At 56.9% G+C, this 187,004-nt stretch carries 185 protein-coding genes and 1 other RNA gene; 108 read left to right on the top strand and 78 right to left on the bottom strand.

Annotated features, from left to right (window positions below; genetic code table 11):
* Nucleotides 1-513 precede the first annotated feature (513 nt).
* From rimP to ABMA60_RS14990, 8 genes are all read left to right on the top strand, one after another.
* Nucleotides 514-975 carry a ribosome maturation factor RimP gene (gene rimP, locus ABMA60_RS15025; protein ID WP_392804597.1) on the top strand — a complete coding sequence of 154 codons (462 nt, stop codon included), beginning with the start codon at nt 514-516 and terminating at the stop codon, nt 973-975.
* A 56-nt stretch (nt 976-1,031) separates the two neighbouring features.
* Nucleotides 1,032-2,525, top strand: coding sequence for a transcription termination factor NusA (nusA, locus tag ABMA60_RS15020; protein WP_392804594.1), 1,494 nt, complete (start codon nt 1,032-1,034; stop codon nt 2,523-2,525).
* 19 nt (nt 2,526-2,544) lie between these two features.
* On the top strand, nt 2,545-5,142 hold the full coding sequence (infB, locus tag ABMA60_RS15015; protein WP_392804591.1) for a translation initiation factor IF-2: 2,598 nt from the start codon (nt 2,545-2,547) through the stop codon (nt 5,140-5,142).
* Between the two features lie 90 nt (nt 5,143-5,232).
* The gene (gene rbfA, locus ABMA60_RS15010) at nt 5,233-5,628 is read left to right on the top strand and encodes a 30S ribosome-binding factor RbfA (RefSeq protein WP_392804589.1); all 396 of its coding nucleotides are present in this window, start codon (nt 5,233-5,235) and stop codon (nt 5,626-5,628) included.
* 39 nt (nt 5,629-5,667) lie between these two features.
* Nucleotides 5,668-6,597, top strand: coding sequence for a tRNA pseudouridine(55) synthase TruB (gene truB, locus ABMA60_RS15005; protein ID WP_392804587.1), 930 nt, complete (start codon nt 5,668-5,670; stop codon nt 6,595-6,597).
* Nucleotides 6,598-6,727: 130 nt separating this feature from the next.
* The gene (gene rpsO, locus ABMA60_RS15000) at nt 6,728-6,997 is read left to right on the top strand and encodes a 30S ribosomal protein S15 (RefSeq protein ID WP_108126065.1); all 270 of its coding nucleotides are present in this window, start codon (nt 6,728-6,730) and stop codon (nt 6,995-6,997) included.
* 240 nt (nt 6,998-7,237) lie between these two features.
* Nucleotides 7,238-9,355 carry a polyribonucleotide nucleotidyltransferase gene (gene pnp / locus ABMA60_RS14995; protein WP_392804607.1) on the top strand — a complete coding sequence of 706 codons (2,118 nt, stop codon included), beginning with the start codon at nt 7,238-7,240 and terminating at the stop codon, nt 9,353-9,355.
* A 203-nt stretch (nt 9,356-9,558) separates the two neighbouring features.
* Nucleotides 9,559-10,683, top strand: a complete 1,125-nt coding sequence (locus ABMA60_RS14990) for an SH3 domain-containing protein (RefSeq protein WP_392804584.1) — start codon at nt 9,559-9,561, stop codon at nt 10,681-10,683.
* 8 nt (nt 10,684-10,691) lie between these two features.
* On the opposite strand, the gene ABMA60_RS14985 is transcribed toward ABMA60_RS14990, so the two are convergent.
* Both ABMA60_RS14985 and ABMA60_RS14980 read right to left on the bottom strand, forming a co-directional pair.
* Complete coding sequence (locus ABMA60_RS14985) at nt 10,692-11,342, bottom strand: replication protein P (protein ID WP_392804604.1); 651 nt, start codon at nt 11,340-11,342, stop codon at nt 10,692-10,694.
* A 40-nt stretch (nt 11,343-11,382) separates the two neighbouring features.
* Nucleotides 11,383-12,132, bottom strand: a complete 750-nt coding sequence (locus ABMA60_RS14980) for a DnaT-like ssDNA-binding domain-containing protein (protein WP_392804582.1) — start codon at nt 12,130-12,132, stop codon at nt 11,383-11,385.
* A gap of 219 nt (nt 12,133-12,351) precedes the next feature.
* Between ABMA60_RS14980 and ABMA60_RS14975 the strand changes: the two genes are divergently transcribed.
* Nucleotides 12,352-13,230, top strand: a complete 879-nt coding sequence (locus tag ABMA60_RS14975) for an ABC transporter ATP-binding protein (RefSeq protein ID WP_392804580.1) — start codon at nt 12,352-12,354, stop codon at nt 13,228-13,230.
* Nucleotides 13,231-13,244: 14 nt separating this feature from the next.
* Nucleotides 13,245-14,258 carry an ABC transporter permease gene (locus ABMA60_RS14970; protein ID WP_392804577.1) on the top strand — a complete coding sequence of 338 codons (1,014 nt, stop codon included), beginning with the start codon at nt 13,245-13,247 and terminating at the stop codon, nt 14,256-14,258.
* A gap of 7 nt (nt 14,259-14,265) precedes the next feature.
* Here ABMA60_RS14970 and ABMA60_RS14965 read toward each other — a convergent pair whose 3' ends face one another.
* On the bottom strand, nt 14,266-15,216 hold the full coding sequence (locus ABMA60_RS14965; RefSeq protein WP_392804574.1) for a patatin-like phospholipase family protein: 951 nt from the start codon (nt 15,214-15,216) through the stop codon (nt 14,266-14,268).
* 156 nt (nt 15,217-15,372) lie between these two features.
* On the opposite strand from ABMA60_RS14965, the gene ABMA60_RS14960 reads away from it, so the two are divergent.
* Nucleotides 15,373-16,284, top strand: coding sequence for a bile acid:sodium symporter family protein (locus ABMA60_RS14960; protein ID WP_392804571.1), 912 nt, complete (start codon nt 15,373-15,375; stop codon nt 16,282-16,284).
* On the opposite strand, the gene ABMA60_RS14955 is transcribed toward ABMA60_RS14960, so the two are convergent.
* The 6 genes from ABMA60_RS14955 to ABMA60_RS14930 all read right to left on the bottom strand — a co-directional run bounded on the left by ABMA60_RS14955 (nt 16,281) and on the right by ABMA60_RS14930 (nt 22,504).
* A complete protein-coding gene (locus ABMA60_RS14955; protein WP_392804569.1) occupies nt 16,281-17,258 on the bottom strand; it encodes an AraC family transcriptional regulator ligand-binding domain-containing protein in 978 nt (325 codons plus the stop codon). The genes ABMA60_RS14960 and ABMA60_RS14955 overlap by 4 nt on opposite strands.
* A 33-nt stretch (nt 17,259-17,291) precedes the next feature.
* Nucleotides 17,292-18,062 (bottom strand): 1-acyl-sn-glycerol-3-phosphate acyltransferase, encoded by a 771-nt coding sequence (locus ABMA60_RS14950; protein WP_392804567.1) that lies wholly within the window; start codon nt 18,060-18,062, stop codon nt 17,292-17,294.
* A gap of 80 nt (nt 18,063-18,142) precedes the next feature.
* Nucleotides 18,143-19,399, bottom strand: a complete 1,257-nt coding sequence (locus ABMA60_RS14945; RefSeq protein ID WP_392804564.1) for a type II secretion system F family protein — start codon at nt 19,397-19,399, stop codon at nt 18,143-18,145.
* Nucleotides 19,392-21,119, bottom strand: a complete 1,728-nt coding sequence (locus ABMA60_RS14940; RefSeq protein WP_392804562.1) for a GspE/PulE family protein — start codon at nt 21,117-21,119, stop codon at nt 19,392-19,394. The genes ABMA60_RS14945 and ABMA60_RS14940 overlap by 8 nt, the downstream gene beginning before the upstream one ends.
* A complete protein-coding gene (locus ABMA60_RS14935; RefSeq protein WP_392804559.1) occupies nt 21,120-21,962 on the bottom strand; it encodes a tetratricopeptide repeat protein in 843 nt (280 codons plus the stop codon). It abuts the gene before it with no gap.
* Nucleotides 21,962-22,504, bottom strand: a complete 543-nt coding sequence (locus ABMA60_RS14930; RefSeq protein ID WP_392804557.1) for a tetratricopeptide repeat protein — start codon at nt 22,502-22,504, stop codon at nt 21,962-21,964. Before ABMA60_RS14930 ends, ABMA60_RS14935 begins: the two co-directional genes overlap by 1 nt.
* Between ABMA60_RS14930 and ABMA60_RS14925 the strand changes: the two genes are divergently transcribed.
* Nucleotides 22,476-22,949 carry a hypothetical protein gene (locus ABMA60_RS14925; RefSeq protein ID WP_392804555.1) on the top strand — a complete coding sequence of 158 codons (474 nt, stop codon included), beginning with the start codon at nt 22,476-22,478 and terminating at the stop codon, nt 22,947-22,949. The genes ABMA60_RS14930 and ABMA60_RS14925 overlap by 29 nt on opposite strands.
* 10 nt (nt 22,950-22,959) lie before the next feature.
* On the opposite strand, the gene ABMA60_RS14920 is transcribed toward ABMA60_RS14925, so the two are convergent.
* From ABMA60_RS14920 to ABMA60_RS14895, 6 genes are read right to left on the bottom strand one after another with little or no spacing between them, the layout of a single operon-like run.
* Entirely contained in the window at nt 22,960-23,871 is a 912-nt protein-coding gene (locus ABMA60_RS14920) for an ExeA family protein (RefSeq protein ID WP_392804552.1), read from the bottom strand.
* An 8-nt stretch (nt 23,872-23,879) separates the two neighbouring features.
* Nucleotides 23,880-25,484: a secretin N-terminal domain-containing protein gene (locus tag ABMA60_RS14915; RefSeq protein WP_392804549.1), complete on the bottom strand. Its 1,605-nt coding sequence runs from the start codon at nt 25,482-25,484 to the stop codon at nt 23,880-23,882.
* 4 nt (nt 25,485-25,488) lie between these two features.
* A complete protein-coding gene (locus ABMA60_RS14910) occupies nt 25,489-25,815 on the bottom strand; it encodes a hypothetical protein (protein WP_392804546.1) in 327 nt (108 codons plus the stop codon).
* The gene (locus ABMA60_RS14905; protein WP_392804544.1) at nt 25,808-26,455 is read right to left on the bottom strand and encodes a hypothetical protein; all 648 of its coding nucleotides are present in this window, start codon (nt 26,453-26,455) and stop codon (nt 25,808-25,810) included. The genes ABMA60_RS14910 and ABMA60_RS14905 overlap by 8 nt, the downstream gene beginning before the upstream one ends.
* A complete protein-coding gene (locus ABMA60_RS14900) occupies nt 26,452-27,165 on the bottom strand; it encodes a hypothetical protein (protein ID WP_392804541.1) in 714 nt (237 codons plus the stop codon). The genes ABMA60_RS14905 and ABMA60_RS14900 overlap by 4 nt, the downstream gene beginning before the upstream one ends.
* Nucleotides 27,162-28,094 carry a hypothetical protein gene (locus ABMA60_RS14895; protein ID WP_392804539.1) on the bottom strand — a complete coding sequence of 311 codons (933 nt, stop codon included), beginning with the start codon at nt 28,092-28,094 and terminating at the stop codon, nt 27,162-27,164. The genes ABMA60_RS14900 and ABMA60_RS14895 overlap by 4 nt, the downstream gene beginning before the upstream one ends.
* Nucleotides 28,095-28,270: 176 nt before the next feature.
* Between ABMA60_RS14895 and trmL the strand changes: the two genes are divergently transcribed.
* A complete protein-coding gene (gene trmL / locus ABMA60_RS14890; protein WP_392804536.1) occupies nt 28,271-28,738 on the top strand; it encodes a tRNA (uridine(34)/cytosine(34)/5-carboxymethylaminomethyluridine(34)-2'-O)-methyltransferase TrmL in 468 nt (155 codons plus the stop codon).
* 12 nt (nt 28,739-28,750) lie between these two features.
* On the opposite strand, the gene ABMA60_RS14885 is transcribed toward trmL, so the two are convergent.
* The 6 genes from ABMA60_RS14885 to ABMA60_RS14860 form a co-directional block, all read right to left on the bottom strand.
* Nucleotides 28,751-29,944 (bottom strand): UbiH/UbiF/VisC/COQ6 family ubiquinone biosynthesis hydroxylase, encoded by a 1,194-nt coding sequence (locus tag ABMA60_RS14885; protein WP_392804534.1) that lies wholly within the window; start codon nt 29,942-29,944, stop codon nt 28,751-28,753.
* The gene (locus tag ABMA60_RS14880; protein WP_392804531.1) at nt 29,941-31,155 is read right to left on the bottom strand and encodes an FAD-dependent monooxygenase; all 1,215 of its coding nucleotides are present in this window, start codon (nt 31,153-31,155) and stop codon (nt 29,941-29,943) included. The genes ABMA60_RS14885 and ABMA60_RS14880 overlap by 4 nt, the downstream gene beginning before the upstream one ends.
* Before the next feature lie 55 nt (nt 31,156-31,210).
* Nucleotides 31,211-31,405, bottom strand: coding sequence for a DUF3185 family protein (locus ABMA60_RS14875; RefSeq protein WP_392804528.1), 195 nt, complete (start codon nt 31,403-31,405; stop codon nt 31,211-31,213).
* Between the two features lie 81 nt (nt 31,406-31,486).
* On the bottom strand, nt 31,487-32,326 hold the full coding sequence (locus ABMA60_RS14870; RefSeq protein WP_392804525.1) for a carbohydrate ABC transporter permease: 840 nt from the start codon (nt 32,324-32,326) through the stop codon (nt 31,487-31,489).
* Between the two features lie 28 nt (nt 32,327-32,354).
* Complete coding sequence (locus ABMA60_RS14865; protein WP_392804522.1) at nt 32,355-33,269, bottom strand: carbohydrate ABC transporter permease; 915 nt, start codon at nt 33,267-33,269, stop codon at nt 32,355-32,357.
* Nucleotides 33,270-33,382: 113 nt separating this feature from the next.
* Nucleotides 33,383-34,636, bottom strand: coding sequence for an ABC transporter substrate-binding protein (locus tag ABMA60_RS14860; protein ID WP_392804518.1), 1,254 nt, complete (start codon nt 34,634-34,636; stop codon nt 33,383-33,385).
* Between the two features lie 301 nt (nt 34,637-34,937).
* Between ABMA60_RS14860 and ABMA60_RS14855 the strand changes: the two genes are divergently transcribed.
* The 4 genes from ABMA60_RS14855 to ABMA60_RS14840 are packed head-to-tail and all read left to right on the top strand — an operon-like array spanning nt 34,938 to nt 38,842.
* Entirely contained in the window at nt 34,938-36,182 is a 1,245-nt protein-coding gene (locus ABMA60_RS14855) for an ABC transporter substrate-binding protein (protein WP_392804516.1), read from the top strand.
* Entirely contained in the window at nt 36,182-36,907 is a 726-nt protein-coding gene (locus ABMA60_RS14850; RefSeq protein ID WP_392804512.1) for a response regulator, read from the top strand. Before ABMA60_RS14855 ends, ABMA60_RS14850 begins: the two co-directional genes overlap by 1 nt.
* On the top strand, nt 36,894-38,354 hold the full coding sequence (locus tag ABMA60_RS14845) for an ATP-binding protein (protein WP_392804510.1): 1,461 nt from the start codon (nt 36,894-36,896) through the stop codon (nt 38,352-38,354). Before ABMA60_RS14850 ends, ABMA60_RS14845 begins: the two co-directional genes overlap by 14 nt.
* Before the next feature lie 50 nt (nt 38,355-38,404).
* Complete coding sequence (locus tag ABMA60_RS14840) at nt 38,405-38,842, top strand: nucleoside deaminase (RefSeq protein ID WP_392804507.1); 438 nt, start codon at nt 38,405-38,407, stop codon at nt 38,840-38,842.
* Nucleotides 38,843-38,868: 26 nt separating this feature from the next.
* Here the strand turns inward: ABMA60_RS14840 and ABMA60_RS14835 are convergent, their stop codons facing one another.
* The 6 genes from ABMA60_RS14835 to ABMA60_RS14810 all read right to left on the bottom strand — a co-directional run bounded on the left by ABMA60_RS14835 (nt 38,869) and on the right by ABMA60_RS14810 (nt 44,013).
* Nucleotides 38,869-39,696 carry a phytanoyl-CoA dioxygenase family protein gene (locus ABMA60_RS14835; RefSeq protein WP_392804505.1) on the bottom strand — a complete coding sequence of 276 codons (828 nt, stop codon included), beginning with the start codon at nt 39,694-39,696 and terminating at the stop codon, nt 38,869-38,871.
* A gap of 55 nt (nt 39,697-39,751) precedes the next feature.
* Nucleotides 39,752-40,408 (bottom strand): glutathione S-transferase family protein, encoded by a 657-nt coding sequence (locus tag ABMA60_RS14830; RefSeq protein WP_392804501.1) that lies wholly within the window; start codon nt 40,406-40,408, stop codon nt 39,752-39,754.
* Entirely contained in the window at nt 40,405-40,779 is a 375-nt protein-coding gene (locus tag ABMA60_RS14825; protein WP_392804499.1) for an MmcQ/YjbR family DNA-binding protein, read from the bottom strand. The genes ABMA60_RS14830 and ABMA60_RS14825 overlap by 4 nt, the downstream gene beginning before the upstream one ends.
* 35 nt (nt 40,780-40,814) lie before the next feature.
* Nucleotides 40,815-42,695 carry a 1-deoxy-D-xylulose-5-phosphate synthase gene (gene dxs, locus ABMA60_RS14820; RefSeq protein ID WP_392804496.1) on the bottom strand — a complete coding sequence of 627 codons (1,881 nt, stop codon included), beginning with the start codon at nt 42,693-42,695 and terminating at the stop codon, nt 40,815-40,817.
* A gap of 194 nt (nt 42,696-42,889) precedes the next feature.
* Nucleotides 42,890-43,774, bottom strand: a complete 885-nt coding sequence (locus ABMA60_RS14815) for a polyprenyl synthetase family protein (protein WP_392804493.1) — start codon at nt 43,772-43,774, stop codon at nt 42,890-42,892.
* A 5-nt stretch (nt 43,775-43,779) separates the two neighbouring features.
* Nucleotides 43,780-44,013, bottom strand: coding sequence for an exodeoxyribonuclease VII small subunit (locus ABMA60_RS14810; RefSeq protein ID WP_392804489.1), 234 nt, complete (start codon nt 44,011-44,013; stop codon nt 43,780-43,782).
* Nucleotides 44,014-44,210: 197 nt separating this feature from the next.
* On the opposite strand from ABMA60_RS14810, the gene pomA reads away from it, so the two are divergent.
* Both pomA and ABMA60_RS14800 read left to right on the top strand, forming a co-directional pair.
* Nucleotides 44,211-44,963, top strand: coding sequence for a flagellar motor protein PomA (gene pomA / locus ABMA60_RS14805; RefSeq protein ID WP_392804486.1), 753 nt, complete (start codon nt 44,211-44,213; stop codon nt 44,961-44,963).
* Nucleotides 44,964-44,984: 21 nt separating this feature from the next.
* Nucleotides 44,985-45,950 (top strand): MotB family protein, encoded by a 966-nt coding sequence (locus ABMA60_RS14800; RefSeq protein ID WP_392804484.1) that lies wholly within the window; start codon nt 44,985-44,987, stop codon nt 45,948-45,950.
* A gap of 63 nt (nt 45,951-46,013) precedes the next feature.
* Here the strand turns inward: ABMA60_RS14800 and ABMA60_RS14795 are convergent, their stop codons facing one another.
* From ABMA60_RS14795 to ABMA60_RS14775, 5 genes are all read right to left on the bottom strand, one after another.
* Nucleotides 46,014-46,913, bottom strand: coding sequence for a universal stress protein (locus ABMA60_RS14795; protein WP_392804481.1), 900 nt, complete (start codon nt 46,911-46,913; stop codon nt 46,014-46,016).
* Nucleotides 46,914-47,019: 106 nt separating this feature from the next.
* Entirely contained in the window at nt 47,020-47,604 is a 585-nt protein-coding gene (locus ABMA60_RS14790; protein WP_392804478.1) for a BON domain-containing protein, read from the bottom strand.
* Nucleotides 47,604-48,197: an SIS domain-containing protein gene (locus ABMA60_RS14785; RefSeq protein WP_392804475.1), complete on the bottom strand. Its 594-nt coding sequence runs from the start codon at nt 48,195-48,197 to the stop codon at nt 47,604-47,606. The genes ABMA60_RS14790 and ABMA60_RS14785 overlap by 1 nt, the downstream gene beginning before the upstream one ends.
* The gene (locus ABMA60_RS14780) at nt 48,197-48,553 is read right to left on the bottom strand and encodes a YraN family protein (RefSeq protein ID WP_392804473.1); all 357 of its coding nucleotides are present in this window, start codon (nt 48,551-48,553) and stop codon (nt 48,197-48,199) included. The genes ABMA60_RS14785 and ABMA60_RS14780 overlap by 1 nt, the downstream gene beginning before the upstream one ends.
* Nucleotides 48,553-50,259, bottom strand: coding sequence for a penicillin-binding protein activator (locus tag ABMA60_RS14775; protein WP_392804471.1), 1,707 nt, complete (start codon nt 50,257-50,259; stop codon nt 48,553-48,555). The genes ABMA60_RS14780 and ABMA60_RS14775 overlap by 1 nt, the downstream gene beginning before the upstream one ends.
* A gap of 203 nt (nt 50,260-50,462) precedes the next feature.
* Here ABMA60_RS14775 and rsmI point away from each other — a divergent pair, with 203 nt between their 5' ends.
* The 22 genes from rsmI to mutT all read left to right on the top strand — a co-directional run bounded on the left by rsmI (nt 50,463) and on the right by mutT (nt 75,218).
* Nucleotides 50,463-51,332 carry a 16S rRNA (cytidine(1402)-2'-O)-methyltransferase gene (gene rsmI, locus ABMA60_RS14770; RefSeq protein WP_392804469.1) on the top strand — a complete coding sequence of 290 codons (870 nt, stop codon included), beginning with the start codon at nt 50,463-50,465 and terminating at the stop codon, nt 51,330-51,332.
* A gap of 41 nt (nt 51,333-51,373) precedes the next feature.
* Nucleotides 51,374-51,720: RNase P RNA component class A (gene rnpB / locus ABMA60_RS14765), an RNA gene on the top strand.
* 473 nt (nt 51,721-52,193) lie between these two features.
* Entirely contained in the window at nt 52,194-52,649 is a 456-nt protein-coding gene (gene mraZ, locus ABMA60_RS14760) for a division/cell wall cluster transcriptional repressor MraZ (RefSeq protein ID WP_108162897.1), read from the top strand.
* Nucleotides 52,646-53,584 carry a 16S rRNA (cytosine(1402)-N(4))-methyltransferase RsmH gene (rsmH, locus tag ABMA60_RS14755; RefSeq protein WP_392804467.1) on the top strand — a complete coding sequence of 313 codons (939 nt, stop codon included), beginning with the start codon at nt 52,646-52,648 and terminating at the stop codon, nt 53,582-53,584. The genes mraZ and rsmH overlap by 4 nt, the downstream gene beginning before the upstream one ends.
* Complete coding sequence (ftsL, locus tag ABMA60_RS14750; protein ID WP_392804465.1) at nt 53,584-53,889, top strand: cell division protein FtsL; 306 nt, start codon at nt 53,584-53,586, stop codon at nt 53,887-53,889. The genes rsmH and ftsL overlap by 1 nt, the downstream gene beginning before the upstream one ends.
* Nucleotides 53,889-55,559, top strand: coding sequence for a peptidoglycan D,D-transpeptidase FtsI family protein (locus ABMA60_RS14745; protein ID WP_392804462.1), 1,671 nt, complete (start codon nt 53,889-53,891; stop codon nt 55,557-55,559). Before ftsL ends, ABMA60_RS14745 begins: the two co-directional genes overlap by 1 nt.
* On the top strand, nt 55,556-57,001 hold the full coding sequence (locus ABMA60_RS14740; RefSeq protein WP_392804460.1) for a UDP-N-acetylmuramoyl-L-alanyl-D-glutamate--2,6-diaminopimelate ligase: 1,446 nt from the start codon (nt 55,556-55,558) through the stop codon (nt 56,999-57,001). Before ABMA60_RS14745 ends, ABMA60_RS14740 begins: the two co-directional genes overlap by 4 nt.
* Complete coding sequence (murF, locus tag ABMA60_RS14735; RefSeq protein ID WP_392804458.1) at nt 56,991-58,331, top strand: UDP-N-acetylmuramoyl-tripeptide--D-alanyl-D-alanine ligase; 1,341 nt, start codon at nt 56,991-56,993, stop codon at nt 58,329-58,331. The genes ABMA60_RS14740 and murF overlap by 11 nt, the downstream gene beginning before the upstream one ends.
* Nucleotides 58,331-59,413 carry a phospho-N-acetylmuramoyl-pentapeptide-transferase gene (gene mraY, locus ABMA60_RS14730; protein ID WP_392804456.1) on the top strand — a complete coding sequence of 361 codons (1,083 nt, stop codon included), beginning with the start codon at nt 58,331-58,333 and terminating at the stop codon, nt 59,411-59,413. Before murF ends, mraY begins: the two co-directional genes overlap by 1 nt.
* A 1-nt stretch (nt 59,414) precedes the next feature.
* The gene (gene murD, locus ABMA60_RS14725) at nt 59,415-60,749 is read left to right on the top strand and encodes a UDP-N-acetylmuramoyl-L-alanine--D-glutamate ligase (RefSeq protein ID WP_392804454.1); all 1,335 of its coding nucleotides are present in this window, start codon (nt 59,415-59,417) and stop codon (nt 60,747-60,749) included.
* Nucleotides 60,746-61,936 (top strand): putative lipid II flippase FtsW, encoded by a 1,191-nt coding sequence (gene ftsW, locus ABMA60_RS14720; protein WP_392804452.1) that lies wholly within the window; start codon nt 60,746-60,748, stop codon nt 61,934-61,936. Before murD ends, ftsW begins: the two co-directional genes overlap by 4 nt.
* Complete coding sequence (gene murG / locus ABMA60_RS14715) at nt 61,933-63,012, top strand: undecaprenyldiphospho-muramoylpentapeptide beta-N-acetylglucosaminyltransferase (protein WP_392804451.1); 1,080 nt, start codon at nt 61,933-61,935, stop codon at nt 63,010-63,012. The genes ftsW and murG overlap by 4 nt, the downstream gene beginning before the upstream one ends.
* Nucleotides 63,009-64,454, top strand: a complete 1,446-nt coding sequence (murC, locus tag ABMA60_RS14710) for a UDP-N-acetylmuramate--L-alanine ligase (protein WP_392804449.1) — start codon at nt 63,009-63,011, stop codon at nt 64,452-64,454. The genes murG and murC overlap by 4 nt, the downstream gene beginning before the upstream one ends.
* 5 nt (nt 64,455-64,459) lie before the next feature.
* Complete coding sequence (locus ABMA60_RS14705) at nt 64,460-65,380, top strand: D-alanine--D-alanine ligase (protein WP_392804447.1); 921 nt, start codon at nt 64,460-64,462, stop codon at nt 65,378-65,380.
* A complete protein-coding gene (locus ABMA60_RS14700; protein ID WP_392804445.1) occupies nt 65,377-66,150 on the top strand; it encodes a cell division protein FtsQ/DivIB in 774 nt (257 codons plus the stop codon). Before ABMA60_RS14705 ends, ABMA60_RS14700 begins: the two co-directional genes overlap by 4 nt.
* Before the next feature lie 8 nt (nt 66,151-66,158).
* On the top strand, nt 66,159-67,409 hold the full coding sequence (gene ftsA / locus ABMA60_RS14695; protein WP_392804442.1) for a cell division protein FtsA: 1,251 nt from the start codon (nt 66,159-66,161) through the stop codon (nt 67,407-67,409).
* A gap of 110 nt (nt 67,410-67,519) precedes the next feature.
* Nucleotides 67,520-68,680: a cell division protein FtsZ gene (gene ftsZ / locus ABMA60_RS14690; protein WP_108162896.1), complete on the top strand. Its 1,161-nt coding sequence runs from the start codon at nt 67,520-67,522 to the stop codon at nt 68,678-68,680.
* A gap of 138 nt (nt 68,681-68,818) precedes the next feature.
* A complete protein-coding gene (gene lpxC / locus ABMA60_RS14685) occupies nt 68,819-69,736 on the top strand; it encodes a UDP-3-O-acyl-N-acetylglucosamine deacetylase (RefSeq protein ID WP_392804440.1) in 918 nt (305 codons plus the stop codon).
* 82 nt (nt 69,737-69,818) lie between these two features.
* Nucleotides 69,819-70,670: a peptidoglycan DD-metalloendopeptidase family protein gene (locus ABMA60_RS14680; RefSeq protein ID WP_392804438.1), complete on the top strand. Its 852-nt coding sequence runs from the start codon at nt 69,819-69,821 to the stop codon at nt 70,668-70,670.
* 166 nt (nt 70,671-70,836) lie between these two features.
* Nucleotides 70,837-73,572, top strand: coding sequence for a preprotein translocase subunit SecA (secA, locus tag ABMA60_RS14675; protein ID WP_392804436.1), 2,736 nt, complete (start codon nt 70,837-70,839; stop codon nt 73,570-73,572).
* A 10-nt stretch (nt 73,573-73,582) separates the two neighbouring features.
* Entirely contained in the window at nt 73,583-74,803 is a 1,221-nt protein-coding gene (gene argJ, locus ABMA60_RS14670; protein WP_392804434.1) for a bifunctional glutamate N-acetyltransferase/amino-acid acetyltransferase ArgJ, read from the top strand.
* A gap of 1 nt (nt 74,804) precedes the next feature.
* Nucleotides 74,805-75,218 carry an 8-oxo-dGTP diphosphatase MutT gene (gene mutT, locus ABMA60_RS14665; RefSeq protein ID WP_392804432.1) on the top strand — a complete coding sequence of 138 codons (414 nt, stop codon included), beginning with the start codon at nt 74,805-74,807 and terminating at the stop codon, nt 75,216-75,218.
* A 6-nt stretch (nt 75,219-75,224) separates the two neighbouring features.
* Here the strand turns inward: mutT and ABMA60_RS14660 are convergent, their stop codons facing one another.
* The 5 genes from ABMA60_RS14660 to pilB form a co-directional block, all read right to left on the bottom strand.
* On the bottom strand, nt 75,225-75,428 hold the full coding sequence (locus ABMA60_RS14660; protein ID WP_392804430.1) for a DNA gyrase inhibitor YacG: 204 nt from the start codon (nt 75,426-75,428) through the stop codon (nt 75,225-75,227).
* On the bottom strand, nt 75,418-76,044 hold the full coding sequence (gene coaE / locus ABMA60_RS14655; RefSeq protein ID WP_392804428.1) for a dephospho-CoA kinase: 627 nt from the start codon (nt 76,042-76,044) through the stop codon (nt 75,418-75,420). The genes ABMA60_RS14660 and coaE overlap by 11 nt, the downstream gene beginning before the upstream one ends.
* Nucleotides 76,041-76,907, bottom strand: a complete 867-nt coding sequence (locus ABMA60_RS14650) for a prepilin peptidase (RefSeq protein ID WP_392804426.1) — start codon at nt 76,905-76,907, stop codon at nt 76,041-76,043. The genes coaE and ABMA60_RS14650 overlap by 4 nt, the downstream gene beginning before the upstream one ends.
* Nucleotides 76,907-78,031 carry a type II secretion system F family protein gene (locus tag ABMA60_RS14645; RefSeq protein WP_392804424.1) on the bottom strand — a complete coding sequence of 375 codons (1,125 nt, stop codon included), beginning with the start codon at nt 78,029-78,031 and terminating at the stop codon, nt 76,907-76,909. Before ABMA60_RS14645 ends, ABMA60_RS14650 begins: the two co-directional genes overlap by 1 nt.
* 110 nt (nt 78,032-78,141) lie before the next feature.
* The gene (gene pilB / locus ABMA60_RS14640) at nt 78,142-79,821 is read right to left on the bottom strand and encodes a type IV-A pilus assembly ATPase PilB (protein ID WP_392804422.1); all 1,680 of its coding nucleotides are present in this window, start codon (nt 79,819-79,821) and stop codon (nt 78,142-78,144) included.
* A gap of 271 nt (nt 79,822-80,092) precedes the next feature.
* On the opposite strand from pilB, the gene ABMA60_RS14635 reads away from it, so the two are divergent.
* A complete protein-coding gene (locus ABMA60_RS14635) occupies nt 80,093-80,554 on the top strand; it encodes a pilin (protein WP_392804420.1) in 462 nt (153 codons plus the stop codon).
* A 53-nt stretch (nt 80,555-80,607) separates the two neighbouring features.
* Here the strand turns inward: ABMA60_RS14635 and nadC are convergent, their stop codons facing one another.
* Entirely contained in the window at nt 80,608-81,483 is an 876-nt protein-coding gene (gene nadC / locus ABMA60_RS14630; protein ID WP_392804418.1) for a carboxylating nicotinate-nucleotide diphosphorylase, read from the bottom strand.
* A 117-nt stretch (nt 81,484-81,600) separates the two neighbouring features.
* On the opposite strand from nadC, the gene ampE reads away from it, so the two are divergent.
* Both ampE and trxB read left to right on the top strand, forming a co-directional pair.
* Nucleotides 81,601-82,413 carry a regulatory signaling modulator protein AmpE gene (gene ampE / locus ABMA60_RS14625; RefSeq protein WP_392804416.1) on the top strand — a complete coding sequence of 271 codons (813 nt, stop codon included), beginning with the start codon at nt 81,601-81,603 and terminating at the stop codon, nt 82,411-82,413.
* Between the two features lie 191 nt (nt 82,414-82,604).
* Nucleotides 82,605-83,561 carry a thioredoxin-disulfide reductase gene (gene trxB, locus ABMA60_RS14620; protein ID WP_392804414.1) on the top strand — a complete coding sequence of 319 codons (957 nt, stop codon included), beginning with the start codon at nt 82,605-82,607 and terminating at the stop codon, nt 83,559-83,561.
* A 60-nt stretch (nt 83,562-83,621) separates the two neighbouring features.
* On the opposite strand, the gene minE is transcribed toward trxB, so the two are convergent.
* The 4 genes from minE to ABMA60_RS14600 form a co-directional block, all read right to left on the bottom strand.
* Entirely contained in the window at nt 83,622-83,873 is a 252-nt protein-coding gene (gene minE / locus ABMA60_RS14615) for a cell division topological specificity factor MinE (protein ID WP_392804412.1), read from the bottom strand.
* Between the two features lies 1 nt (nt 83,874).
* Nucleotides 83,875-84,684 (bottom strand): septum site-determining protein MinD, encoded by an 810-nt coding sequence (minD, locus tag ABMA60_RS14610; protein WP_392804410.1) that lies wholly within the window; start codon nt 84,682-84,684, stop codon nt 83,875-83,877.
* A gap of 108 nt (nt 84,685-84,792) precedes the next feature.
* Complete coding sequence (gene minC / locus ABMA60_RS14605) at nt 84,793-85,461, bottom strand: septum site-determining protein MinC (RefSeq protein WP_392804408.1); 669 nt, start codon at nt 85,459-85,461, stop codon at nt 84,793-84,795.
* Nucleotides 85,458-86,951, bottom strand: coding sequence for a helix-turn-helix domain-containing protein (locus ABMA60_RS14600; RefSeq protein WP_392804406.1), 1,494 nt, complete (start codon nt 86,949-86,951; stop codon nt 85,458-85,460). Before ABMA60_RS14600 ends, minC begins: the two co-directional genes overlap by 4 nt.
* A gap of 181 nt (nt 86,952-87,132) precedes the next feature.
* Between ABMA60_RS14600 and ABMA60_RS14595 the strand changes: the two genes are divergently transcribed.
* Both ABMA60_RS14595 and ABMA60_RS14590 read left to right on the top strand, forming a co-directional pair.
* Nucleotides 87,133-87,369: a hypothetical protein gene (locus ABMA60_RS14595; RefSeq protein WP_392804403.1), complete on the top strand. Its 237-nt coding sequence runs from the start codon at nt 87,133-87,135 to the stop codon at nt 87,367-87,369.
* A 54-nt stretch (nt 87,370-87,423) separates the two neighbouring features.
* Nucleotides 87,424-88,020 carry an LON peptidase substrate-binding domain-containing protein gene (locus ABMA60_RS14590; RefSeq protein ID WP_392804401.1) on the top strand — a complete coding sequence of 199 codons (597 nt, stop codon included), beginning with the start codon at nt 87,424-87,426 and terminating at the stop codon, nt 88,018-88,020.
* On the opposite strand, the gene ABMA60_RS14585 is transcribed toward ABMA60_RS14590, so the two are convergent.
* The gene (locus tag ABMA60_RS14585) at nt 88,017-89,369 is read right to left on the bottom strand and encodes a VTT domain-containing protein (protein WP_392804399.1); all 1,353 of its coding nucleotides are present in this window, start codon (nt 89,367-89,369) and stop codon (nt 88,017-88,019) included. The two genes, ABMA60_RS14590 and ABMA60_RS14585, sit on opposite strands and share 4 nt — an antisense overlap.
* 268 nt (nt 89,370-89,637) lie before the next feature.
* Here ABMA60_RS14585 and ABMA60_RS14580 point away from each other — a divergent pair, with 268 nt between their 5' ends.
* From ABMA60_RS14580 to lipA, 12 genes are all read left to right on the top strand, one after another.
* Nucleotides 89,638-90,891: a glutamate-5-semialdehyde dehydrogenase gene (locus ABMA60_RS14580; RefSeq protein WP_392804396.1), complete on the top strand. Its 1,254-nt coding sequence runs from the start codon at nt 89,638-89,640 to the stop codon at nt 90,889-90,891.
* Nucleotides 90,884-91,516, top strand: coding sequence for a nicotinate-nicotinamide nucleotide adenylyltransferase (locus ABMA60_RS14575; RefSeq protein WP_392804394.1), 633 nt, complete (start codon nt 90,884-90,886; stop codon nt 91,514-91,516). The genes ABMA60_RS14580 and ABMA60_RS14575 overlap by 8 nt, the downstream gene beginning before the upstream one ends.
* 41 nt (nt 91,517-91,557) lie before the next feature.
* A complete protein-coding gene (rsfS, locus tag ABMA60_RS14570) occupies nt 91,558-91,935 on the top strand; it encodes a ribosome silencing factor (protein WP_392804392.1) in 378 nt (125 codons plus the stop codon).
* A complete protein-coding gene (gene rlmH, locus ABMA60_RS14565; protein WP_392804390.1) occupies nt 91,932-92,399 on the top strand; it encodes a 23S rRNA (pseudouridine(1915)-N(3))-methyltransferase RlmH in 468 nt (155 codons plus the stop codon). Before rsfS ends, rlmH begins: the two co-directional genes overlap by 4 nt.
* Nucleotides 92,400-92,444: 45 nt before the next feature.
* A complete protein-coding gene (gene mrdA / locus ABMA60_RS14560; RefSeq protein ID WP_392804388.1) occupies nt 92,445-94,292 on the top strand; it encodes a penicillin-binding protein 2 in 1,848 nt (615 codons plus the stop codon).
* Nucleotides 94,289-95,419 (top strand): rod shape-determining protein RodA, encoded by a 1,131-nt coding sequence (gene rodA, locus ABMA60_RS14555; RefSeq protein WP_392804386.1) that lies wholly within the window; start codon nt 94,289-94,291, stop codon nt 95,417-95,419. Before mrdA ends, rodA begins: the two co-directional genes overlap by 4 nt.
* A 45-nt stretch (nt 95,420-95,464) precedes the next feature.
* Nucleotides 95,465-96,454: a lytic murein transglycosylase B gene (gene mltB / locus ABMA60_RS14550; protein ID WP_392804384.1), complete on the top strand. Its 990-nt coding sequence runs from the start codon at nt 95,465-95,467 to the stop codon at nt 96,452-96,454.
* A complete protein-coding gene (locus ABMA60_RS14545; protein WP_392804382.1) occupies nt 96,451-97,242 on the top strand; it encodes a septal ring lytic transglycosylase RlpA family protein in 792 nt (263 codons plus the stop codon). Before mltB ends, ABMA60_RS14545 begins: the two co-directional genes overlap by 4 nt.
* Before the next feature lie 199 nt (nt 97,243-97,441).
* Nucleotides 97,442-98,629, top strand: a complete 1,188-nt coding sequence (locus ABMA60_RS14540) for a D-alanyl-D-alanine carboxypeptidase family protein (protein ID WP_392804380.1) — start codon at nt 97,442-97,444, stop codon at nt 98,627-98,629.
* A complete protein-coding gene (locus ABMA60_RS14535; RefSeq protein WP_392804378.1) occupies nt 98,629-98,901 on the top strand; it encodes a YbeD family protein in 273 nt (90 codons plus the stop codon). Before ABMA60_RS14540 ends, ABMA60_RS14535 begins: the two co-directional genes overlap by 1 nt.
* Nucleotides 98,901-99,560 carry a lipoyl(octanoyl) transferase LipB gene (gene lipB / locus ABMA60_RS14530; RefSeq protein WP_392804376.1) on the top strand — a complete coding sequence of 220 codons (660 nt, stop codon included), beginning with the start codon at nt 98,901-98,903 and terminating at the stop codon, nt 99,558-99,560. The genes ABMA60_RS14535 and lipB overlap by 1 nt, the downstream gene beginning before the upstream one ends.
* A 71-nt stretch (nt 99,561-99,631) precedes the next feature.
* Nucleotides 99,632-100,621 carry a lipoyl synthase gene (gene lipA, locus ABMA60_RS14525; RefSeq protein ID WP_392804374.1) on the top strand — a complete coding sequence of 330 codons (990 nt, stop codon included), beginning with the start codon at nt 99,632-99,634 and terminating at the stop codon, nt 100,619-100,621.
* A 10-nt stretch (nt 100,622-100,631) separates the two neighbouring features.
* Here the strand turns inward: lipA and ABMA60_RS14520 are convergent, their stop codons facing one another.
* Nucleotides 100,632-101,366, bottom strand: a complete 735-nt coding sequence (locus ABMA60_RS14520; RefSeq protein WP_392804372.1) for a helix-turn-helix domain-containing protein — start codon at nt 101,364-101,366, stop codon at nt 100,632-100,634.
* Between the two features lie 432 nt (nt 101,367-101,798).
* Between ABMA60_RS14520 and dinB the strand changes: the two genes are divergently transcribed.
* Entirely contained in the window at nt 101,799-102,914 is a 1,116-nt protein-coding gene (gene dinB, locus ABMA60_RS14515) for a DNA polymerase IV (RefSeq protein WP_392804601.1), read from the top strand.
* On the opposite strand, the gene ABMA60_RS14510 is transcribed toward dinB, so the two are convergent.
* From ABMA60_RS14510 to dksA, 3 genes are all read right to left on the bottom strand, one after another.
* Entirely contained in the window at nt 102,825-103,241 is a 417-nt protein-coding gene (locus ABMA60_RS14510; protein WP_392804370.1) for a TetR/AcrR family transcriptional regulator, read from the bottom strand. The two genes, dinB and ABMA60_RS14510, sit on opposite strands and share 90 nt — an antisense overlap.
* A gap of 172 nt (nt 103,242-103,413) precedes the next feature.
* On the bottom strand, nt 103,414-103,869 hold the full coding sequence (locus ABMA60_RS14505) for a hypothetical protein (RefSeq protein ID WP_392804368.1): 456 nt from the start codon (nt 103,867-103,869) through the stop codon (nt 103,414-103,416).
* A 127-nt stretch (nt 103,870-103,996) separates the two neighbouring features.
* Nucleotides 103,997-104,404 carry an RNA polymerase-binding protein DksA gene (gene dksA, locus ABMA60_RS14500; RefSeq protein WP_199224151.1) on the bottom strand — a complete coding sequence of 136 codons (408 nt, stop codon included), beginning with the start codon at nt 104,402-104,404 and terminating at the stop codon, nt 103,997-103,999.
* Between the two features lie 176 nt (nt 104,405-104,580).
* Here dksA and purU point away from each other — a divergent pair, with 176 nt between their 5' ends.
* Together purU and ABMA60_RS14490 are read left to right on the top strand one after the other, a co-directional pair.
* Nucleotides 104,581-105,435, top strand: coding sequence for a formyltetrahydrofolate deformylase (gene purU / locus ABMA60_RS14495; RefSeq protein WP_392804365.1), 855 nt, complete (start codon nt 104,581-104,583; stop codon nt 105,433-105,435).
* Nucleotides 105,435-106,307, top strand: a complete 873-nt coding sequence (locus ABMA60_RS14490; RefSeq protein ID WP_392804363.1) for a porin — start codon at nt 105,435-105,437, stop codon at nt 106,305-106,307. Before purU ends, ABMA60_RS14490 begins: the two co-directional genes overlap by 1 nt.
* A 5-nt stretch (nt 106,308-106,312) precedes the next feature.
* On the opposite strand, the gene mltF is transcribed toward ABMA60_RS14490, so the two are convergent.
* A complete protein-coding gene (mltF, locus tag ABMA60_RS14485) occupies nt 106,313-107,749 on the bottom strand; it encodes a membrane-bound lytic murein transglycosylase MltF (RefSeq protein WP_392804361.1) in 1,437 nt (478 codons plus the stop codon).
* Nucleotides 107,750-107,852: 103 nt separating this feature from the next.
* On the opposite strand from mltF, the gene purL reads away from it, so the two are divergent.
* The gene (gene purL, locus ABMA60_RS14480; RefSeq protein WP_392804359.1) at nt 107,853-111,764 is read left to right on the top strand and encodes a phosphoribosylformylglycinamidine synthase; all 3,912 of its coding nucleotides are present in this window, start codon (nt 107,853-107,855) and stop codon (nt 111,762-111,764) included.
* 3 nt (nt 111,765-111,767) lie between these two features.
* Nucleotides 111,768-112,121, top strand: coding sequence for a hypothetical protein (locus ABMA60_RS14475; RefSeq protein ID WP_392804357.1), 354 nt, complete (start codon nt 111,768-111,770; stop codon nt 112,119-112,121).
* Here the strand turns inward: ABMA60_RS14475 and ABMA60_RS14470 are convergent.
* Nucleotides 112,118-112,897: an alpha/beta fold hydrolase gene (locus ABMA60_RS14470; protein WP_392804355.1), complete on the bottom strand. Its 780-nt coding sequence runs from the start codon at nt 112,895-112,897 to the stop codon at nt 112,118-112,120. The two genes, ABMA60_RS14475 and ABMA60_RS14470, sit on opposite strands and share 4 nt — an antisense overlap.
* A gap of 42 nt (nt 112,898-112,939) precedes the next feature.
* Between ABMA60_RS14470 and ABMA60_RS14465 the strand changes: the two genes are divergently transcribed.
* Nucleotides 112,940-113,194, top strand: coding sequence for a YkgJ family cysteine cluster protein (locus ABMA60_RS14465; RefSeq protein ID WP_392804353.1), 255 nt, complete (start codon nt 112,940-112,942; stop codon nt 113,192-113,194).
* Nucleotides 113,195-113,207: 13 nt separating this feature from the next.
* On the opposite strand, the gene ABMA60_RS14460 is transcribed toward ABMA60_RS14465, so the two are convergent.
* Both ABMA60_RS14460 and ABMA60_RS14455 read right to left on the bottom strand, forming a co-directional pair.
* Nucleotides 113,208-114,044 (bottom strand): HDOD domain-containing protein, encoded by an 837-nt coding sequence (locus ABMA60_RS14460; RefSeq protein ID WP_392804351.1) that lies wholly within the window; start codon nt 114,042-114,044, stop codon nt 113,208-113,210.
* A gap of 78 nt (nt 114,045-114,122) precedes the next feature.
* Nucleotides 114,123-115,034, bottom strand: a complete 912-nt coding sequence (locus ABMA60_RS14455; RefSeq protein ID WP_392804349.1) for a YgfZ/GcvT domain-containing protein — start codon at nt 115,032-115,034, stop codon at nt 114,123-114,125.
* Nucleotides 115,035-115,127: 93 nt separating this feature from the next.
* Here ABMA60_RS14455 and ABMA60_RS14450 point away from each other — a divergent pair, with 93 nt between their 5' ends.
* Both ABMA60_RS14450 and ABMA60_RS14445 read left to right on the top strand, forming a co-directional pair.
* Nucleotides 115,128-115,394, top strand: coding sequence for a succinate dehydrogenase assembly factor 2 (locus ABMA60_RS14450; protein ID WP_392804347.1), 267 nt, complete (start codon nt 115,128-115,130; stop codon nt 115,392-115,394).
* Nucleotides 115,378-115,812, top strand: coding sequence for a protein YgfX (locus tag ABMA60_RS14445; protein WP_392804345.1), 435 nt, complete (start codon nt 115,378-115,380; stop codon nt 115,810-115,812). The genes ABMA60_RS14450 and ABMA60_RS14445 overlap by 17 nt, the downstream gene beginning before the upstream one ends.
* Here the strand turns inward: ABMA60_RS14445 and nadB are convergent.
* The gene (gene nadB, locus ABMA60_RS14440; protein ID WP_392804343.1) at nt 115,800-117,419 is read right to left on the bottom strand and encodes an L-aspartate oxidase; all 1,620 of its coding nucleotides are present in this window, start codon (nt 117,417-117,419) and stop codon (nt 115,800-115,802) included. The genes ABMA60_RS14445 and nadB overlap by 13 nt on opposite strands.
* 130 nt (nt 117,420-117,549) lie before the next feature.
* Between nadB and rpoE the strand changes: the two genes are divergently transcribed.
* The 12 genes from rpoE (at nt 117,550) to acpS (ending at nt 127,699) form a co-directional block, all read left to right on the top strand.
* A complete protein-coding gene (gene rpoE / locus ABMA60_RS14435; protein ID WP_392804341.1) occupies nt 117,550-118,161 on the top strand; it encodes an RNA polymerase sigma factor RpoE in 612 nt (203 codons plus the stop codon).
* A 2-nt stretch (nt 118,162-118,163) separates the two neighbouring features.
* The gene (locus ABMA60_RS14430; protein WP_392804339.1) at nt 118,164-118,652 is read left to right on the top strand and encodes a sigma-E factor negative regulatory protein; all 489 of its coding nucleotides are present in this window, start codon (nt 118,164-118,166) and stop codon (nt 118,650-118,652) included.
* A complete protein-coding gene (locus ABMA60_RS14425; protein ID WP_392804337.1) occupies nt 118,649-119,584 on the top strand; it encodes a MucB/RseB C-terminal domain-containing protein in 936 nt (311 codons plus the stop codon). The genes ABMA60_RS14430 and ABMA60_RS14425 overlap by 4 nt, the downstream gene beginning before the upstream one ends.
* Nucleotides 119,585-119,613: 29 nt before the next feature.
* Nucleotides 119,614-120,099: a SoxR reducing system RseC family protein gene (locus ABMA60_RS14420; RefSeq protein WP_392804334.1), complete on the top strand. Its 486-nt coding sequence runs from the start codon at nt 119,614-119,616 to the stop codon at nt 120,097-120,099.
* Nucleotides 120,100-120,194: 95 nt separating this feature from the next.
* A complete protein-coding gene (locus ABMA60_RS14415; protein ID WP_392804332.1) occupies nt 120,195-121,571 on the top strand; it encodes a DegQ family serine endoprotease in 1,377 nt (458 codons plus the stop codon).
* A 109-nt stretch (nt 121,572-121,680) separates the two neighbouring features.
* Complete coding sequence (lepA, locus tag ABMA60_RS14410) at nt 121,681-123,483, top strand: translation elongation factor 4 (RefSeq protein ID WP_392804330.1); 1,803 nt, start codon at nt 121,681-121,683, stop codon at nt 123,481-123,483.
* Nucleotides 123,484-123,497: 14 nt separating this feature from the next.
* Complete coding sequence (lepB, locus tag ABMA60_RS14405) at nt 123,498-124,607, top strand: signal peptidase I (protein ID WP_392804328.1); 1,110 nt, start codon at nt 123,498-123,500, stop codon at nt 124,605-124,607.
* 56 nt (nt 124,608-124,663) lie between these two features.
* On the top strand, nt 124,664-125,032 hold the full coding sequence (locus ABMA60_RS14400; protein WP_392804326.1) for a DUF4845 domain-containing protein: 369 nt from the start codon (nt 124,664-124,666) through the stop codon (nt 125,030-125,032).
* A 3-nt stretch (nt 125,033-125,035) separates the two neighbouring features.
* Nucleotides 125,036-125,719 carry a ribonuclease III gene (rnc, locus tag ABMA60_RS14395; RefSeq protein WP_392804324.1) on the top strand — a complete coding sequence of 228 codons (684 nt, stop codon included), beginning with the start codon at nt 125,036-125,038 and terminating at the stop codon, nt 125,717-125,719.
* Nucleotides 125,716-126,624: a GTPase Era gene (gene era, locus ABMA60_RS14390; protein ID WP_392804322.1), complete on the top strand. Its 909-nt coding sequence runs from the start codon at nt 125,716-125,718 to the stop codon at nt 126,622-126,624. Before rnc ends, era begins: the two co-directional genes overlap by 4 nt.
* Nucleotides 126,621-127,325 carry a DNA repair protein RecO gene (locus tag ABMA60_RS14385; RefSeq protein ID WP_392804320.1) on the top strand — a complete coding sequence of 235 codons (705 nt, stop codon included), beginning with the start codon at nt 126,621-126,623 and terminating at the stop codon, nt 127,323-127,325. The genes era and ABMA60_RS14385 overlap by 4 nt, the downstream gene beginning before the upstream one ends.
* Complete coding sequence (gene acpS, locus ABMA60_RS14380) at nt 127,322-127,699, top strand: holo-ACP synthase (protein WP_392804318.1); 378 nt, start codon at nt 127,322-127,324, stop codon at nt 127,697-127,699. Before ABMA60_RS14385 ends, acpS begins: the two co-directional genes overlap by 4 nt.
* Here the strand turns inward: acpS and ABMA60_RS14375 are convergent.
* Complete coding sequence (locus tag ABMA60_RS14375) at nt 127,696-130,530, bottom strand: response regulator (RefSeq protein ID WP_392804316.1); 2,835 nt, start codon at nt 130,528-130,530, stop codon at nt 127,696-127,698. The genes acpS and ABMA60_RS14375 overlap by 4 nt on opposite strands.
* A 181-nt stretch (nt 130,531-130,711) precedes the next feature.
* Here ABMA60_RS14375 and cysM point away from each other — a divergent pair, with 181 nt between their 5' ends.
* From cysM to mazG, 3 genes are all read left to right on the top strand, one after another.
* Entirely contained in the window at nt 130,712-131,605 is an 894-nt protein-coding gene (gene cysM / locus ABMA60_RS14370; RefSeq protein WP_392804314.1) for a cysteine synthase CysM, read from the top strand.
* A 76-nt stretch (nt 131,606-131,681) separates the two neighbouring features.
* Nucleotides 131,682-133,925, top strand: a complete 2,244-nt coding sequence (gene relA, locus ABMA60_RS14365) for a GTP diphosphokinase (RefSeq protein ID WP_392804312.1) — start codon at nt 131,682-131,684, stop codon at nt 133,923-133,925.
* A 9-nt stretch (nt 133,926-133,934) separates the two neighbouring features.
* Nucleotides 133,935-134,768 carry a nucleoside triphosphate pyrophosphohydrolase gene (gene mazG / locus ABMA60_RS14360; RefSeq protein ID WP_392804310.1) on the top strand — a complete coding sequence of 278 codons (834 nt, stop codon included), beginning with the start codon at nt 133,935-133,937 and terminating at the stop codon, nt 134,766-134,768.
* Between the two features lie 64 nt (nt 134,769-134,832).
* On the opposite strand, the gene uvrA is transcribed toward mazG, so the two are convergent.
* Nucleotides 134,833-137,673 carry an excinuclease ABC subunit UvrA gene (gene uvrA / locus ABMA60_RS14355; protein WP_392804307.1) on the bottom strand — a complete coding sequence of 947 codons (2,841 nt, stop codon included), beginning with the start codon at nt 137,671-137,673 and terminating at the stop codon, nt 134,833-134,835.
* 148 nt (nt 137,674-137,821) lie between these two features.
* Here uvrA and ABMA60_RS14350 point away from each other — a divergent pair, with 148 nt between their 5' ends.
* The 5 genes from ABMA60_RS14350 (at nt 137,822) to ABMA60_RS14330 (ending at nt 142,652) form a co-directional block, all read left to right on the top strand.
* On the top strand, nt 137,822-139,045 hold the full coding sequence (locus ABMA60_RS14350) for an MFS transporter (protein ID WP_392804305.1): 1,224 nt from the start codon (nt 137,822-137,824) through the stop codon (nt 139,043-139,045).
* Between the two features lie 95 nt (nt 139,046-139,140).
* Complete coding sequence (locus ABMA60_RS14345; RefSeq protein WP_392804303.1) at nt 139,141-139,758, top strand: single-stranded DNA-binding protein; 618 nt, start codon at nt 139,141-139,143, stop codon at nt 139,756-139,758.
* Between the two features lie 9 nt (nt 139,759-139,767).
* Nucleotides 139,768-140,673 (top strand): SDR family oxidoreductase, encoded by a 906-nt coding sequence (locus tag ABMA60_RS14340; protein ID WP_392804301.1) that lies wholly within the window; start codon nt 139,768-139,770, stop codon nt 140,671-140,673.
* Nucleotides 140,670-141,887 carry a hypothetical protein gene (locus ABMA60_RS14335; RefSeq protein WP_392804299.1) on the top strand — a complete coding sequence of 406 codons (1,218 nt, stop codon included), beginning with the start codon at nt 140,670-140,672 and terminating at the stop codon, nt 141,885-141,887. The genes ABMA60_RS14340 and ABMA60_RS14335 overlap by 4 nt, the downstream gene beginning before the upstream one ends.
* Nucleotides 141,888-141,983: 96 nt before the next feature.
* A complete protein-coding gene (locus ABMA60_RS14330) occupies nt 141,984-142,652 on the top strand; it encodes a flagellar brake protein (RefSeq protein ID WP_392804297.1) in 669 nt (222 codons plus the stop codon).
* A 27-nt stretch (nt 142,653-142,679) separates the two neighbouring features.
* Here ABMA60_RS14330 and ABMA60_RS14325 read toward each other — a convergent pair whose 3' ends face one another.
* Nucleotides 142,680-143,648 carry a polyprenyl synthetase family protein gene (locus ABMA60_RS14325; protein WP_392804295.1) on the bottom strand — a complete coding sequence of 323 codons (969 nt, stop codon included), beginning with the start codon at nt 143,646-143,648 and terminating at the stop codon, nt 142,680-142,682.
* Between the two features lie 271 nt (nt 143,649-143,919).
* Between ABMA60_RS14325 and rplU the strand changes: the two genes are divergently transcribed.
* The 7 genes from rplU (at nt 143,920) to ABMA60_RS14290 (ending at nt 150,861) form a co-directional block, all read left to right on the top strand.
* Entirely contained in the window at nt 143,920-144,231 is a 312-nt protein-coding gene (gene rplU, locus ABMA60_RS14320) for a 50S ribosomal protein L21 (RefSeq protein WP_108162724.1), read from the top strand.
* Between the two features lie 12 nt (nt 144,232-144,243).
* Nucleotides 144,244-144,498, top strand: coding sequence for a 50S ribosomal protein L27 (gene rpmA / locus ABMA60_RS14315; RefSeq protein ID WP_392804293.1), 255 nt, complete (start codon nt 144,244-144,246; stop codon nt 144,496-144,498).
* A gap of 147 nt (nt 144,499-144,645) precedes the next feature.
* The gene (gene cgtA / locus ABMA60_RS14310; protein ID WP_392804290.1) at nt 144,646-145,833 is read left to right on the top strand and encodes an Obg family GTPase CgtA; all 1,188 of its coding nucleotides are present in this window, start codon (nt 144,646-144,648) and stop codon (nt 145,831-145,833) included.
* A gap of 46 nt (nt 145,834-145,879) precedes the next feature.
* Nucleotides 145,880-147,013: a glutamate 5-kinase gene (proB, locus tag ABMA60_RS14305; protein WP_392804288.1), complete on the top strand. Its 1,134-nt coding sequence runs from the start codon at nt 145,880-145,882 to the stop codon at nt 147,011-147,013.
* Nucleotides 147,010-147,630 (top strand): DNA-3-methyladenine glycosylase I, encoded by a 621-nt coding sequence (locus ABMA60_RS14300; RefSeq protein ID WP_392804286.1) that lies wholly within the window; start codon nt 147,010-147,012, stop codon nt 147,628-147,630. Before proB ends, ABMA60_RS14300 begins: the two co-directional genes overlap by 4 nt.
* A gap of 72 nt (nt 147,631-147,702) precedes the next feature.
* A complete protein-coding gene (locus ABMA60_RS14295) occupies nt 147,703-148,188 on the top strand; it encodes a methyltransferase family protein (protein ID WP_392804284.1) in 486 nt (161 codons plus the stop codon).
* A 48-nt stretch (nt 148,189-148,236) separates the two neighbouring features.
* The gene (locus ABMA60_RS14290; protein ID WP_392804282.1) at nt 148,237-150,861 is read left to right on the top strand and encodes an RND family transporter; all 2,625 of its coding nucleotides are present in this window, start codon (nt 148,237-148,239) and stop codon (nt 150,859-150,861) included.
* 18 nt (nt 150,862-150,879) lie between these two features.
* Here the strand turns inward: ABMA60_RS14290 and ABMA60_RS14285 are convergent, their stop codons facing one another.
* The 5 genes from ABMA60_RS14285 to miaB form a co-directional block, all read right to left on the bottom strand.
* Complete coding sequence (locus ABMA60_RS14285) at nt 150,880-152,247, bottom strand: class II fumarate hydratase (RefSeq protein WP_392804280.1); 1,368 nt, start codon at nt 152,245-152,247, stop codon at nt 150,880-150,882.
* Between the two features lie 95 nt (nt 152,248-152,342).
* Nucleotides 152,343-153,215, bottom strand: a complete 873-nt coding sequence (locus tag ABMA60_RS14280) for an HlyC/CorC family transporter (protein ID WP_392804278.1) — start codon at nt 153,213-153,215, stop codon at nt 152,343-152,345.
* A 42-nt stretch (nt 153,216-153,257) separates the two neighbouring features.
* Nucleotides 153,258-153,749, bottom strand: a complete 492-nt coding sequence (gene ybeY, locus ABMA60_RS14275) for an rRNA maturation RNase YbeY (RefSeq protein WP_392804276.1) — start codon at nt 153,747-153,749, stop codon at nt 153,258-153,260.
* Nucleotides 153,746-154,750, bottom strand: a complete 1,005-nt coding sequence (locus ABMA60_RS14270; RefSeq protein ID WP_392804274.1) for a PhoH family protein — start codon at nt 154,748-154,750, stop codon at nt 153,746-153,748. The genes ybeY and ABMA60_RS14270 overlap by 4 nt, the downstream gene beginning before the upstream one ends.
* A 121-nt stretch (nt 154,751-154,871) precedes the next feature.
* On the bottom strand, nt 154,872-156,236 hold the full coding sequence (gene miaB / locus ABMA60_RS14265; RefSeq protein ID WP_392804271.1) for a tRNA (N6-isopentenyl adenosine(37)-C2)-methylthiotransferase MiaB: 1,365 nt from the start codon (nt 156,234-156,236) through the stop codon (nt 154,872-154,874).
* 185 nt (nt 156,237-156,421) lie between these two features.
* On the opposite strand from miaB, the gene ABMA60_RS14260 reads away from it, so the two are divergent.
* Nucleotides 156,422-156,748, top strand: coding sequence for a DUF1820 family protein (locus ABMA60_RS14260; RefSeq protein WP_392804269.1), 327 nt, complete (start codon nt 156,422-156,424; stop codon nt 156,746-156,748).
* A 136-nt stretch (nt 156,749-156,884) separates the two neighbouring features.
* Here ABMA60_RS14260 and ABMA60_RS14255 read toward each other — a convergent pair whose 3' ends face one another.
* On the bottom strand, nt 156,885-158,171 hold the full coding sequence (locus ABMA60_RS14255; RefSeq protein WP_392804267.1) for an MFS transporter: 1,287 nt from the start codon (nt 158,169-158,171) through the stop codon (nt 156,885-156,887).
* A gap of 131 nt (nt 158,172-158,302) precedes the next feature.
* Between ABMA60_RS14255 and ABMA60_RS14250 the strand changes: the two genes are divergently transcribed.
* The 4 genes from ABMA60_RS14250 to ABMA60_RS14235 all read left to right on the top strand — a co-directional run bounded on the left by ABMA60_RS14250 (nt 158,303) and on the right by ABMA60_RS14235 (nt 163,110).
* Nucleotides 158,303-159,082 (top strand): glucosaminidase domain-containing protein, encoded by a 780-nt coding sequence (locus tag ABMA60_RS14250; RefSeq protein ID WP_392804264.1) that lies wholly within the window; start codon nt 158,303-158,305, stop codon nt 159,080-159,082.
* 67 nt (nt 159,083-159,149) lie between these two features.
* Nucleotides 159,150-159,764, top strand: coding sequence for a riboflavin synthase subunit alpha (locus ABMA60_RS14245; protein WP_392804262.1), 615 nt, complete (start codon nt 159,150-159,152; stop codon nt 159,762-159,764).
* 14 nt (nt 159,765-159,778) lie between these two features.
* Nucleotides 159,779-160,243, top strand: a complete 465-nt coding sequence (locus ABMA60_RS14240; protein WP_392804260.1) for a GNAT family N-acetyltransferase — start codon at nt 159,779-159,781, stop codon at nt 160,241-160,243.
* Nucleotides 160,244-160,281: 38 nt separating this feature from the next.
* Nucleotides 160,282-163,110 carry an FAD-binding and (Fe-S)-binding domain-containing protein gene (locus tag ABMA60_RS14235; RefSeq protein WP_392804258.1) on the top strand — a complete coding sequence of 943 codons (2,829 nt, stop codon included), beginning with the start codon at nt 160,282-160,284 and terminating at the stop codon, nt 163,108-163,110.
* Between the two features lie 14 nt (nt 163,111-163,124).
* On the opposite strand, the gene ABMA60_RS14230 is transcribed toward ABMA60_RS14235, so the two are convergent.
* From ABMA60_RS14230 to ABMA60_RS14170, 13 genes are all read right to left on the bottom strand, one after another.
* A complete protein-coding gene (locus ABMA60_RS14230) occupies nt 163,125-163,769 on the bottom strand; it encodes a ChrR family anti-sigma-E factor (RefSeq protein ID WP_392804255.1) in 645 nt (214 codons plus the stop codon).
* Nucleotides 163,766-164,344 (bottom strand): sigma-70 family RNA polymerase sigma factor, encoded by a 579-nt coding sequence (locus tag ABMA60_RS14225; protein WP_392804253.1) that lies wholly within the window; start codon nt 164,342-164,344, stop codon nt 163,766-163,768. The genes ABMA60_RS14230 and ABMA60_RS14225 overlap by 4 nt, the downstream gene beginning before the upstream one ends.
* Nucleotides 164,345-164,474: 130 nt before the next feature.
* A complete protein-coding gene (gene yjgA, locus ABMA60_RS14220; RefSeq protein WP_392804251.1) occupies nt 164,475-165,008 on the bottom strand; it encodes a ribosome biogenesis factor YjgA in 534 nt (177 codons plus the stop codon).
* A 55-nt stretch (nt 165,009-165,063) separates the two neighbouring features.
* On the bottom strand, nt 165,064-166,422 hold the full coding sequence (mgtE, locus tag ABMA60_RS14215) for a magnesium transporter (RefSeq protein ID WP_392804249.1): 1,359 nt from the start codon (nt 166,420-166,422) through the stop codon (nt 165,064-165,066).
* Between the two features lie 111 nt (nt 166,423-166,533).
* Nucleotides 166,534-166,803, bottom strand: a complete 270-nt coding sequence (locus ABMA60_RS14210) for an HPr family phosphocarrier protein (RefSeq protein ID WP_392804247.1) — start codon at nt 166,801-166,803, stop codon at nt 166,534-166,536.
* Nucleotides 166,800-167,672, bottom strand: coding sequence for an RNase adapter RapZ (gene rapZ, locus ABMA60_RS14205; RefSeq protein ID WP_392804245.1), 873 nt, complete (start codon nt 167,670-167,672; stop codon nt 166,800-166,802). The genes ABMA60_RS14210 and rapZ overlap by 4 nt, the downstream gene beginning before the upstream one ends.
* A gap of 5 nt (nt 167,673-167,677) precedes the next feature.
* The gene (locus ABMA60_RS14200) at nt 167,678-168,133 is read right to left on the bottom strand and encodes a PTS sugar transporter subunit IIA (RefSeq protein WP_392804243.1); all 456 of its coding nucleotides are present in this window, start codon (nt 168,131-168,133) and stop codon (nt 167,678-167,680) included.
* A gap of 2 nt (nt 168,134-168,135) precedes the next feature.
* Entirely contained in the window at nt 168,136-168,441 is a 306-nt protein-coding gene (gene hpf, locus ABMA60_RS14195; RefSeq protein WP_108162703.1) for a ribosome hibernation-promoting factor, HPF/YfiA family, read from the bottom strand.
* A 147-nt stretch (nt 168,442-168,588) separates the two neighbouring features.
* Nucleotides 168,589-170,118: an RNA polymerase factor sigma-54 gene (locus ABMA60_RS14190; protein ID WP_392804240.1), complete on the bottom strand. Its 1,530-nt coding sequence runs from the start codon at nt 170,116-170,118 to the stop codon at nt 168,589-168,591.
* Nucleotides 170,119-170,179: 61 nt separating this feature from the next.
* Nucleotides 170,180-170,905 (bottom strand): LPS export ABC transporter ATP-binding protein, encoded by a 726-nt coding sequence (lptB, locus tag ABMA60_RS14185; protein WP_392804238.1) that lies wholly within the window; start codon nt 170,903-170,905, stop codon nt 170,180-170,182.
* Nucleotides 170,906-171,412 (bottom strand): lipopolysaccharide transport periplasmic protein LptA, encoded by a 507-nt coding sequence (lptA, locus tag ABMA60_RS14180; RefSeq protein ID WP_392804236.1) that lies wholly within the window; start codon nt 171,410-171,412, stop codon nt 170,906-170,908.
* Nucleotides 171,413-171,431: 19 nt separating this feature from the next.
* Nucleotides 171,432-171,998, bottom strand: a complete 567-nt coding sequence (gene lptC, locus ABMA60_RS14175) for an LPS export ABC transporter periplasmic protein LptC (RefSeq protein ID WP_392804234.1) — start codon at nt 171,996-171,998, stop codon at nt 171,432-171,434.
* The gene (locus tag ABMA60_RS14170) at nt 171,998-172,969 is read right to left on the bottom strand and encodes a KpsF/GutQ family sugar-phosphate isomerase (RefSeq protein ID WP_392804231.1); all 972 of its coding nucleotides are present in this window, start codon (nt 172,967-172,969) and stop codon (nt 171,998-172,000) included. The genes lptC and ABMA60_RS14170 overlap by 1 nt, the downstream gene beginning before the upstream one ends.
* A gap of 159 nt (nt 172,970-173,128) precedes the next feature.
* Between ABMA60_RS14170 and ABMA60_RS14165 the strand changes: the two genes are divergently transcribed.
* The 6 genes from ABMA60_RS14165 (at nt 173,129) to hisC (ending at nt 178,594) form a co-directional block, all read left to right on the top strand.
* Entirely contained in the window at nt 173,129-173,791 is a 663-nt protein-coding gene (locus ABMA60_RS14165; RefSeq protein ID WP_392804229.1) for a phospholipid-binding protein MlaC, read from the top strand.
* Nucleotides 173,792-173,902: 111 nt separating this feature from the next.
* Nucleotides 173,903-174,145 (top strand): BolA family protein, encoded by a 243-nt coding sequence (locus ABMA60_RS14160; RefSeq protein WP_392804227.1) that lies wholly within the window; start codon nt 173,903-173,905, stop codon nt 174,143-174,145.
* 3 nt (nt 174,146-174,148) lie between these two features.
* On the top strand, nt 174,149-175,411 hold the full coding sequence (murA, locus tag ABMA60_RS14155) for a UDP-N-acetylglucosamine 1-carboxyvinyltransferase (RefSeq protein WP_392804225.1): 1,263 nt from the start codon (nt 174,149-174,151) through the stop codon (nt 175,409-175,411).
* Nucleotides 175,412-175,518: 107 nt separating this feature from the next.
* Nucleotides 175,519-176,175, top strand: a complete 657-nt coding sequence (hisG, locus tag ABMA60_RS14150; protein ID WP_392804222.1) for an ATP phosphoribosyltransferase — start codon at nt 175,519-175,521, stop codon at nt 176,173-176,175.
* On the top strand, nt 176,176-177,483 hold the full coding sequence (gene hisD, locus ABMA60_RS14145; RefSeq protein WP_392804220.1) for a histidinol dehydrogenase: 1,308 nt from the start codon (nt 176,176-176,178) through the stop codon (nt 177,481-177,483).
* 4 nt (nt 177,484-177,487) lie between these two features.
* Complete coding sequence (hisC, locus tag ABMA60_RS14140; protein ID WP_392804218.1) at nt 177,488-178,594, top strand: histidinol-phosphate transaminase; 1,107 nt, start codon at nt 177,488-177,490, stop codon at nt 178,592-178,594.
* Between the two features lie 3 nt (nt 178,595-178,597).
* Here the strand turns inward: hisC and ABMA60_RS14135 are convergent, their stop codons facing one another.
* Nucleotides 178,598-179,692, bottom strand: a complete 1,095-nt coding sequence (locus ABMA60_RS14135) for a S1C family serine protease (RefSeq protein WP_392804214.1) — start codon at nt 179,690-179,692, stop codon at nt 178,598-178,600.
* 68 nt (nt 179,693-179,760) lie between these two features.
* Here ABMA60_RS14135 and ABMA60_RS14130 point away from each other — a divergent pair, with 68 nt between their 5' ends.
* The gene (locus tag ABMA60_RS14130; RefSeq protein WP_392804212.1) at nt 179,761-180,510 is read left to right on the top strand and encodes a Nif3-like dinuclear metal center hexameric protein; all 750 of its coding nucleotides are present in this window, start codon (nt 179,761-179,763) and stop codon (nt 180,508-180,510) included.
* Here the strand turns inward: ABMA60_RS14130 and cysN are convergent, their stop codons facing one another.
* The 3 genes from cysN to ABMA60_RS14115 form a co-directional block, all read right to left on the bottom strand.
* Nucleotides 180,511-182,130, bottom strand: coding sequence for a sulfate adenylyltransferase subunit CysN (gene cysN / locus ABMA60_RS14125; protein ID WP_392804210.1), 1,620 nt, complete (start codon nt 182,128-182,130; stop codon nt 180,511-180,513).
* Nucleotides 182,130-183,038 carry a sulfate adenylyltransferase subunit CysD gene (gene cysD, locus ABMA60_RS14120; RefSeq protein WP_392804208.1) on the bottom strand — a complete coding sequence of 303 codons (909 nt, stop codon included), beginning with the start codon at nt 183,036-183,038 and terminating at the stop codon, nt 182,130-182,132. Before cysD ends, cysN begins: the two co-directional genes overlap by 1 nt.
* Nucleotides 183,039-183,131: 93 nt before the next feature.
* The gene (locus tag ABMA60_RS14115) at nt 183,132-183,638 is read right to left on the bottom strand and encodes a YhcB family protein (protein ID WP_392804206.1); all 507 of its coding nucleotides are present in this window, start codon (nt 183,636-183,638) and stop codon (nt 183,132-183,134) included.
* Between the two features lie 167 nt (nt 183,639-183,805).
* Between ABMA60_RS14115 and zapE the strand changes: the two genes are divergently transcribed.
* Genes zapE through ABMA60_RS14100 form a run of 3 tightly spaced genes read left to right on the top strand, consistent with a single transcriptional unit; the run spans nt 183,806 to nt 186,845 of the window.
* On the top strand, nt 183,806-184,909 hold the full coding sequence (gene zapE / locus ABMA60_RS14110) for a cell division protein ZapE (RefSeq protein WP_392804204.1): 1,104 nt from the start codon (nt 183,806-183,808) through the stop codon (nt 184,907-184,909).
* Between the two features lie 44 nt (nt 184,910-184,953).
* Complete coding sequence (locus ABMA60_RS14105) at nt 184,954-185,775, top strand: glycosyltransferase family 2 protein (RefSeq protein WP_392804202.1); 822 nt, start codon at nt 184,954-184,956, stop codon at nt 185,773-185,775.
* On the top strand, nt 185,775-186,845 hold the full coding sequence (locus tag ABMA60_RS14100) for a glycosyltransferase family 4 protein (protein WP_392804200.1): 1,071 nt from the start codon (nt 185,775-185,777) through the stop codon (nt 186,843-186,845). Before ABMA60_RS14105 ends, ABMA60_RS14100 begins: the two co-directional genes overlap by 1 nt.
* Nucleotides 186,846-187,004 lie beyond the last annotated feature (159 nt).

Raw genomic sequence — 187,004 nt, 5'->3', positions numbered from 1 at the left:
GGTGGAGCAGTCTGGTAGCTCGTCGGGCTCATAACCCGAAGGTCGTAGGTTCAAATCCTGCCCCCGCTACCAATTAGTGTGGTCGTTCAATTTTTGAATTGGGCGTCCAAGCGGTAAGGTCCGGTCTGCACATCCGTGTGCAGCCGTAAAAACGGACAGGAAGCATGCTTCCTAAGCGTCCGTTTTTACCCTGCCCCCGCTACCAATTGAAATGTTGTTTCTGTTTATGAAGAATCAGCGTTTTCGGAATTCCACGGAATTCCAGGGTCTTCGGACCACCGGAAGCCAGAGGGCCTTCCGTAGCATAAAGAAGTCCGCTGGACTTCAGCATTAAGCCCCTCATGCAGGGGCTTTTTTGTACGTGCAGCCTCGCAGTGAGGTGAATGGCTACCGACGGCGGCCATTGTCGAGATCAGTTGATTTTGATCTGGGCCTGCGGAATCGACGCCGGTGCGACGGTTCCAAAGTTGCCCTTTTTTTGTTTTTGAAAAAGCGCTCAAACAGAGGACGCCCATGGCGAAGGTAGATGAACTGACAACGCTGATCGAACCGGTTGTGACCGGTTTGGGCTATGTGTTCTGGGGTTTGGAATATGTGGCGCGCGGTAAGCACAGTTTGTTGCGCGTTTATATCGATCATGAAGACGGCATTACTGTCGATCATTGCGCTGAAGTCAGTCATCAGATCAGCGCTGTGATGGATGTCGAAGACCCGATCAGTCAGAACTACACCCTGGAAGTGTCATCGCCAGGCATGGATCGGCCGTTATTCACTTTGGAACAATTCGCTCTTTATATTGGTGAGTGGATTGATGTTCGACTGCGCGCTCCGTTCGAAGGACGGCGTAAGTTTAAAGGCGTACTGAGCGCCATCGAAGACGGTGATATTTGCGTCACCCTGGATGGCAGCGATTACCTGCTGCCGATTGAAAGTATAGAAGTGGCGCGTTTGGTTCCGAACTTCGACAACGCATAACCGATTAATCGAAAAGGAAAGCCCGGTACAGGCCCGGCAAACGAGAGGCTGAGACGATGAGCAAAGAAATTCTTCTGGTCGTGGACGCGGTAGCGAATGAAAAGGGTGTATCCCGTGAAGTCATTTTTGACGCCATGGAACTTGCTCTTGCCGCTGCGGCCAAGAAGCGCTTCGACGATGAAGGCGAAGCGGACATCAAGGTAGTCATCGACCGCGAAACCGGGGAATACGAAACTTTCCGTCGCTGGACGGTAACCGCCGATGACGTAGTCCCAATGTTGGGTTCTGAGTGGACCGTGGAAGAGGCGCATGAGGTCGACAAGACTCTGCAGCCGGACGACACCTACGAGGAAAAAGTTGAGAACGCGGGCTTTGGTCGTATCAGCGCCCAGGCTGCCAAGCAGATTATCGTGCAGAAAGTGCGCGAAGCCGAACGCGCGAAAATTGTTGAACAGTATCGCGAGCGTGTTGGTGAAATGGTGTTGGGTACGGTCAAGAAAGTGACCCGCGACAACATCATAGTTGATCTGGGCAACAACGCCGAAGCGGTGTTGCCACGCGAAGAAGTGATCGGCCGCGAAACCTTCCGCATCGGCGATCGAGTCCGCGCCGTGCTGCAAGGTGTGCGCGCTGAGGGCCGTGGCCCGCAATTGGTATTGAGCCGCGCCAGCAACGAAATGCTGATCGAATTGTTCCGCATTGAAGTGCCGGAAATTCAGGAGGAAGTGATCGAGATTCGTGGTTGCGCCCGCGACCCGGGTTCACGCGCCAAGATCGCTGTGAAAACCAATGACGGACGCATCGATCCGGTGGGTGCTTGTGTCGGTATGCGCGGTTCACGCGTACAGGCCGTTTCCAACGAGCTGAACAACGAACGCGTCGACATCATTTTGTGGGACGACAACCCGGCGCAATTGGTGATCAACGCCATGGCACCGGCGGAAGTCGCGTCCATCGTTATGGATGAAGACACTCACACCATGGATGTCGCCGTTGCTGAAGACAACCTGGCAATCGCCATCGGTCGCAGCGGACAAAACGTTCGTCTGGCCAGCGATTTAACAGGCTGGACCATCAACGTCATGACTGAAGCCGAAGCCGGTGAGAAACAGGAAGCTGAAGCTGGTCAGTTGGTCACTTATTTTGAAGAAAAACTGGATGTCGACGAGGACATCGCCCTGATCCTGGTTGAGGAAGGCTTCACCACTTTGGAAGAAGTGGCCTACGTACCTCAGGAAGAGTTTCTCGCCATCGAAGGTTTTGATGAGGACATTGTTCAGGAATTGCGTCAGCGCGCCAAAGATGTGCTGTTGACTCAGGAACTGGCCAGTGAAGAACAGCTGGATTCCGCCACCCCTCAGGAAGATTTGCTGTCCATGGAAGGCATGGATGATGGTCTGGCTCGCCTGCTGGCGAGCAAGGGCATTTGCAGCATGGAAGATCTGGCGGAACAGAGCATCGATGAACTGATGGACATCGATGGAATGAACGAAGAGCGCGCCGGTCAATTGATCATGGCAGCACGGGCGCCTTGGTTTGAAAACGACTAATCACGGGTAGGAGGAATCCATGGCAGAAGTCACCGTTAAACAACTGGCGGAGAGCGTTGGTACACCCGTTGATCGTTTGTTGAAACAGATGAGCGATGCGGGTCTGCCGCAGCAGTCGGAAAGCGACGCCGTCAATGACGACCAGAAGCAGACCCTGTTGACATTTTTGAAGAGCAGTCATGGTGAAAGCAATGACAGTTCGCCGAAAAAAATCACCTTAAAGCGCAAAGTAACCACTCAATTAAAAACCGGTGGTTCTGCGCGCGGCAAAACGGTCAATATCGAAGTGCGTAAGAAGCGCACCTACGTTCAGCGCGATGCTGTAGAAGCGACCGAAAGCGAAGCACCGGCTGAAGAGAAAGTAGCAGCGGAAGCGCCAGCACCGACAGCGAATGACAGCGCCACTCGTCGTGCTGAAGAAGACGCCAAACTGGAAGCGGCACGTCAGCGCGATGCTGAAGCAAAAGCCAAAGCGGAAGCGGAACGTAAAGCGGCTCAAGCGGCGCGTCAATCCGCGCAAAGCGAAACGTCTGAGACCGAAGAAGATCCAAAATTGGCGGTAGCAGAAGCCGAAGCCAAGATGGCGAAGGAAGATCGCACCACCGAGAAGAAGAAACACAAAACTGAAAAACCGGTTCGAGTCGATGACGGCCCGGCCGGTGACAGTCGTAAAGCGGGTCATAAAAAAGGCGGCAAGAAAGCCGAAGTGGCTCAGCGTGTGGCCAGCGGTCGTGGCGGCAATAAACATCAGCAGATGTTGTCGGCACTGGATGAAGGCGAAGGTGAAGGTTTTGGCCGTCGTCGTCGTCGTAAGTCGAACAAACATCGTGATCACCAGTTCGAGCGTCCGACGGCACCGGTAGTCCGTGAAGTTCAATTGGGTGAAGCCATTACCGTGGCTGACTTGGCTAACCAGATGTCCATTAAGGCAGCTGAAGTGGTCAAAGTATTGTTCAAGATGGGTGTGATGGTGACGGTTAACCAGAGCATCGATCAGGACACCGCCATCCTGGTGATCGAAGAGATGGGCCACAAGTATGCGGTCGTCAATGAGAACGCCATGGAAGACGATCTGATGGAAGTGAGCTACAGCGGTGAAGAAACCGCCCGTGCTCCTGTCATCACCGTTATGGGTCACGTTGACCACGGTAAGACCAGCTTGCTTGACCACATTCGTCGCACTCGCGTTGTGGCCGGTGAGTCCGGTGGTATTACCCAGCACATCGGCGCTTACCACGTTAAGACCGACAAAGGCATGATCACCTTCCTGGATACTCCCGGACACGCCGCCTTTACCGCCATGCGTGCGCGTGGTGCTCAGGCGACTGACGTGGTGATTCTGGTGGTTGCCGCCGACGATGGTGTGATGCCGCAAACCGAAGAGGCGATTCAACACGCCAAAGCGGCCGGTGTTCCTTTGATCGTTGCCATCAACAAGATGGACAAAGAGGAAGCCGATCCGGATCGTGTTATCAATGAACTGTCTCAGCGTGATGTTATTCCTGAAGCTTGGGGTGGCGATACGCAGTTTGTTCAGGTATCGGCGCATTCTGGTCAGGGCATTGATGAGTTGCTCGACGCCATCTTGCTGCAGGCTGAAGTGTTGGAGCTGAAAGCTCACGCCACGGGTCCGGGTAAAGGTGTCGTGGTCGAATCCAGCCTGGATAAAGGTCGTGGTGCTGTGGCAACTGTACTGGTCCAATCCGGTCTGTTGCGCAAAGGTGACGTTGTCCTGGCAGGCGCTTTCTACGGCAAGGTTCGCGCCTTGTTGGATGAAACCGGTCAGCAGGTTGACGAAGCTGGCCCGTCTATTCCGGTCGAGGTTCTTGGCTTGAACGGTACTCCCGACGCTGGCGATGAATTTGTTGTCGCTGAGAACGAGCGTACCGCTCGTGAAGTGGCCGAGATGCGTTACGAGCGTGCTAAGGAATCCATCCAGGCGCAGCAACAAGCAGCCAAGCTGGATGCCTTGTTCCAGGGTATGGGTTCATCTGAACTGCAGAACCTGAATGTTGTTCTCAAAGCGGACGTGCGCGGTTCGCTGGAAGCGATCAGTGCCTCCTTGCAGAAGCTGAGCACCGACGAAGTCAAGGTGAACATCATCGCCAGCGGTGTGGGCGCGATTTCCGAGTCGGATGCCAACCTGGCGATTACCGCCAGTGCGGTGGTCTTCGGTTTCAACGTTCGTGCTACTGGTAAGGCGCGTACGGTCATCGAAAATGCCGGCCTGGATCTGCGTTACTACAACGTCATTTACGACCTGATCGACGACGTCAAAGCCGCCATGAGTGGTCTGTTGTCGCCCGATCTGCGTGAAGAGATCGTCGGTCTGGCGGAAGTGCGCGATGTCTTCAACTCACCGAAGTTTGGCCAGGTCGCTGGCTGCATGGTGGTTGAGGGTACCGTCTACCGCAACAAGAAGATCCGTGTTCTGCGCGACGAAGTGGTGATCTACGAAGGCGAACTGGAATCGCTGCGCCGCTTTAAAGACGATGTTCAGGAAGTACGTCAGGGAATGGAATGCGGTATCGGTGTTCGCAACTACAATGACGTGAAAGCCGGCGACAAGATCGAAGTCTTTGACGTTAAAGAAGTGGCTCGCAGCATCGAAGACTGATGCTTCTCGTCCCGGTTCTATACTGGGGCAGATGACTGCCCAGACTGACCAAGATGGTCGGTCTGGGCGCTAATCGTTTTAGGTAATCTCATGGCTAAAGACAACAGTCGCCTGCGCCGGATCGGTGATCAGATTCAACGCGATCTGTCAGTACTGATTCAGCAGGAAGTCAAAGACCCACGTCTGGGTATGGTGACCATCAATGCGGTCAAGGTCAGTCGCGATCTGTCCTATGCCGACATTTATTTCACCTGCATGGCCTTTGGCGATAATGCCGAAGCCGAACAACAACGCGATGAACAAGAAGCCTTGTTGAATAAAGCGAGTGGCTTTTTGCGTTCTATGCTGGCGCAAGAAATACAGCTGCGCGTCATGCCGCAATTGCGTTTTCATTATGACCAGGTGCTGGAAAGCGGCACTCGCCTGACTGGCTTGATCGACGAAGCCTTACGTCAGGATCAAGCTCGTCATCAGGACGACGACTGAGTCGTCCTTTTCCCCTCCCATTTATTTCCTAGCTGATTCATGGCACGCAGAAAAAAAGGTCGTCCGCTTGATGGCGTGATACTGGTTGATAAACCCGATGGCTGGTCGTCCAACGGCGTGCTGCAAAAAGTGCGTTGGCTGTTTCAGGCGCAAAAAGCCGGTCATACCGGTGCGCTGGATCCGCTAGCGACCGGCTTGCTGCCTATCTGTCTCGGCGAAGCGACTAAGTTCAGCCGTTTTCTGCTCGATGCTGATAAAGCCTATCGCGCCACCGCGCGCCTGGGTGTGCGTACCGATACGCTGGATGCCGAAGGCGAAGTGATTGACACCCGACCGGTACCTGAGTTGCAGCGTGAAGTGGTAGAGCGGTTGTTAGCTGAGCGGTTTACTGGCGACATCGAGCAAGTACCACCGATGTACTCGGCGCTTAAGCGCGACGGTCAGAAACTCTATGACCTGGCGCGGCAGGGCAAAACCGTTGAGCGTGAAGCACGCCCGGTGCAGATTTTCAGTCTGACTTTGGTTGAGCTCAACGACGACGAACTGGTGTTGGATGTGCATTGTTCCAAAGGCACTTACATTCGCACTCTGGTCGATGACATTGGCGAGGCACTTGGCTGTGGCGCTCATATCACCGCCCTACGTCGGACTCGCCATGGTCGTTTCAGTCTGGATCAGGCGCAGCCACTGCAAACCTTGATCGAACGGCAGGAGGCTCAAGGCCATACCGCTCTGGATGAGTGGTTGCTGCCGTTGCAATCTTTGTTAGTCGATTTGCCGGTTATCGAATTAAGCGAAGCCCAGGGTCAGCGCTTCAGTCATGGTAATCCAGTGAGTCACTTCCGTTTGGAAACGCCGTTTGAAGGCCTGGCTCAGGCCGTCGCCGAAGGGCGCTTTCTGGGCGTCGGCGAGGTCGACGCCAGCGGTGCATTGCAACCGCTTAGAGTGATCGCAACCAGCGCGGTATGAGGCTTTGTTCCTGCTCGGTTGCTGATGTATAATCCCGCGCGGTTTGCAGCTGTGTAGCTGCACGCTGGAATGCCACTGTTAATATGCGCGGTGGTCACTCCTTTTATTTGGCATATTCGTGGAGTTACCCATGTCACTGACAGTTGAACAAAAAGCGGAAATCGTTAAGGAATTCGGTACCGGCGCCAATGATACCGGATCCCCGGAAGTCCAGGTTGCATTGCTGACCCGTAACATCGAAGGTCTGCAGGGCCACTTTAAAGATCACAGCAAGGATCACCATTCTCGCCGTGGTCTGATCCGCATGGTTAACCAGCGTCGTAAGCTGCTGGACTACCTCAAGCGGAAAGACGTCGAACGTTACGCTACCCTGATTAAGAAACTGGGTCTGCGTCGCTAAGCGATACCGCCAAGGGCTCCGTCAGGGGCCCTTGTTCGTTTCAAGCCAGTGTCACTGCGCTCCCGCCCGTTGTATTTGGAACTGACTTTTCGGACGACCGTGAACAACGATATTTCCCCGGGCTGGTGTTATACCGCCTGCGGAGCTTCTATCCATAGGGTCTCAGCCAGACTTTATCGATAGAAGCATCGTTGGGATCGGGTCCAATCATTAACTAAAAAGGAGACTCGAGTGAGTCATTTGACCCCTAAAACCCATAGCTTCCAGTTCGGTGGCAAGACCGTCATTCTGGAAACTGCTCGTATCGCTCGTCAGGCTACTGGCGCTGTACTGTGCACCATCGACGACACCGTCGTGCTGGCCACCGTTGTTGCCGCCAAAGAAGCCCGTGCCGACCAGCCGTTTTTCCCGCTGTCGGTTCATTACCAGGAAAAGTACTACGCTGCGGGCAAAATCCCCGGTGGCTATCTGAAGCGTGAAGGCCGTCCTTCCGAGAAAGAAACTCTGACCTCGCGTCTGATCGACCGTCCGATTCGTCCCTTGTTCACCAAGGGCTTCATGAACGAAGTTCAGGTCATCATCAACGTGGTGTCTGCCAACAAGACCGATGATCCGGATATCGCCGCGATGATCGCGACTTCTGCGGCGCTGACCATCTCCGGTGTGCCGTTCAATGGCCCGATCGGTGCGGCCCGTGTCGGTTACACCGATGAAGAAGGTTACCTGCTGAACCCGACTTTCGAGCAGCTGGAAAGCTCGCGCCTGAACATGGTCGTTGCCGGTACCGCCGATGCGGTTCTGATGGTGGAATCCGAAGCGCAGGAACTGAGCGAAGACCAGATGCTGGGCGCCGTGCTGTTTGCCCACCAGGAATACCAGGTTGCGGTTGAAGCGATCAAAGCCTTCGCTGCTGAAAACGGCAAACCGCGTTGGGATTTCCAACCGAAAGCTGAAAACACAGCTCTGATCGAACAGGTCAAGGCCAGTTTCGGTGACAAGATTGCCCAGGCCTACCAGATCTCCGACAAGATGGAGCGTTACGCCGCTCTGGACGGTTACAAGTCTGAACTGGTTGAGCAGTTGGCCAGCGAAGAAGGTCCGTCGGCTGATGAACTGAAAGGCGTCTTCGCTAAGCTGGAGAAACAGCTGGTCCGTACGCGCATCGTTAAAGGCGAGCCGCGTATTGACGGTCGTGACACCAAAACCGTCCGTCCGATCACCGTTGAAGTCGGCGTACTGCCGAACGCTCACGGTTCTGCGCTGTTCACTCGTGGTGAAACTCAGGCGCTGGTGGCAACCACCCTGGGTACGCTGCGCGACGGCAAGATGGAAGACCAGTTGAATGGCACCATCACCGACCACTTTATGTTCCACTACAACTTCCCGCCGTTCAGCGTCGGTGAAGCCGGTCGTATCGGTGCGGTGGGTCGTCGTGAAATTGGCCACGGTCGTCTGGCCAAGCGTGGCGTGCTGGCGATGATGCCGAATCAGGATGACTTCCCTTACACCGTGCGCGTGGTGTCTGAAATCACCGAATCCAACGGTTCTTCGTCCATGGCCTCAGTCTGTGGCGCCTCTCTGGCGATGATGGACGCCGGTGTGCCGGTGAAGAGCCCGGTCGCGGGTATCGCCATGGGCCTGGTGAAAGAAGACGACGGTTTCGCTGTGTTGACCGACATCCTCGGTGACGAAGATCACCTGGGTGACATGGACTTCAAAGTGGCCGGTACCAAAACCGGTGTTACCGCTTTGCAGATGGACATCAAGATCGAAGGCATTACCGAAGAGATCATGGAGATCGCTCTGGAGCAGGCCAACGCCGCGCGTCAGCACATTCTCGATGAAATGAACAAGGTGATCGCGACCTCTCGTACTGAGCTGTCCGACAAAGCCCCGACCATGCAAACGATGAAGATCGACACCGATAAGATTCGTGATGTCATCGGTAAGGGCGGCGCCACCATTCGTTCCATCGTCGAAGAAACCGGCGCTGAAGTGGACATTTCCGACGACGGTACGGTCCGTCTGTACGCCCCGGATAACGCCTCGGCCACCGCTGCCAAGAACAAGATTCTGGCGTTGACCACCGAGCCGGAGCCGGGCACGGTCTATCAGGGCAAGGTAGTACGCATCGCCGACTTCGGTGCTTTCGTACAATTCCTGCCGGGTAAAGACGGTCTGGTGCACATTTCCCAGATCGCTGACCGCCGCATCGAGAAAGTGACCGACGAGTTGAGCGAAGGCGATGTCGTTGTGGTCAAGATCCTGGATGTTGACAACCGTGGCCGCGTTAAGCTGTCTATGCGTGAAGTCAGCGACGAAGAGCGCGCTGCATTCGCGGAAACGCCGGCTGAATAACCGCCAGGCACTCGGAAAGACTAAAAAACCCCGGTTTACCCGGGGTTTTTTTATGGCATTATCAGAGCAGTCCGGGAATCTCTCCCCAAGATGGACATTCTACGTCTGACGGCCTGTGGTATGCTTCATGGCTGTATCTTAGCGATGTTATGGCACCGACGCCTATTGCACGGTGTTACAACCAGTGGTTGAATGAAAAGGTTATGAAATTTTTGGCTGATTCTGATGTGACAAGCACTTCGTTCTGGTTGCGCCACCCCGACTCAACTCAGGCGGCGGTTCACCTGGCATTACAATGGCTTGCCTACGTATATCCTTCCAGCGAACAACACCTGCGTGAAACACTGCAACGTTCGCTTTCCTATACTGATGACACTCTGGTCGAGCGCTGGCGTCAGCTGCTAGAAAACCAACCTCTGGAGCAACACGTTGAAGCGTTGCGCTGGATGTCAGAGACCCTGTCGCGCGACCAGGTCCCGTTTCTGGTCGAAACCTGCTGGCGGATGTTGCTGGTCTTCCACGAAATGCCCAGTCAGGTACCTCTGGCGCTGCGTTTGCTGGGGCGAATTCTGGGAATTTCCGAGGACCGGGTGCTGGAAATTGGTGAGCGTGTTCAGCGCGAGACCCAGGATGAAAAGGGGGACGTCGAACGTCCGCCGCTGTTACCGGAAGACCCTCGTTATCTCGATCGCATTGAGTGGCGGCTCTTTGGTGTTCAGGCTCGTACCCGTCGTAATTCGCTGCCCAAGACCAATAAAGACAGCCAGTGGATGTCCTATACGCTGGTATTTTTAATCGGCTTTTTAGTGGGCAGCAGCTTCATCAGCTATATGGTGTGGGGCGCGCCACAATGGGGACGCCAACCAGTACCGCGGCTCTCCCATCTGGTGATGGACCCGGTTGAGAACCCACAGACAACTGTTGTTGAAGAAGAGACAGCGGAGCCTGTACCCCAGACCGTTGCCGAGACCCCAGCGGTTACCCCTGAAGCACCGGTCAGTGCTGCTGAGCCAGAACCGGCTCAGGTTGCCGTGGCAGAGCCAGAGCCGGAACCCGCACCACCGGAACCAACGCCCATCGTTCAGCAGCAACCCAGTGATGGGCCGGCCGTCTCCTCTACTGGCTCTGAAGAAGTGTTGATGGCGGTAACGGCGTCGGTGCTGAATGTTCGCGCAGAACCTTCCACATCCTCGCCGGTCATTATGAAGCTGGGGCAGGGCGCGCGCGTTTGGGTTGATCCTGAGCAAGCGCAAGGGTTTTGGGCGCATGTACGCGTCGCCGGTGAAGTGGGTTATGCCAGTGGTAACTTTTTAACACCGGTAAACTGAAACCCGTCTTATTCTGGTAATTCCACCTTAAGGTCGAGCGCCGTCAGGCGCTCCTGACTGTGCTGGCGATAGCGCGCGCGCAACTCGCTGCCGGCAGGTTTCTCCAGATAGTAAGCCAGTTGGTAGGCGTCAGCTTCGAGGGCGCCCGCTGCTTTTAATTGCTCCACCAGGCGATCTTCGGCGCTGAAATCCGGTGCCGGCAGAGCCCTTTCCTCAGTATCGAATTCAATTTCCTCGCCGTCAGCCAGCCGCTCGACCAGACTCCGGTACACACCTTCAAAAGCCGGCCAGCTATATCGCTCTTGTTCTGAACGCAATTTGAAATAACCCGTTTCACGCGCTGCCCATTGAACAGCGGGGTGGGTCCAATGACGTTGCGCAGGGGCGTGACTGTTCTGACAGGCTTCGAGGTAGGCGTCGCGAATGGATGGCAATCCCAAGGCTTGCGGATCGGGCGTTAAATAACGCACGAATTCAGCGATCGTCGGTGGCCAGGCCAGTTCCAGCTTGCACTTTTCCAAGGCGTATTCGATGCGCGACTGTTCAACACCGGCCAGGCTGTAGGCCCACTCGCGCTTTGCCTGAGTCAGGGTCTGTTCATCACCGTAGGCGCTTTCAAAACGATGGGTGTAGATCAGCTGCATGCGCGCAAAGATCATATTCACCAGCAGTTTGGTGTCGTGATCCAGGGCGCCTTTTTTACCAGTCGGTGTCGCGGATGTTACGGAGAGCTTCCCGGACTTTAGCCCGCTTGTCCCGACCAGGGTTTGCAGGCTCTTGGGTGCGTTGGTTGCGCTCATAACGGCCCTTATTGTTCAGTTGATCGTGCCAGGCGCGCTGAACCCAGTTCAGAAAGCGCACATCCCAGCTGTATTCCGCCTTGTCTCTATCCTGATAGTACTGACGGAATTTAGCCAGCTCCGACAGCGCAAAGGTCAGCGGTATATCGTGAAAGGTTAATAGCCGAGGGAAGTCTTCTGAGGGTTCCCAGTCGGCGTGCATGCGGCTGCGTTCAGCGCGCACCGAGGGCATCTGTGGTTGGTCCGCCTTGAGGTAATCCAGATCATTCTCGACCTGATTACGGCGCCGGGCATCGTTCATGCGGTGGACCGGCAGGCGTTCGACCGGAGGCGTTTCGGCCGTCGGTGTCTGCACGGTTGGTTGTGGATCAACATCCTGCTGTGGCTGCGCCAGATCAGCCAGGGTGATTTGCCAGGGACCTTCACCGGAGACGTCCAATAACCCTTGAGCCTGCAAACGACGCAATACCGAACCGACCTGGACCGCACTCCAGAACGGCAACAGACGTTGCCGGTGCTGATCAGTCAGTTGCAAGGCAGGGCCACTCATCAGCGTCAGCTCACTGAGCAACTGATACAATAGGGCTTCTTCCAGGCCCAGGGTTTCGGCCAGGGCCGGAGAAACCACCAGGACTTTCTCGGGTATCACTGAGGTTACTCTCCGATGTGCCAGGGTAAGACCGACGCGGATAGCCGGCTTGGAAACAGCGCTAAACCGCAGGTCAGGCTGAAGGCGCCAGTCTAACATTGCCGGCGCCCTCAGTAGAATGACAATCGGCCATGGCGTCCTTGGCTTTACGGCGTTAGGCTGCGCAGCGGCCGGTTTGGCTGGGGCTTATCGTCGATCACAGGAGTTTGGCACAAAGGCATGAGCGATATTTTGTCGGTGCATCAGCTAACCAAGCGGTTTAGGAATCTGACCGCCGTCGATGACATCAGTTTCAGTGTGGCCCAAGGCCAGTGCTTCGGTTTACTCGGTCCCAACGGCGCCGGTAAAACCACGGCTATCGAAGTGATTGAAGGCATCCTGCCAGCGACCTCAGGCGAGGTGAAGTTGTTTGGCCGGCCGGCACGCAGGCGTGATTATCAACGCGTCGGTATTCAATTTCAGCACACCGCCTTACCGGATTTTCTCACCGTACGCGAAACCCTGCAGCTGTTCGCGGCTTTTTATCCGCAACCTTTGGCGCTGCCTGAGGTGATTGAACTCTGTGCTTTGAGTGACTTTATCGATCGCGATAGCCGCCGTCTGTCCGGTGGGCAACGTCAGCGTCTGTTGCTGGCACTGGCGTTGATCAACGATCCGGATTTGCTGTTTCTGGACGAACCCACCACCGGTCTCGACCCCCAATCACGACGCCATTTCTGGTCGCTGATTCAGGCGGTCAAAGAGCGCGGTAAGACAGTAGTGTTGACCACTCACTATATGGATGAAGCCCAGGTTTTATGCGACAACATTGCCATCATGGATGGTGGTCGCATTATCGAACAGGGCGCGCCTGCGCAGTTATTGGCGCAGCATTTCGACGGGGTGATGGTGCATTTGCCGTTGGCGTCGCTGGCCGAATTCGATCTGCCTTTTGTTGCCCATCGACGTGAAGAGGGCGTCGACATTCAGACCACCCAGGTTGATGAAACGGTGCGTCAGTTGAGTGCTGCGGGTGTACCGCTGGATGGCCTCAAAGTCAGCAGTCCTAACCTGGAAGATCTTTTTCTGAAACTCACCGGCCATGCGCTGCGAGTCTGACTGAACGGAGCATCATGATGTTGAGCCGCATGCTGGCCGTGTTAAAAGCCCGTAATAAAGAATTTCTGCGTGACCGCAGTTCACTGACCTGGAATCTGGCGTTTCCGATTATTTTAATCGTCGGGTTTTATTTGTTGTTGGGTCAGGCACAGCCGATGTTCAAAGTCGGCGTGATCAGTGAACAGGATGCCTACGTTAATCGGCCGCAACTGATGGCGCTGGATCATATTCAGTTTGTGCCTTATGAGCAGTTATCGGTGGCGCTGAACAAGGCGCGGCGTCACCAGATTGATCTAGTCATGGATCTGGATCAGCGGCGTTATTGGGTGAATGAAGAAAGCCGCCAGGGTTATATGGTCGAGCGATTGCTGGCTGCGTCTGATCCGGATTTTCAACGCCGCCGCATCAGTGGTGAACCCATTCGTTATGTCGACTGGGTGCTGCCGGGGATTCTCGGCATGAATATCATGTTTGCCTCCTTGTTCGGCGTCGGTCATGCCATTGTGCGCTATCGCAAAAACGGCATGCTTAAACGCTTGAAAGCGACGCCCTTGTCGGCGGTGGAATTTGTCAGTGCGCAAATATTATCGCGACTGATGACGGTGCTGTTTTTGTGCGTCACCATTTTTTACGCCAGTCACTGGCTGCTGGGTACTTTGATGCTGGGGTCGGTATTGGCGTTGCTGCTGACCTTTACGCTGGGCGCTCTGGCGATGATTGCGCTTGGCTTAGTGGTGGCCAGCCGTACCCGCAGCGAAGAGTTGACCAGCGGGCTGATGAACATGGCCGCCTGGCCGATGATGGGCTTGTCGGAAGTCTGGTTTTCGCTCGAAGGCGCGCCGCTGTCGGTGCAGAATTTAGCGCAGTGGTTACCGCTGACGCATCTCGTGCAGGCGGCGCGCGCCATCGCCACCGAAGGCGCCGGGCTGGCCGCCGTCAGTGATCACCTGCTGACGTTGGCGGCGATGACGGTGGTGTTATTAGCGATCGCCGCCCTGCTGTTTAACTGGGACAGCGATCGCCGCTAAAGCGCTGTTATTCACCATCAAGGCTCGGTGGTTTATCGCCTGCTGGTTCACTGCTTTTATTGCGGTAGCGTTCCAGCGCTTCCTCACACAACTGGTAGCCTTCATCGATGATGTCTTCGGCCAGGTTGTAATCGAACAGTCCGCCAACGCTGCGCGGAATTTCGATCAGAATATCCGGCTGGTGTGCGGCCAATTTCATATGAGCGATGGTGTTTTGCATGGTGTCGATGGAGCGGTTAATCAGCTCCATGATGCCCCATTTGTTTTGCGGTTCGGCTACTTTGGCGTCTTCGCTCCACCAACGATCGATAAAGCGGCTGACCGCACGCTGGACCCTATTCTGATCTTCCAGATTCGTTTTGACCGCTTTCTTCTTTCGCACCGCGGCCTTCGGTCGCGGAATTTCTTCGCGGCCGTTGAGGTTTACCGCCAGTGTCAGGTCAGTCAAGGTTCTTAGCGTCGGCGCCATGGGAACTGGGTTCAATACGCCACCATCGACCAGCATCATGTCGCGGTAATAATGCGGCTTGAAAACAGAAGGAATGGAGATGGAGGCGCGGATGGCTTCAAACAACGAACCTTCGGTAAACCAGACTTCGCGTTGGCGTTCGATATCAACCGCCACGGCGGTAAATTCGATCGGCAGCTCTTCAATTTGAGCATCGCCGATCAACTTGCTCAGCACGCCCATGATCTTGTCGCCTTTGAACAAACCGCCGCCATCGAACGATAAATCTAGCAGGCGCAACACATCGCGCCGATCCAAAGCCGTTACCCAGCCCTGGTATTTATCCAGCTTGCCGGCGGCATAAAAACCGCCGATCAAGGCGCCGATGCTGGCGCCGGCAATGTTGGTGATCTGATAACCGTTGTCTTCCAGGCAGCGAATGATGCCGATGTGCGCCATGCCGCGTGCGCCGCCGCTGCCCAATACCAATGAAACTGTTTTTTTCGCCACGTCGGAGTCTCCCAAACAGCCGCCCGAAAAACGTCACTGAGTATCGGGCGTGAGGCTATTGTTCCACTTCGTATCGGGCGATAAAAGGGCTTTGACGGTGGCACTGCTCAAGCGTTGCCGTGCTAGACTTTATCGATGCTGTCGTGGAGTTGTGTCGTGCTTGATCAAGTTCGGATTGATTTTGATCCATCCAGTTTGGATCTGTTGAATGTGCTGTTGGCGTTGATGATGTTTGCCGCTGCCTTGTCGGTTCGCAGTGCGGATTTTCGCTACATTCTGCGCTCACCCAAAGCGCCCATCATCGGCTTAATCTGTCAGTTTCTGCTGTTGCCGGCGGCGACCTATGGCCTGACCCGCCTGCTCGATTTATCACCCTCCATTGCGCTGGGAATGATACTGGTCGCTGCCTGTCCCGGTGGCAGTTTTTCCAACATCATGACCTGGCTCAGTCGCGGTCATCTGGCGACTTCGGTCAGTATGACGGCGATCTCCTCGACCGCCGCCCTGGTGATGACGCCACTGAATTTTATGTTTTATGCGCAGCTGAACCCCGAGACGCGTCCTATTGTCGAAGCCATCGCCGTGGAGCCCTGGCAGATGATGAAACTGGTTGCCCTGGTGCTGGTGATTCCGTTGTTTCTGGGCATGTTTACCGGTCAGCGTTTCCCCGGTTTTGCGCGCCGCGCCGACCGGCCGGCACGCTGGTTGTCACTGCTGGTGTTTCTGCTCTTTGTTGCCATCGCCTTTACGCGCAATGGCGAGCTCTTTATGCAGCACGCCGCGTCCTTTGCTGGTCTGGTGATACTGCACAACGCCGTGGCGCTTGGTCTGGGTTGGGGCTCAGCGCGGCTGGCGCGGCTCAGTGAAGCCGAGCGCCGGGCGGTGACCCTGGAAGTGGGCATACAGAACTCCGGCTTGGGACTGATCATTTTGTTCAGCTTCTACCCGCACTTGGGTGGCATGATGCTGATAGCGGCGTTCTGGGGTGTCTGGCATCTGGTCAGCGGCTTGACGCTGTCGGCGTTCTGGTCGCGTCGCCCGCCACACCACGACGTCGCTCCGGTTTAGCTGTGCTTGGCTGGGTACTGACTCGGTGAGCAACCGGCCCAGCGCCGGAAAGCTTTACTGAACGCCGAGTCATCGCTGAAACCCAGTTGTTCCGCAATCTCGGCCAGCGATTGCTGACCGTTGCTCAGCAGGGTGCGGGCTTCGGCGAACTTCACCTGATCGGACAACAGCTTGAAGGTGGTGCCTTCGTCGGCCAGTTTACGGTTCAGGTGACGGCCGCTCATCTGCAACTGTTCAGCAATGCGATCCCGTCCCCAGCGCGGCTGGGCGCGTATCCAGTCGCTCACTTCGGCCAACAGCGTGCCCTGAACCAACTCCGACAACTGATGATCGGCCAGCACCTTCATGCGTCGGTGCAAGGCAGCATTGCTCTGGTTCAATGGCAATTGCAGCTGAGCCGCGTCGAACTGCACTGCATCGGCCACCTGATTGAAGCTCACCTCGGTACCCAGAAACTGCTGATACACCTCGGCCGGTGCCTGCGGGCTGTGGCTAAAGGCGACCCGATCCGGTTGGAAACGATTACCCGTCATCCAGCGACCCAGATGGACCAGCGTCGCTAACGCCGCTTCCACGCGTTGCGCCCGGGCCGCTTCATAGAGCGGTGCGTAGAGGAGGGTGGCGCGGCCATCGCCTTGCACGAAGGTAAACTCACCACCTTCGCCGACCAGAGGATAATAGGCGATCAAGGTTTCCAGGGTTTCTTCCAACGTCTCGCTGCTGAGCAGTAAAAAGCCCACGATATCGAGATTGCCGGGTAAAAAGTGCTGGCTCAGGCGCAGCCCGATGGCGGCATCACCGCTTTGTTCCAACGCCGTCTGCCAGATGCGGTCCTGCAATTCCAACGGCACCCGCGTTGCCTGAGCGTAGCGATCCAGCTCGGCCTGGAGCTCGGCCGGCAGGCTTAGACCCAGGCTTGGCAGGTTGGCCAAAATGGCCTGGGTAAAGGAGTGCGTCACCGTTTTTTCGTGCATGGCGGCTGTTTCCTGGCCCGGTTTGAGGTGCGCTCAGGGCTGTTGTACCGGTTGATGCATGGCTTGTAACCAGGCGGCCTGGGCGGGCAGAGGTTGATCATGAGGTAAATCTTCCGGCTGCACCACCGCGATGATCTTTAACCGGATGCGCTGGCGTTTGCCCAGCCGATAGGCCCAGACCTGAGCCAAGGCGCGGACGATAGGATGGATGCGGTGCAGCAGTTGGCGGGTTGGTGACTGTGCCATCTGTACGTCCACCAGCACGATCGGCTTGCCGCTGGTGTGTGCCAGCCGGACTACACCGGTGCGCCACTTGGGATCTTTGGCCTGTTCCCAGAAGGGTTGTGCCACGCTGATGCCGCCAGCCGGCGTCATCACCAACCGGCCACCTTCGGCGAGCAAGGCTTCGGCCGCATTTAACGACGCCCGGCCAGTGCGCGAGCGTCGTTGATTGTCGAGCCGAACCGACAAAAAGACGCGCTGCAAAGGTTCAAACACATTGAGAAAATGCCGTGCGATAACCCGGGTTTTCAAGCCCGGCCGACTGGCCAGCCAGGCCAGTGCAAGGCCATCGAATAAACCATGAGGATGATTGCCGGCAACGATGCACGAACCCAGCTCATCAATCAGCTCGGCGTTCTCGACCTCCAACTCAAAGGCATTACGCCGAAACAGCCAGTCGAGCATGCCGTGCAACTGTCCGTTGCCGGCGCGCCAGGCTTGGTTGAGTAGGCGATCGGCCCAATCGACGCCGACCAATTTGAACAGGCCCCGTCGCAGCGGGCCTGGCCAGTGTTCCAACATACCGCTTGTCCTGCTGAACTGTGATTAGCTGTTATTGCCACCGTGCGCGTTGGTGGCTTTATCGATCTTATTATGCCGTTTCAATGACCGTAGGCCGAGCTCAGATCCCACATCGGCAGGAAGACACCGAGCACCAGTATCACCACCATGATGCCCATAAAAGCCAACAGGATGGGTTCAAGCAATTCGGTCATGCGCTTGAGATCATAGTCCACTTCCTGGTCGTAGAAATCGGCAATGTCGACCAGCAGTTCGGCGACGTTACCGGTTTCTTCACCGACAGCGATCATCTGCAGAATCAGCGGATTGAATAAACCGCTGGCCGAAGCGGTGGTGAGCAGCGACTCGCCCCGTTCAATGCCGGTCACCATCTGCTCGATGCCGCGGCCAATGTAGCGGTTGCCGACGGTACGGCTGGACACCTGCAGCGCCTGTAACATGGGCACGCCGGCGTCGAGCATCATGGCGAAGGGGCGCGCAAAGCGGCCCAGGGCGATGCGTTCAAAGAGACGACCCAGCAGCGGCAATTTCAACAGGCCATGATCCCAGTGAATGGCGCCTTTGGGGGTGCGTTTCCAGTGCATCAGGCCATAAACCACGGCAATAATCAGCACCAGCAGATAGGGCCAGGCGTTGAGCAGGAAGTTGGAGGTGCCGATCAACACCCGGGTTGGCCAGGGCAGTTCGGCGCCGAGGCTGGCAAACACGCCGGCAAAGGCAGGAATCACTTTGAAGGTAACGGTCAGCATCGCCAGGGTGATGGAAACCGACACAAAGAGCGGATAGCGCGTCGCCGCCGACAGCCGTTTGCGGGTGTCTTTCTCCCGTTCCAGATGACCGATCAACTGTTGAAAGGCGCTGTCTAGCCGGCCGGTGGTTTCGCCCATATGGATCATCGAAACGAACAGGTCGTTAAAGGCATCCGGATGCGCCCGCATCGCCATCGACAGGGTATTGCCCTGGGTCAGACTGCGCGCCACCTGGTTCAAAACCTGGCTGAGTCGGGCAGAGGCTGTGGCATCGGCCAGGCCGTTGATGGCGCGCATCAGCGGAATGCCGGAGCGGGTCAGGGCATGCATCTGGCGGCAGAACATGATCAGCTCGTCCAGCTTGACGCGCCGGCCCAGCAGGCGTTGCAGCCAGGGGCGGTTGTCGTCCTTGGTGGCAGAACTGGATTGGGTTTTGGCGCGGCCTCTCTTTTTGGCGACTTCGATGCGCGTCGGCGTGATGTCCTGGCGGCGCAGCAGTTGCACCAGAGCGCTTTGCGAGGCCGCGTCCAGATAACCTTCGACCTGCCGACCGTCGGCGTCGCGACCACGGTAGAAAAAATCAGTCATGTTCGGCGTCCAGATCGTTCAGATCGACACTGATCTTGAACACTTCAGCAAGGTCGGTCACGCCATCGCGCGCGTATTCCAGCGCCCATTCACCCATGGGTTTAAAATCCGGGTTACGCCGGGCGGCAGCGACAAAGGCGGCATGGCTCTGTTCATTGAGCGCCAGCAGCATATCTTCATCCAGCTCCAGCCACTCGAATACGCCAACTCGACCGCGATAGCCGGTGTTGTTGCAGTGGTAGCAACCATTGCCCCGATAAAAGGTGGCGTCGGCGAAGCGTCCGCCGGCCAGATGCTGCAACCAGATGCGTTCGCGTGCCGCTGGCTCATAGGGCTGACGGCACTCCTCGCAGATCTTGCGCATCAGCCGCTGCGCCAGCACACCGCGCAAGGCTGAAGCCACCAGATAGGATTCAACGCCCATATCGGCCAGGCGCATGGCGCTGGAGATGGCGTCGTTGGTGTGCAGGGTCGACATCACCAAATGACCGGTCAGCGCAGCGCGGGTGCCGATGGCCACCGTCTCCTGATCGCGCATTTCGCCGACCAGAATGACGTCCGGGTCCTGGCGCAGCGCCGAGCGCAGAATGTTGGCAAAGTTGAGGTCGATCTTGGCATTGACCTGAACCTGATTCACCCGTGACATGCGGTATTCGATCGGGTCTTCAGCGGTGATGATCTTGCGCTGCGCCTGATTCAGCCGGCTCAGCGCCGAATAGAGGGTCGTGGTTTTACCGCTACCGGTCGGGCCGGTGACCAGAATCAGACCGTAGGGCCGTTCGATCATCAACTCGAAGCGGTGGCGAATACGCTCGGGCATGCCCAGGTCGGCCAGCGGTTGGATACCGGCGCTTTGATCGAGCAAACGCATCACCACCGATTCGCCATATTGCACCGGCAAGGTGGATAAACGCACATCGATGGAGCGGTTGCTGACGCGAATGTTGAAGCGTCCATCCTGGGGCAGGCGACGCTCGGAAATATCCAGGTTGGACATGATCTTCAGGCGCATCACCAGTGCCGAGGCGACGCGTTTTTCCTTGATCACCTGTTCCTGCAAAGCGCCGTCAACGCGCAGCCGGATGCGGAACACGCTTTCGTCCGGCTCGATGTGCACGTCCGAGGCGTTGATGGCGACGGCGTCTTCCAGCACGCTTTGCAGCAGGCGGACCACGGGGGCGTCCTGCAGATCGGAGTCGTCAGCCAGGTTGCTCAGATCGAAATCGCTGCTGCGCAGCGAGCCTTCGAGCTCTACGGCGATGGATTCAATCTGGCCGGTGCGGCGATAAACCGAATCGAGCGTTGCCAGCAGTTCCGATTCGCGCACGATGGCCGGTTTGACGGGTTTTTTAAGGCGCTTTTCGACTTCGTCGATGGCCATCAGATCCAGCGGATCGGCCATTGCCAACAGCAGGCCATCGGCGTTATCGGCCAGCAGCAGGCAGCGATAGCGCCGCGCCACGGTTTCATCCAGACGCTTGAGTGTTTCGCCATCCAGATGGAACTGGCGCAGTTCGATAAAAGGAATTTTCAGGTGATCGGACAGGGTGCCCAGCAGTTTGTTTTCCGCCACCAACCCCATATCGACCAGTACCCGGCCGATTTTTTTGCCGGTCAGTTGCTGTTCTTTCAGTGCCAGACCCAACTGGCCGTCAGTAATTAACCCGGCCTCGACCAGTAAATCCCCGAGGCGGACTTTTTTGCGTTCCTGGGCGGTCATTTAACTGTCCAAATAATTCAGGCGTTGCTTGGCGAAGCTGAGCAGCTTGGCATTTTTTCCGTCTTTCAGATAGCGCCGGTAGTGACTGCCCGCCTCATCCGGCAGGCGGGCTTTTTCCAACGACCTGCCCAGAAACAAATGCCAGCTGGCTTTGATTTTCGGTTGCTGCAGCAGTTTCTGGAAGAAATGAATCGCCAGCAGATGCTTGTTGCGTGCCTGCTCGGTCAAGCCAGCGTATTCCAGCAGTATCGGATCCTGGGGCGCCAGGTCCAGACCTTGTTGGTAGGGGATGACGGCTTCGTCGTAGAACTTGCACAGCAGATACAACCAGATCAGCAGCACCTTGATGCGCAGCGACTGGGCGAACTCATCCTGAGCGTCGATGAGAAACATTTCCGCTTCCGGATACTGGCCCAGACGAATCAGCTCGACCGCCATTTCCACCACCTGGCGTTCATCGCTGCCACTGTCGGGGTAGCGCGCCAGGTTCGGCTTGGGAATGGGAATATTCAGGTCAGGGCTGGTCAATATCAGTACTTCTGAAGGCAGGATCGTTGCATTACCCAGTTTGTAGCGGGTGGTGTGTTTCTGAGGCTCGATGACCTGATATTTCTCGTGCGCCTGCGCCAGTCGTTTGAGCAGGCTTTGGGTGCGGGGAAACAGATCGTAGTTAAGCGTCAGGTTCATCAGCTCGTAAAAACCGATCAGATGGTCACGCAGCACCAGCCGGCCCAGAGCGCGGGCGTCACTTTTGTATTCCAGCTCTTCCAGCAGGCGATCCAGCGCTTGCGGATCGATGCTGCTGTGTTCGAGCAGGATGCTGTGTAGGGGATTGGTCGCCATCACGGTCTCTCCAGTGACCGAATTCGTTGGTCGGCAAACGCCGTCAGACTAGGGTTATCGGCCGCAAACTTGTGCAGATAAGTTTGGTACAGAAGGCGCGCCTGCGCTAATTGGCCACTGTTCTCGGCATTGATGGCCCAGTGTAACTGCCAGGCACCGTGACGCGGTTGTTCGCGCGCCAATTGTTCGAACAATACCACCGCCCGGTCGGGGCGGCCGGCTTTTTCATGCCAGACGGCCAATAGCCCTCGCGCTTCGATGCCCGTCTGCCCTTCAAGCAGCGCGCCGATGGCGTCGAGCCGATCCTCGGCGAGCAGCAGTTTGGCCAGCCACAGGCGCGGCTGAGCGGCGCCAGGCTGCTCACTGATCCAGCGCCGCAACGCCATTTCAGCGCCCGCCAGGTCGTCGTTCGACAGGGCTTGCTGCACCTCGTCCTGGTGGTCGGTGTCGAGCCGGATGCGAGTATCGGTAGCCGCGTCGGGTTGTGGTTCCGCCGGTGCTGGCGCTGGTTGTGTGGCTGCTGTGCTGGGCGCAGTTGCCACAACCGGCACCGGTGTTGGTTCGCCAGTCGCCGTCGTTACCGGCGTTTTGGCGGCTGCGACTGGGCTCGGCTGCTCAGATTTGCGTCTGGGTGAGTCAGCTTCGCGACTGGCTGATGGCTCCGCTGTTTTGGCGGGCGTTGCCACTACAGCCGTCGCTGTTGCCGGTGGTTGGGGCGCCGGTTCTGGTGCTGGTTCCGGTATCTGGGGTCTTGGTTGTGCATCGCGGCTGGACTGCGGCGCCGACTGGACCATCGATGTGGCCGGTTCGGTGGCCGTGGCCGCTTTGCTGCTGTGCCAGGGCGCCCAAATCACCAGCGCGGTCAGTACCAGCGCCAGGGCGGCGATCAGCCACCAGAGTCGGTTGGTATTGGCGGGGTTCGAACGGCGTAAGGGGTTAAACCGGCTGGCGTTGTTGGGGGTCGGCAAGGTTCGGGTCAGAGCCTGATGAATCCGGCTCACATCAGCCTCCACAGCGTGACAGCGAGCAGAATGCTGACCGCGCCGAGCGCAAACCAGAGACCACGACCCGGCCTGCTGCCACGGCGTGGTTGGCTGTCGAGCCAGGCGTGCTGTACATCGCGTGGTTCAATCCACTGGCGTTGGGCGGCATAGGCCGACAACAGCGACTTGTGCGCCAGCACATTGATCATGCGCGGTACGCCGCGGGCGCGTCGGTGCAACAACCTGATGCTGTGTCGGTTGAACAGCGGCGGGCCGTTATAGCCGCTGTGCGTCAGGCGGTAGTCGATGTATTGGCGGGTTGCCTGACGATCCAGGGTTTTCAGGTAGTGCGCAAAGGTGATGCGCTGGCGCAATTGGCGAAAGCGGTCTTGGTCGAGCAGTTCATCCAGTTCCGGCTGGCCAAACAAGATCACCTGCACCAGTTTTTGCTGTTCGGTTTCCAGGTTGGTGATCAGCCGCAGAGCTTCCAGCGTTTCGGCTGGCAGCGACTGGGCTTCATCGACCACAATCACCACACCATGAGCCTGTTCGGCCAAGGCCAGAATGCGCTGGGTGATGTGATCGAGCAGGGCGTTATTATCGCTTTGCTGATCCAGTTCCAACCCCAGTTCCTGACCGACGGCGCGGTAGAGGCCGACCGGCGACAGCATTGGATTGGGAATATAGACCGAGTGGAAGCGCTCCCGGGCCTGGTTGTTTTCATCCAGATAACGCAACAGGCGGCGGCACAGAATGGTCTTGCCGGTACCGACATCACCGATCACCTTGAGAAAACCTTCGCCGGTATCGAGCACGTGGGTAAGCAGTAGAAAACAGCTTTCATGATCCGCCAGTCGCACGAACAACTGAGTGTCCGGCGACAGACTGAACGGCATTTGATGCAAACCAAAGTGAGCTTGGTACATAGGGTGTCCTAGGGCAGCCGACGCAATACTTCATCCAGGTTGTCGACCGTAGTCTGACTGCCATAGACGATGGGCTTGAGCAGGATGACCAACTCACTTTTTTCCTGGCTTTCGCGCTGCTGGCCAAACAACCAGAGGCGGGCGAGGCCCGGTATGCCGGTACTGGAGTTTTGCTGCTGCTGCGACAGCAGACCACCGATAACCACGATCTGACCGCTGCTGGCGCGAATCACCGAGTCGGTTTCCCGCACGCTGGAAAACGCCAATGGCAGGTTGTAAGTCGAACCGCCGACATTAATCACCTTGGTGCGTTCGACCACCTCAGTCACCGACGGCCGCACATGCAGGATGACATTGTCGTCGGCGCTGATCTGCGGCGTGACGTCCAGTGCGATGCCGGAGAAAAACGGCGACAGTGTGAATTCTGGGTTCGATTCAGTAATGCCATCGCCATCGGAGTCGCCGTTACTGGAGCTCACTTCGGTGACAAAGAACTCATCGGTGCCGACCTTGATCACCGCTTTCTGGTTATTAACGGTGGATACGCGCGGGCTCGACAGCACCTGCACATTGCCCTGATTGGACAATAACTGCAGCACGGCGCCGAAGTCGTTGCTGCCGACACCCACTGAGAAAACACCACCGATGCCGGTGGCGCCCTGCAATTCGTTACCGCCCAGACCCAGGCCGCTGACGATATTGGAGGCGCTCAGGTCATCGGCGAAGGCGCTCCAATTGATGCCTGAACGATGTTCGTTGCTGAGGGTGACCTCTATGACTTTGGCTTCAATCACCACCTGTTTTTGCAGGCTGAGTTCGGCGTCGGACAGAAAGCCGGCGACGATTTCGTGTTCACGCGGCGTGGCTCGAACCACCAGCAGGCCGGTCTGGGGATTGACCACCACCTGGCGACCTTCTTCGGAGTTGAGCAAACCCAGGATGGTGGTTTCCATGCCGTTCCAAAAGTTGGCACTGTATTGAGTGGCGACACTGCTCGCCTGGCTGCTACCACCGCCTTCCTGATCGGTGATCTGGCCACTGGAAACAGAAGTGTCGGAACGGCCCGAGCGGTCGATGTTCAGATAATTCAGTTGGTAAATACGCGTCTGAATCTGGTTGGGCAGGACGCGATAACCGTAGTCGGTACGTTGATAGTCATAACCGTAGAGATCGCGAATGGCGGCCATCACCTGATCAATTGTGACCGAACGCATATTAAGGCTGACGCTCCCGGTAATGCTTGGGTCAGTCAGAATGTTGATGCCTTCGGTACGGCCCAGGTCAGCAAAAAAACGTTGCAAGGGTACGTTGGTGGCCTGCACATCAAAACGATGTTGGGTTGTCGCTGGCGCACTGAAATCAAGCAATTGGGCGTTCAGCTCTGAGGGAGTTTCGACTCGGGGCCGATCCGACTCAGTGCTGCCGGCATCAGCGGCGGCATCGCGTTCGCGTTGCAGGGTGTCGCGCACACTCAACTGCTGGGGCTGAGACGCCGGTTCCGGGGGCTGAGTGTTGCTTGGATTGGCGGCGCAGCCGACCACCATCAAGGCGACCAGAAATAAACCGAGGCGCTTTTTCACAGGGCTATAGGCTGCAAAGAACAGTGGCAGCAAAACGTCAGTCCTCGTCAGACATGGATATGTGCAGTGATCCAGATGATTGGGCAGGGGTCAGAATACGCTGACCACCGGCGCCCTGGATCACTACCTGATCGGCGTCAATGCTGACGACCCGCAGGTTGCCGAGCCGCTCATCGACGCTCAACCATTGACCATTGATGACGGCGTAGGCTCGCTGGTCCAGGATATAGATGCTCTCCAGGCTCAGCGTGGCCTGATTGACGCTCTGGGTAGAGGCGGTAGATCGGGGCGGGTCGGGTCGCATGGGGTCGGCGAGGGCACAACTGAGCGTCGCATACAGCGCGACGCAGATTATTCTAAACATTCATCCAAATCTCTTGATCACTAAGGGTATGTACATCCAGGCGGATGCGCAGTTGGGGGTAACGGGTGGTTTCAATGCTCAACCGATCCCAGAACAGGTGCCAGGGCAGGTCTTCGAGTGCGCGCAGGTAGGCGCTCAGATCGTCGAAGGTACCGGTCAGGGTCAGCTCCAGCTTGTGTTGATAGAGGGCGCTTTGATCGGCGTCCGCTGGTCGTACTTCGGTGACCGGCTGTACTGCCAGTCGCACCAGCGTCAGGTCACTGCGATCGAGCAGTTCGCGCAGCACTGAAACCATCTGCTGAGGTGGAATCAGCACCTCGGTGATGTTGGCCATGCGCGCATCGAGCTCAGCCAGTTCCGCCTCCAGAGCAGCATTGCGTTGGCTCAGCTGGATGACGACTGGGTTGTCGCGCGCCTGGGTCAGATTGCCCAGTGCTGCGGTGTTGGCGGTATGCTCCAGCGTCAGCTGTTCCAGGCGTTGGCGCTGTGACTGGTGGTCGCTCAGGCCGCTGAGCAGGGCCGCGCTATAGCAGGCGGCGGCCAGTACCACGATCAGCGCAATCAACAGCAGCAGCCGTTCGCGCAGTTGCAGGCGTTGCAGTTGCAGCCGCAGCTTAAGTGACAACGCAGACCACCTCATTGCAGTAACTCCGGCAAGGTGGTCATCGGCAAGCTGTCTTCGGGCTGATCGAGCAGCCGGGCAGCGTTACCGGGTTGTGTTGGGCTCTGGCGCGAACTCGAGGGTGTGGTCACACTCGGCACGACCTCGAGCTCTTCGGCGATGGTGAAACGCCACAGTTCATCGCTGTCCTGTTCGATATTCAGGTTGCGAATGCTCAGCCCCTCAAAGACGTCGCCTTCCAATTGCCCCAGATAACGCGGAATCAGGCTGGGCCGACGCGCTCTGCCTTCCAGTTCCAGATGGCTGTGGCTGTCGCGCAATTCGATGCGGGTTAACCAGAGGCCGTCCAGGTCGTGCTCCGACAAGCTGGCCAGCGGCCGGGCGAAACCGCTGGCGACGGTATCGAGCTGGTTAGCCAGTCCCTGCAGTTCGCTGCGTCGGGCAATCAACCGGGTTTGCAGGGTTTCGTTGCTGGCACGCAGTTCGGCTTCACTGCCGATGCTGGGATAGGATTGGCGCAGGCGATGCAGTTGCAGTGCGCTGTCGTCAACCCGCTGTTGCGCCATGTCGATTTGCCGTTGCAACGCGGCGGCGCTGGCGAGGTGATAGCCCAGATAACCGGCACTGGCGAGCAACGTCAGCGTTATGCCCAGGATAAAGGCGGGTAATTGCACCCGGCCCTGTCCGGGCAGGATATCGGCGCGCATCAGATTGATATGACGAGTCATGAGGCGGCCTCACGAAAGGCGGTGCCGGCCAGTGGCAGCAAGGCTGCGGGCAGGGGTGCTGTCGACACCTGAACATAGTCTTCCAGTCGCAACGGCACAAAGCGCAGGCCGAGCTTGGCACCGAGGTCGTCAATCATGCTGTTGGTGCCAGGCCAGCCGGTCAGATTCAACTGATGGATGCTGCCCAGGCCCAGTTGGGATTCGTAATAGTCGAACGAACGGCGCAGCTCCAACACCAGGGAATCGCGTTGGATATCGGTCTGGCCTTCAAGGATCAGCGCATCGCCTTCGGCATCGGCACCCAGGTCTTCATAGCCGATATCGAAGCGCCGGCTCAGCACCAGTTCACCCTGATAAATCAGTAACAGCTGACAATGATCCGCACGCAGATGCAGCAAGCCGTTTTGTTGTTGATCGCTGGCCCGCAACGCCAGGTTGCGCAGCTGCAATTGATCGATGTCGATTTCGGTCAGGGTCAGGCCGCGCCTGGCCAATGCCAGCGCCCATTGGCGCAGCGGCTGCTGGTGGGCGGCAATAACAAAGGCCATACGGGTACGGCCGTGGTAGGCTTGCGCCGGCAACAGGATGACTTCCAGACTGGCTTCGTCGAGATCGTAGTGCAGCAGTTCGGCGGCTTTCAGGCGCAGTGCGGCTTCCATTTCGTCGGCCGGTACTTCGGGAACATCGACCAGCAACAGCTGATAGTAGCCTTCGCCCAGCAAGAGGTTGATCGCGCCATCAGCCTGGTCGGCTACCCAGTCGGCCAATTCGTCGGCGCGCTGCAGCGGGTCAGCGGACTCTTGCCAGGATTGCGGGTGCAACTGGGGCAGGGCGCCTTTGCCGGCACTCAAATGAGCGAACCCGAAACCATCAGGGGTCAGGTAGAGCCAGTTGTGGGAGCCACTGCGGGCGCGCTTAAATAATGCCAAGAACCGAATACTCCGGCGTTTGTCTGGATCCGGATCGATACCGGTCTGGGATTACGCCAATCGTCTGATTACTGACGGTGAGGGCTGCTATGGTGTGCATCCTGGCGCTCAGCGTCAAATTATTGTGAGTTTCTATTACTCTAGGCCGTGATTACTTTCCAAAGAGTAGACTATCTGTGTTCCATATCGTGCTTTATCAGCCGGAGATTCCACCCAATACCGGCAATATCATCCGCCTCTGTGCCAACACCGGCTGTCAGCTGCATTTAATCGAACCACTGGGCTTTTCCATGGAAGAAAAAGCGCTGCGCCGTGCCGGGCTGGATTACCACGAATTCGCGGAAATCCGGCGTTATCGGGATTACCCGCACTTCTTGGAAAGTGCCGCTCCGCAGCGATTATTTGCGCTCTCGACCAAAGGCCGTACCGGACCCGCCGACACTCACTTTCAGGCCGGTGACTTTCTGATGTTCGGCCCCGAAACCCGGGGATTGCCAGCGGACATTCGCGAGTCGCTGCCGCCCGAACGGGTGCTGCGTCTGCCGATGGTGCCGGGCAGTCGCAGCCTGAACTTATCCAACGCCACGGCGATCATGCTGTATGAAGCCTGGCGTCAGATCGGTTATCAGGGCGCCCAGCCCTAATGATCAGACGATTCAGCCGATAGCGGCCTCGATAAAAGGCCGCTTGGCCCAGGACAGACGCTGCAGTCCAGATAAACCCAGATTTCGGCCCAGCACCGCTGCCGGATGGTCGCTGCCAAAGAGGCGTTTGAAGCCTTCCATCGCTGCCATGGTGGTCAAGTTGTGGGTCTGACGGCGGCGCTGATAACGACGCAAGACCGCGCTGTCACCGGGCGATAATTGCAGCCGGTGCGCCCGGCCCCATTCCTGCGCCAGCACCTCGGCATCGCGAAAACCGAGGTTAACACCCTGCCCCGCGAGCGGGTGGATGGCGTGGGCGGCATCGCCCAACAGCACCAGCCGGTCCTGTATATAGTCCAGGCTGTGCATTTGTGCCAGTGGAAACCGAAATCTCGGGTCGCTGTGTTCGATTTCACCCAGGCAACCTTCGCTGGCGCGATTCAGGGCGCTCAGGAAGTCGACGTCGTTCAGCGCGAATAACTGCTCGGCGCGTTCGGTGTCGGCGCTCCAGACGATGGAGCTCCAGTGTTCGTCGGCGTTTTCACCCGCCAGCGGCAGAAAGGCCAGCGGGCCAGTGTCGAGGAACACCTGGCGCGCGGTCTGCTGATGTTGCTGGGTATGGCGGATGGAGGTGACCAAAGCAGTTTGCCCGTAGCTCCATTCGCGAGTGGCAAAGCCGGCCTGGTCGCGCAGGCTGGAAAACTTGCCGTCACAGCCAGCGATGACCGCCGCTTGAAACCGACTGCCATCATCCAGCTCCACCGTCACACCCTCGGGCTGAACCTGCCATTCGTGCAGACGGTTACCCTGATAGACGCTGATCGCCGGCAAGGCTTCGACACGCTGCCATAACGCCTGGGTGATCCAGTGGTTTTCAACAATCTGACCCAGATCATCAGCGCCAATCTCGGCGGCATCGAAATCGATGGCGCCCTGACCCTGGCCGTCCCAGACGTGCATCTTGGTATAGCGACCAATGCGGCTGGTGGGAATTTGTTGCCAGGCGCCTAACTGACTGAGCCAGTGCCGGTTGCGCGGGCTGATGGCGCTGACGCGCGGCGCAAACTGGCCGCTTTGTGGTGTTACCGGTTCGGCGCGCTGCGGTTCGATCAGGGCGACGTTCAAGCCCTGGTCAGCGCTGGCCACGGCCAGGCTGAGTCCGACCATACCGCCACCGACAATAACGGCGTCGTATTGTGTCTTCATGAAACAGTCTCCGGTAAGGGCGCACCCTGGCTCAGGCCCATGCTGGCCAAGACGAAGCTGTGGCTGAGTCGCGGATGGCGATCGAGCATATTCAGACCCAGGTTTCGCCCCAGGCGCAGCAAGGGATTAGCGCTGGCAAAGGTCCGCACCAGACGATCCGAGAAGCTGGCGGTGAGTCGCTGATCGTTGGCAATGGCGTCGGCCAGCGGATGCAGCAGACCAATGTCGCCGGGGTCTGCACCCTTGGCGGCCGCCTGATTGAGTACAGCGGCGGCGCGCATCAGGCCGCGAATGGCGAGGTTGAAACCCTGGCCGGCAACGGGATGCAGCGTGGCCGCGGCATTGCCCAGGGCGAGCAATCGTGGCCGCACCGGGTCGATCAATTCGCGCCGCACCAGCGGATAATCGAAGGTCGTTCCTATTTCGATAATGCGCCCCAGACGTTGGCCGAACGCCGTGTTCAGCCAGGCCAGCTGTTGCTCGGGGCTCATGGCATCGATGCGCTGGCGTTGTGCCTCGGGCAGCGTCCACACCAGGGCGGAGTAATCGCCGAACGGCAGCAAGGCGATCGGGCCCTGCTCGGTAAAACGTTCATAGGCGCGGCCATCATGCGGTTCGCTGGTGCGTACCGTGGCGATGCGCGCCGAGCAATGGTAGTCGGTCTGATGAGCGCTAAGGCCGACTTTCGCTGCCAGCGGTGAACGACCGCCATCGCACAGAATGACCAGTCGGGAGTCGATGGATTCACCGGACGTCAGCGTCAGCGCTTGCGCATCCTGGCCGGGCTGGATGGCCGCAACGCTGTCGCCAAAGCGCCAGTCCATGCCGTCCAACTCGCGGGCGCGTTGCCACAAACCCAGACCCAAATTGGCGTTGGCCACCACGGCACCGAAATCCTGATCCAGATCGGCGGCGTCCATACGGTGATAACCCAGATGGCCTCGATCGCTGACTTCAATCCAGCGAATCGGACTGGCGTAGGGTGCCAATAAAGGCCAGACATTCAGACGTTGATAAGCGCGCTGGCTGTAGGCCGATAAGGCCGTGGCGCGATCGTCGAAACTGGGGGAACGGGGGGCTTTGCTTTCCGGCTGCGGTGCCGGGTCGATCAATGTCAGGCGAGCACCCGCGCGGAGCGCGGGTTCAAGGGCGATGGCCAGCGTCAGGCCGACCAAACCGCCGCCGACAATAGTAATGTCGTAGCGGGGCATAGCGTGCTTCGCATCCGGTGTGGAGCGCGGATGATAACAGGCCAGAGGCCGCCGGTCAGGCTTTACGCATCACCATAAAGAAACCGACCACGAACAACACCGCGCCGGCTGCGTAACGGATCATCACCTGAGTATTTTCGCCGCCCAGGGCATCGGTGACGACGCCGGAAACTGAATGCGACATATCGTAGCCCCACCACAGGCAACCTGCGCCAAGTACCACCAGAACCAGTCCAATCAACTTCTTCATCGTACAACTCCTTGCGTGAGTGAGGTCCTGATTCTAATCATACTTGAGCACCGTTTGCCTACCGATGGTTTCACGCTTTAGCTATTTAACGGCACCAGAGGTCAGGCCGCGAATCAGGTGTTGCGACAGGAAGGCGTACAACACCAACACCGGCAACACCGCCAACGACAAAGCGCTGAGCACCGAGTTCCAGTCGGTCGCGTACTGACCGATAAACTGTTGCACACCCAACTGAATGGTCTGAGTGCTGGGGCCGGGTGCCAGAATCAGCGGGAACCACAGATCGTTCCAGATCGGCACCATGGTGAAGATGGCGACGGTGGCCACGGCGGGTCGAATCAGCGGCAGAATAAGCTGAAAAAACAGTCGGTATTCACTGCAGCCTTCACAACGCGCCGCCTCTTTCAGTTCTTCGGGCACCTGACCGACAAATTCGGTCAAAATCAAAATCGCCAGCGGCAATCCCTGAGCGGTATACACCAGAATTAACGCCAGGTGAGTGTTGACCAGATTCAGTCCCACCATGATCTCCAGAATGCTCACGGTACCGAGCCGAATCGGCACCATAATGCCCATGGCCAGGAATAACGCCAGCAATCGGTTGCCGCGAAAACGGTACTCGGACAACGCCCAGGCGGCCATGGCGCCAAACAGCATGACCAGAAACAGCGGCACCAGAGTGACCAGCAAACTGTTGCCAAAAAACAATATGAAATTCGACTCTTCCAGCACCTTAGCGTAGCCGTCGAGACTGAACGAATCCGGGCCGGGTAATGCCAGCGGATCCATAAAGATGGCGCGCCGGGATTTAAATGAATTAATGATCACCAACAGGATCGGAAAGAGGGCGATCAGGGAGTAACCCAGCAAGATCAGATGCACCCATGCCTTGCTGCTGAGACGGTATGACGGTCCGTTCATCGGGATCGATTCCTCGGCTTGATAAAAGTCATAATTGATAGCGCGTCAGACGGCGCTGAATGACAAAGAAATACAGCATGACGCCGACCAGAATGACCAGGAACATCATGGTGGCGACAGTGGCGCCCATGGTGGCACTGCCAATTTGCGACTGATAACCGAAGAAGGTTCGATAGAAAAAAGTACCGAGAATATCGGTGGAAAAATTCGGTCCGGCCAGCGCGCCCTTGACCGCATAAATCAGCTCGAACGCATTGAAGTTGCCGACAAAGGTGAGGATGGTCACCAGGCCTAAGGTGGGCAAAATCAGCGGCACCCGAATGCGCCAGAAGGTACGCCAGGGTGAGGCACCATCGACCCGGGCGGCTTCGATTAAATCGTCAGGAATGGACAGTAGGGCGGCGTAGATCAGCATCATTGGAATGCCGATAAACTGCCACACCGAAATCAGCGCCAGGGTAATGAGTGCGCTGCCTTCACGACCCAGCCAGGCGTCGAATAAAAAGTCCAGGCCGAAGAATGCCAGGAAGCCTTCGGAGACACCCCAGAGCGGACTCAAAATCAGTTGCCAGATAAAGCCGATGATCACTACCGATAACAAGGTCGGTAAAAAAATCAGCGTGCGATAAGTGCGCGCACCGCGCAGATCTTTCATGCTCAGCAACGCCGCCAGCATTAATCCGATGGGGTTCTGCACCAGCATATGAATGATGAAGAATTTGGTGTTATTCCACAGCGCATTCCAGAACGGGCCGGACCAGTTCGGATCGCGCAGCAGGGTGACAAAGTTGCTCAGGCCAGTGAAGGATCGGACCCCGTCGGTGCTGTCGGTAAACAGACTCAGACGCAGGGTGTCGAACAACGGATAGGCGCTGAACAGGGTATAAATCAGCACGGCCGGCGCCAGAAAAAACAACAGGTGCCAGGGGAAAGCGCGTTTCATCTTGGATCCTCGGCAGAACCAGTGGCCGGGGCAGTTCGCCCCGGCGGAATAAAAAAGGAGAGGCTGGAGCCTCTCAAAGAGCCGCGTTAAAGAGCCGGCTCATCAGCCCATTATCAGTTGGACTGAGGTTCGTACCATTGCGCGAAACCGTCTTGAATCTGTTCAGCGGCGTCTTCCGGAGACAGCGTGCCGTTAAGCACCTGGCTGGACGTGACCCACAGTTCCTGTTCCATATTCGGCGTGCCCCGGTTCATCACCTGAGCGTTCAGACGAATGGTGGATTCGCAGTCATTGCGCCAGGAAATCATTTCCGCAGCGACCGGATCCTGAACTTCGACATCGTGGTTGGACAGTGAGAAGAAGCCGGTCACTTCGTTGGTGAACAGATCGGCAAAGTCGGCACTGGCAACCCAGTCGAGGAAGGTGCGCGCTGCTTCGGCGTTATCACTGGCCGGGTTGATGCCGATGCCCATATCGGTGTGGTCGGAGATGTAGCAGGTATCACCACTGTCGGCGACCGGCGGTTTGAAGGCGCCGAATTCGAAGATCGCCTGGCTGTTGAAATAGGAAATATCCCAGGAGCCGGTCGGGTAGATGGCGGCGCGGCCCAGTGCGAACAGGTTCTGCGAATCGCCATAGGTTTGAGCTTCATAGCCGCGACCCATGTAGTCACCCCAGCTGGCCATTTCTTTCCAGACATCAACGAATTCGTCGTCGGTGAATTTGGCATCGCCCGACAGCAGCGCCATACGACCTTCTTCACCCTTCCAGTAATTCGGACCGATGTTGGTGAAGACGATCTGGTTGGCTTCCCACTGATCGTTAGTGCCCAATGCCAGCGGCGTGTAGCTGGAGTCGTCTTTGATGGTCTCCATGACAGCGAAGAATTCATCGCGGGTTTGCGGAACCTCAAGATCCAACTCGTCGAAGATGGCCTTGTTGTAGAAGAAACCATGAATCACCGACGCCATCGGCAGACAGAAGGTGGTTTCACCGTCGTCGGTGCTCCAGGCGCGCTTGGCGAAATCCTGGTAATTATCCAGCGCATCCAAACCGTTCAAGGGTTCCAGATAACCTTGATTAAACAGACTCAGCGACTGGTCAAAAGGACGGCAAGTAATCAGATCACCGGCGGTGCCAGCCTGCAGACGGGCGTTGATGGACGAATCGTATTCGGTCGGCGCGGTGGCATTGAAGCGCACTTCGATGTCCGGATGTTCGGCATTGAACGCCGGGATCAGAATGTCTTCCCACAGATCTTTATCGTCCACACGCCAGCTTTCGATGGTCAGGGTTTGCGCCTGAGCACCCAGGCTCAGGGTTGCGGCCAGAGTGACGCCGGCCACACAGCTTTTAAAATTAGGCATTTTGATTCTCTCGCTATCGTTATTGTTCAGGCCGGTGTTCAGGCCGACCGAGCCACTCTAGGAGGCTTGGCAACCTGACTGTGAATCCCGTCTAAGTGAGCATGATAGATTGCTGACAGGCAGGCGATGAGCGGTTCAATCGCCAGCTGGCGCTGACCTTGGGCGAGCTTGGATGGCTTACCAAAACTTGCTGGCAAGAAATCCCGCAACAGCGGTAAGACAGCGCTAAGATTTAGTAATACTTTGAAGGGTTTTGCTGGGTTAGGATGGCTGCACCTGCGTTGTACAGCCTGATCAGTCCATGTTTCGTATCATAACCTGCTGCATTTTTTTTGCGTTGTTACCGCTGCCACTGGTTGCTGCGGCGCAAAACCCGACGCTGGAAGTCCTGCATTGGTGGACCTCGGCCGGTGAAGTAGAAGCCGCCGCAGTGCTCAAGCAAGGTCTGGCCGAGCGCGGTGTGAGCTGGCAGGACTATCCGGTACCTGGCGGCGGTGGCGATTCAGCCATGGCGGTGCTCAAAGCGCGGGTGATTAATGGTTCTCCACCCGGGGCGGCGCAAATTATCGGGCCCAATATTCAATACTGGGCTGGCTTGGGATTTCTACAGCCGTTGTCGAACCCATCCCTGGCCGCCGATGGTCTGTTTTATCCGGTGGTGGACGATCTGATTCGTGTTGATCAGGATGTTGTCGCCGTGCCGCTGTCAATTCATCGCATCAATTGGATGTGGTTGAATCCGGCGGTTTTCGAACGTCTGGAACTGCCGTTACCCACCACCTGGAGTCAACTGTTGCGAGCGGCGCCGCGGTTGCGTGAGGCAGGGGTGGTGCCCTTGGCACACGGCAATCAACCCTGGCAAAACGCGACCCTGTTTGAGGTGTTGTTGCTCAGCGAAGCCGGCCCGGAATTTTATCAGCGTTATTTTGTCGAACAGGACCCGGCGGTGCTTGAAGACGCCCGGGTGGTGGCCACCTTCGAGCGTTTGCGGCAACTGAAAAGCCTGATGGATCCAGCCATGATCAACCGCAGTTGGCAGGACGCCAGTCGTATGGTGGCCGACGGCGAGGCCGCCGCTCAGATTATGGGTGATTGGGTGAAAGGCGCCTTCACCGCCTGGGGCTTGCACGCCGGCGAGGATTATCTGTGTCTGGCGGTGCCCGGCACCAACGAGCAGCATCTGTACAGCATCGATACTTTTGTGCAGTTCCGCGACAACCCCAGCCCGATTTCCTTTCAGCCTTTTATCGAAACCCTGCTGGCGCCGCAGGTGCAGCGTGATTTCAGCCTGGCCAAGGGCACCATTCCGGTTCGCCGGGATCTGACCATGGCTGGCTTTGATGACTGTTCGCGCGCCTCTCACCATGTCTTTAACCAGGCGGCGGCTGAGCATCGCCTGGCGCCGTCGATGGCGCATTCGATGGCGACGTCGCCGGAAACTGAAGATGCGGTTTTCGAAATCGTGCATCGCTTTTTTATTGATGACAGCGTCAGCCCGCAGGCGGCTACTGCCCAGTTGGCGCAATCGTTAAGAGCCCTGAAATAATGAAAGCAAAACGCATCGTTGTCGTCGATGACGACTATAAAATTCGTGAGCTGCTGAAAACCTATCTGGAAAAAAATAATTACCAGGTGGAGGTGGCCGGCGATGGTGAATCTTTTCTGACCTTGTTTCGCCAGGCGCCGGATATATCTCTGATTGTGCTCGACATTATGTTGCCCGGTCAGGATGGTTTCAGCGTCTGCCAGAAAGTTCGGGCGGTGTCTGATGTGCCAATCATCATGCTGACCGCCAATGCCGAGGAAACCGATCGGGTTGTCGGTCTGGAAATGGGCGCCGATGATTACATCGCCAAGCCGTTCAGTCCGCGCGAATTATTGGCGCGCATCAAAGCCATTCATCGGCGTTATGAACCGGTGCAAAGCAGTTCCGAAGACGGCGGCCGTTACTATCGCTTTCGCGGCCATCTGCTCGATGGTTTGGAGCGCACCCTGACGCTGGCCGGCAGTGCCCCGGAAAGTATCAGCGGTGCCGACTTTCAATTGCTGAAACTGTTTCTCGATCACGCCGGCGAAGTGCTGTCGCGTTCTTATTTGATGAAGGCGACGCGCGGTCGTGATCTGGGGCCGCTGGATCGTTATCTGGACGTGCAGATCAGCCGTTTGCGTACCCGGCTGTCGTCGGACAATGACAGCCAGTTGATCAAGACGGTACGCGGTCAGGGTTATGTGTTTACCGCCGATGTGGAACGCCTGCATGCGCCCGATTAATGCCTGGCTGCCGCGTTCGCTGTTTGCGCGTCTGTTGCTGGTGATGCTGACCGGCATCAGCCTGGCGCAATTGATTACCAGCCTGATCTGGGCCAGCCAGGTGCGCAGCGACAGCCAGGCGCGCATTACCGAAAATGCTCAGTACATGGCGGTGTCACTGGCGGCGACCATTCGTTATTTCCAGGCGTTGCCGGATAACGTTCGGCCCATCGTTATAGAACAGCAGCGCGAAGTGGGCGGCAGTCGGTTATTTATCAGCGTCAACCAGGCGCGTCTGCCGGTGGAGCCGGAGGTCAATGATCCGCTCAAGGCGCCCTTGCTCGATGCCATTCAGACCCAACTGAAAGCGGAAATTGATCAGCCGGTGCAATTGGCGCTGGCCATGCCCGGCTCGGTGCGACTTTACGACGAACGCGTGCCCATCGCGGAAATTCCGGTGCGCTGGATTCGTCAATCGCTGGTGCTCGAACCAGACCCGGCGCCCATTGTTGTCGCCCAGGTTCCACTCGACAACGGCCATTGGTTGTATCTGGCGACACTGATGCCCGATCCCTACATTCTCGATCGCGACCGTGGCCTGGCGCCGGAGCGTTGGTGGTCGCTGGGTGCCACGCTGGTCGTTGTTGGCGTGCTGTGTTTTCTGTTTGTGCGCTGGCAGACACGACCGCTGCGCCGGCTGGCCGAGGCCGCCGATGCTTTTGGTCGCGGCGTTGAAGAACCGCCGGTGTCGGCTTCGGGCATGCGCGAACTCGACGCCACGGCTGAAGCGTTCGAGGCCATGAAGTTGCGCATTCAGCGTTATCTGGATGATCGTGAACGACTCTTTGCTGCTATTTCCCATGACCTGCGCACGCCGATTACGCGCTTGCGTTTGCAGGCTGAATTGATCGACGACGAGCCGTTGCGGTTGTCGCTGGATGAAGATCTCGAAGAGCTGGAAATGATGGTGAAGGGCGCGCTGCAAACGGTGCGCGATACCGATATTCATGAAGACCCTAGACCGGTCGATCTCGGCGCCTTGCTGTTGAAAATTGCCGGTGAACGTCGGGTGGCGGCGCAGGCGGTGTCGGTCACGGTGTCGGATTCGGTCGATTACGTTGGCAAGCCGTTGGCGCTTAAACGCGGCCTGACCAACCTGATCGATAACGCCATCCAGTATGGCGATCGCGCCGAGGTCAGTCTGGCGGTGGTTGGCGACAGCGTGGAAATTCGTATCCGTGATCATGGCCCGGGTTTACCCGCTGACGACCTGGCGAAACTGTTCAAACCCTACAGCCGGCTGGAGCACGGTCGGGCCCGTAATGCCGGTGGCATGGGTCTGGGGTTGGGCATTGCCCAGAGCATTGTGCACGCCCACGGCGGTGAGCTATTGCTGGCCAATCATCCGGGTGGTGGTTTGTCGGTGCGGGTGCGACTGCCGCTGATCTATGCCGTGCGACGGCTGTGAAAAAGCGCTAACGTTCAGGATTGTGAATGCATCACTGAGGGCAAGATGGCATGGATAAATTTCTGCAAGCGGCGATCGACGAAGCACAACAGGGATTGAGCGAAGGCGGCATTCCTATCGGTTCGGTATTGGTCCATGAGGGACGCATTATCGGCCGTGGCCATAATCGCCGCGTGCAAAACGGCAGCACGGTGTTGCATGGAGAAATGGATGCGCTTGAAAACGCCGGTCGCCTGCCGGCCTCGGTTTACCAGGAGTCGGTGCTGTACACCACCTTGTCACCCTGTTCGATGTGCAGCGGCGCTATTTTGTTGTATGGCATTCCGCGCGTGGTAATCGGTGAGAACCAGACCTTTATGGGTGAAGAAGGCTTGCTGCGCGAGCGAGGAGTGAGTGTGGAAGTGGTACAAAATGCCGACTGCATCGCCATGATGGAAGGCTTTATTGCCGATCAACCTCAGCTGTGGAATGAAGACATCGGCGAGTAATCCTCGCCGCCTGTGTCACATAAAACTCACATATAAAAGTCACCCAGGCTGGGACGTTGCAACCAGTTTTCCGCCGCATAGGGCAAGGCGCCATCGACCAGATGGAAGGTCAATGCCAATCGCGATTTTGTCGAACGATTGGCGGCACTGTAGTGCGGCAGATGGCCGTGAAATACCAGTAAATCGCCCGCTTTGACGGGCATGGCGGTACCGCTCTCGGTCGGCCAGGGCGTGTCATCCAGCGCCACCATGGTCAGTTCGTCACCGTGACGATGATAACGTTCGCGCAGCGGACCTTTGTGTCCGCCCGGGTCCAGCCACAGGCAACCGTTTTCCAGCGTCGCATCTTCGAGCGCAAACCAATAAGTCAGCACACTGCTCGGTTCGGTGTAGAAAAAACTGGCGTCCTGATGCCACACCACTTCACCACCGATGCGTGGTTGTTTGAAGATCACCATGGTTTGATAGAGGCTGGGCTGTTGCTGGCCCAGATCCCGCGCTATATCACCAAAGACGTTACGCTGTGCCAGTTGGCGATAAACATCATCCAGATCGTGCAAGGCATGACCAATTTTGTTGATGCTCTGGGCGCGTGGTTGCGTCAGTTCACCGGCGTCATTGAAGGCGGCTTCTTCAAAAAAACACCGAATGGTTTCGGCGGAACCGAGAAAGAAATCCTGGTTGATCTGGGCGCGGTCGGTGGTAGAAAAACGATGACTGGGATCGAGCTCCGCCTGATCAATTAATTCATAGGCGCGGTCGATCAAGGTTTGTCGATCGGTTGCGCTGAGTTGTTGTGGTAACAGCACATAGCCGTCGCGATCAAAAGCCTGGCGTTGGTCGGCACTGAGCATGGCGTGTCTCTTTAATGATGCACTCGAGCGTGCGAGTGGTTAATTGCACATTAAATCAAGCGTCGGCGATTTCCGAGACATCGATGGTTTCGCTTTCGGCGCGCGCCGCGTTCAACCATTGTTGCATCGAATCGAGGCGGTTTAACTCATCTATCCATTGGCTGACGACCTTGGGTACCGTAATACCGTAAGTCGCAAAGCGTGAGGCGATGGGTGCATAGAACGCATCGGCTATGGAAAATTTGCCGAGTAAAAAAGGACCGCCGGACTTGTCCAGTAACTCACTTAGCAGTTCGTTTAGACGGTCAATATCCTTTTGGGTGGCGGCGTCGGGTTTAAAGCCTTGCACCTTGCGGCGACAGTTCATAGGCATCTTGGCGCGCACGGCACCAAAGCCAGCATGCATTTCCGCCACGGCCGAACGACCCAGGGCGCGCAAATTGGGTTGGCTGGGCCAACCCTGGCCGTCGAGAAAGCGTTCGTTAATGGTTTCGGCAATGGCCAGCGAATCCCAGACAATCAAGCCGTCGAGGTCGAGTACCGGCACTTTTTTGCTGGGTGAATACTGAGCCAGCAAGGCATCGGTATTGGTTTCGAACAGGGGAATGCGAATTTCTTTAAAACGGATACGAAATTGCTTCAGCAGCAACCAGGCGCGTAACGACCAGGATGAATAATTTTTGTTGCCAATGATCAGGGTCAGATTATTCATTCCTTGTCTCCATCTTGACTGAGTCGAGCCTGAACGGCTTTGGGTAATTTGCTCTTGACCAGATCATAAGAATCATCGATCCAGCTTTGCACCAGTTCCGTGTCGAGCCCGGCTTCGAGATCGATGGTGTTCCAGTGTTTTTTATTCATATGGTAGCCCGGCGTGACCGCGCTGAAGGTGGCGCGAATGATCAGCGCCTGTTGCGGATCGCACTTCAGGTTAATGCCCAGCGGTGACCGGTCGGTCATCAACAACGCAAACATTTTTCCAGCGACCTTATAAACCAGTGCCTGAGGCCCAAAAGGCGTTTCTTCAGTGGTCCCGGGTTTGGCGCCCAGACGCTCGCGCCAGAGTTCAATAGCGTCGTTCATTAGACCTCCGTTTCCTGACTCCGGGGGCGGGTCAATCAGCGCCAGTGTTGTTCGATAGCGGCGCGAATACCTTCGGCATCGAGGCCGGCTTCGTGCAGCATTTCAGCGGGTTTGGCGTGGTCGATAAATCGATCCGGTAAGCCCAGTTGCAATACATCAACGCTCAGACCAGCGTCGTGCAGACATTCACAAACGGCCGAACCGGCACCGCCCATGATGGCGTTTTCTTCGACTGTCACCAGTCGGCTGTGGCTGCGGGCGACGGCCAGAACGCGGTCACGATCCAGCGGTTTGATGAAACGCATATTGATCAGGGTTGCATCCAATGCCTCGGCAACTTGTTGCGCCGGTGTGACCAGACTGCCGAACGCCAGGATGGCCAGATCGGCACCCTCGCGCAGCACTTCGGCCTGGCCGATGGGCAGATCATCCAGGCTTGCGTCGATGGCTGCCCCCGGGCCAGTACCGCGCGGATAACGCACGGCCGCCGGGCCAGGGTGACGATAGCCGGTGCTCAGCATGCGTCGGCATTCCGCTTCGTCTTTGGGCGCCATTATCATCAGATTGGGCACACAGCGCAGGAAACTCAGATCGAAACTGCCCGCGTGGGTGGGGCCGTCTTCGCCCACCAGGCCGGCACGATCGATGGCGAACAGCACATCCAGATTCTGGATGGCGACGTCGTGGATCAGTTGGTCGTAAGCGCGCTGCAGGAAGGTTGAATAGATGGCAACCACCGGTTTGGCACCGTCGCAGGCGAGACCTGCGGCCAGGGTAACGGCGTGTTGCTCGGCAATGGCAACGTCGATATAGCGTTTGGGAAAACGCTCGGAAAACTGCACCAGATCGGAACCTTCGCGCATCGCCGGGGTAATACCGACCAGGCGTTCATCGGCGGCCGCCATATCACACAGCCATTGACCGAAGACGGCGGAATATTTGATGCCAGCCGGTGCGCTGCTGGCGGATTTCGGCTCGGATTTTTCCAGCTTGGTGATGGCGTGATATTTGATCGGTTCATTTTCCGCCGGGGTAAAGCCTTTGCCTTTTTGCGTGGCGACGTGCAGAAATTGCGGGCCTTTGAAGGTGCGTAAATTACGCAGTGTCTGTACCAGACCAACAACGTCGTGGCCATCCACCGGGCCGACGTAATTAAAGCCCATTTCTTCGAATAGAGTGGCCGGTGACACCATACCCTTAACGTGTTCTTCGGCGCGGCGGGCAAACTCCAGAACCGGTGGCAGGTTCTGCAGCACCTTCTTGGAATTTTCGCGCAGGTGCGAATAGGTTTTGGATGAAAACACGCGTGCAAAGGCCGTGGACAGCGCACCGACGTTTTCCGAAATCGACATATCGTTGTCGTTCAGAATGACCAGCAGGTTGGCACCATCGTGGCCGGCGTGATTCAGGGCTTCGAAGGCCATGCCGGCGGTCAGGGCGCCGTCGCCGATAACGGCAACGCTTTGGCGGCTTTCACCCAGCAGTCGGTCGCTGATGGCCATGCCCAAAGCGGCGGAGATCGAGGTGCTGGAATGGCCGACGCCAAAGGTGTCGTAATCGCTTTCGCCGCGCTTGGGGAAGGCAGCCAGACCGTCAGCCTGGCGCATGGAGTTCATGCGTTCGCGACGGCCGGTGAGAATTTTGTGGGGATAGGCCTGGTGGCCAACATCCCAAACCAGTTTTTCGTCAGGCGTCTGGTAGACGTAGTGCAGCGCTATGGTCAGCTCGACCACTCCCAGGCCGGCGCCAAAATGGCCACCAGTCTGCCCCACGCTGTAGAGCAGGAATTCGCGCAGCTCATCAGCCAGTACCGGTAATTCAGTCAGGCTGAGTCGGCGCAGATCGGCAGGCAGGTCAATGCGATCGAGCAGTGGCGTACTGGGCCGTTGTTGGGGGATGCGAGTAAATACCTTCATGAATGCTTACGGGTCCTGCCTGAGCCAAATAGGGCGGTCCACGGCTGCTGAGCCGAGGTTGATATGACGGATGAAATTGGACTCAGCCTAAGGCCTTGACCGGTCCTGTGAAAACCACCTCTAGGGTAGCGGCGCACAGTTTACCGGAAAGCTTTCGGCGACCCCAGCGGCAATCAATCGGATATTGAGCGGTGTCAGTGATTGCGACTGAGCAGCCAGTCGGCCAGCCAGTGCAAAGGAGCTTCAGCGGGCAGTGACAATTCGGTCAGGGCGGCGTGCGCCAGATCGGTCTGCAGCTTGGCATGATGGCGTGCCTTGTCCAGCCCGAGCAGGCTGACGTAGGTCGATTTGCCGCGCGCTGCGTCGCTGCCCTGGGGTTTGCCCAGAGTAGCGGTGTCGGCGGTGACGTCGAGGATGTCGTCGGTGATCTGGAAGGCCAGGCCCAAGGCAGCGCCGTAGCGGCCGAGGCTGTCGAGGGTGCCGTCAGTTGCCTGAGTGCACAGCGCGCCCAGTTCGATGGCGGTTTCGATCAGGGCACCGGTTTTCAGCCGATGGACGCCAGCCAATTGCGACAGTTCCAGCGCTTGCCCTTCAGCCAGCAGGTCCTGCATCTGGCCGCCGACCATGCCGGTCTGGCCGCTGCTGTGCGCCAGGCGTTGAATCATGGTCAGGCGAGTACCCGGATCGACATCCGGCTGCGCGCTGAGATGCTCAAAAGCCAGGCTTTGCAAGGCGTCACCGGCGAGGATGGCGGTGGCTTCGTCGAAGGCGCGGTGGTTGGTGGGGCGACCGCGACGCAGGTCGTCGTCGTCCATGGCCGGCAGATCATCGTGAATCAGGCTGTAGGCGTGGATCATTTCCACGGCCGCTGCCGGTGCCAGCCAGCGATCGCTGTGATCGCCCAAGCTGACTGCTGTGGCGCGCACCAGCAAGGGTCGCAAGCGCTTGCCGCCACCGAGCACTGAGTAACGCATGGCCTCGGTCAGGCGCGGCGCCGTGGTGTCGCTCAATAGCTGCTCAAGATGGTCTTCGAGTTGTTCGCGGGTGGCCTGTTGAAAGGCGCTAAGATCGGTGGGCACAGTGGTCAATCTTCATCGCTTAACGGCTCGAGCCGTTCGGCACCTTCGTCACCCAGCAATACCTGGACTTTTTGTTCGGCCTGGTCCAGCGCTGACTGGCAATCGCGGGTCAGGCGGATACCTTGCTCGAAAGTCTTCATGGCATCGTCGAGTGACAGTTCACCGGATTCAAGGCGCTCCACCAGTTGTTCCAGCGCTTGCATCTGGCTTTCGAAATCGGCTTGTTTGGCGTCGCTCATGGGGGCTTCCTGCGGACAGTTGGGCGCAAAGGTAACGGCGCCGGCAAAAGGAATCAACTATTGCCAGCTGCGGCCGATACTCTGGATACCCGTACCAGCATGCGTCTGATGGCCGCGTAAAGACAGCGGACCCAGCGCAGTTGCTGCTAGAATACATCGTCGGGTTTGCAAACCGGATTGCTGGGGAAGGTAACACTGTGGATTTAGCTTCTATTATTGGCTTTTTTGGCGCTTTTGCCATGGTCGCCATGGCGATGCTGTTGAACGGCAGTGTCGGTATGTACGTCAACGTGCCTTCTATTTTGATTGTGGTGGTTGGCTCCATTTTCGTGGCCATGTCGAAACTCACCCTGGATAAATTCCTGGGTGTCGGTGGCATTATTGGCAAGGCGTTTTCATTCAAGATCGTCCAGCCGGAAGACCTGATCGATGAGGTTGTTGAGCTGGCCGATGCCGCTCGTAAAGGTGGTCTGCTGTCGTTGGAAGGTCGTGAAACCAGTAACGAATTTCTCGCCAAGGGCATTCAGTTGTTGGTCGATGGTCACGACCCCGATGTAGTGCGCCAGTTGATGACTCGCGATATGAAAATGACCACCGAACGCCATCTGGCCGGTGGTTATTTCTTCTCCTACATCGGCGATGTTGCCCCGGCCATGGGCATGATCGGTACGCTGATCGGTCTGGTGGCGATGCTCGCCAATATGGATGACCCCAAATCCATCGGCCCGGCGATGGCGGTGGCCTTGCTGACAACGCTCTATGGCTCCTTTATGGCAACCGCCTTTGCGTTGCCGATCAAGGACAAACTCAAGTTGCGCGCCGAAGAGGAAGAGCGCATTCAGCGGATGGTTATTGACGGCCTGCTGTCCATTCAGGGCGGTCAAAACCCCCGTATTATTGAGTCCATGTTGAAGAGCTATCTGCCTGCGACCAAGCGTGGCGTCGATTAAGGCGGTATCAGCGGAGACGTCATGAGCGAAGAAGTCGAAGACGATTGCCCCGAATGTGAGCCTGGCCTAGCGGCCTGGATGGCGACCTTCTCGGATTTGATGGCACTGTTGATGTGCTTTTTTGTGCTGTTGCTGTCTTTTTCCGAATTGGACGCGCTTAAGTTCAAGCGCTTGGCCGGTTCGCTGCGTAATGCTTTCGGTGTGCAAACCGAAATTACTGCCGACCGTGTGCCCAAGGGCACCAGTATCATCGCGCGTGAATTCAGTCCGGCGACACCCTCGCCGACACCTATCAATGTCGTCCGTCAGAATACTGTGGACGAATTGCGCGATTCGCTGGAAGTATTGTGTCAGGACACCATGCTGATGCAGGAAGAAGCCCAGGGGCCAGAAGGTCAGCTGACCCGACGCGTGGTGGTGCCGGACGATGCCATCGACGAAGAAGTGCAGCGCCAGGCGGAGTCGATGGCCACGGCCTTGTCGGATGTGATTGCGGAAGGCTTGTTGGAAATCGAGACCATTAACCAGACCATCGTTATTCGCGTTAAGGAGCAATCCTTTGGTGAAGGCACCGATTATGTTGCCGATCGCTTTCTGCCCATTCTGGACCGGGTGCGAGAGCTGCTGGTAACGGTGCCGGGTGAAATCTCCATTGAGGGGCATACTGATAGCATTCCGATTGCCTCCGGCCAGTTCCGTAATAACTGGCTGCTCAGCGCCGCCCGGGCCTTGTCGGTGGGTGAGTATTTATGGGAAGCGCCGGAGATGCCGGAAGAGCGGTTCCAGATTGTCGGCCACGGCAGTACCGAACCTCTGGCCAGCAACGACACCCTTGAAGGACGGGCCCAAAACCGACGCGTGGAAATTATCGTGACGCGTGAAAACTCGGATTACGAAGGCGAGATCGTACCGCCGGATGAGCAGGGTGAAGATGTCGATTATGGCGAGCCGTCGCTGTTCGGTCTGGAGCCGGAAGAGATTTTCTAACGGTGCATCCAGTCAATAAAAAGGCCCGGAAATTCCGGGCCTTTTGCGTTGTGGCGCGCCGATTTATTTAACGATCAGAATATCCACAGTAATGCGGTCGAGAATTTTCTCGGCGGTGTGACCGAGCAGCCAGCGTTCCAGGCCGGAACGCGGTACCGCACCCATAATCACCAGATCGATATTGGCCTGGTGCAAATGGTCGGGGATAACCGACAGCGTTGAACCGGTTTCCAAAACGGTATTGGTTTCAGCGATTTGATGGTGTTCGGCCAGCGCCTTTAATGCGGTTTCATGCTGGTCGCGAATGTCTTCGCTGATGTCGGCGCTGTCAATGGTGGGTTGATCAAGATAAATCAATAACGGCGTTGGATCGTAAACGTGCAGCAGCTGCAGTTCGCCGCTCATTCGGCTGGTGAAATCCTTGCCCCAGCGCACGATGTGTTCATCCAGTGAATCCGGTTTGTCGTTGGCCTGAACCGGATCGACGGCGGCGGTGACGCGGATAGGATCGTTCCAGGCGTTGGCTTTGGTCAGCAGAATCGGCAGTGGGCAATGGCGGATCAGTTCCCAGTCGGTCTGGCTGAAAAAGGTCCGCTGAATGACGTTCTGATGGTGCGTCGCCTTGACCACCATGTCGGTCGGATGTTGCTCCAGAAATTGCAGCAGCGCAGCGCCGGCGTGTTTATCCCACTGGCCTTCGGTGGTGACTTCGACGCCTTCGCCGCGGGCAATGTCGGCGATGGTTTCCAGGCCCTCCAACAGGCGATGCATGTAGGCCTTTTTGGCGCGTTCGGCGGAATCGGGATCGAGCGGGTGATTGGACGCCAGGGTGGCGTTGAAACCACAGGCGAAGAGCGTCAGGCGGGCGTTTTCGAGTTTGGCCAGCCGGCTGGCTTTTTGCACCGCCAGGGCGCTGTCTTCGGCTGGATCAATAAGGACGACAATGTGCTGGTTCGCGAACATGATGGCTCCCCTTTGCGTCTTATTATGACTGGCGTTTAGTCAACGCCAGCCTTGTTAATAGCTGCTTTAAGGTTAGCGCGTTGCGCACCACTTGTCCTGATTTCGATCAGGGATTGTTCGTCGATGCCCGCGAGAAAACGGTAACCACTCGCTGTACGCCGTTAACTTCGGTAGCGATCTGAGCCGCCTGACGAGCGGTGTTTTCGCTGACGCGGCCCATCAGATAGACGATGCCTTCTTCGACGATGACATCAACGTGTGATGACGGAAAGTTATCGCGCGTGAACATGCGTGAGCGAACCTTGACGGCCAGCCAGCTGTCATTGGCGCGCACACCGGCCGATAAGGATTCCTGGACGGTCAGATGATTGTGCACCGCCTTGACGGCTGGATCGCGGCGTACCACTTCCGAGGCCTGACGCACCAGTGCTTCGCTGGCCACCTGGCCCACCAGCAAGACGATGCCGGCATTGCTGTGCACCTTGACGCGACCTTCTTTTAACCCGGGTGCGGCTTTCTCCAGATTCACTTCCAGGCGAGCGGTCAGGCTGTTGTCGTCGATGACTTCGCCCATGGAACGGCCTTCAGGATCGGGGGTGATGGGTTCATCACCGGAAACACCGCCAAGGATGGAGGCACAGCCGGTCAGGCAGAGAGTCAGGGCGATTGGAATCAGGGGCAGGATTTTCATCAGAGTTCGCTTCCAAACAATTGGTGCTCGATCAATTCGCCGAGGCAGTTCAACAGTAGATGGTGAGTGAGTTGGATCAGGCCGCTTTTGTCGGCGGCAACGCGCAGTTCGACGTCGTTGTCTTCCAGCAGGGTGGCAATATCGCCGCCACCGCCACCGGTCAGGGCGACCACTCTCATGCCCATTTCGTGTGCCGCCTGGATGGCTTTAATGACCGGTGGCGCGTTACCGGTTGTTGACAGCGTTAACAGCACGTCGGTGGCGTGGCCCAGCGTTCGTATCTGGCGCGCATAGATGTCATTGGGATTGGTGTCGTGGCTGATGCCGGTCAGCAGCAAACCATCGCCCGATAACGCCAGCGCCGGCAATCCCGGTCGCTCCAGCTCAAAGCGGCTCAGCATGCGGGTAACAAACCCCTGGCCGTTGGCCGCTGAGCTGCCCATGCCACAGACCAGAATTTTGCCGTCGCTGAGCAGGGCCTGAGTCAGCAGTTCGGCGCCGTGATGCAGCAGGTCATCCAGCTGTTCGGCGGCCAGTTGGAAGCTTTCCAGGCTCTGGCCGATTTGTTCGTAGATAATGTCGTCTGGTTTCATCAGGCGGTAAAAGCTCCTTTGATCCAGTCGAGTTGACCGTCAGCCCCCAGGGTGATGACGTCGAACCGACTGGGTCGTCTGGCCTGGCGCGGATTGTCCTGCAAATAGCGCTGGGCCGCAGCGATCAGTTTGCGTTGTTTGCTCAGTGTGACTGAGGCAGCAGCGCCACCGTAGCGGGCGTTACGACGCTGGCGTACTTCGATGAACACCAGGGTGTCGCCATCGGCGCAGATTAAATCCAGCTCGCCCTGAGTGACGCGATAATTGCGCGCCAGGGTACGCCAGCCTTGTTGCTCCCGGCACCAGCGTTCAGCCTGATCTTCCGCTTCAACGCCGGCACTCGGTTGCCATGCCATCAGGGTCTGGGCTCGGTCGACGGCAAGGGGCCGTCGCTGGCTTGGGCGACACCCTCGGTGATGGTCGCCCAAGTGAGTTCCCGATGAATGCGTCGGTTTGGGTCCAACCGCAATATGCCGGTTTCACCATAAACACGAGCGGTCGGGAAACGCTGCAATTGCACCAGACGAGGGTGTAATTGATAGGCATCGACACCCAGGGCAACCAGGGTTTCGTAACCGCTGAACTCTTCATTGAAGGCCTGTTCGACGCTGTCTTCCAACGCTGAATGATGCAGTTTCCAAGGCATTTCGACGAACTGCACGCCGTTGAGATCTTCATCGCGTTCGCGGTTAAGCGCACCGGCATATAGGTGGGAAGTACCCATGACCGGTATGGCCGTGGCGTATTGATAATTCAAAATGGGTTTGAGCTGTCGCGCCTGCGGCGGGAAGGCAACCATAAAAATAATATCGATGTCCTGGCGACGGCGTGGTTCGAACACCAGGTTACGATCGGTCAGACGTGCGATGTTGCGTTCGCGTTGTTCGCTGTCGTCGATGTTTAAGGCGCGCTTGACGGTATAGAGGTATTGGTCGGGCTGGGTGAACAGCGAGCGGCTGGTGATGTGGCCGCCCTGGCGTTCCCAGCGCTGAATAAAGGCATCGCTGACCTTGCGCCCCCAGTCGGTATTGGGGGCCAGCACCATGGCGCGACGGTGACCTTCCTGCCAGGCCTGATCGGCGACCTGAATGGCTTCGTCTTCCGGCGCCAGACCGAACTGATAGAAATTCTCCGGCGCCGGCTGGCGGTCATCACCGTAATTCAGCGCCAATACCGGTACGGTTAAAGCCGCCTGGCTTTGCAGACGCTGGACGCGATTTTTATCCAGGGGGCCAATCACCAGATCAGCACCTTCAAACACCGCCTGCTTGTAGACGTTGTAGACATCGTCGTTCAGCGCGGTATCAAAAAAGCTGATGGCCGGCGTTTCGCGACCGTTGGCGCGGGCTTCATACCAGGCAGCGAGCAGGCCGCTGCGAATGGCGCGACCGGCTTTTTCCAGCGGACCGGACAGTGGTACCAGCACGGCAATGTTCTGCGGCTGACGATTGGCCAGTTCACGCAGCAAGGCCAGATCGCCCGGCAGGTTGCGGGCAGCCGGGTGACTGCGGTGGCTGTTGATCCAGTTGGTGATGGCCAGCAGTTGCTGGCGCACGTCATCGACGTTTTCGCGGGTAATCAGTGCCAGTTCCAGCCAGCCGGTCAGGTCGGGGCTGGATTCGGCTTCGATCAGGGTGCGCAGTTGTTCTTCCGGAACGCGTTGCAACGCCGACCAGATACGGTCGCGGTTGTTTTGGGCGTTGTCGCCTTCCAACTGCGGCGCCAGGAAAATACGCTCGCGGGCAGCGGCCAGATATTCGCCCACCATTTCATAGGCTTCGGCACGCTTGAGACGCAGATCAATCTGCCGTTGCATGGGCAGGCCGTCATACAGATAAGCATAGTCGCCGACCAGCCAGTTCAGCGCTTCCTGGCCGTCACCGCGCTGCAGTGCCAGCTCGGCGCGCAGCTCGGCGTAATCGGTTTGTTCGGCGATGGAAAGTTGCTCGAACTGGATAACGCTTAAGGCAACTTCAGCCTCTTCGGTGTGTTGTTCGTTTAATAATTGGCGTGCGACATCGAGTCGTTGCTGGATGCTGTCGATGGACGAGAGGTCCGTCATCGGGCTGTCCACTCCTGTCGGCCGGGGACCCTGACTGGCGCAGCCGGCCAGCAACAGTGCAAAAAGCCAGGCAAGCAGCCGGGCGCTGGAGCGCAATGGCATTGTTAACTTCCACCCAAAGACGGTTACAATAATGAAGCGCATTCTACTCTAGAAGGGGGCGCGCTTGAAAATCGCGCCACCGCCCAACTGACAGGCCTTCCATGACCACCGACTCTTCGTTGCCCAGCGCTCTTTATGTGGTGGCAACGCCCATCGGCCATCTCGATGATATAACCCGTCGTGCCGCACAGATACTGAACGAAGTTGAGGTCTGCTGTTGCGAAGATACCCGCCACAGTCGTCGCCTGCTGGACCATCTGGGCGCGCGTCCGAAGCTGGTTTCGGTGCACGAACACAACGAACGCGAACGCATCGACTTTATTCTTTCTTTACTCGAACAGGGTCAGCGTGTGGCGCTGATCAGCGATGCTGGCACCCCGTTGATTTCCGATCCGGGTTTTCCGCTGGTTCGAGCCGTAGCCGCCGCTGGGTTTGACGTTCGGCCGGTGCCTGGTGTCAGCGCGGTAACGGCGGCTTTGAGCGTGGCTGGTTTGCCGACTGACCGTTGGGTCTTTGAAGGTTTTTTGCCGGCCAAAGCGGGTCAGCGTCAGCAGCGCTTGCAACAACTGGCGAGTGAGAGCCGTACCCTGGTGGTTTACGAAAGCAGCCATCGTATTGAGCGTTGCCTGGATGACATCGTTGCGGTGCTGGGTGCTGATCGTCCGCTGAGTCTGGCGCGTGAATTGACCAAGCAGTTTGAGACGGTGCTGCGTGGCACGGCTGCGGATATTCGTGAGCAAGTTGCCGCGGATGCTGATCAGCGTAAAGGCGAGTTTGTATTGATGATCGGTGGCGCTGCAGAAACCACGGCTGCTACTCAGAGCCAGTTAGATGGCGAACAATTAATGAGAGTACTGGCGCCTTTGATGCCACCCAAGGCTGCGGCAGCAACCTTGGTCGACTTGATCGGTGGTCGTAAAAAGGACTGGTACGAGCGCATTATCGAGCTGGAAAAACCAGCGCCGAATTAAAACACTTGCCAATCCTGCGCAAACCCGTATTGTGCCCGGCGCGAGCTGGCCAGGCAGTCGCCGCTTCGAAAGAAGGGGAGGAAAGTCCGGGCTCCATAGGGCAGGGTGCCAGATAACGTCTGGGCGGCGAAAGCCGACGGAAAGTGCAGCAGAAAGGAAACCGCCATTCGCTTGCGGATGGTAAGGGTGAAAAGGTGCGGTAAGAGCGCACCGCGGCTCTGGTAACAGAGTCGGCGATGGTAAACCCCACCTGGAGCAAGGCCAAATAGAGTCCCACTAAGGCGCGGCCCGCGCTGGGACCGGGTAGGCTGCTTGACCCTGCGGGTGACTGCAGGGCTAGATGAATGACTGTCCACGACAGAACCCGGCTTATCGGCCAGTTCGCAATTTTTTTGAGCGGGAGACGCTGTTGACGCAGTGTATGACGTTGGCATCCTTTAGCGTCTCAAGTCTGGGCGGCACACCGCTCCCGTCTCCCATCCCGTCTTCTTGCGCTCCTTGAGGGTCGCAATTACTCCTCCTGGTTATCTGAATTTTTTCGGTTATTCGAAAAAAATCTTTTATTTAACAAATCACTTTAACTTTCACGCCTAACTCATACGCCCGGCGCCTCTTTGCGCGGTTAGTGTTCGCTAACTTTTATCCGGGGACTGTGAACCACTTCGTAAGCTTCTGTTTTACCTGCTTTTTTTTTAGCTTTCCCGGCTAGTGACCACTTGCTTGTGGCTGTTGCCGCTCCTATAGTGTCGCATTGTGGAGAAAAGTGGCGGAAAGTGGGTTTTTGGGATTGTAAGTAACCACTAACTCGGCGCCGAAATTCAGGCAGCGGAACAGACCATTATGGCTGGGACACAGACGATGATGTTACGGGGCGTGCACACCCTGGCGTTAGACGCCAAGGGTCGTATTGCTGTGCCCAGTCGTTATCGCGCCCTGCTGCAGTCGATGGCCGAAGGTGCTTTGGTCACCACCATCGATACCGAAGCCCGCTGCCTGCTGATTTATCCCTTGCCGGAATGGGAAGTGATTCAGGAAAAGATTTCTGCCTTGTCCAGCTTTAATAAAGCCGCGCGCCGTATTCAGCGTTTGTTGGTCGGTCATGCCACCGACGTCGAGATGGATGCTTCCGGTCGTGTGCTGGTGCCACCGCCGTTGCGTGACTACGCCGAGTTGGACAAAAAAGTGGTGTTGTTGGGTCAGGGCAATAAGTTCGAGCTCTGGTCCGAAGAGCAGTGGGCGCAAACTCGTGACGCCTATCTGGATGAAGCCGGTGATGCGGAAACGCTCACCGCTGAGTTGGAGCAAATTTCATTGTGACCGTCGAGCCAGGCCAATTCAGCCATGAAACGGTGTTGCTGCAGGAAGCGGTGGCAGCCTTGGCGGTCGACGACGGTGTTTATGTGGATGGCACCTTTGGCCGCGGTGGTCACAGTCGTCTGCTGCTGACGCGCCTGGCGAACGATGGCCGTCTGGTGGTGGTCGATAAAGATCCGCAAGCCATCGAGCAAGCTGAGCAGTTAGCCCGTGAAGATGCGCGAGTCATCGTCTGCCACGCCAGCTTTGCCGACTTAAAAGCACAACTGCAAAGGCTCGGTCTGGTCGGTCAGGTGCGCGGTCTGTTGTTGGATTTGGGTGTGTCATCGCCGCAACTGGATGACGCCGAGCGCGGCTTCAGTTTTCGCTCGGACGGTCCGCTCGATATGCGTATGGATCCCAGTCAAGGCGAAAGTGCGGCCGACTGGATTGCCCGGGTCGGCGAAACTGAATTAGCGGATGTGCTGTATCGCTTTGGTGACGAACGCTACAGCCGTCGTATCGCGCGCGCCATTCTGCGTGCTCGTGAACAAGAGCCGCTGACGCGGACGCTGCAGTTGGCAGAAGTGGTCGCTCAGGCGCACCCAGCCTGGGAGCGGCACAAGCATCCGGCCACGCGCAGCTTTCAGGCGATTCGTATTTATATCAACAACGAATTGGCTGACCTGGAAAGTCTGTTGGCCGATGCGGTTGAGATATTGGCACCGAAAGGTCGTCTAGCGGTGATCAGTTTTCACAGTTTGGAAGACCGGGCCGTGAAGCATTTTATGCGCGAGGCGGAACAGGGTCCGGAACTGCCGCCGGGCTTGCCGATTCCCGAAAGTGCCATCGATAAAAGTATGAAGCGAATTGGCAAAGCGATTCGGCCGAGTGCCGCCGAGACGGCGGTCAATCAGCGGTCGCGCAGCGCCACCTTGAGAGTGGCGGAGAAGTTGTAATGGCAGCGCCCTGGCCTCGTCGTTTGGTGACGCTGGCACTGCTGGTTTTGGTGCTGATTTCAGCCTTCTCGGTGGTGATGGTGACTTACCAGAGCCGGGTGCGTTATGCCCAATTGGAATCGATGCGTCAGCAGAGTCAGGCACTCGAAGAACAGTGGGGCCGGCTGTTGTTGGAAGAAAGTGCGTTTTCATCGCCGGCGCGAGTCGAGCGGTTGGCGCGTGAGCAATTACAGATGACCGAGCCCGGTGACGACCAGGTACGCTGGTTGGGCCGGGCGCAATCCGATGAAGAGGCAAGCCGCTGATGTTGGCGAACTGGCGTTTTTATTTCGTGCAAACCGTACTGGGAGCCTTGGTGCTCTTGGTCGTTTGGCGCGTGGTCAGTTTGCAGGTGTTGGATAAAGACTTTTTGATCGATCAGGGCACCTCACGCTGGCAGCGTATCGAGGTGGTGAACGCGCCGCGCGGTATGCTCACCGATCGTCATGGCGAGCCAGTGGCGGTGAGTACGCCGGTGGTGTCGGTCTGGGCGGATCCGCGTGAACTGCGCGAAGAAGATTTGCCGGCGCTGGCTGAGGCGGCTGAGGTTCCGGTACGCACTCTGGCGGCGCGCCGTCAGCAGCACCGTGCCTTTATGTATGTCAGTCGCCATCTGGCACCGGAAGTGGCTGAGCGGATTCTGGATCGCGGCATTGCCGGTGTTTATGGCCTGACTGAATACAAGCGGTTTTATCCGGCCGGGGAAGTGGCGGCTCATGTGGTTGGTTTTACCGATGTCGACGATCACGGTCAGGAAGGCGTGGAGCTGGCGTACGAAAACGAATTGAGTTCCGAGCCGGGTCGTAAGGAAGTGATTCGCGATTTGCTCGGTCGTGCGGTGCGCGATGTCGGTGAATTACAGGCGCCGCAATCCGGTCGCGATCTGAGTCTGACCATCGATCTGCGCTTGCAGTATCTGGCCTATCGCGAACTGAAAAAAGCCGTCACGCAATATGGTGCGCGCGGCGGTTCGGCGGTGGTGATGGATGTCGCCACCGGTGATGTGCTGGCGATGGTGAATCAGCCTGGTTTCAACCCGAACGATCGCGCCCAGCTGTTACCGGCGTCGACGCGTAACCGCGCCATGACCGATCAGTTCGAGCCGGGCTCGGTGATGAAGCCGCTGAGTATGGCGACGGCACTGTCCAGCGGCCAGTTCAGTGCGACCGATGTGATCGATACCTCACCGGGTTATCTGCGCTTGGGCGAGTACACCATTCGCGATTTTCGCAATTACGGCACGCTCGATATGACCGGCATCATCACCAAGTCGAGCAACGTTGGTATGGCGCGGGTGGCGATGCAGCTTGATGGTCAGCAGATGTGGGAAACCTTTTATGGTCTGGGTCTGGGGCAAACCACCGGTATCGGTTATCCCGGTGAAGCAACGGGCCGCTTGCCCAATCCGCTGAACTGGCGTCCGGTCGAGCAAGGTGCCATGTCTTACGGCTATGGACTGGCGGTAACGCCGCTGCAATTGGCCCAGGCCTACGCCACCTTGGCCAACGATGGACGCCGGGTAAACGCACGCATTTTGCTCGATACGCCGGTACAGCCGGGCGAACAGGTGGTGTCGCCGGAAGTGGCGCAGCAAGTGCTGGCCATGATGGAAACCGTGGTGACGCCCGCCGGTACCGGCAGTCGCGCGGCCTTGGATTGGTACAGCGTGGCCGGCAAAACCGGCACCGTTCATAAGGTCGGGGCCCAGGGTTACGAAGATGAAAAATACATCTCGTCTTTTGTTGGCATTGCGCCGGCACAGGACCCTCAGGTGATCACCGTGGTGGTCATTAACGAGCCGCCGCCGGATCACTATTACGGTGGTGAAGTTCCGGCGCCGGTCTTTCGCGGCATTATGAATCAGGCCTTGCCGTTGCTTGGTATAGCGCCGGATCGCATTCCGGCACAGGCGCGGTTGCAGGAGGTTGGCTCATGAAAGAGTTGTCGACCTGGTTGCCCGGGCACGCTGAATTGGCTGGCATTAAAGCGCTCGATTTAACACTGGACAGTCGCGAAGTCCGGCGCGGCAGCGTCTTTGTCGCTCTGGCGGGCGGCGCATTTGATGGTCACGATTACATCGACGCTGCCATTGACGCCGGTGCGGTGGCCGTTTTGGCCGAGCATTCAGTCGGTGAGCGTGAGGTGCCCATCCTGGTGCTGCCGCAGTTGCGTGCAGAATTGGGTGAACTGGCGCACCGTTTTTTTGAGGCGCCGTCCGAACAACTGGGCGTGATCGGTATTACCGGCACCAATGGCAAGACCTCGACCTGTCAGTACATCGCTCAATCGCTGGATTTTCTCGGTCGTCGCTGCGGCATTATCGGCACCAATGGTCAGGGTTTGTGGGGCGCTTTGCAGCAAACTCAAAACACCACGCCCGATGTCATCCGGCTGCATAAAGAATTGTCACGCCAGTGGGTGCAGGGCGGTCGTTATTCGGCGATGGAAGTGTCGTCGCACGGGCTCGATCAAGGTCGTGTCGACAGCGTGCGTTATCGCACCGCTGTGTTCACCAATCTCAGTCGTGATCACCTCGATTATCACGGCACCATGGAAGCCTATGGCGATGCCAAATGGCGGTTGTTTCAGTGGCCGGGCCTGGTCAATGCAGTGGTCAACCTGGATGACGCCTGGGTGCAGAACCACCAAGACAGTATTCGCGCCGAGCGGGTGCTGACCTATGGCGAGCATGAGCAGGCGGATATTCGCGTGCTGGCGTACCGCTGTCATCCCACCGGACTGGACGCGCGCGTTGCCACGCCCTGGGGCGAAACCGAACTGAATCTGCCGTTGTTGGGACGCTTTAATCTCAGCAATGCACTGGCCGCTTTTGCGGTTTTATTGTGTGAAGACGTGCCGCTGTCGACGGCTGCGCGGGTGCTGTCGAATTTGCGCCCGGTCAGCGGCCGCATGGAAAAATTATTGCTCGAAGGTGGGCCGACCGTGGTGGTCGATTACGCCCACACGCCCGATGCTTTGGAGAAAGCTTTAAGCGCTTGCCGCGACCACGTTGAAGGTCGCCTGGGCGTTATTTTCGGGTGCGGTGGTGATCGTGACAAAGGCAAGCGTCCGGAGATGGCGGCTGTTGCCGAAGCCGGCGCTGACTTTGTGGTGATCACCGACGATAACCCGCGCTCGGAATCTTCCGCCAGCATTCTGGCGGATATCCGCACCGGCTTTACCCGACCCGAAGCGGTCACGGTGATTGCCGACCGACACGATGCCATTTTCGACACCCTCAGTCGCAGCGGCGAAAACGACGTCATTCTGATCGCCGGTAAAGGTCACGAGGCCTATCAGGAAATTTCCGGTGTGCGTCACGACTTCTCCGATCAGCAAACAGTGCGCGATTGGCAGGAGGCTCAGCATGTGGACTGAACCGAAGCTGAGCCAATGGGCCGAAGCCGCTGGCGGTCAATTATTAGGTGACGATGTTGTCGTGACACAAGTATCGACCGACAGTCGTTCACTCACTGCTGGCGATATTTATGTGGCGCTCAAAGGCGAACATTTTGATGGCCACGCTTATGTCGACGCCGCCTTAGAAAAAGGCGCGGCCGCTGTGGTGGTTGAAGCACAACAGAGCACCTCTGTGGCGCAGCTTATGGTGCCGGATACGCGCCTGGCATTGGGGCAACTGGCGGGCTTGTTGCGTCAGGCATTTAGCGGTCAGGTCGTAGCGTTAACCGGCAGCGCCGGCAAGACGTCGACGCGCGCCATGCTGCAACGCATTTTTGCTCAGCAGCCAGGTTTGTTGGCGACTGAAGGTAACTTTAATAACGACATCGGCGTGCCCAAAACCTGGTTTCGAATCGCTGCTGAACATCAACGGGTGTTACTCGAACTAGGCGCCAATGCGCAGGGTGAAATTGCCTGGACGGCGGGCTTTAGTCGGCCGCATATCAGCCTGTTGTTGAATGCGTCCGAAGCACATTCTGAGGGTTTTGGTGGACTGGACGGTGTGCGCCTTGCCAAGGGCGAAATTATCGACGGCACGCTGGCTGATGGTTATTGCGTTTTGAACCGGGATGACCCGGCTTTTGAACAGTGGCGTAAGCGTGCCGGATCGCGCTCGGTACTCAGTTTTGGTGAGTCTGAACAGGCCGATGTTCGGTTGTTGGATTTCGAAACTACGGCGACGGGTTCGGCATTTCGCGTACGTTTACCGGCCGGAGAAATTTCCGTGAGCTGGTCGATGCTGGGTCGGCATATGGCTTTAAACGCCGTCGCCGCAGCAGCCACGGCCTGGGTCGCTGGCCTGTCGTTGCCGACAATCGGTGAAGGTTTGCAGGCGATGCAGCCCGAGCCGGGTCGGTTGCACCCCGTACCATCGCAGCACGGTGGTTTGTTGGTTGACGATTCTTATAACGCCAATCCGGCGTCGGTGCGTGCCGCTATTGATGTGTTGGCGCCAAGCAGCGACGACACCCTGTTGATCCTGGGCGATATGGCCGAACTCGGCGCAGACGCCGAACGCTTGCATGCCCAGGTTGGTGATTACGCGCGGGGGCGAATCAGTGCCGTGTGGACGCTGGGCGCTTTATCCGCGTCTGCCAGCGCCGCTTGCGGCGGCGAACACTTTGACTCGATTGAAACTTTGATGGCGGCGTTGTCATCACGTCTGACAAAAACCACTGCGGTGTTGGTGAAAGGATCACGCAGCGCAGGCATGGAAAGGGTTGTTGAAACCCTGAAAAGGAAAACCTGATGTTTGTTTGGTTAACGCCCTATTTAATGGAATTGCACAGCGGTTTTGGCGTGCTGCAATACCTGACGCTGCGCGCCATCTTTGGTGTGCTGACAGCGCTGGGCGTGTCTTTGTTGCTTGGCCCCTGGCTGATCCGAACGCTGCGCCAATATCAGATCGGTCAGTCGGTGCGCAGCGATGGTCCGCAAACGCATTTAAGCAAAGCCGGCACGCCGACCATGGGTGGTGCTTTGATTCTGATTTCTATCATTGCATCGGCCTTGTTGTGGTCCGATCTGAGTAATCGTTATGTCTGGATTACCATCGGTGTAACCGCCGGTTTTGGTGTGATTGGCTGGGTTGATGACTACCTCAAGGTGGTAAAGCGCAACAGCAAAGGCTTGCCGGCGCGGACCAAATATCTGGCGCAATCGATGTTCGGTCTGGGTGCTGCTTTAGCCTTGTTTTTAACCGCCGGTGGTGTCGTTGAAAACACGCTTTATGTGCCGTTCTTTAAAGAGGTTGCCATCACCTTGGGCGGCTTCTTTGTGGTGCTGACTTACTTCGTCATTGTCGGTACTTCTAACGCGGTAAATCTGACCGATGGTCTGGATGGTCTGGCGATTCTACCGACGGTATTAATTGCCGGAGCGCTTGGCGTTTTTGCCTACGCAGCCGGTAACAGCGTTTACTCAGATTACCTGCAGATTCCTTATGTATTAGGTGCCGGTGAATTGATTGTTTTTTGCGGTGCTTTGGTCGGTGCCGGCCTTGGCTTTTTGTGGTTCAACACCTACCCGGCGCAGGTCTTTATGGGCGATGTCGGTTCGCTGGCCCTGGGGGCCGCTCTGGGTGTCATTGCCGTCATCGTGCGTCAGGAATTGGTGCTGTTCATTATGGGTGGTGTCTTCGTTGCTGAGACGCTGTCGGTCATTTTGCAGGTAGCGTCGTTCAAGCTGACCGGTCGGCGCATTTTCCGCATGGCGCCCTTGCACCATCACTATGAATTAAAGGGTTGGCCCGAACCTCGGGTCATTGTTCGTTTCTGGATCCTCACCGTTATTTTGGTGTTGATCGGACTGGCTACGTTGAAGATTCGTTGAGATGAAACCGATCACGGCAAAACGCGATTATCTGGTCGTCGGCTTGGGCGCTACAGGTTTGTCCTGTGTGCGCTTTTTGCGCGCACGCGGCCAGGGCGTGGCGGTGGTCGACAGTCGCGATGAGCCGCCGGGTCGGGACGTTTTGCAGCGCGAATTTCCTGAAGTGGAATTAACCACCGGCGCTTTTTCCGCCGAGCAATTAAAGCAGGCCGATATCCTGGTGCTGAGTCCGGGTGTGCCTTTGGCGACACCGGCGATTAAAGCGGCCATCGATGCTGGTGTACCGGTGACCTCGGACATTGAATTGTTTCATCAAACTTTTGCTGGAAAGCTGGTTTTGATTACCGGTTCCAACGCCAAATCCACAGTGACGTCCTGGGTGGCTGATATGGCGCGCTTGTCGCGTCAGGCTTATGTGGTGGGTGGCAACCTGGGTAAGCCAGCGTTGGAATTATTGGCTGAACCGGCCGATCTGGCGATTCTGGAACTGTCCAGTTTTCAGTTGGAATTATTGCCGCCGTTGATTGCCGATGTAGCCACCATTTTGAACGTCAGCGAAGACCATTTGGATCGCTACGACAGTTTTGAGGCCTACCGCCAAGCTAAGTTGCGTATTTATCGCGGCGCCAAACAGGTGGTGTTTAACCGGGCCGATGCGTTGACACAAACGCCGCTGGAAACGCCGATGGTGTCCTTCGGTTTGGATCAACCGACGGAGGGTCATTTCGGTCTGGTCCAGCATGACGGTGAAGAATGGTTGGCCCAGGGTGACCAGCTGTTATTGCCCAGCCGCGAAGTCGCTTTGCCGGGTCGACACAATCTGGTCAATGCCTTGGCCAGCCTGGCACTGGGGGCGGCGGTGGACTTGCCGCAAGTGGCGATGCTGGAATCGTTGCGCAGCTTTAAAGGTTTGCCGCATCGCTGCGAATGGGTAGCGACTAAATCCGGTGTGCGTTACGTCAACGACTCCAAAGGCACCAACGTTGGCGCGACCTTGGCGGCTGTCGAAGGTTTGGGCCGTGAAGTCCCGGGGCGACTGATTTTACTGGTTGGCGGCCAAGGCAAAGACGCCGATTTTGCGCCCTTGGCTGCACCGGTTAATGAGTTGTGCAAGGCGGTTTTTGCCTATGGCGAAGATGGCGATTTGTTGGCCAGCGTCATCGGTTCTTTGGCGCAGCGAGTTGAGCGGATGGAAGATGCTTTTCAGGCAGCGGTGAAACAGGCCACCGAGGGTGACACTGTGCTGTTGTCGCCGGCCTGCGCAAGCTTCGATCAGTTCCGTAATTTTGAACATCGCGGTGAGGTGTTTCGGGCTCAGGTGGAGGCGTTGTCATGACCGCTCAAGCACGCAGCTTACCGTTATTGACCGATCGCCTGGGTGCGGCCTATCAGCCGCTATGGCGCGGTGATCGCTGGTTGCTCGGCAGTGCGCTGTCGTTGCTGATTCTGGGTGTGGTGATGATCGCCTCGGCCTCCATCGATATCAGCCAGCAGAATTTTGGTGTGCCTTATCACTATACGATGCGCCATCTGGTGTACCTGACGCTGGGCATTGCGCTGGCGGCTTTGGTGTCGGTGGTGCCGATGGTGGTGTGGCAGCGACTGAGCGGCGTGTTTTTGATCGCCTCTTTGCTCTTGCTGGTATTGGTGCTGATTCCTGGTATCGGTCGTGAAGTAAAAGGCAGCTGGCGTTGGATCGACCTGGGTCCGTTTGGTTTCCAGCCATCGGAGCTGGGTAAGGGCGCCATCATCCTTTATGTGTCGGCCTATTTGGTGCGTCGCCGTGATGAAGTGATGACGCAGTTGTCGGGTTTTATCAAACCGCTGGCGGTGATGTCGGTGATGATTATGTTGCTGCTGCTGGAGCCGGATTTCGGCACGGTGGTGGTGGTGCTGGGCACCATTCTCGGCATGTTGTTTTTAGGTGGTGTGAAAGCCGGTCAGTTCTTCCTGGCGATTGTTGCTGCGGGCGGCGCTATCACCATCATGGTGTTTTCGCAGGCTTATCGGGTGCGGCGAGTGCTGGCTTTTATGGACCCCTGGTCGCCCGAGAATGTCTATGGCAGCGGTTATCAGTTGACGCAATCGTTGATCGCCTTTGGTCGTGGCGAATGGTTCGGCGTCGGTCTGGGTAATTCGATGCAGAAATTGTTTTACCTGCCTGAAGCGCATAACGATTTTATTCTCGCCATCATCGGTGAAGAACTCGGTTTGATTGGCGTGCTGGCGGTGTTGGTGCTGTTCGGGATTTTGATTCAGCGGATGTTTTTTATCGCCCGACTGGCTGAGCGCAAAGGCTATTTATTTGGCGCCTTTGTCAGCTATGGCATCGGTCTGCTGTTCGCCATTCAGGTGTTGATCAACATCGGGGTGAATACCGGTTTGTTGCCGACTAAAGGTTTGACCTTGCCGTTCTTGTCGTCGGGCGGGACCAGTTTGTTGTTGTGTCTGTCGCTGCTGGCGCTGGTGAATCGCGTTTACAACGAATCGTTGGCGCGCGACACCGAGGAGGCGACGGTATGAAGCGTATTTTGATCATGGCCGGCGGTACCGGTGGGCATATTTTCCCGGCCATGGCAGTAGCAGAAGCCTTGCAGGAAGCGGGCTATCAGGTCAGCTGGCTGGGTGCCCGTCGTGGTATGGAAACCGATCTGGTGCCGCGTGCGGGTTTTGATCTGCACACTCTTGGCGTGACCGCCTGGCAGGGTGGCGGACTGCTGCGCAAGTTGATCGCACCCTTCAACCTGGCGCGCGCCTTGTTGCAGGCGCTGGGTTTGTTGGCGCGGTTGAAGCCAGCGGCGGTGATTGGTTTCGGCGGTTATGCCTCGGCGCCCGGTGGCGTTGCGGCCTTGTTGCGCGGTGTGCCTCTGGTGCTGCACGAACAAAACGGCGTGCCGGGTTTGACCAACGCTCGCCTGGCCAAAAGAGCGACACGGTTGCTGCAGGCGTTCCCACGCACCTTTGTCGGCGATGTCGAGGTAGTCGGTAATCCGGTGCGCGCCGCCTTGACCGCTTTGCCAGCTCCGGCGGAGCGCGGTCTGGGTGGACATAGCCGCCTGCGGGTTTTGGTGATGGGCGGCAGTCAGGGTGCTCAGGCTTTGAATGAAACCGTGCCAGCCGCGGTGGCTCAGCTGTCTAAAGCGCAGCAACCGGAAGTCTGGCATCAGGCTGGGCGCAATAAGGCGGACGACACTGTTGCGGCCTATCGCTCTGCGGGTGTTGACGCCAGTGTGGTCGAGTTTGTCGATGACATGGCCAAGGCCTATAGCTGGGCTGATTTAGTGATTTGTCGCAGTGGTGCTTCGACGGTTTCTGAGCTGGCTGCGGTAGGCGTATACAGCCTGCTGGTGCCTTACCCCTGGCACAAAGATCGGCAGCAGTATCGCAATGCCCAGTGGCTGGTGGACGAAGCGGCCGCTGAGTTGTGCGATCAGGCCGATTTAACCGCCGAGAGTCTGAGTGAACGGTTGCGCTACTGGCACAACCATCGTGATGAATTAAAGGCAGGCGCGCAGCACAGCTGGCGTCTGGGAATACGCGATTCGGCCCGTCGAGTGGTTCGGGTCGTCGATGAAATTTTAGTGGAGCAAGCCGCATGACGCGTCTGGATTTAAACAACGGCCAGGAATTCCCGATCCCGGAGATGCGCCGCATTCGTCGCATTCATTTTATCGGTATCGGTGGCGCTGGCATGTGCGGTATTGCGGAAGTGTTGCATAACCAGGGTTACGCCATCAGCGGTTCTGATTTGAAGCGCACCACGGTCACCAGTCGACTGGAAGAGTTGGGCATGACGGTGTTCTACGGCCATGGCGAGAGCAATGTCAGTGGTGCTGATGTGGTCGTCGTTTCCAGTGCCATCAATCCGGCCAACCCGGAAGTGAAGTGGGCGCTGGATCGTCGTGTGCCGGTGGTGCGTCGTGCCGAAATGTTGGCTGAGTTGATGCGTTATCGCCATGGTATCGCCATCGCTGGTACGCACGGTAAAACCACGACCACCTCGCTGATGGCCTCGGTGATGGCCAAAGGTGGCATGGATCCGACCTTTGTCATTGGCGGCAAGTTGAACAGTGCCGGTGCTAATGCGCGTTTGGGCAACAGCCGTTATCTGGTCGCTGAAGCCGATGAAAGTGATGCTTCTTTCCTGCATCTGCAGCCGATGACCGCCATCGTCACCAATATCGACGCCGATCATATGGACACCTATGAAGGTGACTTCGAACGCTTGAAAGACACCTACATCCAATTTCTGCACAACCTGCCGTTTTATGGTCTGGCGGTGCTGTGCATCGATGATGAGCACGTGCGTTCCATCCTGCCGCGACTGAGCCGTCAGTTCGTCACCTATGGCTTTAGCGAAGAGGCCGATTACCGTGCCGTTGATATCCAGCAGGAAGGCATGGTGACGCGTTTCCGCGTGGAACGTCCGGGTGAGTTGCCGGCACTGGATATCGCGCTGCGCATGCCCGGTGATCATAACGTCTTGAATGCGCTGGCGGTCATAGCGGTCGCCAGCGACGAAGGGGTTTCCGACACCGGCATCCAGGAAGGCTTGAACGAATTCGATGGCGTCGGCCGCCGCTTCCAGGTGCAGGGTGAGTACAGTATTCCGGACGGCAAGGTGATGCTGGTCGATGATTACGGCCATCATCCGCGCGAGCTGGCGGTGACCTTCGATGCCATCCGTCGTGGCTGGCCCGATAAGCGTTTGGTGGTGTTGTTCCAGCCGCATCGTTACAGCCGCACGCGTGATCTGTATGAGGACTTTGTCGATGTCCTGTCCAAGGTCGATGCGCTCTTGCTGCTCGATGTCTACGCCGCCGGCGAAGAACCCATTCCAGGTGCCGATGGCCGTAGCCTGAGCCGCAGTTTGCGTATGCGCGGCAAGGTGGAACCGATCTTTATTGAACATCGCGACAAGGTGTTGGAGGCGCTGCCGGACATCCTGCGCGATGGCGATTTGCTGCTGACTCAGGGCGCCGGTGATATCGGTGCGCTGTCGGTAGAAATTGCTCAGGCTCAGTTGGGGTTTAAAGCATGACGGCGATGAAAAAATTTCAACGGGTTGCCGTGCCTTACGGTGGCATGTCGGCCGAACGTGACGTTGCGTTGAACAGCGGCATGACGGTTATTCAGGCGCTGCGCGATGCGGGCTATGAAGTGGTCACCTTTGATGTCACCGATAAGGCCTCTTTGGTTGAGTGGGTCAGTCAGTTGGACGTCGATGTGGTTTTCCCGATGTTACACGGCCGTGGCGGTGAAGATGGCCAGTTACAGGGTTTATTGGAGTGGCACGGCCTGCCGTACGTTGGCAGCGGTGTGCTCGGTTCGGCCCTGGCCATGGACAAATTGCGTTCCAAGTGGGTGTTCGCCAGTGCCGGTATCTCGACGCCGCCCTTTGCGGTGATTCGTTCCGATGCAGAGCGCGAAGCGGTGCAGGAGCAATTGGAATATCCGGTCATGGTGAAGCCGGTGCATGAAGGTTCCAGTATCGGCATGAGCCGTGTCGATGGCGCCGAGCAGTTGGCTGCGGCCTGTGCCGAAGCCTTTCGCTTTGATGGCGAAGTGATGATTGAACAGTTTATCGCCGGCAGTGAGTACACCGTCGGCATCGTCGGCGATCAGCCGCTGCCGGCCATTCGTTTGGAAGCCGCCAATACCTTTTACGACTACCAGGCGAAATATGTGTCCGATGACACCCGCTATTTTCTGCCCTGCGGTCTCAGTGAAGAGCGCGAAGCCGAGGTGCAGTCGCTGGCGTTGCAGGCGTTTCGCGCTCTGGGTTGTCACGGCTGGGGTCGGGTCGACCTGATGATGGACGAAGCCGGTCAGGCCATGGTGTTGGAGGTCAATACCATACCGGGCATGACCGATCACAGCCTGGTGCCTAAGGCGTCTCGCGCGCACGGCTGGGAATTGCCGCAGTTGATGCATGAAATTCTGGCCACGGTGGGAACGCCCTCTTGAACGATGCGCGTAAGCGTAAACAGGGCGCGACTCTGAGAAAGAGTCCGCTCAACTGGCGTAAGCCGCTGCGCTATGGGTTGCGGGCTCTGGCGGGTGGTGTGGTGTTGGCGCTGTTGATTACCGCCGGGCGCTGGGTGTTGGGTTTGGAAGTGAATTGGCAGCCGCTGGCGCTGAACAATTGGGCCTTGGATGAGGTGTTGGTCTATCAAAGCCGCGCTGATCTGGATGACACCCTGGCGCAGTACCAGGGGCGCAGTTTGCTGCTGATTTCGCCGGAGGCGGTGCGCAAAGATGTTGAAGCACTGCCCTGGGTGTCACAGGCGCTGGTCAGTAAGGTCTGGCCGGATCAGTTGCAGATTCACATCGAGGAGCATCAGCCGGTGGCACGTTGGAACGGCGAACAGGTTTTAAACAGTGACGGCGAGCCATTGTCGCGTCCGGTGGCTGACCTGGTGCTGGCGGATTTGCGTGGGCCCAGTGGCCAGGCCAAGCGGGTGATGGATCAGTATCTGCAATATTCCCGGGTCTTTGTTGACTCGGGTGTGCGCCTGGCGGGGGTAAGAATGCATCCGCGCGGCGCCTGGGATTTGCAATTGGATAACGGCATTCAGGTAGCGTTGGGTTCCAGCGACATGCTCGATCGCACGACTCGGGTGGTGGCATTGCTGGAGCGCCGTCCGCTTGAGCTGAATGACATTGAATACATTGATGCTCGTTACCCCAACGGTGTTGCCGTCGGGCGGCGGGCTGACAACGAACCATCGGCATGAGGTGAATCATGACATCGCCTTTTAAGGGAAAATTGATCGTCGGCCTGGACATAGGCACGTCCAAGGTCGTTGCCATCGTCGGCACGGTGACAGCCGAGGGCGGTATTGAAATTGTCGGGCTCGGTTCGCATCCGTCGCGTGGTTTGAAGAAGGGCGTGGTGGTGAATATCGAATCCACTGTGCAGAGCATTCAGCGCGCGGTGGAAGAGGCTGAGCTGATGTCCGGTTGCGATATTCACTCGGTCTACGTGGGTATTGCCGGCAGCCATATCAGCAGCCTGAACAGCCACGGCATTGTCGCGATTAAAGAAAAAGAAGTGATCGATGCGGATCTGGAACGGGTGATCGATGCAGCTCAGGCGGTGGCGATTCCGGCGGATCAGAAGATCCTCCATATCCTGCCGCAGGAATACATCATCGATAACCAGGAAGGCATCAAGGAGCCGCTGGGCATGTTCGGCGTGCGCCTGGAAGCTAAGGTTCATCTGGTGACCGGGGCGCAGAATGCGGTGCAGAACATCGAGAAGTGTGTGCGTCGCTGCGGTTTGGAAGTCGATCAGATCATTTTGGAGCAGTTGGCCTCTTCGCAATCAGTGCTGACTGACGATGAGAAAGAGCTGGGTGTGTGCATGGTCGATATCGGCGGTGGTACCACCGATATGGCGATCTTCACCGAAGGCGCAATTCGTCATACAGCAGTGATTCCGATTGCCGGTGATCAGGTCACCAATGACATCGCCATGGCCTTTGCCACACCGACGCAGCATGCCGAGGAAATCAAGATCAAGTACGCCTGCGCGCTGTCGCAACTGGCCGGTGAACACGAAACCATCAAGGTACCTTCGGTGGGCGACCGCAGTCCGCGCGAACTGACCCGTCAGGCGTTGGCTGAGGTGGTGGAGCCGCGTTACGAAGAGTTGTTCAACCTGGTCAAGGCAGAGCTGCGCCGCAGCGGTTTCGAAGACATGATCCCGGCCGGCATCGTGCTGACCGGTGGTACCGCCAAGATGGAGGGTGCCGTTGAACTGGCCGAGGAAGTGTTTCATGTACCCGTCCGTCTGGCGGCGCCCCAGGGCGTTTCCGGTTTGTCGGACGTGGTTGCCAATCCCATCCATGCGACCGGTGTGGGGTTGTTGCAGTACGGCTTGAAGCAGTTGCGTACCAGCGGGGGCGGTCAGGCCGTCGCCAAAGGCCGTAACTCGGACGACGATCTGGGTGGCTGGGCGCGTTTCAAGCAATGGGTCGCTGACAATTTTTAAGAACGTATTGAACAACAGAATTCAGGGCTCGGGCGTAACGCCCGATTGAATAACACGAGGATAGGAGCAGGAAGATGTCCAATTATGATACCGACATGAACGGTGGCGACATGTTCACGCTGGTCGATGAACAGCCGCAATCCGCAGTCATTAAGGTCTTTGGTTGTGGTGGCGGTGGTGGTAATGCTGTCCGCCACATGCTGGAATCGAAGATCGATGGCGTCGAATTTATTTGCGCCAACACCGATGCTCAGGCGTTGCGTGGCGTCGGTGCGACGACTCAACTGCAACTGGGTAACGGCATTACCCGCGGTTTGGGTGCCGGTGCCAACCCGGAAGTAGGGCGTCAAGCGGCGCTGGAAGACCGTGAACGCATCGCTGAAGTGCTTAAAGGTGCCGACATGGTATTTATCACCGCAGGCATGGGTGGTGGTACTGGTACCGGTGCCGCACCTGTGGTGGCTGAGGTAGCACGTGATCTGGGTATTCTGGCGGTTGCTGTCGTCACCAAGCCGTTCCCGTTCGAAGGTCGTCGTCGCATGAAAGTGGCGATGGAAGGTCTGGAACTGCTGCGTGAAAGTGTTGATTCGCTGATTACCATTCCGAACGAAAAATTACTGACCGTGCTGGGTAAGAATGTCACCCTGCTGGAAGCGTTTTCGGAAGCGAACAATGTGTTGCAGAACGCCGTCCAGGGTGTGGCGGATCTGATCGTTCGTCCTGGCACCATCAACCTCGACTTTGCCGATGTCCGCACCGTTATGTCTGAAATGGGCATGGCTATGATGGGTTCCGGCATCGCCTCTGGTGAGAACCGTGCGGCCCGTGCCGCAGAGATGGCGATTCGCAGTCCGCTGCTGGAAGACGTCGATCTGACCGGGGCCCGCGGTATTCTGGTGAACATCTCGGCGGGTGTGGACCTGGGGCTGGATGAATTTACCGAAGTGGGTAACACCATTGAGGAGTTCGCCTCCGAGGAAGCCACTGTGGTTGTTGGCACAGTTATTGATCCGGAGCTGAAAGACGAAGTTCGGGTGACTGTCGTTGCAACAGGCATTGGTCAGGGCGAAGCGCGAGCCGCCAAGCCGCAGGTTGCGGTGGATAACACCCGTAAATCTGATGGCAGTGTCGACTATAAAAAGCTGGAACGCCCTACTGCGGTGCGTAACGCTCAGCCGGCCGCCCCAGAAGAGGACGCCAAGCCCGTTCGCAGTGCGAAAGATCTGGACTATTTAGATATTCCGGCCTTTCTGAGACGTCAGGCAGACTGAGAACTGGTTAATAGTTGTGCAGCGCACCATTTGTGCACAGCTTCGGTTCTGCTAGAATGCCGGCTCTTGGAACAGCTATACGGTATTCCGCAGGCCCCAGGCTAAGGAACCACTTACTTTATAGGGTCAATTCACCCCATGGTTAAGCAACGCACTCTGAAAAACACCATTCGCGCCACCGGCGTGGGCCTGCATTCAGGCAAAAAGGTGTACCTGACGCTGAAACCAGCGCCAGTGGACACTGGTATCGTATTCTGCCGCACCGATCTGGATCCGGTGGTGGAAATTCCTGCTCATGCCCTGAATGTGGGCGATACCACTTTGTCCACGACGTTAGTGCAGGGTGATGTGAGCATCGACACGGTGGAGCACTTGCTGTCCGCCTGTGCCGGCCTGGGTGTGGATAATGCCTATATTGAAGTCAGTGCTGCTGAAGTACCGATTATGGATGGCAGTGCCGGTCCCTTTGTCTTCTTGTTGCAGTCTGCCGGTATCGAAGAGCAGTCCAAAGCCAAGCGTTTTATTCGTATCACCAAGCCGGTTTCCATCGTCGACGGTGATAAGGAAGCACGCTTTGAGCCGTATGATGGCTTTGCGGTGCGCTTTACCATCGATTTCGATCACCCGGTATTTCGTGATCGTGCTCAGACTGCAGAGTTGGATTTTTCCACGACTGCCTTCGTTAAAGAAATCAGCCGGGCGCGTACCTTCGGCTTTATGCGCGATTTCGAATACCTGCGTGCGAACAACCTGGCCTTGGGTGCCAGCGTTAATAACGCTATTGCGGTTGACGACTACAAGATACTGAATGAAGATGGGTTGCGCTACGAAGATGAATTCGTCAAACACAAGGTGTTGGACGCGATTGGCGATCTGTATCTGTTGGGCCACAGCCTGATTGGTCGTTTCACGGGAGTGAAATCCGGTCATGGTCTGAATAACCTCCTGCTGCGCGAACTACTCAAGCAAGAAGATGCCTGGGAGTTTGTGACTTTTGAGGAAGGCGAGGCCGAATCCGTGCCCATCGCTTACGCGCCCGTTCTGGCAACGAGCTAGGTAGTACTGCGGTATGAACATCATAGTGGTTAGCCGACGGCACGGTCGGTCCCGTACGGTTACATTTTCTGCTTTAGTGACGATGCTGACACTCGGTATCATCAGCTTGGTAACTCTGGCTGTGTTATCGATTCAGTGGATCCGCGCTAGCGAGCCATCCATCATCGATATTCAGGCGGTCAAGCAGTGGCAGCAGCGCCTGGTCAGTCAGGAGAGCGAGCTTGATCGCACTCGTGAGCATACCGAAGAGCAGATTCGCGCTCTGACGGTAAAGCTGGCGGAGTTGCAATCACGCTTAACGCGCCTGGATGCACTGGGCGAACGTCTGGTTGACGTTGCTGAGCTTGATGACGGCGAGTTCGATTTCACCATTCCTCCCGGTGTTGGCGGTCCTGAAACCGAAGCTGGCAGCTATACGCCGCCGGATATTGTTGGTGCTCTGGATAGTCTGTCGTCAATGATCGATGACCGTGAGCAGCAGTTGTCAGTACTTAATTCCCTGCTGGGTGATCGTAAGATTCAATCGGCAACCTTTGTTGCTGGTCGTCCGATCGAACGAGGGTGGATGAGTTCTCGTTATGGTTATCGTAACGATCCGTTCACGGGCGACGTTGCCTGGCACGATGGTGTCGACTTCGCGGGCAAAGATGGGTCTAACATCATTGCCGTGGCTGCCGGTGTTGTTACCTGGGCCAGTGAGCGTTATGGCTATGGCAACATGGTCGAGATCAATCACGGTAATGGCTATGTGACGCGTTACGCTCACGCCAAAGAAGTGTTGGTTAATGTGGGTGATGTCGTTAAGAAGAATGATGTCATCGCTTTGATGGGCAGCACCGGCCGTTCAACCGGACCGCATACTCACTTCGAAGTGCATCATCGTGGTCGCTCGGTCGATCCGGCGGAATACATTAACCGCGTCGCTAGATTCTAAATATTTTGGGCCGAGCACCATTGGTACTCGGCCCAAAATACTTCCCTGCTGATTTGAACTCCCCTAGATGGCGATTCTTCGCCAATTTCAAAGACAAATGCACTTGCAGTCAGTATAGTGGGCCATCACTTAAGTCTTTGAATCGAATCTAAAAACGACACTTCCTATGTTCACCACTCTGATCCGTAAGGTGGTCGGTACCAAGAACGACCGCGAAGTAAAGCGGTTGAGCCGCTTAGTTCAACGTATTAACGCTCTAGAGCCTGAAATGCAGGCGCTTACCGACGATGGTATTCGCGATAAGACTGCGCAGTTCCGTCAGCGCCTGGAGCAAGGCGAAACCCTGGACGCGATACTGCCGGAAGCCTTTGCTCTGGTGCGCGAAGCCAGCCAACGTACACTCGGTTTACGCCATTTCGATGTGCAGATGATTGGTGGCATGGTGCTGCATGCCGGCAAAATCGCCGAAATGAAAACCGGTGAAGGTAAAACGCTGGTGGCGACTTTGGCGGTGTATCTCAATGCGCTGCCTGCCAAAGGTGTGCACGTTATTACCGTCAACGATTATCTGGCTCAACGTGACTCCGAGTGGATGCGTCCCCTCTATGAAGCTTTGGGCATGACTGTTGGCGTCGTTGTGTCACGACAAGACCCTGCAGATAAGCGCGCAGCCTACGAAGCCGACATTACCTACGGCACCAACAACGAATTCGGGTTTGACTATCTGCGCGACAACATGGCCTTCAGCCTGGCTGATAAATATCAGCGTGGTCAGCCCTACGGTATTGTCGATGAAGTCGACTCCATCTTAATCGATGAAGCCCGCACGCCGTTGATTATCTCGGGCGCCGCAGAAGACTCCAGCGAACGCTATCTGCAGATCAACAAGCTGATCCCTTCTTTGCAGCGAGCTTATGAAGCCAATGAAGGTGAAGACGCCAAGCCCGGCGATTTTCAGGTCGATGAAAAAAACCGGACGATCGAGTTGACCGAGCAGGGTCACGAGAAAGTCGAAAGCCTGTTGCATCAGGCCGGTTTGCTGCCCGAAGGCGAATCGCTCTACGCCCCTCATAACCTTTTGCTGTTCCATCACGTAACAGCCGGTTTGAAAGCCCACCACCTGTTCCAGCGCAATGTCGATTACATTGTGCAGGAAGGGCAGGTTGTCATTGTCGATGAACACACCGGTCGGACCATGCCGGGACGTCGCTGGAGCGATGGTTTGCATCAGGCTGTTGAAGCCAAAGAAGGGCTGACGGTGCAAAAAGAAAACCAGACGCTGGCATCGACGACTTTCCAGAATTACTTCCGTCTCTACGACAAACTTTCCGGCATGACCGGTACGGCGGATACCGAAGCCTTCGAGTTGAATCAGATCTACGGTCTGGATGTGGTGGTTATTCCCACTAACAAACCCATTACCCGGGTTGATAAGAATGACCTTATCTATCTGACCGAGGCGGAAAAATACCAGGCAGTCATTGATGACATCATCGCTGAGCGGGATAAAGGCCGCCCGGTCTTGGTTGGTACTGCGTCGGTTGAGGCCTCAGAGCGCATTTCTGAAGCGCTCAAAAAAGCCAAGATCGAACACAATGTATTGAACGCCAAGCAACACGATCGCGAAGCCGATGTTATTGCGCAGGCGGGTCGTCCCGGCGCGGTTACCATCGCCACCAACATGGCTGGTCGGGGTACCGATATCGTGCTCGGTGGTAACTGGAAAACCGAAGCCGAGAAGCTGGAAAATCCGTCTCAGGCAGATCTGGATAAATTGCAGGCCCAGTGGAAAGAGCTGAATCAACAGGTTCTTGATGCCGGCGGTCTGCACATCATTGGTACTGAACGCCACGAAAGCCGACGCATCGATAACCAGTTGCGTGGACGTGCTGGTCGTCAGGGTGATGCGGGTTCGTCGCGTTTCTTCCTGTCGATGGAAGACAATCTGATGCGTATTTTCATGCCGCCGCGCATGAAAGGCATGATGCAATCGCTGGGTATGAAAGAAGGCGAAGCCATCGAAGCGCGCATGGTGACCAACGCCATCGAAAAAGCGCAGCGCAAGGTTGAAAACCGCAACTTCGATATTCGTAAGCAGCTGCTTGAATACGACGATGTAGCCAACGATCAGCGTCAGGTGGTCTATCAACAGCGTGATGATTTGATGGCGTCAGAATCCATCGAAGACGTCATCGATAATATTCGTACCGATATCGTCGACTCAGAAATCAGCTATTACGTGCCGCCGCAGAGCCTGCCTGAACAGTGGGATGTCGCTGAGCTGGAAAAGGCGCTGCAACGTGAATTTGCGGTGGAGTTGCCAGTTCAGAAATGGCTGGATGACGACGATCATCTCAGTGAAGAAGGTGTTCGCGAACGCATTCAGCAGGCGGTTCACGATCGCTACAAAGAAAAAGAGGCTGCTGCCGGTGCTCAGGCACTGCGCCAGTTCGAAAAACAGGTGATGTTGCAAGTGCTCGACCAGCACTGGAAAGAGCATCTGTACAACATGGATCACCTGCGCCAGGGCATTCACCTGCGCGGTTATGCGCAGCGTAATCCCAAGCAGGAATACAAGCGCGAATCCTTTGAACTGTTCCAGTCGATGCTGGAACAGGTTAAGGCCGACACCATCCGCATCTTGTCCAACGTCAAAGTACGGACACCGGATGAAGCCGCTGAAGAAGAGCGCAAGCGTCGCGAAGCCGCTATGGCCCGGATGCGTTTCCAGCATGCGCAGGCATCGGCAATGGCCGAAGCTGACGGTGGTAACGGTGAGCAACCACCGGCCAAAGCTGCAGCTCAACCGCAGACCCGCCAGGCTCAGAAAGTGGGTCGCAATGAACCCTGTCCCTGTGGTTCGGGCAAAAAGTACAAGCATTGTCACGGCAAGTTGAGTTGAGGATAACAGCATGGCGGTCGGCCCAGGTCTGACAGGACAGTTACTGCCGATTGATGGCGTTGAGATAGGTGTTGCTCAGGCGGGAATTAAGCGTCCTGGGCGTAATGACCTGGTGGTTTTCAAGCTGGCTGAAGGTAGTCGAACGGCGGGTGTTTTCACCACCAACGCTTTTTGTGCTGCCCCGGTTCATGTGGCCAAGGCTCATTTGCAAGCGCAGACGCCTCGGTTGTGGCTGGTCAACACAGGCAACGCCAACGCCGGAACCGGTGCCCGTGGCATGACCGATGCTAACGCCAGCTGTGCTGAGCTGGCTCGTCTGGTCGGTTTGCCACGCGAGTCCGTGCTGCCCTTTTCGACCGGTGTTATCGGCGAGTACCTGCCTATGGATCGTCTCTTGGCGGGTTTGCCTTCAGCTCTGGAAAAGCTTCAGGCGGATAATTGGCAGGCCGCTGCCAGCGGTATTATGACCACCGATACCCGCCCTAAAGGGTTGTCGCAGCAGGTTGTGCTGGATGGTCACACCGTCAGCATCACTGGCATCGCCAAAGGGTCGGGCATGATCAAGCCAAATATGGCGACCATGCTGGCCTTTGTCGCCACCGACGCCAAGGTCGCCCCGGAACTGCTCGATAGCCTTCTGCGCCAAGCCACCGATGCCAGCTTCAACCGCATTACCGTCGACAGTGATACTTCAACGAACGACGCCTGCATGCTGGTGGCCACTGGTCGCAGCCAGGCTGGCGAAATCGACAGCGCTGAGCACCCGCATTACCAATCATTTCTCGACGCCTTGACGCAGCTTATGCGCGGTCTGGCACACGAAATTGTGCGCGATGGCGAAGGCGCCACCAAGTTTGTCGAAGTCGCCGTCGAGCAGGCGGGTTCGGTCGATGAAGCACTGGCGGTGGCTTACACCATTGCGCACAGCCCGTTAGTGAAAACCGCCTTGACGGCTTCCGATGCCAACTGGGGTCGAATTCTGGCTGCCGTAGGTCGTAGTGGTGTCGAAGGTCTGGATGTCAGCCAGATTGATATTTGGCTGGATGACGTTCAGATCGTGACTCAGGGCGAGCGGGCGGCAGACTATACCGAAGCCGCCGGCAGCAAAGTTATGCAGCAGGAAGAACTGACCATTCGTGTGGTGCTTGGCCGTGGTGATGTCGCTGACCGGGTCTGGACGACCGACCTGTCGTACGAATATATCCGCATCAACGCTGAGTATCGGACCTGAGATGGCGACCCGACTGATCAACGTTGCTGTGGGTATGGTATTGGACGGCGACAAGGTGCTGATCGCCAAGCGTGGCGATCATCAGCATCAAGGCGGACTGTGGGAGTTTCCTGGTGGCAAGGTGGAAACCGGCGAAACAACCCCCCAGGCATTGCGCCGCGAGTTGGCTGAAGAAGTCGGCTTGGATGTTGACCCTGAGCGGATGGTCGCACTCACCTGCCTGGAATTTGATTATGGTGACAAGGCTGTCCGTTTGGATACCTGGGTATGTCCAGGCTTTGCCGGCCAGGCTCAGGGTCTGGAGGGCCAGCCGGTGCGTTGGGTTGCGGTCTCCGACTTGGACCAATATAAATTCCCCGAAGCCAATCAGCCGCTGATTGAGCAGTTGCAGGCGTATCTGGTTGGCGAGTCCTAACGCGCGCTAAGAATCCCGGTCGTAGTCAGGCGGCAGATCATCACTGAGTAATTCCTCCGCAGCCGGTTTGCCGGCAATTCGATGGCCTTCGCTGGCCCATTCTCCCAAATCGATTAGACGGCAGCGCTCGCTGCAAAATGGCCGGCTGGGGTTGGACGCATCATAGAGGGTGATCTTGCGGCAGGTCGGACAAGGGACTTCAGTCGTCATGACGGTTGCCTGTATCTGAACTTTGGGTGGGACGTTTTGCCATAATCTGCTGGTGCAATGCAACTATGGCGTTTTCCAATTCAGCCAAGGAACCACTGTTGTCGATGACATGATCGGCCCTCAGTCGCTTCTCGATACGGCTCATCTGGCGGGCAATAATGGCTTTGGCCTGTACTTCGTCGACGCCATCACGAGCGACGACCCGGCGCAGTTGGAGGTCTTCTGGAACGTCGATCAAGATGCTCGCTTCACAGCCTTTATCCAAGTCGTTCTCAAACAATAAAGGTGCTACCAGAATTGCGTAAGGCGAGGTTTGAGCGCTGAGCTGCTCGGTCATGCGTTCACGAATTAACGGATGTAATAAGGCTTCCAGCCAGAGTCGATCCTGTTCGTTCTTGAAGATGCGCTCACGTAACACAGCGCGATTCAGCCGGCCGTCGTCGCTAAGGAGGTCGGCGCCAAAATGTTCAGTGATGGCTGCCAGTGCCGGCTCGCCCGGTTCCACAACCTCACGGGCAACCTGATCGGCATCGACACAACCGATACCAAGGCGTTCGAAGATGGCCGTCGCCGCCGATTTCCCAGACCCAATACCACCGGTCAGACCAATGATCATGTCAGCGTCCCCAGGTACCACTGAATAAGTGCCTCTCCCCAGAATACGTACACCAGAGCAGCACCGCACAGATAAGGACCAAAGGGAATCGGAAGCTGGTGGTCACGACCGCGCACAACGATGGCGCCGATGCCGATCAACGCCCCGACAACGGCCGCCAGCATGATGATCAGTGGCAGACTTGACCAGCCAAACCAGGCGCCGAAAGCGGCAAAGAGTTTGAAATCGCCATAACCCATACCTTCTTTACCGGTCAGTAATTTGAAAGCCCAATACAGGCACCACAACGACAGATAACCAGCTGCGGCACCGATAACCGCATCAGTCAGGGGTACAAACAAAGCGTTGATATTGATCAGCAGGCCAACCCAGAGCAACGGCAGGGTCAGGCTATCGGGCAATAATTGGTGATCAATATCGATGGCGCTCAGTACCAACAGAGTCCAGAAAAATCCCATTAATAACAGCGTCTGCAAGCTGGCTCCAAATTGCCAGGCGACCGCCAGTGCCAGCAAGGCGGCAACGGCTTCCAGTAATGGATAACGCGGTGAAATAGGACTTTGGCACTGAGAACAACGACCTCTGAGCAGGATGAGGTAACTGAACAGCGGGATGTTTTCCCAGGCGCGGATAAGGTGATTGCAATGTGGACAGTGCGATGCCGGTTGCATCAGATTAAACGGCTGTTTTGCTGCCGGTTCACGCCCCTCCATCAGTGCCGCTTCACGTGCCCAGGCACGTTGCATCATGATCGGTAATCGATGAATAACAACGTTCAGAAAGCTGCCAAAAATCAAACCGGCAACACCAGCAAAAATGAGCAGCAACACTGGACTGGCTTGCAAAAGTTCAAACAAATTCATTAACCGATGACCGCTCCCATGCGGAAGATGGGTAGATACATGGATACTACCAAAGCACCGACCAACAGTCCCAATACTGTCATGATCAAGGGCTCCATAATAGCGCTCAGGGCAGTCACCTGCTGGTCGACATTGTCTTCATAAATGGCCGCCGACTTGGCCAACATGGCATCGAGCGTACCGGACTGTTCACCGATCGCGACCATTTGGATTAGCAATATGGGAAAGCAGCTGTGTTCGCGCATGGCGACAGCCAGTTCAGTACCGGTTTCGACACTTTTAGCCGTCTCATTAATGGCGTTGGCATAGACCACATTGGCGGAGGCGGTGGCGGCTGACTGCAGTGCTTGAACCAGAGGAACACCGGCGGCAAAGGTGATCGAGAGGGTGCGGGCATAACGAGCCATCGCGGCCTGGTGCAATAGCTTACCGATAGCCGGAAGCTTCAGCGTTAATCGTTGCCAGGCCTGCCGCGATCGGATAGAACGACGCATCAGCCAGCGCATTGTCAAACTGCCTGTGATCGACAAGATGACCAGGACAGGCCAATGCAACCGCAGGCCGTTTGATAGTTGTACTACCAACGCAGTGGCGGCAGGCAAGGGCGCACCGAAGCTGGTGAAAAGATCAGCGAAGGTCGGCACCACCTTTAACAGCAGCAGCACAGTGACGGCTACGGCGATGATCAAAACAGTGATTGGGTAAGCCAAGGCTCCTCTGACTTTTTTACGTATCTGCTCGGCTTTTTCCTGATACAAAGCGAGACGTTCCAGCATGACATCGAGTGCGCCGGCCGTTTCACCCGCGTCAACCAGAGCACAATAAAGTGTGCCGAAATAACGAGGATGTTGGCGCAGGGCGCTAGACAGCGTGTTGCCACTGGCGACTTCAATACTGACCTGCCTGATCAGACTTGCCAGTCGTTTGTTGGTCAGCCCGTCGATTAAAATATCGAACGCTTGCATCAAAGGAACACCGGCTTTCAATAGCGTTGCCAGTTGACGTGTCAGCGCAGCAATATCGGCTGATTTAATAGGGCTCATGAAGCCGTTCAAGTGATGGTTTTGTTTGTGCAGACGGATAATTTGAACCATCCCTTGCTGTCTTAATCGGGCTCTGGCCAAACCTGCCGAATGACTGGCAATGGTGCCGCTGTGTTGTTTGCCATTGCGATCAGTGGCCAGGTAGTCGAACTGTCGAACAGGTTGTGAAGACGTTGCCATTTTGCCTCCGTTCAATCACTGAGAGTGACTCGGTAGACTTCATCCAAACTGGTCTCACCGCTCAGCACTTTTGTTAATCCGGCTTGCCGCAAGGTGCTGAAACCTGCTTTAGCAAAGGCGTCGTGCAGATCTGCTGTGTGACTGTCCGCCAATAAACGTTGCGCAAGTTCTGGTGTGAGAGTGACGAGTTCGTACAGACCAATGCGCCCTTTATAACCGTTATGACACTGCTCACAGCCGACCGCCTGAAACAACTGCGCCGAGCTTAATTGGGCTTTATCAAAACCGGCGCTCAGGAGATTTTGTTGACTTAATTGAAGCGGTTGCTTGCAATGATCACAGAGCCGGCGTACCAGCCGCTGTGCGATGATCATGCGAATGCTGGAGATCAAATTGAACGGCGCTACTCCCATATTGAGCAGGCGGGTCAGGGTATCGGCGGCACTGTTGGTGTGCAGTGTCGACAATACCAAGTGGCCGGTTTGAGCGGCTTTGATGGCGATATTTGCTGTCTCAAGATCGCGTATTTCACCCACCATGACGACATCCGGGTCCTGACGTAAAAAAGCGCGCAGGGCGGTGGCAAAATCGAGACCGATTCGGTTATTGACACTGACTTGATTGATACCATCGAGATGAATCTCCACCGGATCCTCGGCGGTTGAGATATTAATACCATCCCGATTAAGAATGCTCAGACCGGTGTAGAGCGAGACTGTTTTACCGGAACCGGTCGGGCCGGTTACCAATATCATACCCTGCGGTTTTTTCAGGGCTGCTAAGAACGCTTGCTGCTGATCAGCGCTCATCCCCAATGCCTTAATATTCAGCCGCGTTTGAGATGAATCCAGAACGCGTAGCACAATTTTTTCGCCAAAGAGTGTCGGCAATGTACTGACGCGAAAATCCACGCTGCCGGTCTGCTGTTGCACACTCATGCGGCCATCCTGAGGCAAGCGGCGTTCGGAAATATCCAAATTGGACAGTATCTTTAAACGCGCCGCCAACTTCGGTCCGAAAGCGGGCGGCGGCTGGGCAATGTCCTGTAGAACACCATCAATACGAAAGCGAATCCGGTAGCTGTTTTGGTAAGGTTCGAAATGCAAATCGGATGCTCGCTGACGAATGGCGGCCGCTAACATCTGATTGATAAAACGCACAACAGGCGCGTCGTCTTTTTCCTTGTTCAGGTCGCCCATTGGGGCTGTATTGGCTGTGCCGGTATCGGCTGTGGGCGGTTCCAGCAATAGTTCTGTGGTCTTATCGAGCCAGTTTTGCAGAAGCTGTTCGAGTTGATCATCGGCTAATAGAAAAGCGGTGACCGCCATGCCGGTATGAAACCGAATGTCCTCTACTGCCTGCAACTTGGTCGGATCGGACAGGGCGATGGATAACTGACCATCGTGCTGCGCCAGCGGAATAACTCTGTGGGTCTGCAACAGATGATCGGCGATTAAATCTCTGGGCGCCTGTGACAGGTCAAACCTATTGAGGTCGCATAGTGGCAAGCCGAATTCAGCAGCAGCGACTTCGGCCAGTTTTTGGGCCGGTATCTGGTGCAGGTTAATCAGGTGGGATATCAGGCTGAGGTTTTGCTGTTGTGCTTGCTGTAGAGCCAGCAGCGCTTCCTGTTCATCCAATAATTCAGCCTGAACCAGGCGACGCGCCAAACTATTCAGTGGGGCAGTCATAGACAATCCTTTGTCGTAACGTGAAGGATGATACTCATCCGGCTCATTCCATGTGCCGACGATAAATCCTATATTGACGGTTTTTATATCCGAAGAGGTGTGCTCAACAGAACTCTGAGTGTCAACTTATTCTAAGGTTGTGACCCAGTACTCTTTTTGTGGTGAAAGGTAGCATTTACCTCTTCAAATCAGGCTTGGCATGATCAAGCAGGAAAAACTGATCATGCTACACCGGACGTAGCCTGATGCATTGATAACGAAGGAGAAAGCAATGCGGATACAACAGGGATTTACCTTAATTGAACTGATGATCGTTGTGGCGATCGTTGGGATTCTCGCCGCTTTGGCGGTGCCAACCTACCAAGATCACATCGCTAGAACGCAGGTTAACCGGGTTTATGGAGAACTGACGGCATTGAAGTCTAACGTCGAGGACCGACTGATGCGCGGCAATGCCGATTTCACCAAGCTTGATGAAATAGGCGGCCAGATATCGTCCTTGGTAGGTGAGGGGAATTACCACATTGATTTTCAAGAGTCGGGTGATGGCTCGGGTTTCTTAAGAGCCACGCTGGGCGGTGATACATCGGTATCCATCAGCGGAGCCATACTGTCGTTGGAACGCGACGACAGAGGGCTTTGGAGCTGTGTGATCTATACCGAGGCAGCACCTGGCTGGGAAGAGAGTTATACGCCGGGAGGTTGTGAAGACAAAGACCAGCCACTCGTTTGACTCAATAAATAAAAAAGCCGTTGCCGGTTAAGGCAACGGCTTTTTTATAACAATCAGCTCGGTGTCTGCATGGTCAGTCTCAAGCTCAGGTCCATCGCTTGAACATGCTTGGTAATGGCGCCGACTGAAATGAAATCGACATTGGCGCCGGCTGCGAGGTCGGCGTTGAGCCGATCCAGATCAAAGTTTCCGGAGCTTTCCAACTTGACCCGACCCGCTGCGCGCGCCACTGCCTGGCGCGTTGCTTCGGTATCGAAATTATCCAGCATGACGATATCGGCGCCGGCCTCAATGGCTTCATCCAGCTGAGCCATGGTTTCCACTTCTATTTCCACCGCGATATCCCGGTGCAGGGTTTTGGCTTGGGCGATAGCCGGGCGAATACCGCCACAGGCCGTGATGTGGTTTTCTTTGATCAGAAAACGATCATAGAGCCCCAGTCGATGGTTTTCGCAACCCCCCACCAAAGCGGCGTATTTCTGCGCCAGCCGTAAACCTGGCAGCGTTTTGCGGGTATCGAGAATGGCGATCGGCATATCGGCAACGAGGCTGGCGTAGCGCTGCGCCGCAGTGGCGGTGCCACTCAGTGTTTGCAGAAAATTCAGTGCGCAGCGTTCGGCCGTTAAGATGCTGCGTGCGCTGCCGCTGATATCGACCAGGGTGTCGTTGGGTTGGACTTCGGCACCGTCTTCAAAATGCCAGTTCAGCTGGACCTTGGCATCGATCTGGCGAAAGGTTTCTGCGAACCATTCGCGGCCACATAAAATGCCATTTTCGCGGGTGATGACACTGGCTTTGGCCTGGGTATCCGCCGGAATCAATTCAGCGGTTATGTCACCACTGCCGAGGTCTTCCTCCAGAGCAAAACCAACGGCACGGCTCAGATGATCTTTCAGGATGGCGGCGTAAGAGGTGTCGGCGATGAACATCAGGTTTCCGCTGTTGTCGGGTGAGGCCGGCATTATAGAGACGGCAGCGAGCGCTTCGCAATCGACTGGTGCCGATGTTAATCTGGCCGCCGTGTCCGCAAATCGGAGCTTTGCAACATGACCTTTCTGGCAGCGTTGTTGGCCTGGCTGGTATCACTGAGTGTGACCGCCCGGCGCTTGCCTGGTATCGATTCCATGCATTCCATTCTGGCTGGGCTGGTACGCCGTTTAGGCGGCAGTACGGTCGCCTTATTGCTGATTGTTTTATTGCCGGCGGTACTGGTCTGGCTGTTGTTATGGTGGGCGCAGCTGTGGTGGTTGACGCCGGTTTTAGGTTTCGTGGTCCTGGTGCTGGCCTTCGGGCCTGGTGATCAGGCCGATCAACTGCAGGCCTACCGGGCGCTGCAGGATGAAGGTGATTTTGACGGCGCCTATCAACTGGCTGTCTCGACAATGGGGATGTCCGAAGGTCTCTATGAACGTGGTCCCAGCCAGATGGACCAGGCCTTGAAACAGGGCCTTGCTTATCAATTGTTTCAGCATTTTTTTGTCAGCCTGTTCTGGTATGTGGCCTTTGGTGTGCCGGGCGTGATCATGTCGTCTTCACTGTCACTGGTGCAGCCAATCTTCCGTGGCGAGCCCGGTGGTCCGTTGGCGCTGCAGTTGAGCCATGCGGTGAACTGGATACCGGTAAGACTGCTTACCCTGAGCCTGGCCCTGGTTGGTAACTTTGCGCAGGGCTTTGCCATCTGGGTGCGTCGGCTGCGTGAATTCGAGTATGTGGATCGAGCCTTGCTGGCCTCAGCAGTTCGTTCATCGTTACCGGGTGAACCCCATGAGCAGAAGCCCGAAGACCTGCTATTGCTGATCAAGCGGGCTCAGGTGCTGTGGCTGGTCGTGCTGGCGGTCTTCACCATCTTTTCCTGGTAAATACGACGGCACCGAAAACTCCCGTTCTGGGCCACGGCCAACCGGCCCGCCGGGCGGGATGCGATCCTTCTTGATGTTAGTTAAAAACAATCAGGGTTATAGCAAGGCAAGGCTTGATTCAATCGATAAAGCCGCCATCCTATGCGCCAGTCGAATTTCTCTCACGCTTTTGAATGGACGGATACTCCGCTATGAGCACTCAACACCATGAACTGATCATTCTTGGTTCCGGCCCGGCCGGCTATACCGCAGCTGTTTACGCGGCTCGAGCCAACCTGAAACCGGTGGTCATTACCGGCATGCAGATGGGCGGTCAGCTGACCACCACCACCGAGGTTGAAAACTGGCCGGGCGGTCATGCTGAGTTGCAAGGGCCTGAGTTGATGGAAAAGATGAAGGAGCACGCCGAGCGCTTCGATACCGATATCATCTTTGATCATATCCACACCACCAACCTGAGCGAAAAGCCGTTCCGTCTGGAAGGCGACCAAGGCGTTTACACCTGTGATGCGCTGATCATTAGCACCGGTGCCAGCGCCCGCTATCTGGGTCTGGAAAGCGAAACTGCTTTCCAGGGTAAGGGTGTGTCTGCTTGCGCAACCTGCGACGGTTTCTTCTACCGCGGCAAAGAGGTGGCTGTGGTCGGCGGCGGGAATACCGCTGTTGAAGAAGCGCTGTATCTGGCCAACATCGCCAGCAAGGTGCATCTGATTCACCGTCGCGACAGCGTTCGTTCGGAGAAGATTCTCGCCGATCGACTGGTGGAGAAAGAGAAGGAAGGCAAGGTGGTGTTCCATTGGAACAATACCCTGGACGAAGTGCTGGGCGATGACATGGGTGTCACTGGCGTGCGCCTGAAAAACACCCTCGACAGCAGCACCTCAGAATTAGCTGTAGATGGTGTCTTTATTGCCATCGGCCATACGCCCAATACTCAGATCTTCGAAGGTCAGTTGGCTATGGAAGGCGGTTATATCAAGGTGAATTCCGGCCTTGCCGGTAACGCCACCCAGACCAGTGTGCCTGGCGTCTTTGCTGCCGGCGATGTGATGGACCATATTTATCGACAGGCCATTACGTCGGCCGGTACCGGCTGTATGGCGGCGCTGGATGCGGAAAAATATCTGGATAAGCTCAAGCACGCCTGAGTTGCTTCGGAACAAAAACGCCGGCAGATGCCGGCGTTTTTTTATGCGTGAACAGCGGGTTTATTTCGGCAGATTGACGTTCACTTCCAAGACCGAATGACTGCCGTCATCGTTCAGATCCACCTGCACCTGATCCGGTTCCACCTGAACGTATTTTTCGATCACCGCCAGAATGTCACGCTGTAAAGCGGGCAGATAGGCCGGCGCATTGCGTTGACGGCGCTCGTGGCTGACGATCACCTTGAGGCGATCGCGGGCGACATCTGCCGAACGGGCCTCTTCCTTGTCGCGAAAGCGGTCGAAAAATGCCATCTCAGCCTCCGAAGACCCGTTTGAAGAAACCCTTGCGCTGGGCTTCCAGGAAACGGTGCGGTTTGTCCTCACCAAGGAAACGATCGACGGTGTCCAGATAGGCCTGGCCGGCATCGCTCTTGTCATCCAAGACCACCGGCATGCCTTTGTTGGAGGCATTGAGAACCGATTGACTTTCCGGCACGACGCCGAGCAGCGGCACGGCGAGAATTTCTTCGATATCCGGAATGGTCAGCATTTCGCCGCGGGCCACACGTTCCGGGTCGAAACGGGTAATCAGCAGATGTTCCTTAACCGGCTCGGCACCAGTTTCGGCGCGCAGGCTCTTGCTTTGCAGGATGCCCAGAATGCGGTCGGAATCGCGCACTGAGGAGACTTCCGGGTTGGTCACGACAATGGCTTCATCGGCGTAATACAAGGCCATCTGCGCACCCTGTTCAATACCGGCCGGGGAGTCGCAGATGATGTACTCAAACTGCTCGGCCAGTTGATCGAGGATGGTTTTGACGCCGTCGCGGGTCAGGGCGTCTTTATCGCGCGTTTGCGACGCCGGCAGGATATACAGCTGATCGCAGCGTTTATCTTTAATCAGCGCCTGGTTGAGGCTGGCATCGCCCTGAATAACGTTGACGAAATCGAACACCACCCGGCGTTCGCAGTTCATGATGATGTCGAGGTTGCGCAGGCCAATGTCAAAATCGATAACGACGGTTTTGTGACCTTTCAAAGCCAGGCCCATGCTGATGGCGGCACTGGTGGTGGTTTTGCCCACGCCTCCTTTGCCGGAGGTAATGACGACGATCTTTGCCAAGATGCGGGTTTCCTGTATCCGTTGATTCGATAAATAGGCGGAAGCAGTCCCGAGCGACGGGGACTACTTTCTTGCTGTGCCAGAGACTACCAAGGAAAAGCCGAAGCTTCAGTAGCAATCGACCCTCAGTTCGTCTTCGACACGGTAAATTCGTGCAGCACCGCTCGATTCCGGCAGATCATCACGTACCCGGTACACGCCGGCGATGGCGACCAGATCGGCGTCCATCTGCTGGCAGACGATCTCGGCACTGGTGAGACCCTGCACGCCGGCCAGAGCGCGGCCGCGCAGCGTACCAAAGATATGAATATTGCCATCGGCGATGATTTCCGCGCCGGCACTGACCTGGTTCATCACCAGCAAGTGCGCATCACGCGCATAAATCTGCTGACCGGAACGCACGGGTTGGGTGATTACCTGCGTGCTTAACGCCGGGCTCGCATTGCGGGCTTTGGCAGGCTTGTCCTGCTCATCCTGCCAGGCCAGATGATAGCGATCGCACCAGGGCAGTAGCGCGGTTTTCGGGCCAGCCAGCGCAAAGACGACCAGGCCTCGCTCGCGCGCTTCGCTGAGCAGTGTGTCCAGTCTGCTTTCGTCCAGCTGGTCGATGACTGTAGTCAGATCAAGTGCCACTGGTGCGCGCTGAAACAGCGCCGGCGCCTGGCTTAGGGTGGCACTCAGGCGGGTGGTGAGATCGGTTTTATCCAGGCTCTCGATGCGCAGTCGTTGCACCGGCAACATACGAGCGCGGACTTGCAGTGGTAGGGCGGTATTCATGCGTATTGATCCAGATAGTCTTGCAATGCCACTTCGCGATCGTGCTGGTGTTGACGATCCAACAGCAGGGTGGGCTCGGCGGCGCGGCTGTCGCAGTCGGTCAATGGACAGCGCTCGCAACTTTCATGGACGTCCATTTCTGGGACGTCTGCATCGCGCCAAAAGGCGGCTAGTTCGCGGAAGCGATCGTCGATTAAAAACCCCAATGCCATGGCGGTATTACTGTTTTGTTCCAGTGACAGAGGACGCACCACGGCAAAATTAAAAAAGGTTTGATCTTGATGAATAAAGCGGCTGCGTTGAGCGGCTACCAGCAGTTGCGGCGTTTCGCCGCTGCGCTGACGATCACTGACCTCTTCGAGTAATTTCATCGCCACCCAGCGCCGGCAGTGATGTTCGTTCGGACCAAAGCCGCGTGGCGAAAACACATTGGTGGTGTTGAGCTCCTTGGCGATGTTGTAGCGCCGGCTGTCAGCCGGATTATGCAGACGCATATAGTGCATCTGATGCAGGCCAAAATGATGCGGCATCAGTTGCGACATCCGGTACAGAAACATTTCCGGCGTGGCGTCGTAACGCTGCATCAAGTTAACCAGGGCGTTGCCATCAAAACGCGGCTGCGCCAGCCAGGCACGCAGATCTTCAATCAGCGGTGCTTCGGGAATCAACAGCGCGCTGGCGAAATAGGATGCTTTAAAGTTGTTGAACACCTGCTCGAAGGATTCCACCTTGATCCACGACGAGGTCATCGAGCGTTCGGCCATGGCCAGATAGCGAAAGCCGAGTTCCTTGGCGAGTAAGAATTGCCGTTGCTGATTGGACAGTCGTTGATTAACCACCAATAAGCGTGGCGACACGCAGATCGAGCGCAAACCATTCAGTTCCGGGCGCGACTCGAAATCGTCGTATTCGACCGCGCAGCGATAATCGTTGTTTAGGCGTTCCGTCAGCCAATTCAGATCCAGCTTTTGCTCTGCAGAAAACTGGTGATCGGCGCGGAATTGCTGCGCCTGCTGTTCCAGCTCGGCAAAATAATTCAGATGCATTTTTTGATAAGAACGCAGCGCCGCCAGCAGGAAATGCTCGACCTGCATATCGTAACCGCGGCCAATTTCCAGCAAGGTGCGCACAAAAGCCCCAGCCTTCGAGGGCGAATCGGTGACCAGGTCAAACAGATCAGACAAGCCGATGCCAAACTGTTGCAGCGGAAAGTCTTTGAACAATGGTGAGTCGAGCAGGGCGGTGATGGGATTCAGTTCCTCATCCAGCTGCATTGACACCAGATCGTCGTAACTCTTGCCCAGGGCGTCGGCCAACAGAATGATTTTTTCCGGCTTGGGATACTTTTTGCCTTTCTCGATTTCGCTCAGATAGGAAATCGACAGCTCGGTACGCTGTGCCAGTTGTTTCAGCGATAAACCCGCCGCCTGGCGGTATTGTTTGACCTTAATGCCCAGAATAAAGCGCAGGCTCTCGCTATTGATCGTCATCTAAAAGTTCGCTGCTGGCGAAAGTTGGCGTGCATTTTAGAGTCCCGTTCGGCGTAAGTGAACCATTGTGACACCCGGATGACGGCTCTTTACCCCGGCAACATTTCGTAACATAGCCGTCGCTGTGCTGAGCTAGGCTGAATCAAGCGTGCCACCGTCTGCGGGCAGCAGGAGGGTCGCTATGGGGTATTGGTGTTGCTTGGGCTTATTGCGTTGGTGGCATTTCTGGCGCTTGCCGGAAACGCCTCATTCGCGCCGGGTGCAAAGTGCCCGCCATCAAATCAAGGTCGACTGGGTGCGGCGGCTTTGGCTGCTCGGTCTGATCCTGGTCTGGCTCAATCCGTCTCCACCTTTTGCAGTGTTTGCCTTTCTGGTACTGACCTTTCTATCCTTTGTCGTCCTGGATGAAACCGCCTGACGTTACCCTGCGTATAGGTCGGCCCTGGTCCGTTATTGATGTTGAGAGGTCGTGATGTCCGAGTCCCGGGTTGGTGCTGGCGAACGCAGCGCGTTGTTTCCGCTGGACGCTTTGTTATTGCCCGACGCCACCTTGCCGCTGCAGATTTTTGAACCACGTTATTTGATGATGGTGTCGCGGTGCATGCGCGAAGACGACGGTTTTGTTGTGCTGCTCGGTGAGCCGGATCGCGGTCATAAGGTGATCGGTTGTTGGGGCAAGATTATCGACTTCGGTCAGCTCGATAATGGTCTGCTGGGCATCACTGTTGCGGGGATGAGTCGGGTGCAGGTTGCCCAGGTCGACAAAGACGCCACGGGACTCTGGTGGGGGACGGTACAGCCTTTGGATGAGGCCACCGCAGACGATGACGCCGTTGCCGATTGGCAGCAACATTACCAGCCGTTGCTGGATGCGTTGCTCGACCATCCTTACCTGGCCAATCAGGTGGGTATCGATCTGCAGCGACCCTTGAGCGCGCTGCACCAACTGATGGGTTGGCTGCCGTTGGAGCGGCGCATGAAGCAACGGCTGTTGGACGAAGATGATCTGGTCGAGCGTTGCGTGCAGCTCGACCGAATGTTGTCGGATATGGCCGGTATCGACGTTTAACCTAAGGCGTAATTTTGGACTGCCTGAGGGAACTTCAACACCAGATAGGCGACGAAGGTCAGCAGGATTAACCACCAAAAAGCGGCCGTGCCAGGCAGATGAAAGCGCCGGGTGCGTACCTGGGCATAAGCCAGGCGGCCGGCCGCTGCACAGAATAATGCCAGCGCCAGACCTGCCAACGCGTCGGATAACCAGTGCACCCCCAGCCAGACTCGTGTAAACGCCATCAACAGCATCATCACCCCAGCTGGCAGATAGAGTTGCCAGCGTTGCTCCATCGGTCGGCTTTCGTTGGCGATTGCTGCCATTAGCGCCATATAGAGCGCAAAGCCTGAGGCGTGGCCGGAAGGAAATGAATCTCCCGGCGGCAGGATGGCCACCCAGGTGGGACGGGGTACCTGGAAAAATGACTTGAGTTGGAAAATCCCCCATTGAGCCAGCGCAATGGTGACCACCAGTTGCGCCGGTAACCAATAAAAACCCTGCAGAAAAAACCAGAACGCGAACATTAAACCGGTCAAAGCCAGAATCTGAGGGTCACCGAGCAAGGTAAAGCCGACAAAAAAAGCATCGGCAAAACTGCTGCGCCAGATGGGAACCTGCTGGTTGAGCAGCGAATCCCAGACCAGCGGCCGGGCGAGGATAAGCCACAGCAGCGCGCTGCCGGCGGCCAGCGCCAGCATAACAGCGGGGAAAGGCAGGCGGGGTGACAGTCGGGTTAACCAGGGCCAGCGTTGCAGGGCTTTGGGGTGTTGGGGGTGAAAGTGATGGTAGAGCACCATAACGGCGAGCAGTCCAGCGGCGGCGAGCGCTACTATAACAATCAGGCTGCGTTCGGCCAGGGAGCGGTGCTGCATCAGCTCGACCACCTCGCCGGTAATAAACCCAGGCAACATATAAGCCGGTGCCCAGGCCATGACAGAAACCAGGGAAAGCAAAACGAACTGTCGCGGCGGCATATTCAAAGTGCCCGCGATCAGCGGTACCACAGGACGCAGCGGGCCAACGAAACGGCCAACCAACACACTGAGCCAACCCCAGCGACGGAAAAACCACTCGCCTTCACGCAGCCATTCACGGTGGCGCTGAAACCAACCCAGATGATCCAGTCGGTGCTGCAGTCGATAACCGATAAAAAAGCTCGACAGATCACCAGCGCTGGCACCCATACCGGCGGCAATAAGCACGAGCCAGATTGAAATACCGCTGCCTTGCGCGAGTGCGGCCAGACTGAACAGCAGCACCACTCCGGGTACGATAATGCCAATCAGTGCAAAGGATTCGATGAAAGCGGTGGCAGAAATGGCTGCCAGTATCAGCCAGGGACTTGCTTGTAACCAAACAGCCATGAGAGTCCTTAACAGTATCCGAGCGACGATTCCGGCGACCGATTAAACCACCTTCAGTCGAGGTTCCGGGGGCGGGCTACACTATGAATATCCTTTTACTAAGCGTTGCCCGGGTGGTGATTGGGTCGCTCTAGTCGCTATAATGACGGCATTGTTATCCTGGACTGTCAAGCTCAGCGGGTGTTTGCGCCAGGACTATCGTCGACCAAGAAGATAATTAGTAAAGCGGGTTCGGAAACGACCCTTCGCAAACCAGAGTAACGTCCTAATGAATATCAGCCAATATATGCACGATCTTGGTCGTGCTGCACGAGCCGCCGCCAGTGCCCTGGCACGAGCCAATACCGGCACTAAGAATCAGGCGTTGCTGGCCACTGCCGATGCGCTTAAGCAGCAGCGCCAGGCCTTGCAGCGCGCCAATGAGGCCGACCTGGCTGGCGGTCGTGAACGCGGCCTGGATGCGGCCATGCTGGATCGTCTGGAACTGACCGACGCGCGCCTGGAAGCCATGATTGAAGGCTTGCATCAAGTCGCCGCCCTGCCGGATCCGGTCGGTGGTATTACCGATCTTAATTACCGGCCCAGTGGTATTCAGGTGGGTAAAATGCGGGTACCGCTGGGGGTGATCGGCATTATTTACGAATCGCGTCCCAATGTGACCATCGAAGCGGCCAGCCTGTGCATCAAATCCGGCAATGCCGTTATCTTGCGCGGTGGTAGTGAAGCCCTTCAATCCAACCAGGCGCTGGCGAGTTGTATTCGCACCGGCCTGGCCGCTGCCGGTTTGCCGGAGACGCTGGTGCAGGTGGTGGAAACCACGGACCGCGCTGCTGTAGGCGAACTGATCACCATGCCGGACTTTGTCGACGTTATTGTGCCGCGCGGTGGTAAAGGCCTGATCGAACGCATCAGCCGCGACGCCCGGGTGCCGGTGATCAAACATCTCGATGGTATTTGCCACGTCTATATTGATGATGACGCCGATGCGGACAAAGCGCTCGCCATCGCCGTCAATGCCAAGACGCATCGCTATGGTGTCTGCAACGCCATGGAAACCTTGTTGGTGGCGCACTCGCGCGCCGCTGAATTGTTGCCGGCACTGGCGGATGCCTTTGTCAGTCGGGGTGTTGAATTGCGTGGCTGTGAACAGACTCAGGCGCTGATCGACTGCAAGGCAGCCAGCGAAGAGGACTGGTCAACCGAATATCTGGGGCCGATTCTGGCGGTGCGTGTGGTCACTGGTTTGGATCAGGCGATTGAGCATATCAACACCTATTCCAGTCAGCACACTGACAGCATCGTCACCGAAAACTACAGCAACGGTCGTCGTTTTCTGACCGAAGTGGATTCCGCTTCAGTCATGATTAACGCCTCGACCCGTTTTGCCGACGGTTTCGAATATGGCCTCGGTGCTGAGATCGGTATTTCCACCGACAAGATTCACGCTCGTGGCCCGGTTGGCCTGGAAGGGCTGACGTCTCAGAAATACATCGTGCTCGGAGATGGCCAGATTCGTGAGTAATCGGCTTATGGCCGTATTCGGCGGCACCTTCGATCCGTTTCACCGCACCCATGAATGGCTGTGCCAGACGGTGTTGGCCAATACCGAGGTCAGCCAGTTGCGCCTGGTGCCCTGCCAGTTACCGGCGTTAAAGGCGGCGGCTCAAGCCTCACCCGAAGATCGTTTGGCCATGTTGCAGGCCTGGGCGCAAACCCAGAATCAGGTGGATCGCCTGGTGATTGATCGCCGTGAACTGGATCGCCCCGGTCCCAGCTACAGTCGCGATACACTGGCAGCCTTGCAACACGAATGTCCGACCTGGCGTCGGGTTTTCGTCATGGGCGCCGATGCCTTTGCCTCGCTGGCTCGCTGGGACGGTGTCGATGACTTGATCCGTTGCACGCATTTTTGGGTGTTCCCTCGGGGTAACGAAGCCATTACTGTGCCTGACCTGCCATTGCGCCAGGTCGAACAGCTCAGCGATCTGGACTTGGACGGTGGCTGTTGGCTGGCCGGCCCGGCGACCGGTTCGGAACTATCCTCTACCAGCCTCCGTCGAGGTCGTTTGGACTGGCAGGCAGAATTGCCCGCGCCGGTTTATCACTACATCAAGACGGCGGGTTTGTACCGTCCGTCCTTTCATTGAATCGTCAATCTTGCTTGCGAGATTGCCAACTGGAAAACCGCATGACCGAAACCAAAACCGCCAACGCCCACCCGGAAGGCCTGTTGGAAGCTGTGATTGAAGCGCTCGAAGACATCAAGGCACAGGATGTTCAGGTGATCGATGTGGCTGAGAAAACCAGCCTGATGGACACCCTGGTTGTTGCCTCTGGTACCTCGCGACGTCATTTGACGGCGGTGGTGAATTCCGTGGCGGAAGATTTGAAAAAACAAGGCTATATTGCCCGCGCTCAGGAAGGCAGTGGTGCTGGATCAGACTGGGTATTACTCGATTTTACCGATCTGGTATTGCACGTCATGCTGCCGGAAACGCGTGCTTATTATGACCTCGAACGACTCTGGTCTGGCGCCGGTCCGCAAAGCGCTGAATCGTCTGAATGAAGTTGCGCGTTTTGGCTGTAGGTCAGAAAATGCCGGCCTGGGTCAAAGAGGGCGTCGCTGAATACAGCAAACGTCTGCCGCCGGAAATGCCGCTGGAATGGGTCGAGCTGGCGCTCGGCCAACGCGCTAAAAACCGCCCGGTCGAACAGGCGATGGCGCAGGAAGGCGATGCCATGTTGGCGGCTATTCGCGCCGATGATTGGGTGGTGGCTCTGGCGGTTGAAGGTAAAGCCTGGTCGACACCGGAACTGGCCCGACAGTTGGAAAACTGGTGGCAGCAAGGTCGTGATATCAGCTTGTTGGTAGGTGGACCCGATGGCCTCGATCCGCGTTGTCTGGCTCGTGCTGATCAGCGTTGGTCGCTGTCGGCCTTGACCTTGCCGCATCCGTTAGTGCGGGTGCTGTTGAGCGAACAGCTGTATCGTGCCTGGACCATCACCCGTAACCACCCTTACCATAAGTAATCCTAACCTCAGCGGATCTTTGGCAGTCATGAGTAATAGCCGCCCATGTTGAATACATCACTCGACAATCGCGAACAGGAACGGCGGTTGTTTTTAAACAGGATGTCGGCGGCAGCGATTATTATCTGCCTGATGTTGCTGATTCTGATCGCTCGTCTGTTTTACTTGCAGATCATTGAGAACGAACAGCACGTAGCGCGTTCGGAAAACAATCGTCTTGAAGTACTGCCGATTGCGCCGACGCGTGGTCTGATTTACGACCGCAACGGCGATCTGCTGGCGCGCAACCAGCCCAGCTATACGCTCAGTGTGGTGGTGGAACGCACGCAAGATATCGATGCGCTGATGCAACAGGTCAGCGAGATGGTGGACATCACCGACGATCAGAAAGAGCGTTTCTATCAGCGGCTGTCATCTTATCGCCGTCCTTTTGAACCCATCCCATTGAAGCTTAATTTGAATGAGCGCGAGATCGCCATTCTGGCCGCAAATCGGGTGTTTCTTGAAGGCATACAGGTGCAGGCCGAATTGATTCGCCACTACCCCTATGGCGACGCCTTTGCCCATGTGTTGGGTTACGTCGGGCGAATTAACGAAGAAGAATTACGCTCGGTCGATCTGGGGCGTTATGCCGGTACCCGCTATATTGGAAAGCAGGGTGTGGAGCGGGAATACGAATCGGCCTTGCTGGGTTCGCCAGGCTTTCAACGGGTGGAAACCAACGCGCGTGGCCGGATTCTGAGTGTGATGGAGCGCCAGGCGCCCGAACCCGGTGCCAACCTGCATCTGTATCTGGACCGCCGTCTGCAACAGAAAGCGGTGGAATTATTGGGCGATCGCCGTGGCGCTATTGTTGCCATCGAACCGGAAACCGGTGGCATTCTGGCCATGGTCAGTCAGCCGGGTTTCGATCCCAATCTCTATGTGTCGGGTTTCCCTCTGGATCTGTACAACACCTTGCGAGCCTCCGAAGACAAACCCTTCCTGAACCGCGCCATTCGTGGTCAGTATCCGGCGGCTTCGACCATCAAACCGTTTATCGGTCTGGCCGGGGTCGATCAGAACTTTGTTACCTGGGATTACAGTATCAATGACCGGGGCTGGTTCCAGCTGCCGAATGATGACCGGATTTATCGTGACTGGCTTCGCGGTGGGCATGGAGAGGTCGATATGACCACTGCCATTGCCGAATCCTGTGACGTTTATTTTTACGAGCTGGCCTACAAAATGAAGCTCGAAACCATTCACGATACCTTGGATCAGTTTGGTTTTGGTCGCGTTACCACGGCCGACGTCTACAACCCCGAACCCGGTATCAATCCGACCCGGGACTGGAAAAAGGATCGCCATGGTTTTGCCTGGTATGCCGGTGACACCATTAACCTCAGTATTGGCCAGGGTTACATGCTGACCACGCCGATGCAGTTGGCGGTTGCCACAGCGGTGATGGCCAATAAAGGCCATTGGGTTACGCCCCGGTTGTTGCGTTACAGCAACGACAGTGAGCTGCTGGACGACATCCCAGAGCCGCCGGCGGATGTTGTGCTTAACGACGAAACTAACTGGGACCGGATGCACAATGCCATGCACGAAGTGGTGCAAAGTAACAGAGGCACAGGGCGCGGTTCAGGTCTGGGTGCCAGCTATCAATGGGCCGGAAAATCCGGTACTGCTCAGGTGATCGCCATTGAGCGTGATGAAGACGGCAATGCGGTGGAAGACGTGCCTGACCGCTTCCAGGATCACGCCTGGTTCAACGCTTTTGCACCACTGGAAAACCCCAAGATTGCCGTGGCGGTATTGGTTGAAAACGGTGGCGGCGGTAGTGGTGTTGCTGCGCCGATTGTGCGCCAGTTGTTTGATTATTATCTGGGACTGGAGTCGAACTCATGAGCTTGATGGATTCCGTTCGCCTCAGTCCGGATCACCGTATGGATCGGCCGCGCAGTCTATGGCTGCGCCTACACCTCGATCCTTATTTGTTATTCGGCTTGCTGTTGATCTGTGGCAGCGGGCTGTTCGTTTTATACAGCGCCACCGGCGGTAATTGGGATGTCGTTTTGCGCCAAATGGTGCGTTTGGGTGTCGGTTTTAGCGTGCTGTTAGTGGTGGCGCAGTTTGACCCGAATTTTTTCCAGCGCTGGAGTCTGGGGTTGTTCTTGATCGGTGTCGCGCTGTTGGCAGCGGTTCCCATGCTCGGTACTCACGCCATGGGCGCGCAACGCTGGTTAACGATACCGGGATTGTTCCGTTTTCAGCCGGCTGAAATCATGAAGCTGGCGTTGCCGATCATGCTGGCCTGGTATCTGTCGCGCTATGGCGTACCGCCGAAGTATCGGCATTTGTTTGTGTCGGTCATTCTGCTGGCCGTGCCGGTGGCGCTGATTGTTGAACAACCGGATTTAGGAACTGCCTTGCTGATCGCTGCTTCCGGTGTCTTCGTTATCTTTTTGGCGGGCCTGAGTTGGAAACTGATCCTGGCGTTGTTCTCGCTGACCGTCGCCATGTTGCCGGTGTTGTGGATATACGGCATGCGCGAATATCAACGCCAGCGCGTGCTGACCTTGTTTAATCCAGAGTCGGATCCGCTCGGCGCCGGTTGGAACACCATTCAGTCGATTACTGCCATTGGTTCCGGTGGTTTGCAGGGCAAGGGTTATATGCTCGGCACTCAATCGCAATTGGATTTTCTGCCGGAAAGTCACACCGATTTTATCGTCGCGGTGCTCGGTGAAGAACTTGGTTTTGTGGGTCTGCTGTTGCTGCTGGCAGCCTACAGTTGGGTGCTGTTGCGCGGCATGTTAATCGCGGTGCGCGGTCGCGATAATTTCTGTCGGTTGTTGGCCGGCAGCCTGACATTAACTTTCTTTATTTACGTCTTTGTAAATATCGGCATGGTCTGCGGCATCCTACCGGTGGTCGGTGTACCCTTGCCGCTGGTGAGTTACGGCGGTACGTCCATCGTAACGCTCCTGGCCGGGTTCGGCGTACTGATGTCGATCAGTACCCATCCACGTTAGGCTGAACGCTCCGCCAGCGGCGGGGCCCGACCAGAAGGAATACCAATGTTCAGAACCACCTGCCGCCTGTTGCTGATCGGTTCGGTCAGCGTGTCTGCAGTACACGCCAATAGCTTGATTGACCATCCTCTTAGCCGTGAAGTCATCGATACTCTGGTGTCAGAGTATCGTTTTGACCGCGCTGAAATGGAAAGCCTTTTTGCTGAAGGTGAATACCTCGAACGTAACGTTGAATCCTTAGCCAACCCGGCAGAACGCACTCAGGCTTATCATCAATACCGTCCCATGTTTATTACCGAGGCGATGATCGAAAACGGTCAGCGTTTTATGGTTGAGCAGGCCTCCTGGCTGGCTAAGGCGGAAGCCCAAACCGGTGTGCCGCCTTCGGTGATTGCGGCCATCATCGGGGTGGAAACCCGCTTTGGTGGATACCTCGGGCAACACCGAACCTTTGATGCTTTAGGCACTTTGGCGGTTACTGAAGGACGTCGTGCCGACTACTTTCAACGTGAATTGATCAACTTTATGGGCATCAGCCGTGACCAGGGTTTTGCGCCGCGATCGGTCAACGGTTCTTATGCCGGTGCCATGGGTTATCCGCAATTTATGCCATCCAGTTATCTGGCCTATGCGGTCGACCTGGATGAGGATGGCGATATCGATATCTGGAACGATCCGATCGACGCCATTGGTTCGGTGGCCAATTACCTGGGTGAGCACGGCTGGCGTCGGGGGCAGATTGTTGCGACCCGGGCGCATGTCAGTGGCAACTACCAGAACGTTAAAATGAACAGCTTTGATCGGGATCAGGATTTGATCGACGTCCGCCGTCAGGGCTGGGAGCCGCTTGAAGCGCTCGCTGATGATGCTCAGGTACATCCGATCCGTTTGGATGGTGAGCAGGGCGCGGAATTTTGGCTCGGCTATCGTAATTTCTGGATTATTTCGCGTTACAATCGTTCCATCGTATACACCATGGCGGTGTATCAGTTGTCAGAGGAATTACGCTTGGCGGTACAGGAAGGGGCTCAATGATGGCGGCGCTACGCCTGCTGATCCTGGCTGGCATGTTGGTGCTGGCGGGCTGTTCAACGCAATACAGTTCTGGTGTGGCCCAGCAAAGCAACGCCGGTCGCTATTCGATCAGTCAGGATAGAGGGCCGGATCATACCCAGGCGTTAAGCGCTGAGGATATTGTTATTCCGACGCCGCGCATTGAACCACTGAGCCCGCGCGGCAACGCCAGTCCCTATACCGTTAATGGCCGTCAGTATCATGTTCTGGCCAGTGCCGATCAGTATGTCGAGGAAGGCTTGGCGTCTTGGTATGGCGCCAAGTTCCATGGCCACACCACCTCCAACGGCGAAGTCTTCGATATGTATCAGATCAGCGCGGCACATCGTTCGCTGCCGTTGCCGACCTGGGTTCGTGTCACCAATCTTGAGAACAACAAGAGCATCATCGCGCGTGTGAATGATCGCGGCCCCTTCCATCCGGGGCGGGTGATTGATTTATCCTACGCCGGAGCAGTGAAGCTCGACTACGTCCATAAAGGTACGGCGCGAGTGCGGGTTGAGGCTTTGCATGAAGCGTCGATGGATCAGCCGTCCTACTTTGTGCAGTTAGGTGCGTTTAGCGAGCGACCTTCGGCCGAGGCCTTGCGTGATCGGCTGTCCAGTCAGGTCGGCGATAGCGTGATGATTGATCAAAGTGACTTGTTCCGGGTGCGCATCGGACCGGTTCAGTACGAACGGGCGCTGGAATTGCAACAACAACTAACCAGTCCGGAGCTCGGTCGACCCCTCCTGGTTGTAGCTAACTGAGTGGTTGTCGCTAACTGATTGGTTGTGGCCAACCAAGTCGCGTCCTTTCACTTCGCTTACACTTTCACTTAGCTTACAACCACCAAGGTGATTTTACTGGTCGCCTTGGTACAATGCCGGCCTGCGGCCGGTGTCGCCCTTTTGGGCGGGCCTCATTACCTCACTAAAACCAGCCATCTTGGATATAAGGACAGTGTTCGTGTTGAAACGTCGTTTCAAACCCCGTGTCGTCATCGTTGCATCTGTTTGCCTCGCCTTTCTCACCAGCATCGCCAGCCCGCTTCAGGCCGAACCCATTATTCCGGCTCCGCCGCAATTGGCCGCTTCGTCCTATATTCTGATGGATGCCGCAACCGGACAGGTGATCGTTGATGAAAATTCTGATGAGCGCCTGCCACCGGCCAGTCTGACCAAGCTGATGACCAGCTATATCGCCGAGCGCGAAATCATCGAAGGTCGTATGAATCTGGATGATGAAACCCTGGTCAGTGTGAATGCCTGGCAGACTGGTGGCTCGCGAATGTTTATCCAGGAAGGCCGTTATGTCTCCATGGAAGACCTGTTGCGCGGCATTATTATTCAGTCAGGTAACGATGCCTCTGTTGCTGTGGCGGAGCACATTGCCGGCAGCGAGACCAATTTTGCGCAGATGATGAATTCCTATGCGCAACGACTGGGCATGACGCAGACTCATTACGAGAACGCCACAGGCCTGCCATCGGACGAACATTATTCATCGGCGCGGGATATCGCCATCCTGTCGCGTGCCATCATCTATAACAATGCTGAGTACTATCCGCTCTACGCGGAACGCAATTTCACCTATAACGGCATTACCCAATCCAACCGAAATTCATTGTTGGGCCGTAATCCGAGTGTGGATGGCTTGAAAACAGGTCATACCGAAGAGGCCGGTTATTGTTTGGCCGCATCGGCCGCTCAGGACGGCATGCGTTTGATCAGTGTGGTCATGGGCACCAGTTCCGATGAGGCGCGCAGTCAGGAAACGCAAAAGTTGCTGGCTTATGGATTCCGTTATTTCCAGACCGCTCAGTTGCATGAAGCCAACACCTCACTCTATGAAGCCCGGGTCTGGGCCGGTAAGGCTGACCAGGTCAATTTGGGGCTGGACAGTGATATGCGGCTGACCATAGCGCGTGGTGCCGAAAGTGGTTTGACCACCGTGCTGAACATCAATCCGGTGATTAAGGCGCCGATCCAGACCGGCCAGGTATTGGGTGAAGTGGTGGTGCGTCAGAACGGTGAAGAGGTGGCGCGGCGGCCGTTGCTGGCTTTGGAGCCGGTAGAATCGGCCGGTTTCTTTGCGCGGATTTGGGACTATATTCTATTGTTCTTCTTTAATCTCTTTAGTGGTGATGGTGAATAGTGTCCCAACCTGAAGCGCCTAAAATCGAATTTCCCTGTGACGACTATATGATCAAGGTCGTCGGAGATGCCGAGGTCGCGCTGCGCGACTTCGTACATCAGGTGTTGGTGCGCTATGACAGCCGCTTAACACTGGAGTCTTTTACCTCCAAACCCAGTCGCAATGGTCGTTTCGAAAGCCTGACCGTCTTTATGCGGGTCGAGCAAGAGGTGCACCTGAGTGAGCTGTTTGAGGTGCTGAAATCCGACGATCGCGTCAAGATGGTGATCTGATGACCGCCAAGGTGCTGATTCGTGATCTGGGCCGCACTGACTATGAGTCCAGCTGGCATGCCATGCAGGCCTTCACCGAGCAGCGCGAAGCGGGCAGTCAGGATGAAATCTGGCTGGTTGAGCATGATCGGGTATTTACTCAGGGTCAGGCCGGTAAGGCTGAACATCTGCTGATGCCCGGTGACATTCCGGTGGTGCAGGCGGATCGCGGTGGTCAGGTAACTTATCACGGCCCAGGTCAGTTGGTGGCCTACGTCATGTTGGATCTGAAGCGTCTGGGCAGCGACGTTCGACGCCTGGTGTCGGCTTTGGAAGATTCCATCGTCGATGTTCTGGCTGAGTTCGGTATCGCTGCGGCGGCGCGACCCGATGCGCCGGGTGTCTATGTCGGCGAACGCAAGATCTGTTCACTGGGACTGCGCATCAAGCGCGGCTTCAGCTACCACGGTCTGGCGCTTAATCTGGATATGGACCTGGAGCCCTTCGGTCGCATCAATCCCTGTGGCTATCAGGGCATGCAGATGACCCAGATGGCCGATTTCGACATCGCTGTTGATCGCGACCTTGTGCAACGCCGTTGGGTTGAATTGTTCTGTCAGCGCCTCGATTTGCTACCCCAGTGGCACCACCCCGAACTGTCACAACGCCAGGCTGGTTGAAGCCGGTCGCTTAGCCGTCCCAGCGTTGTTATCATTAGCTTCCGCCGTTTCACAGCAGTGAGCCCGCCAATATGAGTGAAAACCGCATCCCCGTTGTCCAAGTCGAAAGTGGTCGTAAGTTCGTTAATCACAACGGCGTAACGGCCATCAAAAACGGCATCAAGACGCACAAAGAAGCGCGCCGTAATACGGAGCGCAAGCCGGAATGGTTACGGGTGCGCTTGTCGACCGGGCCGGAATACGAAGCGGTGAAGGGCATCGTTAAAGAATATCGGCTGAGCACCGTCTGTGAAGAAGCCATGTGTCCCAACATCGGCGAGTGCTGGAGCGCCGGTACCGCCACCATCATGTTGATGGGCGATGTCTGCACCCGGGCGTGCAAATTCTGCGCGGTCGACACTGGCAATTCCCATGGCTGGCTTGATCCGGAAGAGCCCGAGAACACCGCTCAGTCAGTTGCGCTGATGGGTCTGAATTACATCGTGCTGACCTCGGTTAACCGCGATGACATTGAGGACGGTGGTGCGGCTCACTATGCGGCGACCGTTAAGCGGGTTAAGGAAGTTAACCCGGAAACCGCGGTTGAAGCGCTGACACCGGATTTTCAAGGTAAGTTATCGGATGTCGAAGTGGTGGTGGATTCCGGCATCGAAGTCTTTGCCCAGAACGTTGAAACCGTGCGCCGCCTGACGCATCCGGTGCGCGACCCCCGTGCCAGCTACGAGCAAACCCTGGCCGTGCTGGAACACGCCAAACGCTACAAGCCGGAAGTGCTGACCAAAACCAGCCTGATGCTGGGTTTGGGTGAAACCGAAGACGAAATCATCGAAGCACTGGATGATCTGAAAGCCATCGGTGTGGATATCGTTACCTTCGGACAGTATCTGCAACCCTCACTGAACCACTTGCCGGTGGAGCGTTATGTCACGCCGGAAGAGTTTCAGAAATACCGTCAATGGGGATTGGAGCGCGGCTTCCTGGAAGTCGTCTCTGGCGCCTTTGTCCGTTCCAGCTATCGGGCCGAACAGGTATTGCAGAAAAACAACGTTGGTTTGGGTTGAACGCCTGAGTTCAAGTCGATCCTGCCAAGGCCCGGGACACCTCGTTGACCTGGGCCAAAGCCGCCTCATCCAAGCGCTCTAGCCAGGGCAATAACACCGCAAAATTATTATTTTGAATGTGCCGATAAAGGTATACCGGTGTTTCCGTTGATAGTTCCAGCGGGCTGGTACCGGTTGCCATCCAGAAGCGCATGATCAGATTGATGCTGTAGTGCGGGCACAGTTCGGGTGTTTCGTATTTACGATAAGCCGCCATCGACACGCCCATCAATCGGGCAACTTCTTCTTGCGAGGTACCCCTGGCAAGGCGGAAGTCACGCAACTTTTCCGCTATGGCTCGGTAATAAGGATCACGTAACAGCTGATGGCTGAGACTGCTGCGTAACTCCGCCAGGCTTGCGAAAGGATTGTCGGTTGCATCGTATTCGTGCAACAAGCCTTTCAGCACCGAATTCAACGCCTCCAGTGCCCAGTCCGGGGCGCGATTCACGAAATAGAGCACCGGAATCCAGGCGGGTTTGAATGGCAACTTCAACCATTGCTGATAGCGCGTGCCATAAAACAGCCAGTGTGTCGGTATTCCGGTTTCCAGTGACCACAGCAGGGCTGAGTGCAGTCGGGGGAAGTCTTGTCCGGCTTCGTATTTGCGGTACTGACTGAGCGATACCTGTATCCGTTCGCTTAGGTCACGCTGACCCAACCCCAGATAACTGCGTACCGTGCGCAAATTCTGACCGATTTGCACAGCCAGTCCCTCTTCCAGGACATTGTAGTCAGGTGGGCCTCCAACCGGCATCTGGAAAACTTCAGTGGCTGACGCTTGAGCTACAAACATGGCGTTTTTTGTCGTTATTTTGGCTACCTTTGTGACTGTACCATCACCCTGAGCCATTGCAGAATATCATTGAGCGCTGAAGGGAGTCTGGCGCCTTCACAGGGAAGTGATATCCATAGATAGAGCAGGGATCCGGCCGGGAAGGCCAACACTTTCGACTGTTGCTCCGAGTCTCTTCTGCTATACCCCTCCAGTAACTTCTTCGACCCCCTTTCTCGTCCGTATTCACTGCGGACGGGGCTTTATGCGTGGTTTTGACCGTCCGCTGTCGCTGGAATGCTGTGATTATATACAGTATATTGTGCCGGCGGGTAAAGCGGCAGTGAGGCGACGGTTTTGGCGTTGCGGAAGATTATCCACATCGATTGCGATTGTTATTATGCGGCGCTGGAAATGCGTGATTTTCCCGAGTTGCGCGGCCAGCCTGTGGCCGTGGGCGGGCAGGGACCCAGAGGCGTGCTGTCGACCTGCAACTATGAAGCCCGGGCCTTTGGTGTTCGCTCGGCAATGCCGACGGCGCGGGCACGGTCTTTGTGTCCCGGGTTAATCATCCAACCATCGCGTTTCGACGTTTACCGCTCTGTTTCCCACCAGATGCGCGCCATTTTCATGCGCTATACCGACCAGATCGAACCCTTGTCGCTCGACGAAGCTTTTCTGGATGTATCGGAGAGCTCGGCCTTTGCTGGCAGTGCGACTCGTCTGGCCGAACACCTGCGTGCTGAAATCAAGCGCGAACTGGGCATTACCGTCTCCGCGGGTGTCGCCCCTAACAAGTATCTGGCTAAGATCGCTTCGGACTGGAACAAGCCCGACGGTCTCTGTGTTATCACCCCGGATAGGGTCGCTGAGTTTGTACAGGCGCTGCCGGTTGAGCGATTGTTTGGGGTTGGACAGAAAACCGCTGAACGCATGCATCAGTTGGGGTTTCGAACCTGTGGTGATCTGCAACAGGCTTCGTTGATGACGCTGGTGGATCGCTTTGGTCGTTTCGGGCCGCGCCTCTATCAGCTGGCGCGTGGTGAGGATGAGCGGCCGGTGCGTACCGAACGTTATGCCAAGTCGCTCAGTGTCGAACACACCTATCCAACCGATTTACCCGATGAAGCAAGCTGCCAGCAACAGCTGGTGGTCTTGTTTGACGAATTGCAGGGACGCCTGGCCAAGCGGTCGCAGCGCGGCGGCATCGGCCGGGTGTTCCTGAAAATGCGCTTCCGGTCGTTCCAGAAAACCACGGTGGAGCGCGCTATGCCGGTCACCGTGGCGTCTTTCCGGACGCTGCTGAGCGAAGCCTGGCAGCGTCGGGATGAGCCGGTCCGTCTGCTGGGTTTGGGCGTGCGTTTTACCGACCAGGCATTGAACCAGCAATTAGCCTTGTTCGAAGGTTTGACCAGTGGTGGTGTAGATGCGGTCCATCAGTCGTCCATTGAGCTCAGGGAGCCGCTCGCCGAGCAATGAACGCAGTCGCTGATAAGCCGCTGTCTGAGACACGTAGGGGTAGTACTCAGCCTGGGTTATAAACAGCTTGAAGTCGTCCGGGCGTTGCAACCAGAAGTCACTGTAAGCCGTATCATAGCTGGCCGGGTTGCTGAGTTGTCGCAACAGGTCGGGCGCTATGGCTTCCCACAGTCCAGCCACAATTTCCTGCTTATTGCGGAAGTAATAATAAATAGAGGGCGCCGCGCAACCGGTTTCCGCAGCGATTTTGCGCAGCGATAGTTTGGTGATGCCTTGTTGGGATAAGACATTGCGTGCCGATTCGAGAATGTTTTCTTTCTTTATCATGGCGTGAATACGTCCGAGTAAACAGCGTTTTAAAATCTAGCAGTGGATTTCACCGGTCGCTAAATTTCGCTTCGTGTTGTTTTGTAAAGCGCTGCGCAAACAGCGCCATACTCGGCTTGGACGTATTCGTTGGATGGGCTGTTTCAGCGTTCTGAAGTGGTTAAAAAACCGCTTACTGCATTTGTTGGGCTGCGCTGAGCGTGCTGACTAACCGACCCAGTTTTTGCCATTGCTGGCGTTCGGAGCGGGTTTCGCTGTTCTCGACTCTATGCAGAATCTGCTCGGTGAGCACGGTTGGTTGTGTGGTTTTTTGTTCTGCCGGTGCGGCCAGACTCATCAGCCGTCCGGCTTCGGGCACGGAAATCAGGTCATAGCGCAGCAGCCGCTCGGACAGCCGGCTAAGATTGGCCGCTTCATTGCCGCTGGTAACGGACAGGTTGGGGCTGTTACCGGCAATCCACTCCATAATGATGATGCCGTCGCTGAACGATACATCGTCATCGGCCAACTCGTCGCTGGATGTGTTTTCCGCTGTCTTACCTGCTTCAGCCGCCTTGTTCGGGGTGTCCAGATGACTGAGTTGCTGGTGCGCCTGGTAGCGTTCCAGGCCTTGCAGGCTGAGGCTCATACCGATCTCCATTGCTACAAATCATGCCGCTGCAGAGTGCTATCGCAAAATGTATGCCGATGGCGTTGTGCATAAATTGCAGACATAAAAAAAGCGCCCCAGAGGCGCTTTTCAATAGAGCGTTGGATCAGGCGTCGCGGAAGTTGCGTTCCTGACGTTCCTGGCGCTGTTTTTCTTCAGCGCAGAGCGTTGCGGTAGGACGCAACAGCAGGCGGCGGACGCCGATGGGTTCGCCGGTGACTTCGCAGTAACCGAAGTCACCTGAATCGATACGCTTGATGGCGTCATCGATCTTGGGCAGTAATTTGGTTTGCCGGTCCAGGAAGCGCAAGTTCATGCGGCGCTCTTCCTCAATGCTGGCTTTGTCCAGCTCGTCGGGCTCGTTCTCGAACTTGGTCAGCGTTTCCCGGGCTTCTTTCAGCGCGGCACGGACTTCATCTGCCTGTTCTTGCAACAGATTACGGAAGAACGCCAGCTGCGCTTCGTTCATGTACTCCTCATCGGGAGCTGCCAACAACTGTTCTTCAGTCAGCATATTCGATTCCTGTGCTGTGTTGTCGCCTGGCCGCCCTGCGCAGGGGCATTCCAAGGGGCTGGGCCGTTGTTCAAAATTTGGCCGCAGTCGTCAAAAGAGGGCACATCATATATCATCACCTGAGCGGTTAAAACAGCTTTTTTTCCTGTAGATTCAAGCCCTTGGAGTAGTAGTTAATGGAAGGTGTGTATCGGCTGGTGATGTCCTGTCCGGACCGGGTTGGCATCGTTGCCCGGGTCAGTAATTTCCTGGCGCAATACAACGGCAGCATTATGGAAGCCAACCATCATGCCGACCTGGAGCAGGGCTGGTTTTTTATGCGTAATGAGATCAAAGCCAGTTCGTTGCCGTTCGGTGCCGATACTCTGGCTGAGCTGTTCGCACCTATTGCTGAAGATTTGAATATGCAATGGCGCATCACCGATTCGGCAGTCAAACCCCAGGTGGTGCTGATGGCCAGCCGCGACAGCCATTGTCTGGCGGATATTCTTAACCGCTGGCACAGCGGTGATCTGGATTGCGACATTCCCTGTGTGATTTCCAATCACGATGACCTGCGCAGCCTGGTGGAATGGCACGGTATCAACTTCCATCATGTGCCGGTCGATCCGGCTGACAAGGCGCCGCATTTCGCCGAAGTCGAGCGGTTAATCGAACATTACCGGGCCGATACCGTGGTTCTGGCGCGTTACATGCAGATCCTGCCCCCTGCGCTGTGCGGCAAACTGCCGTATCGGATCATCAATATCCACCACAGTTTTCTGCCGTCTTTTATCGGCGCTCGGCCTTATCACCAGGCCCACGAGCGCGGCGTAAAACTGATAGGTGCGACCTGTCATTATGTGACTGAAGATCTGGATGCCGGCCCGATCATTGATCAGGATGTGGTCCGCGTGACCCACCGTGATCGCATCGATGACATGGTGCGGCTGGGCAAAGATTGTGAACGAACGGTGCTGGCGCGCGGCTTACGCTGGCATCTGGAGGACCGGGTTCTGGTCCATGGTAATAAAACAGTGGTGTTTAATTGATGCTTCGTAGTGGTGTGTATTTAGCAGTTGCCGCCTTTGTTCCGGCCTTGGCTCAGGCAACAGACAGTCGTTTTACCGGTCAGTTCCAGGTTCAGGGCGATTATCAGGAAACGGCTGAGCGCGATGGTAAGTGGTCCTTGTCGACGGCTCAGTCCTGGCTCGGTATTGAAGCGGTGGAAGAGATTAACGGCACGCGTTACGTCGGCGTGGCCGAAGCGAATCTGGATCCGCTGGCAGACAGCGCCGATGCCAGACAGTTTTATCTGAGTATTGAACAGGCGCTCTATCAGGTGCGTGCCGGTCGGGTGGCGACGCTTGAGCATCGCTATCTGGCCGAGCCGGTGAACCTGATGCAGGGCACCGGGGTTCATAGCTCTGCCGTTGGGCAACACCTGGAAAACTACGCGGATCGTCTGATTCAGCTCGAACTGAACAGTCGCGAAGCCGGGTTTTTCTCCGCCGAATGGCAGCTGAAAGAAGCTGAGGCGGAAGATACCCTTGCCGCCTGGACGGTGGTCACGGGTTTGTACACGGCCGAAGGCCAGGCCAGCCTGAGTTATCACCAGGATGAAGTGGATGATGCCGGCCGTTTTGGTGTCAGCATGCTCTGGGCGGATGGTCCCTGGGCATTGTCGGCGAGCTATTTATTCCGCGAGGATCCCTTGGCCTGGGATATCGGTCTGGATTATCAGTCCGGTCAGGTTGTCTCTCGCTTTGCCTATGGCCGTGAAGAGACACCAGAAGGCGAAGATTATTGGGCGCTGGGTTTCGAGCAGCTGTACAGCGTCAACGTCAGTAATTTCTTTGAGCTGCGTTGGCAGCCCGAACAGGAAAGCCTGCTTGGTCAGGTGGGTTTCCAGCTGCGGCTGTAATCTGGCTAGAACACCGGTTCGACAGGCAGCCCGGGCATCGGCAAGGTGTTCAGCGGTTGCCCGCCGCTGTGTTCGGTAGCCTGAGGGAAAGCGCGGCGCATCAGGTTGTAGTAACGCCGGATGTTGGCAACGTAGACGACCGGCTCATGGCCACGCGCATAGCCGTGTTCCGTCCACGGATACCAGGCCTTCAACGCCAGCTTGGGCAGATGCTGGCGGACATCAATCCAGGAGTCCGGGTCACCATCCTGGGTTTCGGTAATGCGTCGGGCATCTTCCAGGTGACCCGGACCGACGTTGTAGGCGGCCAGTGCCATCCAGGTGCGATCCGGTTCGGTAATGCGCTGTGGTAAACGTTCCTTTATCCCCGCCAGAAAACGACTGCCCGCTTCGATGCTCTGATCCGGATCCAGCCGGTTGCTGATGCCCATATCGCGGGCGGTTTGCAGCGTCACCATCATGATGCCGCGCACCCCGGTGGGCGATACCGCATTGGCCCGCCAATGACTCTCCTGATAAGCCACCGATGCCAATAAGCGCCAGTCCAGCCCGGTTATGTCGGCCTGGGCGCGGAAACTGTCTTCAAAGTTGGGCAGCCGCGTGCGCATATGGCGTTCGAAGGTGACGTTGCCGACGTAGTCGAAATCGGCGGTATGACCCAGATGCCGATCCTGCAAACGATTCAGGCGGCCGTTTTCGCTCATCGCGGTGATGGCGCTGTTAACGCGATCAATCAAGGAGTGGTCGGTCTGATTGCGGAATAACGGGCTGATCGGGCGGGGTTGATCATTGAGCGGGCTGAACCATTGATTGGGAAAGAAGGGTCGCTGCACCAGAAAATCGCGTCGGTCCATCACCGCCATTTCCAGTTCACCCAGTTCGATACGGGTCATCAGTTCAGCGGCAGACTCACTGCCTTGCGGCGCCAGTTCAGCGTTGTTGGATTCAGACAATTGCGTCAGCACCCAGTCGTGGGCGAAAGGGTCGAGCAGAGCGACTCTGTTGGTTGTCGGTCGTTCATCGCGCCGGCCCATGGCACGTACCAGGCCCACCCGGGAATTAAGATAGGGCGTGCCGGCAATAAATTGGTGGGCGTCGGTTAAGGTGGTGCCAGGCAAGGCGAAATCGACGGCGCCGCTGGCCAGGGCCCGATACAGGTCGGCGGTATCGGTGACCGAAAACAGCTGCACATTGACGTTCAGGTCGTCCGCCAGTTGCTCCAGCAGGTCGTGTTCCAAGCCAACGTAGCGCTGGTCCTCTGGCCAATAGATGCCTTCGCTTTCGCGCACGGCGACCACCAGCGAGCCCCGCGCCTGAACGCGTTCCCAGTGATTACGCCATTGCAGCCCGTGCAGCAGTAGCCACAGAACCAGTAAAACCGGTAAGGCAAACAAGGCCAGACGCAGGCTGTTGCGGACAGGATTTGACCAGAAAAAGACCATAGAAACATCATCGGCCGGAGGTGGTACGACGCTGCCATTCTAGCTGCTTTTCCGCTACTATACGCGCCGTTTTTCTCCCCCCTTACGAACAGGCCGTCCTGTCATGCTGACACTACGTGGAACCCCAGCCCTTTCGTCATTTCGCCGCCAACGTTTGCTGGAGCGATTCAACACCGCTCTGGAGCCAGCTCTGGCGGCTAAAATTACTGACCTTTATGCCGAATACCGTCATTTTGCTGATCTGACACAGCCGCTGGATGAGCAAGAACACAGCGTGCTTGAGGCGCTGCTGCACTATGGTCCAAGCAGTGAGCGTCAGGATGTGGAAGGCCCAGCGCTGTGGGTGATCCCTCGTCTGGGCACGTTGTCGCCATGGTCAACCAAGGCGACCGATATTGCCCATAACGCTGGTCTGGAAACGGTTCGGCGGTTGGAGCGCGGTATCGAATATCGCCTGGTCACCACGGCTGAATTGACTGACGCAGAGCTTCGGGCGGTGGGTGCGGTATTGCACGACCGCATGACTGAAAGTCTGTTATTGGCTGAGCCTGAAGCTCAGGCTTTGTTTGGTACTCAGTCGCCGGCGGCGTTGGGGCGAGTGCCGTTGCAAAGCGGTGGCCGCGACGCTCTGGTCAAGGCGAATAAAGAGCTGGGGCTGGCACTGGCGGACGACGAAATCGATTATTTGCTGGATGCCTATCTGGGCCTGGAACGCGATCCGACCGATGTCGAATTGATGATGTTCGCCCAGGCCAACTCCGAACATTGCCGCCATAAAATTTTCAACGCCACCTGGACCATCGATGGCGAAGAGCAGCCCTGGTCGCTGTTCAAAATGATCAAGAACACCTACGAGAACAACAGTCACGGCGTGCTCTCGGCCTATAAAGATAATGCTTCTGTGGTCGAAGGCTTCAAAGCCGGCCGTTTCTATCCCGACGCTGATCATCATTACCGCTATCACCAAGAGAACATCCACATCCTCTTTAAGGTGGAAACTCATAACCACCCGACCGCCATCGCGCCCTTTGCCGGCGCAGCAACCGGCGCCGGTGGTGAGATTCGTGATGAGGGCGCCACCGGAACCGGCGGTAAACCCAAGGCGGGTCTGGCCGGTTTCAGTGTTTCCGACCTGAATATTCCTGGTTTCGTTCAGCCCTGGGAAAGCCAGTACGGCAAGCCCGGTCGCATCGTTTCGGCGCTGGACATCATGATCGATGGCCCGCTTGGCGCGGCGGCATTCAACAATGAATTTGGTCGTCCTAATCTGCTCGGTTATTTCCGTACCCTGGAACTCACCGCGCCGGGCGTCGCCGGTACCGAAGTGCGCGGTTATCACAAGCCGATCATGATCGCCGGTGGTTACGGCAACATTCGCGACGATCACGTCGACAAAGCTTGGGATGCCATTCCCGAAGGCGCGCAACTGATCGTTCTCGGTGGTCCGGCCATGCAGATTGGTCTGGGCGGCGGCGCGGCGTCTTCGGTCGATTCCGCCGAAGGCAACGAAGATCTGGATTTTGCCTCGGTGCAGCGCGGTAACCCGGAAATGGAACGTCGTTGCCAGGAAGTCATCGACCGTTGCTGGCAGCTCGGTGCCGACAACCCCATCGCTTTTATTCACGATGTTGGCGCCGGTGGTTTGTCCAACGCCTTCCCAGAGCTGGTCAACGATGGCGGCCGGGGTGGTCGTTTTGAGTTGCGCGATGTGCCCAACGATGAACCCGGCATGTCGCCGCTGGCGATCTGGTGTAACGAGAGCCAGGAACGTTATGTACTGGCGGTGACGCCGGAAAAACTCGACCAGTTCGAAGCTTTATGTGCGCGTGAACGCTGCCCCTTCGCGGTTATCGGCGAAGCCACGGCCGATCGCCGTCTGGTGGTGACCGATCGTCATTTTGGCGAAACGCCCATTGAGATGCCGTTGAACATTCTGCTCGGCAAACCGCCGCGCATGGAACGTTCGTTCGAGCGGGCTGATTTTGAGCGCGACCGCTTTAACAGCAAAGGCATCGATCTGAACGACGCCGCCGAGCGCGTCTTGCGGTTGCCGTCGGTGGCCAGCAAGAGCTTCCTGATCACCATCGGCGATCGTTCCATCACCGGTCAGGTCGCACGCGATCAGATGGTTGGCCCCTGGCAGATTCCGGTTGCCAATGCTGCCGTGACCACCAGCGGTTACCAGGGCTACACCGGTGAAGCCATGTCGATGGGCGAACGCACGCCAGTCGCCTTGCTGGATGCACCGGCATCGGGTCGCCTGGCTGTGGCCGAAGTACTGACCAACCTGGCGTCGGTCGCCATTGGTGAGATGAGCCAGGTGCGACTGTCCGCCAACTGGATGGCCGCCGCCGGTCATCCAGGTGAAGATCAGGCGCTGTACGACACCGTGAAAGCCGTTGGTCTGGAGCTGTGTCCGGCGTTGAATCTGACCATACCCGTGGGCAAAGATTCGATGTCGATGCGCACCACCTGGGAAGAAAACGGCCGTACCAAGGCAGTGACGGCGCCGCTGAGTTTGATCGTTTCCGGCATGGCGCCGGTGACCGATGTGCGCCGCACGGTGACGCCGCAATTGCGGACCGATCAGGGCGATACCGATTTGATTTTGATTGACCTTGGCCGTGGCCAGAATCGCCTCGGTGGTTCGGCGCTGGCGCAGGTCTATCGTAAGGTCGGTGATGTGCCGGTCGATTTGGACGATCCGGAAGATCTGCAAGCCTTCTGGGCGGTGATGCAGGGATTGGTCAGCGATGGCCTGTTGCTGGCTTATCACGATCGCTCCGATGGCGGTTTGTTCACCACTCTGGCGGAAATGGCCTTTGCCGGCCGCAGCGGTATCGATATCGATCTGGGTCGGGTCAGCGACGGCGATCACGCCGCCGCTCTGTTCAGTGAAGAACTGGGCGCGGTGATTCAGGTGCGTCGCGCTCAGACTGAAACCGTTCTGCAGCAACTGACTGCCGCCGGACTGGGCGATTGCAGTACCGTTATTGGTCACTGTAACGATGATGATTTTGTGCGTTTTGTGGTCGAAGACGACGAAGTGCTGGTCAAGGCGCGCACCGACTTGCTGCGGTTGTGGAACGAAACCAGTTTCCGCATCCAGGCGCTGCGCGACAACGCCGATTGTGCGCAACAGGAATACGACCGCTGGCTCGACGCCAACGATCCGGGTCTGCACGCTGAACTCAGCTTCGATCCGGCTGAGGACATCGCCGCACCGCTGATAGGTGGCGCCCGTCCGCCGGTGGCGATTCTGCGCGAGCAGGGCGTTAATGGTCAGGTGGAAATGGCCGCCGCTTTCGAACGCGCCGGTTTTGATGCCGTCGATGTCCACATGAGCGATCTGCTCGCCGGCCGCACCCAACTGAGCGATTTCCGCGGCTTGGTCGCCTGTGGCGGCTTCTCCTACGGCGATGTCTTGGGTGCCGGCGAAGGCTGGGCCAAGACCATTCGTTTCAACGCGGGTGTGCGTGACGCCTTCCAGGCGTTTTTCGAAAATCCCAATACCTTCAGCCTGGGTGTGTGCAATGGCTGTCAGATGATGTCCAACCTGCACGACCTGATCCCTGGCACCGAGCACTGGCCGCACTTTGTGCGCAACGCTTCGGAGCAGTTCGAAGCGCGTTCGGTCATGGTTGAGATTCCGCAATCACCGTCGCTGTTCTTGTCCGGTATGGCGGGTTCGCGTCTGTCCATCGCCGTGGCGCATGGCGAAGGTCTGGCGGAATTCCGTGATGACGCCCATCGGCAGCAAGCCGCCGAGAGCGGTTTGGTGGCGCTGCGCTATGTCGATAATCACGGCAGTGTGACTGAACGCTATCCGTTCAACCCCAACGGCTCGCCCCTGGGCATGACCGGATTCACCAGCGCCGATGGTCGCGCTACGGTGATGATGCCGCACCCGGAACGCGTCTTCCGCGCCGTCACCAACTCCTGGAAGCCGGATAGCTGGGGTGAAGATGGCGGTTGGCTGCGCATGTTCCGTAACGCGCGGCAGTGGCTGGGTTAAGTCGTGATTGCTGAGCTGCTGCTGGTCTTTGTGGTGACCGCTGTGGTGATCGGTGGCGTTGCGCTGGCGTTGATCTTTGGCAGCGCGCCGGTCTATCGGCCGACCACGGAGACCATCCAGTCGCTGATGACATCGTTGCTCGACGGTGAAGCCGATGCCCAGCAGTGGCAGTTCTTTCTCGATATGCCCATCCGTCACGATCCGGAACTGGAAAACCTGCGTCTGGAATGTGCCCAGATGCAGGCCCAGTACGGCCGTCGTCCGCGCAACGGTAAGGCGCGTCTGGATGAAGCCGGGCAAATCCGTTTGCGCCATAAGTTGAACCGGCTGGAACAGCGTGGCGGGCGGACTTTTTAGTCCTCGGACGTTGTATCCAGAAAACCTTCCAGAATGCGCATAAAGGCGCGCGGTTTTTCCGCATGGGGCCAGTGGCCGGCGCCTTCAATCAGTTTGGCCTTGGCATTGGGGAAACGCTCTTCGATCGCTGGCTGATCGCTCTGGCTGATGTAGTGACTGTCCATGCCCTTGATAAACAGCGTGGGTCCACCGTAGGGCTGCTGAAAATCCGGTGCTTTGGCGATGCCTTCATAGTCGCTTTTTAGCAACGGCAGATTGAAGCGCCAGGCCAGCTGTTTGTCGTCGTTGCGGTACAGGCTTTTAAGCAGAAACTGGCGGATGCCGAGATCGCGTACGCCGTTTTCCATCAGGGCGTTTTCGACGCCGCGCCTATCATTAAATTCATGCAGATCAATCGCCTCCAGCGCCGCAAAAATATCCTGGTGATGCGGTGGGTAGTCGCGCGGTGCAATGTCGACGATAACCAGTTTCTGCAACCATTCAGTGTCACCAGCTAAGGCCAGTTGCATCGCTGTTTTACCGCCCATGGAATGACCGATTACTGACGCTTTTTTGATGTCGTTGGCGGCCATCCAGTCGCGCACGGCGCTGGCGAAGGTCGGGTAGTCGAGGCTGTCGGTCCAGGGTGATTGGCCGTGGTTGGGCAGATCCAGACAGTGTACCCGGTAATGCTCGGATAACGACTTGGCCACGCTGCGCCAGTTGTCGCCACTGCCAAAGAGGCCGTGCAGAATGATCAGGTCGGGGCCTTTACCCAGGCTATGGCTGTACAGCATAGTGCGCTCTCATTTTCCTGTGTTTTCCAGTGAGGCTAAGGTTTGGAATGCCGCTCCGGTTGCGGTGCCTGTTGCATCGCGCCTTCCATCAACACCCCGTATTACGGCATGCCTGACGGTAAACCTGCGGGGGTGCGTTGTGTTCATTTATTGCCGGATTATCGCTGTGGCATCTTTGGTCGTCCGGAACGGCCAGTGGCCTGCGGCGCCTTTCAGGCTGAGCCGGATTTTTGCGGCAGCGATCGCGTGGAAGCTCTGCGTATCCTGACCCGGTTTGAAGCCGAAACCATGCCCTAGGCAACAATCCGCCTTAAGCAAAGATGGCCCGGGCGCTGGCAGCCAGTTGGTACAGCTGAGCGATGCTTGCGTCTTCGCGGTCAGTCGGTAAATCCAGGCGAGCGAAGGCGGCGACGCTGTGCCAGTCTTTTTTACTCCAGCCACTGTTGCCTTCGTTGTGCGCCATCAGATTAGCTACCAACACCAGATCGGCCAGGTCAGCCTCGGCCGGTTGGCGCTCAAACTGACGGTATTCGATGGGAATGCCGCAGAAACTCGATGGAAAATCCCAGCTTTGCAGAATAATCTGGCCCAGGCTGCCATGCAGTTGGTCGATGACTTGAGACAGATTGGCGTCGTCGACAATCAGCTCAGGATGGGACTCGGCGTAGCTGAGAATCGGCAGCGCGCCCAGACGGTGGATCAGCCCGGCCAGCAAGGCTTCGTCAGCGCTGGCAGCACCGGTGTGACGCGCCAGCACCGAGGCCAGTGCTGAGACATCGCCGGTCAAGCGCCACAGTTGACGCAGACGTTGATCAACTTGTTTGTTGCTGGCGCGGAACATCTGCTCCATGGCCAGGCCAATGGCCAGATTGCAGCTGTAATTCATACCCAGTCGGCTGACTGCCATGGCCAGATCGCGAACTTCCTGAGGGGCGCGTAACAGCGGGCTGTTCACCACTCGTATGATGCGCGCACTCAGGGCGCTGTCCTGGCTGATGATATCGACCAGGTCTTTGATGGTGGCGTCGGGGTTTTCCGCCGTGGTGCGAATTTGCAACGCCACTTCGGGCAAGCTTGGCAGGAAAAGCTGGTCGCTGTTCAAAGCGTCCAAAATGTCTTGATTGACGGTATCGACCAGGCTGCTCATCGCTTATGCGCCCATCCTGTAGAGACAACAGACGCAAGAGTTTAACAGCTTCGGTCGGGCGCTGAACATCGATCAGTCTCACACCACCGACAGGGCAATTTGCCGCTGTTCATCGACAAACATCGGCGGCGGCGTTTCGATATTGCGAACCACCGCCAGTCCTTCACCGCCGTCCTCGGTGCGCACCCAGTTGACCCATTCACCGGCCGGGCCCTGTTCGCCAAAGACATCGTTGCCGCCGGGCGCGACATCACCCTGCCAGCGCACCTGAAGCAGACCGCGCTTGCTCTGGCCTTTGTAGTGCAACCGGGCCACCACTTCCTGGCCGGTGTAACAGCCTTTGCGAAAGGAAATGCCGCTGACGTCTTCCAGCCCCAGCATCTGCGGCACGAACTGGCCGCTTTGCTCGGCCTGAACCCAGGGTTGAGCGGCCGCTATGTCGAGTTTTTGCCAGGCTTCGGCGGGTTCAATGCGCTGTTGTTCGATGCGCTCCAGCCAGTCTTCGTAGTTGTCGGCGCGGGCATCCAGCCACAGTTGGGCGCGGCCGTCGGGCAGCGCAAAGGCAAAGTGGCCCTGGCGCAGCCAGATACCGTTGTCAGCCGCCGGACCAAACCAGTCATTCAGCAATTCATCGGTGCCTTCGCCGGCGATACCCAGGCCGTGATAGTTCAGGCTATCGTCGATCAGTTTTGAGCCGCGGAAAAATGGTATGTATTTGCTCAGATGCTGCTGCAAAGCGGCCGCCGTGGTGCTGTGCAGCACCAGCTTGATGTGCGTCGGTTCCGGCTCAATCAGCACATTCCAGACATTGCTGACCGCGCGGCCTTTGGGCGTGCAAAAGGCGCCCGGCAAAGCGCCGCTCTGAGTCAGCAGGCGGTAGTCCTGAGTGCCCTGGCCTTGCAAAAAGGTGAGGGCGTCACTGCCTTGCAGACCGATCAGGCTGAGATGTTCCAGCGGGTAGAAATGGGGCTGTGGTGTTGGCGTGCGCATCGGTGTCGGCTCGTTTGGCTTGCTGTTACAATGGCGCGGCCCGCAAACGGGCCTGGGTCATTCATTCTTTGGGCTGAGCTTGGACTTTTAAACGTGGAACCAACAGAAAAAGCTGCATTGGAACATCGTCGTCTTTGGTGGCACAGCCGCCGGGGCATGTTGGAACTGGATGTGTTGCTGGTGCCTTACACCGAAACCGTCTATCCGACGCTCAGCGCTGATCAACAACGCATTTATCAACGGCTGCTTACTTGCGAAGACCAGGATCTGTTCAATTGGTTTTTGGAAAAGTCCAAACCGGAAGACGCCGAACTCGCTGCTATGGTGCGTCAGATTCTGGACCGTGTTCAGCCTGATTGAGTGCCGTCTGCGGCCATCACGCCTGGCCTGGCTGGTGGTGCTGGTACCGGCGCCGACGGTCGCGCTGTTGACGGTTCTGGCACAGCATCCCTGGTGGTTGAGTCTGGCAACCGCCGCCGCTGTGCAGCTGGCGCTGTGGCAAAGCCGACCCCTGAATCCGCCCACTCATCAACTGCGCTGGCAGGGCGATAGGGTGACCTTGTTCGACCGTGAACTGCGGGCCGAGGAATACCGCTGGAGCGGTCGAGGTAGGCGTTCTGCTTGCTATGTGCGATTGCATCTGGTGCAGGAGCCGCTGTTGTTGCAACGCAGTCTGATGATCTGGCGCGACAGTGTCGATGATGCCAGCTGGCGCGCGCTAAACGCCTATTTCCGCATTCATTGCCACGACATTCAAAGCCAGCATCAACTCGACTGAACACTATCGGTGCGCGGTGACAAGACGGTAATTTCCGCCCGTTCTCCGGTCTGCGGGTAGCTGCGGGTAAAGTGCAGACCGCGGCTCTCTTTACGCGACAACGCCGATTCGATAATCAACTCCGCCACCACGATCAGATTACGCAACTCCAGCAAGTCGCTGTTAACGCGGAAGCTGGCGTAATAATCATGAATTTCCTGTTTCAGCAAATGCACCCGACGACGCGCCCGTTCCAGACGTTTGTCCGAGCGCACAATACCGACGTAATCCCACATAAAACGGCGCACCTCGTCCCAGTTGTGGCTGATGACGACCTTTTCATCGGAATCGGAGACGCGCGATTCATCCCACAAGGGCAGTTGATCGGCGTCGAATTCCGGCAGTGTCTGGGCGGTCAGGTCATCGGCAGCGGCGCGCGCATAGACGATGCATTCGAGCAGTGAATTCGAGGCCAGTCGGTTGGCGCCATGCAGGCCGGTGTAAGCACACTCACCGGCGGCGTAGAGGCCACCGAGGTCAGTACGTGCCGACAAATCGGTGCGAATACCGCCGCAGGTGTAGTGCGCAGCCGGTACCACCGGTATGGGTTCGCGCGTCATGTCATAGCCGTAACTCAGGCAGCGTTCGTAGATGGTCGGAAAATGCTGGCGAATAAAGTCGGCGGGCTTGTGGCTGATGTCGAGCAACAGATGGTCGGCACCGAGACGTTTCATTTCGTGGTCGATGGCGCGGGCGACAACATCGCGCGGTGCCAGTTCGGCGCGCTCATCAAAGCGATGCATAAAGCGTTCGCCATTGGGCAGTTTCAGCAAGCCGCCTTCGCCGCGCACCGCTTCGGAAATCAAAAATGATTTGGCGCGCGGGTGATAGAGGCAGGTCGGGTGGAACTGATTGAATTCCATATTCACCACCCGGCAGCCAGCGCGCCAGGCCATGGCAATGCCATCACCAGTGGCGCCATCAGGATTGGAGGTAAACAGATACACCTTGCTGGCACCGCCCGAGGCCAGCACGGTAGCGCCGGCGCCGATGGTGATGACCTGATCGTTGCGGGTATCGAGCACATAGGCGCCGAGACAACGGTCGTCCTGATCGTCAGCACCAAAGACCTTGCGGTGGGTGATCAGATCGACCGCCACATGATGTTCCAGTACATGCACATTGGCGCGCTGACGTACCTGGCGAATCAGGGTTTCGGAGATGGCACGGCCGGTGGCGTCGGCGGCGTGAATGATGCGTCGGTGACTGTGACCGCCCTCGCGGGTCAGGTGATAATCGACTTCCGAACCGTCCTGATGGGTAAAAGGCACACCCTGATCGATCAGCCATTGAATGGCGCTGGCGGAGCGTTCAACGGTATGCCGCACCGCCTTGGGTTCGCACAGACCGCCGCCGGCATTGAGCGTATCGGCGACGTGATCTTCCACCGAATCGACCTTGTCGAGCACCGCTGCCACGCCACCTTGGGCCCAGGCGGTGGAGCCGGTGCCCAGCTCGCCTTTGCAAATCAGGTAGACGTTGAGATGGCGCGGCAGGCTCAGAGCCAGGGTCAGACCGGCAGCACCGGTACCGATCACCAGAACATCAGCAGACAGACGGGAAGCCATGCAACCACTCCGGCAATAATGGGCGGATCGGGAGTATACCCAAGGCGGGGCGCTTTCCGATAATCTGGTATCCGTTTGAACTTTTCTGTTGCGGCCCCGTCCATAGGGAAAGCTTCTCAGGAGTAGCGCCATGGCCGAGCGCCAGGACGCCGATCAGATTTTGGTCGACAAGGCCCGTAAGGGCGACAAGCGGGCCTTCGATCTGCTGGTGTTGAAGTACCAGCATCGAGTGGCGACCGTCATTACGCGTTATATGCGCGATCAGGATGCGGTGGCCGATATTGTTCAGGAAGCCTTTATCAAGGCTTATCGGGCGTTGCCGAATTTTCGCGGCGACAGTGCCTTTTATTCCTGGCTGTATCGGATTGCCATCAACTGCGCCAACAGTCATTTGGACAGCAGTCGGCGGCGGCCCAGTCAGGATGGATTGGATATTGAGGTGCTGGTTTCGGCCGATGAGCTGGCCGATCTGGCGACGCCAGAGCGTCTGCTGGTGCGTGAGCAGATGGAGCAGCGCTTGCAGGCCACCCTCAATGGATTGCCAGAAGATTTGCGCGTCGCCGTGACACTGCGTGAATTTGAAGGCCTCAGTTATGAGGACATCGCGCGCATTATGGATACGCCGGTGGGAACGGTGCGTTCGAGAATTTTTCGCGCCCGAGAGGCAATCGAAGTGGCGCTGGATGTGCCGGTGGGTGTCACCAAAGGCCGGGCGCGCCCGACTGATTCTGCGCGAGGTTAATGATGAAACAGGATCGTATTAACGAAAGTTTTTCGGCTTTTCTGGACGGAGAAGCCAGCGAAATGGATATCCAGCGACTGTTGAAAGCCATGGAGTCTGATCCGCAACGCATGCAGGACTGGCATCAGTTGTCACGCGTTCAGGGTGCTTTGCGCGGCGATGTATTGGTCGATGTTGCTGTCCAGCCTGACGCCGAGGCCGAAACAGGGCAACCGGCCCGGCAACGTCGCTGGCCATTACGTTTGGGTCAGGCTGGCCTGGCGGCGGCCGTCGCTACTGTGGTGATTATCGGCGCGCAGTGGTCGATACCCACACCGTCGACGGCACCGGCAACGCAGGTGGCGCAGACTGAAGATGTCGCTGCGGCCCAGGCGCGTTTCGAAGCTCAGCAACGGCTCAACGCCTATTTGCGCGAACACGCCGAGGCTGCGTCCTACAGCAGCGGCCATGCGGTGGCCCCCTATCCGGTGGATTGGATGGAAGCAGAATGAGACGGCTATCGATCGTTCTGGTATTGATGTTTTCCTGGCCGGCGCAGGCTATGGAGTGGGAGTGGTTGAGCCAGATGCGCGATGCCATTCAGAACGCCAGTTATCAGGGTGAATATCTGCACCGGCGCGGTGATCAGACCAGTGCCTATTCGATAGCGCATACGGTGCGCGATGGTGAACCGGTGGAACGCCTGCAACAGCTCGACGGCGACATGATCGAAGTGATTCGACGTGGTAACCGGCTGGTGTGTTATTACCCGGCGGGCGCCGAAGATCAACTCGCCCGGCCGATACCGGCAGCGCCGTTTTCACAGGTTGGCCCCATGGCGCTGGATCGTCTGGCGCAGAGTTATCAGGCCGAGGCGATCGGGGAAGCACGGGTGGCCGGCCGCACTGCACGGGTGATAACCCTGACTGCCGACCCCTGGCGCTATACCCATCGGTTGTGGCTTGATCGCGACACCGGCTTGCTGCTGCAATCGGAAATTCTCAGCGGCGACGGCGAAATATTGGAACAGTTTCGCTATAGCCGTTTGAGCGTGGGTGGTCCGGTGCCGGAGTCGGCCCTGCAACCGACGCTGAGCGGCTCGAACGGCCGTCAGCAGGCCCTGGTGCAACCGCCGATGCCCGCGCCGGATACAAAGTCGTTTGTGACTGCCCTGAGCTGGATGCCGCCGATGTTCAAACTGACCATGGCAGCGCGCGATGTGTCCGCTGATGGCTGGTTGGAAAAGCGCGTCTACAGCGACGGCCTGGCAACCTTTTCCGTCTTTATCGAACCCGCCATGGCGGCCGAGCCCGACAGCCTGGTCCGTATGGGCGCAACCACCGCTTTGATGAGTGAAATCGATGGGCTGACGGTGACGGTGATCGGTGAAATCCCGCGCACCACGGCTGAGCGTTTGCGTGACTCTGTCAGCCGCCTACAATAGGCGGCGGTTGTTCCACTCAGGTTAGTCTCTTGGTCGAAGAAAACGGCACCGTCATTCACAGCGACGCCGACCGCTTGATCGTCGCGGTCGTGCAAAGCAGCGCTTGCCAGAGTTGCCGCGCCCGCCAGGGTTGCGGCCAAGCAGTGCTCAGTGGCCTGGGCAACGCCGAGGCACAGGTGGCAAAAAATCACTTCGAATTAACGCCCCGATCGGACCTGCGCGCAGGCGATGAGGTGCGTCTGGGCATTGCTGAAGACAGTCTCAGTCTGGCGGCCGTCTGGATGTATCTGTGGCCTTTGCTGGCGGCCCTGGTTGGCTTATTGATCGGTGCGGCACTGGGTCTGAATGAAGGCTGGCAATTGTTGCTGGCGATGCTCAGTGGCGCCGCTGCCGTCGGCGTGACGCGACACCGTTTCCGACACCCGGATCGACGTTGGGAGCCCCAGGTGCTCGCCGTCCATTCCAATGTAAAGACCCAGTCTTCATCGCTCTCTACGCCGGTCGTCGAGCCGTAAAAGAGACGTAAACCCGGCTGTGACGGCGTTTGCATTTTTACCACCTAGCCTAATATGCGAAGCCTCGTTAGAGGACACAACAGGAGTAGGGTTTTATGTTCAAGCGAACCTCCATGTGCGCGGCAGCTGTTTTATTGGCTGTGTTCGCCGTTCAAGCCTTCGCCGAAGGCCTGCCAGATTTTACCGAACTGGTCGAGCGCAATTCCCCATCGGTCGTTAAAATCACCACCACCACTGAAGTGACGCAAACACGTTCATCCGGTCAGCAGCAGGAAGTGCCGGAAATCTTTCGTTATTTTTTTGGCGATCAGTTACCGGACAATTTCAATTACCAGCCCAATCCACGACCGCGCCAGGGACTGGGTTCCGGATTTATCCTCTCTGAAGACGGTTATATTCTGACCAACAACCATGTTGTCGATCACACCGATGAAGTGACCGTTACTCTGACCGACGGCACCGAATACGCCGCCGAACTGATCGGCACCGACCCGCAATCCGATGTCGCCCTGTTGAAGATTGATGGGGAAAATCTGCACGCGGTGGAAATCGGCAGCAGCGAAGAACTGAAAGTCGGCGAGTGGGTGCTGGCCATCGGTTCACCCTTTAATTTCGATTATTCCGTCACCGCCGGCATCGTCAGCGCCAAAGGCCGTGCGCTGGGTGGTGCTGATCGCTACGTGCCCTTTATCCAGACCGACGTTGCCATTAACCCGGGTAACTCCGGTGGGCCACTGTTCAATCTTGACGGCGAAGTCGTTGGTATTAACTCACAAATCTATACCCGTTCGGGTGGTTTTATGGGCGTGTCCTTTGCCATTCCGATCGACATCGCCATGGACATTGCCGATCAGTTGAAGGAAACCGGCACCGTCGAGCGCGGCTGGTTGGGCGTGGAGATGTACCCACCGTTCAACGAAAACCCGGAACTGGCTCAGTCCATGGGACTGGATCGTGCTGAAGGCGCGTTGGTAGCCAGGGTCTTTGATAACAGCCCCGCAGCCGACGGCGGTATTCGGACCGATGACATCATCCTGTCGTTTAACGACCATCCGGTGCGTCGCTATTCCGATCTGCCGCCTCTGGTCGGTCAGGTACGGCCGGGCACCACGGTCGAAGTCGAGGTGTTGCGTGGCGGTGAGCGCCGCACCCTGGATGTCACCATCGGTGTGCTCAATGAGCAGGAGCTGGCCGCTGGCAACCCGCAGCAGCCGACCTCGGACAATCCGCTGAATATCATTGTTGCCGATGTCGATGGTGGCGATGGCGTGCGCGTTGAACGAGTCCTGGCTGGGCCGGCTTTGGAAGCCGGACTGCGTGATGGCGATATCATCACCATGCTCGGCGGCGAATTCATCAACGATAAAGAAGAGTTTGACCGCCTGGTGACCCAGTTGCCGGATAACGGCGCCGTAGCGGTACGGGTGCTGCGCGGCGACAACATCGTCTATCTGGCCATTCCAACCGATTGAGCCTCAATGACCGAGCCTCGACCGCCCGAAGGGTCGGGGCTCACATGGTCTTCCGGGGTCAGTTGTTGTAAACTCGCGGCCCCATTTTTCAAGCTGAGTATAGGCTTCTGTGAGCAGCGATCTCTCCCACATTCGCAACTTCTCCATCATTGCCCATATCGACCACGGTAAATCCACCCTCGCGGACCGTTTCATTCAGGTTTGCGGCGGGCTGAGCGACCGTGAAATGGCCGAGCAGGTGCTTGATTCCATGGAGTTGGAGCGTGAACGCGGCATTACCATCAAGGCGCAAAGCGTGACGCTCGACTACACCGCGCGTGATGGTCGGACCTATCAGCTCAACTTTATCGATACTCCCGGGCACGTCGATTTCGCTTACGAAGTGTCGCGCTCGCTGTTTGCTTGTGAAGGCGCTTTGCTGGTGGTCGATGCCGCCCAGGGCGTAGAAGCTCAGTCGGTTGCCAACTGCTACACCGCCATCGAGCAGGGTCTGGAAGTGGTGCCGGTCCTGAACAAGATGGACTTACCGCAGGCCGAACCCGAGCGAGTGGCGCAGGAGATCGAAGAGATTATCGGCATTGATGCGATGGACGCGGTCCGGGCATCGGCCAAGGCCAACATCGGTATCGAAGACATACTTGAGCAGTTGATTGAGCGGGTTCCGGCGCCGGAAGGCAATCTGGACGGCAATCTGCAAGCGCTGATCATCGATTCCTGGTTCGACAACTACCTCGGTGTTGTCTCGCTGGTGCGGGTGCGTCATGGCACGCTCAAGCGCGGCGACAAGATCTGGATGAAGAGCACCGGTCGTACCCATGTGGTCGATAAGCTCGGCATCTTCACGCCCAAGATGCGTGACCTGGACGTGCTGCGCGCCGGCGAGGTCGGTTTTATCTGCGCCTCGATCAAAGACATCAAGGGCGCGCCGGTCGGTGACACCATCACCCATGCCAGCACGCCCGATGTTGAACCGGTGCCCGGTTTCCAGAAGAGCAAACCGCAGGTCTATTCCGGTCTGTTCCCGGTCTCAGCTGACGACTACGAAGATTTCCGCACCGCCCTGGAAAAACTCAGCCTTAACGATGCCTCCCTGTTCTACGAGCCGGAAAGCTCGGATGCGTTGGGCTTCGGCTTCCGCTGTGGCTTCCTGGGCATGTTGCACATGGAGATCATCCAGGAGCGTCTGGAACGCGAGTACGACCTGGATCTGATCACCACAGCGCCGACCGTGGTCTACGAAATCCTTAAGACCGATGGCGAAGTTATCACGGTGGCCAACCCCTCACAGCTGCCGGCGGTTAACAACATCGAAGAATTCCGCGAGCCGATCGTGCGCGCCAATATTCTGGTGCCACAGGAGCACGTCGGTAACGTCATCATGTTGTGCGAAGAACGCCGTGGAATGCAGAAAGACATGCAGTATATGGGTGGCCAGGTTTCGGTCGTGTACGACTTGCCGATGGCGGAAATCGTTATGGATTTCTTCGATCGCCTGAAGTCGGTCAGTCGCGGTTTCGCATCCTTGGATTTCGCTTTTGACCGCTTTGAAGCCGCCAACCTGACCCGTATGGATGTGCTGGTCAACGGCGATCGCGTCGACGCACTGGCGGTGATCATGCACCGTGAACACGTTCAGCGTCGCGGCCGTACTCTCTGTGAAAAAATGAAGGAACTGATTCCTCGCCAGATGTACGACGTGGCCATTCAGGCTGCTGTCGGCAATCAGGTGGTGGCTCGCAGTACCGTGAAAGCGTTGCGCAAAAACGTCACCGCCAAGTGTTATGGTGGTGACGTCAGCCGTAAGAAGAAACTGCTGCAACGTCAGAAGGAAGGTAAGAAGCGTATGAAGCAGGTGGGATCGGTGACGATTCCGCAGGACGCTTTTCTTGCTGTACTTAAAGTCGATAGCTAAGGAAGTCGAAGCGGATGAATGTCATCGTCATATTTTGGGCCTGCCTGGCATTGACCCTGGGTCTGGCTGTGTTGACGCTGGTGCGTCACCGGGCGCGTTTGAGCGCTGTGGTTGAACGCACCGACTGGAACGAAGACGAACTGAAAGCGCTGTTCGAGCCGGGTTTGGATGAAAAAGGCCTGGGTTATTTGCTGTTGCTGATGTTGCTGTGGCTGGTGGTCCAGACCATTCTGGCGAGCTTTGATTTCGCTCTGGTTATGGCTGCAGCCTGCCTGATGACTGGCCTGGTCTGGGCGGCCGATGTGTACTGGTTAAAGCCTTATCGTCACCGTGTTCTGGCCAATGCCGCCGCCAATATCGACGGTTTTGATGCCAAGCATCCGCCCATCACCACCGAGCCGGGCCTGATCGATAACAGCCGGGCGTTCTTTCCAGTCTTGCTGGTCGTTTTTATATTGCGCAGCTTTATGTTCGAGCCGTTCAAGATTCCATCCGGCTCGATGAAACCGACGCTGGAAATCGGTGATTTTATTCTGGTCAACCGTTTTACCTACGGTTTGCGTATGCCGATCAGTAACGACATCGTTATTCCGATCAACGATCCGCAGCGCGGCGATGTAGTGGTTTTCCGGCCGCCGCACCTGCCCAATACCAACTATATTAAACGCGTTATCGGCGTGCCGGGCGATCGCATTCAATACGATTATGGCCGTCGTATTTTGACCTTGAATGGAGAGCCGGTGGAGCTGACCTTTGAGCGTCGGGTAACCGATGACGAAGGCCGTTATATTCGCTATACCGAACATCTGGATGAGAAGAATCACGCCGTTTATCTGAATCAGGCCGGCCCCAGTCGACAACCCTACGAATGGTTGCCCAGTGAAGGCGTGGTGGTTCCTGAAGGTCACTATTTTGTGATGGGCGATAACCGCGATTCCAGTCTGGATGCGCGTTACTGGGAAGGTCTGCGTCGCGGCATGCAGGGCGACTTCAGTAACAGCGCTGACAACGCCTGGGGCTTTGTTGATGAGGATGAAATTCTCGGTCAGGCCGTTGGTATCTGGATGCACTGGCGGAACCTGCTTGATGGTCCCAGTTTCTCGCGTTTTGGTGGCATTGATTAATTGCCGTTGACGCTGCTTGGGTCTGGGTACAAAGGTCGCACCAGGAGTGGATTGCCATGTTAATGCGAAGTCGCAAACAATCCGGAATGACCTTGTTCAGTCTGGTGTTAATCGCTCTGCTGATGGCCTTGGCAGCGCTATGGTTTGTTAAACTGGCCGGGCCTTATTGGCAACAGTTCAAACTGGATTCCAACCTAAGCCAGATGGCCGAAGAACTGCGTGGTCGGAATCCGACCGAGGCTGTTATTGAACGGCGCTTGCAGCGGTTTCTTCGCGCGGAAAATATCGACCTCGATCCGGCCACTATCATCCAGTTAAACCAGGACGATGCTTCATCGCGCCTGGTACTCGATTACGAAAAACGCATCGACATCCTTGGCAACATCGATGTCATCCTCAGCTTTCACGAAGAATACGGACTCTGAACGGTGTCACTTGCACTCGACCGTCTGAGCCAACGGCTCGGTTATCGCTTTAACGATGAGGCCCTGTTGACGCAGGCGCTGACGCATCGCAGTTTTTCCCGCCAGAATAATGAGCGGTTGGAATTTCTCGGCGATGCCATTTTGAATTGCACCATCGCACAACAATTGTTCGAGCAATTTCCGCGCGCCAAAGAAGGTCAGTTATCGCGTTTGCGGGCGCATCTGGTGAAAGGTGAAACCCTGGCCGAGCTGGGTCGTGAATTCGATCTGGGTGATTGCCTGCGTTTGGGCAGCGGCGAGTTAAAAAGCGGTGGTTTTCGACGTGATTCCATTTTGGCCGATGCCGTCGAGGCTATCATTGGTGCCATCAGCCTGGACAGTTCGCTGGCCGAGGCTCAGGCGACGATTCAGCGCTGGTACCAAAACCGCTTGTCGGATCTGAACTTGACCGACAACATCAAAGACTCCAAAACCCGGCTGCAGGAATTTTTGCAGTCGCGCAAAGCGCCATTACCGGTCTATCGTGTGACGGATGTCAGTGGTGAGGCGCATGACCAAACTTTTACTGTCGACTGTGAAGTCGAAGGGCTGGAACAACCCACTGTGGGCGAGGGCAACAGCCGTCGTATCGCCGAACAGGAAGCAGCACGCGCTGCGCTTCAAGCCCTGGGAGAAACGATTAAGTGAATAACGATCCGGTTCAGACACGCTGCGGTTATGTCGCCATTGTTGGCCGACCCAACGTGGGTAAATCGACCCTGATGAACCACATCCTCGGTCAGAAGGTGTCGATCACCTCGCGCAAGCCGCAAACCACGCGGCACCAGGTGTTAGGCATTCATACCGAGGGTGATACCCAGTTGGTGTTTGTTGATACGCCGGGCATGCATCGTCAGGAAGAGCGGGCCATTAACCGCCATATGAACCGCGCCGCCGATTCGGCGCTGGCTGATGTGGACGCCGTGGTATTGGTGGTCGATCGCACCGTCTGGACCGACGAAGATCAGTGGGTGCTGGATAAACTGAAACGCGTCAAAGCGCCGGTTGTTCTGGTCATCAACAAGGTCGATCAACTCGACAATAAAAACGCCTTACTGCCGCATATTCAGATGTTGAGCCAGAGTTTCGAATTCGATGAAGTGGTGCCCTTGTCGGCGTTGCGCGGTCAAAATCTCGATGCCCTGACCCAGACGCTGGCGGAGCGTTTGCCATACAGTGAGTTTTTCTACCCGGAAGATCAGATCACCGATCGCAGTGAACGCTTTATGGCGGCCGAACTGATTCGCGAAAAACTGATGCGTCAGCTCGGTGCCGAACTGCCTTATTCGATGGCGGTGGAAATTGAACAGTTCAAACACGACGGTTCGATTTTGCACATTCACGGCCTGATTCTGGTGGAGCGTCCGGGCCAGAAAAAAATCGTCATCGGTGATAAAGGCGCGCGCATCAAAAAGGTGGGTCACGATGCTCGCCTGGATATGGAACAGCTGTTCGATGCCAAGGTGATGCTCAATCTGTGGGTCAAGGTGAAAGGTGGCTGGGCCGATGATGATCGAGCGTTGAAGAGCCTGGGCTATCTTGAAGATCGATGAAACCGCGTCGCGCGCCCGACCAGCCGGCCTTTGTGCTGCACGCGCGACCTTATCGCGAACATCACTGGCTGGTTGAACTGCTCACTCCGGATCAGGGGCGACTGCGAGCGGTGGCACGCGACCCGCGTCCGGAAACCTTCCGCCGTTTGCGCATCCGCCTGAGTGGTCAAACTGAACTGAAGCGTCTGGACGACTGGCAATACGTCGAGCCGTTTCGCCTCGGTCAGGGCGCTGCCTTGTTGCAGGCGTTCTATCTGAACGAACTCTGTGTGCGGCTGGTGCCTCCCTTCCAGGCCGGCGATACTTTTTTTGGTGTCTACGCCAGTTCGTTATTGTCTCTGGCCGATCCGGCACGACAAAATCCGACACTGCGTTTTTTCGAGCGCCGCTTGCTTGAGTGGGTCGGTGCCGGTATTGATTATCGGCAGACCCTCGATAGCGGAGACTGGATTGTCGCCGACCACGACTATCGATTTGACCCGGCACTGGGTTTTTGCGCGCGCGGTAATGGACGTCAGATTCCCGGTCAGGCGATCCTTGCCATGGCGGAGAACGACTGGATGAACCCCCTGGCGCAGCGTTGGGGCGAGGCCGTACATGGCGCTCGTCTGGATCATCTTTTGGAAGGTCGCGCTCTGCTCAGTCGACAGTGGCTGAAGGCAGCGCAAGCAGGTACGGGCGCGGATAAGAGGCAGGCATGATTCGAGGCATTGGCACAGACATCGTCGATATTGAACGCATTCAGGCGGTGCTGGAGCGTCAGGGTGAGCGCTTCGTGCAACGCATTCTGACGCCGGCAGAGCAGGCTGAATATCAACGTCGCGGAGCGCCAGTGAAGTTTCTGGCCAATCGTTTTGCCGGTAAAGAAGCGGTGGCCAAAGCACTTGGTACCGGAATTGCGGACGGAGTGACGTTTCAGCAGATCGAGATTCTGCCCGGTGAACGTGGCGCGCCGGAAGTGCAGTTAAGCGGTCGTGCTGCGCAGATCGGCCGGTCGGATCAGCTGTTGCTCAGCCTGACCGATGAACGTCGTTCTGTGGTGGCCTTCGCGGTACTGCAGCAGGCCCCGCTTTAACCCGTTCGACGCTTGACTGGGGCCGTGGGTGCGATGGCATCGAACTGCCCGGACCAATCGGTGTGCGCCGCCCAATGTTGCAATTCAATCAGGGCGTTCAGCAGTAAGCTCATGGCTTCATCCAGACGGTCGTACTGACCTTGCTTAAGCAGCACCTCGGTGTGACGAGCGGTTTGTTGAACGCGCGGCACACCGCAATAGTGGGTCGCACCATGCAGCCGGTGCACTTCCTCGAGCAGGGCTTTGTAGTCGCCCTGTTCATGCAGTTGCTGCAGGCGCTGGCGGTCCGTTTCCAGATTCCCAATCAGCATGGCAAACATGTCTTTGGCCAGATCGAGTTTGCCGCTGGCGCGCTCCAGGCCTAGCGGCAGATCGATGATGGTGGCGCCCTGCAGCGCAGCGTGATCAATTTCCTGAGGCACATCATCATCCGGCAGGCGGACGGTGGTGCCGTCTTCAGTCGCCAATTCGGTTAAACCGGTCCACTTGAACAGGGTCCGTTGCAACTGGTCTTCGTCGATGGGTTTGGTCAGATAGTCGTCCATGCCGCTGTCGAGCATGGCCTGGCGCTCTTCGGCCAGGGCGTGCGCGGTTAAGGCGATGATCGGAATATGGCGCATCGGTGCTTCTTGCTGACGGATGCGTCGGGTGGCTTCCAAGCCGTCGATGCCGGGCATCTGGATGTCCATAAACACCAGGTCGTATTCGGTCCCGCGCAGCGCATCCAGAGCGTCTTCACCACTGGCCACGCCATCGACTTTAACCCCCAGGCTGGTGAGCAGCGTCACGATCAGTTTCAGATTGGCGGCGTTGTCATCCACCGCCAGCACACGAGCTGAGGCGTGGTGGCGGGTTTTGCTGCTGCTGTCGCCGGTGTCTGCAAACTGGTCCGGACGCAACACCTGCAGCAGGGCCTGATAGAGCTGAATGTCGCGGATGGGTTTGGACAGATAGTGTTTGGCACCCTGTTCGATTAACTGATGGCGGATGTCGCGGTCCTGATTGCTGCCCAGTACCAGTGTCGGGCATTGCCAGTGTCGTTCCAGGTGCACTATCTGGCGGTACAGTTGATCGCCGGGCGTTTGGCCGCTGACATCGATCAGCGCCAGATCCGGACGTTGGGCGTCGTCTTGTTCCAGCCGCGCCATCAACTCATCCAGCGATGCCATATCGAGGCAGTTCATGCCCCATTTCTCGGCTTCGTGGCGCAGCGCCAGGCGCGACATTTCGCGCTCTTCGACAAGCGCCAGGGTATAGCCGGCCAAGGCATCCTGACGCGGCGGTTGCTGGCTCTCCGGTGCCACCTGAGCCTTGATGCTGAACCAGAAGGTGGCGCCTTCGCCTTTACTGCTTTCCAGACCGATATCGCCGCCCATCTGCTCAACCAGTCGTTTGGAGATCACCAGGCCCAGGCCGGTACCGCCGAACTCGCGCGCAGTGGATGAATCGGCCTGGGCAAACGCCTGGAATAAGGCTTTCTGTTCCGAGCGCGACAGGCCGATGCCAGTGTCGGTTACGCTGATGCGCACCGTCAGTTTGTCACCTTGCGCCTGCTCGACCATGGTGCGTACCACAATGCTGCCGGTGGGGGTGAATTTGATGGCGTTGCTGACCAGGTTGGTGAGCACCTGCTTCAGCCGCAGCGGGTCAGTGATCACCTGTTCCGGCACATCGGCATAAAACAGCGACACCACTTCCAGCTGTTTGGCCTGAGAGGCGGGCGCCAGCATCACCAGGACGTCTTCGATGGTTTCGTGCAGGTTGGTGGAGCGGTTATCGAGCATCAGTTTGCCCGCCTCGATCTTACAGAAGTCGAGGACGTCATTGATGATGGTCAGCAGTCCCTGGGAAGACGACAGGATGGTGGACACATAGTCGTCCTGTTTTTGCGTCAGGTTGGACTTGGTCAGCAGTCGGGCGAAACCAATGATGCCGTTCAGCGGCGTGCGAATTTCGTGACTCATATTGGCCAGGAATTCGGTCTTTACCTGGTTGGCCTGTTGCGCTTCGCGCCGCGCCATATCCAGCTCAATGTTCTGGATTTCGATGGTTTCCAAGGTCTCACGCAGATCCTGAGTGGCCTGATCGACGTTGGACTGCATTTCCTCGTAGGCTTCTTTGAGCGTACTGGCCATGGCGTTGATGCCGCTTTCCAGTTCACGCAGCTCACCGCTGGCATTTTCTTCAATGCGCGCGTCCAGGTTGCCTTCGCGAATGGCATCGACGGTATCGATCATATTATGCACTGGCCGGCTGATTTCCCGGCTCAACCAGAACGCCAGACCGGAAACGGCGAGCAGTCCACCCAGCAAAATAATGCTGTTGATCAGGATGGCGCGGTAATGGGCCACCCGGGTATTGGCGTAGTCGAACTCGACTTCCAGCCAGCCTAAGGGCGCTGAGGTGGCGACCCGCAATTGCAAGTCAGACACCTGCTGGACCGGTACCAGATAACGCTTGGTTTCGTTGGAATCGAAGGTCGATAAGCGATCAGTTTCAAGAATGGGGTAAGGATAGGCCGGGCCGACCATGGACGGACCCGAATGCAGGGTTTCGCTGCCAAAACGGTCGAACAGTCGAACTGAGCGGGCGTCGCGTTCATCCAGGGCGCGGCGCAGCAGGGCCTGAATCAACTCGCTGTTGTCGTTAGCCAGCGGCATGACCAGGCCATCGGCAAGGCGCTGTACCGCCGTTTCAGTGCGTTGAGCAAAAGCCTGGCGCTGTTGTTTCAGGTCGCCCTGGGTAAACCAGGAAGTAAAGGCGATGCCCAGTACCACCGCAGGTGCCAGAGCAATAAAGAGGATGCGATTCTGCAGACCGGAAGCGCGCATGACAAAGACCCGAATTAACGTAAAGAGACTGTAATCCCGGTCGCACGGGGGGTCAATCAGCCCGCTGACACCTCATCCATGGGGATGCGAAACCAGCCTAAGCTTGATTCGTGAGGACGACCTTAGGTTTGCTACTGAATAGGCAGTATTATAGGCGCACCAAAAACGTCAGGAGGCCAGTATGCCGTCTTACCCGACGATCGAAGATTTTGTCGGTAACACCCCTCTGGTCCGTTTGCAGCGCATGGGCGCAGGCGGAACCAACACCATCCTGCTCAAGCTTGAAGGTAACAATCCGGCGGGTTCGGTCAAAGATCGTCCGGCCATGAGCATGATTCAGCGCGCCGAGGCGCGGGGTGATATCCAGGCCGGCGATACCCTGATCGAAGCCACCAGTGGCAATACCGGTATTGCACTGGCGATGGCGGCCGCTATCAAGGGTTATCGCATGGTGTTGATCATGCCGGAGAACCTCAGCGAGGAACGCCGCGCCAGCATGCGGGCCTACGGTGCGCAGATCATCAGCGTGACCCAGGAGCAGGGCATGGAATACGCCCGCGACCTGGCATTGCAAATGCAAAGCGAAGGCCGGGGGCTGGTGCTGGATCAGTTCTCAAATGCCGATAACCCGCGCGCGCACTACGAAACAACAGGCCCGGAAATCTGGCGCGACACCCAGGGCGAGGTGACCCATTTTGTGTCATCCATGGGCACCACTGGCACCATCATGGGGGTATCGCGCTATCTGAAAGAGCAGAATCCGGAGGTTCAGGTGGTTGGCCTGCAACCCAGTGAAGGCTCTCAGATTCCCGGTATCCGGCGTTGGCCCGAGGCTTATCTGCCGAAGATTTTTGATGCCAGCCGGGTGGATCGGGTGCTCGACATCGACCAGCGCGAGGCCGAAGACACCATGCGCCGTCTGGCTGCGGAAGAAGGCATCTTTGCCGGGGTATCATCCGGTGGCTCGGTGGCCGGGGCCTTGCGCCTGGCTGAGGAGGTTGAAAATGCCGTTATCGTCGCTATTGTCTGCGACCGGGGAGATCGCTACCTCTCCACCGGCGTGTTTTCGGGATAAATTGCCGCGGCCGGGGTTAATGGCCCGGCCGCCGGTTCGAATCGGTCGGATTCGGACACAAAAAAAAGAGACCTAGATGGTAAAGGTACGGGAAGACCAGCCGGTATTCAGTGACGGCACCGTCGATCTGGAATCCTGGTTGGATCGCATAGAACGCAAGGCGCCGCTGATTGACAGTGACGAGTTGGTGCGTGCCTGTCGCATTGCGCGACTGGCGGAACAGGAAGCTGACGAGCCGAAGAACCATTGGGGCGAAGGCGAGTCCGCCTATCGCACCGGTTTGGAAATGGCGGAGATTCTCGCCGATCTGAACCTGGATCAGGAGGCGTTGATTGCCGCCATCCTCTATCGCACCGTGCGCGAAGAAGAACTGCCGCTGGACACAGTGCGCGATCAGTTCGGCCCGCAGGTCGCCAGCCTGATCGAAGGCGTGCTGCGCATGGCCGCCATCCATACCCAACACAAATCCACTCGAGCCTCAGTACTGGGACAAAACGAAACCCAGGGTGATGCGGTGCGCAAGATGCTGGTGGCGATGATCGACGACGTGCGCGTCGCCCTGATCAAACTGGCCGAACGTACCTGTGCCATCCGCGCCGTTAAACACGCCCCGGCCGCACGCAAGTATAAGGTAGCGCGCGAAGTTTCCGATATTTATGCACCCCTGGCGCATCGTCTCGGCGTTGGTCAGTTGAAGTGGGAATTGGAAGACCTGTCGTTCCGTTATCTCGAACCCCAGGACTACAAAAAAATTGCCAAACTGCTTGATGAAAAGCGGCTCGATCGCCAGCACTACATCGAAAATGTTCAGACTATTTTGCAAGCCGAAGTAGAGGCCGCTGGCATTCAGTCAGAAATTCAGGGCCGCGCCAAACACATCTATTCGATTTGGCGCAAAATGAAGCGCAAGTCGATCAGCTTCAGCCAGGTCTATGACATTCGTGCCTTCCGGGTGCTGGTGCCTGATGTCCGCGACTGCTACACCGTGCTCGGCATCGTGCATTCTTTGTGGCGGCATATTCCGCGCGAATTCGACGACTATATCGCCTCGCCTAAATCGAATGGCTACCGTTCGCTGCACACCGCTGTGATCGGTCCGGAAGGCAAGGTCGTGGAAGTGCAGATCCGCACCCACGCCATGCACGAAGACGCCGAACTGGGTGTCTGTGCACACTGGGTCTACAAAGGCACCGACGCCAAGGGCAATACCCATTCGCGTGGCTATGAAGAGAAAGTGAACTGGCTGCGCCAGGTGCTCGAATGGCACGACGAGTTGGGCGGCATCGAAGAGATGGTCGAAGAGCTCGGCTCGGATGTCGAAACCGATCGCATCTATGTGCTGACGCCTGAAGGCCACGTGGTCGATCTGGCGCGCGGTGCCACACCCATCGACTTCGCTTATAAAATTCACACCGACGTCGGTAATCGTTGCCGCGGTGCCAAGGTCAACGGCCGTATTGTGCCGCTCAATCATCGCTTGAAGATCGGTGACCAGGTGTCGGTATTGACGGGTCGCGAGCCCAGCCCGAGTCGTGACTGGCTCAACCCGGATTTAGGTTATGTGCACACCAACCGGGCCCGGGCCAAGATTCGTCATTGGTTCAAATCGCTTGATCGTGATCAGAATCTGGCCGAAGGCCGCGCCATGCTGATGCGTGAATTGCAGCGCTTCAACCTGCCCAAGCTGGACATGGACGAAGTGGCGATGCTGGTGAATTACAACAATGCCGACGACATGTACGCGGCCATCGGCGCCGGTGATTTACGCCTGATGCAGGTGGTGCACGCCGCTGAAAGTCTGGTCAATCCGGCTCAGCCGGATGAAATTCAACTGGGTGAAGTCACCGAGCATAAATCCAGCGGTGATCTGGTGATTCATGGCGTCGGCAATATGCTGACCTCCATCGCCAACTGCTGTAAACCGGTGCCGGGTGATCCGGTGGTCGGTTTTATTACGCTGGGTCGTGGCGTCTCTATTCACCGCCAGGATTGCGTCAATCTGCTGCAGCTGAAAAGTCGCGAGCCGGAGCGCATTATCGAGGTTAATTGGGGCGGTCGTTCGCGTCGTACTTATCCGGTGGATATCACCATTCTGGCGTACGATCGCACCGGTTTGCTGCGCGATATCATGATGATCATGGCCAACGCCAACCTGAACGTTACCTCGGTCAATACTCTGTCGAACAAAGATGAGAGTCAGGCCAATATGAAACTGACACTGGAAATTGAAGACATCGATGCGCTCGGCAAAGTCATGGCTCAGTTATCGAAAATTCCCAACGTCGCAGACGTGCGCCGTGCCTTTCAGCAACCCCATTAAGAGCTTGTTATGAGCGAACGCCGCTACGGCTACGACGATCTCAAAACCTTAATGCAACGCCTGCGCGATCCGGTGGACGGTTGCCCTTGGGATTTGCAACAAGACTACCGATCTATCGTGCCGCATACGCTCGAAGAGGTGTATGAGGTTATCGACACCATTGAGCGTGGTGACTACCCGCACTTGCGAGAGGAACTGGGCGACCTGATTTTTCAGGTGGTGTTTTATGCGCAGATCGCGCGTGAAGAAGAGCGTTTTGATCTGGACGATGTGATCCATGATCTGGTTGCCAAACTGCTTTATCGCCATCCGCATGTGTTTCCTGATGGCAGTCTGGAAAGCCGGGTCGATCCACAGCACCGACCCGAGACGGAAACAGTCAATCGCAACTGGGACGCGCTCAAAGATAAAGAGAAGGCCAACAAGCCACAGGTTAATGGTCTGCTTGATGATATTCCCCGCTCACTGCCGGGATTATTGCGCGCCCGTAAGTTGCAAAACCGCGCCGCTCGTGTCGGTTTTGACTGGCCATCGACCGATGAGGTCTACGCTAAGATCGATGAAGAGTTGGCAGAACTGCGTGAGGCACAAGCCAGTGGCGATGCCGATGCGATTGAGGACGAACTGGGTGATCTGTTGTTTGTCATGGCTAATTTGGCGCGGCATCTGAAGGTCGATCCGGAACAGGCTTTGCGCCGCACCATGGCAAAATTTGAGCATCGCTTTGGGCATGTACAGCGGCAGGTTCAAGCCAGCGGCCACGACTGGTCTGATTTCAGTTTGGAACAGCTTGATGTGTTTTGGGATGAAGCCAAGCAGCGGGCGGTCGAGTCGTCAGACTAAGACAAATAAAGACGTTCAGCGGACAAAAAAGCCCGGTTCATGGAACCGGGCTTTTTGTTTCTGATCAGGCTGATTGGGCGCGTTTTTTCAGTAACGGTTTGAGGTAGTGGCCGGTGATGGATTGCGGATTTTCGCTGACATCGGTCGGCGTGCCTTCGGCAATAATCTGCCCACCTTTGCTGCCACCTTCCGGGCCCAGATCAACGATCCAGTCAGCGGTTTTAATGACATCGAGGTTGTGTTCGATCACCGCCACCGTATTGCCGTCGTCGCGCAAGCGATGCAACACCGCCAGCAACTGTTTGATGTCGTGGAAGTGCAGGCCGGTGGTCGGCTCATCGAGAATATAGAGGGTGCTGCCGGTATCGCGTTTGGATAATTCACGCGCCAGTTTAACGCGCTGGGCTTCACCGCCGGATAAAGTCGTCGCGCTTTGACCCAGCTTAATGTAGGTCAGGCCGACATCGATCAGCGTTTGCAGCTTGCGCGCCAGCGCCGGTATCGCATCGAAGAATTCACGACCTTCTTCGATGGTCATTTCCAGCACTTCGTGAATATTTTTACCCTTGTAGCGAATCTCTAATGTCTCGCGGTTATAGCGACGGCCGTCGCATACATCGCAAGACACATAGACATCCGCCAGGAAGTGCATCTCCACCTTAATTACGCCATCGCCCTGACAGGCTTCGCAACGACCGCCTTTGACGTTGAAACTGAAACGTCCCGGCTGGTAACCACGTGAACGCGCTTCCTGAGTGCCGGCAAACAATTCACGAATGGCGGTGAAGGTGCCGGTGTAGGTCGCCGGGTTGGAACGTGGCGTGCGGCCGATGGGGCTTTGGTCGATATCGACCACCTTGTCGAAATGTTCCAGACCTTTAATGTCTTTATAAGGCGCGGGAGATAGGGTGGTGTTTTTGTTCAGTTTGGCGGCGGCCAGTGGGTAAAGTGTCTGATTAATCAGTGTCGATTTGCCGGAACCGGACACGCCGGTAATGCAGGTGAGCAAGCCAACCGGCAGATTCAGTGTAACGTCTTGCAGGTTATTGCCGCGTGCACCAGTGATGGTGAGCTGGCGTTTGGCATCGGCCGGCGTCAGTTTGGCCGGAACAGCAATCGCTTCCTGACCGTTAAGGTATTTACCGGTCAGGGATTTCGGATTGGCCATGATTTCAGCGGGCGTACCGGCGGCAACAATTTCACCACCATGGACACCAGCACCGGGGCCGATATCGAGCACGTAATCAGCAGCGCGGATGGCGTCTTCGTCGTGTTCGACCACCAAGACAGTGTTGCCCAGGTCGCGCAGATTAGTCAGCGTTTGCAGCAGTCGATCGTTGTCGCGCTGGTGCAGGCCGATCGAGGGTTCATCGAGAATGTACATCACCCCGACTAGGCCGGCGCCGATCTGGCTGGCCAGTCGAATGCGCTGAGTCTCACCGCCAGACAGCGTATCGGCGCTGCGATCGAGGGTTAAATAGTCGAGCCCGACGTTGACCAGAAAGCTCAGCCGCTGGCCGATTTCGCGCAGAATTTTATCAGCGATCTGCGCTCTGGAACCGGTCAGGCTCAGCGTCTCGAAATAGCTCAGCGCATCGCCGATGGCCATGTGCGTCACTTCCGGCAGGTTGATGCCGTTAACGAACACATGACGCGCGCTTTCTTTCAGGCGTGAACCGTGACAGCCGGGGCAGTCCTGTTCGGTGAGGAATTTAGACAGCTCTTCGCGCACCATCTGGCTATCGGTTTCACGATAGCGCCGTTCCATATTGGGCATCACACCTTCGAAGGTGTGTTGGCGACTGTAGACTGCGCCGCGGCTGTTTACGTAGGAAAATTCGATCTCGGTATTGCCACTGCCTTCAAGCACGATCTTCTGGAATTTTTTCGGCAGCTTGTTAAAAGCCACGTCGATGTCGACGCCGTAATGCTCACCCAAGGCCTGTATCTGGCTGAAGTAATAAACCGCGCGTCGGTCCCAACCGGAGATGGCGCCTTCGGCCAGTTTCAGGCTCGGGTCGCGCACGACTTTACCGCCGTCGAAATAGTGTTTCATGCCCAGGCCGTCGCACTGTTCACAGGCACCGGCCGGATTGTTGAAGGAGAACATGCGCGGTTCGAGTTCGGCAATAGAGTAGCCACAAACCGGACAGGCGAAGCGGTCGGAGAACAGCAGGTCGTCGCCGTCGCCGTCCATCCAGACCACCTTGGCGGTACCGCCGGATAAAGTCAGGCAGGTTTCGAAGGATTCGGCTAAACGCAGTTTCAGGTCGTCACGCACTTTAAAGCGATCGACCACCGCTTCGATGCTGTGCTTACGTTTTTTATCCAGCGCCGGTACTTCATCCAGATCCATCACTGTGCCGTCGACGCGCACGCGCACAAAACCCTGGCTGCGCAGTTCGTTGAAGACGTGCAGGTGTTCGCCTTTGCGGTCGTCGATCAGCGGCGCCAGCATCATCAGCTTGGAACCTTCCGGCTGCGCCAGCACCTGATCGACCATCTGGCTGATGGTCTGAGCGGCCAGCGGCTCGTCGTGATGCGGACAGCGTGGTTCGCCGACGCGCGCGTAAAGCAGACGCAAATAATCGTAGATTTCGGTGGTGGTACCGACTGTCGAACGCGGGTTGTGACTGGTGGTTTTCTGCTCGATGGAGATCGCCGGAGACAAGCCTTCGATGTGATCGACATCGGGCTTTTCCATCATCGACAGAAACTGACGGGCGTAGGTCGACAAGGATTCGACATAGCGCCGCTGGCCCTCGGCATAAAGCGTATCAAAGGCCAGTGAGGACTTGCCGGAACCGGAAAGACCGGTCAGCACGACCAGTTGATCACGCGGGATTTCCACGTCGATATTTTTCAGGTTATGGGTACGAGCCCCCTGGACGATAATTTTGTCCATCTGTTCCTCTTGGCGTTACAGCTGCGGTCAGACACAAAAGCGAAAGTGTACTGTATGTATGTACAGAACCCAAGCGGCGCCACCGGTTCGATCTTTTCTGATAAGATGCGCGCCTTCGCACTCGGTTGGATACGTAGACTGACCCGTCATGGCTTTCAATTCCCTGGAAAAACGCGCGCTCTTCGGACTGGGAACACTCTATGCCGCTCGTATGTTGGGGCTGTTTATGGTGCTGCCTGTGCTGACGCTCTACGGTCAGCATTTGCTCGGTGCCAGCACTCAGACTCTGGGCCTGGCGCTGGGCATTTATGGTGTCACTCAGGCGCTGTTACAAATTCCTTTAGGCATGTTGTCGGATCGTTTCGGTCGCAAGCCGGTTATTCTGGCCGGACTGCTGGTGTTCTTCGCCGGTTCAGTGCTGGCGGCGCTGGCGGATGATGTACTCTGGTTGATTGTCGGGCGTGCCTTGCAGGGCAGTGGTGCCATTGCCAGTGTGGTGCTGGCCTTGCTGGCTGACTACACCCGCGACGGCGAACGCACCAAGGCGATGGCCATTGTCGGGGCGGTTATTGGCGGTTCCTTTGTCTTGGCGGTCATGGTTGGCCCCTGGCTGGCGGGCGGTTTTGGTCTGGCCGGGCCGTTTTGGGCGACCGCTGCGTTGGCGTTGCTGAGCATGTTGATCCTGCTGTGGTTGCCGCAACCACCGGCGCCAACGGTGCATCGCGAACGCCAGTGGCGTGGCAGTCAGTTGGGGGCGGTGCTGCGCGATCGGCAGTTGACGCCGCTCAGTCTGGGCATCTTTTGTCTGCACCTGACCATGACCGCCTTGTTTGTCGGTCTGCCGGTGATGCTGACGCGTCAGGGTGTTGCCGATGCGCATCTGGGCTGGATTTATGCGCCGGTGATGGTGCTGTCTTTTGTTGCCATGGCACCGCTGATCATGATTGCCGAACGCCGCCGTTTGCATGTCCCGGTGCTGCTCTTCGCGGCGGCACTGGTGCTGGTAGCGACACTGCTGCTGGGTGTAAACCGCTGGCTGGTGTTGAGCATCGGCCTGACCTGGTTGTTCTTTGTCGGTTTTAATCTGATTGAAGCCAGCTTGCCTTCTCTGCTCAGTCGTCGCGCGCCGGCGGATGCGCGCGGCACGGCTATGGGTTTGTTTTCCACCGGCCAGTTTCTGGGCGCGGCCTGTGGTGGCGCGCTGGGTGGTTGGGCCTTCAGTCGCTTTGATCAGATCGGCATAGCGGTGCTGGGTGTGACGCTGATGGCGCTGTGGATGCTGGTGTTGTGGTGGGCTGAGCGCAACTCGATTGAAGGCGGCTCAAACACCGCGGCTGGGAGTGAATCTACATCAGCGGCAAGGCACAATTGACCAGGGCTCAGTCCACCCTGATGATACACAGAATTCAGAAGTAAGAGGCGGCCTGGACGGCTGCTATCAAGCGCTTAACCAACAGGATATCGATCATGGCTAAAGGTACGGTAAACAAAGTCATCATTCTCGGACGGCTGGGGCAGGACCCGGACGTTCGCGCCACAGCATCGGGCACTCAGGTGGTTAACCTGAATGTGGCCACCAATGAGCTGGGTCCACAGGACGACCAGGGCAATCGCCAGGATCAGACCGAATGGCACCGCATCGTGATTTTCGGCCGCATGGCGGAAACCGCGGCTAACTATCTGCACAAAGGTTCTCTGGTTTATATCGAAGGTCGATTGCAAACACGCAAGTGGCAGGATCAAAACGGTCAGGACCGTTACTCCACTGAAATCGTCGCGCGTGATATGCAGTTTGTCGGTGGTCGCAATGAAGGCGGCGGCTCCGGCGGCGGTAACTTTGGTGGTGGCCAGTCGAATCAGGGCGGTGGTTTTGGTGGTGGGCAACCCCAGTCGCAGCCGCAGTCGCAACCTCAAGGCGGCTTCGGTGGCGGTCAGCAGAGCGCCGGTGGCTTCGGTGGTCAGCCCAACCAGGGTGGTGGTTTTGGTGGCGGTCAGCAACGGGCGCCCAGTCAGCCAGCACCGCAAACCGGTTCTCAACCAGGCAATAACAACTTCGACGACTTTGACGACGATATTCCTTTCTGAGGTCGCTCTGTGAACATTTTGGTGACCGGTGCTGACAGTCAGGTTGGTCGAGCTCTGAAGCGTTTGCTGAGCAGTCGGGAAGTCGCTTTTGTCGCCGTTACGCGCAACCAGTTGGATATTACCGATGCGGCCGCTATTGCGGCTTGTCTGGAGCAGGCGGCACCGGATTATCTGATCAATACCGATGGTTTGTACGACGCCAATCTGGCCCAGCAGGATGCGGCGGCCAGTTTTGCGTTTAATCGCGATGGCCCGGCCTTGCTGGCCCAGGCCTGTGCGCAACGTGGCATCGGTATGGTGCAGCTGTCGTCAGAACGGGTCTTCGATGGTACCAAGGCTTCGGCCTATGTTGAGAACGATGCTGCGAATCCGCTGTCGGTCCTCGGTGACAGTCAATGGGCCGGTGAACAGGCCGTTCGCGCCGCCTGTGAACAGCATTTAATCGTACGGACTTCCTGGGTCTTTGGGCCGGATGGTGATAATCCACTGACTCGGTTACTCGACCAATTAATGGATCGGTCGGTGCTCAGTCTGTACAACGACCAGCAGGGCTGCCCAACGCCAGCGGCCGATCTGGCGCGGGTGATCTTTGCCATGCTGGAACAGGTCGATTGCCATGTAGAGCCACCGCTGTGGGGCACCTATCACTATGTCGGCAGCGATCGAACCGATTGGCGTACCTTCGTTGAAACGGTGGTCAAGGCCGCCAAATCCTATATCGATGTCAGCGTCGAACAGCTGGCGGAAATGGATTTGGCCGATGCGCCGGAAGCGCCGGTGCAGCGGCCGGTCAATGCCGAACTGAGTGCGCGTAAGGTGTTGGCCACCTTTGGTATCAAACAACAGCCTTGGCGGCGCGGTATTCAGGACGCTTTGAAAGTGCGTTATGAGAATCAGCTAGAGGACACCCAGTGAAGCTGATACGCAGGTTGATGCTGGTTCTGCTGCTGATCGTCGCTGTGCTGGCCGGATCCTTCTGGTGGTTGACTGATGGTGACGATGCCGTACCTCGCACCATCATCCCGCTCAGTGACTTGCGCAAGTACCGTCAATGGCTGGAAGACTATCACCCGGCGCGACTGGTCAGTGGCGAAACCTACGGCATTGTTGTTGCTGAAGACGATATTCAAAAGCTGGCCATTTTACTGGCCTCGACCCAGCCGCGCCTGACGCATTCCCAATTTCGTGCTGATGTCACTGCGCAAGAGGTGATTCTGGATGTCTGGTGGCCCACCGGTGTGCTGGATCGTTTTTTGCCATTGCAATTGCGCTGGCGACCGGAAGCGCCGTTTTATCTTGATCAGTTGAGCATCGCCGGCGTGCGCTTGCCGGCTTATCTGCTGGAGCGGGTTAACCTGCGTCTGGCTGAAATTCCCTCTGTTGCCGACGCTGAACGCTTATGGCGCCAGTTGAATCCTAGTGTGACGCTGTCTGAAGGACAGATCGCCGTGGAAGTGGTTTGGGATGATCCGATACTGGCAGGCTGGATGCAGCGCTTCGCGCCGTTCTGGTCGGATCCGCGCCAAGTTGAACAGCTACGCGAGGAAGTATTGTGGCTGGGTGACTGGTTTGAACAGCAGCAAGCTTTCCGCATTCCGTTGCGTGAAGCCATGCGCGCCATGCTGTCCCGGCCGGAATTCGATTGGGATCAGGATGCGGCTGCTATGCTGGGAGCGCTCAGTTATGCAGCCCTGCGTTCTTCATCTGGCTTGATACCTGGTGAAGATCTGCCCGAGCTGCCGTTTAAGCGGCTGACCTTGCAAGGGCGTTACGATCTGGCGCGGCATTTTGTGCTGGCGATGTGGCTGGGCACCCAGATGTCACCGCAGTCGGTACTGGAACTGGCGGTCTACAAAGAATGGTCGGATGCGCTGACCCGGCCCACCGGATTCAGTGCTGAAGACATGGTGGCCAATGTCGCCGGTCTGGAAATGTTACTCTGGTTGCAGTCATTGTCGGCACAAGAACGTAAAGAAATCGGCCCGCTGACCGATGACAGTCTTATGCCGCCGGAAGCATTCTGGCAGCCCTGGATGCAAGAAGGCGAAGCTCTGACCGAAACCCAGCTGCGTGAACTGGTGTCGTCAACGCGCGACTGGCTAGCGCAGAGCCCCTTGTATCGGCCCTGATCCAGGCTGTAGCAACCGGCTTATCGAAGAATACTCCTGAGCGTCAGTCGTCAACTTAGGTTGGACGTGACAGGAGTGAGTGGAGGATGCCTGGCGATGGCCAGTATCGAATTCAGTAAGTTACGCCTGACCACCGGCCTGAGTATGAAACTCGAGGTCGAAGGCGGTGACAGCAAGCGTCATAACATCAATCTGATTGGCTATATTCCGGGCCGGACGGTGTTGGTGACCACGCCCTTGCTGGGTGAGCACCGGCCTTTGTTATTGCGCAAGGATCAGGGCGTTATCGTGCGCTTTTTCTCCAACAAGAGCGCCTGCGCCTTCCGTACTCAGGTCGCGCATATCTGCACCACGCCCGCCTATTACTTGCATCTGGCCTGGCCGGATCGGGTGGAAGCGGGGGAAATTCGCAAAGCCGAGCGGGTGCTGGCCAATATGCAGGTCACCATTGTCAACCAGACCAGCACGACTGGCGAGCGTGGTACCGGCGCGATCGTCGATTTGTCGACCACCGGCGCACGTCTGGAAACCTTGCAGGCTTTGGGTAAGCCGGGCGACATTCTGCTGCTGACATCAAAGGTTACGGTCGGTCATGTGACCCGGGTGATCTCCATCGAATCACAGATTCGCGCCGTCCTGGATCGGCGCGAGCTGGCCAACAGTGCCGCCGCTTACGGCATTGAATTCAAGTATGTGTCCGATATCGATTTTCTGGCGCTGCAGGCCTTCGTTAACGCCCAGATGGCGCGTGGCGCCGAGCGCTAATCAGCGACAACCCGATCACTATCAGTCTCAGTTATCGCGGGCGACGGCCAGTTCAGCCAGACTGGCCAGGGCTGTCTTGTAGGGACTTTCGGCGAAACCATCGAGCTGTTGCAAGGCTTCTTCAACCTGACGGTGTGCCTGGGCCTTGACGTAATCAATGGCGCCGCTGCTGTGCACTATGTCGAGAATGGCATCCATATCATCCAGCCCACCTTTGCGAATGGCCCGGCGAATCAGTTTGGCGTCGCTGTCAGATGCCTTTTGCATGGCGTGAATCAGTGGCAGCGTCGGCTTACCTTCGGCCAGATCATCGCCGACGTTTTTACCCAGCTTGGCGGCATCGCCGTCGTAATCGAGTACGTCATCGATCAGCTGAAAGGCCAGGCCGAGCTTCAGGCCGTAGGTCGCCAGTCGTTGGCAATCCGCCTCATTTTGACCGCTGAGCAGCGCGCCGGTTTCGCTGGCGGCCTGGAACAGAATGGCGGTCTTGCCTTTGATGACGTCCATATATTGCGCTTCGGTGACATCCGGATTGCGCACATTCATCAACTGCATGACTTCGCCTTCAGCCAGGGTGCGGGTGGCCACGGCCAGGCGGTTCATCACCGACATCTCGCCAATCTCGACCAACAGCTCAAAAGCGCGGGCATAGAGAAAATCACCAACCAACACCGAGGGCGCATTGCCCCAGTTGGCGTTGGCCGTGGGTTTGCCACGGCGCATATCGGACGTGTCGACCACGTCATCGTGCAATAAGGTGGCGGTGTGCAGAAATTCGATAACCGCCGCCAGCTTGTGATGGCGATCATCAATACCGCCGCACAGGCCAGCGCTGAGCAGCGTCAATAGAGGGCGCATCCGTTTGCCGCCACTGGAAATGATGTGGTCGGCGATTTTCTCCACCAAAGGGACTCGGGATTCCAGTTGCGCCAGAATGGTTCGGTTAACAGCGGCGAAGTCATCGGCAACGACGGTGAAGATGGCGTTCTGGTCCATGCGGAAATCGGGTCCTGGTCAGGCTGGATGAAGCGGCTAGCTTAACAGGGCCGGACGACGGCGTCAGGCTGGACTGACTGGGCCGAACAGTTCCGCTATTAACAGGACGATTCGGGCTTGCACAGCCAGGTGCATATCCGTACAATTGCGCGCCCTGATCGATCCGCTTCATTCCCTGTCATAGGGTGCTCCCAGCGTAGGCGTTGCCTTTAGCAGCAGGTTCTAAGTAATGAGGTCGGTGCGGGTCGGAAACATTCAGATGGAGAATCCCATGTACGCTGTAATCGTAAGTGGCGGTAAACAGTACCGCGTCAGTGAAGGCGACACGCTGAAGCTGGAAAAAATTGAAGCCGAAACCGGCGCTAACATCGATTTCGATAAAGTGCTGCTGGTGGCGGATGGCGATAAAATCACCGTGGGCGAGCCTGCTGTGAAGAGCGCCAAGGTTTCTGCCGAAGTGGTGGCTCATGGCCGTCACAAGAAGGTGAAAATCCTGAAGTTCAAACGCCGTAAGCATCACATGAAGCAGATGGGCCACCGTCAGTGGTTCACCGAAGTTAAGATCACTGGTATTTCAGCATAACGGAGAGAAACCATGGCTCACAAAAAAGCAGGTGGTAGTACTCGTAACGGTCGCGATTCCCAGAGCAAACGCTTGGGCGTGAAAGCCTTCGGTGGCGAAGCCGTTTCTGCTGGCTCTATCATCGTCCGTCAGCGTGGCACTCGTTTCCACGCCGGCGACAACGTTGGCATCGGCAAGGATCACACCTTGTTCGCCAAAGCCGACGGTAAGGTGGAATTCACCACCAAGGGCAAAGAAAAGCGCAAGTTCGTCAACATCGTCGCTTAATCGTCGATCCTAACGCTCTTGCAAAAAGCCCTGCCATGCAGGGCTTTTTTTATGTCCAGTGATGGACGTTAGACTGATGTCGTCAGCGCATAACATATAATGTCGCGCCAGTGGCGCACCGCATTCAACCAGAGGTTGCAGCGAACGATGAAATTTGTGGACGAAGCCAATATCAGCGTCGAAGCCGGTAAAGGTGGCAGTGGCTGTGTCAGCTTTCGGCGCGAAAAATTCGTCGAGAAAGGCGGCCCGGACGGCGGTGACGGTGGTCACGGCGGCAGTATCTGGGTAAAGGCCGACGATAGCGTTAACACCCTGATCGACTATCGCTTTACCCGAAGCTACAAGGCGGAAAACGGCGAGCCGGGTAAAGGCCGTGATATGACCGGTCGCGCGGGGAAAGATACCACCTTGATCTTGCCAGTCGGTACGACCGTGATCGATGCTGATACCGAAGAAGTATTGGCCGACCTGCGCAGCGCCGGTGATGTCGTCAAGATTGTGCAAGGTGGTTTTCGTGGCCTTGGCAATACCCGTTTTAAATCCAGCACCAACCGAGCGCCACGCCAGTTCACCAAGGGTACACCGGGTGAATCGCGCAACCTGCGTCTGGAACTGAAAGTGATCGCCGATGTCGGTTTGTTGGGGTTGCCCAACGCCGGTAAATCGACGCTGATCCGTGCGGTCAGTGCGGCCAAACCCAAGGTTGCTGATTATCCCTTTACCACCATGGTGCCGAACCTGGGTGTGGTGCGCATCGACGATTCGCGCTCCTTTGTTATGGCCGACATTCCCGGTCTGATCGAAGGCGCGTCCGAAGGCGCCGGCCTGGGCATTCGCTTTTTGAAGCACCTGGTGCGCACGCGTGTGCTGTTGCATCTGGTGGATCTGTATCCGGTGGATGAATCCGATCCGGCCGCCAATGCGCGCGCCATTGCCGATGAATTAGAAGCCTTTAGCCCGGCGCTGGCACAGCGTGAACGCTGGCTGGTGCTGACCAAAACCGATCTGTTGCCGGAAGACGAGCGTCAGGCGCGCATCGATGCGGTGATTGAAGCGCTGGATTGGGAAGGTCCGGTATTCGCCATTTCTGCATTGTCTGGTGAAGGTACCCAGGCATTGAGCAACGAACTGATGAATTGGCTGGAGGCGGATAATCAAGCGCTGGCTGACGATCCGGAACGGCTGGAAGCCGATGTTGCCCATCGTGATGAAGTCGAACGCGAAGCCCGCGAACGCATCCAAATGCTCGCTCAACAACGTCGCGCTCAGCGTGCCAAGAACAATGACGACGATGATGATGACGATCACGACGTCGAAATCATTTATGCGCCTTAAGCGCAGCGTTATTATTCGGCAATCTTTCGTCTAAAGGAGTGCGCCGGTGAGCAGTTCCCGGCAACGACATTCAGCGCTGACTCAAGGTCAGCGTTGGGTGATAAAAATCGGTTCGGCGCTGTTGACCAACGATGGTCGTGGCCTGGATGAAGTCCGTATTCGTCAGTGGGTCGCGCAGATGGCGCAGTTGCGTGACCAGGGTGTGGAAATCGTGCTGGTTTCCTCGGGCGCTGTGGCTGCAGGCATGCATCGTCTGGGTTGGGCGACACGTCCGGAATCCATGGAATTATTGCAGGCCGCCGCCGCTGTGGGTCAGACCAAACTGGTACAGACCTATGAAGAGGATTTCCAGCAGCACGGTTTGCACAGCGCTCAGATTCTACTGACGCATGAAGACCTCTCCGATCGACGCCGTTATCTGAACGCCCGTTCCACCCTGCGGGCTTTACTGGCGCTGCCAGTGATTCCCATCGTTAACGAAAACGACACGGTCGTGACCGATGAAATCCGCTTTGGTGACAACGACACCCTTGGCGCACTCGTCGCCAACCTGGTGGAAGCGGATGCGCTCATTTTGCTGACTGATCAGGACGGCCTGTTCGACGCCGATCCCCGCTCCAATCCCAATGCCCGTTTGATTGAGCACGCCCTGGCCTGTGATCCTCGGCTGGCAACGATGGCTGGCGGCGGCGGTCTATTGGGTCGTGGTGGCATGACCACCAAGGTGCGGGCCGCCAAGCTGGCGTCGCGCGGCGGTGCGGTTACTGTTATTGCCGGAGGCCGGCTGGATGAGGTGCTGTTGCGCATTCGCGCTGGCGATGCGGTCGGCACTGAACTGATTCCCGACGTTGGCCCGCTGGCCGCGCGCAAGCAATGGCTCGCCGGACAACTGCAGACCAAGGGTGAAATATCGCTCGATGCCGGCGCCTGCCGTGCCTTGATGGAGCAGGGCAAAAGCCTGTTGGCCGTTGGCGTGACCGGCGTCAAAGGGCGTTTTCAGCGCGGCGAATGCGTCTCCTTGCTGGATGAATCTGGCCGGGTGATTGGCCGTGGCCTGTGCAATTATGACAGCGATGACGCAACGCGATTAATCAAACAACCCTCTCGCGAATTCGAACGCATTCTGGGCTTTATGGCTGAGCCGGAACTGGTGCATCGCGACAACCTGGTATTGCTATGACGACAGCAGACGATGACCGCAAGCGTTGCGGCTGGTGCAGTGGCGATGCTCTTTATCAGGCCTATCACGATCAGGTCTGGGGGCGGCCGGTAGGCGATGGTCGTGAACTTTTCGCCAAACTGTGTCTGGATGGACAGCAGGCCGGTTTAAGCTGGCTGACCATCCTCAAAAAGCAGGATAACTATTATCGCGCCTTTGCCGATTTTGATCCCGAGGCGATAGCCGCCTTCAGCGATGAAGATTTGGCGGAACGTCTGACCGATCCCGGCATTGTGCGCAATCGCCTCAAGGTTGAATCCATTCGACGCAATGCTCGCGCTTATCTGGCGATGCATGAAGCCGGTGAGGATTTCGCGGCGTTTTTGTGGTCCTTTGTCGGCGGTCAGCCGATTATCAACCGCTGGCAACGACTGGATCAGATTCCGGTCTCCACGCCCGAAGCGGAAGCCATGTCAAAAGCGCTGAAAAAGCGCGGTTTCAACTTTGTCGGTCCAACCATCTGTTACGCCTTTATGCAGGCGACCGGTTTGGTGATGGATCATCTGACTGACTGTCATTGTTTTGAGGATTGTCAGGCGCAGGCACGGGCTTTTGATCCTGTTGTGGCAAAGTTATGACTTTCGACGGCTGTGGTTGCTAATGCAAAACCGTACAATCGCGGCGTCGAAATTGGCTATTGAGTTTTATTAATGCGGCACAAGCCCCCATTTTTGCCCCCGGCGTTGGGATTGTTGGTGATGCTTGGCATCTTTGCGCTGCATTTTATCCTGCCGTTGGGAACCCTGTTTCCCTATCCATGGAATTTCATAGGGCTGATCCCGGTGGTTATCGGTGCCCTCTTGAACATCGCCGCAGATCGCGAGCTGCAACGTGCTGGTACCACCATCCAACCCTTTGAGCGTCCTACCTCTTTGGTCGATCGTGGCGTTTACCGCATCAGTCGCAACCCCATGTACCTGGGCTCTATTTGTATTGCGATCGGTCTGGCGATCTGGGTTGGCTCGCTGTCTTCCTGGGTGGTGCTGCCGATTTTTGTTCTGGTGTTGTACTGGGTGTTTATTCGCTATGAGGAACGGGTGCTCGAACAGGAATACGGTGCCAGTTATCAGGCATATCGCCAGCGGGTCTGTCGTTGGTGTGGCCGTCGCGGAGGTCGCCAAGAGACCGACCGTTAAGTAGCATGGGTACTTTGCTGCCCAGGCTTCGCCAAGGAAAAACTCAGCATGTGGTTTCGCTTACTTCATCTTTATGAACGCCTTGTCACCGAGCGTGCGCTTTGGTTGATGCTGGCGTTGGCTCTGGTCATCGGCTTTTTCGGTTATCAATCACGGCATTTCTCGCTTGATGCGTCTGCCGAGAGCCTGTTGCTGGAAGACGACCCCGACCTGGAATTATTCCGCACCATCTCCGAGCGCTACGGCTCCCAGGAATTCCTGGTGCTCACCTTTACTCCTGAACAGCCGCTGTTCACTGAGCAATCGCTGAGTACGCTCAGTGAGCTGCGCGATGAGTTGCGCCAGTTGCCGACGGTCGATTCGGTGGTATCGGTGATGGACGTTCCGCTGTTGTCCAACCCACCCGTACCGATGACCGAACTGGTCAGCAATATCAAAACGCTCGAAGATCCGGACGCCAATCTGGAAATGGCGCGTTCGGAGCTGGCCAACAGTCCGTTGTATGTCAATCTGCTGTTGAATCTGGATGCCAATACCACGGCGCTGCAGATCAATTTCCCGCGTGATGAGGTTCAGGATCGACTGCTTGAAGAGCGGGAATCCTTACAGGCTCTGCGCGATACAGATTCGCCGCAATTCGACGCCGATGAGTTGCAGGCTGTGGAAACGGCTTTGCAGCAACGCCGAGATGAACGTTCTGAGGATATCGGTATCGCCATCGATTCGGTACGTTCCATCATGACCGAATACGAAGATGCTGGTGAGTTGCATCTGGGCGGCGTACCCATGATCGCCGATGACATCATCCGCTTTGTGCGCAGTGATCTGATCACCTTCGGTCTGGGCGTTTTATTTTTATTGATCGCGACCTTAACCGCTATTTTCCGCCACCCGCGTTGGGTGGTGTTGCCGATGATCTGCTGCAGCGTGGTGGTGGTGACCATGCTCGGTATTCTCGGTTGGGGACGTTGGCCGGTGACGGTGATCTCCAGCAACTTTATTTCGTTGCTGTTGATTCTGACGCTGTCGATGTCGATTCACCTGATCGTGCGTTATCGCGAATTGCTGCGCCGCCATCCGGACTGGGAACAGCGTCAGTTGGTGACCACGGCGGTACGTCGCATTGCCGTGCCTTGTCTGTATATGGCGCTGACCACCGGTGTTGCTTTCGCGTCTTTATTGTTCAGCGGTATTCGCCCGGTGATTAATTTTGGCTGGATGATGACGCTGGGTATTGGCGTTGCCTTCGTGGTTACCTTTTTATTATTCCCCTCCATGCTGGTGTTGCTGGGTAAAAAAGGGAGCACCGGGGAAAGCCGCAGCGGCGGTGCAGCGAGTCGCTTTTTCACCCGTCTGACGCTGCGTTCTGGTGGTTGGATCTGGATTGTCAGTATCGCTTTGGCGGGATTGACGCTGGTCGGTGTGTCGCGACTGGTGGTGGAAAACAGCTTTATCGATTATTTCGGCGAGAACACTGAAATTTATCAGGGCATGACGGTGATTGATCAGCGTCTGGGTGGCACCACGCCTTTGGAAGTGCTGATTAATTTTCCCGGCAGTTCGTCCTTGCAACCGGCCGATGGCATCCGTGAATCTGATCTGGATGAAGCCGCTGAAGAAATGGCGGAAATGAATCCTTCGAGCGCCGGTGACGGTTTTATCGATGATTCCGAAGGTGCCTTTGTCGAGGAAGATTTCCTCAGTATGGACAGTGGTGAAATGGGTTCCTTCCAGGATGATTTCGACGGTGAAGACGACCCGAAAAAATACTGGTTTACCAGCGACAAAGTCGAGCGTATTCGGGCCTTGCATAATTACCTGGACGCCCAGCCGGAAACCGGCAAGGTCATTTCGTTATCGACCATGGTGACCATCGCCGAATCTTTTAACGATGGCGAACCGCTGAGCAATATACAACTGGCACTGCTGTACTCGATCATACCGGCGGAATTTCGTGCGCTGGTGATCGATCCTTATGTATCGGTGGAGCATAACCAGGCCCGCATTAATGTGCGCATTCTCGATTCGATGGATGGCATCAATCGCGATGAGCTGCTGGCGCGGATTAAAACCGATGCCGTTGAACAATTGGGTTTTGAGCCGGATGAAGTTCAGCTCAGCGGCATGATGGTGTTGTACAACAACATGCTGCAGAGTCTGTTTGATTCGCAAATCAAAACCCTGGGTGCTGTTTTTGCCGGCATCATGCTGATGTTTTTATTGTTATTCCGCAGCCTGAAACTGAGCCTGATTGCTATGGCGCCGAACATCCTGGCGGCCGGTTGTGTGCTGGGTATTATGGGCTGGTTTGGCATTCCGCTGGATATGATGACCATCACCATTGCCAGCATTACCATTGGTATAGCGGTGGACAATACCATTCATTACATCGTGCGGTTCCGTCGCGAGTTTGCCAAAGATGGTCAGTACGTACGCGCGCTTAAACGCAGTCACGATTCCATTGGCAAAGCGATGTATTACACCTCGCTCACCATCATTCTGGGCTTTTCCATTCTGATGCTGTCTAACTTCCGACCGACGCTTTATTTTGGCCTGCTGACAGCCTTGGCGATGGTGGTTGCGCTGGTGGGTGCCTTGACCTTGTTGCCGCGTCTGATCGTGTTGTTCCGTCCTTTTCCACAACCAGAAAAACTGACGCCGTCCGACGATTGAGACGGACGGCGTAGCACTTTATGAGTGTGGATGAGCCAGCAAAGTCGGGTCGAGCAACGACTCCAGTTCTGAACGCGACAAGTCCGTCATTTCAGCGGCCACCTCAATAATGGGGCGGCCGTTTTTATAAGCCGCCTTGGCAATCTCGGCGGCTTTTTGATAACCCACTACCGGGTTTAGTGCCGTGACCAGAATTGGATTGCGGTGCAGCGGACCTTCCACCGATGCCTGGTTGACTTTGAGGCCCGCTATGGCTTTGTCGGCTAAATGCTGGCAGGCGGTGGTCATCAGCGCAGTGCCTTGCAGTAGGTTACGAGCGATCAGCGGCAGGCTGACATTCAGTTGGAAATTACCGGCTTGCGCACCCAGAGTGATGGCCGCATCGAAGCCGATCACCTGATAAGCCGCCATCAACACCGCTTCGGGAATCACCGGGTTGACCTTGCCCGGCATGATCGACGAACCCGGTTGCAATGCCGGTAATTCCAGTTCCGATAAACCGGCCAAAGGCCCGGAATTCATCCAGCGCAAATCGTTGCTGATTTTGATCAGTGTCGCCGCCAGACCTTTCAAATGAGAGGACAATTCCAGTGATGCATCCTGACTGCTGATGCCATAGAAGGCGTTGTTATGCGGGCAAAAATCGCTGTGCAATTGATGGTTCAGGTGCGCACAAAAGCGTTCGGCAAAACCGCTCGGTGCATTGATACCGGTACCGATGGCGGTGCCACCCTGGGGCAGGGCTTTCAGTCGGGTCAGGCATTGTTGCAGGCGACGCTGACTGGCGCTGAGCGCTTCGCTCCAGGCGGAAAATTCCTGCTCCAGAGTGATCGGCATGGCGTCCATTAAATGGGTGCGACCGGTTTTGACCACATTGCGAAACGTCTGGCCGCGTTCGTCGATGACATCGCGTAGCTGGGTGATCGCCGGCAATAATTCGCCTTCAACCGCGAGCGCACTGCTGATCTGGATGGCGGTGGGAATGCTGTCGTTACTGCTTTGGCTGGCGTTGACGTCGTCATTGGGGTGGATGTTCAACTGACTGGCCTGATTGGCTAAATAGGCGACCACCTCGTTGACGTTCATATTGGTGCTGGTGCCGGAACCGGTCTGGAAAACATCGATGGGAAACTGGGCGTCAAAATCCAGCTTACGTGCTGCTTCGGTGGCGGCGACAATGGCATCGGCGCGCTCTTGTTCCAGCGAGCCCAGTTCGGCATTGGCTTGGGCTGCGGCGGCTTTGAGGCTGAGCAGGGCATCGATAAAGGCGCCCGGCAGGCGTTCGCCGGAAAGTTGGAAGTTGTCCAAAGCGCGGGCGGTCTGGGCTCCATAGAGAGCGTCGTCGGGAACCTGCAGTTCCCCAAAACTATCGGTTTCGGTACGCATGGCAGAAATCTCCGCTGTATAGATACAGCCAAGATTTTGGGGGAGAAAGTGGCAAGTCAAGGGCGACCTGAGTCGCCCTGATGGGAAAGGTTGTTTTAGAGTTCGGCCTGACGCTCGAGACGATTGACCTCGAAGGCGCGCACGCGGCGGTTGTCGGCGTTAATCACACGGATCATCAAATCACCCAGGGTGATGGATTCATCGCGCTTGGGCACCTTGCCGAACTTGTGCATGACGATGCCGCCGATGGTGTCGAATTCCTCATCGCTGAATTCGGTCTGGAAGTGTTCGTTGAAGTCTTCTATCGGCGTCAATGCCTGAACCAAAAATCCGCCATTGCCGTTGGGCCGGATGTTGGCGTCAACGGCGTCGTCGTGTTCGTCTTCGATTTCGCCGACGATTTCTTCCAGCACGTCTTCGATGGTAACCAGGCCGGCGGTCTGGCCATATTCATCGACCACCACTGCCATATGGTTGCGGTTGGAGCGGAAATCCTTCAGCAGGACGTTCAGGCGCTTACTTTCGGGCACGAAGTTGACTGAGCGAATCAGGCTGGTCAGACGTGCCTGCATCTGGTCGAGTTTAAAACCGGTTTGCAGACCGAGGCCGAGTAAATCCTTGGCCAACAGAACACCGACGACCTCGTCGGAATTCTCGCCCAGTACCGGAAAGCGGGAGTGACCGGATTCGACAATTTTACCCAGCCAGTCTTCGATGGTTTCGTCGGTTTCGACACTGACCATCTGCGAGCGGGGGATCATGATGTCGCGCACATGCATGTCGGAAACGTTCAACGCGCCTTCGATGATTTTGAAGGCTTCGTTGTCCAGGATGTCTTTATCCTGAGCGTCTTTGAGGACGCTGAGCAGATCTTCGCGATCCTTGGGTTCCCCGGTAAAAGCGTCTGCCAGTCGTTCCAGCCAGGATCGCTTCCCGGGGTTGCTACTCGTGGGTCGTTCGTCGCTCATGGCGCCATCATTCCTCTGTTTGTGCCGGTTCAGACCGGCGGTTTAACCCTGGATGCTGTCGGTGGCGTCCGGCAGCAGGTAGGGGTCGGGCAGGCCCAGATCGGCCAGCACACGACGTTCAATATTTTCCATGACTTCGGCGTCCTCCGGCTCAATATGGTCAAAGCCGAGCAGATGCAAGGCGCCATGAATCACCAGATGTGCCCAGTGCTGCAGTTCGGTTTTGCCTTGTTCGGCAGCTTCACGCTGTACCACCGGTACGCAAATGACCAGATCGCCTAGCAAAGCCTGTGCCTCGGCATCGTCAACGCCCGGCGGCAACTCAAACGGGAAGGACAACACATTGGTGGGTTTGTCCTTGCCACGGTAGTCCCGGTTCAGACTTTGGCTTTCGTCTTCATCGACCAGGCGGATGCAGACACCAGCGTGATCGCGATAACCGGCCAGCGCCGGTATCAGCCAGCGCTCAAATTGGGCGGGCTGCGGCAAGTTGTTGCCGCTGCTGGCCAGTTGCAGGTCGAGGTCGAGTTTCATGCGTTTTCGTGGCGGTCGTAGGCATCGACGATGCGCTGCACCAGCGGGTGACGCACCACGTCTTTGGAGCCGAACTGGGTGACACTGATGCCATCAACACCGCCCAGTACGTCCAGCGCGTGTGCCAAGCCAGAGCTTTGACCACGTGGCAAGTCGATCTGCGTCGGGTCGCCGTTAATCACCGCCGTGGAGCCAAAGCCGATGCGCGTTAAGAACATCTTCATCTGTTCGCGTGTGGTGTTCTGGCTTTCATCGAGAATGATGAACGAATTGCTCAGCGTGCGGCCGCGCATATAAGCCAGCGGAGCGACTTCGATGACATTGCGCTCAATCAGCCGATCAACCTTTTCGAAACCGAGCATTTCGTAGAGGGCGTCATACAGCGGGCGCAGATAGGGATCGACTTTCTGGCTCAGATCGCCTGGCAAAAAGCCGAGTTTCTCGCCGGCTTCGACCGCCGGACGCACCAGCATAATGCGTTTGACCTGATCCTTGCTCAAGGCATGAACGGCGCAGGCAACGGCCAGGAAGGTCTTGCCGGTACCGGCCGGACCCACCCCAAAGTTAATATCGTGGGTTAGCACATTGTGCACATAGCCGCGCTGATTCGGCCCGCGCGGTTTGATCACCGACTTGGGGGTATGCAGCACATAGAGTTTTTGATCATGGGTCTGTTCTTCGGGATGCTTCAGCGTTTCCACTTCCGATGCTTGCAAGAACAGATTGATGGTATCCGGCAGCAGATCACGACCCCCTTTGGTTTCACGGTACAGCCGCCTGATGATGTCTTCGGCGGCTTGCACAGAACCGTCGTCGCCCTGAACTTCAAAGCGATTGCCACGATTGAGCACTCGCACATCCAGGCGTTCTTCGATCTGCTTAAGGTTATCGTTAGCCAGGCCACAGAGGCTGGCCAGTCGCTGGGGATTGTCGGGTTGCAGCTCGAATTGACGCTGACCCGATGCCGGGGCGTCGAGCCCGGCCAGGGACGGGTTAGTCAAAGTAGGTGAGGTCCTCTAGTGGGAGTTTGGTCTGGGTCAAGGATACGCCGCGGTACGAGGCTGTCAAAATGCCATTCGTCTAAAAAACGTCCGTTTTATAGCGCTTGGTTTGATACATCGATCAATAGGCCAGATCGGCGTTGATGACCTCGCCACGCAGCGAGTTGGAATAAGCCTCAGTAATGCGCACCTGAACGAATTTGCCGACCAGATCGTCTGCGTCATCACAACGGAAGAAAGTGGGACGGTTATTCTCGGTGCGGCCCTGCAGCTCGTTCGGATCGCGCTCAGACGGCCCGGTAACCAGGACGATTTGAGTGGAACCCACCATGCGGCGGCTGATTTGCTGTGCCTGCTGGGTGATGCGTTCCTGCAAAATGGCCAGGCGCTGCTTTTTTACCGCTGCCGGGGTGTCGTCTTCCAGACTGGCCGCGGGCGTGCCCGGGCGCGGGCTGTAGACGAAACTGAAGCTGTGGTCGAAGCCGATGGTCTGGATCAGGTTCATCGTTGCTTCGAAGTCGGCATCGGTTTCGCCCGGGAAGCCGATGATAAAATCGGAAGAAAAGCTGATGTCCGGGCGGTTAGCGCGAATACGCTCCATCTTCTCGACGTATTCGGCCGCCGTATGGCCGCGCTTCATCGCCGCCAGAATGCTGTCCGAGCCGCTTTGCACCGGTAAATGCAGGTGGCTGACCAGTTCCGGGACGTCTTTGAACGCATCGACCAGGGAGTCGGTGAATTCCACCGGATGACTGGTGGTGAAGCGGATGCGGTCGATGCCGTCGATCTGAGCGGCGAGGGTGATCAGTTCGGCCAGGTCGGCTTCGCCACCATCGTGACGCGGGCCGCGATAGGCATTGACGTTCTGACCGAGAAAATTGATTTCACGCACGCCTTGGCCGGCTAGGTGAGCCACTTCGGCGATCACATCATCGAACGGCCGGCTGACTTCTTCGCCTCGCGTATAGGGCACCACGCAGAAGGTGCAGTATTTGGAGCAACCTTCCATCACCGAAACGAACGCCGATACGCCATCGCTTTTTGGCGCTGGCAGATGATCGAACTTCTCGATTTCCGGGAAGGTGACGTCGACCATGGCAATGCGGTTGCTGCTGGTCGGTGATTGCTTGTTGGCGCCGTCGAGCATGGACGGCAGGCGGTGCAACGTTTGCGGACCAAAGATCATATCGACGTAAGGCGCGCGCTCGGAGATGGCTTCACCTTCCTGGGAGGCGACGCAGCCACCCACACCGATCTTCAGATTGGGATTTTTGGCTTTCAGCTGCTTCCAGCGACCGAGCTGGTGGAACACCTTGTCCTGCGCTTTTTCGCGAATGGAGCAGGTGTTGAGCAGCAAAACGTCCGCGTCTTCGGCCGAATCGGTCAGCTCATAACCGTGGCTATCGCCGAGCAAATCGGCCATGCGGGCCGAGTCATACTCGTTCATCTGGCAGCCATGGGTTTTGATAAACAGCTTTTTGCTCATGAGATCAGTGGTGGTCTTCGTGTCAGTGCATCTTGGGGGCGGCGATTATACGCCTTCATCGGTTCAGACCCAACCATCGATTGTGATGCTTTTTGGCGGGTTCAGCCTGGCTTGGCGTGGCATTGAATACCGGCGTCAGCGCATCCATATTGAGCGCACTAACACCCCTTTCGAATCGAGACTGCATGACTACGCCCCAATCCATTTACCGTGTTGCCTTTGTTAATCAGGACAAGGTTTACGAGATCTATTGCGCACGCATCTTTCAGAGCGAACTCTATGGTTTTATCGAGGTAGAGGAGTTGCTGTTTGGTGAACGCAGTCAGGTATTGGTCGATCCGGGCGAAGAACGGCTGCAAAAGGAATTCAGTGGCGTCAAACGCAGTTTTATTCCGATGCACGCCATTGTGCGTATCGATGAAGTGGAGAAAGAAGGTGCGGCCCGCATTCGCGACAGCAAAGGCGGGCCGGTGATTCAGTTTCCGGCCAGTGGTCCGCGGCGCTCTGAATAACCGCGGTCTTTACCGGAAGTTGCCAGTATCCGGCTGGAACTCGATCCCGGCCGGACTATACTGATGCCAAAGAGCGCTTGTTCGAGCGCTCCGAGGCCAGGTGAGGTAAGAGCCATGTCCGCATTATTGCTTGTTGTCAGTTTGATTGCGTTGGCTGCACTGATGATGGCGCCGACGTCATCCCGGACGCTGGAACCGATTCGGTTACCAGTTGAGGACCAGCGCCAGCACCGCCGCCCGCGCCGCTAGTCGGATGATTCCGGCCGCTGCTGACCCACAGTGCCAGCAGCGCCAAGCCGCCAACCAGCGGCACCGTTATCCAGATCAGCGTATTCCAGCCGAACTGGAACAAAAACCAGCCGGCACCGAGTGAGGCAATCGCCTGGGTGCCAAACACCAGAAAGTCATTCACCGCCTGAACCCGAAAACGTTCCTTGCCCACGTAGGTGCGCGGCAGCAAGGCGGTTCCCGCCACAAACAGAAAATTCCAGCCAATCCCCAATAGAATCAGTGAGCCGCCATAGTGGCCCAAGCTGCGACCGCTGAGGCCGACCAGAATCATGCCTGCATAAATCATCAGGCCAGCCGCCATTAAGGCTTGAGGCCCGAAGCGGCGAATCAGCGTTGCGGTGGCCAGCGACGGTAGGAACATCGCCAGAATATGCGCCTGGATCGCGCCTTTGGTCAGCGACAGGCTGTGATGATCAAACTCGTGCATGCTGATCGGCGCTGCCGTCATCACCAGGCTCATCACGCTGTAGGCAACGGCGCCAGACAATAACGCTAGCCACAACAGGGGTTGAGCCAGCAGACGGGGCCAGGGGCGGCCGTCGGCGTCGGCGGACTCGGCCACCATCACCGGATCGCGGAAGCCAAATGCCAGCAAGAAGGTACTGACCAGTTGCAAGGCCGCCAGCAGCAGAAAAGAGCCGGCATAGGGCGCAGCGGTTAGCGCTTCACCCCGGGCGCCGGCCTCGGGTCCGACGATGGCAGCAAAAATACCACCGAGCAGCAACCAGGATACGGCCTGACCATGACGCTCAGAGCTGACGCTTTCCATGGCCGCAAAGCGGTATTGGTTAACGAAGGCAATGTTGAATCCCAGACAGGCCGTTGCCAGCAACAGCAACCCGAAACTGGCCTGATTGAGCGCCAGGTAACCCAGCAGGCAGCCGCAAATCGATACCGCATTGCCCGTGAGAAACCCCAGGCGGCGACCCACTTTCTGCATCAGCAGGGAGGCGGGCAGAGTGCTGAGGGCGGTGGCGAGGATCAGTATGGCCACTGGCAAGGTAGCCAGTTCCGGGCTGGGCGCCAGGCGCGCACCAACCAGGCCACCGATCAGAATCACCAGGGGTGCGGCGGTCATGGAAAAGGCCTGGGTGGCGATGAGTATCCAGAGGTTACGGGGAATGGCAGACATCGGTGCTATCCAAAGAGGGTAAAGCGCCAGACTATAGCCTGTACAAGTTCAAGCAAAACGTTGGCGACTTTTTAACCGCTGCGTATAATCGCCGCGCCATTGAGCACAGACGATAGCAGCCGGGAGCCTGAATGCGGGTGTTTAAACATCAAAACCTCATTGCCTTGATCGGCGCGTTGACGCTGCTGTGTCTGCCGGTGCGGGCCAATGAAGTGGCTTTGCTGGAAACCGATTTGCCGGATCTGACGCAAATCGCTGATGTCACTACTAAAAAATCGCAGTTTATCGAGTTCCTGGCGCCGCGTGTGCTGGCCGAAAATCAGCGTATTGAAGCCGAGCGCGCCTGGCTGCTGCAGATGCGTGATCAGGCTAATGCCGGCCAACCTTACCAGCCCTGGCAGCAAACCTTGCTGGTGCGGTTGGGGCGTTATTATGAAGTAGACGCCGAACCCGGTACGCGGGCTTATTTCCAGCAGATGTTGCATCGCGCCGACATCCTGCCGGTGTCCCTGGTATTGGCACAGGCCGCCAAGGAAAGTGGCTGGGGCACCAGCCGCTTTGCCACCGAAGGCAATAACCTCTTCGGTCAGTGGTGTTTCCAGACCGGCTGCGGCTTGGTGCCGACCGGTCGACCGGAAGGGGAGCGCTATGAAGTTAAGGCATTCGACAGTGTGGCTCAGGCGGTGTCGGCGTATTTCCGCAACGTCAACACACACGAACCCTATGTGGCGCTGCGCAATATCCGCTCTGAACTGCGTTATCTGTCGGTGCCGCTGGAAAGCGACACTCTGGCCTGGGGGTTGGAAAGTTATTCGGTTCGCGGCGAAGCCTACATTCGTGAATTGTCCGAATTGATTGATTACAACGATCTTAAACAACACGACCTGCCAGCCTATTACGCCCTCAATTGAGCATCTGCCTTGTGCCCATGAGGGAAAAACCGTAAAAAGGTGCCTTTGCCAGCCAAGGTGAGGTTTTATGTTCAGTGGCATTGTCCAGAATTCCGCGCCGGTGCGCATTGAGGCGCGCCATCAAGACTTATGGACGTTGTCGGTACCGCTGACCACCAAGCAGCGCGATGGTCTGACGCCCGGCGCCAGCATCGCACTCAATGGTACCTGCCTGACCGTGACTCAGATCGACAGCTCAGGCCGCGCTCACTTCGACGTCATGATGGAAAGCCTCAGAGTCACCAACCTGGGCGATCTGAACGATGGCGATCCGGTGAACGTCGAGCGCGCCGCTCGCTTTGGTGACGACATCGGCGGACATGTCATGTCCGGCCATATTCAGAGCATGGTGCCCATATTAGCGATTGAGCGGCCCACCAATAATTGTGTGATCTGGTTTGGTATCACCCCCGAGCAGCGCCGCTATCTGTTTGCCAAAGGCTTTGTTGGCCTGAACGGTTGCAGCCTGACCATTGGTGAGGTGCTCGACGATCGGTTTAACGTCTTCCTGATTCCGGAAACCCTGAACGTCACCACCTTCGGTGAAGTGGCGGTTGGTGATCGTATCAACCTGGAAGTCGATGCTCAGACTCAGGCCATTGTCGATACTTTAGGGCGCATGCGTGCGGCAGGTGAATTGTGATTGTTGAGCAAGCCATGTCTTCGGACGTGATCTGGCAATGTGTGGCTTTTGATGAGCTCGACATCCGGTCGCTCTACGATCTGCTGGCGTTAAGAATGTCGGTCTTTGTCGTCGAACAGAACTGCCCCTATCAGGAACTGGACGGTAAGGATCAGCAAAGCTGGCATATGCTGGGTTATCGCCAGGGACAGTTAGTGGCGACCGCCCGCATTTTGGCACCCGGCGCCAGCTACGCCGAAGCGGCCAGCATTGGTCGGGTGGTCAGTGCACCAAGCGAGCGTGGCACTGGCATCGGCCAGGCGTTGATGACGGAATCCGTGCAAGCCTGTGTGAAACGGTTCCCGGACCATCCCATTCGGATTGGCGCGCAAGCCCATCTGGATGCTTTTTACCGTCGCTTTGGTTTTGTCTCAAGCGGTGCAACCTATCTGGAAGACGGCATTCCCCACATCGAAATGACCCGCCCGGCGGGTGCATAATGAGCAACACTTTTCTTTCGGTCTAACAAGAGGTGGCCGTGGATATCCCAGCCTTCCACCAAGCGTTAACTGACCATCTTCCGGCATCGCGGTTGATCACCGACGCCGCCCGGCGTTTTGCGCTGGGCACCGATGCCAGCTTCTATCGCATGACGCCTGAGCTGATTGTGCAGATCGACAGCGAAGCAGAACTGCTCATCGTGCTGGAGCAGGCGCGACGTTTTCTGGTGCCGCTGACCTTTCGTGCTGCCGGCACGTCTTTATCCGGCCAAGCGGTGACCGATTCGGTATTGGTGATGTTGACACCCAACTGGCGCGGTTGCCGGATTGAACCTTTTGGCGAACGGGTGCACCTTCAGCCCGGTTTGATCGGTGCGCAGGCAAATCGAAAGTTAGCCTATTTTGGCCGCAAGATCGGACCGGATCCGGCCTCAATTAACGCGTGTCAGATTGGTGGCATCGTCGCCAACAACGCCAGTGGCATGTGTTGTGGCACGCGGCATAACAGCTATCACACCCTGGCCGGTATGCGTCTGGTATTGGCCGATGGTGGCATTCTCGACAGTCTCGACCCGGACAGCGTGCGCGCCTTTCGGCGCAGCCACGCACGCCTGCTCAAAGGCATTACCGATTTATCGCAGCGCCTGAAGCGCAGTGAAAAACTGTCCGAGCGGGTGCGCCACAAATACCGCCTGAAGAACACCACGGGCTATGGCCTCAATGCCTTACTCGATTTTGACGATCCGATCGACATCCTGACGCACCTGATGGTCGGTTCCGAAGGCACCCTCGGTTTTGTCAGCGAAGTCAGCCTGAATACGGTGCCCGACTGGCCGCATCGCGCCTCCGTGATGGTCGGCTTTGACAACCTGAGCCACTGCGCCGAGACAGTCAGCCAGCTAAAGGCTACGCCGGTGGATGCGGTGGAGTTGCTCGACAGCCGAGCCGTGCGTGCGGTGGCGCATATGGATGGCTTGCCGACCTTTGCCCGGCGGCTGCCGGATCAGGGCGGGCTGTTATTGGTGGACGTGCGCGGTGAAACCCTCGAGCAGCTGGACCTGCATTGCCAGACTGTTCAGGCTGTCTTGGATGGTGCCGGCGTTAATCACAGTACCGGTTTCACTCGCGATAAAGGCCGTATCGAGGCGTTCTGGACGCTGCGTAAAGGCACTTTCCCGGCGGTAGGTGCGCATCGTGCTGTCGGCACCACGGCGGTTATCGAAGACGTCGCCTTTCCTATCGAGCGGCTGGCTGAAGGCGTGGCTATGTTGCAGTCGCTGTTCGATCGCCACGGCTATGAAGAGGCCATCATTTTCGGCCATGCGTTGGAAGGCAATCTGCACTTTGTGTTCACCCAGGGGTTTGACGACCCTTCCGAAGTGCGCCGCTACGAAGCCTTTATGGCCGATGTGGCCGATGCGATTACCGGTACACTGGGCGGTTCGCTCAAAGCCGAGCACGGCACCGGCCGCAATATGGCGCCCTTTGTCGAGCAGGAATGGGGCAAAGACGCCTACAAGCTGATGAAGGCGCTGAAGAAGTTGATCGACCCGCAAGGCTTGCTCAATCCCGGTGTGATCATCAACGACGATCCTCAGGCGCATCTGCAACATCTGAAATTGATGCCCCAGGCCGATCGTCTGGTCGATGCCTGTATTGAATGCGGTTTTTGCGAACCGGTGTGTCCGTCGCGCGAACTGACGTTAACCCCGCGCCAGCGCATCAGCTTGCACCGTGAAATGCAGCGTCAGCGGCGTGAAGAGGGCCTTGCTGACGGCTGGCAGGATCGCTTTGATCATCAGGCGATCGACAGCTGCGCCGCGACCGGTCTGTGCCAGAATCAGTGTCCGGTCGGTATCAATACCGGTGAGTTGGTGCTCAAGCTGCGCGCCGAGCGCAACCATCGTTATATCCGTCTGGCGCGGGCCATGGGACGCCATTATGCAGCGCTGGCCAGTGTTACCCGAGCAGGTCTGTGGACCGCACGGTCAGTGCAGCGCCTGACCGGCCCGCAACGCCTGGAGCGTTGGTCGGCGGCGGTGCGCAAGCTCAGCGGTGGCCATACACCCTTGTGGTTGTCGACCTTGCCGGGCCCGGCGCGGCCAGTGTACGCACCGAATCGAACCACCCGGCCGAGTGACCGTGAAGTGCTGGTGTATTGGGCGTCCTGCGTGTCCCAGACCTTTGGCGCAGCCTTGACTGATGAAAACCGTTCCAGTCTGCCCGCTGCCGTGCTCAGCGTGTTGCGCAAGGCCGGTCTGAATGTGGTGATGCCGCAGCCGACGCGTGGTCTGTGTTGTGGTCAGCCGTTTCAGTCCAAAGGTCACTTTAGCGTCGCCGAACAGCAGCGTCAGGAACTGGTGGATGAGCTCTGGGAAATTTCCAGTGGCGGACGTTTCCCGGTATTGGCCGACACCAGTCCGTGCAGTTTGCGGGTGCGTGAAGCGGCCAGTGAGCGCGGCATTCAGTTCTATGACAGCGTCGACTTTATCGACCGCTTCCTGCTTGATCGCTTGCATATCGAGCCCGATCCGCAGCGCGTCGCGGTACACACCACCTGCAGTGTGCAGCGTCAGGGAATTGCGCCCAGTCTGGCGCGGGTACTGGATAAACTGACGCCGGATTGGGTGCAACCCGACGGTATGGCCTGTTGTGGTTTTGCCGGCGACAAGGGCTTTACCCAGCCGGAACTGAACGCCTCGGCGCTGCGCGGCCTGGACGAGGCTGTCAGTGGTTGTGCCTACGGTATTTCCACCAGCCGCACCTGCGAGATCGGTTTGAGTCGGCACAGCGGCCTGACGTATTTGTCATTGTTTGAGGTTTTGGACCGCCTGTCGCAGGCGCGAGAGGAAACCGCCGCTGTTTAAAGCGGCGGCGTTGGTCAGGCTTTCAGAAAGGGATTAAGAATCCAGCCCAGTGGCCCAGTCAGTTTCACTGGCGCTTCGACCACCGAGAGGATCAGGCAGTCTTCATGGGCATCGGCCTGAGGCGCATGGGTGTCTGTGCCGCTGCGACGAATAAAGTCGCCTTCGGCATAGGAGCCCAGCTGATCGGAAAAACCGCCTTCGAGCACCACACTGATTTCCTCACCACGATGCTGGTGGTTGGGTACCCGACCGCCGGCTTTCATATGATGCAGACCGATGATCAGGTCGCCGTCGTCGAGCAGGCGGGTGACGCGCAGGTTTTTCATCGGTTGATTCCAGTCCAGTTGCTCCAGTGAGTCAGGCAGCAAAGTCCTGAGCGCACGCGGAAAGCGAGCGGATGCGGGGTGTTTTGCAGCCGGAGCAGCAGCTTCCGGTTCGCGCTGGATGCGATCCATCAGGCTGGCGAAGGCCGTGTCGGCAACCGGTGCCGGTGCTTGCTGTTCAAACAAGACGGCGCTGGTGCTTTCCAGTTCGCTGAGTGCCTGGCGACACTGGCTGCAGTAGTGCAGATGCACGGATATCGCGATGCTGACGCCGGCACGGCAGCTTCCGGCGGCAAACTCCACGAGTTGATCGGAATGTGGATGCCACTGGGTCATAGGTCAAACGCCTCCAGAGAGAGTTTCAGTTTCTTCATCGCCAGGCGAACCCGGCTTTTGACGGTTCCCAGAGGTAAATCCATTTCATCGGCCACTTCCTGATGGCTTTTGTCTTCCATAAAAACTTTCGCCATGACCTGGCGCTGATCGACCGGCAGATCGGACAGGTGATCGCGCACCTGATCCTGAACGCGCGCCTGACGCACTTCGCCAAAGAGGTCGGCATCGGCTTCCAGTTCCCAGATATCATCGGCGGGCAAATCGTTCTGGTGTTTGCGCAGACGGCGCAGCATATCGATGCGCTGGTTCCGGGCAATGGTGAATATCCAGGTGGAGGCGGCGGCTTTGCGGCGATCGAAAGTGGCGGCTTTGCGCCAGACTGCCAGCATAACTTCCTGCACCAGTTCATCGGGCAGATGATCGCCGCTGCGGTTCAAGCCTGAGGACAGGGCAAAGGCTTTGATCAGCGGCGCGAAATGGTTGAACAGCTGTTCGAAAGCTGCAATGTCCTGGCGTCGGGCGACTGCGTCGAGACAGTCAGACCATTGCTGAGTCGCCTGGTTGGCTTCTGTCATTTTGCCTGCTTTCTTGGCTGAAAGTATCGAGATTACAGGGGCGCCTGCCATATGAGAACCTGTTGTCCGTTTGTCTGGCAGCGATTTACGTTGCTGTCGCCGTAACGGATCACCTCAGCAGGCAAGTGCTTTAGTTTTGCTCGGCCAGCGCCTCACGAATCCACTTCAACAGTCGTTTGGTTTGCTTACCGGCATGGAGCGGGGCATCGGCTTCATCCGGCTGTTCCTTGCGCGCGGCACGCACCATGGCGCGAAAGGCCTGGCGTTCGGTGTTGGGGTGTTGCTCGAACCAGGCGGCTTCGGCGCCGCTGTCATTGAGCAGACGACTGCGCCATTGTTCGGCCTGGTTCTGCTCGCGCAGAAAAACTTCCGAGGAGGGGTCGAGTCGATCCAGTGCCAGTTGAATGCCGTCGATATCTTCGTTGCGCATCAGCTTGCCGATGTATTGCAGATGGCGACGACGGGCTTCGTTCTGGGTGACGCGACGATTCTCATCGATGGCCGCTTTGAGCGCTTCGCTGGTTGGGACGGTCGCCAGCTGATCGGCGCGCAGCGTGAGCAAGCGCTCGCCAATCGCCTGCAGGCGATGCATCTCGTGTTTCATCTGGGTTTTGCTGACCCATTCGATGTCTTGGTCGTCGTGATCGTGATTGTGGTCGGACATGAGTAGCAGGGTATCTCCGCCGGGCCAGGTTCATTGCTACTATCCAGAGCAGCTTTTAGAGCAGGAACAGGGTGGCCAGGCTCAGGAAAGTCAGGAAGCCGACGACATCGGTGATGGTCGTCAGCACGACGGTGCCGGCCAGGGCCGGGTCAATGTGCAGCGATTTTAGAAGAAAGGGCAGGGTGGCACCAGCACAGACGGCCACCAGCAGGTTAATAACGATGGCAGCGGCGATAACCAGTGCCAAGTCGGAATCCTGATACCAGCCGATGGTAATGGCGCCGATGATGCTGGCCCAGAGCACACCGTTGACGGCGCCCGAACCGAGTTCCCGGCTGATCAGCCAGCCGAGGTTGTCGCGTTTGACGTGGCCGGTGGCCATGCCGCGGATCATCACCGTCAGCGTCTGGCTGCCGGCAATGCCGCCCATGCTGGCAACGACCGGGCTGAGCACGGCTAGGGCAACAATCTGCGCAATGGTGGCTTCGAACTGGCTCATCACTGCCGCGGCGATAAAGGCGGTCAGCATATTAATGCCCAACCAGACGGCGCGACTGCGAGTGGTACGAATCACCGGCGCGAAAATATCGTCCTCTTCGTCCAGGCCGGCCATGCTCATGACGGTATGGTCGGCGCTGTCGCGAATCACATCGACGACGTCATCGACGGTGATGCGGCCGAGCAGCGTGCCGGTGTCGTTGACCACCGGCGCTGATACCAGGTCGAGGCGTTCGAAGCGACGCGCTACCTGGTCTTCGTGCAAGCTGGCGGGTATGCCTTCGATGTCGTCTTTCATGATCTCACGCACCTTGGTTTGCGGTCCGTGAGTCAGCAGTTTGGTGATCGGCAAGAGCCCGACATAGCGAAACTGGCGGTTGACCACCCAGAGTGAATCCAGGTGATCGGGTAGCTCCAGCCGGCGCAGATAACGCAATACCGTTTCCACGGTAACGTCAGCGCGCACCGTGATCAGGTCGGTATTCATCAGGCCGCCGGCGGTGTCTTCCGGATAGGCCAGCAAGCCTTCCACGGTCGCCCGAGCGGACGGTGGCATCAGTGACAAAACTTGATGCGTAACCGGTTCGGGAATCTGTTGCAGCAGGTCGGCGAGGTCGTCGTGGTCGAGATCCTGGGTGGTTTCCAGAATCTCGTGGGCGTTCATCTGCGCCAGAAAAGCTTGTTGCAGGTCTTCATTCAGATGCGGCAGCACCGCGCCCTGGCGTTCATCGCTGAGAAAATCCCACAGCAATTCACGGATGCGGCCGGGGGACGACTCGAGAATATGGGCCAGATCGGCCGAGGCGAGGTCTTCGTCGCAATAGCGCTGTACCCGATCCAGATCACCCGCTTCCAACGCCTGCAACAGACCGGCGCGGTCGTGGTCGTGCTGTTCCAGGTGCGGCGTGGTTGGCATGGGACGTCCCGGTTGCCGAGGTGAGCGATCGAGGAGGAGTGTAGCCTTTAGTTCAAACCGTAATAAAGAGGTCGATCGGTAATCCTGAAATGAAAAACAGGCACAAGCCCGTTATTCGTCTTCGCCAAAACGATCCTGCACCAGCGCCAGAATGGCGGTCCAGGCTTCGGCCGCATCCGGGCCGTCGATTTCCACGTCCAGGTCGGTGCCTTGGCTGGCGGCGAGCATCATTACTGACATGATGCTTTTGGCATCGGCTTCGCGGTCATCCTTGCTCAGCGTAATACGGCTTTCATAGTTACCGGCTACGCCGACCAGTTTGGCAGCAGCGCGGGCGTGCAACCCCAGTTTGTTGATGATGGTGAGTTGTTCTTGAATCACGCCTGATCATTTCCCATGTCGCGGTGGCGCAGCTGAACGTTGGCGTTGCCAGTGGCAAAGGTTTTATGCAGCTGCTCGGCGAGAAAAACGCTGCGGTGCTGACCACCGGTGCAGCCGATTGCCACAGTGAGGTAGGAGCGCTGGTTGGCTTCGTATTGATGCAACCAGCGGTCGAGAAAGCGACGGATGTCTTCAAACATTTCGGTCACCGCCGGAGAGGCGCGCAGAAAGTTCTGAATCGGTTCGTCTTTACCGGTGAACATGCGCAGCGATTTGTCCCAATAGGGATTGGGCAGGCAGCGCACATCGAACACCAGGTCGGCATCACGCGGCACACCGTGTTTGAAGCCGAACGACAAAAACTGCAAGGCGATGCCGCCGGGCTTGTCGATCAGCCGCTGCCGTACCTGGTCGCGCAACTCCTGCAACGACAAACCGCTGGTATCGATTTTCAGACTGGCCAGATTAGCCACCGGCGCCAACAGTTCGCCTTCCACTGCTATGGCTTCGGCCAGGGATCGATCGGCATTGGTCAGCGGGTGTTTGCGCCGCGTGGCAGAGAAGCGTTGCAGCAGTATGGTTTCTTCGGCATCGAGATAAAGAATGTCCGGCTGCAGTGTTTGCGGCAGGGATTTCAGGATGGCAGGCAAGCCATTGATGGCATCGGAGGCGACCCGTGCATCGATACAGACCGCTACGTCCGGCTGGGCGGTACTGGCGGTCATCCAGTGGACCAGTTCCGGTAACAAGGCCGGTGGCAGGTTATCGATGCAATTAAAGCCTGCGTCTTCAAGCGCGTTCAGGACGGTACTCTTGCCCGACCCTGAGCGTCCGCTGATGATGACCAGCCGGAAATCGGGATGCGCCATGGCGATCAGAGGCCCTGAATAAATTGCTGATAAAGGGTCTGGCTGTCGGAGGCCTGGCGCAGTGATTTCACCAAGGCGCTGTCGTTGAATCGTTCCACCACAGCGGCCAGTAAATTGAGATGATCGTCGGTGGCCGCTTCAGGCACCACCAGCACGAACAAGAGGTCGACCGGTTTGCGGTCGGGGGATTCAAAATCGACGGCTTCGTCGAGTTTGGCGAGCGCAGCGATGGGGCGTTCAATCTGCGCCAGACGACAATGCGGTACAGCAATGCCTTGGCCTAAACCGGTGGAACCCAGGCGCTCACGGGCAATCAGCTGATCGAAAAGATCGACTTCACCAACACCATCAAGTGAAGCCGCCAAGCGTTCGGCCAGACTCTGCAGAACGCGTTTCTTGCTGACACCGAACGCGCCGGTATAGACGCGTTCGGATGAGAGGACCTGGTCCAGTTGAATCATGGTTAACGAGAGTTCCCGTGCATGCGGTCGACCGTTTTTTCCTTGTGCTTGAGCAACTGGCGGTCGAGTTTGTCAGTGATCATGTCAATGGCGGCGTATAAATCATCGTGTGCAGCATCGGCGTGCAACTGAGCCCCCTTGATGTTCAGCGAAGCTTCCGCTTTTTGCCGATTTTTTTCAATACTGAGCGTCACCTGGACGTTGCCGATCTGATCGTAGTGTCGCTCCAGTTTTTCCAGCTTGGAGGCAACATAGTCGTGCAGAGCTTCAGTAACTTCGACGTGTTGACCGCTGATGTTGACTTGCATAGTCCGCTCCTCATGCAGTGACAATGATTCAGGCCATGATGTCGGCCGGCTTCCTTGAGTGCTATCCCTGGTTTCAGTCTAGCTCCTGATTCAATCTTTGCGGTGAGAGGCTGCTACTTCAAGCCTGCAGTCGTTCGAAAATCTGATCTAAATCAAACTCTTACGTTCATTTGACGGAGGAATATGCATGGCCTCCCGGTACTTGGCGATGGTGCGTCGGGCGACCTTGATGCCCTGGTCGCCAAGCAAGGTGGCAATTTTGGAATCACTCAGCGGTTTGCGCGGGTTTTCCGCCGCGACCAGCTTGCGAATGATGGCGCGAATAGCGGTGCTCGAACATTCGCCACCGCCTTCGGTGCTGACATGACTGGAGAAGAAATACTTCAGCTCAAAAATACCGCGCGGGGTGTGCATGTATTTTTGCGTGGTGACGCGCGAGATAGTCGATTCGTGCATCTCGACCGCCTGCGCCACATCATGCAGCACCAACGGCTTCATCGCTTCTTCACCGTGTTCGAGAAAACCGCGCTGATGTTCAACGATATTAGTCGCCACTTTCAGCAGCGTTTCGTTACGGCTTTGCAGACTTTTAATGAACCAGCGCGCTTCCTGAAGATGATCTTTAAGGTAGGTGTTGTCGCTGGAATTATCGGCGCGTTTGACCATCGAAGCGTAGGATGCATTGACGCGCAGTTTGGGCGCGATGTCCGGATTTAACTCAACCAGCCAACGATTGTTTTTGATGTCTTTGCGCACCATGACATCGGGCACCACATATTCGTCTTTGCCGCTTTCGATCTGGTTGCCCGGTCGCGGGTTCAGGCTTTGAATCAGCAGAATAACGTCGCGCAGGTCGTTTTCTTTTAGCCGCGTTTTACGCATCAGTTGGGCGTAGTCGCGTGCGCCAAGCAGGTCCAGATGATCTTTGACGATCTTAAGCGCTTCCTGGCGGCTGGGGGTTTCTTCGGGCAGTTGGTTTAATTGAATGCTGAGACAGTCGGACAGATCGCGGGCGCAAACGCCGGCGGGGTCGAAATGCTGAACGCGGCGCAGTACCGCTTCCACTTCGTCCATTTCCAAGGGGTCGTCTTCACTGGACAATTCTTTGTCCAGGCCTTCAAAAATTTCATCGAGGCTGGACTGCAAATAACCTTCGGCATCGACGCTTTCAATGATGGCTTCGGCGATCAGTCGATCGCGATCGGTCATGGTGGTCAGGTTGAGCTGCCAGTTCAGATGATCCCAAAGCGAGTCGGTGGTGCCGTAAACGTTCTCGAAATTGAAGTCGTCATCACCAGACGGTAAGCCATGACTGGTCGGTGTGTGGGTGTAGATGTCGTCCCAGGATGAATCAACCGCCAGATCATCCGGAATGTGTTCCTGAATTTCCATTTCCTGGCGATTGTCGGAATTGTCGATCAGAGTTTCGGCTTTGGCCCTGTCGCCATTCAGTGAATCGCCATTATGGGATTCGCTGGTGTTGGCATGGTCATGTTCGCCATCGCTGCTGTTGCCGCTGTCGTCTTCGCGAACCTCCAGCATGGGGTTGGTTTCCAACGCCTCCTGAATTTCCTGTTGTAAGTCCAGGGTCGACAGTTGCAGGAGACGAATGGCTTGCTGCAGTTGCGGCGTCATCGTCAACTGCTGACTCATTTTAAGTTGTAAGGAGGTCTTCATAGAGGTGTTAATACGCCTTTGGGCCTGTTAATTACAACGAGTCCTGACGGGAACCTTGCCGTCATAGCCGGAACTGGTCGCCTAAATATACCTCACGCACGGTGGCGTTGTTGAGTACATCCTCAGCTGTTCCTTCAGCGATGATATGTCCGTTGCCAACGATATAGGCTTTTTCGCAGATATCGAGCGTTTCACGGACGTTGTGATCGGTGATCAAAACGGCAATGCCGCGATCGCGCAAATGATGAATGATGCCTTTGATGTCGCCTACGGAAATCGGATCGACACCGGCAAAGGGTTCGTCCAGCAACACCACCGCCGGTTCCATGGCCAGGGCGCGGGCGATCTCTACGCGGCGGCGCTCACCACCGGACAGCGCCATACCCAGGCTGTCGCGGATGTGGTTGATGTTGAACTCATCGAGCAACGATTCCAACCGATCGTGGCGCTCACTGCGCGACAACTCTTTACGCGTCTGCAGCACGCCGAGAATGTTGTCGGCGACACTCAGCTTGCGAAAGATCGACGCTTCCTGAGGCAAATAACCGATACCGTGGCGTGCCCGGGCGTGCATGGGCAGTTTGGTGACAGCGGTATCGCCGACGTAGACCTCGCCATTGTCGGCAGGAATCAGCCCAACAATCATATAGAAGCAGGTGGTTTTCCCCGCGCCATTGGGGCCGAGCAGACCGACGATCTGACCAGGCTCCACGCTGAGGCTGACATCGCGTACCACCGGGCGTCTGCGGTAACTTTTGGCCAGGTGTTTAGCGTGCAATAAACTCATTCAGTCCACCGCTCCTGGCTGGATGATCCAGGTTGCCTGAGGTGCTTCAGGATTTTCTGTCTGGCTGCGTACCGAGCGCACACTGAGTGTTTCTTCAACCAGATTGTATTGGATGTAGTCAGCGTTGATTTCGCTGTCATTCTGCTCCAGGCGCCCGCCGCCTTCGGTGATAATGATGTCTTGTTGTGGCCGGTATTCGATGCGCTGACCTTGCACATGGATCAGCGGTTCGCCGACATTCGGCTGTTCCTGATAGCGCGCCGGTTCGCCACGCGCTTCGAGAAATTCAATCACGCCGGTGGCCGGGTCGCGGGTGACATCAAGGGTATCGGCCCAGACTTCCAGGCTGCCCTGCTTGAGGTGAACGTTGCCCTGAAAATGCGCTTCGCCACTGCCGCTGCGAAAAGCGCCCTGGTCGGCCTGAATGGTCATCGGCTGATCGCGATCTCCGGGCAGTGCCAAAGCGGCACTGCTGCACAGGCACAGTGCGGCGGCGGTCAAGGTCATGCGCCAGCGCCGCTTGGAATCAGTCGACCTCATAATGAATGGCTACCTCGGATTGCAAAGTAAGGACGGGGTCATCCGTCGTTAGATCGGCGTTGAATCCCACGCCTGTGGCCACCTGCGGACCCTGGGTGAGTCTAACAGGCTCAGGTGTGCTGACGAAGTCGCCATTTTCGGTCACCTGCAGCCAGTCGGTTGCCAGTTCCCAGCGAGCCAGGTCGCTCAGCTCATGCACTCTGACGGCATTTTCGAAGATAACGTCGCCATTACTGAACAGCGTGGCGGCCTGTGAGCGGATGGTCCAGTCGGGACCGTTGTCGCGAATCAGCCGCACGGTGGGGACCGTCACCTGACTGTTGCCGCTGTCCTGGTAATAGGCAAAGGAACTGGCCACGGTGTAAAGGCTCGGTTGGCCACTGGTGTCATAGCGGGTCTGCTGGAAGGTACGGATAAACAGATCCGGTGGGTCTTCCGGCAGTTGTAATTCAGTATTGAAGCTCGGCGGTGCTTCGGCCGGGTGCCACCAGATAATAGCGGCCAGCACCAGGAGCGCGGTTGCGATGGGCAGAACCGTACGCAATCGAGGCATCAGGCCACACCTGCACGCAGAATGTCGTGCATATGAACGATGCCGACCGGTCGATCTGCATCAACGACAACCAGAGCGGTAATCTTGCGCGATTCCATTTCAAACAGCGCTTCGGCTGCCAGGTGTTCGGAAGAAATGGTCTTGGCGCCAGCGTGCATCACGTCGGCGATCGGCGTTTGATGCAAGTCGATGCCGGCATCCAGGGTGCGGCGCAAATCGCCATCGGTATAGACGCCGAGCAGTTGGCCGTTGTCGTCCACAATGGTGGTCAGACCGAGGCCTTTGCGGGTCATTTCCAGCAGCGCATCGCGCAGTGGCGTGGTGGGTGTGACGGCCGGAAAGGCGTCGCCGCGGTGCATGATGTCGCCGACTTTCAACAACAGCTTGCGTCCCAGGCTGCCACCAGGATGAGAGAAGGCGAAGTCGTCGGCGGTAAAGCCGCGCGCTTCAAGCAGCGCAATGGCCAGGGCATCACCCATAACCATTGTTGCTGTGGTCGACGACGTCGGTGCCAGATTGAGCGGACAGGCTTCCTGCTCGACGCCACAATAAATGTGGGCATCGGCAGAGCGACCCAAGGTGCTGTTGGGGTTGCCGGTCATGCCGATCAGCCGGGCGCCGAGTCGTTTGATCAGTGGAATCAGCGTGACGACTTCGTTCGACTCGCCAGAGTTGGACAGGGCAATGACCACATCGTCACCAGTGATCATGCCCATGTCGCCATGGCTGGCTTCACCGGGATGAACAAAGAAGGCCGGTGTGCCGGTGCTGGCCAGGGTCGCGGCTAACTTGTTGCCGACGTGGCCTGACTTGCCCATGCCGGTGACCACGACCCGACCTTTACAAGCCAGTGCCAGATCACAGGCGCGTTCGAAACCGGCATCAAGATGAGCGCCCAGCGACTGCAGAGATTCGATCTCCAAGCGCAGCGTGCGTTGAGCCGATTCCAGGTAATTGATCGTTGCGTGCATAGACCGTTTCTTGTCCAAGGGTTCTGAACTGGCGGGCTAGATTACCACAAAGCTGATCTGTCTAAACTGTGCACGGCATCATCTTTGCTGACCTTTGGCATCTCGCACCCAAAGCGCTTCGCCCTTAGAATAGGTGGCGCATACCGAAAGGAGAAATGAATGAGTGTCATGCGAAGGATGTCGGCCCTGTTGATCGGTGTTGGGTTGTCATTGAGCACAGCAGTGAAGGCTGAGACCTTTACTCCCAGTCAGTCGGCCGAGCAGAGCGTGATCGACGGTGTTGAGCAGGTGTTGACCGTTGTCGAGAAATACAACAGCGGCGACGCCGGTGATCGCCAAGCCTATCTGAATGAAGTATCCGAGGTGCTGGAACCTTTGATCGGCTACACCGTCATCGTCAGTCGTATTATGGGCGATACGCTGCAAACCGCGACCAATGAACAGAAACTGCGCTTTCTGGAAGTGTTCAAGCGTTCGATGATCAATACCTACGCGGGTGGCCTCTATAACTTTGGCGCCTTCGAAGTGCGCCTGGTGGACGATCAGGACAATGACGACGATAGCGTGCGCAACACCCGGGTCCGGCTGGAAGCGGTATCACCGCAGGGCCAGCGTTACCCGATGGTACAGAGCGTCTACTACAGTCAGGCTTCTGAAGGCTGGAAAATGCAGAACGTGATTTTTAACGGCATCAATCTGGGGGTGACCTTCAAAACCCAGTTTGACCAGATCTACCGCGAGCAAGGTGGTGATCTGGACGCGACCATCGACGAATGGGAGCGCATCACTGCCGAATCGTTCGAAGCCAGTCAATTTCAATAAACACCGCACGTTAAAACGGAGGTCGCTCGACCTCCGTTTCTCCATTTCGATTTACGCTCGCTTTCCGTATAATCGCCACCCCTTTTTATCGGATTCAACGCAGAGAGACCTATGTCAGCCGACGATGTGAAAGCTATGCTGGTCGCGGCCCTGCCGGATGTCGACTTCGACGTCGACGGTGCAGGTGCCAAATTTTCTGTTCGTGCCGTCGGTGACCTCTTTGCCGGCAAGCGTCCGGTTCAGCGTCAGCAGCTGATCTACGGCGTGTTGAACGAAAAAATTGCCAGTGGCGAAATACATGCCGTCACCATGGCCCTCTACACACCGGATGAATGGTCCGCCGCGGAGAAATAAACCTTGGATAAATTATTGATTACTGGTGGCGCACGCCTGGACGGTGAAATTCGTGTTTCTGGCGCCAAAAACGCTGCACTGCCTATTATTGCTGCCACCTTATTGACCAAAGAGCCGGTAACGGTACGCAACCTGCCGCACCTGAACGACATCACCACCATGATCGAACTGCTTGCCTGCATGGGCGTGGAAGTGGTCATCGGTGAAGACATGAGCGTCGAAGTTACCGCCGGCACCATTCGTAATATGACCGCGCCCTACGAGCTGGTGAAAACCATGCGTGCTTCCATTTTGGTGCTCGGTCCGTTGCTGGCGCACTTCGGTGAAGCCAATGTGTCGCTGCCCGGTGGTTGCGCCATCGGCAGTCGTCCGGTCGATCTGCACATTCGTGGCCTGGAAGCCATGGGCGCGCAAATCGACGTCGAAGACGGCTACATCCGTGCTCGCAACGAGGGTCGCTTGAAAGGTGCGCGCATCTTCTTCGACAAGGTCACCGTAACGGGCACCGAAAACATTCTGATGGCTGCAACGCTGGCCGAAGGTACCTCGGTACTGGAAAACGCTGCCAAGGAACCGGAAGTGGTCGACCTGGCCAATTGTCTGATCGCCATGGGCGCCAAGATCACCGGCGCCGGCACCGACACCATTACCGTGGAAGGCGTTCCCAGCCTGCACGCAGCCGACTATTCAGTGCTGCCTGACCGTATCGAAACCGGTACCTATCTGGTTGCTGCGGCCATTACCCGTGGCCGGATTCGTCTGCGTGAAGCCGATGCATCCACCATGGATGCGGTGCTGGTTAAACTGCGTGAAGCGGGCGCCAATATTGAAGTGGGTGAGAACTGGATCGAACTGGATATGCAAGGGCGTCGTCCCAAGGCCGTGGATGTGATTACCGCGCCATATCCGGCATTCCCGACCGATATGCAGGCGCAGTTCACCACCTTGAACGCCATTGCCGAAGGCACCGGCACGGTTGAGGAAACGGTGTTTGAAAACCGCTTTATGCATATCAATGAGCTGGAGCGCATGGGCGCTGATGCTCACATCAAAGGCAATACTGTGGTGATTACCGGCCACGAAAACCTGACCGGTGCACCGGTAATGGCGACCGATTTGCGCGCCTCTGCGTCTTTGGTGCTGGCCGGTCTGGTGGCATCCGGTTCGACGCTGGTGGATCGCATCTACCACATCGACCGCGGCTACGAATGCATCGAAGAAAAACTGGCTCAGCTGGGCGCAACCATTAAACGGGTTGCTGGCTAAAGAGCCTTGGCCTGCCACGGACGGCAGGCCGTATTGATAACATTGCCTGCTAACCTCGCCCCGTACCGAGGTCAATTCACCGAAGATCAAGAGCATATTGTCCGAGCATGGCTAATCCCGCTGATCAAATCACCATCGCCCTGTCGAAAGGTCGCATTCTGAAGGAAACGCTGCCGTTGTTTGCTGCAGCGGGTATTGAGCCGTTGGAAGACATCCATACCTCGCGCAAGCTGATCTTCGAAACCACCCGCCCGGATGTGCGCTTTATCGTCATTCGCGCCACCGATGTGCCGACCTATGTGGAATACGGCGTGGCCGATCTGGGTGTGGCGGGTAAGGACGTGCTGATGGAACATGGCGCGGAAGAAATGTACGAGTTGCTTGATCTCGAGATTGCCCGCTGCCGATTGATGACCGCGCGATTGGTCGATGCCAAGCCGGTACTCGGCCGGATGAAGGTGGCGACCAAGTTTGTCGATGTCGCCAAGCGTTATTTTGCCGAGCAGGGCCGGCAGGTCGATGTCATCAAGTTGTACGGTGGTATGGAGCTGGCACCGATCATGGATCTGGCCGACTGCATCGTCGACATCGTCGATACCGGCAACACATTAAAAGCCAATGGCCTGGAAGCGCAGGAACACATTGCTGACATCAGCAGTCGTCTGGTCGCCAGCCGGCTGGCGCTGAAATTGAAAGACGAACGCCTCAACCCCATTGTTGAAGCTCTAAGTCGAGCGGTAGCAGATCGCAGGAAGGCTTCTTAAATGAGTGCGTTGTCATTGCGTCGCTTGGACGCCCAATCCCCGGAATTTTCTGCCCAGCTGGATCAATTATTGGCTTGGGAGTCGGTCTCCGACGCCGACGTTCAGCAGCGTGTCGCTGACATCATTGCCGCTATCCGTGCGCGAGGCGATGCAGCGCTGCTGGAATTCACCGCTCGCTTCGATCGTTTCGACGTCGACAGCATGGATCAATTGATGCTGGGCTCGGACGCCATTCAGGCCGGTTTTGATCGTCTGCCCAAGGCGCAGCAGGATGCGCTAAAGACGGCCGCCGAACGTGTTGAAAGTTACCACCAGCATCAACTGGGCGAGAGCTGGCAGTACCGTGAGGCCAATGGCACCTTACTCGGCCAGCAGGTCACCGCCATGGACAAAGTTGGCATCTACGTTCCCGGCGGTACTGCACCCCTGGCTTCGTCGGTAATTATGAATGCCATGCCGGCGCGGGTTGCTGGCGTCAGTGAAATTGTTATGACCACGCCAGCACCCGATGGTCAGGTCAGCGATTTTGTCTTGGGTGCTGCCCATGTGGCGGGCATCGACCGCATCTTTTTAATCGGTGGTGCTCAGGCTGTCGCTGCGCTGGCTTACGGTACAGAAACCGTACCGGCGGTCGACAAGGTTGTGGGTCCGGGCAACATCTATGTCGCCACCGCCAAACAGCAGGTTTTCGGTAAGGTCGGTATCGATATGATCGCTGGCCCCAGCGAAATTCTGGTGGTCTGCGATGGCAAGACCGATCCGGACTGGATAGCGCTGGATCTGTTTTCCCAGGCTGAGCACGATGTCGATGCACAGTCGATTCTGATCAGCCAGGACAGCGCTTTTCTTGATGCCGTCAGCGAAGCCATCGAACGCTTGTTGCCGACGCTGGAGCGTGCCGACATTGTGCGTCAGTCGCTGAGCGAACGTGGCGCGCTGATTCAGGTGGCCGATCTGGCCGATGCGCCGGAATTGATTAATCGCATTGCACCGGAACATCTGGAATTGTCGGTCGACGATCCAGAAAGCTGGCTGCCCTCAATTCGTCACGCCGGTGCCATCTTTTTAGGTCGCCACACACCTGAAGCCTTGGGTGATTATTGCGCCGGACCCAATCATGTTTTACCGACCAGCGGTACGGCACGGTTCTTCTCGCCACTGGGTGTTTATGACTTCCAGAAGCGCACTTCCCTGATTGGTGTTTCTCCTGAGGGTGCTAAGACCTTGGGCGCAGTAGCCTCGGTATTGGCGCGTGGTGAACTGCTGACCGCCCATGCCCGCAGTGCCGAAAAACGTCTGGACGACTGATTCAATGACCGATCGTAAAACCGACTGGCAAGACAAAATTGACGCCCGCGTGCAACGCTGGGTGCGCGACGATATTCGCAAACTGGCGGCCTATCCGGTGCCCGATTCCAGCGGTTTGTTAAAGCTGGATGCCATGGAAAATCCCTTCACCTGGCCGCCCGAATTGCAACAGCAATGGCAAGCCGCGCTGGCCGATGTGCAGGTGAATCGCTACCCGCATCCGGATGCGCCGGAAGTAAAGCAGGGCTTGCGCCGGGTCATGGACATTGACGAGCGCTGGGATCTGTTGCTGGGCAATGGCTCGGACGAGCTGATTCAATTAGTTGCCATGGCGGTCGCCGGTAAAGGCCGAACCTTGATGGCGCCGGAACCGAGCTTCGTGATGTACCGCATGATCGCTCAGTATTTGGATATGGATTACGTCGGTGTGCCGCTGACTGAGCGTTTTGAAATTGATCTGGAAACCATGCTGGCACGCATCGAAAGTGAACAGCCAGCACTGATCTTTTTAGCTCAGCCGAATAACCCCACCGGCAACCTTTGGGGCGATGAAAAACTGCGTCGTATCATCGAAGCAGCGCCCGGTTTGGTGGTGATGGATGAAGCCTATACCGCCTTTACCGAGGCAGATTATCTGTCCTGGCTGGACGACTATCCCAACCTGCTGATTCTGCGCACCCTCTCCAAAGTCGGCCTGGCCGGTTTGCGCTTGGGCGTGTTGATTGGCGATCCGACCTGGACCGCTGAAATTAACAAACTGCGTCTGCCTTATAACATCGGCAATCTGGTGCAGGCGGCGGCAACGTTCGCTCTCGATCATTTCGAAACCTTCGAGCAGCAAACTCAGGAACTGGTTAAACAACGCGCTGAATTAACCCAGCAATTGAAAGCCCTGCCGCAACTGACGGTCTACGACAGCCAGGCCAACTTCGTGCTGGTGCGCACCGAAAGCGGCCGGGCGGCGGCCATTCATCAAGGTTTGAAAGACGCCGGTGTGCTGATCAAAAAACTCGACGGCAGCCATGGATTGCTGACCGATTGCCTGCGCATCACTGTCGGCAGTGGCAGCGAAAATGAACGTCTGTTGTCGGCATTGAAACCTTTGCTGTGACGCTTAGTTGGGTCGCTCGCTGAGCGTTACCCGAGTCTGATAAAAACGCTGGCCGCGCAACAAGGCCAGCGTCAATTGCTCACCGGGTTTATGCTCAGCAATGCGACCCACCGCTTCGGCCCGACTGGCCAGCGACTCCCCTTCAATACTGACCAACCAATCACCGGCTCGTACGCCGGCCTGCGCTGCCGGACTGTCGGCCATCACATCGACAATTTCCCAGGCTGGCGTTGCCAATCCGAAGCGCGCTCGTTGTTGTGGTGCAACCGGTCGCACATCGATGCCCAGATAGCCGTGCATCACCGCGCCTTGTTCAATCAATTGTCGGGCAATATCCAGCGCATGAGCGTAAGGAATGGCGAAACCGATGCCCTGAAAACCACCGCTATTGGAAAAAATCGCCGTGTTAATACCGACCAGTTCGCCGTAGGCATTGATCAGTGCGCCACCGCTGTTGCCTGGATTAATGGCTGCATCGGTCTGGATAAAATCGGCAAAACGCGTCAGGCCAGGCTGGTGTCGGCCGGTGGCGGAAATAATGCCCATCGACACCGTCTGGCCAACACCAAAGGGATTGCCGATAGCGAACACCAGATCACCAACCCGGGCGCGATAATCTCTATTCACGGCGATGGCCTGAGTGTTGCTGGCATCGATTTTCAGCACCGCCAAATCGCTGTCCGGATCGAGTCCGACCAGGCGTGCTTCATAGCTAAGATCGTCACTGGCTTCGACAATAATCTGCTCACCCTGAGCAATAACGTGGGCGTTAGTCAGAATATGCCCCTGATCGTCGAGCACGATGCCCGAGCCCAGGCTGGTCTGATGCTGAGGTTGTTGCGGCAGAAACTGCGAAAAAAACGGATCGTCCAACAGCGGGTGGCTGGGTCTTTCCAAGCGACTGTTGCTGTAAATGCTGACCACGCTGGATTGAGCGCGGGCGATAACATCAGCATAACTGACGGGGGTGGGCACTAACTCCGTCGTGGTCAATTGTGGCTTGGACGAAAACGACGGCCACAGCACCACCAGGCCACCAACAACCAGGCCAGCAATGATAGGGGCCAGCCAAACTCGCACACTTTGAGGTACACTCATGGCGTTAAATTCACTTCCTTAAATTCGTGCTTTTTTGAGCGCAAAGAAACCGTGAATCGGAGTGTATCATGACGCTGCATCGCGACGACCTGGTGGCTTATTTGGACGACTATCTCGACGTCGGACGTTTCCAGGATTACTGCCCCAATGGATTGCAGGTGGCAGGTCGATCGGAAATCCGCAAGATCGTCACCGGGGTGACCGCCAGCCAACGCTTGATCGATGAAGCCATTGACCGTCAGGCCGATGCCATTCTGGTGCATCATGGTTATTTCTGGAAAGGTGAACCGGCGCCGATCACCGGCATTAAACGCAATCGGCTGGCGGCCTTGCTGGCCAACGACATCAATTTGTTCGCCTATCATCTGCCACTGGATGCGCATCCGGACGTTGGCAATAACGCTCAGTTGGGCCAACTGCTCGGTTGGACGGCCGAAGGTACCCTCGGTGACAGTCTGGTTTGGCACGGTCGGGTCGACGGAGCGGAAACCGGCGCCAGTTTGCGTCAATCCCTGAGTGAAGCGCTGGATTATCAGGTGTTACATATCGGTGAGGATGAAGACGAAATCGAAACCGTGGCCTGGTGTACCGGGGCAGCTCAGGGGTATTTGCAGATGGCCATTGATGCCGGCATCGATGCCTTTATTTCAGGCGAAATCAGCGAGCCGACGGTGCATTTGGCGCGCGAGAGTGGAGTGCATTATTACGCGGCGGGACATCACGCCACTGAGCGTGGCGGACCCGAAGCGCTGGGCTGGCATCTGGCCCAGCGCTTCGGTTTGAACGTCGAATTTATCGACCTGCCGATTCCGGTCTGATCAGTCGTCGAGAATGTCGTGCTGACGCAACAGGCTGATCACCGCCGCCGGTGAGGCGTCTTCAACTTTGAAGCCAAAGGGCGCATCGGTTTTACCGGCAATGATGGCAATCAGACCGGCGGCTTCGATATAAGGCGCGACGGCCAGAGCATCTTCCGGGCGAACGATGACGCTGGTGTGACCCAGATCATACAGAGCTCGCTCCAGTTCGACCGCGCGTTCAGCGGCATCTTCCACATCCAAGACCACCGACACCGGTTTCTGGCGATAACGCGCAGCGCGTTCGGCTTCGGTGACCGGATGGTTGTCGCGCGACTCGGCCGATGCTTCGATCATACCGGCGCCAACGGTAACGTTGCTCAACCGATCGATAACGATAAAGGCACCGGTGCCAGCGATCTGACCATAAGGGTCGGCGACGACCGGCTTGTTCAACTGGATGGTCACATCACCGATGCCGTTCAACGGCAACTCATCCGCCGCGCTGTCGACCAGCGTATTGACGTCAATCTGGCGATGCAGGGCGCTGAAGGTGCCGGTGGCGGTTTGTGTGCCAACTTTGAAATCGTACTGGCGGCCCGGTATCAGAGCCGCGTCGTGCATCCACACCACCTTGGCCTGGAAGGCTTGCGATATGAGCGGTGCATCTTTGGCGCCAACCAACATATCGCCGCGGCTGACGTCGATCTCATCGTTCAGGGTCAGCGTAATGGCCTGGCCCGGAAAGGCTTCGTCTAGGTCGCCATCAAAGGTGACAATGCGTTCGACCGTCGAGCTCAAACCCGAGGGCAGGGCGCGGACGGTATCGCCGGGCTTGATGGTGCCAGCGGCAATGGTGCCGGCGAAACCGCGAAAATCGAGATCCGGCCGGTTGACGTATTGCACCGGCAGACGGAAGTGTTCGATATCGCGGTCGTGTGAGATTTCGATCGTTTCCAGCAGTTCCATCAAAGGCGCACCCTGGTACCAAGGGGAACGTTCACTACGGCTGACAACGTTGTCGCCATCGAGCGCCGACAGCGGCACAAAATGAATTTCCGGCAGCTTCAGTTGCTCGGCGAATTGCAGATAATCGGCTTTGATTTCCTCGAAGCGCGCTTCGCTGAAATCGACCAGATCCATCTTGTTCACCGCCACGACGATGTGCTTAAGACCAAGCAAATGCGCGATGTAACTGTGGCGACGCGTCTGCGTCTGCACACCGTAACGGGCGTCGATCAGAATGACCGCCAGATCGCAGGTTGAGGCACCGGTTGCCATGTTGCGGGTGTACTGCTCGTGTCCAGGCGTATCGGCAATGATGAATTTGCGCTTATTGGTGGAAAAATAACGGTAGGCGACATCGATGGTGATGCCTTGTTCGCGCTCAGCCTGAAGACCATCGACCAGCAACGCCAGGTCGATCTTCTCGCCCGTGGTGCCGGATTTTTTGCTGTCTTTTTCAATGGCCGCCAGTTGATCTTCATAGATCATTTTGGAGTCGTGCAGCAGCCGGCCGATCAAAGTCGACTTACCATCATCCACACTGCCGCAGGTGAGAAAGCGCAGCAGTTCTTTGTGTTCGTGTTGCTTCAGGTAGGCATGAATATCCTGAGCGATCAAGTCAGATTGGTGTGCCATTAGAAGTAGCCTTCCTGTTTTTTCTTTTCCATCGAGCCGGATGAATCGTGATCGATGGCTCGGCCCTGACGCTCACTGGTGGTGGTGAGCAGCATTTCCTGGATGATGTCCGGTAAGGTGTTGGCTTCCGATTCGACGGCGCCGGTCAGCGGGTAACAACCGAGCGTCCGAAAGCGCACCATCTTTTCTTGCACTTCCTCACCGGGCAGCAATTTCATGCGCTCATCGTTGACGTTAATCAGCATGCCGTCGCGCTCGACCACCGGTCGTTTGTCGGCGAAATACAGCGGTACGATGGGAATGCTTTCCAGGTGGATGTACTGCCAGATATCCAGTTCGGTCCAGTTCGACAGCGGAAACACGCGGATGCTTTCGCCGCGATTGATCTTGCCGTTGTAGATATTCCACAGCTCCGGGCGCTGGTTTTTTGGGTCCCAGCGGTGATTGCGATCGCGGAATGAATAGACGCGTTCTTTGGCGCGTGATTTTTCTTCATCGCGGCGTGCACCACCAAAGGCGGCATCGAACTTGTACAGATCCAGCGCCTGTTTCAGCGCCTGGGTCTTCATAATGTCGGTGTGTTTGGCACTGCCGTGATCAAACGGATTGATGCCTTGGCGCACGCCATCCTGATTTTGGTAAACCAGCAGTTCGAACTCGTAATCCCGCGCCATCTTGTCGCGGAATTCGTACATTTCTTTGAACTTCCAGCCGGTATCGACGTGTAACAGTTTGAAAGGAATGCGACCGGGAAAGAATGCCTTGCGGGCCAGATGCAGCATCACCGCTGAATCCTTGCCGATCGAGTAGAGCATGACCGGGTTATCGAATTCAGCGGCGACCTCACGAATGATGTGGATGCTTTCCGCTTCCAGCTGTTTGAGGTGGGTGAACATTTGCTGTGCCATAGTCCGTCCAAAGAGGGTGTATCAAGCTGGACGCACTATAACAAAGCTATTTGTTATTGTTGTTACTGCCTGTAAGAATATTTTGGTATATGACTATCGCGACTTTTTCGCCTTGTCGGCGGTTGCCGTTTCGACGTCATCATCCGCTTCGTCCGACACAAAAGCCTCTCGGCGCAGGCCATAGGTTTCCGATAGCGTACCTTCTTCGTCACCGCTTTTGGGCGCGTAATCGCGCGGACCGGTGTAGCCGGCATTGGCCATTTCTGAATCCGGAGCCAGGCTTTGCAGGTCTTCGCTGCCAGCGCGGGCTGATTCAAGGCGGTACTCCGGGGCCACCAGTTCGTCCGCACCCTGGTCGAGGTGGCTGCGAATGGCGTTGTAGCTGACGGTCAGGCCATCAATCAGTTCGGTGGTGCGGTTGAAGTGTTCGGTCACGCTGACCTGATAGTTCTGATGCTGGCGCTTCAGATCATCAAGTTGGCGTTTCAGGCTGCCGTTGTCATCTCCCTGGCCACGAGCCCAGAGCCGACCCACGACGATGCCTACAATTAGCGCGACGACCAAGGCCGCCAGCAGTGTCATCCAGTCCAGTTGCAACATCTGAGTCTCCAAAATTAGTAGGCGTTTGACCATCTCGGTCTTCAGTACGCCAGTATTCTAACGTTTGTCGAGGCGATTGGCAGCGATCAACTCGACAGGTTCGATCATTGATTGTCCGGGTCTTTCCCGTAAAATTCCCCGCCTTGTCCTCATCTGTGGAGTCGTCGATGACCACCCCCTGGGCCCGTTATCAGGCCGACTTGGAACAACCCGGCTTTTCTCATGATCCGGCTCAGGAAGATGCCGTCAAGGCATTGCAGTCGTTATACGACCAATTGCTGGCGCAACAGGAGTCGCAAAAAAAGCTGACGGGCCGCCTCGGCCGACTGTTTGGTCGCTCCTCAGACCCGGTGCCTGGCCTCTATTTCTGGGGCGGTGTAGGGCGCGGGAAAACCTATTTGATGGACACCTTCTTTCAAACTTTACCGTTTGAAGATAAAGGCCGCATGCACTTTCACCACTTTATGCGCCGCGTACACCGTGGTTTGAAAGAACATAAAGGTCAGGCCAACCCGCTGGAGTTGGTGGCTGAAGAAATCGCGCGTGAATCCCGGGTGTTGTGTTTCGATGAGTTCTTTGTCACCGATATTGGCGATGCCATGATCCTGGCCAATCTGTTGAAGGCTTTGTTCGGGCGAGGCGTTACCTTGGTGGCCACATCCAACATTCCGCCGGACAACCTTTATAAAGATGGACTGCAGCGCGCACTCTTTATACCGGCCATTGAATTGCTCAAGCGTCATACCCGCGTACTCAATGTGGACGGTGGCATCGACTACCGCCTGCGCACTTTGACCCAGGCGCCCATCTTTTATTCACCCGCTGATGAACAGTCTGAGCAGGCTTTGAATTCGGCCTTTGAGCGATTGATTCCGGAAAAAGATGCGGTTGAAGAAAATTACGACCTGGACGTCTTGGGCAGAACCATCAAGGCAAGACGATACTGCGATGATGTTGCCTGGTTCAATTTTGGCAGCTTGTGCGATGGCCCGCGCAGTCAGAATGACTACATTGAACTAGCGCGCAGCTTTCACGCAGTACTGATCAGTGGCGTACCGGTATTCAATGGTCGCAATGATGACAGCGCCCGACGCTTTATTAACCTGGTCGACGAATTTTATGACCGCCAGGTAAAGCTGTTGTTGTCGACCGAAGTGCCCATTGAACAACTCTATAATGATGGCCGCCTGAGCTTTGAATTCCAGCGTACGGTCAGCCGTCTGCAGGAAATGCAATCGGAAGAATTTCTGGCCAAGGAGCACCGTGGCTGATGTCGCAGCATTCTACGAGCACTACGCAAAAACCGGTTTTCAGTATGGGTGTGGTGATCACTACCTATAATTCGCCATTGTGGTTGGAAAAAGTCCTCGCTGGCTATGAGTGTCAGAGCGATGGAGACTTTGAAACCATTATTGCTGATGATGGTTCCGACGATGAAACTCGTGCTTTGATCGAGCAATTTCGAAACAGAGGCAGGCTCAATATTCGTCATGTCTGGCATGAAGATAACGGCTTTAGAAAGACCGAAATTCTGAATAAAGCGATCAAGGAAACGAGCGTTGATTATCTGATTTTCACCGATGGCGATTGCATTCCGCGTGCCGACTTTATTGCGGTCCACAGACAGCACGCCAAGCCAGATACTTTTCTATCGGGTGGTTATTTAAAACTGACCATGCCGGTGTCACAGCAAATCAGCATTGAAGACATCAACCAGCAACGCCCCTTTGATCGCTCCTGGTTGCTCAGTCAGGGTCAACCTAAAAACCATAAATTATGGAAACTGGTGAAATCCGCAACGCTGGCGCGTTGGTTGAATCGGCTAACCCCTGCCAAAGCCAGTTGGAACGGCATGAACAGTTCGACCTGGCGCGACGCTTTGTTGCGGGTCAATGGTTTTGACGAGCGCATGCAATATGGTGGTTTAGATCGGGAGCTGGGGGAGCGTTTGTGGAATCTTGGTTTCCAGTCTCAGCGTGTTCGCTACCAAGCGATCTGCCTGCATCTTGATCACAAGCGTGGCTATTCTAAGCCGGAAATTTGGGCCCGTAACAATGCGATTCGAGCGGATGTCCGACAAAGCGGACGTTCCTGGACCCCTTACGGCATTGTGCCGGAAGAAGATCGAGTCGACTGATGGCTATGCAACCGGATCCGCAATTCGAAATTATCCTGGGTAATTCCAATAAGCGTTTTTCCGGCGTTACCAGCACCATGCTGCAAGTATTGCAGGTACAAAAACAGCATCGTTCTTTGGTAGTGCTTGGGGATCATCACTTGCCCGATGATGTTCCGTCTTTGGGTTTTTGGCGTCTTTTAAAACTGGCCCGAAAACCTCTGGCCAATGGCCGTATGCGCGTATTTCATGCGCGCCGTAACGACGAAATGATTCAGGCGCTTTTATTGAAATTGTTAGGCGCCCGCATTCGTATCGTCTTCACCTCGACGGCCCAGCGTCGCAAAACCTGGTTGACGCGTTTTTTAATGAATCGCATGGATGGACTCTTATCGACCTGCACGGCCGCTGCTCAATATATGCCGACACCTCCGGATCAATTGGTACCGCATGGCATCAACGTTGAACACTATGCACCGGCGGAAGACCGACAAACCTTATGGCAGTCCTTGTCTTTGCCCGGTCAGTTTGGCATTGGAATTTTTGGTCGGGTGCGCGAACAAAAAGGTGTCGACCTTTTGGTTCAAGCGGCGTTGAAGGTGTTGCCAAAGCATCCACAGTTCAGTGTCGTTATCGTCGGTGGTTATGGTTCGGACCAGCAAGCCTTTGTTGATCAGCAAAAACGCCTGATCGAATCCGCAGGGTTGTCCGAGCGAATTATTTTTACCGGTGAGCTGCCCTTCGCCAAAGTGCCGGACTACTTTCGTGCCATGTCGATTGTTACCGCACTCAGTCGTAACGAAGGGTTTGGGCTCACTGTGTTGGAAGCCATGAGCACCGAGGCTGCAGTGGTTGCCAGTGAAGCCGGCGCCTGGCCCGACATCATTGATGATGGCCGTAATGGATTTTTGGTCCCGGCTGGCGATTGGCAATCGGTCGCCGAACGGTTGGAGTTGCTCATGTCGGATGCACAGTTACGAACTGAATTGGCTGTTGCTGGTCGTCAAACCGTACTGTCCGATTACACTGTCGAGCGCGAAGCCAAGGCGCTGCTCGACTATTATTCCCAATTGGCTGTCGCCAGCCATTGACAGCACCCCGCTCATCTCTATAATGCGCCTCCGCTGTCACCGACAGCCATCCTGAAGCGCTGTTCGAGTTTACGAAGAGCGTGACGCTAACAAGCTGATTCCTAAACGAATTTTGCAAATTAGAGTTGACAGGATGCGGCGCAGGCGTAGAATACGCGC

The organism is Saccharospirillum sp. HFRX-2, assembly GCF_043196805.1.
Taxonomy (GTDB): Bacteria; Pseudomonadota; Gammaproteobacteria; order Pseudomonadales; family Natronospirillaceae; genus Saccharospirillum.
Note: the sequence above shows the minus strand (reverse complement) of the source record. Positions and strands in the feature narration are given on the sequence as shown.

Excerpts from the sequence above, each read along its gene's own strand:
- rimP (WP_392804597.1), top strand. The coding sequence starts at position 514 with ATGGCGAAGGTAGATGAACTGACAACGCTGATCGAACCGGTTGTGACC.
- nusA (WP_392804594.1), top strand. The coding sequence starts at position 1,032 with ATGAGCAAAGAAATTCTTCTGGTCGTGGACGCGGTAGCGAATGAAAAG.
- infB (WP_392804591.1), top strand. The coding sequence starts at position 2,545 with ATGGCAGAAGTCACCGTTAAACAACTGGCGGAGAGCGTTGGTACACCC.
- rbfA (WP_392804589.1), top strand. The coding sequence starts at position 5,233 with ATGGCTAAAGACAACAGTCGCCTGCGCCGGATCGGTGATCAGATTCAA.
- truB (WP_392804587.1), top strand. The coding sequence starts at position 5,668 with ATGGCACGCAGAAAAAAAGGTCGTCCGCTTGATGGCGTGATACTGGTT.
- rpsO (WP_108126065.1), top strand. The coding sequence starts at position 6,728 with ATGTCACTGACAGTTGAACAAAAAGCGGAAATCGTTAAGGAATTCGGT.
- ABMA60_RS14990 (WP_392804584.1), top strand. The coding sequence starts at position 9,559 with ATGAAATTTTTGGCTGATTCTGATGTGACAAGCACTTCGTTCTGGTTG.
- ABMA60_RS14985 (WP_392804604.1), bottom strand. The coding sequence starts at position 11,342 with ATGATCTTTGCGCGCATGCAGCTGATCTACACCCATCGTTTTGAAAGC.
- ABMA60_RS14975 (WP_392804580.1), top strand. The coding sequence starts at position 12,352 with ATGAGCGATATTTTGTCGGTGCATCAGCTAACCAAGCGGTTTAGGAAT.
- ABMA60_RS14970 (WP_392804577.1), top strand. The coding sequence starts at position 13,245 with ATGATGTTGAGCCGCATGCTGGCCGTGTTAAAAGCCCGTAATAAAGAA.
- ABMA60_RS14955 (WP_392804569.1), bottom strand. The coding sequence starts at position 17,258 with ATGCACGAAAAAACGGTGACGCACTCCTTTACCCAGGCCATTTTGGCC.
- ABMA60_RS14950 (WP_392804567.1), bottom strand. The coding sequence starts at position 18,062 with ATGTTGGAACACTGGCCAGGCCCGCTGCGACGGGGCCTGTTCAAATTG.
- ABMA60_RS14945 (WP_392804564.1), bottom strand. The coding sequence starts at position 19,399 with ATGACTGATTTTTTCTACCGTGGTCGCGACGCCGACGGTCGGCAGGTC.
- ABMA60_RS14940 (WP_392804562.1), bottom strand. The coding sequence starts at position 21,119 with ATGACCGCCCAGGAACGCAAAAAAGTCCGCCTCGGGGATTTACTGGTC.
- ABMA60_RS14935 (WP_392804559.1), bottom strand. The coding sequence starts at position 21,962 with ATGGCGACCAATCCCCTACACAGCATCCTGCTCGAACACAGCAGCATC.
- ABMA60_RS14920 (WP_392804552.1), bottom strand. The coding sequence starts at position 23,871 with ATGTACCAAGCTCACTTTGGTTTGCATCAAATGCCGTTCAGTCTGTCG.
- ABMA60_RS14910 (WP_392804546.1), bottom strand. The coding sequence starts at position 25,815 with ATGTTTAGAATAATCTGCGTCGCGCTGTATGCGACGCTCAGTTGTGCC.
- ABMA60_RS14905 (WP_392804544.1), bottom strand. The coding sequence starts at position 26,455 with ATGAGGTGGTCTGCGTTGTCACTTAAGCTGCGGCTGCAACTGCAACGC.
- ABMA60_RS14900 (WP_392804541.1), bottom strand. The coding sequence starts at position 27,165 with ATGACTCGTCATATCAATCTGATGCGCGCCGATATCCTGCCCGGACAG.
- ABMA60_RS14885 (WP_392804534.1), bottom strand. The coding sequence starts at position 29,944 with ATGAAGACACAATACGACGCCGTTATTGTCGGTGGCGGTATGGTCGGA.
- ABMA60_RS14880 (WP_392804531.1), bottom strand. The coding sequence starts at position 31,155 with ATGCCCCGCTACGACATTACTATTGTCGGCGGCGGTTTGGTCGGCCTG.
- ABMA60_RS14875 (WP_392804528.1), bottom strand. The coding sequence starts at position 31,405 with ATGAAGAAGTTGATTGGACTGGTTCTGGTGGTACTTGGCGCAGGTTGC.
- ABMA60_RS14870 (WP_392804525.1), bottom strand. The coding sequence starts at position 32,326 with ATGAACGGACCGTCATACCGTCTCAGCAGCAAGGCATGGGTGCATCTG.
- ABMA60_RS14865 (WP_392804522.1), bottom strand. The coding sequence starts at position 33,269 with ATGAAACGCGCTTTCCCCTGGCACCTGTTGTTTTTTCTGGCGCCGGCC.
- ABMA60_RS14860 (WP_392804518.1), bottom strand. The coding sequence starts at position 34,636 with ATGCCTAATTTTAAAAGCTGTGTGGCCGGCGTCACTCTGGCCGCAACC.
- ABMA60_RS14855 (WP_392804516.1), top strand. The coding sequence starts at position 34,938 with ATGTTTCGTATCATAACCTGCTGCATTTTTTTTGCGTTGTTACCGCTG.
- ABMA60_RS14850 (WP_392804512.1), top strand. The coding sequence starts at position 36,182 with ATGAAAGCAAAACGCATCGTTGTCGTCGATGACGACTATAAAATTCGT.
- ABMA60_RS14845 (WP_392804510.1), top strand. The coding sequence starts at position 36,894 with ATGCGCCCGATTAATGCCTGGCTGCCGCGTTCGCTGTTTGCGCGTCTG.
- ABMA60_RS14840 (WP_392804507.1), top strand. The coding sequence starts at position 38,405 with ATGGATAAATTTCTGCAAGCGGCGATCGACGAAGCACAACAGGGATTG.
- ABMA60_RS14835 (WP_392804505.1), bottom strand. The coding sequence starts at position 39,696 with ATGCTCAGTGCCGACCAACGCCAGGCTTTTGATCGCGACGGCTATGTG.
- ABMA60_RS14830 (WP_392804501.1), bottom strand. The coding sequence starts at position 40,408 with ATGAATAATCTGACCCTGATCATTGGCAACAAAAATTATTCATCCTGG.
- ABMA60_RS14825 (WP_392804499.1), bottom strand. The coding sequence starts at position 40,779 with ATGAACGACGCTATTGAACTCTGGCGCGAGCGTCTGGGCGCCAAACCC.
- dxs (WP_392804496.1), bottom strand. The coding sequence starts at position 42,695 with ATGAAGGTATTTACTCGCATCCCCCAACAACGGCCCAGTACGCCACTG.
- ABMA60_RS14810 (WP_392804489.1), bottom strand. The coding sequence starts at position 44,013 with ATGAGCGACGCCAAACAAGCCGATTTCGAAAGCCAGATGCAAGCGCTG.
- ABMA60_RS14800 (WP_392804484.1), top strand. The coding sequence starts at position 44,985 with ATGAGCGAAGAAGTCGAAGACGATTGCCCCGAATGTGAGCCTGGCCTA.
- ABMA60_RS14795 (WP_392804481.1), bottom strand. The coding sequence starts at position 46,913 with ATGTTCGCGAACCAGCACATTGTCGTCCTTATTGATCCAGCCGAAGAC.
- ABMA60_RS14790 (WP_392804478.1), bottom strand. The coding sequence starts at position 47,604 with ATGAAAATCCTGCCCCTGATTCCAATCGCCCTGACTCTCTGCCTGACC.
- ABMA60_RS14785 (WP_392804475.1), bottom strand. The coding sequence starts at position 48,197 with ATGAAACCAGACGACATTATCTACGAACAAATCGGCCAGAGCCTGGAA.
- ABMA60_RS14780 (WP_392804473.1), bottom strand. The coding sequence starts at position 48,553 with ATGGCATGGCAACCGAGTGCCGGCGTTGAAGCGGAAGATCAGGCTGAA.
- ABMA60_RS14775 (WP_392804471.1), bottom strand. The coding sequence starts at position 50,259 with ATGACGGACCTCTCGTCCATCGACAGCATCCAGCAACGACTCGATGTC.
- rsmI (WP_392804469.1), top strand. The coding sequence starts at position 50,463 with ATGACCACCGACTCTTCGTTGCCCAGCGCTCTTTATGTGGTGGCAACG.
- mraZ (WP_108162897.1), top strand. The coding sequence starts at position 52,194 with ATGTTACGGGGCGTGCACACCCTGGCGTTAGACGCCAAGGGTCGTATT.
- ftsL (WP_392804465.1), top strand. The coding sequence starts at position 53,584 with ATGGCAGCGCCCTGGCCTCGTCGTTTGGTGACGCTGGCACTGCTGGTT.
- ABMA60_RS14745 (WP_392804462.1), top strand. The coding sequence starts at position 53,889 with ATGTTGGCGAACTGGCGTTTTTATTTCGTGCAAACCGTACTGGGAGCC.
- ABMA60_RS14740 (WP_392804460.1), top strand. The coding sequence starts at position 55,556 with ATGAAAGAGTTGTCGACCTGGTTGCCCGGGCACGCTGAATTGGCTGGC.
- murF (WP_392804458.1), top strand. The coding sequence starts at position 56,991 with ATGTGGACTGAACCGAAGCTGAGCCAATGGGCCGAAGCCGCTGGCGGT.
- mraY (WP_392804456.1), top strand. The coding sequence starts at position 58,331 with ATGTTTGTTTGGTTAACGCCCTATTTAATGGAATTGCACAGCGGTTTT.
- murD (WP_392804454.1), top strand. The coding sequence starts at position 59,415 with ATGAAACCGATCACGGCAAAACGCGATTATCTGGTCGTCGGCTTGGGC.
- ftsW (WP_392804452.1), top strand. The coding sequence starts at position 60,746 with ATGACCGCTCAAGCACGCAGCTTACCGTTATTGACCGATCGCCTGGGT.
- murG (WP_392804451.1), top strand. The coding sequence starts at position 61,933 with ATGAAGCGTATTTTGATCATGGCCGGCGGTACCGGTGGGCATATTTTC.
- murC (WP_392804449.1), top strand. The coding sequence starts at position 63,009 with ATGACGCGTCTGGATTTAAACAACGGCCAGGAATTCCCGATCCCGGAG.
- ABMA60_RS14705 (WP_392804447.1), top strand. The coding sequence starts at position 64,460 with ATGAAAAAATTTCAACGGGTTGCCGTGCCTTACGGTGGCATGTCGGCC.
- ftsA (WP_392804442.1), top strand. The coding sequence starts at position 66,159 with ATGACATCGCCTTTTAAGGGAAAATTGATCGTCGGCCTGGACATAGGC.
- ftsZ (WP_108162896.1), top strand. The coding sequence starts at position 67,520 with ATGTTCACGCTGGTCGATGAACAGCCGCAATCCGCAGTCATTAAGGTC.
- lpxC (WP_392804440.1), top strand. The coding sequence starts at position 68,819 with ATGGTTAAGCAACGCACTCTGAAAAACACCATTCGCGCCACCGGCGTG.
- ABMA60_RS14680 (WP_392804438.1), top strand. The coding sequence starts at position 69,819 with ATGCTGACACTCGGTATCATCAGCTTGGTAACTCTGGCTGTGTTATCG.
- secA (WP_392804436.1), top strand. The coding sequence starts at position 70,837 with ATGTTCACCACTCTGATCCGTAAGGTGGTCGGTACCAAGAACGACCGC.
- argJ (WP_392804434.1), top strand. The coding sequence starts at position 73,583 with ATGGCGGTCGGCCCAGGTCTGACAGGACAGTTACTGCCGATTGATGGC.
- mutT (WP_392804432.1), top strand. The coding sequence starts at position 74,805 with ATGGCGACCCGACTGATCAACGTTGCTGTGGGTATGGTATTGGACGGC.
- ABMA60_RS14660 (WP_392804430.1), bottom strand. The coding sequence starts at position 75,428 with ATGACGACTGAAGTCCCTTGTCCGACCTGCCGCAAGATCACCCTCTAT.
- coaE (WP_392804428.1), bottom strand. The coding sequence starts at position 76,044 with ATGATCATTGGTCTGACCGGTGGTATTGGGTCTGGGAAATCGGCGGCG.
- ABMA60_RS14650 (WP_392804426.1), bottom strand. The coding sequence starts at position 76,907 with ATGAATTTGTTTGAACTTTTGCAAGCCAGTCCAGTGTTGCTGCTCATT.
- pilB (WP_392804422.1), bottom strand. The coding sequence starts at position 79,821 with ATGACTGCCCCACTGAATAGTTTGGCGCGTCGCCTGGTTCAGGCTGAA.
- ABMA60_RS14635 (WP_392804420.1), top strand. The coding sequence starts at position 80,093 with ATGCGGATACAACAGGGATTTACCTTAATTGAACTGATGATCGTTGTG.
- nadC (WP_392804418.1), bottom strand. The coding sequence starts at position 81,483 with ATGTTCATCGCCGACACCTCTTACGCCGCCATCCTGAAAGATCATCTG.
- ampE (WP_392804416.1), top strand. The coding sequence starts at position 81,601 with ATGACCTTTCTGGCAGCGTTGTTGGCCTGGCTGGTATCACTGAGTGTG.
- trxB (WP_392804414.1), top strand. The coding sequence starts at position 82,605 with ATGAGCACTCAACACCATGAACTGATCATTCTTGGTTCCGGCCCGGCC.
- minE (WP_392804412.1), bottom strand. The coding sequence starts at position 83,873 with ATGGCATTTTTCGACCGCTTTCGCGACAAGGAAGAGGCCCGTTCGGCA.
- minC (WP_392804408.1), bottom strand. The coding sequence starts at position 85,461 with ATGAATACCGCCCTACCACTGCAAGTCCGCGCTCGTATGTTGCCGGTG.
- ABMA60_RS14600 (WP_392804406.1), bottom strand. The coding sequence starts at position 86,951 with ATGACGATCAATAGCGAGAGCCTGCGCTTTATTCTGGGCATTAAGGTC.
- ABMA60_RS14595 (WP_392804403.1), top strand. The coding sequence starts at position 87,133 with ATGGGGTATTGGTGTTGCTTGGGCTTATTGCGTTGGTGGCATTTCTGG.
- ABMA60_RS14590 (WP_392804401.1), top strand. The coding sequence starts at position 87,424 with ATGTCCGAGTCCCGGGTTGGTGCTGGCGAACGCAGCGCGTTGTTTCCG.
- ABMA60_RS14585 (WP_392804399.1), bottom strand. The coding sequence starts at position 89,369 with ATGGCTGTTTGGTTACAAGCAAGTCCCTGGCTGATACTGGCAGCCATT.
- ABMA60_RS14580 (WP_392804396.1), top strand. The coding sequence starts at position 89,638 with ATGAATATCAGCCAATATATGCACGATCTTGGTCGTGCTGCACGAGCC.
- rsfS (WP_392804392.1), top strand. The coding sequence starts at position 91,558 with ATGACCGAAACCAAAACCGCCAACGCCCACCCGGAAGGCCTGTTGGAA.
- rlmH (WP_392804390.1), top strand. The coding sequence starts at position 91,932 with ATGAAGTTGCGCGTTTTGGCTGTAGGTCAGAAAATGCCGGCCTGGGTC.
- mrdA (WP_392804388.1), top strand. The coding sequence starts at position 92,445 with ATGTTGAATACATCACTCGACAATCGCGAACAGGAACGGCGGTTGTTT.
- rodA (WP_392804386.1), top strand. The coding sequence starts at position 94,289 with ATGAGCTTGATGGATTCCGTTCGCCTCAGTCCGGATCACCGTATGGAT.
- mltB (WP_392804384.1), top strand. The coding sequence starts at position 95,465 with ATGTTCAGAACCACCTGCCGCCTGTTGCTGATCGGTTCGGTCAGCGTG.
- ABMA60_RS14545 (WP_392804382.1), top strand. The coding sequence starts at position 96,451 with ATGATGGCGGCGCTACGCCTGCTGATCCTGGCTGGCATGTTGGTGCTG.
- lipB (WP_392804376.1), top strand. The coding sequence starts at position 98,901 with ATGACCGCCAAGGTGCTGATTCGTGATCTGGGCCGCACTGACTATGAG.
- lipA (WP_392804374.1), top strand. The coding sequence starts at position 99,632 with ATGAGTGAAAACCGCATCCCCGTTGTCCAAGTCGAAAGTGGTCGTAAG.
- ABMA60_RS14510 (WP_392804370.1), bottom strand. The coding sequence starts at position 103,241 with ATGATAAAGAAAGAAAACATTCTCGAATCGGCACGCAATGTCTTATCC.
- ABMA60_RS14505 (WP_392804368.1), bottom strand. The coding sequence starts at position 103,869 with ATGAGCCTCAGCCTGCAAGGCCTGGAACGCTACCAGGCGCACCAGCAA.
- dksA (WP_199224151.1), bottom strand. The coding sequence starts at position 104,404 with ATGCTGACTGAAGAACAGTTGTTGGCAGCTCCCGATGAGGAGTACATG.
- purU (WP_392804365.1), top strand. The coding sequence starts at position 104,581 with ATGGAAGGTGTGTATCGGCTGGTGATGTCCTGTCCGGACCGGGTTGGC.
- ABMA60_RS14490 (WP_392804363.1), top strand. The coding sequence starts at position 105,435 with ATGCTTCGTAGTGGTGTGTATTTAGCAGTTGCCGCCTTTGTTCCGGCC.
- mltF (WP_392804361.1), bottom strand. The coding sequence starts at position 107,749 with ATGGTCTTTTTCTGGTCAAATCCTGTCCGCAACAGCCTGCGTCTGGCC.
- purL (WP_392804359.1), top strand. The coding sequence starts at position 107,853 with ATGCTGACACTACGTGGAACCCCAGCCCTTTCGTCATTTCGCCGCCAA.
- ABMA60_RS14470 (WP_392804355.1), bottom strand. The coding sequence starts at position 112,897 with ATGCTGTACAGCCATAGCCTGGGTAAAGGCCCCGACCTGATCATTCTG.
- ABMA60_RS14460 (WP_392804351.1), bottom strand. The coding sequence starts at position 114,044 with ATGAGCAGCCTGGTCGATACCGTCAATCAAGACATTTTGGACGCTTTG.
- ABMA60_RS14455 (WP_392804349.1), bottom strand. The coding sequence starts at position 115,034 with ATGCGCACGCCAACACCACAGCCCCATTTCTACCCGCTGGAACATCTC.
- nadB (WP_392804343.1), bottom strand. The coding sequence starts at position 117,419 with ATGGCTTCCCGTCTGTCTGCTGATGTTCTGGTGATCGGTACCGGTGCT.
- rpoE (WP_392804341.1), top strand. The coding sequence starts at position 117,550 with ATGGCCGAGCGCCAGGACGCCGATCAGATTTTGGTCGACAAGGCCCGT.
- ABMA60_RS14430 (WP_392804339.1), top strand. The coding sequence starts at position 118,164 with ATGAAACAGGATCGTATTAACGAAAGTTTTTCGGCTTTTCTGGACGGA.
- ABMA60_RS14425 (WP_392804337.1), top strand. The coding sequence starts at position 118,649 with ATGAGACGGCTATCGATCGTTCTGGTATTGATGTTTTCCTGGCCGGCG.
- ABMA60_RS14415 (WP_392804332.1), top strand. The coding sequence starts at position 120,195 with ATGTTCAAGCGAACCTCCATGTGCGCGGCAGCTGTTTTATTGGCTGTG.
- lepB (WP_392804328.1), top strand. The coding sequence starts at position 123,498 with ATGAATGTCATCGTCATATTTTGGGCCTGCCTGGCATTGACCCTGGGT.
- ABMA60_RS14400 (WP_392804326.1), top strand. The coding sequence starts at position 124,664 with ATGTTAATGCGAAGTCGCAAACAATCCGGAATGACCTTGTTCAGTCTG.
- ABMA60_RS14385 (WP_392804320.1), top strand. The coding sequence starts at position 126,621 with ATGAAACCGCGTCGCGCGCCCGACCAGCCGGCCTTTGTGCTGCACGCG.
- acpS (WP_392804318.1), top strand. The coding sequence starts at position 127,322 with ATGATTCGAGGCATTGGCACAGACATCGTCGATATTGAACGCATTCAG.
- ABMA60_RS14375 (WP_392804316.1), bottom strand. The coding sequence starts at position 130,530 with ATGCGCGCTTCCGGTCTGCAGAATCGCATCCTCTTTATTGCTCTGGCA.
- cysM (WP_392804314.1), top strand. The coding sequence starts at position 130,712 with ATGCCGTCTTACCCGACGATCGAAGATTTTGTCGGTAACACCCCTCTG.
- relA (WP_392804312.1), top strand. The coding sequence starts at position 131,682 with ATGGTAAAGGTACGGGAAGACCAGCCGGTATTCAGTGACGGCACCGTC.
- mazG (WP_392804310.1), top strand. The coding sequence starts at position 133,935 with ATGAGCGAACGCCGCTACGGCTACGACGATCTCAAAACCTTAATGCAA.
- uvrA (WP_392804307.1), bottom strand. The coding sequence starts at position 137,673 with ATGGACAAAATTATCGTCCAGGGGGCTCGTACCCATAACCTGAAAAAT.
- ABMA60_RS14350 (WP_392804305.1), top strand. The coding sequence starts at position 137,822 with ATGGCTTTCAATTCCCTGGAAAAACGCGCGCTCTTCGGACTGGGAACA.
- ABMA60_RS14345 (WP_392804303.1), top strand. The coding sequence starts at position 139,141 with ATGGCTAAAGGTACGGTAAACAAAGTCATCATTCTCGGACGGCTGGGG.
- ABMA60_RS14330 (WP_392804297.1), top strand. The coding sequence starts at position 141,984 with ATGGCCAGTATCGAATTCAGTAAGTTACGCCTGACCACCGGCCTGAGT.
- ABMA60_RS14325 (WP_392804295.1), bottom strand. The coding sequence starts at position 143,648 with ATGGACCAGAACGCCATCTTCACCGTCGTTGCCGATGACTTCGCCGCT.
- rplU (WP_108162724.1), top strand. The coding sequence starts at position 143,920 with ATGTACGCTGTAATCGTAAGTGGCGGTAAACAGTACCGCGTCAGTGAA.
- rpmA (WP_392804293.1), top strand. The coding sequence starts at position 144,244 with ATGGCTCACAAAAAAGCAGGTGGTAGTACTCGTAACGGTCGCGATTCC.
- cgtA (WP_392804290.1), top strand. The coding sequence starts at position 144,646 with ATGAAATTTGTGGACGAAGCCAATATCAGCGTCGAAGCCGGTAAAGGT.
- ABMA60_RS14300 (WP_392804286.1), top strand. The coding sequence starts at position 147,010 with ATGACGACAGCAGACGATGACCGCAAGCGTTGCGGCTGGTGCAGTGGC.
- ABMA60_RS14295 (WP_392804284.1), top strand. The coding sequence starts at position 147,703 with ATGCGGCACAAGCCCCCATTTTTGCCCCCGGCGTTGGGATTGTTGGTG.
- ABMA60_RS14290 (WP_392804282.1), top strand. The coding sequence starts at position 148,237 with ATGTGGTTTCGCTTACTTCATCTTTATGAACGCCTTGTCACCGAGCGT.
- ABMA60_RS14285 (WP_392804280.1), bottom strand. The coding sequence starts at position 152,247 with ATGCGTACCGAAACCGATAGTTTTGGGGAACTGCAGGTTCCCGACGAC.
- ABMA60_RS14280 (WP_392804278.1), bottom strand. The coding sequence starts at position 153,215 with ATGAGCGACGAACGACCCACGAGTAGCAACCCCGGGAAGCGATCCTGG.
- ybeY (WP_392804276.1), bottom strand. The coding sequence starts at position 153,749 with ATGAAACTCGACCTCGACCTGCAACTGGCCAGCAGCGGCAACAACTTG.
- miaB (WP_392804271.1), bottom strand. The coding sequence starts at position 156,236 with ATGAGCAAAAAGCTGTTTATCAAAACCCATGGCTGCCAGATGAACGAG.
- ABMA60_RS14260 (WP_392804269.1), top strand. The coding sequence starts at position 156,422 with ATGACTACGCCCCAATCCATTTACCGTGTTGCCTTTGTTAATCAGGAC.
- ABMA60_RS14255 (WP_392804267.1), bottom strand. The coding sequence starts at position 158,171 with ATGTCTGCCATTCCCCGTAACCTCTGGATACTCATCGCCACCCAGGCC.
- ABMA60_RS14250 (WP_392804264.1), top strand. The coding sequence starts at position 158,303 with ATGCGGGTGTTTAAACATCAAAACCTCATTGCCTTGATCGGCGCGTTG.
- ABMA60_RS14245 (WP_392804262.1), top strand. The coding sequence starts at position 159,150 with ATGTTCAGTGGCATTGTCCAGAATTCCGCGCCGGTGCGCATTGAGGCG.
- ABMA60_RS14240 (WP_392804260.1), top strand. The coding sequence starts at position 159,779 with ATGTCTTCGGACGTGATCTGGCAATGTGTGGCTTTTGATGAGCTCGAC.
- ABMA60_RS14230 (WP_392804255.1), bottom strand. The coding sequence starts at position 163,769 with ATGACCCAGTGGCATCCACATTCCGATCAACTCGTGGAGTTTGCCGCC.
- ABMA60_RS14225 (WP_392804253.1), bottom strand. The coding sequence starts at position 164,344 with ATGACAGAAGCCAACCAGGCGACTCAGCAATGGTCTGACTGTCTCGAC.
- yjgA (WP_392804251.1), bottom strand. The coding sequence starts at position 165,008 with ATGTCCGACCACAATCACGATCACGACGACCAAGACATCGAATGGGTC.
- mgtE (WP_392804249.1), bottom strand. The coding sequence starts at position 166,422 with ATGCCAACCACGCCGCACCTGGAACAGCACGACCACGACCGCGCCGGT.
- rapZ (WP_392804245.1), bottom strand. The coding sequence starts at position 167,672 with ATGGCGCATCCCGATTTCCGGCTGGTCATCATCAGCGGACGCTCAGGG.
- ABMA60_RS14200 (WP_392804243.1), bottom strand. The coding sequence starts at position 168,133 with ATGATTCAACTGGACCAGGTCCTCTCATCCGAACGCGTCTATACCGGC.
- hpf (WP_108162703.1), bottom strand. The coding sequence starts at position 168,441 with ATGCAAGTCAACATCAGCGGTCAACACGTCGAAGTTACTGAAGCTCTG.
- ABMA60_RS14190 (WP_392804240.1), bottom strand. The coding sequence starts at position 170,118 with ATGAAGACCTCCTTACAACTTAAAATGAGTCAGCAGTTGACGATGACG.
- lptB (WP_392804238.1), bottom strand. The coding sequence starts at position 170,905 with ATGAGTTTATTGCACGCTAAACACCTGGCCAAAAGTTACCGCAGACGC.
- lptA (WP_392804236.1), bottom strand. The coding sequence starts at position 171,412 with ATGACCTTGACCGCCGCCGCACTGTGCCTGTGCAGCAGTGCCGCTTTG.
- lptC (WP_392804234.1), bottom strand. The coding sequence starts at position 171,998 with ATGCCTCGATTGCGTACGGTTCTGCCCATCGCAACCGCGCTCCTGGTG.
- ABMA60_RS14170 (WP_392804231.1), bottom strand. The coding sequence starts at position 172,969 with ATGCACGCAACGATCAATTACCTGGAATCGGCTCAACGCACGCTGCGC.
- ABMA60_RS14165 (WP_392804229.1), top strand. The coding sequence starts at position 173,129 with ATGAGTGTCATGCGAAGGATGTCGGCCCTGTTGATCGGTGTTGGGTTG.
- ABMA60_RS14160 (WP_392804227.1), top strand. The coding sequence starts at position 173,903 with ATGTCAGCCGACGATGTGAAAGCTATGCTGGTCGCGGCCCTGCCGGAT.
- hisG (WP_392804222.1), top strand. The coding sequence starts at position 175,519 with ATGGCTAATCCCGCTGATCAAATCACCATCGCCCTGTCGAAAGGTCGC.
- hisD (WP_392804220.1), top strand. The coding sequence starts at position 176,176 with ATGAGTGCGTTGTCATTGCGTCGCTTGGACGCCCAATCCCCGGAATTT.
- hisC (WP_392804218.1), top strand. The coding sequence starts at position 177,488 with ATGACCGATCGTAAAACCGACTGGCAAGACAAAATTGACGCCCGCGTG.
- ABMA60_RS14135 (WP_392804214.1), bottom strand. The coding sequence starts at position 179,692 with ATGAGTGTACCTCAAAGTGTGCGAGTTTGGCTGGCCCCTATCATTGCT.
- ABMA60_RS14130 (WP_392804212.1), top strand. The coding sequence starts at position 179,761 with ATGACGCTGCATCGCGACGACCTGGTGGCTTATTTGGACGACTATCTC.
- cysN (WP_392804210.1), bottom strand. The coding sequence starts at position 182,130 with ATGGCACACCAATCTGACTTGATCGCTCAGGATATTCATGCCTACCTG.
- cysD (WP_392804208.1), bottom strand. The coding sequence starts at position 183,038 with ATGGCACAGCAAATGTTCACCCACCTCAAACAGCTGGAAGCGGAAAGC.
- ABMA60_RS14115 (WP_392804206.1), bottom strand. The coding sequence starts at position 183,638 with ATGTTGCAACTGGACTGGATGACACTGCTGGCGGCCTTGGTCGTCGCG.
- zapE (WP_392804204.1), top strand. The coding sequence starts at position 183,806 with ATGACCACCCCCTGGGCCCGTTATCAGGCCGACTTGGAACAACCCGGC.
- ABMA60_RS14105 (WP_392804202.1), top strand. The coding sequence starts at position 184,954 with ATGGGTGTGGTGATCACTACCTATAATTCGCCATTGTGGTTGGAAAAA.
- ABMA60_RS14100 (WP_392804200.1), top strand. The coding sequence starts at position 185,775 with ATGGCTATGCAACCGGATCCGCAATTCGAAATTATCCTGGGTAATTCC.